Origin of the sequence: Leclercia sp. Colony189 (assembly GCF_009740165.1) — a bacterium.
Classification (GTDB): Bacteria; Pseudomonadota; Gammaproteobacteria; order Enterobacterales; family Enterobacteriaceae; genus Enterobacter.
This window is the reverse complement of record NZ_CP046557.1, coordinates 2061732-2291103: the sequence shown is the minus strand read 5'-3', so window position 1 is coordinate 2291103 and position 229372 is coordinate 2061732. Positions and strand designations below refer to the sequence as shown.

The 229372-nt window shown below is 56.7% G+C and carries 221 protein-coding genes, 2 tRNA genes, 2 pseudogenes and 1 riboswitch; of the genes and pseudogenes, 119 read left to right on the top strand and 106 right to left on the bottom strand.

Annotated elements, in window-relative coordinates; genetic code table 11:
- Positions 1–13 precede the first annotated feature (13 nt).
- Entirely contained in the window at positions 14–424 is a 411-nt protein-coding gene (locus GNG29_RS10920; RefSeq protein ID WP_103179605.1) for an ASCH domain-containing protein, read from the top strand.
- Positions 425–472: 48 nt separating this feature from the next.
- On the opposite strand, the gene GNG29_RS10915 is transcribed toward GNG29_RS10920, so the two are convergent.
- The gene (locus tag GNG29_RS10915; protein WP_103179604.1) at positions 473–1810 is read right to left on the bottom strand and encodes a glycoside hydrolase family 10 protein; all 1338 of its coding nucleotides are present in this window, start codon (positions 1808–1810) and stop codon (positions 473–475) included.
- 267 nt (positions 1811–2077) lie between these two features.
- Between GNG29_RS10915 and GNG29_RS10910 the strand changes: the two genes are divergently transcribed.
- A complete protein-coding gene (locus GNG29_RS10910) occupies positions 2078–5335 on the top strand; it encodes a DEAD/DEAH box helicase (protein WP_197431840.1) in 3258 nt (1085 codons plus the stop codon).
- Between the two features lie 55 nt (positions 5336–5390).
- On the opposite strand, the gene GNG29_RS10905 is transcribed toward GNG29_RS10910, so the two are convergent.
- Complete coding sequence (locus GNG29_RS10905) at positions 5391–9182, bottom strand: NAD(P)-binding protein (RefSeq protein ID WP_156654483.1); 3792 nt, start codon at positions 9180–9182, stop codon at positions 5391–5393.
- Positions 9183–9996: 814 nt separating this feature from the next.
- Between GNG29_RS10905 and GNG29_RS10900 the strand changes: the two genes are divergently transcribed.
- The 5 genes from GNG29_RS10900 to GNG29_RS10880 all read left to right on the top strand — a co-directional run bounded on the left by GNG29_RS10900 (position 9997) and on the right by GNG29_RS10880 (position 16046).
- Positions 9997–10248, top strand: coding sequence for a helix-turn-helix domain-containing protein (locus GNG29_RS10900; RefSeq protein WP_156654482.1), 252 nt, complete (start codon positions 9997–9999; stop codon positions 10246–10248).
- Between the two features lie 3 nt (positions 10249–10251).
- Positions 10252–11559, top strand: coding sequence for a type II toxin-antitoxin system HipA family toxin (locus GNG29_RS10895; protein WP_156654481.1), 1308 nt, complete (start codon positions 10252–10254; stop codon positions 11557–11559).
- A 105-nt stretch (positions 11560–11664) separates the two neighbouring features.
- The gene (locus GNG29_RS10890; RefSeq protein WP_156654480.1) at positions 11665–12726 is read left to right on the top strand and encodes a YncE family protein; all 1062 of its coding nucleotides are present in this window, start codon (positions 11665–11667) and stop codon (positions 12724–12726) included.
- 10 nt (positions 12727–12736) lie between these two features.
- The gene (locus tag GNG29_RS10885; protein ID WP_156654479.1) at positions 12737–14731 is read left to right on the top strand and encodes a TonB-dependent receptor domain-containing protein; all 1995 of its coding nucleotides are present in this window, start codon (positions 12737–12739) and stop codon (positions 14729–14731) included.
- Between the two features lie 133 nt (positions 14732–14864).
- Complete coding sequence (locus GNG29_RS10880) at positions 14865–16046, top strand: PLP-dependent aminotransferase family protein (RefSeq protein ID WP_156654478.1); 1182 nt, start codon at positions 14865–14867, stop codon at positions 16044–16046.
- 47 nt (positions 16047–16093) lie between these two features.
- Here the strand turns inward: GNG29_RS10880 and GNG29_RS10875 are convergent, their stop codons facing one another.
- Positions 16094–16930: an alpha/beta fold hydrolase gene (locus GNG29_RS10875; RefSeq protein WP_156654477.1), complete on the bottom strand. Its 837-nt coding sequence runs from the start codon at positions 16928–16930 to the stop codon at positions 16094–16096.
- A 92-nt stretch (positions 16931–17022) separates the two neighbouring features.
- Positions 17023–18432, bottom strand: coding sequence for an MFS transporter (locus GNG29_RS10870; protein ID WP_156655473.1), 1410 nt, complete (start codon positions 18430–18432; stop codon positions 17023–17025).
- A gap of 116 nt (positions 18433–18548) precedes the next feature.
- Here GNG29_RS10870 and GNG29_RS10865 point away from each other — a divergent pair, with 116 nt between their 5' ends.
- On the top strand, positions 18549–19454 hold the full coding sequence (locus GNG29_RS10865) for a LysR family transcriptional regulator (protein ID WP_156654476.1): 906 nt from the start codon (positions 18549–18551) through the stop codon (positions 19452–19454).
- A 181-nt stretch (positions 19455–19635) separates the two neighbouring features.
- Positions 19636–19921: pseudogene (locus GNG29_RS10860) on the top strand (ISNCY family transposase); the annotation flags it as partial.
- An 86-nt stretch (positions 19922–20007) separates the two neighbouring features.
- On the opposite strand, the gene GNG29_RS10855 reads toward GNG29_RS10860, so the two are convergent.
- On the bottom strand, positions 20008–20475 hold the full coding sequence (locus GNG29_RS10855; protein ID WP_156654475.1) for a MarR family winged helix-turn-helix transcriptional regulator: 468 nt from the start codon (positions 20473–20475) through the stop codon (positions 20008–20010).
- A 150-nt stretch (positions 20476–20625) separates the two neighbouring features.
- Here GNG29_RS10855 and GNG29_RS10850 point away from each other — a divergent pair, with 150 nt between their 5' ends.
- The 4 genes from GNG29_RS10850 (at position 20626) to catA (ending at position 24417) form a co-directional block, all read left to right on the top strand.
- Positions 20626–21447 (top strand): alpha/beta fold hydrolase, encoded by an 822-nt coding sequence (locus tag GNG29_RS10850; RefSeq protein WP_156654474.1) that lies wholly within the window; start codon positions 20626–20628, stop codon positions 21445–21447.
- Positions 21448–21520: 73 nt separating this feature from the next.
- Positions 21521–22288: an alpha/beta fold hydrolase gene (locus GNG29_RS10845; protein WP_156654473.1), complete on the top strand. Its 768-nt coding sequence runs from the start codon at positions 21521–21523 to the stop codon at positions 22286–22288.
- Between the two features lie 332 nt (positions 22289–22620).
- Positions 22621–23577 carry a sensor domain-containing diguanylate cyclase gene (locus GNG29_RS10840; RefSeq protein ID WP_156654472.1) on the top strand — a complete coding sequence of 319 codons (957 nt, stop codon included), beginning with the start codon at positions 22621–22623 and terminating at the stop codon, positions 23575–23577.
- 177 nt (positions 23578–23754) lie between these two features.
- A complete protein-coding gene (gene catA / locus GNG29_RS10835; RefSeq protein WP_103179593.1) occupies positions 23755–24417 on the top strand; it encodes a type A chloramphenicol O-acetyltransferase in 663 nt (220 codons plus the stop codon).
- A 174-nt stretch (positions 24418–24591) separates the two neighbouring features.
- On the opposite strand, the gene GNG29_RS10830 is transcribed toward catA, so the two are convergent.
- On the bottom strand, positions 24592–24909 hold the full coding sequence (locus tag GNG29_RS10830; protein WP_103179592.1) for a YebG family protein: 318 nt from the start codon (positions 24907–24909) through the stop codon (positions 24592–24594).
- Positions 24910–25022: 113 nt separating this feature from the next.
- On the bottom strand, positions 25023–25658 hold the full coding sequence (grxB, locus tag GNG29_RS10825; protein WP_156654471.1) for a glutaredoxin 2: 636 nt from the start codon (positions 25656–25658) through the stop codon (positions 25023–25025).
- Positions 25659–25822: 164 nt separating this feature from the next.
- On the opposite strand from grxB, the gene GNG29_RS10820 reads away from it, so the two are divergent.
- On the top strand, positions 25823–26380 hold the full coding sequence (locus GNG29_RS10820; RefSeq protein WP_156654470.1) for a GNAT family N-acetyltransferase: 558 nt from the start codon (positions 25823–25825) through the stop codon (positions 26378–26380).
- Between the two features lie 9 nt (positions 26381–26389).
- Here the strand turns inward: GNG29_RS10820 and GNG29_RS10815 are convergent, their stop codons facing one another.
- The 5 genes from GNG29_RS10815 to GNG29_RS10795 all read right to left on the bottom strand — a co-directional run bounded on the left by GNG29_RS10815 (position 26390) and on the right by GNG29_RS10795 (position 28870).
- Positions 26390–26803 carry a DUF6691 family protein gene (locus GNG29_RS10815; RefSeq protein ID WP_103179589.1) on the bottom strand — a complete coding sequence of 138 codons (414 nt, stop codon included), beginning with the start codon at positions 26801–26803 and terminating at the stop codon, positions 26390–26392.
- Positions 26804–26812: 9 nt separating this feature from the next.
- Positions 26813–27244 (bottom strand): YeeE/YedE family protein, encoded by a 432-nt coding sequence (locus GNG29_RS10810; RefSeq protein WP_156654469.1) that lies wholly within the window; start codon positions 27242–27244, stop codon positions 26813–26815.
- Complete coding sequence (locus GNG29_RS10805; protein ID WP_156655471.1) at positions 27234–27536, bottom strand: metalloregulator ArsR/SmtB family transcription factor; 303 nt, start codon at positions 27534–27536, stop codon at positions 27234–27236. Before GNG29_RS10805 ends, GNG29_RS10810 begins: the two co-directional genes overlap by 11 nt.
- Positions 27537–27690: 154 nt before the next feature.
- Positions 27691–28050, bottom strand: coding sequence for a hypothetical protein (locus GNG29_RS10800; RefSeq protein ID WP_139156342.1), 360 nt, complete (start codon positions 28048–28050; stop codon positions 27691–27693).
- A gap of 64 nt (positions 28051–28114) precedes the next feature.
- A complete protein-coding gene (locus GNG29_RS10795; RefSeq protein ID WP_103179585.1) occupies positions 28115–28870 on the bottom strand; it encodes a DeoR/GlpR family DNA-binding transcription regulator in 756 nt (251 codons plus the stop codon).
- A gap of 86 nt (positions 28871–28956) precedes the next feature.
- Between GNG29_RS10795 and GNG29_RS10790 the strand changes: the two genes are divergently transcribed.
- Positions 28957–29541, top strand: a complete 585-nt coding sequence (locus tag GNG29_RS10790) for an NUDIX domain-containing protein (protein WP_103179584.1) — start codon at positions 28957–28959, stop codon at positions 29539–29541.
- Between the two features lie 87 nt (positions 29542–29628).
- The gene (gene tam / locus GNG29_RS10785) at positions 29629–30387 is read left to right on the top strand and encodes a trans-aconitate 2-methyltransferase (protein ID WP_156654468.1); all 759 of its coding nucleotides are present in this window, start codon (positions 29629–29631) and stop codon (positions 30385–30387) included.
- Here tam and GNG29_RS10780 read toward each other — a convergent pair whose 3' ends face one another.
- The 12 genes from GNG29_RS10780 to sad form a co-directional block, all read right to left on the bottom strand.
- Positions 30388–31578: a cytochrome c biogenesis protein/redoxin gene (locus GNG29_RS10780; RefSeq protein WP_156654467.1), complete on the bottom strand. Its 1191-nt coding sequence runs from the start codon at positions 31576–31578 to the stop codon at positions 30388–30390.
- A 532-nt stretch (positions 31579–32110) separates the two neighbouring features.
- Complete coding sequence (locus tag GNG29_RS10775) at positions 32111–33412, bottom strand: ATP-binding protein (protein WP_156654466.1); 1302 nt, start codon at positions 33410–33412, stop codon at positions 32111–32113.
- Positions 33409–34149: a response regulator gene (locus tag GNG29_RS10770; protein ID WP_114387091.1), complete on the bottom strand. Its 741-nt coding sequence runs from the start codon at positions 34147–34149 to the stop codon at positions 33409–33411. The genes GNG29_RS10775 and GNG29_RS10770 overlap by 4 nt, the downstream gene beginning before the upstream one ends.
- Positions 34150–34197: 48 nt before the next feature.
- A complete protein-coding gene (locus tag GNG29_RS10765) occupies positions 34198–35193 on the bottom strand; it encodes an alpha/beta fold hydrolase (RefSeq protein WP_114387092.1) in 996 nt (331 codons plus the stop codon).
- A gap of 151 nt (positions 35194–35344) precedes the next feature.
- Complete coding sequence (locus tag GNG29_RS10760; RefSeq protein WP_103179579.1) at positions 35345–36259, bottom strand: bestrophin family protein; 915 nt, start codon at positions 36257–36259, stop codon at positions 35345–35347.
- 232 nt (positions 36260–36491) lie between these two features.
- Positions 36492–37943: a tagaturonate reductase gene (locus GNG29_RS10755; RefSeq protein ID WP_156654465.1), complete on the bottom strand. Its 1452-nt coding sequence runs from the start codon at positions 37941–37943 to the stop codon at positions 36492–36494.
- A gap of 166 nt (positions 37944–38109) precedes the next feature.
- Positions 38110–39075 (bottom strand): sensor domain-containing diguanylate cyclase, encoded by a 966-nt coding sequence (locus tag GNG29_RS10750; RefSeq protein ID WP_103179577.1) that lies wholly within the window; start codon positions 39073–39075, stop codon positions 38110–38112.
- 51 nt (positions 39076–39126) lie between these two features.
- Positions 39127–40119 (bottom strand): sensor domain-containing diguanylate cyclase, encoded by a 993-nt coding sequence (locus tag GNG29_RS10745; RefSeq protein ID WP_156655470.1) that lies wholly within the window; start codon positions 40117–40119, stop codon positions 39127–39129.
- A gap of 181 nt (positions 40120–40300) precedes the next feature.
- On the bottom strand, positions 40301–41752 hold the full coding sequence (locus GNG29_RS10740; protein WP_156654464.1) for a GGDEF domain-containing protein: 1452 nt from the start codon (positions 41750–41752) through the stop codon (positions 40301–40303).
- 162 nt (positions 41753–41914) lie between these two features.
- On the bottom strand, positions 41915–42841 hold the full coding sequence (gene glsB / locus GNG29_RS10735; protein WP_103179574.1) for a glutaminase B: 927 nt from the start codon (positions 42839–42841) through the stop codon (positions 41915–41917).
- 63 nt (positions 42842–42904) lie between these two features.
- Positions 42905–44482 (bottom strand): methyl-accepting chemotaxis protein, encoded by a 1578-nt coding sequence (locus tag GNG29_RS10730; RefSeq protein WP_103179573.1) that lies wholly within the window; start codon positions 44480–44482, stop codon positions 42905–42907.
- A 167-nt stretch (positions 44483–44649) separates the two neighbouring features.
- Positions 44650–46032, bottom strand: coding sequence for a succinate-semialdehyde dehydrogenase (gene sad / locus GNG29_RS10725; RefSeq protein ID WP_156654463.1), 1383 nt, complete (start codon positions 46030–46032; stop codon positions 44650–44652).
- 99 nt (positions 46033–46131) lie between these two features.
- Between sad and ptrR the strand changes: the two genes are divergently transcribed.
- On the top strand, positions 46132–47010 hold the full coding sequence (gene ptrR, locus GNG29_RS10720; RefSeq protein WP_156654462.1) for a putrescine utilization regulator PtrR: 879 nt from the start codon (positions 46132–46134) through the stop codon (positions 47008–47010).
- On the opposite strand, the gene GNG29_RS10715 is transcribed toward ptrR, so the two are convergent.
- Positions 46964–47446, bottom strand: coding sequence for a GNAT family N-acetyltransferase (locus GNG29_RS10715; RefSeq protein WP_156654461.1), 483 nt, complete (start codon positions 47444–47446; stop codon positions 46964–46966). The two genes, ptrR and GNG29_RS10715, sit on opposite strands and share 47 nt — an antisense overlap.
- A 152-nt stretch (positions 47447–47598) precedes the next feature.
- Here GNG29_RS10715 and GNG29_RS10710 point away from each other — a divergent pair, with 152 nt between their 5' ends.
- Positions 47599–48543 (top strand): L-lactate dehydrogenase, encoded by a 945-nt coding sequence (locus GNG29_RS10710; protein ID WP_103179570.1) that lies wholly within the window; start codon positions 47599–47601, stop codon positions 48541–48543.
- A gap of 3 nt (positions 48544–48546) precedes the next feature.
- Here GNG29_RS10710 and GNG29_RS10705 read toward each other — a convergent pair whose 3' ends face one another.
- Genes GNG29_RS10705 through dtnK form a run of 3 tightly spaced genes read right to left on the bottom strand, consistent with a single transcriptional unit; the run spans position 48547 to position 51509 of the window.
- Positions 48547–49308, bottom strand: a complete 762-nt coding sequence (locus GNG29_RS10705) for a DeoR/GlpR family DNA-binding transcription regulator (RefSeq protein WP_103179569.1) — start codon at positions 49306–49308, stop codon at positions 48547–48549.
- Position 49309: 1 nt separating this feature from the next.
- Entirely contained in the window at positions 49310–50296 is a 987-nt protein-coding gene (locus GNG29_RS10700) for a D-threonate 4-phosphate dehydrogenase (RefSeq protein WP_103179568.1), read from the bottom strand.
- Positions 50289–51509, bottom strand: coding sequence for a D-threonate kinase (gene dtnK, locus GNG29_RS10695; protein WP_103179567.1), 1221 nt, complete (start codon positions 51507–51509; stop codon positions 50289–50291). Before dtnK ends, GNG29_RS10700 begins: the two co-directional genes overlap by 8 nt.
- 169 nt (positions 51510–51678) lie before the next feature.
- On the opposite strand from dtnK, the gene GNG29_RS10690 reads away from it, so the two are divergent.
- The 6 genes from GNG29_RS10690 (at position 51679) to GNG29_RS10665 (ending at position 57533) form a co-directional block, all read left to right on the top strand.
- Positions 51679–52824, top strand: coding sequence for an iron-containing alcohol dehydrogenase (locus GNG29_RS10690; RefSeq protein WP_103179566.1), 1146 nt, complete (start codon positions 51679–51681; stop codon positions 52822–52824).
- Positions 52825–52841: 17 nt separating this feature from the next.
- Positions 52842–53726 (top strand): dihydrodipicolinate synthase family protein, encoded by an 885-nt coding sequence (locus tag GNG29_RS10685; protein ID WP_156654460.1) that lies wholly within the window; start codon positions 52842–52844, stop codon positions 53724–53726.
- A gap of 77 nt (positions 53727–53803) precedes the next feature.
- Positions 53804–55216 carry a sodium:solute symporter family protein gene (locus tag GNG29_RS10680; protein WP_103179564.1) on the top strand — a complete coding sequence of 471 codons (1413 nt, stop codon included), beginning with the start codon at positions 53804–53806 and terminating at the stop codon, positions 55214–55216.
- 1 nt (position 55217) lies between these two features.
- The gene (locus GNG29_RS10675; protein WP_103179563.1) at positions 55218–56387 is read left to right on the top strand and encodes an exo-alpha-sialidase; all 1170 of its coding nucleotides are present in this window, start codon (positions 55218–55220) and stop codon (positions 56385–56387) included.
- Positions 56384–56854: a YhcH/YjgK/YiaL family protein gene (locus GNG29_RS10670; RefSeq protein WP_156654459.1), complete on the top strand. Its 471-nt coding sequence runs from the start codon at positions 56384–56386 to the stop codon at positions 56852–56854. The genes GNG29_RS10675 and GNG29_RS10670 overlap by 4 nt, the downstream gene beginning before the upstream one ends.
- Before the next feature lies 1 nt (position 56855).
- A complete protein-coding gene (locus GNG29_RS10665; protein WP_103179561.1) occupies positions 56856–57533 on the top strand; it encodes an SDR family NAD(P)-dependent oxidoreductase in 678 nt (225 codons plus the stop codon).
- A 201-nt stretch (positions 57534–57734) separates the two neighbouring features.
- On the opposite strand, the gene GNG29_RS10660 is transcribed toward GNG29_RS10665, so the two are convergent.
- The gene (locus GNG29_RS10660) at positions 57735–58526 is read right to left on the bottom strand and encodes a PhzF family phenazine biosynthesis protein (RefSeq protein ID WP_156654458.1); all 792 of its coding nucleotides are present in this window, start codon (positions 58524–58526) and stop codon (positions 57735–57737) included.
- A gap of 17 nt (positions 58527–58543) precedes the next feature.
- Complete coding sequence (locus GNG29_RS10655) at positions 58544–59332, bottom strand: PhzF family phenazine biosynthesis protein (RefSeq protein ID WP_156654457.1); 789 nt, start codon at positions 59330–59332, stop codon at positions 58544–58546.
- Positions 59333–59507: 175 nt separating this feature from the next.
- Between GNG29_RS10655 and GNG29_RS10650 the strand changes: the two genes are divergently transcribed.
- Positions 59508–60704, top strand: coding sequence for a sugar transporter (locus tag GNG29_RS10650; protein ID WP_156654456.1), 1197 nt, complete (start codon positions 59508–59510; stop codon positions 60702–60704).
- A 39-nt stretch (positions 60705–60743) separates the two neighbouring features.
- Here GNG29_RS10650 and GNG29_RS10645 read toward each other — a convergent pair whose 3' ends face one another.
- On the bottom strand, positions 60744–61409 hold the full coding sequence (locus tag GNG29_RS10645) for a MarC family NAAT transporter (RefSeq protein ID WP_103179557.1): 666 nt from the start codon (positions 61407–61409) through the stop codon (positions 60744–60746).
- A 257-nt stretch (positions 61410–61666) separates the two neighbouring features.
- Between GNG29_RS10645 and marR the strand changes: the two genes are divergently transcribed.
- From marR to marB, 3 genes are read left to right on the top strand one after another with little or no spacing between them, the layout of a single operon-like run.
- Complete coding sequence (marR, locus tag GNG29_RS10640) at positions 61667–62101, top strand: multiple antibiotic resistance transcriptional regulator MarR (protein ID WP_103179556.1); 435 nt, start codon at positions 61667–61669, stop codon at positions 62099–62101.
- Between the two features lie 18 nt (positions 62102–62119).
- The gene (gene marA / locus GNG29_RS10635) at positions 62120–62503 is read left to right on the top strand and encodes an MDR efflux pump AcrAB transcriptional activator MarA (RefSeq protein ID WP_139156372.1); all 384 of its coding nucleotides are present in this window, start codon (positions 62120–62122) and stop codon (positions 62501–62503) included.
- Between the two features lie 53 nt (positions 62504–62556).
- Entirely contained in the window at positions 62557–62772 is a 216-nt protein-coding gene (gene marB, locus GNG29_RS10630; RefSeq protein WP_103179554.1) for a multiple antibiotic resistance protein MarB, read from the top strand.
- Between the two features lie 32 nt (positions 62773–62804).
- On the opposite strand, the gene eamA is transcribed toward marB, so the two are convergent.
- The gene (eamA, locus tag GNG29_RS10625) at positions 62805–63704 is read right to left on the bottom strand and encodes an O-acetylserine/cysteine exporter (protein ID WP_156654455.1); all 900 of its coding nucleotides are present in this window, start codon (positions 63702–63704) and stop codon (positions 62805–62807) included.
- A 191-nt stretch (positions 63705–63895) separates the two neighbouring features.
- Here eamA and ydeE point away from each other — a divergent pair, with 191 nt between their 5' ends.
- Positions 63896–65089 carry an efflux MFS transporter YdeE gene (gene ydeE, locus GNG29_RS10620; RefSeq protein ID WP_156654454.1) on the top strand — a complete coding sequence of 398 codons (1194 nt, stop codon included), beginning with the start codon at positions 63896–63898 and terminating at the stop codon, positions 65087–65089.
- Between the two features lie 68 nt (positions 65090–65157).
- Here ydeE and GNG29_RS10615 read toward each other — a convergent pair whose 3' ends face one another.
- The 14 genes and pseudogenes from GNG29_RS10615 to dcp all read right to left on the bottom strand — a co-directional run bounded on the left by GNG29_RS10615 (position 65158) and on the right by dcp (position 78017).
- Positions 65158–65637: a type VI secretion system tube protein TssD gene (locus GNG29_RS10615; RefSeq protein WP_156654453.1), complete on the bottom strand. Its 480-nt coding sequence runs from the start codon at positions 65635–65637 to the stop codon at positions 65158–65160.
- 17 nt (positions 65638–65654) lie between these two features.
- Positions 65655–65849, bottom strand: coding sequence for a hypothetical protein (locus GNG29_RS23320; RefSeq protein ID WP_231736625.1), 195 nt, complete (start codon positions 65847–65849; stop codon positions 65655–65657).
- A 3-nt stretch (positions 65850–65852) separates the two neighbouring features.
- Positions 65853–66569 (bottom strand): hypothetical protein, encoded by a 717-nt coding sequence (locus tag GNG29_RS10610; RefSeq protein ID WP_156654452.1) that lies wholly within the window; start codon positions 66567–66569, stop codon positions 65853–65855.
- 142 nt (positions 66570–66711) lie between these two features.
- Positions 66712–67353, bottom strand: a complete 642-nt coding sequence (gene zinT / locus GNG29_RS10605) for a metal-binding protein ZinT (protein WP_103179548.1) — start codon at positions 67351–67353, stop codon at positions 66712–66714.
- Between the two features lie 67 nt (positions 67354–67420).
- Positions 67421–68119, bottom strand: coding sequence for an urea ABC transporter ATP-binding subunit UrtE (gene urtE, locus GNG29_RS10600; RefSeq protein WP_103179547.1), 699 nt, complete (start codon positions 68117–68119; stop codon positions 67421–67423).
- Positions 68120–68128: 9 nt separating this feature from the next.
- Positions 68129–68926 (bottom strand): urea ABC transporter ATP-binding protein UrtD, encoded by a 798-nt coding sequence (urtD, locus tag GNG29_RS10595; protein WP_156654451.1) that lies wholly within the window; start codon positions 68924–68926, stop codon positions 68129–68131.
- The gene (urtC, locus tag GNG29_RS10590) at positions 68926–69999 is read right to left on the bottom strand and encodes an urea ABC transporter permease subunit UrtC (protein WP_156654450.1); all 1074 of its coding nucleotides are present in this window, start codon (positions 69997–69999) and stop codon (positions 68926–68928) included. Before urtC ends, urtD begins: the two co-directional genes overlap by 1 nt.
- Entirely contained in the window at positions 69999–71573 is a 1575-nt protein-coding gene (gene urtB / locus GNG29_RS10585) for an urea ABC transporter permease subunit UrtB (protein WP_156654449.1), read from the bottom strand. Before urtB ends, urtC begins: the two co-directional genes overlap by 1 nt.
- Before the next feature lie 23 nt (positions 71574–71596).
- Positions 71597–72868: an urea ABC transporter substrate-binding protein gene (gene urtA / locus GNG29_RS10580; protein WP_103824459.1), complete on the bottom strand. Its 1272-nt coding sequence runs from the start codon at positions 72866–72868 to the stop codon at positions 71597–71599.
- Positions 72869–73071: 203 nt separating this feature from the next.
- Positions 73072–74175 (bottom strand): cobalamin-independent methionine synthase II family protein, encoded by a 1104-nt coding sequence (locus GNG29_RS10575; protein ID WP_103179542.1) that lies wholly within the window; start codon positions 74173–74175, stop codon positions 73072–73074.
- A 315-nt stretch (positions 74176–74490) separates the two neighbouring features.
- Positions 74491–74814: a hypothetical protein gene (locus tag GNG29_RS10570; RefSeq protein WP_103179541.1), complete on the bottom strand. Its 324-nt coding sequence runs from the start codon at positions 74812–74814 to the stop codon at positions 74491–74493.
- Between the two features lie 114 nt (positions 74815–74928).
- Positions 74929–75063 (bottom strand): hypothetical protein, encoded by a 135-nt coding sequence (locus GNG29_RS23315; RefSeq protein ID WP_231736623.1) that lies wholly within the window; start codon positions 75061–75063, stop codon positions 74929–74931.
- Between the two features lie 309 nt (positions 75064–75372).
- Positions 75373–75491 (bottom strand): annotated as a pseudogene (locus tag GNG29_RS23520) (hypothetical protein); the annotation flags it as partial.
- A 480-nt stretch (positions 75492–75971) separates the two neighbouring features.
- Complete coding sequence (gene dcp, locus GNG29_RS10565; protein WP_156654448.1) at positions 75972–78017, bottom strand: peptidyl-dipeptidase Dcp; 2046 nt, start codon at positions 78015–78017, stop codon at positions 75972–75974.
- 153 nt (positions 78018–78170) lie between these two features.
- On the opposite strand from dcp, the gene ydfG reads away from it, so the two are divergent.
- The gene (ydfG, locus tag GNG29_RS10560; RefSeq protein WP_103179539.1) at positions 78171–78917 is read left to right on the top strand and encodes a bifunctional NADP-dependent 3-hydroxy acid dehydrogenase/3-hydroxypropionate dehydrogenase YdfG; all 747 of its coding nucleotides are present in this window, start codon (positions 78171–78173) and stop codon (positions 78915–78917) included.
- A gap of 91 nt (positions 78918–79008) precedes the next feature.
- Positions 79009–79695, top strand: a complete 687-nt coding sequence (locus tag GNG29_RS10555) for a GntR family transcriptional regulator (protein WP_103824467.1) — start codon at positions 79009–79011, stop codon at positions 79693–79695.
- 42 nt (positions 79696–79737) lie between these two features.
- Here the strand turns inward: GNG29_RS10555 and GNG29_RS10550 are convergent, their stop codons facing one another.
- From GNG29_RS10550 to GNG29_RS10530, 5 genes are all read right to left on the bottom strand, one after another.
- The gene (locus tag GNG29_RS10550; RefSeq protein ID WP_156654447.1) at positions 79738–81198 is read right to left on the bottom strand and encodes a mannitol dehydrogenase family protein; all 1461 of its coding nucleotides are present in this window, start codon (positions 81196–81198) and stop codon (positions 79738–79740) included.
- Positions 81199–81519: 321 nt separating this feature from the next.
- Entirely contained in the window at positions 81520–82899 is a 1380-nt protein-coding gene (locus GNG29_RS10545; RefSeq protein WP_156654446.1) for an MFS transporter, read from the bottom strand.
- Between the two features lie 53 nt (positions 82900–82952).
- Positions 82953–83972 (bottom strand): Zn-dependent oxidoreductase, encoded by a 1020-nt coding sequence (locus GNG29_RS10540; RefSeq protein ID WP_156654445.1) that lies wholly within the window; start codon positions 83970–83972, stop codon positions 82953–82955.
- A gap of 11 nt (positions 83973–83983) precedes the next feature.
- Complete coding sequence (gene manD / locus GNG29_RS10535; protein WP_103179481.1) at positions 83984–85198, bottom strand: D-mannonate dehydratase ManD; 1215 nt, start codon at positions 85196–85198, stop codon at positions 83984–83986.
- Between the two features lie 109 nt (positions 85199–85307).
- On the bottom strand, positions 85308–85634 hold the full coding sequence (locus GNG29_RS10530; RefSeq protein ID WP_103179480.1) for a YnfA family protein: 327 nt from the start codon (positions 85632–85634) through the stop codon (positions 85308–85310).
- A gap of 149 nt (positions 85635–85783) precedes the next feature.
- On the opposite strand from GNG29_RS10530, the gene GNG29_RS10525 reads away from it, so the two are divergent.
- Positions 85784–86113, top strand: coding sequence for a DUF1283 family protein (locus GNG29_RS10525; protein WP_103179479.1), 330 nt, complete (start codon positions 85784–85786; stop codon positions 86111–86113).
- 38 nt (positions 86114–86151) lie between these two features.
- Here GNG29_RS10525 and GNG29_RS10520 read toward each other — a convergent pair whose 3' ends face one another.
- Positions 86152–86862 carry a YnfC family lipoprotein gene (locus tag GNG29_RS10520; RefSeq protein ID WP_156654444.1) on the bottom strand — a complete coding sequence of 237 codons (711 nt, stop codon included), beginning with the start codon at positions 86860–86862 and terminating at the stop codon, positions 86152–86154.
- Between the two features lie 105 nt (positions 86863–86967).
- Between GNG29_RS10520 and GNG29_RS10515 the strand changes: the two genes are divergently transcribed.
- From GNG29_RS10515 to dmsD, 3 genes are all read left to right on the top strand, one after another.
- A complete protein-coding gene (locus tag GNG29_RS10515) occupies positions 86968–87273 on the top strand; it encodes a DUF1161 domain-containing protein (protein ID WP_103824474.1) in 306 nt (101 codons plus the stop codon).
- A gap of 150 nt (positions 87274–87423) precedes the next feature.
- Positions 87424–89853, top strand: coding sequence for a selenate/tellurate reductase subunit YnfE (ynfE, locus tag GNG29_RS10510; RefSeq protein WP_156654443.1), 2430 nt, complete (start codon positions 87424–87426; stop codon positions 89851–89853).
- Between the two features lie 35 nt (positions 89854–89888).
- On the top strand, positions 89889–90503 hold the full coding sequence (gene dmsD / locus GNG29_RS10505; RefSeq protein WP_103179475.1) for a Tat proofreading chaperone DmsD: 615 nt from the start codon (positions 89889–89891) through the stop codon (positions 90501–90503).
- Between the two features lie 12 nt (positions 90504–90515).
- Here the strand turns inward: dmsD and atzF are convergent, their stop codons facing one another.
- The 8 genes from atzF to GNG29_RS10465 all read right to left on the bottom strand — a co-directional run bounded on the left by atzF (position 90516) and on the right by GNG29_RS10465 (position 101029).
- Positions 90516–92315 carry an allophanate hydrolase gene (gene atzF / locus GNG29_RS10500; RefSeq protein WP_103179474.1) on the bottom strand — a complete coding sequence of 600 codons (1800 nt, stop codon included), beginning with the start codon at positions 92313–92315 and terminating at the stop codon, positions 90516–90518.
- On the bottom strand, positions 92312–95914 hold the full coding sequence (gene uca, locus GNG29_RS10495) for an urea carboxylase (protein WP_156654442.1): 3603 nt from the start codon (positions 95912–95914) through the stop codon (positions 92312–92314). The genes atzF and uca overlap by 4 nt, the downstream gene beginning before the upstream one ends.
- Before the next feature lie 151 nt (positions 95915–96065).
- Positions 96066–96701 (bottom strand): urea amidolyase associated protein UAAP2, encoded by a 636-nt coding sequence (locus GNG29_RS10490; RefSeq protein ID WP_156654441.1) that lies wholly within the window; start codon positions 96699–96701, stop codon positions 96066–96068.
- An 8-nt stretch (positions 96702–96709) separates the two neighbouring features.
- Positions 96710–97420 (bottom strand): urea amidolyase associated protein UAAP1, encoded by a 711-nt coding sequence (locus tag GNG29_RS10485; protein ID WP_156654440.1) that lies wholly within the window; start codon positions 97418–97420, stop codon positions 96710–96712.
- A gap of 4 nt (positions 97421–97424) precedes the next feature.
- Positions 97425–98201: an ABC transporter ATP-binding protein gene (locus tag GNG29_RS10480; protein ID WP_156654439.1), complete on the bottom strand. Its 777-nt coding sequence runs from the start codon at positions 98199–98201 to the stop codon at positions 97425–97427.
- A complete protein-coding gene (locus tag GNG29_RS10475) occupies positions 98198–99013 on the bottom strand; it encodes an ABC transporter permease (protein ID WP_103179469.1) in 816 nt (271 codons plus the stop codon). The genes GNG29_RS10480 and GNG29_RS10475 overlap by 4 nt, the downstream gene beginning before the upstream one ends.
- 17 nt (positions 99014–99030) lie before the next feature.
- Positions 99031–100089, bottom strand: coding sequence for a putative urea ABC transporter substrate-binding protein (locus tag GNG29_RS10470; protein ID WP_156654438.1), 1059 nt, complete (start codon positions 100087–100089; stop codon positions 99031–99033).
- Between the two features lie 56 nt (positions 100090–100145).
- A riboswitch (guanidine-I (ykkC/yxkD leader) is annotated at positions 100146–100244 on the bottom strand.
- A gap of 203 nt (positions 100245–100447) precedes the next feature.
- Positions 100448–101029: a DUF4142 domain-containing protein gene (locus GNG29_RS10465; protein WP_103179467.1), complete on the bottom strand. Its 582-nt coding sequence runs from the start codon at positions 101027–101029 to the stop codon at positions 100448–100450.
- Positions 101030–101425: 396 nt separating this feature from the next.
- Between GNG29_RS10465 and GNG29_RS10460 the strand changes: the two genes are divergently transcribed.
- The 3 genes from GNG29_RS10460 to GNG29_RS10450 all read left to right on the top strand — a co-directional run bounded on the left by GNG29_RS10460 (position 101426) and on the right by GNG29_RS10450 (position 103497).
- Positions 101426–101962 carry a carboxymuconolactone decarboxylase family protein gene (locus GNG29_RS10460; RefSeq protein WP_103179466.1) on the top strand — a complete coding sequence of 179 codons (537 nt, stop codon included), beginning with the start codon at positions 101426–101428 and terminating at the stop codon, positions 101960–101962.
- 292 nt (positions 101963–102254) lie between these two features.
- Complete coding sequence (locus GNG29_RS10455; RefSeq protein ID WP_156654437.1) at positions 102255–102503, top strand: hypothetical protein; 249 nt, start codon at positions 102255–102257, stop codon at positions 102501–102503.
- A gap of 31 nt (positions 102504–102534) precedes the next feature.
- The gene (locus GNG29_RS10450; RefSeq protein WP_156654436.1) at positions 102535–103497 is read left to right on the top strand and encodes a LysR family transcriptional regulator; all 963 of its coding nucleotides are present in this window, start codon (positions 102535–102537) and stop codon (positions 103495–103497) included.
- A 35-nt stretch (positions 103498–103532) separates the two neighbouring features.
- Here GNG29_RS10450 and GNG29_RS10445 read toward each other — a convergent pair whose 3' ends face one another.
- The gene (locus GNG29_RS10445) at positions 103533–103676 is read right to left on the bottom strand and encodes a DUF1471 domain-containing protein (RefSeq protein WP_139156337.1); all 144 of its coding nucleotides are present in this window, start codon (positions 103674–103676) and stop codon (positions 103533–103535) included.
- A gap of 61 nt (positions 103677–103737) precedes the next feature.
- On the opposite strand from GNG29_RS10445, the gene GNG29_RS10440 reads away from it, so the two are divergent.
- The 7 genes from GNG29_RS10440 to GNG29_RS10410 all read left to right on the top strand — a co-directional run bounded on the left by GNG29_RS10440 (position 103738) and on the right by GNG29_RS10410 (position 110757).
- Complete coding sequence (locus GNG29_RS10440) at positions 103738–104676, top strand: GlxA family transcriptional regulator (RefSeq protein WP_156655468.1); 939 nt, start codon at positions 103738–103740, stop codon at positions 104674–104676.
- 154 nt (positions 104677–104830) lie between these two features.
- The gene (locus tag GNG29_RS10435; RefSeq protein WP_156654435.1) at positions 104831–105019 is read left to right on the top strand and encodes a hypothetical protein; all 189 of its coding nucleotides are present in this window, start codon (positions 104831–104833) and stop codon (positions 105017–105019) included.
- Positions 105020–105023: 4 nt separating this feature from the next.
- Positions 105024–105785 carry an SDR family oxidoreductase gene (locus GNG29_RS10430; RefSeq protein WP_156654434.1) on the top strand — a complete coding sequence of 254 codons (762 nt, stop codon included), beginning with the start codon at positions 105024–105026 and terminating at the stop codon, positions 105783–105785.
- Positions 105786–105829: 44 nt separating this feature from the next.
- Positions 105830–107032 (top strand): MFS transporter, encoded by a 1203-nt coding sequence (locus GNG29_RS10425; protein WP_156654433.1) that lies wholly within the window; start codon positions 105830–105832, stop codon positions 107030–107032.
- 311 nt (positions 107033–107343) lie between these two features.
- Positions 107344–109533, top strand: coding sequence for a TonB-dependent siderophore receptor (locus tag GNG29_RS10420; protein ID WP_156654432.1), 2190 nt, complete (start codon positions 107344–107346; stop codon positions 109531–109533).
- Between the two features lie 110 nt (positions 109534–109643).
- Positions 109644–110432 carry a phosphotransferase family protein gene (locus GNG29_RS10415; RefSeq protein WP_156654431.1) on the top strand — a complete coding sequence of 263 codons (789 nt, stop codon included), beginning with the start codon at positions 109644–109646 and terminating at the stop codon, positions 110430–110432.
- Between the two features lie 85 nt (positions 110433–110517).
- On the top strand, positions 110518–110757 hold the full coding sequence (locus GNG29_RS10410) for a DinI family protein (protein WP_103179457.1): 240 nt from the start codon (positions 110518–110520) through the stop codon (positions 110755–110757).
- A gap of 114 nt (positions 110758–110871) precedes the next feature.
- On the opposite strand, the gene GNG29_RS10405 is transcribed toward GNG29_RS10410, so the two are convergent.
- Entirely contained in the window at positions 110872–111345 is a 474-nt protein-coding gene (locus GNG29_RS10405) for a hypothetical protein (RefSeq protein WP_103179456.1), read from the bottom strand.
- A gap of 472 nt (positions 111346–111817) precedes the next feature.
- Positions 111818–112702 carry a LysR family transcriptional regulator gene (locus GNG29_RS10400; RefSeq protein ID WP_103179455.1) on the bottom strand — a complete coding sequence of 295 codons (885 nt, stop codon included), beginning with the start codon at positions 112700–112702 and terminating at the stop codon, positions 111818–111820.
- A 115-nt stretch (positions 112703–112817) separates the two neighbouring features.
- Here GNG29_RS10400 and GNG29_RS10395 point away from each other — a divergent pair, with 115 nt between their 5' ends.
- Together GNG29_RS10395 and GNG29_RS10390 are read left to right on the top strand one after the other, a co-directional pair.
- Positions 112818–113951, top strand: coding sequence for an alpha/beta hydrolase (locus tag GNG29_RS10395; RefSeq protein ID WP_156654430.1), 1134 nt, complete (start codon positions 112818–112820; stop codon positions 113949–113951).
- A gap of 60 nt (positions 113952–114011) precedes the next feature.
- A complete protein-coding gene (locus tag GNG29_RS10390; protein WP_156654429.1) occupies positions 114012–115187 on the top strand; it encodes an MFS transporter in 1176 nt (391 codons plus the stop codon).
- Positions 115188–115228: 41 nt separating this feature from the next.
- Here the strand turns inward: GNG29_RS10390 and GNG29_RS10385 are convergent, their stop codons facing one another.
- On the bottom strand, positions 115229–116326 hold the full coding sequence (locus GNG29_RS10385; protein WP_156654428.1) for an NADH:flavin oxidoreductase: 1098 nt from the start codon (positions 116324–116326) through the stop codon (positions 115229–115231).
- A 153-nt stretch (positions 116327–116479) separates the two neighbouring features.
- On the opposite strand from GNG29_RS10385, the gene GNG29_RS10380 reads away from it, so the two are divergent.
- Both GNG29_RS10380 and GNG29_RS10375 read left to right on the top strand, forming a co-directional pair.
- Positions 116480–117367: a LysR family transcriptional regulator gene (locus tag GNG29_RS10380; protein WP_103179451.1), complete on the top strand. Its 888-nt coding sequence runs from the start codon at positions 116480–116482 to the stop codon at positions 117365–117367.
- Positions 117368–117482: 115 nt separating this feature from the next.
- The gene (locus GNG29_RS10375; RefSeq protein ID WP_103179450.1) at positions 117483–117677 is read left to right on the top strand and encodes a hypothetical protein; all 195 of its coding nucleotides are present in this window, start codon (positions 117483–117485) and stop codon (positions 117675–117677) included.
- 119 nt (positions 117678–117796) lie between these two features.
- On the opposite strand, the gene GNG29_RS10370 is transcribed toward GNG29_RS10375, so the two are convergent.
- The 3 genes from GNG29_RS10370 to GNG29_RS10360 form a co-directional block, all read right to left on the bottom strand.
- Positions 117797–118018 (bottom strand): hypothetical protein, encoded by a 222-nt coding sequence (locus tag GNG29_RS10370; RefSeq protein WP_156654427.1) that lies wholly within the window; start codon positions 118016–118018, stop codon positions 117797–117799.
- A gap of 270 nt (positions 118019–118288) precedes the next feature.
- Entirely contained in the window at positions 118289–118585 is a 297-nt protein-coding gene (locus tag GNG29_RS10365; protein ID WP_156654426.1) for a nitroreductase, read from the bottom strand.
- Between the two features lie 27 nt (positions 118586–118612).
- The gene (locus GNG29_RS10360) at positions 118613–118816 is read right to left on the bottom strand and encodes a hypothetical protein (RefSeq protein WP_231736617.1); all 204 of its coding nucleotides are present in this window, start codon (positions 118814–118816) and stop codon (positions 118613–118615) included.
- 18 nt (positions 118817–118834) lie between these two features.
- Between GNG29_RS10360 and GNG29_RS10355 the strand changes: the two genes are divergently transcribed.
- Positions 118835–119107, top strand: a complete 273-nt coding sequence (locus GNG29_RS10355) for a hypothetical protein (protein ID WP_156654425.1) — start codon at positions 118835–118837, stop codon at positions 119105–119107.
- Positions 119108–119167: 60 nt separating this feature from the next.
- On the opposite strand, the gene GNG29_RS10350 is transcribed toward GNG29_RS10355, so the two are convergent.
- Positions 119168–119809 (bottom strand): HD domain-containing protein, encoded by a 642-nt coding sequence (locus GNG29_RS10350; protein ID WP_156654424.1) that lies wholly within the window; start codon positions 119807–119809, stop codon positions 119168–119170.
- A 119-nt stretch (positions 119810–119928) separates the two neighbouring features.
- On the opposite strand from GNG29_RS10350, the gene GNG29_RS10345 reads away from it, so the two are divergent.
- The 8 genes from GNG29_RS10345 to clcB all read left to right on the top strand — a co-directional run bounded on the left by GNG29_RS10345 (position 119929) and on the right by clcB (position 127607).
- On the top strand, positions 119929–120930 hold the full coding sequence (locus GNG29_RS10345) for a GlxA family transcriptional regulator (protein ID WP_156654423.1): 1002 nt from the start codon (positions 119929–119931) through the stop codon (positions 120928–120930).
- Positions 120931–120974: 44 nt separating this feature from the next.
- Complete coding sequence (locus tag GNG29_RS10340; protein ID WP_156654422.1) at positions 120975–121598, top strand: glutathione S-transferase family protein; 624 nt, start codon at positions 120975–120977, stop codon at positions 121596–121598.
- 167 nt (positions 121599–121765) lie between these two features.
- A complete protein-coding gene (locus GNG29_RS10335; RefSeq protein ID WP_156654421.1) occupies positions 121766–122509 on the top strand; it encodes a YoaK family protein in 744 nt (247 codons plus the stop codon).
- Between the two features lie 262 nt (positions 122510–122771).
- Complete coding sequence (gene osmY, locus GNG29_RS10330) at positions 122772–123482, top strand: osmoprotectant ABC transporter permease OsmY (protein ID WP_156654420.1); 711 nt, start codon at positions 122772–122774, stop codon at positions 123480–123482.
- An 18-nt stretch (positions 123483–123500) separates the two neighbouring features.
- On the top strand, positions 123501–124400 hold the full coding sequence (osmX, locus tag GNG29_RS10325) for an osmoprotectant ABC transporter substrate-binding protein OsmX (protein ID WP_156654419.1): 900 nt from the start codon (positions 123501–123503) through the stop codon (positions 124398–124400).
- A 9-nt stretch (positions 124401–124409) separates the two neighbouring features.
- A complete protein-coding gene (osmW, locus tag GNG29_RS10320) occupies positions 124410–125057 on the top strand; it encodes an osmoprotectant ABC transporter permease OsmW (protein WP_103179440.1) in 648 nt (215 codons plus the stop codon).
- A complete protein-coding gene (gene osmV, locus GNG29_RS10315; RefSeq protein ID WP_103824510.1) occupies positions 125057–126205 on the top strand; it encodes an osmoprotectant ABC transporter ATP-binding protein OsmV in 1149 nt (382 codons plus the stop codon). The genes osmW and osmV overlap by 1 nt, the downstream gene beginning before the upstream one ends.
- A 91-nt stretch (positions 126206–126296) precedes the next feature.
- Entirely contained in the window at positions 126297–127607 is a 1311-nt protein-coding gene (clcB, locus tag GNG29_RS10310; protein ID WP_156654418.1) for a voltage-gated ClC-type chloride channel ClcB, read from the top strand.
- On the opposite strand, the gene bioD is transcribed toward clcB, so the two are convergent.
- The 3 genes from bioD to GNG29_RS10295 form a co-directional block, all read right to left on the bottom strand.
- Positions 127542–128237 (bottom strand): dethiobiotin synthase, encoded by a 696-nt coding sequence (gene bioD, locus GNG29_RS10305; RefSeq protein ID WP_103179437.1) that lies wholly within the window; start codon positions 128235–128237, stop codon positions 127542–127544. The two genes, clcB and bioD, sit on opposite strands and share 66 nt — an antisense overlap.
- A gap of 125 nt (positions 128238–128362) precedes the next feature.
- Positions 128363–129583 carry a sugar metabolism global transcriptional regulator Mlc gene (gene mlc, locus GNG29_RS10300; RefSeq protein ID WP_103179436.1) on the bottom strand — a complete coding sequence of 407 codons (1221 nt, stop codon included), beginning with the start codon at positions 129581–129583 and terminating at the stop codon, positions 128363–128365.
- Between the two features lie 127 nt (positions 129584–129710).
- On the bottom strand, positions 129711–130610 hold the full coding sequence (locus GNG29_RS10295; RefSeq protein ID WP_103179435.1) for a LysR family transcriptional regulator: 900 nt from the start codon (positions 130608–130610) through the stop codon (positions 129711–129713).
- Between the two features lie 122 nt (positions 130611–130732).
- Between GNG29_RS10295 and GNG29_RS10290 the strand changes: the two genes are divergently transcribed.
- The 7 genes from GNG29_RS10290 (at position 130733) to GNG29_RS10260 (ending at position 136673) form a co-directional block, all read left to right on the top strand.
- Entirely contained in the window at positions 130733–131986 is a 1254-nt protein-coding gene (locus GNG29_RS10290) for an MFS transporter (RefSeq protein ID WP_156654417.1), read from the top strand.
- Between the two features lie 221 nt (positions 131987–132207).
- Positions 132208–132693: an Hcp family type VI secretion system effector gene (locus GNG29_RS10285; protein ID WP_156654416.1), complete on the top strand. Its 486-nt coding sequence runs from the start codon at positions 132208–132210 to the stop codon at positions 132691–132693.
- Between the two features lie 6 nt (positions 132694–132699).
- The gene (locus GNG29_RS10280; protein ID WP_156654415.1) at positions 132700–133143 is read left to right on the top strand and encodes an STM2901 family protein; all 444 of its coding nucleotides are present in this window, start codon (positions 132700–132702) and stop codon (positions 133141–133143) included.
- Positions 133137–133469 (top strand): DUF1493 family protein, encoded by a 333-nt coding sequence (locus tag GNG29_RS10275; protein WP_103179431.1) that lies wholly within the window; start codon positions 133137–133139, stop codon positions 133467–133469. Before GNG29_RS10280 ends, GNG29_RS10275 begins: the two co-directional genes overlap by 7 nt.
- 151 nt (positions 133470–133620) lie before the next feature.
- Positions 133621–135108 carry a carboxypeptidase M32 gene (locus GNG29_RS10270; RefSeq protein WP_156654414.1) on the top strand — a complete coding sequence of 496 codons (1488 nt, stop codon included), beginning with the start codon at positions 133621–133623 and terminating at the stop codon, positions 135106–135108.
- A gap of 149 nt (positions 135109–135257) precedes the next feature.
- Positions 135258–135572, top strand: coding sequence for an acid resistance repetitive basic protein Asr (gene asr / locus GNG29_RS10265; protein ID WP_103179429.1), 315 nt, complete (start codon positions 135258–135260; stop codon positions 135570–135572).
- A gap of 279 nt (positions 135573–135851) precedes the next feature.
- Complete coding sequence (locus GNG29_RS10260) at positions 135852–136673, top strand: serine protease (RefSeq protein WP_156654413.1); 822 nt, start codon at positions 135852–135854, stop codon at positions 136671–136673.
- 1 nt (position 136674) lies between these two features.
- Here GNG29_RS10260 and GNG29_RS10255 read toward each other — a convergent pair whose 3' ends face one another.
- The 3 genes from GNG29_RS10255 to mdtJ all read right to left on the bottom strand — a co-directional run bounded on the left by GNG29_RS10255 (position 136675) and on the right by mdtJ (position 139602).
- Positions 136675–138837 carry an EAL domain-containing protein gene (locus GNG29_RS10255; RefSeq protein WP_103179427.1) on the bottom strand — a complete coding sequence of 721 codons (2163 nt, stop codon included), beginning with the start codon at positions 138835–138837 and terminating at the stop codon, positions 136675–136677.
- Positions 138838–138923: 86 nt separating this feature from the next.
- On the bottom strand, positions 138924–139253 hold the full coding sequence (gene mdtI / locus GNG29_RS10250; RefSeq protein WP_103179426.1) for a multidrug/spermidine efflux SMR transporter subunit MdtI: 330 nt from the start codon (positions 139251–139253) through the stop codon (positions 138924–138926).
- Complete coding sequence (gene mdtJ / locus GNG29_RS10245; protein ID WP_156654412.1) at positions 139240–139602, bottom strand: multidrug/spermidine efflux SMR transporter subunit MdtJ; 363 nt, start codon at positions 139600–139602, stop codon at positions 139240–139242. Before mdtJ ends, mdtI begins: the two co-directional genes overlap by 14 nt.
- 420 nt (positions 139603–140022) lie before the next feature.
- Here mdtJ and GNG29_RS10240 point away from each other — a divergent pair, with 420 nt between their 5' ends.
- Positions 140023–141060 carry an AI-2E family transporter gene (locus GNG29_RS10240; protein ID WP_103179424.1) on the top strand — a complete coding sequence of 346 codons (1038 nt, stop codon included), beginning with the start codon at positions 140023–140025 and terminating at the stop codon, positions 141058–141060.
- A 3-nt stretch (positions 141061–141063) separates the two neighbouring features.
- On the opposite strand, the gene GNG29_RS10235 is transcribed toward GNG29_RS10240, so the two are convergent.
- From GNG29_RS10235 to GNG29_RS10225, 3 genes are all read right to left on the bottom strand, one after another.
- Entirely contained in the window at positions 141064–142008 is a 945-nt protein-coding gene (locus GNG29_RS10235) for a zinc-dependent alcohol dehydrogenase family protein (RefSeq protein ID WP_156654411.1), read from the bottom strand.
- Positions 142009–142011: 3 nt separating this feature from the next.
- Complete coding sequence (smrA, locus tag GNG29_RS10230; RefSeq protein WP_103179422.1) at positions 142012–142575, bottom strand: DNA endonuclease SmrA; 564 nt, start codon at positions 142573–142575, stop codon at positions 142012–142014.
- A 358-nt stretch (positions 142576–142933) separates the two neighbouring features.
- Positions 142934–143842 (bottom strand): LysR family transcriptional regulator, encoded by a 909-nt coding sequence (locus GNG29_RS10225; protein WP_156654410.1) that lies wholly within the window; start codon positions 143840–143842, stop codon positions 142934–142936.
- Between the two features lie 174 nt (positions 143843–144016).
- Between GNG29_RS10225 and GNG29_RS10220 the strand changes: the two genes are divergently transcribed.
- From GNG29_RS10220 to uspE, 6 genes are all read left to right on the top strand, one after another.
- Positions 144017–145327, top strand: coding sequence for a M20 family metallo-hydrolase (locus GNG29_RS10220; protein WP_103179420.1), 1311 nt, complete (start codon positions 144017–144019; stop codon positions 145325–145327).
- Entirely contained in the window at positions 145327–146772 is a 1446-nt protein-coding gene (locus tag GNG29_RS10215) for a M20 family metallopeptidase (RefSeq protein WP_156654409.1), read from the top strand. Before GNG29_RS10220 ends, GNG29_RS10215 begins: the two co-directional genes overlap by 1 nt.
- 36 nt (positions 146773–146808) lie before the next feature.
- Positions 146809–148335 carry a p-aminobenzoyl-glutamate transporter gene (gene abgT / locus GNG29_RS10210; RefSeq protein WP_103179418.1) on the top strand — a complete coding sequence of 509 codons (1527 nt, stop codon included), beginning with the start codon at positions 146809–146811 and terminating at the stop codon, positions 148333–148335.
- Between the two features lie 12 nt (positions 148336–148347).
- Positions 148348–148863, top strand: a complete 516-nt coding sequence (ogt, locus tag GNG29_RS10205) for a methylated-DNA--[protein]-cysteine S-methyltransferase (protein WP_156654408.1) — start codon at positions 148348–148350, stop codon at positions 148861–148863.
- A 182-nt stretch (positions 148864–149045) separates the two neighbouring features.
- The gene (fnr, locus tag GNG29_RS10200) at positions 149046–149798 is read left to right on the top strand and encodes a fumarate/nitrate reduction transcriptional regulator Fnr (RefSeq protein WP_032617879.1); all 753 of its coding nucleotides are present in this window, start codon (positions 149046–149048) and stop codon (positions 149796–149798) included.
- A 137-nt stretch (positions 149799–149935) separates the two neighbouring features.
- The gene (uspE, locus tag GNG29_RS10195; RefSeq protein WP_103179416.1) at positions 149936–150886 is read left to right on the top strand and encodes a universal stress protein UspE; all 951 of its coding nucleotides are present in this window, start codon (positions 149936–149938) and stop codon (positions 150884–150886) included.
- A gap of 35 nt (positions 150887–150921) precedes the next feature.
- Here the strand turns inward: uspE and GNG29_RS10190 are convergent, their stop codons facing one another.
- The 3 genes from GNG29_RS10190 to pntA all read right to left on the bottom strand — a co-directional run bounded on the left by GNG29_RS10190 (position 150922) and on the right by pntA (position 155078).
- Positions 150922–152037, bottom strand: coding sequence for a mechanosensitive ion channel family protein (locus GNG29_RS10190; RefSeq protein ID WP_103179415.1), 1116 nt, complete (start codon positions 152035–152037; stop codon positions 150922–150924).
- Positions 152038–152149: 112 nt separating this feature from the next.
- A complete protein-coding gene (gene pntB / locus GNG29_RS10185; RefSeq protein ID WP_103179414.1) occupies positions 152150–153538 on the bottom strand; it encodes a Re/Si-specific NAD(P)(+) transhydrogenase subunit beta in 1389 nt (462 codons plus the stop codon).
- 10 nt (positions 153539–153548) lie between these two features.
- Positions 153549–155078, bottom strand: a complete 1530-nt coding sequence (gene pntA, locus GNG29_RS10180; protein WP_103179413.1) for a Re/Si-specific NAD(P)(+) transhydrogenase subunit alpha — start codon at positions 155076–155078, stop codon at positions 153549–153551.
- 536 nt (positions 155079–155614) lie between these two features.
- Here pntA and ydgH point away from each other — a divergent pair.
- From ydgH to folM, 3 genes are all read left to right on the top strand, one after another.
- A complete protein-coding gene (gene ydgH, locus GNG29_RS10175; RefSeq protein WP_156654407.1) occupies positions 155615–156568 on the top strand; it encodes a DUF1471 family protein YdgH in 954 nt (317 codons plus the stop codon).
- Positions 156569–156756: 188 nt separating this feature from the next.
- Positions 156757–158139 (top strand): amino acid permease, encoded by a 1383-nt coding sequence (locus GNG29_RS10170; protein WP_156654406.1) that lies wholly within the window; start codon positions 156757–156759, stop codon positions 158137–158139.
- A gap of 39 nt (positions 158140–158178) precedes the next feature.
- Complete coding sequence (gene folM, locus GNG29_RS10165; protein ID WP_103179409.1) at positions 158179–158901, top strand: dihydromonapterin reductase; 723 nt, start codon at positions 158179–158181, stop codon at positions 158899–158901.
- On the opposite strand, the gene GNG29_RS10160 is transcribed toward folM, so the two are convergent.
- Entirely contained in the window at positions 158898–159233 is a 336-nt protein-coding gene (locus tag GNG29_RS10160) for a GlpM family protein (RefSeq protein WP_103179408.1), read from the bottom strand. The two genes, folM and GNG29_RS10160, sit on opposite strands and share 4 nt — an antisense overlap.
- 128 nt (positions 159234–159361) lie before the next feature.
- Between GNG29_RS10160 and rstA the strand changes: the two genes are divergently transcribed.
- The 6 genes from rstA to tus all read left to right on the top strand — a co-directional run bounded on the left by rstA (position 159362) and on the right by tus (position 165394).
- Positions 159362–160078 carry a two-component system response regulator RstA gene (gene rstA, locus GNG29_RS10155; RefSeq protein WP_103179407.1) on the top strand — a complete coding sequence of 239 codons (717 nt, stop codon included), beginning with the start codon at positions 159362–159364 and terminating at the stop codon, positions 160076–160078.
- A 102-nt stretch (positions 160079–160180) separates the two neighbouring features.
- Entirely contained in the window at positions 160181–161197 is a 1017-nt protein-coding gene (locus GNG29_RS10150) for an ABC transporter substrate-binding protein (RefSeq protein ID WP_156654405.1), read from the top strand.
- 5 nt (positions 161198–161202) lie between these two features.
- A complete protein-coding gene (locus GNG29_RS10145) occupies positions 161203–162246 on the top strand; it encodes an iron ABC transporter permease (RefSeq protein ID WP_231736651.1) in 1044 nt (347 codons plus the stop codon).
- Positions 162243–163013, top strand: coding sequence for an ABC transporter ATP-binding protein (locus tag GNG29_RS10140; protein ID WP_156654404.1), 771 nt, complete (start codon positions 162243–162245; stop codon positions 163011–163013). Before GNG29_RS10145 ends, GNG29_RS10140 begins: the two co-directional genes overlap by 4 nt.
- Positions 163014–163092: 79 nt before the next feature.
- Positions 163093–164391, top strand: coding sequence for a two-component system sensor histidine kinase RstB (gene rstB / locus GNG29_RS10135; protein ID WP_156654403.1), 1299 nt, complete (start codon positions 163093–163095; stop codon positions 164389–164391).
- Positions 164392–164464: 73 nt separating this feature from the next.
- A complete protein-coding gene (gene tus, locus GNG29_RS10130) occupies positions 164465–165394 on the top strand; it encodes a DNA replication terminus site-binding protein (RefSeq protein WP_156654402.1) in 930 nt (309 codons plus the stop codon).
- Here the strand turns inward: tus and fumC are convergent, their stop codons facing one another.
- On the bottom strand, positions 165395–166789 hold the full coding sequence (fumC, locus tag GNG29_RS10125) for a class II fumarate hydratase (RefSeq protein WP_156654401.1): 1395 nt from the start codon (positions 166787–166789) through the stop codon (positions 165395–165397). It abuts the gene before it with no gap.
- 147 nt (positions 166790–166936) lie between these two features.
- Positions 166937–168583 carry a class I fumarate hydratase FumA gene (gene fumA, locus GNG29_RS10120; RefSeq protein ID WP_103179401.1) on the bottom strand — a complete coding sequence of 549 codons (1647 nt, stop codon included), beginning with the start codon at positions 168581–168583 and terminating at the stop codon, positions 166937–166939.
- A gap of 199 nt (positions 168584–168782) precedes the next feature.
- Here fumA and manA point away from each other — a divergent pair, with 199 nt between their 5' ends.
- Together manA and GNG29_RS10110 are read left to right on the top strand one after the other, a co-directional pair.
- Complete coding sequence (gene manA / locus GNG29_RS10115) at positions 168783–169958, top strand: mannose-6-phosphate isomerase (protein ID WP_156654400.1); 1176 nt, start codon at positions 168783–168785, stop codon at positions 169956–169958.
- A gap of 98 nt (positions 169959–170056) precedes the next feature.
- A complete protein-coding gene (locus GNG29_RS10110) occupies positions 170057–171610 on the top strand; it encodes a YdgA family protein (protein ID WP_156654399.1) in 1554 nt (517 codons plus the stop codon).
- A 39-nt stretch (positions 171611–171649) separates the two neighbouring features.
- Here GNG29_RS10110 and GNG29_RS10105 read toward each other — a convergent pair whose 3' ends face one another.
- Both GNG29_RS10105 and GNG29_RS10100 read right to left on the bottom strand, forming a co-directional pair.
- Positions 171650–172504, bottom strand: a complete 855-nt coding sequence (locus GNG29_RS10105) for an alpha/beta fold hydrolase (protein WP_156654398.1) — start codon at positions 172502–172504, stop codon at positions 171650–171652.
- A 15-nt stretch (positions 172505–172519) separates the two neighbouring features.
- Positions 172520–173458 carry an MBL fold metallo-hydrolase gene (locus GNG29_RS10100; protein ID WP_231736615.1) on the bottom strand — a complete coding sequence of 313 codons (939 nt, stop codon included), beginning with the start codon at positions 173456–173458 and terminating at the stop codon, positions 172520–172522.
- 150 nt (positions 173459–173608) lie between these two features.
- Here GNG29_RS10100 and GNG29_RS10095 point away from each other — a divergent pair, with 150 nt between their 5' ends.
- Positions 173609–174505, top strand: coding sequence for a LysR family transcriptional regulator (locus tag GNG29_RS10095; protein WP_156654397.1), 897 nt, complete (start codon positions 173609–173611; stop codon positions 174503–174505).
- A gap of 2 nt (positions 174506–174507) precedes the next feature.
- Here the strand turns inward: GNG29_RS10095 and GNG29_RS10090 are convergent, their stop codons facing one another.
- Positions 174508–175536 (bottom strand): Mal regulon transcriptional regulator MalI, encoded by a 1029-nt coding sequence (locus GNG29_RS10090; protein ID WP_156654396.1) that lies wholly within the window; start codon positions 175534–175536, stop codon positions 174508–174510.
- A gap of 177 nt (positions 175537–175713) precedes the next feature.
- On the opposite strand from GNG29_RS10090, the gene malX reads away from it, so the two are divergent.
- The 3 genes from malX to add all read left to right on the top strand — a co-directional run bounded on the left by malX (position 175714) and on the right by add (position 179624).
- Positions 175714–177306 (top strand): maltose/glucose-specific PTS transporter subunit IIBC, encoded by a 1593-nt coding sequence (malX, locus tag GNG29_RS10085; RefSeq protein ID WP_103179394.1) that lies wholly within the window; start codon positions 175714–175716, stop codon positions 177304–177306.
- A gap of 47 nt (positions 177307–177353) precedes the next feature.
- Complete coding sequence (locus GNG29_RS10080) at positions 177354–178526, top strand: MalY/PatB family protein (protein ID WP_156654395.1); 1173 nt, start codon at positions 177354–177356, stop codon at positions 178524–178526.
- 96 nt (positions 178527–178622) lie between these two features.
- On the top strand, positions 178623–179624 hold the full coding sequence (add, locus tag GNG29_RS10075) for an adenosine deaminase (protein ID WP_156654394.1): 1002 nt from the start codon (positions 178623–178625) through the stop codon (positions 179622–179624).
- A 30-nt stretch (positions 179625–179654) separates the two neighbouring features.
- Here add and GNG29_RS10070 read toward each other — a convergent pair whose 3' ends face one another.
- Positions 179655–180695 (bottom strand): oxidoreductase, encoded by a 1041-nt coding sequence (locus GNG29_RS10070; protein ID WP_156654393.1) that lies wholly within the window; start codon positions 180693–180695, stop codon positions 179655–179657.
- A 233-nt stretch (positions 180696–180928) separates the two neighbouring features.
- Between GNG29_RS10070 and blr the strand changes: the two genes are divergently transcribed.
- From blr to gstA, 12 genes are all read left to right on the top strand, one after another.
- Entirely contained in the window at positions 180929–181099 is a 171-nt protein-coding gene (gene blr, locus GNG29_RS10065; protein WP_168192053.1) for a division septum protein Blr, read from the top strand.
- 202 nt (positions 181100–181301) lie between these two features.
- A complete protein-coding gene (ydgT, locus tag GNG29_RS10060) occupies positions 181302–181517 on the top strand; it encodes a transcription modulator YdgT (protein ID WP_103179389.1) in 216 nt (71 codons plus the stop codon).
- A gap of 86 nt (positions 181518–181603) precedes the next feature.
- Entirely contained in the window at positions 181604–182044 is a 441-nt protein-coding gene (locus GNG29_RS10055) for a DUF2569 domain-containing protein (RefSeq protein WP_103179388.1), read from the top strand.
- A 76-nt stretch (positions 182045–182120) separates the two neighbouring features.
- The gene (gene rsxA / locus GNG29_RS10050) at positions 182121–182702 is read left to right on the top strand and encodes an electron transport complex subunit RsxA (RefSeq protein WP_039029166.1); all 582 of its coding nucleotides are present in this window, start codon (positions 182121–182123) and stop codon (positions 182700–182702) included.
- Positions 182702–183280, top strand: a complete 579-nt coding sequence (rsxB, locus tag GNG29_RS10045; protein ID WP_103179387.1) for an electron transport complex subunit RsxB — start codon at positions 182702–182704, stop codon at positions 183278–183280. The genes rsxA and rsxB overlap by 1 nt, the downstream gene beginning before the upstream one ends.
- A complete protein-coding gene (rsxC, locus tag GNG29_RS10040) occupies positions 183273–185582 on the top strand; it encodes an electron transport complex subunit RsxC (protein WP_156654392.1) in 2310 nt (769 codons plus the stop codon). The genes rsxB and rsxC overlap by 8 nt, the downstream gene beginning before the upstream one ends.
- Positions 185583–186635, top strand: coding sequence for an electron transport complex subunit RsxD (rsxD, locus tag GNG29_RS10035; RefSeq protein ID WP_156654391.1), 1053 nt, complete (start codon positions 185583–185585; stop codon positions 186633–186635).
- A 9-nt stretch (positions 186636–186644) separates the two neighbouring features.
- A complete protein-coding gene (gene rsxG, locus GNG29_RS10030) occupies positions 186645–187271 on the top strand; it encodes an electron transport complex subunit RsxG (RefSeq protein ID WP_103179384.1) in 627 nt (208 codons plus the stop codon).
- On the top strand, positions 187268–187954 hold the full coding sequence (locus GNG29_RS10025; RefSeq protein WP_103179383.1) for an electron transport complex subunit E: 687 nt from the start codon (positions 187268–187270) through the stop codon (positions 187952–187954). Before rsxG ends, GNG29_RS10025 begins: the two co-directional genes overlap by 4 nt.
- Complete coding sequence (gene nth / locus GNG29_RS10020; protein ID WP_103179382.1) at positions 187951–188586, top strand: endonuclease III; 636 nt, start codon at positions 187951–187953, stop codon at positions 188584–188586. Before GNG29_RS10025 ends, nth begins: the two co-directional genes overlap by 4 nt.
- Before the next feature lie 615 nt (positions 188587–189201).
- Positions 189202–190710, top strand: a complete 1509-nt coding sequence (dtpA, locus tag GNG29_RS10015; RefSeq protein ID WP_103179381.1) for a dipeptide/tripeptide permease DtpA — start codon at positions 189202–189204, stop codon at positions 190708–190710.
- A 108-nt stretch (positions 190711–190818) separates the two neighbouring features.
- Positions 190819–191424 (top strand): glutathione transferase GstA, encoded by a 606-nt coding sequence (gene gstA, locus GNG29_RS10010; protein ID WP_103179380.1) that lies wholly within the window; start codon positions 190819–190821, stop codon positions 191422–191424.
- Between the two features lie 83 nt (positions 191425–191507).
- Here gstA and pdxY read toward each other — a convergent pair whose 3' ends face one another.
- From pdxY to anmK, 5 genes are all read right to left on the bottom strand, one after another.
- A complete protein-coding gene (gene pdxY / locus GNG29_RS10005; RefSeq protein WP_103179379.1) occupies positions 191508–192368 on the bottom strand; it encodes a pyridoxal kinase PdxY in 861 nt (286 codons plus the stop codon).
- A 63-nt stretch (positions 192369–192431) separates the two neighbouring features.
- Positions 192432–193706, bottom strand: a complete 1275-nt coding sequence (gene tyrS / locus GNG29_RS10000) for a tyrosine--tRNA ligase (protein ID WP_103179378.1) — start codon at positions 193704–193706, stop codon at positions 192432–192434.
- Between the two features lie 126 nt (positions 193707–193832).
- Positions 193833–194489, bottom strand: coding sequence for a pyridoxamine 5'-phosphate oxidase (pdxH, locus tag GNG29_RS09995; protein ID WP_103179377.1), 657 nt, complete (start codon positions 194487–194489; stop codon positions 193833–193835).
- 57 nt (positions 194490–194546) lie between these two features.
- Positions 194547–194870, bottom strand: coding sequence for a C-type lysozyme inhibitor (gene mliC / locus GNG29_RS09990; protein ID WP_103179376.1), 324 nt, complete (start codon positions 194868–194870; stop codon positions 194547–194549).
- A 96-nt stretch (positions 194871–194966) separates the two neighbouring features.
- The gene (anmK, locus tag GNG29_RS09985; protein ID WP_156654390.1) at positions 194967–196091 is read right to left on the bottom strand and encodes an anhydro-N-acetylmuramic acid kinase; all 1125 of its coding nucleotides are present in this window, start codon (positions 196089–196091) and stop codon (positions 194967–194969) included.
- 285 nt (positions 196092–196376) lie between these two features.
- On the opposite strand from anmK, the gene slyB reads away from it, so the two are divergent.
- Entirely contained in the window at positions 196377–196844 is a 468-nt protein-coding gene (gene slyB, locus GNG29_RS09980; RefSeq protein WP_103179374.1) for an outer membrane lipoprotein SlyB, read from the top strand.
- 184 nt (positions 196845–197028) lie between these two features.
- Complete coding sequence (locus GNG29_RS09975) at positions 197029–198387, top strand: GGDEF domain-containing protein (RefSeq protein ID WP_156654389.1); 1359 nt, start codon at positions 197029–197031, stop codon at positions 198385–198387.
- A 36-nt stretch (positions 198388–198423) separates the two neighbouring features.
- Here GNG29_RS09975 and slyA read toward each other — a convergent pair whose 3' ends face one another.
- Positions 198424–198864, bottom strand: a complete 441-nt coding sequence (gene slyA, locus GNG29_RS09970; protein ID WP_103179372.1) for a transcriptional regulator SlyA — start codon at positions 198862–198864, stop codon at positions 198424–198426.
- Positions 198865–199051: 187 nt separating this feature from the next.
- On the opposite strand from slyA, the gene GNG29_RS09965 reads away from it, so the two are divergent.
- The 3 genes from GNG29_RS09965 to GNG29_RS09955 are packed head-to-tail and all read left to right on the top strand — an operon-like array spanning position 199052 to position 202184.
- On the top strand, positions 199052–199288 hold the full coding sequence (locus GNG29_RS09965) for a DUF1656 domain-containing protein (protein WP_103823914.1): 237 nt from the start codon (positions 199052–199054) through the stop codon (positions 199286–199288).
- Positions 199289–199290: 2 nt separating this feature from the next.
- On the top strand, positions 199291–200154 hold the full coding sequence (locus GNG29_RS09960; RefSeq protein ID WP_156654388.1) for an HlyD family secretion protein: 864 nt from the start codon (positions 199291–199293) through the stop codon (positions 200152–200154).
- On the top strand, positions 200151–202184 hold the full coding sequence (locus tag GNG29_RS09955) for an FUSC family protein (protein WP_156654387.1): 2034 nt from the start codon (positions 200151–200153) through the stop codon (positions 202182–202184). Before GNG29_RS09960 ends, GNG29_RS09955 begins: the two co-directional genes overlap by 4 nt.
- Here GNG29_RS09955 and sodC read toward each other — a convergent pair.
- The 3 genes from sodC to GNG29_RS09940 all read right to left on the bottom strand — a co-directional run bounded on the left by sodC (position 202163) and on the right by GNG29_RS09940 (position 203947).
- Entirely contained in the window at positions 202163–202681 is a 519-nt protein-coding gene (gene sodC / locus GNG29_RS09950; protein ID WP_103179368.1) for a superoxide dismutase [Cu-Zn] SodC, read from the bottom strand. The two genes, GNG29_RS09955 and sodC, sit on opposite strands and share 22 nt — an antisense overlap.
- An 80-nt stretch (positions 202682–202761) precedes the next feature.
- Positions 202762–203658 carry an aldo/keto reductase family oxidoreductase gene (locus GNG29_RS09945; protein ID WP_156654386.1) on the bottom strand — a complete coding sequence of 299 codons (897 nt, stop codon included), beginning with the start codon at positions 203656–203658 and terminating at the stop codon, positions 202762–202764.
- 49 nt (positions 203659–203707) lie between these two features.
- Entirely contained in the window at positions 203708–203947 is a 240-nt protein-coding gene (locus tag GNG29_RS09940; protein WP_103179366.1) for a DUF1289 domain-containing protein, read from the bottom strand.
- A 147-nt stretch (positions 203948–204094) separates the two neighbouring features.
- On the opposite strand from GNG29_RS09940, the gene eptA reads away from it, so the two are divergent.
- The 5 genes from eptA to rnt all read left to right on the top strand — a co-directional run bounded on the left by eptA (position 204095) and on the right by rnt (position 208750).
- On the top strand, positions 204095–205723 hold the full coding sequence (gene eptA, locus GNG29_RS09935) for a phosphoethanolamine transferase EptA (protein WP_156655465.1): 1629 nt from the start codon (positions 204095–204097) through the stop codon (positions 205721–205723).
- A 38-nt stretch (positions 205724–205761) separates the two neighbouring features.
- On the top strand, positions 205762–206361 hold the full coding sequence (locus GNG29_RS09930; protein WP_103179364.1) for a TetR/AcrR family transcriptional regulator: 600 nt from the start codon (positions 205762–205764) through the stop codon (positions 206359–206361).
- A 53-nt stretch (positions 206362–206414) separates the two neighbouring features.
- Positions 206415–207512 carry an alkene reductase gene (locus GNG29_RS09925; protein ID WP_114315181.1) on the top strand — a complete coding sequence of 366 codons (1098 nt, stop codon included), beginning with the start codon at positions 206415–206417 and terminating at the stop codon, positions 207510–207512.
- 83 nt (positions 207513–207595) lie between these two features.
- On the top strand, positions 207596–208003 hold the full coding sequence (gene gloA, locus GNG29_RS09920) for a lactoylglutathione lyase (RefSeq protein WP_156654385.1): 408 nt from the start codon (positions 207596–207598) through the stop codon (positions 208001–208003).
- Between the two features lie 96 nt (positions 208004–208099).
- Entirely contained in the window at positions 208100–208750 is a 651-nt protein-coding gene (gene rnt / locus GNG29_RS09915) for a ribonuclease T (protein ID WP_114315182.1), read from the top strand.
- 44 nt (positions 208751–208794) lie between these two features.
- Here the strand turns inward: rnt and grxD are convergent, their stop codons facing one another.
- Positions 208795–209142, bottom strand: a complete 348-nt coding sequence (gene grxD / locus GNG29_RS09910) for a monothiol glutaredoxin 4 (protein ID WP_032617810.1) — start codon at positions 209140–209142, stop codon at positions 208795–208797.
- 336 nt (positions 209143–209478) lie between these two features.
- Between grxD and GNG29_RS09905 the strand changes: the two genes are divergently transcribed.
- Both GNG29_RS09905 and sodB read left to right on the top strand, forming a co-directional pair.
- Complete coding sequence (locus GNG29_RS09905; RefSeq protein ID WP_156654384.1) at positions 209479–210303, top strand: C40 family peptidase; 825 nt, start codon at positions 209479–209481, stop codon at positions 210301–210303.
- A 122-nt stretch (positions 210304–210425) separates the two neighbouring features.
- Positions 210426–211007, top strand: a complete 582-nt coding sequence (gene sodB, locus GNG29_RS09900) for a superoxide dismutase [Fe] (RefSeq protein WP_103179359.1) — start codon at positions 210426–210428, stop codon at positions 211005–211007.
- A 38-nt stretch (positions 211008–211045) separates the two neighbouring features.
- Here the strand turns inward: sodB and GNG29_RS09895 are convergent, their stop codons facing one another.
- Together GNG29_RS09895 and GNG29_RS09890 are read right to left on the bottom strand one after the other, a co-directional pair.
- Positions 211046–212212, bottom strand: a complete 1167-nt coding sequence (locus GNG29_RS09895) for an MFS transporter (RefSeq protein ID WP_103179358.1) — start codon at positions 212210–212212, stop codon at positions 211046–211048.
- Positions 212213–212376: 164 nt separating this feature from the next.
- Positions 212377–212466 carry a YnhF family membrane protein gene (locus GNG29_RS09890; RefSeq protein ID WP_103179357.1) on the bottom strand — a complete coding sequence of 30 codons (90 nt, stop codon included), beginning with the start codon at positions 212464–212466 and terminating at the stop codon, positions 212377–212379.
- 296 nt (positions 212467–212762) lie between these two features.
- Between GNG29_RS09890 and purR the strand changes: the two genes are divergently transcribed.
- Entirely contained in the window at positions 212763–213788 is a 1026-nt protein-coding gene (gene purR / locus GNG29_RS09885) for an HTH-type transcriptional repressor PurR (protein WP_103179356.1), read from the top strand.
- Positions 213789–213793: 5 nt separating this feature from the next.
- Here purR and punR read toward each other — a convergent pair whose 3' ends face one another.
- Entirely contained in the window at positions 213794–214717 is a 924-nt protein-coding gene (gene punR, locus GNG29_RS09880) for a DNA-binding transcriptional activator PunR (protein WP_103179355.1), read from the bottom strand.
- A 115-nt stretch (positions 214718–214832) separates the two neighbouring features.
- Here punR and punC point away from each other — a divergent pair, with 115 nt between their 5' ends.
- Together punC and cfa are read left to right on the top strand one after the other, a co-directional pair.
- Positions 214833–216029 (top strand): purine nucleoside transporter PunC, encoded by a 1197-nt coding sequence (gene punC, locus GNG29_RS09875; protein WP_156654383.1) that lies wholly within the window; start codon positions 214833–214835, stop codon positions 216027–216029.
- A gap of 280 nt (positions 216030–216309) precedes the next feature.
- Positions 216310–217458, top strand: a complete 1149-nt coding sequence (cfa, locus tag GNG29_RS09870; protein ID WP_156654382.1) for a cyclopropane fatty acyl phospholipid synthase — start codon at positions 216310–216312, stop codon at positions 217456–217458.
- A gap of 31 nt (positions 217459–217489) precedes the next feature.
- Here the strand turns inward: cfa and GNG29_RS09865 are convergent, their stop codons facing one another.
- Positions 217490–218134 (bottom strand): riboflavin synthase subunit alpha, encoded by a 645-nt coding sequence (locus GNG29_RS09865; protein WP_103179352.1) that lies wholly within the window; start codon positions 218132–218134, stop codon positions 217490–217492.
- A gap of 222 nt (positions 218135–218356) precedes the next feature.
- Here GNG29_RS09865 and mdtK point away from each other — a divergent pair, with 222 nt between their 5' ends.
- The 4 genes from mdtK to GNG29_RS09845 all read left to right on the top strand — a co-directional run bounded on the left by mdtK (position 218357) and on the right by GNG29_RS09845 (position 221798).
- A complete protein-coding gene (gene mdtK, locus GNG29_RS09860) occupies positions 218357–219730 on the top strand; it encodes an MdtK family multidrug efflux MATE transporter (RefSeq protein ID WP_103830391.1) in 1374 nt (457 codons plus the stop codon).
- A gap of 151 nt (positions 219731–219881) precedes the next feature.
- A tRNA-Val gene (locus GNG29_RS09855) sits at positions 219882–219958 on the top strand.
- A 4-nt stretch (positions 219959–219962) separates the two neighbouring features.
- Positions 219963–220039: transfer RNA gene (locus GNG29_RS09850), tRNA-Val, on the top strand.
- Positions 220040–220187: 148 nt separating this feature from the next.
- On the top strand, positions 220188–221798 hold the full coding sequence (locus tag GNG29_RS09845; RefSeq protein WP_156654381.1) for an FAD-NAD(P)-binding protein: 1611 nt from the start codon (positions 220188–220190) through the stop codon (positions 221796–221798).
- On the opposite strand, the gene GNG29_RS09840 is transcribed toward GNG29_RS09845, so the two are convergent.
- The 5 genes from GNG29_RS09840 to GNG29_RS09820 all read right to left on the bottom strand — a co-directional run bounded on the left by GNG29_RS09840 (position 221785) and on the right by GNG29_RS09820 (position 227775).
- Entirely contained in the window at positions 221785–223098 is a 1314-nt protein-coding gene (locus tag GNG29_RS09840) for an amidase family protein (RefSeq protein ID WP_156654380.1), read from the bottom strand. The two genes, GNG29_RS09845 and GNG29_RS09840, sit on opposite strands and share 14 nt — an antisense overlap.
- A gap of 58 nt (positions 223099–223156) precedes the next feature.
- The gene (hisD, locus tag GNG29_RS09835; protein ID WP_156654379.1) at positions 223157–224467 is read right to left on the bottom strand and encodes a histidinol dehydrogenase; all 1311 of its coding nucleotides are present in this window, start codon (positions 224465–224467) and stop codon (positions 223157–223159) included.
- Positions 224467–225606: an ester cyclase gene (locus GNG29_RS09830; RefSeq protein ID WP_103823897.1), complete on the bottom strand. Its 1140-nt coding sequence runs from the start codon at positions 225604–225606 to the stop codon at positions 224467–224469. The genes hisD and GNG29_RS09830 overlap by 1 nt, the downstream gene beginning before the upstream one ends.
- 130 nt (positions 225607–225736) lie before the next feature.
- Positions 225737–226708, bottom strand: coding sequence for a nuclear transport factor 2 family protein (locus GNG29_RS09825; RefSeq protein ID WP_156654378.1), 972 nt, complete (start codon positions 226706–226708; stop codon positions 225737–225739).
- A complete protein-coding gene (locus tag GNG29_RS09820; RefSeq protein ID WP_103179345.1) occupies positions 226705–227775 on the bottom strand; it encodes a LacI family DNA-binding transcriptional regulator in 1071 nt (356 codons plus the stop codon). The genes GNG29_RS09825 and GNG29_RS09820 overlap by 4 nt, the downstream gene beginning before the upstream one ends.
- Before the next feature lie 330 nt (positions 227776–228105).
- Between GNG29_RS09820 and GNG29_RS09815 the strand changes: the two genes are divergently transcribed.
- Positions 228106–229344, top strand: coding sequence for an MFS transporter (locus tag GNG29_RS09815; protein WP_103179344.1), 1239 nt, complete (start codon positions 228106–228108; stop codon positions 229342–229344).
- Positions 229345–229372: the final 28 nt, after the last annotated feature.

Sequence of the window (229372 nt, the reverse complement as noted above, 5' to 3'; positions counted from 1 at the left end):
TTAAGAGGATTTTATGACCGCAGTTGATGAATTAACGGTGAAGTATCCAGGTGCGGCTGTCTGGCAGATGGGTGACAGCCCGGCACTGGCCAGCGAGCTTGCAGACCTGATCAGAAAGGGGATAAAAACAGCCACCTGTGGCTCCCTGGCCTCTTATCAGCAAGAAGGCGCGAGCTCCACCATTGGTGGTTACATCATTATCCTGGATGGGCAAGCGCGACCAGCCTGCGTTGTCAGGCTGGTTTCAGCGCGTCTGGTGCGTTTTTGTGATGTCACCGCTGAGTTTGCCTGTAAAGAGGGCGAAGGCGATTTAAGTCTCGAGTACTGGCGCAAAGAGCATCAGCGCTTCTTTACGCAGGAAGGTTCTTTTTCGGAGGATATGGCGCTGATTGCTGAAGAGTTTGAGGTTGTTGAACGCCTGTAACTTAAGCGCTCAGTCTCTTTGTAGCAGAGGCGGACAGCCGCCTCTGCATCACGATCCCCAACGCGTCCGCAAATACCGCACCGCATCCTGCGCCTGGGGCTGATTCAGATTGTCCTCGCGGAACAAAATCGTGCCGTCAATATTTGGCTCGGATTCATTCAAATCGAGCTGTTTTTTCAGCTCCGGCACGCCGCCTTTCACCGTCCAGTCGGGCTCTTTGCTCGAGGGTTCGCCCACTTTATAGAGCGCCACCCCAATATAGAGCCGCGTATGGGTCGGTTTCACCACGCCGGCCCACCACTTTGCCAGCACGTCATAACGCGCCGCATCCCGGGCAAAAGGCCAGTAGAGCTGGGGAGCGATGTAGTCCAGCAGACCCTGCTGCACCCAGCGGCGGGTGTCGGCGAAAGACTCGTCATAGGCTGCCGCACCCCGGGTGTCGGACCCGGCCGGATCGTGGGAGCGGTTACGCCATACGCCTGCCGGGCTGACGCCAAACTCCACGTTCGGGTTTAGCTGTTTAATGGTCCGCGACACCTGGGTAATCAGCTGCTGGGTATTGTTGCGCCGCCAGTCGGCTTTTGAGTCAAAACCCTGACCATACTGGCGATAGGTCTGGCTGTCGTTCAGCTTCGAGCCTGCGGACTCGGCATAGAAGTAGTCATCAAACTGCACGCCGTCGACCGGATAGCGCGACACCACTTCCGCCACAATGCTGGTGATCCAGTCCCGGACTTCCGGGATGCCGGGGTCGAGGACAAAGCGATCGCCCGCGGTGCGGATCCACTCCCGATGCAGGACAAAGACGCTGGGTGGATTCAGCTTCAGGGTTTGGTTCAACTCGGCGACCGTACCCGGGCGGATATTGGTCGAGACGCGGTAAGGGTTAAACCAGGCATGCACTTTCATCCCACGCTTGTGGGCTTCATCCAGCATAAACTGCAGGGGATCGTACCCGGGATCTTCACCTATTTTGCCGGTCAGCATATCTGACCACGGCAATATTTTAGAGGGCCACAGGGCTGTGCCGTCCGGTTTCACCTGGAAAAAAACGGTGTTGATCCCGAGGTTTTTCAGGTTATCCAGCTTATCGGTCAGGGCCTTCTGCTGCATGGCATTCCGCGACTCTGCGCTGCGGCCATTCACTGACGCCTGGGGCGGCCAGTCGAGACGGGAGACGGTAGCCAGCCAGACGCCGCGCACCGGCTCGTGGCGTGCGGTTTTATCGGGCAGGGGCTGTTTCGCCACCGGCGGTAGCGGCGTCACCAGAGATTTGGGGGGAGTTGAGCTGCAACTGACCAGTAAAAGCGCGGCGATGAGCGCGCCGGAGCGCTTAAGGTGAGTGGCAAGCTGAGAACGACGTGAACAGGCGATGATAAGCTCCAGTTATACGAATGTCGCCGGGTACGTTTATTGTCGTTCTATTCGGAGGGAAGTCAATGCTGTGACCCTGTTGTCTGTCCCCCTGGGTTTCAATTGTTCAGCGAAAAATGTGTTAGGGTTCAGTTGACTATAGCGTTCTTCTGTTGTCTGCAAGGTTGACCCATTTGTTACCAGGGGTATTATTTGTTCGCGTAAGTATTTTACTCTTGCTGCTTAGCAATGCGCCAAACAGCCGAACGATCACCTCCTACTCAGGTATTTCAACAGCAGATGCAGGCACAACACATTTTTCAGTTCTGGAAAGCGGTCGAGGCGCTCACGCCTCAGAAACTCGACAAAGATAATCCCGACGATCTGTTCCGGCCAGCCTATAAAATTGCGCAAGGTGGCAATCTCCCCTGGCGTGATACCAGACACACCGATAAACCTCTTAAGGATGACAAAGTCTGGCTCTATACCGCGCAATGCGGTGTTTATGATGCCACGGCGCTTTCTCAGCAACTGGAAGAGAAGATTGGCGCGCATGATGATGTCGTTGAAGAGAGGGGACGAGGCAACAGTCGGCTTTTTGATATTAGCTTCAATGAGCAGGGCATACCGCTATCTCAGACATTTATGCTGTCGCTCTCCGCATGGGCTGCCGGTCAAATCCTGCACCATAAGGATGGCGTGGCGGCGCTTGAGAACAACGTTCCCGTGGATTTCTCCGACTTACCCCTTCCAGGCGATACTCTCCCTCTTGTTGATAGTGGGTTCGCCGGTTTCGATGCCTTAACCCTGCGTCTTATGCAATGGATAGCCGATGAAGCCTCGCTTTTAGAGGCTAACGGGTACAGCCCGGATATCGACTGGATCCAGAAGCTGGTGGCGCTGGTGGTTGATAAAACGCTTTTCCCGCACTCAACCCTGGAATCTGAGTTTGTCTGTCTTGTGAAATGTATCCAGGTTAAGGCACCGAAGCCCGCCGGGGAGGAGCCAACACCGGATAACAAAGATAAAGAAAAGAGGGTTGATCCCGTTCAGGATGGTTTATTAAACAGTTTTTATATCAGCGAGCTGCGTAATCTTGGTCACGCCTGGCAGCAAAACGATGCAGGACCGGGATTCGTTGAGTATATGCGTGCTGTCTCTGAACCTGACAGAGCGCGTATCGATCTACGTTCTCCTGAGGGTTTACGGCTCGCCTTTCAGCGATTGCTTCCCACGCAACCGCCTGCGGGCGCCTGGCCTTCGCCTTATCCTCTGGCTTTCAGCCAACAGTTGGCGGTTAACGAGATCTGGCGCCGCCACGCCGATCAAGCCGGTATCTTTGCCGTGAATGGTCCTCCCGGGACAGGGAAAACCACCTTATTGCGGGATGTGGTTGCCGCGGTGGTGACGCACCGGGCCGGGAGGTTGATTCGCCATGAAGATGAGGTCTTCGCGGGCAAAAATATGCTCATCCTTGGTGACGACAGATACCCTTACTATCCTCTGCATCCTGCAATAAAGGGGTCTTCGATTGTCGTTGCCTCCGCAAATAACGGCGCAGTGGAAAATATTTCACTTGAACTGCCCGGCGCAGACGCCGTGCCGGAAAGCGTGCATCGCGAAAGTGATTATTTTGCCGATCTGGTTTCTGAACTGATCGGTAAGCCGGGTTGGGGTTTGCTGGCGGCCAGACTGGGCAACAAAGGCAACAGGAACAGTTTTATGAAGGTGTTCTGGTGGAGAAAACCGGAAGAGAATAAGAATACGCCGTTATTGCCTCCTGATACGTTCACGCCTCAGCGGGGAGAAGGGCTGGCTTACCATCTCAGACTGATAAAAGCCGGGAAAAGAAAACCGGCCATCTCCTGGGATAAGGCGAAATTGAATTATAAACAGGCGCAGGAGCGGGAAGAGGCCATACGTAAGCAGCTGATCGACTACGCAACGTTGGATCAACAGATCGATGAGATTCATCAGCGCATTCTGCAAAAGCGCGACGCCCGGACACTGTCGGCAGACCAACTGACTGAGGCTCAGGAGGCGCTGACGAAGATCCAGGTTGAAAAAATCGAGCATCAGGCCAGTTTTGCAGAATGGAGCGGGCAGCTTGAGGCTGCCGGCAAGCGCCTGGAACAGCATGGTTCCCATAAGCCTACATTCCTGGACTGGCTCTCCACATGGGGACGCGCCCATCGTGAATGGCGGGAGCGTTATCATCGTTTAACCCAGGAGAGCGATCACCTTCGCGCAAAGATGGAGATATACCAGACAGAACGGGATGCCCTCGAACACAAAGAGAAGGAGGCAGAGAAGAGCGTTACGGACCAGACGCGGCAGTTGCAGGAGATTGATCGTGCTCTGAGCGAGATGCACCTGGAGCTTATCTCAACGCAAGCGCGGTCAGAAGAGGCAAAATCGGCACTGGGTGATGTCTGGCCCGATCCTCATGCCAGCGATGAGGTGCGAGAGAAGTCCGCGCCCTGGGCGGACGGCGCGTGGCAAAAAGCCCGACAAGCGTTGTTCCTGGCCGCACTGGATGTTCACAGGGCCTTTATTGAGCATCACCCGGAGCCGTTTATCAGCAACATCAATCTGGTGAGCAACTGGCTACAAGGCAAGAATTTGTCAGAGGAGCAGGCTGAGCTGGCGCTTAATTCCCTCACGCTTGTCGTTCCCGTTATTTCAACGACCTTTGCTTCCGTCCCGCGCATGTTTAAACGGATCGGCAGGGAAGCGATTGGCTGGCTGCTTATTGATGAAGCGGGTCAGGCGTTACCCCAGCAGGCCGCAGGCGCCATCTGGCGCGCAGCCCGAACGGTTGTCGTAGGCGATCCAAAGCAGCTGGAACCGGTTAGCGGGATCGCTAAAGTCGTGGAAGGGGCGCTGGCGCAGCATTATGGCGTTTCAGCGTGCTGGTGGCCGGGGATGGTGTCGGCACAAATACTGGCCGATCACACGATGGATCTGGGCACGCTTTTACCTGACCCGGATAATGGGCAGGTCTGGGTTGGCTGTCCGCTTCGCGTTCATCGCCGCTGTGACGATCCGATGTTCACCGTCAGTAATGCGGTTGCTTATGACGGTCTCATGGTTCATGGGAAAAAGGCGGTACCCTTGCCCTTGCCGGAAAGTTGCTGGATTGATGTCGAAGGCAAGGCATGTGAAGGTAACTGGATTGCAGAGGAAGGTGAAGCGGTCAGAAGGTTGTTATCGGGCCTGCGGGATAGTCATGGCGTAAAGCCAGACAATATTTTCCTGGTTTCACCGTTTAAAGATTGTGCGCAGAAATTATCCCAGCTGGCGTCTGAACTTGGGTTTGACACTCAAAAGACCGGCACAGTGCATACCACTCAGGGTAAAGAGGCCAGCATTGTGATATTTGTCCTGGGGGGAAATGTTCAGCGGCCCGGCGCCAAATCATGGGCGGCCAGCCGGCCTAATCTGCTCAATGTTGCAGTCAGCCGGGCGAAACAACGCTTGTACGTCATCGGTAATCGTACGGAGTGGCAGAAACAGCGCTACTTCTCCACGCTGGCGAACGGTTTACCCGCTGAGTAAACGGAAAGAGGGCACATTTCGTGCCCTCTTATTACGCTGCGTGACACTGTCACCACTATGACACGGAGTGGCGGTACGCAGACTGGCGAACTTTCTCAACCGCCGCCTTTCCGGCGATAAACGCATGGTCCGAATTGTAGTATTCCCACTCGCTGTAACGTCCGGCCAGCGTGATGCCGTGCAGCAACAGCCATTTTCTGATCATCTCAACGTTCTCTTTACGCTGCTGGTCATAGATGACATAGGCGTAAGGAATATCGATTTGGTTGCTGGTGAGGATCTCATCGGTTTCCGAGATGATCCCCACCTCGATGCACTCCTGAATACATCTGTCGATCAGCGCCTGGCCGTCAGCGGGCAGTGGTTTGTCCGGGGAGTAGCTTATCTCACAGGTGAGGCCGCACGCACCCGGCGGACTGCAGAACGGGCTGGCGTTGCCCTGCACGAAAATACGGTGGAATACGGTTTTGCCAGCGTAGTAGATCCAGTGTTTATCCGTCAGGGTGTCACGATTAACGCCCAGATTGACGCAGCGGACGGAGACATGGCGCAGGGCTTTTGCGGCTTTACGAATTTCTGGCGGTACTTCGTCGCCCATCAGGCGGATAAGCTCCGGCAGCACCAGCGTGCTGATCATCTGCTCATAGCGGTACTGCCTGCCGTCAGAGAGCACGACAATATGCTGATTAACGTAGATTTTACTGACCTCGGCGCCGGTCTCAATGCGGCCCTTTATGTGCGGCACAAAGCCGGACATCAGCGCCTGAAAACCGCCTTTCAGGGGGTAGCCGAAACGCGCGTTGGGTCCCATAGGCTTCGCCGTTTCGCCCAGCGCACCTTCGATGATCTGGTCCAGATCGGGCAAGGGGACGCGTCCGCCCAGCCATGAGGTCTCCATCTCTGAGAGTGGCACCGTCCATAATTTTTTATTGTAGGGAATGGCAAAATGACGGGCGATCCCTTTGCCCCATGTTTCATAGATGAAGGCTTCAAAACTGCCTTCCGGCGGTAGGTTCTGGCCTGTGCTGGTGTAGTCCGGCACCGCGCCATCGGCGCAGCAGTCATGATGATGGCGGCGATGCGTCTCGGCATTATTGCCACAGGTCGAGGCCATGCTTTTCACCTCTGACCCGGTACCGTAACGCGCCTCGATGGCCCCCAGGATACACTCCTTGATCACCGGGGCCGGCAAGCCGTAAAGCGATCCCTGGAAGGGATAACGGGTATAGACGCCGTCGGTATAGACCCAGGCTTCGCGGATCTGCCAGTGAATATTGTCACCCAGTAAGATGTTGTATAACGCCAGCACCTCTTCATCGGCGGAAAACATAATGTGTCCCGCATAATCGAAGGTAAATCCCTTGTCCTGAACCGAGCGGCACAAGCCTCCCACCGTCTCATTACGCTCCAGTAAGGTTGCCCCTTCGCCAAAATGATAGGCCGCGCTCAGGCCGGTTGGCCCGGCACCCAGAATTAAGCATGGCTCTACTTCTGAACCCGTTCTGGCAGGGGGGATGAGGCGTAAAACTGCCTGAGGTGAGACATCCTCGCCTCCGGCATCCGTTGTCGCCGTCTCCTGCGCCTGATGACGAGAGAGCGCCTGCCCAATCAGCTCATGCATTTTTTGCACGGTTGTGTCCCAGGAGGTGCTGGCGACGATGTTTTGCATGATCTGCCGCTGCGAAGCGCGTTCTTCCTCAGACAATGCCAGCGCCTCTTCGCAGGCGGCCACAAAGGCGGCATGATCCCTGGCGACCGCCACAATGTGGCCATAGGGTTTTTCAACATCAGCGATGGCGGTACTCACCACAGGAAGCTGCGCGGCCATGTATTCCAGCACTTTCGTCGGACTGATAAAGCGGGTGGATTCATTCAGCGCAAACGGCATCAGGCAGACGTCCCACCCGGCAAGGAAATGGGGCAGGGCCTGATAAGGCTGCATGCCAGGGTAATGGATATTGCTTCGTTGCGGCAGGGTTGACGGGTCTATTTTCACCACCGGACCAACCATCACGATTTGCCACTCCGGGTGCGCATCGGCAAGGGCGGCGATCAGCGACAAATCCATACGTTCATCAATTACGCCGTAATAGCCCAGGCGCGGGTGCGGAATAGTGTCCTGCAGAGGATGGTGATTGGCCCGATCCAGCGCCTGTTCAAAATGCACCGCATCCACACTACTGGCAAAGCAGTGAATGTTCGGGTGGCGTCCTTTTCTTGCCGCATACAGGCTTGGCCCGCCGGTAAAGACAATATCCGCCCGCGTCAGCAGGGCTGACTCACGTTGCAACAGCTGGCGGGGCGCTTTTTCAAAGGCGGCCAGTTCATCCATGCAGTCATACACCACAACGGCGGGGGCAAAGACCTTCAGCAGAGGGAGGGCCATCGGCGTGTAGAACCAGACGACCGGGGTTTCATCCTCTTCGCGTATCTCCGCCAGCAGTGTTTCCAGCCAGGCGATCTGTCCATCATGGAAACCCGGCTCTGTTGACGGTGTCTGCGGCTGAATGACCGTCACATTCGGCGCGGGTTGGGAAATCTTCAGCTCTGGTTTTCCAACGGAATGCAGCGGCTCTTCGATAAAGACGATCTGATAGTGCTGAGCAAGCCGTGTCATCAGATGCTGCGGGCGCTGAAAAACAAAATCCCAGCGCAGATGACTAAAAACATAGATTTTTTTCATGCCTGATACCTCTGTGCTGGTGCAGGTAGTGACGCCAGTTAGTTGGTGAAAGTGTTCCAGCCGGGTCTGGACATGTTTAAGAGCCCGGGCGTAAACGGCATTCAGCTCTCGCTCTTTGTCGGGCCTCACATCCCATAAGCCAGAGTGATGCCAGTTTGCGTTATTCTCCCAGTCGGGGCGGTCGATAATCGGGTAAAGGCAAATGCCCGCAACCTCTACGCCGGCCAGCTGCGCCTGAGCCACCTCTGAGACGACATCGTTAATCCAGGCGCCGCGCCCGCTACCTACATGGCTGGTTTCGGCAAGCAGAATAGGGCGGCGATAACGCTCCCAGGTCTCCTGCAACATTCCGTGCAATCGCCGTCGCCGACCGTCACCCAGATGCCACGGCAGCCGCTGGTTGTTGCCCATCATCCATTGATTGTCGTGGTAGTAATTGGCGCCCAGCAGATCCAGATAGCGCGGATGGCCACCCAGCTCAGGCTCATGCTTGCCCGTCAGCATGTCCCACGCCTGAAACTGCGCGGTACGAAACGCCTCGGTTTGCTCAATATTTGCAGGATCGTCATCCGGTGAAATCAGATGGATTAACGGGTCGCAATGTAAAATTCGCGCTCTGGGATCGGCCGCCAGAATGGCGTCGCAGGCGGCTATGGCGGCACGAACGAGTTGTCGCTTGACCCGCTCGCTTTCGCCCACGCCTGGAGGGGAGGTAGGAAACAATCCTTCCGCAATGCCCCAGGCTGTGAATGAGATTTCGTTGACGGGTGAGTAGACCGGCGGCTCCTCATACCAGGGGCGCAAAAACGTCGCCAGCGAGCCACACAAGTGGGCGAAGCGAGAGACAAACTCTGTTGAGAAAAAATCGAGATGGGGGGGAAAGCCGTAATGACAGATTGTCCAGCAAATCTGGATACCGCTCTCTTTTGCCGACATCATTTTTTTTGCGACGGTAGTAAAGTCGTAACCACCTGATTTATCGACAAGTCGCCAGCCGACGCTCTCTCTTACCGTGTGCATGTTGAAGGGCTTAAGCGCGCGGTAATCCTCGGCATGCCGTACGTCATGCGCCGTTGCGTTATCCATTGAAAGGGGATGACCCGCCCGGGTGATAAAATCAGCGCCTTCGAATCCTGCCTGCCAGAATGACCTGAATATCGCCATATACATTGCTCCCTCATGGGCCTTTTTAAATATACCTGGCCAGCGCGTTTAAATTCATTGGCCTTTTTTTAATTACCCACACCTATGGCAGAAAATGAATTTTTAGAAAATAGCGAGTATTATTTTTTGTAAAACATTCAACCATAACCATCCTCCCCACATATTTTGTAAGCAGCGGAACAGGGCAACAGGAATACCCCGGAGTTCACCCGTTGTATTTAGACATCCTGGTCTTCAATGAGAAAAAATCACTGTCTTATTCATCAATGATAGCCTGAGTTTCCGGCGCTACGCGGCGTTTTTCAGCAATGTCCGGCTTCGGCAGTTAAAAAGATGAACAAAATCATTGTCTGCTGGTGGCGCTTTTTTTATGGGATCCGTTTCGGTTAAACGATAATAATGCTTAACCGGGCCTTTAAATAAGCCTTGCCCGTTTCGTTAGTTTGCTGGATTGCTCTCTTCATGATCTCTGTTGTTTTCTGGCACTTTTGTCTTAGCGTCCTTGGCCTGTTAATTAGTGATTCGGATATTTAATTCCGATAGCTTCTCGCTGCGGGAATATAAATAACGGAGTATTAGTTTCCTCTCATAGGGTATATTGTAAACAGATCTCAGTAGTTACAACATACAGTATGCCTTTACTTTTAAACAAACCTAAACATTGTGCCCTGAATCATCGCTTATCAGAAAAAAGAGGTAGCCGTCCCTTTTTTATCCCCTAAAGGGAGTAAATTGAATTTAACCGCCAGAGGGGTTATTCTTGTTTTATCCCCTGTAGGGGATTTTCCTTGAATATCCGCTATAGGGGGTAAGCATGAAAGTGACCTCGGCAGGCGCACTGGCGCAGGCTGTCAAAGATCAGCGTAAGGTCAATAAGTTAACGCAATCAGAGACCGCTGAACAGGTTGGCATTAAACAAACCACGGTATCGGATTTCGAGAACAAACCTGAATCCACCAAGCTGGAAACCCTGTTCAAAATTCTCTCGGCGCTGGATCTGGAACTTCACGTGGTGAAAAGAGGCTCGACGCTGCCCGATCATGCCAGCTGGACAAAGGAGTGGTAAACGATGCGCGCTCAACGTCTGACTGTTGCTATGAATGGCGAAGTGGTGGGTACGCTGCATCGTGATGGCAGCGGCGCGATGTCATTTCAGTATGCGCCCGAGTGGCTGGCAGAGCCTGGCGCACGTGCCATTTCGCTCTCTTTGCCGCTCCAGCACGGGAGGATCCGCGGAAAGCAGGTCTTCAATTTTTTCAGCAACCTGTTGCCAGACTCAGAGGCGATAATCGCCCGCATGCAGGCCCGTTTTCAGGTTGAGACGGCACATCCCTTTGATCTGCTCGCCAGTGTCGGACGAGACTGCGTGGGTGCCATTCAGCTCTATCCACCGGGGCTGGAGATCCCATCGGTGATGGATATCGTCGCCGAACCGCTGGATGACGAGCAGATTGCTTCCTTGCTGGAGGGTTACCAGATGGCCCCGTTAGGGATGAGCGAAGAGGGGGCTGATTTTCGCATTTCGCTGGCCGGGGCGCAGGAGAAAACGGCGTTGCTATGGTATCAGGATCGCTGGCAGCGGCCTCAGGGTAGTACACCAACCAGTCATATATTCAAATTGCCGATCGGCAGAATAGAGCAGAACAATATCGATCTCAGCGAGAGCTGTGAAAACGAGTGGCTCTGCTTACGGATCGCAAAAGCCTTTGGATTTCCGGTAGCGCATGCCGAAATGGCCACCTTTAGTCGCAAAAAAGTGCTGATTATTGAACGCTTCGATCGCCGTTGGGCCAGCAGCGGGTGGCTGATGCGCCTGCCGCAGGAAGATTTTTGTCAGGCGCTGGGCATCGCTCCGGCACTGAAGTATGAGTCCCACGGCGGGCCGGGCATCGCCGATGCCATGAAACTGCTGCTCGGTTCCCGCCTGGCAGCGCAGGATCGGGAGATGTTCTTCAAAGCGCAGATCCTGTTCTGGATGCTGGCCGCGATTGATGGTCACGGTAAGAATTTCAGCCTGTTTATCGAAGCGGACTCTTCGTTTCGCATGGCCCCGTTATACGATGTGATTTCGGCCTTTCCGCTGTTTGAGGCAGGGAGTATCCCGGCCAAAAAAGCGAAGATGGCCATGGCATTACAGGGCAAAAACCGCCAGTACCATTTCGCGATGATCCAGCCGCGTCACTTTATCAGTACCGCTGCGCACGCAGGCTTTTCGCAGGAGATCGCCCGGAGGCTGATGAAAGAGATGGCCGACCGCACGGATGAGGCGATCGCCACCGTCAGGGCGGAATTGCCAGCGGATTTTCCGGAACAGATAAGCGAGGCGATTTTCCGCGGTCTGGTAAGCCAGGCGGCGAGAATAAGCCGCTTTGATTAAATCGGTACAAAAATTGGTAGGGTAGCAAACCCCATTTGCAATTGTTAATGATATTTATTTTCATTATCATTTGTCTTTACGTAAGCAACTGTAAAGAAAAATGACATGCATATTCCCTCTGCCCTAATACAGCAAACTCTGTGTGCCGTCGCCATTTCCCTGGCAACGCACTCTGGCGTTGTACTCGCTAAAACCTTTACCGAGAAAGATTTCGTCACCCAGCCACTTGGGCACGGCGTGTACGAGCTGGCCTACGATAAGGGCCAGCAGGCCCTTTATGCCGCGTCAGCGCCTTCCTTTGATAAAGACAAATCGGACGGACTGGTCTTTAAGCTGGCGGCGCAGACGCTGCAAATTGAAGCGAAGATCCCCACGGAACGTCGCACATTCGCCGTCGCGCTGGACGAAGAAAATCATCGCCTTTATCTGGGTAATTCGCTGGAAGGGTCGGTCACGCTGCTCGATACCCGTACTGATAAAGCCATTAAAACAATTCAGCTGAGCGACACGTCAGATCCAGAAAATCGCGTGCACCTGCGTGAAGTGGTGCTGGATAAGAAGCATCAGCGTCTTTATGTCTCCGGGATAGGGCGTAAGGATAAAGGATTACTCTGGGTTGTGGATACCCAGAAGCAGGCCCTGGCCCAAACCCTTGAAAAACTTGAGCCGGTCGGGTTTGCAGTAGATGAAGCGGGCGACAAGGTGTATGTCGTGTCTGGCGTCGGGGAACTGATCGCGCTGGATGCTAAAACATCCAGGCTGCTCAGCCGCGTGAAGGTCGATCCTGCCGATCCGGAGCACTATTTCCTGAATATCGCGCTAAACAGTGGCAAAGGGATGGGGTATATCGCCGACACCAACACCAAAGATCTGCTGGTTGTGCAGTTGGACACCGGCAAGCTGCTTCATCGCGTGCCGACCCCTAATTCCGTTGGCGTGCTGTATAACCCGGCGCGGGAAGAGGTCTACGTCACCCATCGTAACGATCGCCAGATTAGCGTGATCGATGCGACCACTTATCACCTGAAACACACCATTAAAACCACGGCGATGCCAAACAGCCTGGTGCTGTCTGCCGATGCCAGCACGCTCTATGCCAGCGTCAAGCAGGATGAGAAAGCTAACAAAGCTGACTACGTGCTCAAGATTGATTTAACCCAGCTCTAAGGATCCTGTTGTGATAAAGCAGACACGCATGGCCGTGGCGGTTTCGCTCGCCCTGGCAAATCTTCCTGCGGCCGTTTTCGCCGCGGAATCCACCGCCGTTAACGAAGATGAGCTGGTCGTGACCGCGACAGGCTTCAGCCAGGAGCGTCGCGAGGCACCAGCAACCATCTCGGTGGTGAATGAAAAGGAGCTGAACACCCGCTCTAACCAGAACGTCACCGAAGCCCTGCGCGAGATGCCGGGTCTCCTGGTGGGTAACGGCCACGGCAGCCTGGCGACTGGCGATGTCCAGATGCGCGGGATGGACTCCACCTATACCTCCTACATGGTGAACGGCATCAAACAGGCCACCCGCGAATCCCGCCCGTACGGCCACCATATCGGTACCGAGGCCGCCTTTATGCCACCGCTGGCCGCCATCGAGCGCATCGAAGTGATCCGCGGGCCGATGTCATCCCTGTATGGTTCTGACGCCATCGGCGGCGTGGTCAACGTCATCACTAAAAAAGCGTACAACCTGGAGAAGTGGACCGGCGTCCTGGAGGATAACTACTTCCTGCAGGAGAAGAGCGAGTACGGCAACACCAACCAGACCAATGCCTTTGTGATGGGCCCGGTGATCCCCGGTAAACTGGGGGTGAGCGTGGCCGCGGATTATCTCGACCGTCGCGACGATGACAGCGTCAACGACGAGCGTTTTGTGAAGCATCAGTCCGGCAACCTGGACGCGACGATCGCCCTGTCGCCAACGGAGACCCAGCTCTGGGATCTGAACGCTACGAAAGGGAATCAGGAGAAAACGCATAACGATAAACGGTGGTACTGGGGCTTCGACCGCGACGCGGCTTCGCTGTCGCAGCACGCCTGGTATGGCGACATACTGGAGGTGAAGAACTTCGTCAGCTACGAGAAAGCGAAAACCGAGTACCGCGTGCCGGGAATGGCATCACAGTTTATTACCCAGAAAAACTACGAGGCGAACAGCGCCAACACCTTTACCCTCGGCGACCACAAGCTGACGCTGGGCATCAACTTTACCCGCAATGAGCTGGATGATGAGTTCGGCATTAAAGATAAAGAGGCGCCGGGCGTAACGCCGGTGAGCGAAATATCGCGCAACGGCTGGGCGGTATTCGCCGAAGATGCGTGGATGATCGTCCCGGATTTCACCTTAACGACCTCGGCGCGTCTGGATCACGACAGCTACTTTGGTTATCACGTCACGCCTAAGCTCTACGGCAACTGGACCCTTGATGAAAACTGGGCGCTGAAGGGCGGTGTGTCTGCGGGCTATAAAAAACCGGATCTGCGCCAGAATAATGCCGGCTTTACCAGCGTGTATGGGGCTTATCCTTATTCGGAAATAGGCATCGGTAATGACGATCTCAAACCGGAAGAGAGCGTCAACACCGAGCTTGGCGTCTACTGGCAGCAGGATGCGCTGGCGCTGGACGCGACCGTCTTCTACACCAAATTCAAGGACAAAATCAGCGACCGGGTCATTTGCACCACGTCGGCCTCGCAGCAGTGCAGGTATAATGGTTACGTCGCTGACTCTGTCTTCCAGTATTTCAACGTCAGCGATGCCGAAATCTACGGTGTGGAGCTGAACGGCGACTGGCAGGTCACCTCATCGTTGAGAGCCAATGCCAACTATACCTGGACTCACAGCGAACAACAGAGCGGCGAGTATAAGGGTTACGCCCTGAGCGACTTTCCGGAAAGCATGGCTAACGTCTCTCTGACATGGCATGCGCTAAACGACCTGGAGTTATGGACCAAAGCGAGCTGGCGCAGCACCTCACCGGACATCGGTAAATCCAGCGAAACAGAAGCCTACGCGCTGGTTGATTTAGGGGCACGTTACCATCTGAACAAGAACGTTACGTTAATGACCGGCATCTATAACCTGTTTGACGCAAACCCGATTTACCGCACCTCGTACAACCAGTCTTCGATGCTGGAAGGCCGCCGCTATAACTTCGGCGCCCGTATCGAGTTCTGAACCTTACTGCCGGAGCCGTCGTGCTCCGGCTTCTGCAATTGTTATTCCTCGCTTTTCTGCCACAGAAAGTGATTATCAAACCCGCCGACATGTGATACTTAGATTGGGAGACAACAAACCAGGATAACGAGAGATGTCGCAGAACAAAATTGCCCACAAAGTACAAAACCTCCAGTCATCGGCGATCAGAGAACTATTAAAACACAGCAAGATGGAAGGGGTGATTTCACTCGGCGGGGGCATTCCCAATCCGGATCTTTTCGATCGCGAAGGGCTGGAAATGGCAATGGAAAAGGTGCTCTCCAGCACCTGGAAGGATGCTTTTCAGTACGGTCTGAGCGAAGGTAGCCCGGAGCTGCGCGGCGAAATCTGCCAGCTGCTGAGCGGCAGGGGGATCCGCTGCGGTATCGACGAGGTGGTCGTCACATCCGGTTCCCAGCAGTCACTGGATATTCTGGCGCGCGCGCTGATCAATCCGGGCGACATTGTTGTCGTTGAACGTCCAACCTATCTCGCGGCCCTGCAGGTTCTGCAGCTCGCAGAGACTAACCTGATGTCGGTGGGTACCGACGGCGAAGGGATGATCGTTGATGAGCTCGAAGCGCTGGTTAAGACCACGCCGATCAAAGCGGTCTACATCGTACCGACGTTTGGCAACCCAGGCGGGGTTACGTTGACAGAGCAGCGCCGCAGGCAGTTGGTGGAATTAGCGCAGCGCTACGATTTTGTGATTATCGAAGACGATCCCTACGGCGAAATCAATTTTACCGACAACACCTTCACGCCATTAAAAGCCTGGGCGGCAGAGATGGGGTGCAGCGATAACGTGATTTACACCTCGACCTTTTCAAAAATCCTCGCGCCAGGGGCAAGGGTAGGCTGGTTAGTGCTGCCGGACTGGGTGAAGCGTCAGGTGGTGATCCTCAAGCAAGCCACCGATTTACACACCAGCACATTGTCGCAGTCGCTCACTTATCACTATCTCACCACGGGGCGCCTGGCGGGACAAATCGCGCTGATCCGTGACGCCTATAAACACAAATGCGAGATCCTCTGCCAGGCGGTGGAGCGCGAAATGGGCGATCACCTGACGTTCCACAAACCGATGGGCGGCATGTTCCTGTGGGCGAAATTCAAATATGAGATGAATACTACCGAGTGGCTGAAAAAGACCCTCAACAACGGCGTGGTCTACGTGCCAGGGGAGTTCTTCTACTGTAACGAGCCGGATCACAACACGCTGCGCATGTCCTACGTCAGCGTCACGGATGAAAATCTGCAAGAGGCGGTCGCACGGTTGAAAGCCTCCTTATAAGGGGCGCGGAAGTAAAACGGGTGGCGAAGGCCACCCGAATCATTGACTTAGCTGCGGATAAAATCGAGTAAGTCTTTGTTGATCGTATCAGGGTGCGTGGTGTGCATCCCGTGAGGATAGCCTGGATAAACTTTCAGCGTGCTGTTGCTGATAAGTTCATCCTGAAGCAGGCTGGCATTCTTATAAGGCACCACCTGATCGTCATCACCCTGCAAAATAAGCACCGGCACGGTAATCGCTTTCAGATCGTCGGTTTGGTCCGTCTCGGAAAAGGCTTTAATGCCTTCATAGTGCGCTTTCGCACTGCCAATCATCCCTTGCCGCCACCAGTTCTGAATAGTTCCCTGAGATATTTCAGCCCCCGTTCGGTTGAAGCCGTAGAAGGGGCCCGTCGCCACGTCGAGATAAAATTGCGCCCGGTTTGCGGCCAGCGCTTTACGGAATCCATCAAAAACCTCCAATGGTGTACCGCCTGGATTTTCCGGCGTTTTCACCATTAATGGCGGTACGGCGCTGATTAATACCGCTTTCGCCACGCGCCCCTGCGGTTGACCGTATTTCGCCACATAGCGCGCAACCTGTCCGCCGCCGGTGGAGTGACCAACATGGACAACGTTACGCAGATCCAGATGTTCCACAACGGCAGACACATCGGCGGCGTAGTGATCCATATCGTGTCCATCGCTGACCTGACTTGAGCGGCCATGACCACGACGGTCGGAGGCAATAACGCGGAAACCTTCAGCTAAAAAGAACAACAGCTGGTTATCCCAGTCGTCAGCGCTTAATGGCCAGCCGTGGTGGAAGAAAATGGGCTGTGCATCTTTAGGACCCCAATCTTTATAGAAGATACTGACATCATCGTTGGTGGTAACAAATGACATGATAGACCTCTCGGGGAATAAAAGAACCTGAGTGAAGTGGGCTGCGTCCGCAGTTAAAGACGTACAGCCGCTAAGAAGTCTAGTTGAGAAGATTAACGATTGCTTCCTCCCAACGAAAACGCATGCGTTCTGCGCAGTCGGCTGAGGCTAAACAACACTGAAGCGACAGACGCAGCAACTGCGACCCACAGAGCGAAATGGACAGCCCGTTCATTTAACGTCTGGCCGGTTACCGGCGAGATGAGGGTCAGCAGGATACCTACAACAGCGGCGCCCAGGCACTGCCCGAAAGTTCGGGCAATGGATAATACCCCGGATGCATAGCTTGCCTGTTCGCGAGCAACATTCGACAACATTTCCCGGTTGTTAGGACTTTGAAAACATCCAAATCCGATGCCGCAAACCAGGCTACGCAGGCCGATATCCCATACGGAAGGCGAGGCGGGCAGCATCGCCAGCAGAATCAACCCCACAACAAAGATGGCCAGCCCAAGAGTCGAGATCAGCGGCGCAGAAACCGTGTCTGCCCAGCGGCCGGCATGGGGTGCGATCAGCACAATACCTATAGGCCAGGGCACGAACAGCAGCGCGGATATAACGGGGCTGTAGCCATATACGCTCTGAAACAGAAAAGGCAACGCAACAAAGGTGATCCCCTGGCTGACAAAAGAGGCCAGTGACGTTAATGCCGCGAGGGTGAAACGTCCGTTCTTGAATATAACGGGCGGCAGTATGGGCGCCCTGGCGCGGCGAATATGCCAGATAAACAGCATCGTGCTGAACAGGGCGAGAAGTCCCCAGCAGACCGCCACCTGGTGAAGGCTGTTCGCCGCCATAATCATTGCCCCCAAAAGGGTGGCTGACAGCAGCGCGCCAGGAAGGTCAAACGCAGTTTTGCCGGACGTTGTTTTTCCGGGTAGCGCCCTGAAAGCCAGCAACAGGGCTAAGGTTCCCGGAAGTATGTTAATGGCAAACAACCATTGCCAGCTCAGGGTATCCAGTATCGTGCCGCCCAGCACCGGGCCAATGGCGGTGCTGGATGCTATAAGCAGGGCATGCAGACCCAGCACGCGGCCAAGCAGTCGTCCCGGGAAAACGCCGCGCAGGATCGCCGGAGCAATACTTAACGTCGCCGCGCCGCCGATCCCCTGCATAATACGCATTGCCACAAGCATTTCTGGGGTAGTTGCCAGTGCGCAGCCCAGTGAGGTCAGCGTAAAGGTGGCGAGCCCTGACAGAAAAATGGGGCGAGTGCCATAGATCGTCGCGAGGGAGGCGAAAATCATCAACGTCATTGCCGCAGAGAGCAGATAACCGTTGGCGAACCAGACCGCGTAGCTTGCAGGCACCTGCATCGCTTGCGCCATAGAGGGCAGGGCAATGTTGATCATGGTGCCATCAAACACCCCCATCAGGGTGGTCACCATTACGGCGATCATCACCCGGGCGCGCGCCGGGCCAGGCAGCCCCTCATCACCGGGTTGGTTTGAAAATAGCGTCATCATCTGAACTCCTTAAGGGGGGGTTAATGACGAAACTATAAGCACGAGGTATATAAGGCGGAAGACGCATGGTTTACACTTAATCATTGCACCGAACGCCTTATCTGAGGTTTATTATGTCCGATCCCGATTTTAACCTGTTGGTCGCCCTCGACATTCTGCTGGCAGAAGCGAGCGTGGCCGGTGCTGCACGGCGCTTAAACCTGAGTGCATCTGCCATGAGCCGCACGCTCAACAGGCTGCGCGAGGTGACAGGCGATCCGATTCTGGTGCGGGCCGGACGAAATATGGTGCTGACCCCCTGGGCAGAAGCCTCCCGGGATCGCGCCAGAAATGCGGTTCAGGAGGCGAGGGCAGTGTTGCAGCCGTCAATGGAGACGCTCAGGCTGGAAAGTCTGGCGCGCCTGTTCACTATCCGGGCCAACGATGGATTTGTCGTCGCGTTTGGCCCGGCGCTGATTGCCGCGGTGGCGGAGGCCGCCCCGGATGTCTGTCTCCGTTTTGCGCCCAAGCCTGAAAAAACGTCGCGCTATCTGCGCGAGGGTCTGGTCGATCTGGAGATTGGCGTCCAGGGCAATATGGGGCCGGAAATTCGCCTGCAGCGACTTTTTCAGGACCGGTTTGTCGGCGCCGTGCGGAAGACGCATCCGCTGGCATCGTTACCGGAAATCAGCGTAAAGGATTATGTTGCCTGGGGCCATGTGGTGGCCGCGCCCAATGGATCATTACATGGGTTTGTGGATGATGCACTGGCGGAGTCAGGTTTGTCCCGTAAGGTGGCAAGCGTGGTGCCTGGCTTTCCGACGGCGTTGTCCGTGGCGCTGGCATCGGATCTTATCGCCATGGTTCCGGCGTTGTATTTGCAAAACCCGCAGATGACAGAGCAACTGCATGTATTCGAACTGCCGTTCAAGACCCGTACCATCACGGTGTCGCAGATGTGGCATCCGAGAATGGAAAAAGATCCCGGTCATCGATGGCTAAGAGAAAAAGTGCTTGAGGTGTGTCGGAGTGTACGGTGATGAATGAGAAGTTGAGGCGAGGGGATAAAGCTGGGCGCGTAATACGAGGCCCGGTACGTCTGCGTTGCTGCCATAGATCGCATTTAACATAATATACATTATGCGCACTAACATAGTGATAGCAAAATTATAATGTCCGGTCTGGGCAGTTCACAGTAAGATTCAGCATCGATGGATTCCGATGATGGCACATTCAGCTGTGTTTTTCGTTTTGGATTTTGTCGACCGGCGTTTGGCCACTCAGATGGTCGCGCAGCGGCTGGGTATCTCCGATCGTCAGTGCAGATGCCTTCTGTCGCGTTACCGTGAAACTGGCCCACCAGGTATGGCTAACGCCTGATGGTCTTGCCCGGTACGCACTCAATATTATCCGAGAACGCTATACCGACTTCGGGCCGACGCTTGCAGGTGAAAAACTCGCAGAACTGCACGATGTTCACCTGTCCAAAGAAACGGTCCGGTCGCTATTCAGGGTTTATCCCCCGGATGAATACCAGAAGATATCCCCCTACAACTTCATGTTATACAGGACCCTATTGCCTTTATCGCATCATCAGTTGTCCGGTCTCTGTGCCCGGTGTAGCCGATCGCGGATCTTATCGACTGATGATTTAATGTCAGCAACTGCATCCGCATCCATTCCAAGGGTATCCACAATACAGCGCGTGATATTGCTGGCCTCAATTTTCAGTGTATCCCCCTTCTCTGTCAGATGAATAAGCACTTCACGTTCATCCTTCGGATTGCGTGTCCGGGTGATCAACCCCGCGCTCTCCAGCCGCTTAAGTAAAGGCGTGAGCGTGCTGGACTCAAGGAAGAGTATTCCACTCAGCTCCTTCACTGTGCGTCCATCCTGATTCCACAACGTGATCATCACCAGGTACTGGGGATAGGTTAATCCCAGCTTATCGAGCATTGGGCGATAGAGCTGCGTAAACGCATGTCCCGCGGAGTATAGCGAGAAGCAGAGCATGCCGTGCACATCCGGGAGTAACTCCCCGGTATTTATCTCTTTAGTCATATGTTCTCCAGTCCTTCTAAAATAATTTGTGTACGATTTAATTGCAAGCGATTGACAACAACAAAAAGTAATGCCAGATTAATTCACACACAAACAAGTCGCGCACAAATCAATTGCGCAGCAACATACAATTCATAACAGGAGAACGATATGTCCACATTCACAACGACAGACGGGACTGGCATTTTCTATAAAGACTGGGGTTCAGGTCAGCCAGTCCTCTTTGCTCACGGATGGCCGTTATCGTCAGACGCCTGGGATCAGCAGATGCTCTTCTTCAGCCAGAATGGCTTCAGAGTCATCGCTCATGACCGGCGCAGCCACGGGCGTTCGGACCAGACATTCCATGGCAACAATATGGATCGGTATGCTGACGATCTGGCCGAACTTATTGAAGCACTGGATCTGAAGGACCTGATTTTAGTAGGCCATTCCACAGGGGGTGGCGAAGTTGCACATTATATCGGTCGTCATGGTACTTCCCGTGTAGCTAAAGTTGTTTTGGTTGGCGCAGTACCTCCTCAGATGCTCCGGACGGATGCTAACCCCGACGGCACTCCGCTGGAGGTATTTGATGCCATTCGCGAAGGAACGGCTAAAAACCGTGCTCAGTTCTTCTTCGACCTGACCATTCCATTCTATGGCTTCAATCGCGACCATGTACCAACCAATGACGGGCTGCGGGAAAACTTTCGCAGGATCGGGCTGCAGGGAGGTATTAAAGGACAATATGACTGCATCCATGAGTTCTCCGAGGTCGACTACACACGCGATCTGCAGCAGATTGATCGCCCTACTCTGATTATTCATGGTGACGATGACCAGATTGTGCCCATTAAGGCATCAGCACACCGCGCCGCTGAGATCGTTGCGCACGCCACACTGAAGATATATGCCGGCGGCTCACATGGTCTGGCTGAGACAGAGGCCGACCGCTTTAATGCTGACGTACTGGGCTTTATTCGCGGCTAACGAGGTGGCCTGTTCCATACAGGCCACATCCATCATACGCATACCTCATCAACTGAGTTAAAGGGAAACTATCATGTCTAAATTTGTTGCCTCCCTCGCTATTGCTACCGCTCTGCTGTCTGCCAGTGCTTTCGCCGAAACCGCAAAGCCGACTGTTGTCCTGGTTCATGGAGCCTTTGCTGACTCATCTAGCTGGAATGATGTCACCCGTATCCTGCAAAAAGATGGGTATAACGTCGTTGCAGCGGCTAATCCGCTGCGCAGTGTTTCGACTGATGCGGCTTACGTCTCTTCTGTTGTGAGCAATATTAAAGGACCTGTGGTACTTGTCGGACATTCCTATGGCGGCCAGGTAATAACGAACGCAGCCCGGGAAACGAAAAATGTTAAATCACTGGTTTATGTCGCCGCATTTGCTCCTGACGCGGGTGAAGCTGCCGCTGAACTGGCGGGGAAATTCCCCGGAGGCACGCTTGGCGAGGCGCTTTCCACGCCGGTTAAGCTGGCTGATGGTAATGTCGATCTGTCCATTGAGCAGTCGAAGTTCCACCAGCAATTCGCTCATGACGTGTCAGCTGAAAAAGCTGCGCTGATGGCGGCAGGACAACGACCCGTGACCGAAGCAGCATTAACTGAAAAATCGGGAGCCCCCGCCTGGAAAACAGTGCCCTCTTACTTCATTTATGGTGATGGCGATAAAAATATCCCTGCCCAAAGTTTGCGTTTTATGGCTGAACGCGCGGGATCAAAGCACACCGTGGTGATCAAAGGGGCATCTCATGTCGTGATGGTTTCTCATCCTCAGGACGTAGCCACACTTATTGAGGAAGCCGCGAAATAAATGTCTCTGTCCTCTCTTTGACGCCCTTCCCCGTCAGAGGCACTGTCCCGGACTTTTTTCTGCGGTGCAACCGCCGGGGTATACAGTGTCTGCTGCCTTCGAAATAAACAGAAGAGAGATCGTCCGCCTGCGGTAAAGGCGGACGATCTCTCTATCTTCGCGAACGAGTCCCCATTTTTAAAAATGGATACGGTTCTTTATCTGACAAGCCCCGACAGAAACAGATGTCAGTGTCCAGACAGGCGGGTAATTTCTGCTTATCCTATACTCAGCTAAAGAATATTGTGGTGTAGATGAAAATATCAAAAACGCGCATAAGTCGTTGAGGTTCTATGAAATTCCCCGGCATACCGGAAAATGAAGAAGAAAGACTAAAGTCGCTTTATCTCGCAGACCTGCTTGATACCAGAGACGATGAGCGTTTTGATCGTCTTACCCGGCTTGCCAGGCGAATCTTTCAGGTACCTGTGGTCCTGATAAGCCTGCTGGATCGCGAGCGACAATGGTTGATTGCATGCGAGGGTCTCGGTGTCCGGGAAACGCCACGTAATATCTCATTCTGTGGGCATGCCATTTTGCAGGATGGCGCTTTTATCGTTAACGATGCATCTGTTGATGAGCGTTTTCATGATAATCCCCTGGTCACCGGTGAACCTTACATCAGATTTTACGCTGGCTATCCGGTGCATCTCCCTGACGGAGAAGTGGCAGGTACGCTTTGCCTCATTCATACCATCCCCCGCAGCTTTAACGACGAGGATATTGCTTCACTCAAGGATCTGGCTTTCATTGTTGAGGATGAATTTCAGGTCATCGGCATGGCGATGACCGACAGTCTGACCGGAATAGCGAATCGGCGGGGTTTTTACCGGACAGGAGAAAAACGGTTCCGCACCCTCACTGAGCGTAATACACCGTTCAGCCTTATCTTTTTTGATCTGGATAAATTCAAACCTATCAATGATCTTTGGGGGCATGCTGAAGGCGATGAGGTTCTGAAAGTCTTCTCAGGACTGTTGTTTCAGTTCCTCAATCCCGGCGATATTGCCGGTCGGCTGGGTGGGGACGAATTCGCCGTGCTCATTACCACCCGGAGTGCTACGGAAGCTTTTTTGCATGCGCTTCGTCGGGGGGTGGACGATTACAACGAAAAATCAGGTAAACCCTATAACATCAATTACTCTTCTGGCGTTCTGCACAATGATCAGGGCCACTATTCGTCGCTTGACGAAATGATCAAAAAGAGTGACGAAGTGATGTACTCAGTGAAGCGCAGAAGACAGCTTTAAAAGGAGCGCTTTGCGCAGCAATCTTTAAGGTACCGTCGCAGCCACCGCTCTTCTTAACGTAACTGGCAATCAGCCTCACTTTACCGATGCATATCAGAGTGATAATGAGATATGCTGGTTTATCATGGAAAAATCTTAGCTGAACGCTGAATTACATCGCTAATCAAAGGGTGAAAAATGAAAAAAACAATCCCAGAATATACGCCTGTTGACTTATCTCGTTGGGCCAGGAAGGAGCATTTTGCGGTATTTCAGTCTTTTGCTCAGAGCACCATTAACCAGACCGTTAATTTAGACATCACCGATCTGCTGAAACATATTAAAGATGTTGGCTGGAAGTTTTACCCTACTATCATCTCCATCATTTCTGAGGTGGTAAACAGGCATACCGAGTTTCGTATGGCTATGAAGGACGATGAACTGGTTATATGGAAGGAAGTTTATCCGAGCTACACCATTTTCCATAATGAAACGGAGACATTCTCATCAATATGGAGTTATTACGATGGCAATATGGCGCACTTCCAAAAAACCTATTCTGAGGACGTTGCACGCTACGGGAATAACCTTTCTTACTGGCCTAAGGGCGAGTCACCGGACAATATATTTTTCGTATCGGCTATTCCCTGGGCAACGTTTACCAGTTTCAATGTCAACGTTGCAAACATGAAGAACTTTTTCGCGCCCATGTTCACCTTTGGCAAATACTACGAACAGGATGGAAAGACCTTGTTGCCGCTCGCCGTTCAGGTCCATCATTCCGTTTGCGATGGTTTCCATCTGGCAAGACTGTTCAATGAAATACAAGAGATAATGAGCGACTTACCGCACCGCGCTTAAACGGGCCGCTTCTGTAGTTAAGCGAGAAACGGGTCCAGGCGATGACGATTATGTTAATGCTCTGCCCGCTTCCTGCCTTCCTCACCACATTTACCCATCTGTGCCTGGCATATGACAAAAAAAACCGCAAGCAGTTACCCGCTTGCGGCGACAGGCTCAGCGATGATGTGTTGATCAGGCAGCTTTAACTGCTCTGATTTTTTTACTGCCACCTTCATCTGACGCTGCTTTCTCTGCTGCTGTTGCGGCATTAAGATCGGGAAGTTTGCTGGTACGCAGAATATGCTGCACGGCCTCTTTCTGCTCGGCGAGATAGAGCCCCAGATTTTCAGCCTGCGTTTCATCCATCTGCATGTCACTTTGCAACAGCCAGTCGGTGAACGCTTCTGCGAGGTCGAGCAGTTTGTCGTGAGCGTCAGCCTCTTTCTTACTGGCAAATGTCATTTTCTCTTCACCTTTTCTTACGACAACATATTTTGTTTCAACAGCCATTATGCACCCCCTATACTGTAATTATATACAGTATAACACTTCCCGGTTTGTGTTGCAGCCAAAAATGCGCTGGGTAAACCTGCTTAATATGTTCGGGGGCGGCCCCCCTTCAATTACAACGCCTTATCGGTAAACAGCGGTACGTTACAGGACGTCGCAACGTGGTCCAGATAGCCGCTCAGGTAGTCCGGATACGGGAACGCTTTCACAATTGTCAGCGAGTTCAGCACCGGGAAAAGGTAAAAATCGGTGATGCTTATCGGGTGTCTGGCACGCAGATAAGGCTCGATTTTAGCCAGTTCATCCACCAGCGTATCGATACAGGCCTGACTATTGGCCAATAATGCCTCCAGATCGCCAAACGCTTTTATCTCACGCTGGGTATAGGCTTCGCGCGCGGCTGGGGTGGACAACTCTTGAAAATCTGCCCGCGTAAAACGTGGGATCGCCAGGTTAAAGACGGTGCGCGTGTTCTCTTTGCACCAGGCCTCAATCAGGGGATCGCATTCACCTTTAATCACCGGCGTGCCGTCAAGCTGATCGACATAATGGACGATATCCATGCTTTCCGGCATGTAAGCGCCCTCTTCTTTTTGCAGGATCGGCACGACCTTTCTGCCCACCATACGGGTTGGCGTTTCGACATCCCCTTCCATTATCACGCCCAGCTCGAAGGGCACCTTTTTAAGACCAAAGATCATTCGCGCGCGGATACAGAACGGGCAATGCTCATATACATAGAGTTTCATAGCGCTCTCTTTCTTTATACAGTTGGATGAGGGAGGAATGACCTGACAGGATCGGGCAAATCGGGTCAGGGTTACCAGTCTAACTTTAGTAGGTTGAAGTCAGCTGAAAATCAATCTTGTAATCAGTACAATAGATGTAACCACAATGTTAATGAGATATACATATGAAGTTATTTTCCACTCAACGTACAGATGTCTGGCTGCTGACGCCCGACCGGGCAGAAAGACTCCAGCTTTTCCTGCTGGAAAATCGCTCACATTTCGCGCCCTTTGAGCCATTGCGTAATGAAGACTATTTCACACTGGATAGCGTGTCCCAACGGATTGCGAGTGCGCAGAAAGATTATGAAGCAAGAAAATGTCTGCAAATCGTTTTCACGTTAAAAGGTGAAAATAACATCATCGGCAGCATTAATTTCACCAATTTTATCTTTGGGGTTTTCCAGGCGTGCTATCTCGGTTTCTCTCTCGACCACGCTCATCAGGGGAAAGGACTCATGCAAGAGGCGCTTAAAGACTCTCTGGATTATGTACAGATGCATTACGGCTTTCACCGGATTATGGCAAACCATCTTCCTGATAACGCGCGCAGCAGTAGAACGCTTGCCAGCCTCGGGTTTGTCAAAGAGGGCTATGCCCACTCCTACCTCAAGATAAACGGGATCTGGCAGGACCATGTCCTCAATTCCCTTGTTCTGCCAGAAGCGGAGTCAATGTCCTGAATCGCGGTGTTACGCTGGCCGGACCTTGTTCACGAACCACATTCCGGCCAGCATCGACAACACAAACAGCACTCCCTTCCCTGCGCCCGTACCCAGTAAGACCAGCGCCGGTCCGGGACAAATACCCGCCAGCCCCCAACCCAGGCCGAACAGAACAGCGCCCATCAGCAGCGCGCGGTCTACGGTGTTATTCTCCGGCAGCCGGATCGGCGCCCCGCAAAACGACGTTTGTTTGCCTTTAGCTAACCTGAAGCCGACTATCCCCACCGCAATCGCCCCGAGCATCACGAAGGCAAGAGAGGGATCCCAGGGCTGAGAGAGATCCAGAAAGCCAAGCACCTTCTCAGGATTTGCCATCCCGCTTATCAGCAAACCCACGCCAAAAATCAGGCCACACAGAAACGCGGCAATGACCATTAACATATCTCCTCCTTAACCGAGCCAGAAACCGGCCAGCGTTGCGATAATAATACCGACCGCCATAAAGGTCAGCGTGGCCGCAAGGGAACGTCTGGAAAAACGCGACAGTCCGCAGACGCCGTGCCCACTGGTACACCCGGATCCCAGACGCGTCCCGGCGCCCACCAGCAGGCCAGCCACGATAATCAGTGGCCACGAGGTTTGAACCGTTATCTCAGGTAAGGGAAAGAAAAGGCTGAACAGCAGAGGTGAACCGATAAGACCGGCTAAAAAGGCTATCCGCCACCCCTCGTTACGGGTCTGTTTCGTCAGCATCCCCGCCACAATGCCGCTGATCCCGGCGATTCGCCCGCAGAAATGAATCAGCAGTATGGCGGCAAGCCCGATTAACATCCCCCCCGCGAGGCTACTCAGCGGCGTAAAGTGAGCGAAATCAACGATCATGATCGGCACCTTTCTGTGGGCAATAGAGGTCATATAAGGTGTTGAGCAGCGTGAAGATCCGCGGATCCTCAATCCGGTAGAAAATCTGTTTACCTGTACGTCGGGTCTCTACCAGCTTTAAACGCCGCAATACGCCCAGTTGCTGGGACAGGGTGGGCTGACGGATCCCCACCGCCTTTTCAAGCTGCGCGACGTTCGCTTCCCCCTGGCTTAACTGACACATCAACAACAGTCTGTCCGCATTGGACAAACCGCGCAAAAGCTCCGCAGCCCCCAGTGCCGCCTGTTTCATTGCATCCTGAATATCGCTATTCGTAGTCACGATATGCACCTATCAATATACATATTTATATAATGTATTTTAGTATATTGTGAGCCGGGCCGCATAGCAAAAAAAAACCGGCAGATGGCTGCCGGCATTTTTTTCTTCCCCATGTGGCCTGACCTTATAATTTCAGCTCAGGCACCAGCGCTTTTTTATCCGACATACAGCTTTGCCACGCTCTGCCCGGTTCGCCATTATCCAGCACCGACGAGGTACGATATTCTACGGTGCGGGTACGCTGATCGGGCCCCACATAGTCGAGGGTCGTCCAGCGGGTGTCGGCGTCTTTGCCTTCGGCGGTGAGTTCGATAGTCTGGTTTTTCACAATCTCGGCGCACTCTTTCGCCGCGGCCTCGACTTTACGAAACTTCTTCTCTTCGGGTGAAGTGCCCTCACCGGACATGGACATACAGCCGGTGAAGAGTAAACAGGCAAGGGTTAGAAGGCTGATTTTTTGCAGCATCACGCAGTCCTTAGTCATGAACAGGTTACTGCAAAAGCGTAGCTTATACGGCTACGCTCTTCCTGCGATCAGCATTTCCGTATCACGCTTTAACAACCGACACGCCCTGCCCAACCACTGCCTCAACCCAGCGACTGTCGGTATCCGGTTCAACCACTACGGTGTTAATGAGTGAAAGCTCGCCAATCAGGAAGGGTGAAGCGGTATTTATCTTCTCCGGCGACGCCAGCACCACCGTTTCGGCGGCCCTGCCGGAAAATGCGCGTTTGATGCATGCTTCTTCATAATCACCGGTGGTTAACCCTGCTTCCGGGTGAATACCGGTTACTCCCATAAAAAAGAGATCTGCATGGATACGTTCGATACCCTCAATCGCGGCGGCTCCCACCGTGACGATAGAGTGGCGGAACAAACGCCCGCCAATCAGGATCACCTCAACCCGGGGATGGTCCACCAGCGCCAGCGCAATACCGGGACTGTGGGTGACCGCCGTAAAGGAGAGATCCGCCGGCAAGCAGCGAACCAGCTCGGTCGTGGTCGTCCCGCCATCAATGATCACCACCTGTCCCGGTGAGATAAGCTCAACCCCCTTCTGCGCCACCCGCTTTTTGGCGTCGATGCCAAGGTGGCTGCGCTCGGCAAAGCTGGATACCGCTTTTGATGCTGGCAGCGCGCCGCCATGCACCCGCTGTAAACGCCCCTCGGCTGCCAGCTCGCGCAGATCCCGGCGAATGGTATCTTCCGATACCTGAAATTCGATGCTGAGGGTTTTAGAGAGCACCTCCCCTTCGGTATTCAGTTTTTCAAGGATCAGTTGTTTGCGTTGACGGGTGAGCATGAGAGATTCCTGAGGCTGCATGTTTGATCTTGATATTGCACGAATGTGCAGACTATGATGGTCACTCTACCTATTCAGGAGGCATCGTGCAATCAACTCGTGCAGAAGTACGCATTCTTGACAGCAAAACGCTGTCAGATGACTGGTACACACTCAAAAAATATACCTTCGATTTGCGTCGTCGCAACGGGGAGTGGCAGCGTCAGAACCGCGAAGCCTACGACCGGGGAAACGGCGCAACCATCCTGCTCTATAACCGCGAGAAAAAAACGGTGATCCTCACCCGCCAGTTTCGCTTTCCGGTCTATATAAATGGTCACGACGGTTATCTGATCGAAACCGCCGCAGGCCTGCTTGATAACATGGCCCCGGAAAAGCGCATCAAAGCCGAAGTGGAAGAAGAGACTGGCTACCAGATTGACCAGGTGGAGAAGGTGTTCGAAGCCTTTATGAGCCCCGGCTCCGTCACCGAGAAGCTCTACTTCTACATCGCGGAATATCACGCAGGGGATCGCACCGGCGCAGGGGGCGGTATCGAGGCCGAAGGTGAAGATATCGAAGTGCTGGAATGGCCGATAGAACAGGCGCTCCAGGCCATTGATGATGGCACTATCGTCGACGGCAAAACCATCATGCTGCTCTACCACGTCGCCCTGAAGAAGATCGTCTAACATCCGCGCACCGACAGAAAGGGATTTCTGTCATGTCTGAAACCTCATCATCTACACTTCAGAAAAGAGCAAACTGGAGATGTCCGCATGACCGACTGGAACCCTGGCCTGTATCTGCAATATGGCGCGGAGCGCACCCGCCCCGCCTTAGAGTTGCTGTCCCGGATTGCGCTGGATAACGTTACCGATGTGGTCGATCTCGGCTGCGGACCGGGCAACAGCACGGCGCTGTTGCAGCAGCGCTGGCCCACGGCGCAGATAACCGGCGTCGATACCTCGCCCGCCATGCTCGCAGAAGCCAGAGCCACCCTGCCAGGCTGTCGGTTTATTGAGGCGGATATTCGCCACTACCGTCCCGAACGCACCCTGAGCGTGGTTTACGCCAATGCTTCCTTGCAGTGGGTAGAGAATCACTATGAGCTGCTGCCGCATCTGGTCTCAATGCTGAAACTGCACGGCGTACTGGCTATCCAGATGCCGGATAACGACCTGGAGCCCACCCACGTGCTGATGCGTGAGGTGGCGTTTGAACAGGATTATCCGGATCGCGGCCGGACAGCGCTCCCCGGCGTTCATGCCTATTACGATATCCTGACCGAGGCAGGCTGCGAGGTGGATATCTGGCGTACGACCTATTATCACCAGATGGCCTCCCACCAGGCGATCGTCGACTGGGTAAGCGCCACCGGCCTGCGTCCGTGGCTTCAGGATCTCAATGAGAGTGAGCAGCAGCGCTATCTGCATCGCTATCATCAGCTGCTGGAGGAGCAGTATCCACTTCAGGAAAACGGGCAGATACTGCTGGCCTTTCCGCGGCTGTTTATCATCGCCCGACGCGCACCGTAGCTACGCTTTTGCCTCTTTCAGCAGCTGCTGGATCACCTGCTCCTGCTTGTCAGTATTCCCTTCGCCGAAAGAGGCGTAACGCAGTTGCCCTTTGGCATCGAAGAAGTAGTGTGCAGGCCAGTAGCGATTGCCAAAGGCGGTCCAGATTTTATAGTTATTGTCAGTCACCACCCGGTACGGCAGCTGCCATTTGTTAATGGCTTTTTGCACCGAGGCCAGCGGTTTCTCCCACGGGTACTCCGGGGTATGGACGCCGATCACCACCAGACCCTGTGACGAATATTTGTTGGCCCAGTCGCGAACGTACGGCAGCGAGTGCTGACAGTTAATGCAGTCCCAGGTCCAGAAGTCGATCAGCACCACTTTGCCTTTTAACGACGCCGGGCTGACCGGCTCGCCGTTGAGCCAGCCTGTACCACCTTCCAGAGAGGGCATCGCGCTGGTGGTGACCGGCTGTGCCACCGGCTGAAGGGTCGGCGGAGTCTGGCTCCCTGGCGCCAGTTGCAGCAGCGTTTTCTCCAGCCGGTCGGCCAGCCCGTTTGCTCCCTGAAAGAGGCTGTTCAGACCAAACGCCGTAAACGCAACGGACATCAGCATCATCACCCCCGCGGTTTTTCGCAGCCCCTCCATCAGACCCGATTTGGCTTTCAGGCGGGCGATAAGCGCCTGCCCACTGAAGCCAAGCAGCGCGAGCATTACTGCACAGCCGCTGCCATACGCTGCCAGCAGGCTGCCGGTGGCAATCGGGCTATGACCCGCGAGACTCAGGCTGAGAATGGCCCCTAACACCGGTCCGGCGCAGGGCGACCACAGCAGCCCGACCGCCAGCCCGGCGAGCACCGCCGAGGCTAAGCCGCGGGTAGAGTTGCTCCGGGAATTGATCATATTGCCGAGGCGTAACGCTGGCCCGGCGATACGCTGCGCTAAAGATGGGAAGATCAACGCCAGGGCGGCGAGACTCAGCAGCACCAGCGCCACCCAGCGTCCCACGATGGTGGCGCTCACCACCCAGTCGCTGGCGACGGCGATCAGGCTGGCGACCAGGGTAAACATCATCACCATACCGCACAGCATAGCGACAAGCTGACGCCGCTGGCCGCGGAATCCGGCGAACAGCAGAGGAATAACGGGAAGCGTGCAGGGGCTGAGCAGACTGACCATGCCGCCTAAAAATGCGATCACAAGAAACATAAACACCTCACTTACCAGTTGATAGTGAGGCCATTACAGCGTGGGGATGTGTTTGCGGTGTGTTGAGGGATAGGGTTTTTTGTCAGGTGATGTATGGGCGTTGAGCGGAGATACATTGCGGTACAATTGGCGTGATGAAGGGTACGGGTATACATGTGGCTACCGAGGTGGTTCCGTTCACCTTACGTTCCTTGCTCCTCTGGTACAAAGGAACCGGTGAACGTGCCAGGGGGGCTCGCCGCCTCCCCCCTGGCTACCCCGGCTCCCGGCAAAGAAAATCGCCGCGTTGCGGTGCCTTCGGCTTATTCCCTTCGGCTTTCGGGTCGGGGGCGATCCTACATCCATGTAGGTCGCCCCCTCTCGGCGCGTCCATGCGCCTCGCCCCGGCCTGCGGTCAACGCCTCAGCGATTTTCAGCCGGACACGGGCGTCGCTGTATGTCTTTTAACCTACTGTAATGATTCGATTGCTTTAGCATCGCTATGTTGTAGGCCGGGTAAGGCAACGCCGCCACCCGGCGATAGGGTACAAAATCAAACCATCGGCAACGTTATCCGTGCGCAAAGCCCCCCTTCAGCCCGGTTCACCAACTGCAACTCCCCGTTCAACTGCCCCGTAAGCTGTGCCGCTATCGCCAGCCCCAGCCCCGTCCCCCCGGTTTCCCGGTTACGGGAAGACTCCACCCGGTAAAAGGGCTGCAACACCGCCGCCAGCTCATGCTCCGGAATACCCGGCCCGTTATCCTCCACGGCAATCTGCACTCTGTTATCACCTGTCGTCAGCGTCACCACTGCCTTATCGCCAAACTTCAGGGCATTATCCAGCAGATTGGTGAGGATCCGGTGCAGCGCCTGCGGACGGGTTGCAAAGGGCATGTGGTTTCTCACCGCCGAGAACTGCACGTTTTTGCCGGTATCGCTGTAGTCACAGACCAGCGTATCAATAAAGGTATAGAGATCGACATTACGAACCGGTTCAGGCGCCACGCCGGACGAGCGCGCGTAGTCTATTCCCTCGCGCACCAGGCGCGTCATGCTGTCCAGGTCCTGGGTGAGCTTGTCGCGCAGATCCGGCTGATCGGCCATCTCCACGCGCAGCCGCATACGGGTAATGGGCGTCTGGAGATCGTGCGAAATAGCCGCCAGAATCTGCGCCCTCTCCTTGAGCGACGCCTGGATCCGCGCCTGCATGGCATTAAAGGCGCGCGCCGCCTGACGTACCTCCAGCGGCCCCTGTTCGGTGAGCGTCAGCGGATTGGGGCTGGTGGGTTCGAGCGTGTCCACTGCCCGGGTAAAGTGGGTAAAGGGCCGCACCACCTGGCGCACCGCCAGCCAGGCGCAGATCACCACTAATAAAAGCTGGATCACAAAGACCACCGGCAGCCAGCGGGCGACCGGGGGCATGCGGGGGGTGAGATCCAGCGTCAGCGGCGAGCCGTCGCTTAGCGTCAGGTGGGCCTGAATGTGCGAAACAGGCCCCGGCACCGCCGTGAAGCGCAGCGGATAGTGGGTTGCGAGCGTCTCCGTCAGGGTCCGGACTGCATCCCGTGAACGGGCATCGGCCGGAGGTGCCCCCGGCTCACCTGGCCCCAACAGATAACGATAGTTGCCCCTCTCAAGACGCGGCAGCCACTGCGCCCGTTCATTGGCCGGCAGCCTGTCCAGAATCGCCACGCTGGTGGAAACATCATCTTCCAGATTGCCGAGCATCACGTGCCGGGCGCTGCTCATCCGCTCGGCCAGCACCAGCGTCAGGCTCAGACCATTGGCGAGCAGCAACCCCAGCAGGACAATCAGCAGCAGGCGGTAATGAAGCGAGCGCGGCCAGAGCCTCATTCTTTGGCCTCAATAATGCTGACGGGCATCGAAAAGACATAGCCTTCACTACGTACTGTTTTTATATACAGTGGTGTGCGCGCATCCTCATTTAAGCGCTGGCGCACCCGGCTGACCAGGAGATCGATTGAACGTTCAAACAGCTCTGCATCCCGCCCCTGGGTGAAGTTAAGCAGCTGATCGCGGGTTAATACGCGCTGAGGATGATCGACAAATACCCGCAGCAGACGGTACTCCGCCCCGCTCAACGCCACGATGGTGCCGGTAGCGTCCAGCAGATGACGGGCGCTGGTGTCGAGCTGCCAGTCGCCAAAGGCGATGATCCGTCCGGCTTCGGTCACCTGCAGATTGGGCGGCAGCGTGCGAAACCGGCGCAGTATCGCTTTGATCCGCGCCAGCAGCTCACGCGCCACAAAGGGTTTAACCACATAGTCGTCTGCGCCCATCTCGAGGCCCAGAATGCGATCCATATCGTCATGGCGCGCGGTCAGCATCAAAATCGGCAGATCCTTATGTTGACCGCTGCGCAGCTGGCGACAGAGCGTGAGGCCATCGTCCCCCGGCATCATGATATCCAGCACCACCATATCCACGGCCTGCCTGTCGAGCACGGCGCGCATCTCCTTGCCGTTGGCCGCACCCGTGGCGCGATAGCCGGACTTCACCAGGTAATCGACGATCAGCTCGCGTATATCTCTGTCATCATCCACGACAAGAATGTGATCGGTTGTCTCCACCCTAAGCTCCTGTTTTTCAGCGATGGGCAAAAAAATAGCATAGCTGGCTTATAACTTGTCCGCATCCACCACCGCTTTGACGAAATCCTGCGGATCTTCCTGGGCCGGATTGTGGCCGATATTGCCGGTAAAGGTGCGATGCTGATACTTGCCGGTAAATTTTGCCGCATACGCCGCAGGCTCCGGATGCGGTGCGCCGTTGTTATCACCTTCGATGGTGATGGTGGGCACGCTGATGGTCGGTGCGGCCGCCAGCTTCTGCTCATAGCTGTCGTAACGGCTTTCACCCCGCTCCAGCCCAAGACGCCAGCGATAGTTGCTGATGGTCACCGCCACGTGATCCGGGTTATCCAGCGCTTTGGCGCTGACGTTAAAGGTCGCATCGCTGAATTTCCAGCCGGGGGATGCCAGGGTCCAGATCAGTTTCGCAAAGTCGTGGGTGTTGGCCGCATACCCCTTCTCACCGCGCTCGGTGGCGAAGTAGAACTGATACCACCACTGCAGTTCGGCCTTCGGCGGCAACGGTTTCGCCCCCGCCTGCTGATTGCCAATCAGATACCCGCTCACCGAAACCAGCGATTTCACGCGCTCCGGCCACAGCGCCGCCACAATATCCGCCGTTCTCGCGCCCCAGTCGTAACCGGCAAAGACCGCGCGTTTGATTTTCAGGGCGTCCATCAGGTTAATCACATCTTTCGCCATGGCCGCCGGTTGGCCATTACGTGGGGTGGTAGAGGAGAGGAAACGCGTGGTGCCAAAACCGCGGTTGTACGGGACGATCACTCTGTAGCCTTTTGCCGCCAGCGCGGGAGCCACCTGGGCATAGCTCTGAATATCGTACGGCCATCCGTGCAGCAGGATCACCGGTTCGCCGTTTTTCGGCCCGATATCGACATAGCCAATATTCAGATCGCCTGCGTCAATCTGGTGGATCTGCTTAAAGGCCGCGTGATAATCGCTGCCTGCCGCCTCGGCCTGACAGGCGGATACGGTGGCGAATGAGAGAGTTAAGGCCAGGGTTGAGTAAGCCAGTTTGTTCATCATGGTGGTTTCTCCGGGTCAGCTATTCGACCCGCTTATCTCATCACCCTGATGTATGGCGAATATGTGCAGATTTGGCCGTTTTGCAAGGCGGTGTATCGCGCTCGCGCGCAGATACACTGCGATACAAAAGGCGGCCCGATGACCCGGGAAATTACGTCAGCTGGTAATACTTGTCCGGCAGTTTGCGCGCCGGGATCTCCTGCTCGTCGTTCATCTGTAGCAAATCAATCTCCATCGCATTGCAGATGGCATCCAGCGGCAGGTCATTATTCTCGACGCCGAACGGCTCTTCCAGCTCTTCCGCCAGGGTATCGAGCGAGATAAAGGTATAGGAAATCAATACCGAGACGAACGGCGTCATGTAGTGCAGATCGCTGACCAGCGCGAACGGCAGCATGATGCAGAACAGGTAGACCGTACGGTGCAGGATCAGCGTGTAGGCGAACGGCACCGGGGTATTGGCGATCCGCTCGCAGCCCGCCAGCACCGTGGACATATCATTCAGGCGAATATTCAGGCTGTGAAACAGGATATCCGACAGTTCACCATTGCGGCGTCTTACCGCCAGCCACTCCCCCATGATCAGCAGGATGCGGTTCGCCGGGGAGCTGGAGTCCATCGCGGCCCGCAGGTTCTCTGCTGACAGGTATTTTGAGAGCTGCCCGGCCTGGGGCTGTTTGCGCAGGGTCATGCGCAGACAGTGGGCAAAGGCGATCTGCAGGCGGACAAACTCCCCTAACGCCGGATCGTCCGGCAGCGTGTTCTTCACTTCCCGGAACAGGGAGCGCGAGGCAATCATCAGCTGCCCCCACAGCTGTCGCGCCTCAACATAGCGGGCGTAACAGGCGTTGTTTCGAAAACCGAGGAAGATTGCGATGGCGACCCCAAGAATGCTGAACGGCGCGACCGTCAGCCGGATGCCCAGCGAGGTATACCAGGGCAACATCAGGATCACCACGATGGAGAGCAAAAAATTGAGGAACAGGCGGGAAAAGATTTTGGTCAGCACGGAACCGTGCCAGACAAATATAAGACGCAACCAGTGCTGTTGGGGTCGAACGATCATAGTCAGCTTCATCGGGAAAAAAGAGCGGTGACTATTAAACGTGATCGTTATCACGGTTGCAAGTTTGTTAAAAAATGCTGTCGTTTTGCTAAGCCTGTTCAGACCGCACGGTGTTTCATCCTGCTCGAATAAAAAGAGATTAAAGTATGTTGTAACTAAAAAAGGTAACCGGTCAGGATAACCTATGCGGGCGCTCCCCCTCTCCCGTCAGGAGAGAGGGAGGCTCCATGGCTTAGCAGAGCGGTTTGACGGCGGCGCGCATGCCCTGATGCAGAATGGCATCCAGATCCTGCGCAACCTGTTCTACCAGCCCGCTCACCTGGGTCAGGTCCTGTTCCCAATGCTCGCTGACGCTCAGTACCGCGGTCACCAGCTCGCGGGTGTTGATCTGCTGGTCATGATGCTGCGTCCACAGCTGCTGGAAACGGGTTAACCAGTGCGCGTCATCCTGCACCGGATAACTTTCGCCGTTACGTTCCGCACGGTAAAAGGCGATCAGGGCCGCCAGCGCAAAGGTCAGACGGGCCGGGAGTTTGCCGCTGGCCTGCTGCCCCGCCAGAAGCTGCGGCAGAATGCGGGTCCGGTACTTGGTCATGCCGTTCAGGGCAATCGACAGCAGCTGATGTTTGATATACGGATTGCGGAAACGGCCCGTTACCGCGCTGGCAAACGAGGCCAGCTCATCGCGCGGCAGATCCAGCACCGGAATAATCTCTTCATGAATCGCTTTTTCGACAAAGGCGCAGATTTCGGTGTCGTTCATCGCTTCACCCACGGTATCCAGCCCCGCCTGGAATGCCACCGGCACCAGCGCGGTATGTGCGCCGTTGAGGATCGCCACTTTGCGCTCTTTGTATGGCTTGATGTCGTCAACAATCAGCACGTTCAGCGCCAGCTTATCGAGACGCAGCTCCTGTGCCAGCGTTTTTGGCCCCTGGATCACAAACAGATAGAAGTGTTCAGCGGTATCGAGGAAGGCATCGTGATAGCCCAGAGAGGCTTCAAGCTCTGCCACTTCATCGCGCGGATAGCCAGTGACGATACGGTCAACCAGGGTGGAACAGAAGGTATTGGCGTCGTTGATCCACTGGATAAAGGCCGCAGGCAGCGCCCACTCCTGAGCATAGCGCAGTACCAGCTCACGCAGGGCGTCACCGTTGTAGTCAATTAATTCGCACGGCACGATAACCCAGCCTTTATCGGCGGCCCCGTTGAAACGGCTGAAACGCTCGAACAGCAGGCGGGTCAGTTTTGCCGGATAGCTGACCGCAGGCGCATCCTCAAACTTATCCCCGGCGTGATAGCTGATCCCCGCTTCCGTGGTGTTAGAGAAGACAAAGCGCATCTCCGGGTTATGCGCCAGCTTCAGGAATTCATCGTACTGATCGTAAACGCTGATCTCACGGTTCACCGAGCGGATAAGACGCGCGTCGCTGACCGCTTCGCCCTGCTCGTTCAGGCCGCGAATGATGGTGGTATACAGGCCGTCCTGAGTGCTCAGCGAAGGCGGAAAATCGCTTTTGATGGGGCGCACAATCGCAATACCGGCGTTGAGGTCGGTATGCTCGTTAAGCAGATCGATCTGCCAGTCAATAAACGCGCGCAGGAAGTTGCCCTCACCAAACTGGATGATACGTTCAGGATAGAGAGCACCGGGGAAATCACGACGGTTTAGTGTGTTCACAATGGGGTCCTTGTAATGATTAGTCATACAGCCTGATAAGATTGGTACGATAACTTATCAAACTTTACGACCACAAACCCCGGTTTTGATCAATTCCGGTGTGAATTGTGACAGGATCTATATGAATTTGTAGACCAGAACGCCTGCGGGGTTTACTTCTCCCTTCTCAACATCCGGTACCTCGCTGCTGTTTCATGGAGTACATCATCTGGTCGGCAGTGGTCAGCCAGCTCTTGAGATCGTCGCGGTCGTGATCGAACTCGCGCACGCCCCAGGAAAAGGATAGCGCCCACGGATATTCGGCATGCTCGTTCCAGTTCGCCGCCTGTTCGGTTAAAAACTGCATGGCGATCCATGCCCCCTTTTCGTCGCTGTTGGCAAACAAGATGGCAAACTCATCCCCGCCGTAGCGCGACAGCACGTCGGCTTCACGAAAGGTGGAGCTCAGCAGACCGGCCATCGCCTTCAGGGCGTTGTCGCCATCTGTGCGGCCATAGCGGGCGTTTATCTGCTTAAAACGATCGAGATCCAGCCAGGCCAGGGTTAAAGGCTCAGCCCGACGGCGGGCAGCGCGAATGGCATAGGTCGCCAGATGATGAAAGCCCCGGCGGTTGTAGAGCCCGGTCAGCGGGTCGGTGATACTGGCGCTGGCGGCGGCAAACTCCGCTTCCACCAGTGCCGCCAGGTCGGCCAGCGCCTCAATGTCAGAAGGCGAAAAAGGGCGTGGATAGTGATCGATAATGCAGAGCGATCCCACCGCGGCCCCACCGGGCAGACGCAGCGGATAACCCGCGTAAAAGCGGATAGGATCATCGTCGGTGACCAGGGGGTTATCGGCAAAGCGGGTATCGTCAAGGGTATCGGGGATCACCAGCGGTGCATCGCTAAGGACGGTATGGCCGCAAAAAGAGAGATTTCGCGGCAGGCTGGTCGGGTCGCCACCATCGGTGGATTTAACGACCACAACGTGCTCGTCAACCAGATTGATCATCGCCACCGGCACGCCAAACACGCGTCTTGCCAGCCGGGTTATACGCGCGTAGGTCGGGTGATCTTCTGGTTCAAGCAGCCCGGATTCACGCAAGGCACTGAGACGCTTTGCTTCATTGTTGGGTAGTGAGGGTGATTTCATACAGACTCCGGACGTCAGGCTTTTTAAAAGCTTAGCGCATACTGAGGCCAGTTAGTGGGCAAATATGCGGTTTTTACCATCGCGTTTCGCCTGATACAGTGCGGCGTCGGCAGCCTGTAACCAGTCCGTAACATTTCCCATCTCCCGGGTGGCGCAGGCAATGCCAATACTCATTGTGCAATGGACCGCCTCTTCCGCGACGTCACTGATAATCGCTGCCGCATCCATAATGCGGGTAGCGACTATCCGCGCTTCGTCGAGGGTGGTATCGGGCAGCAGGATCACAAACTCGTCCCCACCCAGTCGCGCCGGGGTGTCGCTCTGACGGCTGGCGATATGCAAAATTTGTGACACTGTCACCAACAGCATATCTCCCACCTTGTGGCCGTAGCGATCGTTGACCTCTTTAAAGTTATCGATATCGATAAACATCAGCGCCGAATCGTGGCAGGTTTGCTGCAATTTATGCAGCTCATGATCGATACGCTCCTCCAGCAGACGCCGGTTGGCAATGTCCAGCAGCGGATCCATCATCGCAATACGCTCCAGCTCGCGTGATTTAAAGCGCAGCCGCACGGCGATAGTGTTGGTGAGCACGCTGAGCGCCACGGTATAGATAGCAATCAACGGCAGCGTGGCATAGAGAGTGCGCTGCGACACCCACGGCACCAGCGCCATTCCCTGCGCCAGCCAGCTCCCCATAAAGACCGCCACCATCACCGCCCCGGCCTTTTTCATCAACGGGAAGCCACCCGCCGCCAGCCGGTCGGCAAGTAAGATAGTGGCAATGGCGACGGAAGGCAGCGGATTGACCGCCATCATGGCGATCCAGAAGCCGCCTGCCCCGGCGTCTAAAACCAGGTTCTGATGTTCGGTAAAGAGCGGCGTCGGAGAACGCCGGGCGCGCCACCAGGCCAGGGTTGGCCAGACAAAGGCGTTGATAGCCAGCAATCCCATAAGCCAGACGGAACGTTGCTGTTCCAGCAGGACGGAGAGAATAGGGATAAAGCAGAGAAAGGTTCCAAGCATTCGCATCAGATACATGCGTTTGATAAACCGACTGCCAGGCACGCGAGGGGATTTACTGAGTCTGTCAGTTCCGTTCATCACACGATTTTTCCGATATAATCACCCTTTTATATTATTGACGTTGAAATTTTGTATCAAGGCATTTATTAGTTTCGTGAATATATGGTGAAGGGCGTGGTCACGCCCTGGCAAACGATTACAGCTGTTCCGAAGGCGCTACCGCCTGTTCGGTAGTTTTTATCTCTGTCATTCGGGCGCTGGTACGATTTCGACCTGCTTTTTTCGAGCGATACAGATAATCATCCGCTTCTGTCATCAGACGATTAAACACCTCTGTGAGCTGTGACAGCTCCGACCTTCCGCTGCCCAGACCAATACTGACGGTTAAAAACAGCGTCTGCCCCCGCCAGTTAAAGGGATGTTGTTCAACCGTGGTACGAATACGCTCCGCCAGAGCATATGCCTGCCCGGCTGAAGCGGAGTTCACCACCACGGCAAACTCTTCGCCGCCCATTCGCGCCACCAGCCCTGCGTTGCCCACCGTCTCCTGCACTTTGCGCGCAAAAGCGGCCAGGACGGTATCGCCACATTCGTGACCATAGTTGTCGTTGATGCTTTTGAAATAGTCGATATCCAGCAGCATGACGGTCAGCCGCGGGCTTTTGCGCTTCCCTTCAACATTTTTAAGCGCCTCATACAGTCCGGAGCGGGAGTAAACCTGAGTCAGATAGTCGTAATCGGCACGCAGGGAAACCTGGCGGATCAGGGAATTGATCGCCGCCATGCTGACCGAGACCATAACCGGGCAGATTGCGAGGGTAGCGATCCCCAGACGGGCAGAGAACATCATCGGGGTGGTGAGCGGCGTGGTTGCCACGATGGTGATGATGGAGTTGCCAATCAGGGTGATCTCCACCGTCCCGGTGACAAAGGTCAACAGGCAGGTTGCCGGCAGCGAATAGCGCACCGCACACCAGATCAGCGCCGGCAGCGGAAACGCCAGCGCACCGGCCCCGCCGATTGCGACCGAGGCCATCACCGAGATAATCAGCAACACCACCGGCATCAAATGGCTGGCACCTATGGCCCGGTTGAACGTGGGCCAGGTCATGGTCAGCATACAGGGAACAATTAATACCCCGGTAGAAAACTGTTCGCTAAACCAGTCGGCGACCAGCGGCCAGAAGGCGCGACTGTCCACCCCGCCCGCCACCGCCGCTCCGAGCAGGGCGCTGAGCAGCGCAGCCACCAGACAATAGTTAAACAGCCGCAGGGCATTCACCGGATCCGGGGTGCGATTTTTCAGTCGCTTGTCGCGCTGGACCAACAGGGCTACGGTGACAATAAACACCATATTCGAGAGGTTAATACCCAGCGAGGAGATGCCCCAGTCGGTGGTGATGGCGTCGTATACCAGCATGGCGATATAGGACATCACGTAATAGCGAGGCCGGTTCAGGTAAGCGTAGCGGGCAAACACCCCTGCCATCACGCCATTCAGCGGCCAGAACATCGACAGCGACTCCATCAGACGAAGCTGCGCGCCGATAAAATAGAACAGCGTGGTCAATACCACTATTCCCGCCGCGTTTCGGAACGGACTGTGCGGCTGAAAAAGTGTGAATGTTCTGGCGTAAGCAGAAGACATGCAATATCAATCCATAGGGTTGCTTTTAACATTGAATACACATCCACGCGGATGAATGTTAAAAGTTTGGTATTAATGTATATCACATTAAGGGGATAACTATCATCATCCAGTTAGCAGTGCTTATCAGTTGTGCCGTCAGCCAGACGGCACAGGCAGTGCTTAATAGACTGAACGCCCCAGCTGCTGAGTCAGGTGTTCCAGCGCCGTGACGCCCGCCAGGGAGTTCCCCGCGTCGTCCAGTTCAGGGCTCCAGACCGCAATCGCCATCTCGTGAGGCACGATCGCCACTACCCCGCCACCAACCCCCGATTTCGCAGGCAGCCCCACCCGCCAGGCAAACTCACCGGCATTCTGATACATCCCGCTTGTCGCCATCAACGCATTGACCTGCCGGGCCTGCATCGGCGTGACAACGGGCTCGGACAGATGCGGGGCATAACCCTGAGCAGCCAGAAAAAGAAACGTATTTGCCAGTTCGACACAGCTCATCTTCAGGGCGCAGTAGTGGAAGTAGTTTTGCAGCACCGTTGGCACGTCGTTATGGAAATTGCCGAACGACTTCATCAGCCAGGCGATCGCCGCATTGCGCGCCGAGTGTTCAAACTCCGAGCGGGCAACGGCGGAATCGTAGCCGATATCACTGACGCCGGAGAGCTGACGCACGATCTCCAGCATTCTCTGACGCGGTGCGCTCAGGCGGCTTTGCAGCATGTCGCATACCACCAGCGCCCCGGCGTTAATAAACGGATTACGCGGTTTGCCCTGTTCGATCTCCAGCTGCAACAGCGAATTGAACGGCTGACCGGAGGGATCTTTTCCCACCCGCTGCCAGATCTCATCCTCGTCATACTGACGCATCGCCGCCACCAGGCTCAGGACTTTCGAAATCGACTGAATGGAGAAACGCTCTGTGGCATCACCGGCCTGAAAGTGCTGCCCGTCCACCGTAGTGATGGCAATGCCGAGTTTGTTGCCATTGACCGAGGCCAGCGCCGGGATGTAATCGGCGACTTTACCCTTGCCCAACAGGGGACGTACTTGCGCCAGAATGGCGTCCAGCATCTGATTATTGATGTTCGCAGCCATCGGTTGCTCCTTGCTCACAGGCCAAAAACGGCCTGCGAGTATAACAGAGGCTGATGGATGGCGTCAGGCAGGCAGTCGGAACCGCGAGACAGCCTGCAACAGCAGGCCCGATTCATCATGGAGCCGTTGGGAGGCTTCGGAGGCGGTGTTGACGAGCGCATCGGTCTGGCGAGCCACCTGGTTCAGCGCCTGGAGCTGGCTGGTCATACGGTGAATACTCTCGCCCTGGCTGAGGGTGGCAACGGAGATCTCATTCAGCAGACTACAGAGATTACCCACCAGGCCAATCACCTGCTGGAGGTTATCCTCCAGCCGGGTGACGGCTTTCGAGCCATCCTCGATGCCCTGCAACGAGTGGTTAATTAACTGCTGGATGGTCTGGGTCGAGTGACTGCTTTTACGCGCCAGCAGCCCCACCTCCCGCGCCACCACGGCGAATCCACGTCCCTGGTTGCCGGCGTGGGCCGCTTCAATGGCCGCGTTCAGCGCCAGAATATTGGTCTGGAACGCCACATTATCGATGATCGCCACAATGCCGCGCATCTCCGAAGAGCGCTCCACGATGGCCGCCATCGAGGCATTGACCGTCTCCATCATCCGGTCTCCCCCTGCCGCCATCTCCCGCGCCTCGTCCGCCCGTGAGCTTGCCAGTTTTGCATAGCCGCTGTTTCCCTCGACGTGGGTTTCCAGCGCGGCAATATGCGCGGTCACCTCTTTCAACTCCTGCGCCTGACGCGCAGACTGCTGATAGAGATCCTGATTGCCCTGCGCCAGCGAGCCAATATTGGTCACCATCGAGGTGGTCGCCTCGCTGACCTGGGTCACCAGCTGTTGCAGGCCCTGTTGCAGCGTCTCCACGCTACCGCCCAGTTGCGCAATCTCGCGGTTAAACCGGGTCACGGTGGGTAGCGGTGAAGAGAGATCCCCCGCCGCCAGCAGATTAATATGAGCGATAAGACGACGCAGCGGGACGATCACCCAGCGGGACATGGCAAACCACACCGCAACCGCAATCCCCAGCAGAACAACCGGGGCCAGCAGAAAGAGTGATTGCAGACCGGAGAGACTGGCCGTCAGCCGCTGCCGCCCCTCCGTGGCGCGCTGGGCGCTGGCCTGCTGATAGCGGGCATAGTTGTCATTAAAATCGGCCTGAAACGCCTGGGCAGGTACGGCAAAGAAGGCATCGATCGATTGACCATTGACCAGCCCGTCGGCCTGCTCACGGATAGCGTCGAAAAACAACTGGTAGCTGTTGAGCAGTGCTTCATCCCGTGGCGGATGCATCGCCTGCCACGCCTGCCAGGCCTGCTGAGAATCACGTAGCGCCTGTTGCGCCTCATCCATCAGGCTGTGCCAGCTGCCGTCGGATCCGGTCTCTTTATCCTGCATAAAATAAACTCCCGCACGGTTAAGCAGATCGCTTGCTGCCAGCAACGAGATGCGGGCCTGATCGACCTTTGCCTGTTGCAGCCAGGCCATCTGGTTGCGCTGTTCGTTGCGCTGGGCATCGCGCAGGGAGACGGAAAGTAAGACCGATGAAGAGATTTGCAGCGCGGAAAAGAGGCCGATGATACAGAAGATCCCCGCCAGCAAACCAAACTTCCGGGGAGTAATGCGGCGAAAAATTTGCATTAAGTTCATGATTTCTTCATTAACAAGGACTTAGACGTGGGCGAGTCTACGCAGTGAAAATGACAGAACTATTTCAGAATGATGACAGGCGCCAGGCAGCGCTTTGCTTGCACGGGCCTGCGGGTTTTGTAGGCCGGGTAAGCGCAGCGCCACCCGGCGGAACAATGGAAGCAAAGTTAAACCCGGTCTTTCCACACCGTCTGCACATTACAGAACTCATGCAGGCCAAAGTGCGACAGCTCCCGGCCAAATCCGCTTTTCTTCACCCCGCCGAACGCCACGCGGGCGTCGCTGGCACTGTAGCCGTTGATAAACACCCCGCCGCACTCAAGCTGGCGGGCAAAGCGGTCGGCCAGCTCTGCATTGGCGGTAAAGAGTGTCGCCGAAAGCCCAAAATCGCTGTCGTTAGCCAGGGCAAGCGCGTGATCGGCATCGGTTGCTACGCTAATCGCTGCTACCGGGCCAAACAGCTCCTGACGAAACGCGGTCATCGTTGGGGTCACATTCCCCAGCACGGTCGGCGCATAGTAGTTCCCTGCCCCGGCAATCTTCTCGCCGCCCAGCAGCAGGGTCGCCCCTTCGGCCAGCGTCGCCTGCACCTGCTGATGCAGCTCGTCGCGCAGATCGAAACGGGCCATCGGCCCGAGGTAGTTCTCTTCGTTTTCAGGCGCGCCCATCTTAAGGGCCGCGGTGGCCTCGACAAAGCGACGGCTAAACGCATCGGCAACACCCGCCTCGACGATAAAGCGCTTGGCTGCCGCGCACACCTGCCCGGTGTTCTGATAGCGTCCGGTCACCGCCGCTTTTACCGCCAGATCCAGGTCGGCATCGTTGAGGACAATAAAGGGATCGGAACCCCCCAGTTCAAGCACGCATTTTTTCAGCGCCGCCCCGGCCTGGGCGCCAATGGCGGCCCCGGCACGCAGGCTGCCGGTCACGGTGACCGCGGCAATGCGCGGATCGGCGATCATCTGGCTCACCCCGTCATTAGTGGCGTTCAGCTGACCAAACACCCCCTGCGGGAATCCGGCATCGGTAAAAATTGCCGCGATCAGGTTCGCGGCACCCTGCACGTTCGGAGCATGTTTCAGCAGATAGCTGTTACCCGCCAGAATAATCGGCACCGCACCGCGCAGCACCTGCCACAGCGGGAAGTTCCACGGCATCACCGCCAGCACCGGCCCCAGCGGGCGATACTCAATCACCGCGTCCGCCACCTGGGTTGCCTCGGTATTGAGCATGGCCGGGCCATGTTCAGCATACCAGTCGCATAGCCCGGCAGATTTCGCCACCTCCCCACGCGCCTGGGCGATGGGTTTGCCCATCTCCCGGGTGATCATCTGCGCCATCTCTTCGCCACGATTGCGCAGCGCGGCGCCCAGATCGCGTAGCTTTTGCGCACGCGTCGCCACCGGCACGTTGCGCCACAGGCGAAAGGCGGTATCGGTCTGTGCAAGGGCATGTTCAACCTCGGTGACGGTCGCCCACGGCCAGACAGCCAGGGTTTCGCCGTTTGCCGGGTTAATGGACAGGGCATGGGTAGCAGAAGGTGTAGTCATGATCGGCTCCGTGTATTAACAGTTGCTACAGTGTGGCGCGATCTGCTATTTCTTAAAAATGAATAATAATAACCACCTTATTCACGAAACGAGAACGATATGGATCTGACCCAGCTGGAGATGTTTAACGCCGTCGCCCAGACCGGCAGCATTACCCAGGCCGCGCAGAAAGTGCATCGCGTGCCCTCAAACCTGACCACCCGCATCAAACAGCTGGAGGCCGATCTTGGTGTGGCGCTATTCATCCGCGAGAACCAGCGGCTGCGCCTCTCACCCGCAGGGCATAATTTTTTACGCTACAGCCGACAGATCCTCGCCCTGGTGGATGAGGCGCGGATGGTGGTGGCCGGTGATGAACCCCAGGGACTGTTTACCCTCGGGTCGCTGGAGAGCACCGCGGCGGTGCGCATCCCGGCCTCGCTGGCGCAGTTTAACCAGCGTTACCCGCGCATTCAGTTTGCGCTGGCGACCGGCCCTTCCGGGACAATGATTGACGGGGTACTGGAAGGGACGCTGAGCGCGGCCTTTGTGGACGGGCCATTAAACCACCCGGAACTGGAGGGCATGCCGGTCTACCGGGAGGAGATGATGCTGGTGGTGCCTGCCGGTCATCCAGAGGTTGCGCGGGCCGCCGACATCAGCGGGCACGATATCTATGCCTTTCGCGCCAACTGCTCCTATCGCCGCCATTTCGAGAGCTGGTTTCACGCGGATCGCGCCACGCCAGGGCGCATCCACGAAATGGAGTCCTATCACGGGATGCTGGCCTGCGTCATTGCCGGGGCGGGCATTGCGCTGATGCCCCGTTCAATGCTGGAAAGTATGCCCGGACATCACCAGGTGGCTGCCTGGCCGCTGGCGAAAAACTGGCGCTGGCTCACCACCTGGCTGGTATGGCGCCGGGGCGCGATGACCCGGCAACTGGAAGCGTTTATAGCGCTGCTAAACGAAGGTCAGCCACCAGCAGCTTCTCCATAAACAGGCTCAGGGGATCGGGGGCATAGGGAGGAAACGCCTCGCACAGCTGGTAGCCACAGCGTTCATAGAGCCGGATGGCCGGAAGCTGCTTGATCCCCGTCTCCAGCCGCAGGCTGTGGCAGCTCCGGCTTTGCGCTTCATCTTCCAGCGCCGCCAGCAGCGTTTCACCCAGCCGCTGTCCGCGATGGGTCGGATCGATATAGACCCGCTTTATCTCGCCGCTGCCATCGCCGTTCAGCACGATCGCCCCGCAGCCGACGGCGTTAAGCTGACGATCGCGGATCACCATCATTATCAGGGCGTGGTCGGGCAACCCGGTCAGATCCAGCAGATGGTTGCTCTCTGCCGGATAGAGCGCGCTCTGGTAACGGTCCAGGGCGGCAATCAGGTTAATGATGTCGGGATGGGCGGGGGATTCAGAGGTAATGGAATACATGGCAGGCTCCTTTTGTCGTTTTTCTCCACCATAACGCTGGCCGACAAACGCAACGGCATATTTTTAACTTATAGCTGCGCCTGACCATTGCGCCACCTGCCCCGGCAGCGTTAGTTTGGTGCTTATTGCCGGTTTAAATTTCAGGAAAAACAATGAACACCAAAGCCCGTAAAGTGATGATTATCGGTGCCGGAAATGTCGGTACCTCTGCGGCGTATGCCCTGCTCAATCAAAATATCTGCGAAGAGCTGCTGCTGGTGGATATTAACCACGCCCGCAGTGAAGGCCACGCCTGGGATCTGGCGGATGCTGCCGCTTATATGCCCGGCATGATGAGCATCTCCACCCGCGAGGTGAGCGACTGTGCCGATGTGGATATCGCGGTGATCACCGTCTCCGGCGGCGCCCTGAAGCCAGGACAGACGCGGCTGGATGAATTAACCGCCACGGCCAGCATTGTGAAGAACATTGTCCCGCAGATGATGGCGGGCGGCTTTAACGGCATCTTTCTGATTGCCACCAACCCGTGCGACATCATCACCTGGCAGGTGTGGCAGCTCTCCGGCCTGCCGCGTAATCAGGTAATCGGCACCGGCGTCTGGCTGGATACCACCCGTCTGCGTCGTACCCTCGCGCAGGCGCTGGATATCGGCGCCCAGAGCATTGATGCCTTTATCCTGGGCGAGCATGGCGATACGCAGTTCCCGGTCTGGTCCCATTCGTCGGTATATGGCTCACCCATTGCCGAGGTGTATCAACGCCATACCGGCCAGACGCTGGATTTTGACGAGCTGGCCGAACGCGTGCGCAAACAGGGCTTTGAGATCTACGCCCGCAAGGGCTGCACAGAGTACGGCATCGCCGCCACTATCGCTGAAATCTGCCGCAATATCTTCACCGGCAGCCACCGGGCGCTGGCGATCTCCTGCATTCTGGAGGGTGAGTATGGCGTTGATGGGGTAGCGATTGGCGTGCCCGCGGTGCTGGCCCAGAGCGGCGTCCAGCAGATCATTGAATTAAAACTGGCGGAAGAGGAGCAGCAGAAGTTCCGCCATTCAGTAGAGGTGATTAAGGCCAATATCGCCCGCCTGCCCTGAGCCTTAAGGGGCTAAGGTCAGCGTGGCATCCAGCTGGCTTAAGGTCTGCTGCACATTCTCATCCAGACGTTTATCGGTGACGATATCGGTCAGGGAGTTGAGGTGCGCCACATTAAACAGCGACCAGGCGCCATATTTCGTGCTGTCGGCGAGCAGTACGCGGCGTCGGGCGTTGGCAATCAGATCGCGCTTCAGCGCCGCTTTCTCTTCCGTCGGAGAAGTAATGCCGCGCTCCAGATCCCAGCCGTTACAGCTGACAAAGGCGATATCCGGCCAGATATTTTGCAGCAGGCGGCGGCCATGCTCGCCAATGCAGGACTGGCTGGAATCGTCGATGCGCCCGCCAATGATCGTCACCTCAATCTGCTTAAACTCTGACAGAAACAGGGCGATATGCAGATCGCTGGTGATGACGCGCAGCGGCAGATGGGTCAGCTGGCGCGCGAGTTCAATCATGGTGGTGCCCGCATCGAGCACCACCGCGTCACCGGCTTTAACAAAACTGGCGGCGGCGCAGGCGATGGCGTGTTTCTCCGCCAGGCTGCGCTGCATCTTTTCACTGGTGGTGGGCTGGGAGGGGATAAACCGGTTCAGGGTCACGCCACCATGGGTGCGGCTGATGACCCCCTCCTGATCGAGCTTAATCAGATCCCGGCGAATGGTCGCAGGCGAGGCATCCGTTGCCGCCACCAGCTGATCCACTGTCACCAGATTGTGCCCTTTCAGGTAGTCCATTATCTGTTCTAACCGGCTATATCCCTTCATATTATTCCCGTGTGATTTGCATCGCTAACTGGATAGAAACCGTCATGCTCTCAGACTTCGCTTTACCTGTCCACGCAATGTCAAATGCGGTGCCGTGGTCAGCTGAAGTACGGATAAACGGCAGCCCGGCGGTGATGTTCACCCCGTCATAAAAACCGAGTAATTTTAACGGAATATGGCCCTGATCGTGATACATCGCCACCACTATGTCGTACATGCCTTCGTGGCACTGCATAAACACCGTATCCGGCGGACACGGCCCGAACACATTCAGCCCCTTCGCCTTCATCGCCTCAACGGCCGGGCCGACAATCTTGATCTCTTCGTCACCAAACAGACCGTTCTCCCCGGCGTGCGGGTTAACCCCGGCCACCGCAATACGCGGATTGGTGTAGCCCACCCGCTTAAGGAAGGTATCGGCAATGCCAATCACGGTTTTTACCCGATCCTGGTTGAGGGTATCAAGGAATTTGCGCAACGCGATATGGGTGGTGATGTGGATCACCTTCAGCTGATCGGTATAGAGCACCATCGCGTAATCTTTGCTGTCGGTCAGGTGCGCCAGCAGTTCGGTATGGCCCGGATAGTGGTGGCCCGCCAGATGCAGCGCCTCTTTGTTGAGCGGCGCGGTGGCAATGGCTTTCACTTCCCCCGCCATCGCCAGCTCGGTGGCGCGACGCACGCAGCGGTAGGCCAGATCCCCCGCCTGCGCCTGCACGACGCCTGGCTGTAACGCCTCGGGCTCCGCCAGCGGCTCATCCAGCACGTTAACGATCGCCGGGCCAAACTGCGCCTCGCTGACGCGGGTAATCACACGTAACTCTGCCGGGGCGGTAATGCCTTTCTCCAGCACCCGTTGCAGAGTGCGGGCGCACCCCACCACCACGACGGGCGCACCGGAGAGCTCACCCTCGGTCAGGGATTTGATAATAATTTCCGGGCCGATGCCCGCCGGGTCACCCATCGTTACAGCAATGATATTAGTCACTCATCTTCTCCTCGATAAAATGCAAAACCTCAAGCAGCGTGGTTTCAGTACCAAAACCGCCCGCTTTGGTCATAACCGGCCCCTGCCAGCGACAACCCAAAAAACGACCGAACGGCACGCACTGCGCCACCTGTCCGCGAATGGCAAAACCTTGTGCGTTGAGCGCGCTGGCAACCGCCATCGCCACATCGCCTCCGGAGACATAGAGCGCCGCCGGGCGGCGGGTCTCCAGCGCATTACGCGTCAGCGCACCCAGAAAGGCGCTGATGGTCTCCCCCAGCGCCGCGCGGCTTAATCCGCGCTGCTGGCAGAGCGTCTCTATCTGATGCCGCGCCTGGGTGTCGGCGCAGGTATGCACCACGCAGTGCTGGCCTGCCGCAAGCGCCCGGGCGATCTGCTGCTGGTATCCCGCCATCGTCCCGTTAAACACATCATTGATATCAATTAATACCGTGCTGACATTGTGCTGCCCGCGCACGCGCTGGATCTGCTTTTGCGCAATTTCGCTCATCGAACCGATAACCGCCAGCAGCTGGCGCGGCGTGGCAAGACGGCGCGCCAAGGCATCGCACAGCCCGGCAGAGCCCACCAGCAGCGGCTTTTCATCGCAGGCAAACGCCGTGTTGATAATCTGATCCAGCTCCGCGTCGGTCTGCGCATCCACAATCACCAGACGCGCATCGCTCGTGAGCGCCGTGGCAAGTTCCGCCGGCGTGACCACCCTGCTTTTAAGCCGGGTTTGCTCCGCCAGCACCTTCGCTACCTGCGCGTGGCGCACCGGGGTTTTCGGGTCGCTGGCAAACTCGGTCTCCGTCACCGGCACGCCGTTCACCAGGCAGAGGCCCTCTTCGGTGGTGCGCCCGGCGGCCGGAAATGCCGGGGCGATAATCGCCTGGCCCTTACCGCTAAGCCTCAGCAGCGCTTCCACTTCAGCGCCCGGGTTGCCGCGAAGCGTTGAGTCAATTTTCTTAATCAGCCATTTGGCCGCGTGAACGTCGGTCGCATACCGCGTCAGTTTTTCAGCCGCCTCTGATGCCTTCATCGCCCGGCTATCGCTATTAATAACCAGCGCATCGGTGTCGTCGGTAAAAGGCGTCTGAAACGCCACGCTGACTTTTTTGCCGCTTAGCGCCAGGCTCACCCCCGCATCGTTGGCACCGGTAAAGTCGTCAGCGATCACCACGATCTCTCTGTTCAGGTTGTTCACGTTCATCCCCAAAGGTTCGTCGTTCCTGTTAATGATTATATTCAATCATGATTGATTATATGTGAGCAAGATCAAGTTATTCAGTTTGCGAATAAATTATAAATTTAGAGACACGATGACTGTGATTGCCTGTTTTGAGCGAAATCAATCACAGACACAGCAACAGGAGAGCAATGTGTTAACCATTAACAGTACGATAATCAGCGGTGCGGGTGCGATCCCGGCCCTCGCGCCCCTGCTGGCAGGCAAGTCGCGCCTTTTACTGGTCACCGACGGTAATATCGCCCGTCTGGAGGCCGCCCGCGCTATCCGCGCCCTGCTGGAAGCCGATAACCGCAGCGTCAGCGTGATTGAGCGCGTGCCGCCAGAGCCCACGCATCACGACGTTCACGCTCTGCTGGCTGACATCAACGATACCGCTTTTGATCTGGTGGTGGGCGTAGGCGGCGGCAGCGTACTGGATGTAGCGAAACTGCTCTCCGTGCTGTGCCATCCGGCCTCGCCGGGTCTGGATGCGCTGCTGGCGGGTGAAAAACCCAACACGCGCCTTGCATCGCTGCTGATCCCGGCCAGCGCCGGTACCGGCTCCGAAGCTACGCCGAACGCGATCCTCGCCATACCCGAGCAGAGCACCAAAATCGGCATCATCTCCCCGGTACTGCTGCCCGATTACGTGGCGCTGCTGCCGGAACTGACCACCAGCATGCCGCCGCACATCGCCTCCTCGACCGGGATCGACGCCCTGTGCCACCTGATCGAGTGCTTTACCGCCACCGTCGCGAACCCGGTGAGCGATAACGCAGCGCTGATAGGTCTGCGCAAGCTGGTCAATAACATCGAAACCGCCTGCGCCGAGCCGCACAACCTGGCGGCGAAGCTCGAAATGCTGTGGGCATCCTACTACGGCGGCGTGGCCATCGCCCATGCCGGAACCCATCTGGTGCATGCCCTTTCCTATCCGCTGGGCGGGAAATATCACCTGCCGCATGGGGTGGCGAACGCCATCCTGTTAGCGCCCTGCATGCGCGTGGTGCGCCCGGACGCGGTAGAAAAATTTGCCCAGGTGTGGGATCTGGTGCCTGGCGCCGATACCTCCCTGTCGGTGGAAGCGAAATCCCACGCGCTGGTGGAGTGGTTTGCTGCCCTGGTGCGCCGCCTCAACCTCCCGGACAACCTCGAGACGCTGGGCGTCCCGCGGGATGATATCGCTTCGCTGAGCGATGCCGCCCTGAACGTAAAACGCCTGATGAACAATGCCCCGCGTCAGGTCAGCCATGCCGAGGTGCAGGGTATTTACCAGACCCTGTTCCCCGAACGTTAATATCGAAGGAGTGAACAATGCGTAACAAGATTGAAGGCGTGCTGACGGCGATCGTCACCCCCTTTACCGAGGATGGCGCCCTGCATCTGCCGGGGCTGAAACGCCAGATCCAGCGTCAGCTGGCGGCGGGTAATGGCATTTTCTGTGGCGGCACCAACGGGGAGTTTTTCGTGCTGACCGAAGAGGAAAAAGTGGCCGTCACCCGCGCCTGCGTGGAGGAGGTCGCCGGGCGTGCGCCGGTGGTGGCGCATATCGGGGAGATCTCCACCCGCGCCACTATTCGTCTCGGTAAGCAGATCGAATCCCTGGGGGTGGATGCCGTCTCGGTTATCACCCCGTGGTTTGTACCTTTAACCCAGGCGGAACTGATCGCCCACTACACCGCTATCGCCGATGCCCTGACGGTGCCGGTATTTCTCTACAACATTCCGGCGCGCACCGGCAATACCATTGAGCCGCAGACCGCGCGGGTGCTGGCTTCACACCCGAATATCATCGGCATTAAGGATAGCGCAGGCAGCTACGAGAGCCTGAGCGGATTCCTGAAAGCCGTAGCGGATATCGACGATTTCGACGTGCTCAACGGCCCCGACTCGCTCATCCATCAGGGCTATGTTGAAGGTTGTTCGGCCTGTATTTCCGGGCTGGCGAACGTGGCGCCGGAGGCGATCAACGCCATCTGGACGCGTTTCCATGCGGGCGATGTTGAGGGCTCGCGTCGGGCGCAGGATGGCGTGACCGAACTGCGCACGAATCTGTATAAAGTGGCCTTCTCTCCGGCGGCGGTAAAAAAAGCGCTGCAGGTGATGGGCGAAGAGGTGGGTGAAAGCCGCTACGCGGTGGCTTTCGATGCGCAACAGACTGAACAGATCCGCCAGATAGTGACGAAGTCACTGCAGTAACCGGCGTTTGATTTCGTCCATAAGAATACCGGGCACCAGGTGTGCCCAGGTTTCCTACGCCCTGAAGAGAGGCAAAGATGAACAATTTTACCGCTGAAGATACCCTGATCATCGTAGGCATCGTGATTGTCTACATTCTGTTTACCACCTGGCTGACCTTCCGGTTACGCAGTAAAAACACCGGTGATTTTATGGAAGGCTCCCGGGCGATGCCGGCCTTTATCGTCGGGATCCTGCTGATGTCTGAATATATCGGCGCCAAGTCCACCATCGGGACCGCCCAGGCGGCGTTCGAGGATGGTTTTGCCGCCTCCTGGTCAGTGATTGGCGCAGCCATCGGCTTCCCGCTGTTCGGCCTGCTGCTGGTGAAGCGCATCTATAACACTGGCAAAATCACCATCTCCGGGGCGATTGCCGAGAAGTACGGCACCAGCACCAAAAACATCATCTCCATCATCATGATCTACGCCCTGCTGCTGGTAAACGTCGGCAACTATGTCTCCGGCGCGGCGGCGATCTCCACCGTGTTGAAGGTCAACCTGCCGGTGGCAGCCTTTATTACCGCGGTTGTCAGTACCTTCTACTTCGCCTTTGGCGGCATGAAGGGGGTGGCGTGGGTGACGCTGCTGCACAGCGCCCTGAAATATTTCGGCATCCTGATCATCATGGGCTTCGCGCTCTCTAAAACCGGCGGCTTTACGCCAATGATTGAGCAGATGCCGAGCTACTACTGGACCTGGGACGGCAACATCGGCGCCAGCACCATCTTTGCCTGGCTGATTGGCACCATCGGCTCCATCTTCTGTACCCAGTTTGTTATCCAGGCGATTTCATCCACTAAAGATGTGAAGTCGGCCAAACGCTCCACCTGGGTCGCCTTCTTCTTCTGCCTGCCGATTGCCCTGGCGATTGCGGTGATTGGCGTGGCGGCGAAGTATCTGCACCCGGAGATCGACAGCCTCTACGCCATGCCGATCTTCCTGCAGGATATGAATCCGTGGCTGGCCGGTCTGGTGACAACGTCACTTGTGGCTTCGATTTTCGTCAGCGTAAGTACCGTGGCGCTGGCTATCGCTTCGCTGGTGGTGAAAGATTTCTATGTACCCTACCGCAACCCGACCCCGGAGCAGGAGTTTAAAGCGACCCGCTGGCTGTCGCTGCTGATTGGCTTCCTGCCGCTGATCTTCGTCCTGCTGGTACCGGAAGTGCTGAAGCTGTCGTTCTTCACCCGCGCCATTCGTCTGTCGATTTCGGTGGTGGCGGTGATCGCCTTCTACGCTCCGTTCTTCAAAAGCACCCGCGGTGCCAACGCCGGCCTGATTGGCGCCTGCGTGATGACCTCGCTGTGGTATCTGCTGGGCGACCCGTTTGGTATTAACAATATGTACATCGCGCTGATCACCCCGGCGGTGATTATGGTTCTCGACCGCATCATCCCGAATAAAGCGGATCGCAAAGCGCATGCCCCTGTTCAACATAATGGAGTTTGATATGTCTGTAACCGTAACCCGTGACGGGATTGTTCGCCCGCAGCCAGAGGATGCCCGCGTGGAAACGGCGATGCTGCCCTCTTCCTGCCCGCAGAACCACGCAGCCAATCTGCTGCCGCTGCCGGATGGCACCCTGATGTGCGTCTGGTTCGGCGGCACCCAGGAAGGGATCGCTGATATTTCGGTGTGGGGGTCGCGCCTGGCCCCCGGCAGCAATCAGTGGAGCGCGGCGGTGAAGCTCTCCGACGACGCCAGCCGCTCAGAGCAGAACCCGGTCCTGTTCCTCGCCCCGGACAACGTGCTGTGGCTGCTGTGGACCGCGCAGATCTCCGGCAACCAGGATACCGCCATCGTGCGCTACCGCAAGTCTGAAGATCTGGGCAAAAGCTGGGGGGAGATCGCCACCCTGCTCGATAAGCCCGGCACCTTTATTCGCCAGCCGATCGTGGTGCTGGATAACGGCAACTGGCTGCTGCCGGTCTTTTACTGCCGCACCCGTCCGGGTGAGAAATGGGTGGGTAATGACGACATCAGCGCGGTGAAAATCTCTGAAGATCAGGGGAAAAGCTGGCGCGATGTCGAGGTGCCGGAGAGCCTGGGCTGCGTGCACATGAACATTACGGCGCTGAAAAACGGCAATCTGGTGGCGCTCTACCGCAGCCGCTGGGCGGATAATATCTACATCAGCCAGTCGCTGGACAACGGCGAAAGCTGGTCGGTGCCGGAGCCGACTGAGCTGCCGAACAACAACTCGTCGATTCAGGTCACCACCCTTGCCAGCGGCGAGCTGGCGCTGGTGTTTAACCACATGAGCGCCGCGGGAGCGCTGGAACGCCGCGCCTCGCTGTATGACGAGATCGACGACGGCGACGGGCGTAAAGAGCCGGAAGTGACCGATGGCCGCGCCGCGTTCTGGGGCGCACCGCGCGCGCCGATGACGGTGGCGATCTCCAACGACGGCGGGAAAAGCTGGCCCTGGCAGCGCAATCTCGATGAAGGCGACGGCTACTGCATGACCAACAACTCGCTGGAGAAGCTCAATCGTGAGTTCTCCTATCCCAGCATCAAGCAGAGCTCCGACGGTACGCTGCATATCGCCTACACATATTTCCGTCAGGCGATCAAATATGTACGCGTATCGCCGGAATGGGTGAAGGAGTCGCAACAATGATTATCGGTCACCTTAACGCCCTGCCGCTGGCAGGGCTGCCCTGCGCTCTCAGTGAGATCCTCCGTCGCCCCGAGTGCACCCTGGCGGCACTTGCTGCCCGGGATGACGGACGCTGGCAGCCGGAAGGCTGCCCGTGGTTCTGTCATATCGGCCCGGCGCAAACCCAGCCGCAGACGCAGCGCCATACTGAATATCACCATCAGTGGGCCGATATTCAGGTGGTGCTGGCGGGTGAAGAGATCATTCACGCCGGCACGCAGTCGCTGGCCCAGGCGGGCGACGAAGAGCGCAAGCCGGATCTCTTCATCGCTCCCGGTGCGGTGCATCCGGTGAGTATCACCCTGCGCGCCGGTGATTTTGCGGTGTTTCTGCCCGGGGAACCCCATCAGGCGCTGTGTGCCGTGGATGAACCCATGACCGTGCGTAAGGCGGTGTTTAAAGTGCCGCGCGCGCTGCTGGAGGGGTGATATGCGTTCAGCCATCGTCACGGGAGCCAGCTCCGGCATCGGCGAAACGATCGTAAACCGCCTGCTGGCCGAGGGCTGGCAGGTAACGGGGATCAGTCGTCGCGGTGTGGATAACCCCCATCCGCACTTCACCAGCCTGAGCGTCGATATAAGTGACACTGTCACATTTACTGCCGCGCTCAACGCCCTTCCGGTGCCACAGGCGATTGTTCATGCCGCAGGGATGATGGCTGCCGCCCCGCTCGGTGAGCTGGATCCGGCAGTCAGCGCCCGCCTGTGGGGGCTGCATATTCACGCCGCCGAGATCCTGTTCAACCACTTTGCCCCACGGATGAGCGCCGGTGGGCGGCTGGTGGCTATCGGCAGCCGTACCTCACGCGGCGCCGCGGGCCGGTCGCAGTATGTCGCCACCAAAGCGGCGCTGGTAGGCATGGTGCGCAGCTGGGCGGCAGAGCTGGCGCCGCGGGGGATCACCGCCAACGTGGTCGCGCCGGGGGCAACCCAGACGCCGATGCTGAGCGCGCCAGGTCGGGAAGCATCGCCGCCAAAAGTGCCGCCGATGGGGAGGCTGATCGCCCCGGAAGAGGTAGCGGCAATGGTAAGCTATCTGCTGAGCGCCGAGGCTGCGCCCGTCACCGGGCAGGAGCTGGTGCTGTGCGGGGGGGCGTCGCTGGCGTGATTGGTGCGGCCTGTTTGCCGGGTGGCGGCTACGCCTTACCCGGCCTACGGCGAGTGCGGCATGGAATTTGCCGGGTGGCGACTGCGCCTTACCCGGCCTACGGCGAGTGCGGCATGGAATTTGCCGGGTGGCGGCTGCGCCTTACCCGGCCTGCGGGGTTTTGTAGGCCCGTGCAAGCGCAGCGCCGCCGGGCTTATGATGCTAACGCAGGAACACGGTGCCCTTCAGATAGAGCGCCGCCTGGCCACCAATCAATACCCGGTCGCCCTTCAGCTCGCAGCGCAGATCGCCCCCGCGGGCGGAGACCTGGCGAGCCTGCATCGCGGTTTTCCCCAGCTTCTCGCTCCAGTAAGGGATCAACATGCTGTGGGCGGAGCCAGTAACCGGATCTTCCGCCACCCCTTCGCCCGGGCAGAAGAAGCGGCTGACAAAGTCATACTCATCCCCCGGGGCGGTGACGCAGACCATCTTACCCAGCGGCATCATGCCGTCGATATCCGGGGTTAGGGCCTCAACCTGCTGCTGGTTTTCCAGCACTACCATATAATCGCGCCCTGCCCGCACCTCTTTCGCCTCGCGGATACCCAGGGTGCTGAACAGCCGTTCGGGAGGATTTTCCACCGCCTCACAACCCCATGCCGGGAAGTCCAGCGTCAGCCAGTCGCCGCTGCGCTTAACCCGCAGTTCGCCGACAAAGCGGGTGGAGAAGACGATCTCCGTGTGCGGGTAGTCGAGATACTCAAAAATCACGTGGGCGCTGGCAAGCGTGGCGTGACCGCACAGGTTAATTTCATGCAGCGTGGTAAACCAGCGCAGCTCAAAACCGCTATCGGTGCGCACGAAAAAAGCGGTCTCCGACTGGTTATGCTGCTGTGCCATCTTTAACAGAACCTCATCCGGCAGCCACGCCTCCAGAGGGCAAACGGCTGCAGGATTCCCACCAAATGCGCGGTCGCTAAACGCATCGACCAGATAGAATTGTATTTCTTTCATTGGGTTAACCCTTGTTATTAGCGTAAAAACAGATGACCTTTCATGTAGAGCGATGCCTTCCCGCTCATCAGCACCCGGTCGCCCTTCAGTTCACAACGCACATCGCCGCCCCTGGCAGAGACCTGGCGGGCAAACAGCGAGGTTTTGTTCAGCTTTTCACTCCAGTAGGGGATCAGCATGGTATGCGCCGAGCCGGTGACCGGATCTTCCCACAATGCCACGCCCGGCGAGAAAAAGCGGCTGACAAAATCGTATTCGCCCTCGCCCCGGGCGGTAATCGACACTTTGTGCTCGCCGGGAGTCATGGCCTGAATATCAGGCGTAACCGCCTCAACCTGCTGACGGTTTTCCAGCACCAGCACCCAGGCACGTCCCTTACGGGCCTCGACGTAGCGGTCAATCCCCAGCGCATGGAGCATCTCTGGCGGTGGAGTCTGGGCCTCCGTCGGACAGGCCGGAAAATCGAGGGTTAACCAGTCACCGTCGCGGCTGACGGTGAGCCTGCCGGAGGCGGTATCAAAATGGACCCGGGCATCGGGATAGTCCATCTCGTTGAACAACACCCAGGCGGTGGCAAGCGTCGCGTGACCGCAGAGGTTAACCTCGCCGTGGGTGGTAAACCAGCGCAGTTCGATGCCACCTTTATGGCGCACGAAAAAGGCGGTCTCCGACTGGTTATGCTCCTGCGTCATCTTCAGCAGCGTCTCGTCCGGTAACCACTCCGCAAGCGGGCACACTGCCGCCGGATTACCGCCAAATGCGCTATCGCTAAACGCATCAACGAGATAAAACTCAATTTCCTGCATCGCTCTACCTACTGTTAACTTAATGTTGCATCCTATATTCATGGAAATTAACCGATTCCACCAGCGATTACTTTGCCACCATAGTGAGATCTGCATCACAAAATGATTGTATTTCTACCAATGTTGGTTTTAAGATCAAGACACCTCATATACGTAACCAATCCCTGACATTCCTATGACAACCAACACAGTTTCCCGCCGGGTCGCATGGCTACGGGTGGTGACCCTGGCCGTCGCCGCGTTTATCTTTAACACCACGGAGTTCGTCCCGGTCGGGTTGCTCTCGGACATCGCCAGCAGCTTCGGCATGGAGACGGCGCAGGTGGGGATCATGCTCACCATCTACGCCTGGGTGGTGGCGCTGATGTCGCTCCCCTTTATGCTGCTCACCAGCCAGATTGAGCGCCGTGCGTTGCTGATCGGCCTGTTTGTGCTGTTTATCGCCAGCCATGTGCTGTCGTTCCTGGCGTGGAACTTCACGGTGCTGGTGATTAGCCGGATCGGGATTGCCTTTGCCCACGCCATTTTCTGGTCGATTACCGCCTCGCTGGCCATCCGCCTGGCCCCGGCCGGGAAGCGCGCCCAGGCGCTGAGCCTGCTGGCGACCGGCACCGCGCTGGCAATGGTGCTCGGGCTCCCGCTGGGCCGCATCGTCGGGCAATATTTTGGCTGGCGTACCACCTTTTTCATTATCGGCCTCGGGGCGCTGTTCACTCTGCTGTGTCTGATCAAACTGTTGCCGAAACTGCCGAGCGAGCACTCCGGCTCCCTGAAAAGCCTGCCGCTGCTGGTGCGTCGCCCTGCGCTGATGAGCCTCTATCTGCTGACGGTCGTGGTGGTGACGGCCCACTACACCGCCTACAGCTATATCGAGCCGTTTGTGCAGTCGGTTGCCGGATTCAGCGCCCGCTTTACCACGGTACTGCTGTTGCTGTTGGGTGGCGCGGGCATTATTGGCAGTCTGCTGTTCGGTAAGCTCGGCAACCGTCACGCCTCTACGCTTGTCAGCAGCGCCATTGGCCTGCTGCTGGCGTGTCTGCTGCTTCTGCTTCCCGCCTCCGGGAGTGAAATGCATCTGGCGCTGCTGAGCCTGGTCTGGGGCGTGGCGATCATGATTATTGGTCTTGGGATGCAGGTTAAAGTGCTGGCGCTGGCACCCGATGCCACCGATGTAGCGATGGCGCTCTTTTCCGGCATTTTCAATCTGGGGATTGGCGCAGGTGCGCTGGTGGGGAATCAGATAAGCCTGCATCTGTCGATGGCATCAATTGGCTATCTGGGGGCGATACCGGCGCTGGCGGCGTTAATCTGGTCGGTACTGATTTTCCGCAAATGGCCCGTCACGCTGGAAGAGCAGCCCCATCACGGCTAGCGAGGCGACCGGGTGGCGGAATGCCACCCGGTTCAATGATTAGGGGTAGGTCTGGATAATTTCCAGCACGCCGTTAATGATAAACTGCACGCCCATGCAGACCAGCAGGAAGCCCATCAGACGGGAGATCGCTTCGATACCGTCTTTACCCACCCAGCGCATAATGGCGCCTGAACTGCGCAGACAGCCCCACAGGATCACGCCGATAAGGGCGAAGATCAGCGGCGGCGCAAGCATAATTACCCACTCCGGGAAGGCGCTGCCACTGCGCACCGTTGAGGCGGAGCTGATGATCATCGCAATGGTCCCCGGCCCTGCGGTGCTTGGCATCGCCAGCGGTACAAAGGCGATATTCGGCACCTCTTTACCCGACCTCTCCTCAAGCGCGTCCTGCGCGTCGGTGGTATCCGTCGCTTTTTGCGCCGGGAACAGCATTCGAAATCCGATAAAAGCAACGATCAGCCCACCCGCGATACGCAGGCCGGGAATAGAGATCCCGAAGGTGTTCATCACCAGTTGCCCGGCGTAGTACGCCACCATCATGATCGCGAAGACATACACGGACGCCATGAGCGACTGGTGATTACGTTGCTCACGGTTCATATCCCCCGCCAGACCCAGGAACAGCGCAACGGTAGTTAACGGGTTAGCCAGAGGCAGCAGTACCACCAGCCCAAGCCCAATTGCTTTAATTAAATCAACCATTTTACTGAGTTGTCCTTATCCAAATATAACCGGGCAAGTATAAGGTTAAACCGCCTGTTTCAGCCACGCACACATCGTAAGTAATATTTTCGTTACGAAATCAATTTATTCTGGTGATAGATAGAAGGGCAAAACGGGCAAAAACGTGAGCTGAATCACTTTAGCAAATCGTGTCATAAGCAAATGCATTCAGTTGACTTATAGTTGCCTGAGCAATAATATCTGCCGTGATTAAACTACTTGCCAGGGCAACCATTGTGAAAAGCACCAGTGACCTCTTCAACGAAATCATTCCGCTGGGTCGCCTTATCTATATGGTTAACCAGAAGAAAGATCGCCTGCTCAATGACTATCTGTCGCCGCTGGATATCACCGCAACGCAGTTTAAAGTGCTCTGCTCTGTGCGCTGCGAAGTGTGTATTACCCCGGTTGAGCTGAAGAAAATCTTATCTGTGGACCTCGGCGCGCTGACCCGAATGATCGATCGGCTGGTCTGCAAAGGGTGGATTGAACGCCGCCCGAATCCGAATGACAAACGTGGCGTGCTGTTGCAACTGACCAGCAACGGCGCGGACATGTGTGAACAATGTCATCAATTAGTAGGACAAGAGCTGCACCAGGAACTAACAAAAAACTTAACGGCGGACGAAGTGGCAACTCTTGAGCATTTGCTTAAGAAAATCCTGCCGTAAACAGAAAGAGGTATGACGATGTCCAGACGCAATACTGACGCCATCACTATTCATAGCATTTTGGACTGGATCGAAGATAACCTGGAGTCACCGCTCTCGCTTGAAAAAGTGTCTGAGCGCTCAGGTTACTCAAAATGGCACCTGCAACGGATGTTTAAAAAAGAGACCGGCCACTCATTAGGCCAGTACATCCGCAGCCGCAAATTAACGGAAATCGCACAGAAGCTGAAGGAAAGTAACGAGCCGATCCTCTATCTGGCTGAGCGTTACGGGTTTGAATCGCAACAGACCCTGACCCGCACGTTCAAGAACTACTTCGATGTGCCGCCGCATAAATACCGTATTACCAATATGCATGGGGAATCCCGGTATCTGCTTCCGATCAATCACTGTAACTGCTAATCGCCTGTATTAAGAGCCTGGTGGGTTAGGCTCTAAGACGTATCGAGGAAATCATGAAACTATTCGCTTCCGCCGCCTTTACCGCTTTGGTGCTGGTCTCAGGCCAGAGTTTTGCGGAGCAAACGCCATCCGTGCCGCAGCCACACAGCCGTGACACGATGATTCTGCCGACCGCTAACGGTCAGTCGCCCCACGATTTTAACCATATGGGCGCAGGCAGCGACAAATCAGACGAATTAGGGGTGCCGTACTACAATCAGCACAATTAATTCGTTTTGCCCCGCCCCGCGCGGGGCTTTTTTTAGCTTCTCACCCGCGCCGTCCGGCGCACACGAAAACCAAAGACATTAATATAGAGCCCTGCCATGACCAGAACCGCCCCTGCAAGCTGCAATGCGCCGAGCTTTTCATCCAACAGCAGCGCCGCGCTGGCGATCCCCACCACCGGCACTAACAGCGACAGCGGCGCCACCCGCCAGGTTTCGTAGCGTCCGAGCAGCGAGCCCCAGATGCCATAGCCGATAATGGTGGCGACAAAGGCCAGGTAGAAAAGCGACAAAATGGTGGTGACATCGAGAGTGACCAGGCTGTTAAGCATGACCGTCGGGCCATCCATCAGCCAGGAGGCCAGCATAAAGGGGACAATCGGGATGAGCGCGCTCCACACCACCAGCGACATCACCGCCGGACGCGTCTCCAGCTGCATGATCTTTTTATTGAAAATGTTGCCGCAGGCCCAGCTGAACGCTGCCGCCAGGGTCAGTAAAAAGCCCAGCAGCGCGACGTGCTGCCCGTTGAGGCTGGCTTCGGCAAGCACCAGCACCCCGACCACCGCCAGGACAATACCTGCCAGCTGCTTGCCCTGCAGCCGCTCGCCAAACGCCAGCGCCCCCAGGATAATGGTGAAGAACGCCTGAGCCTGTAACACCAGGGAAGCCAGCCCGGCGGGCATGCCGAAGTTGATGGCGCAAAACAGAAAGGCAAACTGACCAAAGCTGATGGTCAGACCGTAGCCCAGCAACAGACGAAACGGGATTTTCGGGCGCGCGATAAAAAAGAGCGCCGGGAAGGCTACCAGCAGAAAGCGTAAACCGGCCAGCATCAGCGGGGGCATATTGTGCAGCCCGACTTTGATCACTACAAAATTCAGTCCCCAGACCACCACGACCAGCAACGCCAGCAGCCCATCTTTGCGCGTCATACCCTGCCCCTGTTTATTAAATTTTTGTAAACACTTATCAAAGTAACGAAAAAAACGGGCGAGGAACAGATCATTAATTCTGACAGGCAGGCAAAGCACTTAGGGATAAATTGGGTGCTATACAAGATGCTTATGGCGTGGTAATCCTGATAGATATTACAAAAATTTACATGCATTTGTCGGGCAGGAAAATGAAACAGTCTCTCAGGCGTTCAACCGCAGCGCTGCTGGCCTCATCGCTATTACTCACCATTGGCCGCGGCGGTACGCTGCCGTTTATGACCATCTATTTAACCCGCGTCTTCAACATGAGCGTGGAAAATATTGGTTATGCCCTGACGGTGGCCCTGACGATTGGCGTGGTCTTCAGCTTAGGGTTTGGCATTCTGGCCGACAAATTCGATAAAAACCGCTATATGCTGATCGCCATTACAGCAGTGGCGTTGGGCTTCCTGGCGATCCCGCTGGTAGATAATGCAGTCATGGTGGTGCTGGCATTCTCGCTGATCAACTGCGCCTATTCGGTCTTTTCCACGGTGCTGAAAGCCTGGTTTTCCGATGTGCTGAGCCCGGCAGAAAAGGCGCGCGTTTTCTCGCTAAACTACAGTTTTCTGAACATTGGCTGGACCATTGGACCGCCGCTGAGCACGCTGCTGGTGATGTACAGCCTGCAACTGCCGTTCTGGGTTGCCGCCTTCTGCGCTGCGCTGCCGCTGGTTTTAGTTCAGCGCTATGTGCAAAAAAGCGTGGCGGCCGACGGTGAAAACGCCCCGGTGCCGTGGCAGCCGTCAGTGCTGCTTCGTGACCGGGCACTGTTCTGGTATACCCTCTCCGGGCTGCTGGCCTCCTATGTGGGCGGCTCATTCGCCAGCTGTATCTCTCAGTACGTGCTGGCGGCCGATTACGACAGCGATTTTGCCCAAAAGGTGGTGGCCGTGGTGCTGCCGGTGAATGCCGCGCTGGTGGTCTCCCTGCAATACATCATTGGTCGCAAACTGTCGGCACGTAATATTCGCCCGCTGATGACCCTGGGTACCCTATTTTTCGTCCTGGGTCTGGCTGGGTTTATGCTCTCCGGCGAGAATCTGGTCTACTGGGGGATTGCCGCGGCGGTGTTTACCATCGGCGAAATTATATATGCGCCAGGTGAATATATGTTGATCGATAATATCGCCCCGCCGGGCATGAAAGCGAGCTACTTCTCCGCCCAGGCCCTTGGCTGGCTGGGTGCGGCGTTTAACCCGATGATCACCGGCCTAATTTTGACCCATCTCCCGCACTGGTCGCTGTTTGTGATAATGATGATCGCCATCGTGCTGGCGTGGATGATGATTTTACGCGGGATGCGGGTGAAGGCGTGGGTTGAATTACCTCGTGTAGCTTGAGAGCAGCGCCCGGCGACGCGGCGCTTGCCGGGCCAGTCTGAATAACACTGGAGCTTAATGTTCACATTTTACGCGAATACACGATGGTTCCAGCTATCTTCGTAGAGAATATTTCCATCGATGTACTTCCACAGAATCTTTTCATACCGTAATTCAATATCTTCAAGGTGCGTGCTTGTCATACCACTGGGATGCAAATTCGGCGTAATGGCACAAATTTTGACGTTTTCCATGACAATATTGAAATACTCTACCTCAATACCAGCGTCGTTGGTTTGATACATCTTAAGCGTTGCTGTTTTTAATGTACGGCCTTTGCAAAGTGCCCGAAACAGCAATGGCGTCGTTCTATCAAACTCTTTCTGGACTTTTACAGGAGTATGAAGTCTGGTCCCACTTAGTTTACCCGTATTTGGATCCGAGGGTAACCAAACATGATGACTAACAGACCGCAGTTCAATAGAACCAAGTCGGGCAGGCATAAGACAAGGACCAACTATGGGTGAACCGTTGTCATCCGTAAGCCATAAATGTGCGGGGTTAGACATATTTTATATCCTCTCTATCACTTTTTAAATTTAAACCAGAGAAAAACGTGAAAACCAATAAGAAATAAAATGAATAATCCTGTTAACTCGATGGCAACATCAGGAAAGTGAGAGACAGCGAACATAGCAAATAAAACAATTGATAAACAACATCCCCATCCCCATAGAAACAGGATAAACTCTTCTTTCAACCATTTTTTTAAGAACCGCATAATTTACCTCATTAGCCTGACGATTAAATCAACAAGCTCATCATCTGATATAATCATGGGGTTTAGATAGGGGCTACGGGTAATTAATGGCTCGATAATGAAATACATCATCTCAAGTTTACGCGTATAGAGCGCTTGATAATAAAATGCATTAAATATCTTAAGATTATCAGCACAAAGCGCTGCTTCATGAACTAAACCATAAACGCTGAGCGAAACTGCTGTAGCTGTTACGCTTCCTTTTAGAATCAGCGATCTGGCTTGACTTAGTCGCCCGTGTACTATGGCATGAAAACTGTAGCTTTGGCAGATCGCAGTTGCTACAGAAATAGTGAGCAGCCGGTTCGTCGTGCCTGTTGTTGATAGATAAACATCAGCTTTAACAAGTTTGCGAAGGATATGTTGAATACGCCCTTCTGTTTTATTTTTAAAATGAATTTCTATATACAGTCTAATCATTTCAAAAATAACATCTCGATCTTTATATAACTGAATAAGACCAGAGATAAACCTTACATCCTCATGCTTAAGTTTCGCACATACATCCTGATAATTCTCTAAAAAGCAAGATATATAATACGATGCACGGGTTACACCACCTTCCATTTGCTTAAGAGTGGAGGTGACATTATCCTTGACGCCTGCTACCGCCTTATCCAACTTAAGAGCAAGGATTTTATCAGCTTGCACAGAAGTAATGATTGCATCATTGAAATACATACCCCTCCCATCAGTAATTTTTTATTAGCATTACAGGATGAGATATAAGCACACATAACTTGAAGGAAGTATTAATGAATTCCGAAATATTCGTAGGCCGGGTAAGGCGCAGCCGCCACCCGGCACACATATCGCACCGAAATTAATGGTGCAACATCTCCTCAACGACCTGCTCTTTATACATTTCGTTTGGATAGTAGGTTGGCCAGTTGTCCATCTCTTTTAATAACGCCTCGTGGGAGGTGTTGCCCATAAAGATATGGAAATGGCTGGACTGGCGCGGGCCGATAATATGGTCGCTGAACTGGACAAATTTCGGCGCCTGGCTGCTGGCGTCCTTACATTCAAACAGGTAGCGCACCCCTTTCTTACCGGAAGCGTAGGTCAGGATCTTGTAGCCGCTAGAGACATATTCGCAGCTGGCGACCTTTTTCCCGCGATGAAATTCCATCACATTATTTTCGATGCCGATGCTCTCTACGTCGGTGGCGTAACCGGTGCGGTAGTAGGCTTTTACCTGATCAAAAGTTTTACTCTTGTCTTTCTCCGCCTTCTTTTTGAATACCGGGTCGAGATCGCCGCTCAGCAGAAACGGATAGACCGACTGCCAGACGCCATCCCAGTTTGAGAGCGGGCGATCCTTTACATCTTTATCGTCAAACACGCCGTTAGCCGCTTTTTGTTCCGCCTCGGTCATCTGATGTCCGTGGGAATGGGCATACAGCTGGCCGCTGACCAGCAGCGCCCCCAGAGTTATTGCAAACTTACCAATATGTCCTGCCAAGATAATATCCTCACTCCGTTTAAGTGAGTGAGGATGTTATAGTATAACATTGCGCAAAACAACCCTGTTAAATTGCGACCAGACCGCGGACCCCCTCCTGCTCCATATTCTCCCCGCGCCCGCGCTGGATAATGCTTCCCCGGGACATGAGCAGATAACTGTCAGCCAGCTCGGCGGCAAAATCATAGAACTGTTCCACCAGCAGGATCGCCATATCTCCCCGGCTGGCGAGCTGGCGGATCACCTGGCCGATCTCCTTGATAACTGACGGCTGAATCCCCTCTGTCGGCTCATCCAGAATCAGCAGCTGCGGACGGCTGGCCAGCGCCCGGCCAATTGCCAGCTGTTGCTGCTGTCCGCCTGAAAGATCCCCGCCCCGACGCTGCTTCATCTCCTGTAATACCGGAAACAGCCGCCAGATCTCGTCGGGCACCTGCTTCGCCTCGCGAGCCGGAAAGCGCGATAAGCCGAGCAGCAGGTTCTCCTCCACCGTCAGGCGGGGAAAAATGTCCCGCCCCTGCGGCACATAGGCGACGCCCGCCTGCACCCGCTGGTGCGGTTTTGCCTGGGTGAGATTTTTTCCCTGCCAGAGGATCTCCCCGTTGCGCGCCGGGATCAGCCCCATCAGACACTTCAGCAGCGTAGTTTTACCTACACCGTTGCGCCCGAGCAGGCAGGTGACTTCGCCGGGCAGCGCCTCAAAGCTGACCCCGCGCAGGATATGGCTCCCGCCGTAATACTGATTGAGTTCATTAACCTTAAGCATCCGCGCTCCTTAGCGTCCAAGATAGACTTCAATCACCTGTTCGTTGGCCTGCACGTCGCGCAGCGACCCCTCCGCCAGCACCCGGCCCTGATGGAGCACCGTCACGTGATCGGCAATGGTTTCAACAAAACCCATGTCATGCTCCACCACCATCAGGGAGTGTTTACCCGCCAGGGTGCGGAACAGCTCGGCGGTATACTCTGTTTCGGCGTCGGTCATCCCCGCGGCCGGCTCATCGAGCAGCAGCAGATGCGGCTCCTGCACCAGCAGCATGCCGATCTCCAGAAACTGCTTCTGGCCGTGGGACAGCAGCCCCGCCCGGCGGTGCCGCTCCCCGCCGAGGCGCAGCAGGCTCAGCATCTCGTCGATCCGGTCCCCCTGCTCGCTGCTCAGCCGGGCGCGCAGGCTGGCCCACACCGATTTATCCCCTTTCATCGCCAGCTCAAGGTTTTCCCATACCGTCAGGGCCTCAAACACTGTTGGCTTCTGGAATTTGCGCCCGATGCCCTGGCGGGCAATGGCTATCGGGTCGAGGGTGGTGAGATCCGTTGTCTGATCGTAAATCGCCCGCCCGCTCTGGGGCCGCGTTTTACCGGTGATAACATCCATCAGGGTGGTTTTCCCGGCGCCGTTGGGACCAATCACGCAGCGCAGCTCCCCCACGCCAATATTAAGCGACAGATCGGTAAGTGCTTTAAACCCGTCAAAGCTGACGTTGATTCCCTCCAGCTGCAACACCGGGTCGGTTTGATCGCGGTAACGATCTCCGGGAAGCTGGCGGGTAAATAACGCTTCGGCTGGCTGCATTATTTATCTCCTTTGCGTAACAGGCCCGTGACCCCGCGCGGTAAAAACAGCGTGACGGCAATAAAGATCAGCCCCAGAAACAGCTGCCAGTACTCCGGCATCATCACGGTAAAGAGGCTTTTTGCGCCGTTGACCAATGCCGCGCCAATTACCGGGCCGATCAGGGTTCCGCGTCCGCCGAGGGCCACCCAGATCGCCGCTTCGATGGAGTTGGTAGGCGACATCTCGCCGGGGTTGATAATGCCCACCTGCGGAACGTAGAGCGCCCCGGCCAGTCCGCACAGCACGGCGGACAGGGTCCAGACCAGCAGTTTGAAACCGCGGGGATCGTAGCCGCAGAAGGTGAGCCGGTTTTCCGCATCCCGCACCGCCGTCAGAATGCGACCAAACTTGCTTTTCGCCAGCGCATAGCCCACCGCCAGCGAGGCGGCCAGCAGTAGCACGGTGGCAATAAACAATCCGATACGCGTGGTGGTGGCGGTCACGGAAAAGCCCAGCAGCGTGGTAAATCCGGTAAACCCGTTGTTGCCGCCAAAGCCCGTTTCATTGCGGAAGAACAGCAACATCCCGGCGAAGGTCAGCGCCTGGGTCATGATCGAAAAGTAGACCCCCTTAATCTTCGAGCGGAAGGCAAACCAGCCGAACAGCAGCGCCAGCAGGCCCGGAACCAGCACAATCAGCACCAGCGCCCAGGCGAAATGTTGGGTGCCCCACCAGTACCAGGGCAATTCGCTCCAGGAGAGGAACGACATAAACGCCGGTAATCCGTCGCCTGCGGCCTGACGCATCAGGTACATTCCCATGGCGTAGCCGCCGAGGGCAAAAAAGAGACCGTGGCCGAGCGAGAGCATCCCGGCGTAGCCCCACACCAGATCAAGGGCCACGGCGACAACGGCGTAACAGAGAATTTTGCCTACCAGGGTCAGCATCCAGGTCGAAACGGCCAGCGGATGGCTGGCGGGCAGCAGCGCCAGAAACGGCAGCACCAGCAGTGCCGCCAGAATCACGGCGCCGAGTATCGGTACGCTGCGCGGCGCCTTGCGCGCCAGCGTTAAGGTCAGTGGCTGGCTCATCAGTCAATTACCCTCCCTTTCAGTGCAAATAACCCCTGCGGGCGCTTCTGAATAAACAGAACGATCGCCACCAGAATCACGATTTTGCCGAGCACGGCACCCATCTGCGGCTCAAGGATCTTGTTGAAAATCCCCAATCCAAAGGCGGCCGCCACGCTGCCAGCCAGTTGACCCACACCGCCGAGTACCACCACGAGGAAGGAGTCAATAATGTAGCCCTGACCCAGCTCCGGCCCGACGTTCCCCAGTTGCGACAGCGCCACGCCGCCGAGCCCGGCAATCCCGGAGCCGAGCCCAAAAGCCAGCATATCGACGCGCCCGGTGGGCACTCCGCAGCAGGCGGCCATGCTGCGGTTCTGCGTTACCGCCCGCACGTTCAGCCCCAGACGGGTTTTGTTGAGGATGAGCCAGGTGAAAAACAGCACCAGCAGTACAAAGCCCAGCACCACCAGTCGGTTCCACGGCAGGATCAGGCCGGCATAGACCTGCACGCCGCCGGAGAGCCATGCCGGGTTCGCCACTTCGAGGTTCTGGGCCCCGAAGAGCATGCGCACCAGCTGGATCAGCATCAGGCTGATACCCCAGGTGGCGAGCAGCGTCTCCAGCGGACGGCCATACAGATGACGGATCACCGTGCGCTCAAGGGCCATACCTACCGTCGCCGTCAGCATGAACGCCACCGGCAGCGCCACCAGCGGATAAAAGGTAAGCCACTGTGGGGTAAACTGCGCCATCGCCTGCTGCACCAGCCAGGTGGCGTAAGCCCCGAGCATCAGCATCTCCCCGTGCGCCATATTGATCACCCCCAGCAAGCCATAGGTGATCGCCAGCCCGAGCGCGGCCAGCAGCAGAATGGAGCCCAGCGACAGCCCCATAAACGCCTGCCCCAGCAGGTCGCTTATCGTCTGACGATGCTGGATCTGGCGCAGGCTTTCCGCCGCGGCCTCGCGTACTTCACCATCCGGCTCCGTCTGGGCGTGGGTATAGGGCAGCAGGCGGGCCTGCACTTCCGGATCGCTCGATTCTCCCAGCAGCGTCACCGCCTGCTTGCGCACCGCGGCCTGCGGGCTGGTCAGTTGCAGACTGGCGACGGCGAGGCTCAGCACCTCCCGCACCCCATCGTCCTTTTCACTTGCCAGCTGGCGTTGTAAAAACGGCAGCATCTGCGGCTGGGGATCGCGCTGAAGCTGGCGCGCCGCCGCCAGCCTTTCGGTGACACTGTCACCTGTCAGCTGATGGGTAGCGAGCGCGGTGGCGGCCAGCACCCTCAGGCGGTTAGTCAGACGCACCGCTTTAGGTGAGCCCTGCGCCTGAGCCGCATCACCGAGGGCGATTAACCCGCCCGCCTGGCGGGTAAAAGCGTGTTTGTTGTCGTCGACAACGACATTCTCTTGCTTCAGAGCCCGCAGCAGCGGCAGCCTGGCCGGATCCGGCGCGGCGGCCCACTGCTCCAGCAGAACGGCCTGCTGGCTGCGGCTGGCGGCAACAAAGTTATCGGCGTCCGTTGCCTGCGCCATCCCTGGCAGCAGTCCGGCAAGCCATACGAGAGCGAAGATCGTGCGCATGACGTTCATGGCTTTACCTCTCTGATCCGGATTCAGTTGCTGGCGGTTTTAATCGGCGTATCGGGTTTTTTGTCGTTTCCGGCGATGAACGGGCTCCACGGCTGGGCGCGTACCGGCGCTTCGGTCTGCCACACCACGTTAAACTGGCCATTGCCTTCGATTTCACCGATCATCACCGGCTTATGCAGATGGTGGTTGGTGGCATCCATGGTCAGGGTGAAGCCCGACGGGGCTTTAAAGGACTGGCCCGCCATCGCCGCACGCACTTTATCCACGTCGGTGGTGCCCGCTTTTTCTACCGCCTGGGCCCACATGTGGATGCCTACGTAGGTGGCTTCCATCGGATCGTTGGTCACGACCGTATCGGCGTTTGGCAGCTTCTGCGTTTTGGCCCAGTTTTTGTACGCCGCAACGAAGGTCTGGTTGGCCGGGTTATCCACCGATTCGAAGTAGTTCCACGCCGCCAGGTTGCCCACCAGCGGTTTGGTGTCGATGCCGCGCAGCTCCTCTTCCCCCACCGAGAAGGCGACAACCGGTACCTCGGTAGCTTTTACGCCCTGGTTCGCCAGCTCTTTGTAGAACGGCACGTTGGAGTCGCCGTTGATGGTGGAGACCACCGCGGTTTTGCCAGCGGCGGAGAATTTCTTGATGCTGGCGACGATGGTCTGGTAATCACTGTGGCCGAACGGGGTGTAGACCTCTTCGATATCTTTATCCTGGACCCCTTTAGAGTGCAGGAAGGCGCGCAGAATTTTGTTGGTGGTGCGCGGGTAGACGTAGTCGGTGCCGAGCAGGAAGAAGCGCTTCGCCGCCCCGCCGTCTTCGCTCATCAGGTACTCCACCGCCGGGATAGCCTGTTGGTTAGGCGCGGCCCCGGTGTAGAAGACGTTCGGCGACATCTCTTCCCCTTCGTACTGCACCGGGTAGAACAGCAGACCGTTCAGCTCCTCAAATACCGGCAGGACCGATTTACGCGACACCGAGGTCCAGCAGCCAAACACCGCCGCCACTTTATCCTGGCTTAACAGCTGGCGAGCCTTCTCGGCAAACAGCGGCCAGTTGGAGGCGGGGTCCACCACCACCGGCTCCAGTTTTTTACCCAGCACGCCGCCTTTGGCGTTGATTTCGTCGATGGTCATCAGCGCCACGTCCTTAAGCGGCGTTTCGGAAATCGCCATCGTTCCGGAGAGGGAGTGCATGATGCCAATTTTAATGGTGTCGGCGGCCTGCACGCTGAAACTCATCCCCATGGCCACCACAGAGGCCGACAAAGCAAAAGCTTTTAACAAGGTACGACGATGCATAATTTTCACTCCTGAAAAGAAACGCTGTGCGAAATCGTCCGTTACGGCGTGGACGCAGAAAAAGCATTCAGGATGAGACAGAGCAAAAAGGATGCCAGATCGAATAGAGAGCAGAATCAGTGGGCTGGAGAGGATTTTTGAAGCAGGCGCGGATCAGAATGGCACAGCGTTGCACTTTATTAATGCAACGCTGTGAGAAGCGGTTACCAGACTTCGCTGGCGATTTGCGTGACCAGACGCACCTTGTCCCACTGCTGCGCTTCGGTCAGGGCGTTCCCCTCTTCGGTGGAGGCAAAGCCGCACTGCGGGCTGAGGCAGATCTGATCTTTCGCGACATACTTCGCCGCCTCTTCCAGACGCGCTTTCACCCCTTCCGGGTTCTCCAGCTCGCCGCTTTTGGTGGTGATCAGACCCAGCACCACCTGCTGCTTGCCCGGACGGATAAAGCGTAACGGGGCAAAATCGCCGCTGCGATCGTTGTCGTATTCCAGGAAGAAAGCATCGACGTTGACGGTACCAAACAGAATCTCGGCCACCGGCTCGTAGCCCCCTTCTGAAATCCAGGTCGAGCGGAAGTTGCCGCGGCAGACGTGCAGCCCGATGGTCAGATCGTCCGGCTTGCCCTCCAGCGCCTTGTTCAGCACACGGGCATAGGTACGCGCCAGCTGGTCCGGGTCATCGCCCCGCTCACGGATCTGACGGCGCTGATCGTCCGAGCAGAGGTAGGCCCAGACGGTGTCGTCCAGCTGTAGATTACGGCAACCCGCGTCGTAGAAGGCGTGGATAGCATCGCGCCAGGTCTGCGCCAGATCGTCGAAGTAGACCTCCAGATCCGGGTAGACCGTAGCGTCGATGACCTTACGCCCACCGCGGAAATGCAGCACGCTCGGGCTTGGGATGGTCATCTTCGGCTGGGCATTACCGCTGATGCTTTGCAGATAGCGGAAGTCGTCGAGCATCGGATGGCTGCCGAAGCCCAGTTTGCCGGTGACGCGCACGCCGTGGGCTTTGGTCTGCACGCCGTTAAACTGAATGCCTTGCTCAGATTCGTAGCGCTCCACCCCCTGCAGGCCGTCGAAGAAATCAAAGTGCCACCAGGCGCGACGAAACTCGCCGTCGGTCACCACCTGCAGGCCGCAGGCGCACTGCTGTTCAACCACGTGGCGAATCGCCTCGTCTTCTACCGCACGCAGCTGCTGCGCGTTAATCTCACCGCTGGCGAACTGGATCCGCGCCTGCTTGATGGCGTCGGGACGTAAGAAGCTGCCTACCACATCGGCACGGTACGGGGCGTGTTGTCGCTGCATGATTTTCTCCTTTAACTGCCGCCAGGTAGTTGCCGACAGTGATAATTCATCTCATGAATTTTTAGCCTTCTGGACGGCTAAATGTCTAAAAAAGATGTCACAGTGTCGGACTGACGGCAAACGAGAAAAATTCACTGGTGTTGAAAAAAATTCATGTTGCGGCTGATAAGCAAAAAAAACCGCCAGAGACTGGCGGTAAATGCTTGCATGGATAGATTTGTATTTTGCTATCTACGGACCCGGTATTCCATACCAGGCTGCGGATCGTAAATAAGCTAGCATGGGGAAGATAAATAAAGACTAAACAACGTTGCGCTATAGCTGCGGGCTGTTTGCTCTTTTAAATTGCCAGGCGCGGGATAAAAGCCAGAGAAGGGTGCAGGCAACCACCGGCACCAGCCAGTCGAGCAGGCTGGCGACGTTCCAGACCTGCCAGTCAAACCCGCCCCACCACGGCATATTGGCGCGCTTGCCGTGACCAAACAGGGCAATCCAGCGGTATTCAGCCTGAGTCTGTTCCCGGGCGACAAACCACAGCGAACCCAACGCCCCGCCCGTGCCCCACCGATTCCATTTCAGACCGCACAGACACTGGACAATAAGTGCCGCTAATGCGTGCATAAAAGGGGAAAAATCCATTACGTCTCCAGCCACTCCCGTTGTGCATTGTTTTCCAGTTTAATCTTTTACCTTTAGACAACATAGCTGTGCACGCTTTACATAAAAAACCGCCCGAAGGCGGTTATTAAATTTTTATAGCGGTCTCCTGGTGATATCAGGGTCATCCTCGACCAGCGGGTCATTCACATCAGGTGTGTCAGGAATATCATCATCAGGAAGCGGTTCATCATCAGGAAGAGGATCAACGTAATCTGGACGATCGGTCATAAAACCTCCGTCAAACTTGGTTATGAGAGTCTACTTAGACTTACCCGGTTTCTGTTTGGACTGGTCATCTTTCGGGTTCTTTTGAGACTGCTTAGATTGATCTCTGTTTGAACCTTGCTCATTGGATTTCATTTTGAACTCCTGTTGGCATATGCGGCAAATCGCCACCTTTAAAATATAAGGCATGCTTATGGTTATATCGAGCGAGGCGGGAGGATAAACAGAAGGTTCAACTGAGCTGGCAGATGCATCTTTCAGGTGAAAAAGCCGGGCACTGCGCCCGGTTCTGTTTTCAGCCTGAAAAAGCGCTTACGCACTCAACCCGCGATTCCCCACCACTGTTCAATCTGCGGATCGTGCCCCCGCCACTGGCGATAAAGTTCAGCTAAATCAGTACGATTCCCGCGGGACAAAGTCGCCCTACGGAATCACAAGCATATTGCTTACCTTCAGACGTTGTCCGGGTGCTGCGTTGCGCTATGCGCTTATAGTCCCAGGTATGGGGATTTCAGATGCGAAAAAGCCCCGGCTAAATGCCGGGGATTAAAGGGGTTGGCCTGACCTCGCGGATAATTCCAACTTACCGCCGTCCATTGGCGACGAGGCCAGTGGCGCGGGATGTTATAGATAACAGTTAATTGGAAATTAGCTCTTAGTGCTCATATTGGTGGTGGTAATGGATCACTGATTACTTTTGCCTCACCGTTGTCGCAAATATCATCGCCCTGGGTCAGATTCCAGATACGAGTAATGATTTGGCCCATTTCCAGACCTTCGGTTTCACCATGGGTATAATAGTCGCCAGCGGGTCAATATCGTGGGCTATCGCGAATCATAACGACGACTGGGTGTAAGTGGACAAAAAACCGGGCATCGCGCCCGGTTCTGTTTGTAGCCTGAAAAATCCCTTACGCACTCAACCCGCGATTAACCAGCATCGGCTCGATCTGCGGATCGTGCCCGCGCCACGCGCGATAAAGTTCAGCTAAATCAGTACTATTCCCACGCGACAAAATCGCCTCGCGGAATTTCTGCCCGTTTTCGCGGGTCAGTCCACCCTCTTCCACGAACCACTGATAGCCGTCATCGGCCAGCATTTGGGTCCAGAGATAAGCGTAATAGCCCGCCGCGTAGCCGCCGCCGAAGATATGGGCGAAATAGCTGCTGCGATAGCGCGGCGGCACGGCCGGGAGATCCAGCTGTTCGCGTTCCAGCGCCGTGGCTTCGAACGCCTCCACATCTGCTGGCGCTTCGCTGGCGGTTATTCCGTGCCAGTTCATGTCCAGCAGCGCGGCGCTGAGCAGCTCGGTCATGTCATAGCCTTTATTAAACTGGGTTGCGCTGACCATTTTCTCCCGCAGGGCGTCGGGCATCGGCTCCCCGGTTTCGTAATGGCGGGCATAGTGGGCAAAGACCTCGGGGTGGCTGGCCCAGTGTTCGTTTATTTGCGACGGGAACTCTACGAAATCCCGCGGCGTATTAGTGCCAGAGAGCGTGGCGTAACGCTGGCTGGCAAACAAACCGTGCAGGGTGTGGCCAAATTCGTGGAACAGGGTGATCACATCATCCCACGAGATTAGCGCTGGCTGGCCTTCAGCTGGTTTTTGATAGTTGCAGACGTTGTAGATTACCGGCCGCGACCCGGCTTCATGGGATTGCTCGATAAAGTTACCCATCCACGCCCCGCCGCCTTTCGAGTCGCGGGCGAAGAAGTCACCGTAAAAGAGCGCCATCCCTTCTCCGTGGTGATCGAAGATCTCCCAGACTCTCACGTCAGGGTGGTAGACAGGGATATCCCTGCGCTCGGCAAACGTAATGCCGAAAAGGCGGGTCGCCGCCCAGAAGACGCCGTCTGTCAGCACCGTATTGAGGGCAAAATAGGGTTTGACCTGCGACTCGTCCAGGGCGTACTTCGCCAGGCGCACACGTTCGGCATAGAAGGCCCAGTCCCAGGCCTGAACCTGAAAATGGCCCTGCTCTTCATCAATCACTTTCTGAATGTCGGCCTGCTCCTGCAGGGCGCGACCGCGCGCGGCAGGAACGATACCCCGCATAAACTGCAGCGCGGCGCCGGGGGTTTTCGCCATCTGATCGGCAATTTTCCAGCTGGCGTAGCTACCATAGCCCAGCAGTTCAGCCTGACGCGCCCGGAGCGCCACCAGTCGTGCGACCACCCCGCGGGTATCGTTGGCATCATTTTTTTGCGTGCGCAGCCAGCCCGCTTTGAAGAGGTTTTCTCTGGTCTGACGATCGCGTAGCTGTTGCAGAGCCGGCTGTTGCGTGGTGTTCAGCAGCGGAATGAGCCAGCGATCGCTGAGTCCCTTCTCCGCTGCGGCCTCGGCAGCCGCGGCCTGTTCCGCCGGGCTCAGGCCATCCAGTTGATGCTGATAATCCACCACCAGCCCACCCGCCTTGTCTGCCGCCAGCAGACGCTGGTTAAACTGGCTGGTCAGGCTGGCTGATTCGGTATTGAGCGTTTTAAGCTCCTGCTTTTGCGCCTCCTCCAGCCGGGCCCCGGCCAGAATAAAGCGCTGATGAAGCACCTCAATCAGCCGCAGGGACTCGGCATCCGGCGCCATCGCCTGGCGGTCATTATAGATGGCATCCACCCGGGCAAAGAGCGCGTCATTCAGCCAGATATCGTTAGAGAGCGCCGCCAGTTCGGTTGAGATCGCCTCTTCCAGTTGCTGCAGATAATCATTGGTGTGCGCCGAAGTCATGGCAAAGAAGACGCTGCTTACCCGGCTCAGCAGCTCGCCGCTTTTCTCCAGCGCCAGTACGGTATTGGCAAAATCGGGGGCGTCTGCGGAACCGGCAATCGCCGCGATCTCCCTGCGCTTCTGACGAATGGCTTCGTCAAAGGCCGGACGATAGTGTTCCTCGCGGATCAGATCAAAATGTGGCGCCTGGTACGGCAGCAGGCTGCTTGTGAAAAACGGATTAGTGCCAGACATAACAGACTCCTGAATAAGGTGAATTTCACCAGAGTAGGCCAGCCCGGCATGGGCTGCAATCTCTGTGGCCTTGAGGGCACGAAAAGTAACCTTACTCTGCGTCAGATCACATGCTATGGTAGTACTACACAAAAAGCGTTGAGGAACAGTGACATGATTATTTTAGTTACCGGGGCGACAGCAGGATTTGGTGAAAGCATTACGCGTCGCTTCGTCGCAAACGGCCATAAAGTGATTGCCACAGGCCGCCGTCAGGAGCGTCTGCAGGAGCTGAAAGAGGAGCTGGGCGACAGCATTCTGACCGCCCAGCTTGACGTGCGTAACCGTGCATCCATAGAAGAGATGATTGCCAATCTGCCGGCACAATGGCGTGACATCGACGTACTGGTCAACAACGCCGGGCTGGCGCTGGGTCTTGAGCCTGCGCACAAAGCCAGTGTGGAAGACTGGGAAACGATGATCGACACCAACAACAAAGGCCTGATCTATATGACCCGCGCCGTGCTGCCTGGCATGGTGGAGCGCAACCGTGGTCACGTGATCAACATCGGCTCGACCGCCGGTAGCTGGCCTTATGCGGGCGGCAACGTCTATGGCGCGACCAAAGCCTTTGTACGTCAGTTCAGCCTGAACCTGCGCACCGATCTGCACGGCACCGCTATCCGCGTGACGGATATCGAGCCGGGTCTGGTCGGCGGAACGGAGTTCTCCAACGTTCGCTTTAAAGGCGATGATGACAAAGCCGGTAAAACCTACGAAAACACCACCGCCCTCACCCCGGATGATGTCACCGAAGCCGTCTGGTGGGTGGCGACGTTGCCGAAGCACGTCAACATCAACACCGTTGAAATGATGCCGGTGACGCAGAGCTTTGCTGGCCTGAGCGTTCATCGCGGATGATCTTTCCCCGCCCGGCTTGCGGGCCGGGTCTGGGATACCGGGTAAAAGAATGGTAGTATTTCCGGGTTAACCCTCTGAGAAATCACATCGAATGGCCGCTGAATCGCAACTTAATCCGACACAACCCGTAAATCAGCAAATTTATCGTATTTTGCGCAGCGATATTGTGCATTGCCTGATCCCGCCGGGCACCCCTTTATCAGAAAAAGAGGTGTCGGTACGCTTTGATGTCTCCCGTCAGCCGGTTCGCGAAGCCTTTATCAAGCTGGCGGAAAATGGCCTGATTCAGATCCGCCCCCAGCGCGGCAGTTACGTTAACAAGATCTCCCTCAGTCAGGTACAGAACGGCTGTTTTGTCCGCCAGGCCATCGAGTGCGCCGTGGTCCGTCGTGCGGCAAGCCTGGTCGACGATCATCAGTGCTATCAGCTGGAGCAGAATCTGCATCAGCAGCGTATCGCCATTGAACGTAAACAGCTGAATGACTTCTTCCTGCTCGACGACGAATTTCATCAGAAGCTGGCGCAAATTGCTGGCTGTCAGCTGGCGTGGGATACCATCGAGAACATCAAGGCGACCATGGACCGGGTGCGTTACATGAGCCTTAATCACGTATCACCGCCAGAGATGCTGCTGCGCCAGCATCTGGATATTTTCCATGCCCTGGAAAAGCGTGACGCCGATGCGGTAGAAAAAGCGATGACCCTGCATCTGCAGGAAATTGGCGAGTCAGTGCAGTTAATTCGTCAGGAAAATAGTGACTGGTTTAGCGAAGAGTAACCAAAACGAATGCCGCCATAGCGGCGGCATTCGGCATAATAATTAGCCCGCGATATAGTGGGCCACAGCGGCTTTCGCCCCCTTCTCCAGCAACATTTGATACGCCCCGGTTACCGCCTCGACAAAAGTCGCATCCTGCGGCAGTTCATTACCAAAGATCGCCTCAATACCCATCAGCGCCTTCACGCAGGATACCCCTTCAGCACTGCTGTTTACCGCCGCCTGGATCACCGGCAACAGCGGATCGCACACCTCGATGGCTTCGCCGCGCTCATCCACGCCGCCGACATAGCGCATCCAGCCGGCAATACCCAGCGCCAGTAGCGGGAATGGTTTCTGGTGCACACGGTGCCAGCGCACTGAATCAAGCATACGCTGCGGCAGCTTCTGGCTGCCATCCATCGCGATCTGCCAGGTCCGGTGGCGCAGCGCCGGGTTACTGTAACGGTCGATCAGCAGATCGGCATAACGCTCCAGGTCTACACCGGTCACTTTCAGCGTCGGCGCCTGCTCGTTTAACATCAGCGCACGGGCGGCGCGCTTGTAGTTCGCATCCTCCATGCAGTCGTTGATGTGTTGATAGCCCGTCAGATAGCCCAGATACGCCAGGAAGGAGTGGCTGCCGTTCAGCATGCGCAGCTTCATCTCTTCAAACGGAATAACATCCGCCACCAGTTCGGCCCCGGCTTTTTCCCACGCCGGACGACCCGCAACAAAGTTGTCTTCAATCACCCACTGGCGGAACGGCTCGCAGGCCACACCTGCCGGATCGCGCACACCGGTAATCTCTTCAATTTTATTCAGCGTGTCGGCAGTCACGGCGGGCACGATACGGTCGACCATGGTTGACGGGAAGGTGACGTTGGCTTCGATCCACTCCGCCAGCTCAGCGCTGACCGCGTGGGCATAGGCGCAGGTAACATTGCGCATGACGTGGCCGTTCTCCGGCATATTGTCGCAGGACATCACGGTGAAAGCGGGCAGCCCGGCGTTTTTACGTCGCGCCAGCGCTTCCACCACCACGCCTACAGCCGAAACAGGCTGATGAGGACTCTGCAGATCGGCTGCGATCAATGGATGATCCAGCATCAGCTGCCCGGTCGCCGGGGCGTGACAGTACCCTTTTTCAGTAATGGTTAACGAGACGATCGCCACCTGCGGTTCACAGAGGGCGGACAGCACCGCTTCAAGACCATCCACCTGGGCATGCAGCGCCTTTTTGACCACGCCCACCACTCGCGCTGTCCACGCATCAGCGGACATTTCAGCAACGGTGAAGAGATTATCCTGCGCCTTAAGATCGGCTATCTGCTGCTCGCCGCCAATCAGATTGACCTCGCAATAGCCCCAGTCACTGCCATGTTCGGCAGCGAGGATATCGGTATAAACCGCCTGATGCGCGCGGTGGAAGGCGCCAAAGCCCAGATGCACGATGCGCGTTTGCAGAGTATCCCGGTTGTAGTGAGGAAGCGTAGCTTGCGCCTGTAATAACGGATTTTTCATGATAGTACTCGTTAATGTATTTAAGCGATTAATCCGGGCCGGCTTAACTCCGTGGCCCGGCTTACTAACCCAACTAGAATGGTAGATGGCATAAAAAAAATCTCTGCCGTTAACCATACTGATTGTTGATATAGCGATATTGATTTACGTTAACTTTTCGCCATCTGGTGTGACATCAATTAAAAGTTGTGTGACAGCATTTGAATAAAAACGTAATGCTATGAACCATTGATGCGAAGGAGACAGCGGGATAGTCATTAACGCAGGCTTTGACAGGGTTAAAAAAGACTCCCCTGCGTATAACAGAGGAGTCGTCAGCAACTACGAGATGGCGCGGTGTTTACCGTTGATCTTTAGCGCAGCAGCTTTATTGTCCGCAGCATCGTCCAGCGCGCTCAGCTCGCGATCGCAGACTTCAGGCATCAGCAGGGCTGAGATCAGGCTGATGAAGGAGTAAACCATCACCATCACCACGATTGGCCACCAGGAGCCGGTCATGTTGCAGAAGATCCCCGCCAGTACCGGACCAAAACCAACTGCAATCAGACCACCCGCCTCTTTGGAAATCGCCATCCGGGTGAAGCGGTTACGGGAACCAAACATCTCGGCCATGGTGATGTTCTCCAGAGCAAAGAGCCCCAGCACCGCGAAGTTATGGATCACGATAATCGAGGTCATGATCACGCCAGGGGTGTACGATTTGTCGACAATAATCGACAGCATCGGGTAGGCCAGAATAATGGCGGAAATGCTCAGCAAAATATAAGGCAGACGACGACCAAATTTATCTGACAACCAGCCCAACAGCGGGATAGTAATAAAGCCGAGAATAGAGCTTATCATCAGGGCGTCGGTCGGGATGGCCTTATCAAACAAGAGCGTCTGGACCAGATACCCGGCGAGGAACGTCTGGATCAAGCCAGAGTTACCCGCCTGGCCGAAACGCAGACCGGTCGCCAGCCAGAATGATTTGCTTTTCAGCATCCCACCCAGGGTATTTTCTTCAACCGCAGCCTGCACAGACGCCTCGTCGGTATTAACCTGCTCAAATACCGGGCTTTCCTTGAGGTTCAAACGCAGCCAGATGGCAAAGATCATCACCACCACGCTGGCAAGGAAAGGCACACGCCATCCCCAGGCCAGCAGCTGTTCACGGTCGAGGGCAAAGAACATGGCTGCCCAGATCGCCGTGGCGCTCAGGGTCCCGCAGTTAGTCCCCATCGCCACCAGAGAAGAGATGATGCCGCGTTTCCCTTTCGGCGCATATTCCGCCAGCATCGTGCCCGCACCGGAGATCTCCGCCCCTGCGCCCAGCCCCTGGATAATACGCAGCGTCACCAGCAGCACCGGCGCGAAAATACCAATTTGCGCATAGGTCGGCAGCGCACCAATCAGCGTGGTACAGATCCCCATCATGGTGATGGTGATAAACAGCACCTTCTTGCGCCCCACGCGGTCGCCCATTTTGCCGAAAACAAAAGCGCCAATGATACGGGCAATATAGCCTGCCCCATAGGTACCCATCGCCAGAATCAGCGCCATTGCCGCGGACTGTTCAGGGAAGAAGATTTCGTGAAAGACTAAGGCCGCGCCCAGCGAATAAAGCTGGAAGTCCATGAACTCTAACGCGGTACCCAGCCATCCGGAGACGGCGGCTCTTATCAGGTCAGATGTGGATCTTTCATGTTGTACTTGAGTCATATTGGCAATCTCAAAAGGGTAAGATGCGTACCGCTAAACCGCATTCAGTATTATTATTCAGAGAACGTCAGTAATACCTTGCAGCACTGCCGCTGGTCTTTCTCAAACAGTTCAATGGCGTCTTTAACGTGGTGATACGCAAAGCGATGCGTAATGAGTTTGTCAGGGTCGATAAGCCCTTTCTCCAGCCAGTCGATGACCACCGGGAATTTATTGGCGTTCAGACGTGACGAGAATATAGAAAGCTCTTTACCGGTGATCCCCTGCTGCGCAACCTGGCTCGGCTCGCTGGAGAAGCCCATAAGCACAATGCGCGCGCCCGGCGAAGCCAGATTGACCGCTTCCTGCAAAATAGAAGGGTGGCAGGCCGCATCAATAATCAGCGTGGGTTTAATGCCCTTCTCTTCCAGCACCGCCTGCAGAGACTGGTTGCCGTTGTTAATCACCCAGTCCGCCCCGCTACGCTGGGCCATCGCCAGACGCTCGTCGATGCGATCGACCACAATGACCTGTTTCACCTTGTAGACGCCCTTCAGCGCCTGGACGGTGACCAGCCCCATCGGTCCGGCGCCGTAAATGAGCGCCACATCCTGCCCGGTCGGGCTGACGTGGCCGGTGACGTTGGCCGCGATAGTGAATGGCTCAACCATCACCGCATGTTCATCGCTGACGGCATCCGGAATGACCCAGGCATTTTTAGCGGGTACCACGGCGTATTCACTGAAGCCGCCGTCGCGATGCACACCCAGCACCACCAGCGAAGTGCAGACGTTCGGTTTGCCTACCGAGCATGGGTAGCAGTTGCCGCAGCTGATCACCGGGTCAACCGAGACGCGCTGGCCCAGGCGTGCGGTGTCGACGCCCTCGCCGACAGCATCGATGACGCCGAAGAACTCATGGCCGATCACCCGGGGATATTTGGCGAACGGATTGTGGCCGCGATAGATATGGCTGTCGGAACCGCAGATCCCGGCCAGCTTCACTTTGACGCGTACTTCGCCTGCCGCAGGGGCGGGTAGCGGACGCTCTTCGAGAGCCAGAGAATTCGGTTGTTGAATAACGATACTTTTCATTTTTTGCTCCTTTACCAGTTCCACAGCGTGCCATCTTCAAGACGTGCAACGGGCAGATAAGCGGGATCGTAGGGATATTTCGCTGCCCGTTTTTCATCAAACTCAATGCCCAGGCCCGGCTTATCGCCCGGATGCATATAGCCGTCTTCAAAGGTCCAGTTGGTGTTAAAGACCTCCAGCATCTGCTCGGAATAGCCCATGTACTCTTGTACGCCAAAGTTGGGTACCCACAGGTCGAAGTGCAGCGCCGCCGCGTGGCAAATCGGCGACAGATCGGAAGGACCGTGAGAGCCGGTGCGTACCTGATAGAGCGAGGCAAAATCGGCGATCCGACGCATTCCGGTAATACCGCCCGCATGGGTGATGGTGGTGCGGATATAGTCGATCAGCTGCTCTTCGATCAGCTGCTTGCAGTCCCAGATGCTGTTGAACACTTCGCCCACCGCAATCGGAGTGACGGTGTGCTGACGAATCAGACGGAAGCACTCCTGGTTCTCTGCCGGGGTTGGGTCTTCCATCCAGAACATGCGGTACTGCTCAATGCTCTTACCGAAACGCGCGGCTTCGATCGGCGTCAGGCGGTGGTGCATGTCGTGCAGCAGATGTTCATTAAAACCATATTTGTTGCGCACGGCGTCAAACAGTTTTGGCGTAAAATCGAGGTACTTTTCTGTTGACCAGAGCTGCTCTTCCGGCCAGTTGCCTTTGGTGGCGGGTTCATACGCCAGCCCCTTCCCTTTTGACATGCCGTAGGTGGTTTTCATTCCCGGCACGCCGCACTGTACGCGGATGGCCTTGAATCCCATCTCTTTATGGCGGGCGTAATCTTCCAGTACATCATCAATGGTGTGACCGGTGGTATGGCAATAGACCATCACCCCTTCACGGGAGGCGCCGCCCAGCAGCTGATACAGCGGCATATTGGCGGCTTTGGCTTTGATGTCCCACAGCGCCATGTCGATGGCTGAAATCGCCGACATGGTGACCGGACCGCGACGCCAGTACGCGCCTTTATAGAAGAACTGCCAGATATCTTCGATACGATGGGCATCCCGGCCAATCAGCTGCGGACAGAGATGATCTTTCAGATATGACGCGACAGAAAGCTCGCGGCCATTGAGGGTAGCGTCACCCAGGCCGACAATCCCCTCGTCGGTGGTAATTTTCAGCGTGACAAAGTTACGCCCTGGACAGGTGACAAATACTTCAGCCCCTACAATCTTCATTTTCCGGTTCCTTACATCTTTTACTGTGATGCCGGAAATCTACGCAATTACCCTACTACCATACAAGTATAAAGATCAAAAAACCGTCGCTGGATCACATATTGGGCGCTCATGCGCGCCCCCAACCTGCCACGATAATGAGCATGCCGCACAGCGCCACCAGCGCCCCAACCCAGTCGTAGAGGCTTAGTTTTACGCCATCGACCACCCGCAACCACAACAGCGCTGTGCAGACATAGACGCCGCCATAAGCGGCATAGACGCGCCCGCTTGCTGCGGGGTGCAGGGTGAGTAACCAGACAAACAGCACCAAGGCAGCGCCCGCGGGAATCAACAGCAGCACCGAGGCGCCTTTCTTCAGCCAGAGCCACGGCAGAAAACAGCCGAGAATTTCGCAGAGCGCGGTGGCAAAAAAGAGCAAAGTTGTTTTAAACATATTTAACGTTGTCTGATGTGTGATGAGGTATCATACCCGAATGTGAAAGGAACCCTTCCACACGCCTGATGTGGGTATGCCCTCAAAATGGACTGATGTAAAAACTCCGGTGGAGTCGTCGAACGTCCACCGTCTACAAGGAAATCGCTATGCGTAAAATGAGCACACGCCTCTGCCTGGCTGCCCTGCTGGCTGCTGTTTTCATCGCGCCAGTATCCGCCAACACCAGCAAACTGATTATTGAATCCGGCGACAGCGCCCAGAGCCGTCAAAATGCCGCCATGGATAAAGAGCAGTGGAACGATACCCGCAGCCTGCGCCATAAGGTGAACAGCCGCGTGGAAAAAGAGTGGGATAAAGAGGATGTCGCTTTTGACGCCCGGGATAAATGCCAGCAGAGCGCCAATGTGAACGCCTACTGGGAGCCCAACACCCTGCGCTGCCTTGACCGCCGCACTGGCCGCGCCCTGGCCCCCTGATTCTGCCTGAAAGCACCGCGCAGCCTCCTGCGCGGTGTTTAATAGTACTCAATCGTGTTTTTGATGGTGTACTTGCGCGAGACTGCCGGCTTGACGCTCTCATCGACCACTACCAGCTCGCACGCCACCGGGTTGTCGTGGCGATCGTAATCGCAGGTCTGTTTCACCTTGCCCAGCCGCTTATCATTTAGCTGGCTCACCGAGGTGTAGTCCAGTTTCTTGCGCTTGTCCGCCGCCGGTGTGGCCGTAATGGAGAGCTGCTGCTCCCCGGAGACGGTGGTTTTACCGAGTGGATAACCCTCTGCATCGTAGCGATAGTTCACTTCCATATCTTTGCCGTGGGCGCTGACGATAAAACCGTTGTCATCGGTATCCCATGAAATCCCCGATGCGGGCAGTTCCGCCAGCTGGCATTTGCCCTGCAGCCGCAGCTTTTTCTGCTGGGTTTGCGCATCCAGATAGTAGTTGGCGTCCAGCACCAGGGCGATGCTGGTGTTCGCCTCCAGATCGTGCAGCTCCAGACTGTCGAAGCAGCCCTCCGTAGAGAGCGTGCCGCTGACGCGCTTGGCCACTTCCCCTTTATCATTGAAGAGCGTCTGGCTGAAATCTTTCACCGGCCCGCGCAGGGGATCAAAATCAAATTCGTTAGAAAAGCTCGCCATCTCTGGCGTAAACGACAGCGGCGCGGCGGTGTTATCACACCCCGTCAACAGAGCCGCCAGGAGAACCATAAGCGCGTGTTTATTCACATGACCTACCAATAGCAGAAGAGGATCCCGGGCAGTGTAGCAAATACAAACGTTTACACTATCCCTGCTACTATTATAGTCACACACAGTCGTAAGGAGGCAGATATGAAACGGTTACCCTGGATTACTGCACTTTTGCTGGCGGGCATTGCCCCGGCCGCGCTGGCGGCACCCGATAACTGCGAGCGCATCAAAAGCGATATTCAGCAGCGGATCATCAATAATGGCGTGCCGGAGAGCGGTTTTATGCTGAACATTGTGCCAAACGATCAGGCCGACAAACCCGACGCCGAAGTGGTAGGCCACTGCGCCAATGACACCCTTAAAATCCTCTATACCCGCACCAGCAGCGGCAACTATCCGGTAAGCGGAGGCGGTAATCAGGCCCCTGCACCGCGCGAGCCACAGTGAATATTCCCCCCCGTTTGCGCGGGGGAATTTCGTTTGTTTTGATGTACATTAATATTACCTCCCCCTTAATGGGTAACACTCACTTTCATTAGCCCGATCGTCATCACGGCTGAAATCAGTTTTCAAACGACGAACGTAATGGAGTGAGTCATGTCAGATAGTGAGCATAGCGGCGGGATCAGCCGCCGTACCCTCGTCAAATCGACCGCCATCGGATCCCTTGCGCTTGCCGCAGGCGGCCTGTCATTACCCTTTGGTTTACGCCCCGCAGCCGCGGCAGTACAGCAGACACGCGCAGATAAAGTGGTCTGGGGCGCTTGCTCAGTCAACTGCGGCAGCCGCTGCGCGCTGCGGCTGCACGTGCGTGATGATGAAGTGTACTGGGTTGAAACGGACAACACCGGCGACGACACCTATGGCAACCATCAGGTGCGCGCCTGCCTGCGCGGACGCTCGATTCGTCGACGCATCAATCATCCCGATCGCCTGAACTATCCCATGAAACGCGTGGGCAAACGCGGTGAAGGGAAATTTGAACGCATCTCCTGGGATGACGCTCTGGATCTGCTCACCACCAGCCTGCGCGACGTGGTCGCTAAATACGGCAACGAAGCGGTCTACATTAATTACTCTTCCGGTATTGTCGGCGGCAATATCACCCGCTCCTCGCCTTACGCCTCTCTGGTGGCCCGACTGATGAACTGCTATGGCGGTTTTTTGAGCCATTATGGTACCTACAGCACGGCGCAGATCGCCTGCGCGATGCCCTACACCTACGGCAGCAACGAGGGCAACAGCACCTCGGATATCGAAAACAGCAAGCTGGTGGTGATGTTTGGCAATAACCCGGCGGAAACTCGCATGAGCGGCGGGGGGATCACCTATTACCTCGAACAGGCGCGCGAACGTTCGAATGCGCGCATGATCGTCATCGATCCCCGCTACACCGACACCGCCGCCGGGCGTGAGGATGAGTGGATCCCGATTCGTCCGGGAACCGATGCCGCGCTGGTGGCGGGCATCGCCTGGGTGCTGATTAACGAAAATCTCGTCGACCAGCCCTTCCTCGATAAATACTGCGTCGGTTACGACGAAACCACCCTGCCGGAAGGCGCGCCTGCCAACGGCCACTATAAGGCCTATATCCTTGGTGAGGGCGACGATGCCACCGCCAAAACCCCGGAGTGGGCCTCGCGCATCACCGGCATTCCCGCCGATCGTATCATTAAGCTGGCCCGGGAAATTGGCACCGCGAAACCGGCATATATCTGCCAGGGCTGGGGGCCGCAGCGCCAGGCCAACGGCGAGCTTACCTCCCGGGCCATCGCCATGCTCCCTATCCTCACCGGCAACGTCGGCATAAATGGCGGCAACAGCGGCGCGCGTGAATCCACCTACACCATCACCATTGAGCGGATGCCGCTCCCGGAGAATCCGGTCAAAACGCAAATCTCCTGCTTCAGCTGGACCGACGCCATCGCCCGCGGGCCGGAGATGACCGCCACCCGCGACGGGGTGCGCGGCAAAGATAAGCTCGACGTGCCGATCAAGTTCATCTGGAACTATGCCGGTAACACCCTCATTAACCAGCATTCGGACATCAATAAAACCCACGACATTTTGCAGGATGAAAGTAAATGCGAAATGATTGTAGTCATTGACAATTTTATGACCTCGTCGGCGAAATATGCCGATCTGCTGCTGCCGGTTCTGATGACCGTCGAGCAGGAGGATATCATTCCCAACGACTATGCCGGGAACATGGGTTATCTCATCTTCCTCCAGCCGGTGACCGCGCCAAAATTCGAACGTAAGCCTATCTACTGGATCATGAGCGAGGTGGCGAAGCGCCTCGGTCCGGATGTCTATCAGCGCTTTACCGAAGGCCGGACCCAGGCCGAATGGTTACAATATCTCTACGCGAAGATGGTGGCGAAAGATCCGCAGCTTCCCTCTTATGAGGAATTAAAAGCGATGGGCATCTACAAGCGTAAAGATCCGAACGGGCATTTCGTCGCCTATAAAAAATTCCGCGACGATCCGGCGGCTAATCCGCTTAAAACGCCGTCAGGCAAAATCGAGATCTACTCCAGCAGGCTGGCCGATATTGCCCGCACCTGGCAGCTGGAAAAAGATGAAATCATCAGTCCGCTGCCGATCTACGCCTCCACCTTCGAAGGCTGGGACGATCCTGACCGCAGCCAGTTTCCGTTACAGCTGTTTGGCTTCCACTTCAAAGCCCGCACCCACTCCAGCTACGGCAACGTCGATGTGCTGCAGGCCGCCTGCCGTCAGGAGGTGTGGCTCAATCCGGTGGATGCCAAAACGCGTGGGATCAAAAACGGCGACATGGTGCGGGTTTATAATGCCCGCGGTGAGTTGCGTATTCCGGCGAAAGTCACGCCGCGCATTATGCCGGGCGTCAGCGCAATGGGCCAGGGTGCCTGGCACGATGCCAACATGACCGGGGATCGCATTGACCACGGCTCATGCATTAACACGCTGACCACCCATCGTCCGTCTCCTCTGGCGAAGGGCAATCCGCAGCACACCAATCTGGTGCAAATTGAAAAGGCGTAGCCAATTACTGTGTCAGCGCGGGGCAACCCGCGCAAATGAAGGATGAAGTCATGAGAGAGTCGTTTGCCTTTACTGCCCGTGTGTTGGGCGCGCTGTTTTACTACGCTCCGGATAGCCCCGAAGCCGCGCCGCTGGTCACGGCCTTAACCCACAACGACTGGCAGCAGGACTGGCCGCTGGATGAGTGCCTGTTGGCCCCCATTGCCGACGAGCTTTGCCAGCCTGCCGATGAACCCTTGCGTACCGCCTGGCAACGGCTGTTTCTGGGTCCGTGGGCGCTGCCCGCGCCGCCTTGGGGCTCGGTCTGGCTGGATCGAGAGAGCGTGCTGTTCGGGGATTCCACCCTGGCGCTGCGCCAGTGGATGCGGGAAAACGGCATCGTGTTTGAGATGGCGAACAACGAGCCGGAAGATCACTTTGGCACCCTGCTGCTGATGGCGGCATGGCTGGCAGAAACGGGCCGGGATGCAGAGCTCGACCAACTGCTGGCCTGGCATCTGCTGCCCTGGAGCACGCGCTTTCTTTCCGTGTTTGTCGAAAACGCAGGCCACCCGTTCTACCGCGCGCTGGGCAAACTAGCACAGTTGACGCTGGCTGAGTGGCAATCCGGCCTGCTGACCCCGGTCGCCGAAAAACCACTTTTCCGTTAATCCTCCCCTGGCTTACTGCTGGTGAGTAAGCCAGGCTCTCCAGCCGCCGAAAGCGGTAATATCCTCTGCCCCCTGCAAGCCGTACTCCTCACAGATAAACCCGGTTAACCAGCGCCCGTCCTCCAGCTCTACTTTCCCCAGTCCCAGCGGAGCCGGGATGCCCGCCAGAAACGATCCCACCTCGGCATGGGGCAGATCCCACACTTCCAAGGCAATCGCTGCCCCCTGTTCGCGGTCGCGCACCATGCCAGGCCGTTTCCCGTCGGCGAGGGCAAAAAGGCGATAGTGCGGTGCGCTGCGGGTGGTTTCACGTAAGGTTGCCCCGCGCTGGCGCAGCTGGTGATTCAGCGCCAGCCCGTCCAGATGAGCCCCGCAAACCACCACCGGCAGGCGATCGTGGCTGGCCGTGGTCGTGGGTGCCGTCGCCTGTAACGCACGATCGCCGGGTAACAGCAGATTCTGGTAACGTTGTAACGCCCCGGCAAGGCTCAGCAGATACTGGTCGGTAAAGGCCCGGCCAAACAGCGTCACGCCTGAGGGCAGGCCATTCGCCATGAACCCGGCAGGCACCGCCACGGCGGCATAGTCCAGCAGGTTCATAAAGTTGGTATAAATCCCCAGCTCGGAATTGCGCTTTACCGGCTCCTCCGCCAGCTCGGCCAGCGTCACCGGGCGTGGATAGGTGGGCGTGAGCACGCAGTCAAGCGTCGCCATGACCTCATCGCACAAGCGTTTGAAATGCTGAAGCTGATACTGGGCGTCAAAGGCCGCGACCGCATCGGTACCGGGCGCTTTGCTCAGCACATCGCGGATCACCGGCAGCACTGCATTCGGTTGCTGCGCAATCAGCGCCCCCGCCACGTGATAGCGCTCCGCCACCCACGGGCCGTTATAGAGCAGCGTCGCTGCCGCCAGAAACGGCGAAAAGTCGATGGTCACCGGCACGCCACCGAGGGCGATCAACCGCGCTTTTGCGGCGTGATACAGCGCTTCGCTCTCGGTGCAGCCAAGGAACTCCAGCCGATCCGGTACGCCGAAGCGGAACCCGGCCTCAGGCAGACCAAAAGCCTGGGCGCCGTTCCAGGCTGGATTGGCGCGGCTGTAGTCGTCCCGCGGATCTTTCACCGCCGTCAGCGCCAGCAGCTGGCTGGCCTCTTCCGCCGTGGCGGTAAAGAAGGTCACGCAGTCCAGGGTGCGGCAGGCAGGCACCACCCCGGCGGTGGAGAGTAACCCTTTGGTGGCCTTAAGCCCGACCAGATTATTCAGCGCGGCGGGCACGCGCCCGCTCCCGGCCGTGTCGGTGCCGAGAGCAAAACTCGCCAGCCCCAGCGCCACCGCCAGCGACGACCCCGCGCTGGAGCCCCCGGATGGATAATCCGCATTGACACTGTTACGACATGGGCCATACGGCGAGCGTGTGCCGTTTAAGCCGGTAGCGAACTGATCGAGGTTGGTTTTCCCCAGCGGGATTGCCCCCAGGGCGATCAGCTGGCCGACGATAGTGGCATCCTGCTCAGCCCGGTATGCAAACGCCGGGCAGGCGGCGGTGGTGACGATGCCCGCCAGATCGATATTGTCTTTAATGGCAAAGGGCACGCCGTAGAGGGGCAGCGTCTGCGGGGATTGATCCTCAAGCGCGGCCAGATACGGCTCCAGCTCCTCGGAGGTGAGCAGATAAATAAAGGCGTTGAACTCAGGGTTTAGCGCCAGCGCCCGCTCGCGCAGGGTGTTAATCACCTCCCGCGGAGTGAGGCGGCCCTCGCGGTAAGCCTGCGTCAGTACATCGAGACGTAAATCAAATGGATGTGTCATGCTGTTTTCTCCAGGACCACCACACACTGACCCGCCCGTACCGGGGAGCCCGGCTGGACGCGCACCTGACTGACAATTCCGTCCTGGGTGGCAAGGAGCGGGATCTCCATCTTCATCGACTCCAGCACCACCAGCACATCCCCCTCGCGGACCGCTTTGCCCACCTCCACGCTCACCTGCCACAGGTTGCCGGAGACCGGGCTGTCGATGCCCGCCTGACCCGGCTGCAGCGGGGCATCATCGCCCTCATCCGCCAGCAGATCGCTGCTGTCGAAATGCGCCTGGCCGTTGGCGATCCAGCGCTCGCGCTCAGCGTTAAAGGCCTCCTGCTGATGGGCGCGAAACGCGTCAATCTCCTGCGCTTCGTCAGCGAGAAACTGCTGATACTCCGCCAGCTTCAGGCTGGTGTGCTCAATGCGCAGCGGGTAGCGCCCCAGCGGGAAATCGCGGCGGATGGTGAGCAGCTCGTCGGCAGAGACCGGATAGAAGCGGATCTGGTCAAAGAAGCGCAGCAGCCAGGGCTTGCCGCCGAAATCCTCTACGGCGTGATAGCGGCTCCACATCTGCAAGGTGCGCCCGACAAACTGATATCCGCCCGGCCCCTCCATGCCGTAGACACAGAGATAGGCCCCGCCGATCCCCACCGAGTTTTCCGCCGTCCAGGTGCGGGCCGGGTTGTACTTGGTGGTGACCAGACGATGACGCGGATCGAGCGGGGTCGCCACCGGGGCGCCGAGATAGACATCCCCCAGGCCCATCACCAGATAGCTGGCGTCGAATACCGTTTTGTAGACCTCATCGACGTTCGCCAGATCGTTAATGCGGCGGATAAACTCCAGGTTGCTCGGGCACCAGGGTGCATCCCGGCGCACGGTGGTCATGTATTTGTCGATGGCTTTCTGACAGGCCGGATCGTCCCAGGAGAGCGGCAGCCAGACGATGCGCGACGGCACTTCAAGCGCATCCTGCTCGCACACCGCCTGCCACAGCCCGGCCACGGTATCCAGCAGGCTCGCCAGGCTCAGCGCCTCCGGCTGGTAGTGAATTTGCAGGGAGCGGATGCCTGGCGTCAGGTCGATAACCCCATCCAGCGCCCGCGCCTCCAGAGCCTGCATCAGGGCGTGGGCGCGAAAACGCAGGACCAGATCCAGCTCCGGATCGCCAATCTCCAGCAGCAGGTGTGTATCACCGGAGAGCCGCGCCACCAGCCGTTTATCAGCCTGCCCCTGCTCCAGCACCACCGGCGAGGCGGGTTCGGAGGGCTGCCACGCCACATCCAGTGGGTGCAGGCTGGCGATCTGGGCCGCCTGCGCCTGGGCAAGCTGCCGGGCGGTGGCGATATCCACGGGAACAAAGCGCACCTTATCCCCCGCTTTCAGCTGCCCGATGGCGTGCAGATCGGCTTCAATGATGGTGACCGGGCAGACAAAACCGCCCAGGCTTGGGCCATCCGGGCCGAGGATCACCGGCATATCCCCGGTAAAGTCCACCGCGCCGATAGCATAGGGGTTGTCGTGGATGTTCGACGGATGCAGTCCCGCCTCGCCGCCGCTCTCGCGCACCCACTCAGGTTTAGGCCCAATCAGGCGCACCCCGGTGCGGCTGGAGTTGAAGTGCACTTCCCAGTCGGTGGCGAAGAAGGTGGTCATGTAAGCAGGGGTGAAATACTCCGGCGCGCCGTGCGGGCCATAGATCACCCGCAGGGTACGCACAGGCTCAAGCGTGGTGCAGAGCGCCGGGGGCAGCGTCTGCGCCGGGCATGGGGCGGTTAAGGGCGAAATGTGCAGCACGTCACCGGTACGCAGCGCGCGCCCGGCGTGGCCGCCAAACTGCCCCAGGGTAAAGGTGCTTTTGCTGCCGAGATAGTCCGGCACGTTAAATCCGCCGCGCAGGCAGAGATAGCTGCGCACGCCGTCACCGCGAATATCCCCCATCCGCAGGGTCATGCCGCTCTGCACCCGGTAGACCCGGTTGGTCTCAAGAGATTCGCCATCCAGGGTAAGGGCGATCTCCGCCCCGGTCACCGCCAGCTGGGCATCGCAGTTGAACTTCAGCGTCGGGCCGCTGAGGGTGATCTCCAGCCCGGCGGCCCCTTCGTCGTTGCCGAGCAGCCGGTTGCCAAGACGCAGCGCGCGACTGTCCATCGGTCCTGATGGCGGTACCCCTACCGCCCAGTAGCCGGTACGCCCCGGATAGTCCTGCACCGTGGTTTGCGTCCCGGCGCTGAGTACCTCAAGCGTGGCGGCGTGATAGTCCAGCCCTTCCAGGCAGCGGGTCCAGGGCTCGCCGCTGGCGAACGGCGTGAAGGTTAAAATTTGCTGCAGGTAGCTGCGGTTGGTTTCCACCCCATACAGCCGGGTCTCTCCCAGCGCCGTGTGCAGGGCCTCAATGGCGGCGTCACGCGTCGGCTGCCAGGCGATAATTTTTGCCAGCATCGGATCAAAAAAGGGCGGCACCTCGCAGCCGGATTCCACCCAGCTGTCGATGCGCAGCGTGCGGCGGTTATCTTCCGGAAAAACCACTTCGGTAAGCAGGCCGGGCGATGGCTGGAACTGACGGCCCGGATCTTCGGCATAAACCCGCGCCTGGATGGCGTGCCCTTCAGGAGTCAGGCCATCACGCAGCGCCGCCAGCGGAGGCAGGGTGCCTGCCGCCAGTTCAATCATCCAGCGTACCAGATCGACACCCCACACCTGCTCGGTGACGCCGTGCTCCACCTGCAAACGGGTATTCACTTCAAGGAAGTAGAACCGGGCGGCGTCGCTGTCGTAGACGAACTCCACCGTGCCCGCGCTGCGGTAGTTGACCGCTTTGCCCAGCTTAATCGCCGCCTCACACAGCGCATCCGCCATGCCCTCAGGCAGGTTGGGCGCTGGGGTCTCCTCCAGCACCTTCTGGTTACGCCGCTGCACCGAGCAGTCACGCACGCCGAGGGCGATCACCTCCCCTTCGCCGTCGCCGAAGAGCTGAACTTCGAGATGACGCGCCCGCTCAATGTATTTCTCAATAAAGACGCCCGCATCGCTGAAGTTATTTTTCCCCAGCCGCACCACCGCGTCGAAGGCCTCAAAAAGTTCCGCTGCGGTATAGCAGACGCGCATACCGATCCCGCCCCCGCCAGCGGTGCTTTTCAGCATCACCGGGTAGCCGACCTGCTCCGCCGCCTCCAGCGCCGCGTTCACATCCGCCAGCAGTTCGGTGCCTTCCAGCATCGGCACACCATGTTCTTTCGCCAGGGCGCGGGCAGTATGTTTCAGGCCAAAGAGGCGCAGCTGCTCCGGCGTAGGGCCGACAAAAGCAATGCCCGCCGCTTCGCAGGCCTCGGCAAAGGCGGCGTTCTCTGAGAGAAAACCGTAGCCCGGATGGATCGCCTGGGCACCGCTCGCTTTCGCCGCAGCGATGATTTTTTCGCTCACCAGATAGGTATTCGCCGCCGGGCCATCGCCCAGGCTCAGGGCTTCGTCGGCCTCGCGGATATGCAGGCTGCTGATATCCGCCTCGGAATAGACCGCCACGCCGCCGATCTTCATGGCGCGCAGCGTGCGCAGAATGCGGCAGGCAATCGCCCCGCGGTTGGCAATCAGGAGTTTCGTCAACATAGTAAAGACTCAATGGTGGCGGGTCGTCCCGCCGAAAACTGGCTCACCGCATGGTCGTCCACGGGGAAAAAGGTTTACGGCAGGATCCGTCCGGCACGCAGTTCAAACAGGCGATAGATCGTCTGGCGCAGGCGCTGCCAGCGTGTCGGCGTCAGTTCCATATCAGTACCTCCGCAGGGGTCGGGTTCCAGCCGTTGCAGGGGTTGTTCAGCTGCGGGCAGTTGGAGATCAGCACGATGACGTTGCACTCCGCCTTCAGCTCAACATATTTACCCGGTGCGGAGATGCCATCGGCAAAGGTCAGCCCGCCCTCGGGGGTCACCGGCACGTTCATAAAGAAGTTGATGTTGGCCCCGATATCGCGCTTTTGCAGGCGGCCATCGTGCAGACAGGCGCAGAGGAAGTTATCCCGGCAGCTGTGCATATGGCGCTTGTCGAGGGCGTAACGCACGGTGTTGCTCTCCTGGGCGCAGGCGCCGCCGAGGGTGTCGTGCCGTCCGCAGGTATCCGCCACGATGGTCAGCAGCGGGTTGCCGAGGTTGGAGTAGAGTACGCTCCCGGTGGTCAGATAAGCGTTGTTCTGCCGGCGCAGGGTGCGCTGGGCATCGTAGCGCTCCCGCGGGTTATCGGCGTTATAGAACAGCGTATCCACCGCCTGGTTGCCCTCCAGATCCAGCAGGCGCAGGGTCTGGCCTTTTTTCACTTCAAACAGGTAGGGCTCCCCCGCCGGGATCACATGGCGGAAGCTGGCATGTTGCACATCTTTTTCGCTGGCGACTGTCATCATGAGGCTCCTTACAGGGCGAAAAGTTGGGTATTGGTGATGGCGCGGCCGTTTTCAGGGCGCGTCAGCAGCGCGTTTATCGCCGCGTCTTCATCTTCCGCCTGCCGCCAGCTCAGCTGCACCGGACGCGGGGCGTACTCTCTGGACGGGTCCATCGGATGTTGCAGCGCGGTCATCACCACCAGGGTGTCCATCGGGGCGAACAGCTCCACGTAGCTGCCCGGCTGTGAATGGCCGCTGTGGAAGCTGAACCGGCCCCGTTCGTCCACCGTCACTTTGCTGAAGAAGTTGACCACCATCAGCAGATCTTCGAGATTGAGATCCCATTTGCCCATCTCCACCAGCAGGTTATCGGTGCCGTTGCGGAAGAAGCCGTTGCGCAGCTCCTGATAGCGCCCCTGGCCATATTTCTCGGTGGCTTCGGCGGCGTTGAGTACGCCGCCAAACGGGTCGTGCCAGCCGCTGGTATCGGCAATGATGCCCGCCAGGACGCGGCCCATGTCGGAGTAGAAGCAGTGCCCGGCGGTCAGGCGCGCGGTGTGCTGGCCTTTCAAGGTGTCCGGCAGGTTCAGGCGCTCGCTCTTCTCATGGGCGTTGAGCATCATCAGGCTGACGTTCGCCCCGCCGTCGGGGTCGGTCATGCGCAGGATCTGCCCGCGCTTAAGCACAAAGGAGAGGTGGCCGCCGCCCGGCAGGATCTCTTCACGTAAAGTCGTCGTCATAGCGTTAACCCCTTAAGGCATAAACGTTGTCGGGAGCCGTTCCGCTCAGGCTTGAGAGCCGTGTTTCGTTGAGCGGAATATCGTAGGTAATGCGCGCCCCGTAGGCATTCGGGGCCTGCGGATCGAGGCGCACTTTGTCGAATACCAGCAGACGGGTGCCGAGGTTGAAACCTTCGGAGAGATCGTGGGTGACCATAAAGACCGTCATGCGGGTTTCGCCCCACAGCTGCAGCAGCAGCGCATGCATCTCTTTGCGGATGCCGGGATCGAGCGCGCCAAAGGGCTCATCCAGCAGCAACACCCGGGGCTGCATAATGAAGGCCTGAGCGATGGCAAGACGCTGTTGCATCCCGCCGGAGAGCTGCGCCGGATATTTATCCAGCGCATGACCAAGCCCCACTTTTTTCAGCATCTCTGCCGCCTGTTCCCGTGCAGCGCGTTTTTTCGCACCAAACAGCCGTCCGAGCAGCGGAGATTGCGGCAGTTCGAGGCCGATGGCGACATTATCCAGCACGCTGAGGTGCGGAAAGACGGAGTAACGCTGGAACACCACGCCCCGGTGACTGTCCGGCTCGGCGACCAGGCGTTTACCGTCGAGGGTGATAGTGCCCCGGCTCGGTTTTTCCTGGCCGAGGAGCAGGCGCAGAAAGGTCGATTTCCCGCAGCCGGACGCGCCGACCATCGAGCAGAACTCGCCCTCTTTGATCTGTAGATTCAGACGCTCCAGCACCACGTGGTCGCCATACTCCTGCCAGATATTGTTGATGGTGATAAAACTCATGCTTTGCCTCCTTCTGCCCACGGGAAACAGCGCTTGTGCAGCTGGCGCAGGGCCAGATCCATCAGCCAGGCCAGCAGCGTGATCCACAGGACGTAAGGGATAATCACATCCATGGCCATATAGCGGCGCACGAGGAAAATGCGGTATCCCAGCCCGGCAGTCGAAGAGATGGCCTCCGCTGAGATAAGGAATAACCACGCGGAACCGAGCAGCAGGCGCAGGGAGGTGAGCAGGCGCGAGAGCAGCTGCGGCAGTACCACCCGCAGCACTAGGGTCCAGCTGTTGGCCCCCAGCGTCTGGGCTTTGATCAGAATTTCCGGTGGGATTTCACAGGCGCGGTGCTCCAGATCCCGGGCCAGCATCGGGGTAATGCCGATCACAATCAGCATGATTTTCGACAGCTCATCCAGGCCGAAGACGATAAACAGCACCGGCAAAATCGCCAGAGGCGGGATCATCGACAGCACCGTCATCAGCGGCGAGAGCGAGGCGCGCCACATGGGGAAGACCCCGGCGGTGACGCCAATGCAGAGGCCAATAAGCGACGCAATCGCCAGCCCCACCAGCAGCCGGGCCAGGCTCACCAGGGTATCGACCCAGAACAGGTACTCGCCGCTGCGCTTGTCCGGGGTGAAGGCCATCCGGGAGATCGCATCCAGCATCTGTTGCAGGCCGGGCAGCAGCTTGTCGTGTGGGTTGGCGTCCAGCCGCACCGCTGAGCCGAAAAAGTAGGCCGCCAGCAGCAGGACAAACGGCAACATCACAAGCATCAGCCGCATGCCGGAGGTGGGATGGCGATTAATCTGTCGCATGGAAACTCCGTCACTCATCACAGCTGGCCTGCGGCGGCCATTTTCACGAAGCTGTCATCAAAGCGCAGCTTTACGTTGCCCGCATCGCCCTGGGTAACGTCCCCCGGGAAACGCATCCCGATGAAATCGGCGCTCTGCGCCCCCTCACCCAGTAGCCCTTTATCAAAGGAGAAGGCCGCCACGCGCTGCATGGTTTTTGCCAGCTCCGGTGAGGTGACAAACGCCAGGTTCTCCTGCGGGGTGTAGAACAGGTGGGTGGTTTTCAGCTGCGCCTGATAGCCCGTCAGATCGGTGCCGGACGCTGCCGCCATCGCATTAAGGGCAGTGGCATCCTGGGCTTTCATCAGGCCCATCATTTCGTACCATGCCCCGGTAAGGGCTTTGCCCAGCGCCGGGTTATCCTTCAGGGTTTCGCTGTTAACCACCATCATGTCAATCAGCTCACCCGGCACCTGGGAGGAGCTGAACACCTCGGTGGTTTTTGGCGTGCCTCTAATAACGGAGAGCTGCGGATTCCAGGCGACGGCGGCCTGCACGCTGTCGGTGCCGAAGGCGGAGACGATATCTGCATCCGAGGTGTTGACCACGGTGACATCTTTCTCTGCCAGACCGGCCTTCTCCAGCCCGCGCACCAGCAGATAGTGGGACACGGAGAGCTCCGGCAGGTAGATTTTCATCCCTTTCAGGTCATTAAGGGTTTTGCCCTCGCCCTTCATCACCACGCCGTCGTTGCCTTCCGAGTAGCTGCCGAGGATCAGTGCCGTGGTGTCCACGCCGCCCGCCGCCGGAATGGTCAGGGCGTCCATGTTGGTCATGGTGCAGCCGTCAAACTGGCCGGCGGTGTACTGGTTGATGGACTCGATGTAGTCGTTGAGCTGTACGACGTTGATCTTGATGCCGTATTTATCGGCCCATTTATCGATGATTTTGCTGGTGCTGATAGTGCCCCAGGGCATCCACCCGGCGTAGATGGTCCAGCAGACGTTGAACTCTTTTTTGACGGCGGCAAAGGTGGGGAGACTGACCAGCATCGCCAGCGTCAATACGAGGGTGCGGAGTAATGGCGTTTTCTTCATGCTTGACCTCTGAGTGGCACAAAATTAGGGGGCAGCGCGACACCGTGGGTGCTGCTGTCTCCCGGGCTTTTGTCCCGCCGTGTAACCTCTCAGAGGTCGCCAGCTCTTGGACCAGTCATCCACATACGTGAACCGGAACCCTAGCCAGCTATTTTTCAGATTGTGTGGTGCACTGCCCTTTCACATTGGTTAAAGCAAAGGATGTGCCAGAAATTATTTATGAGGTTTATCATGAGGTTGATGTTTTAACAGCGTCAGGATTCACCGATTTGGGGAGAGAGCACAGGGAGGGTGCACCGCGATGGTGCCATGGTGGGCGGGGGAATCCCGCGCCCACCGGACAATCGGGTTACATGTTTTATTTCTTGTCTGAGTCCATCTTCATTTGCTCGGCTGACTTGAGGTGCTGCTCCACCACCGGGGTGTGCTCGTCGGCCAGGGCCTTCACATCGGGATCCTTGATGTTTTTGGCATCACTTTGCAGCTTAGAGAGCACCATCTTGTGATCCCTGGTGCCGGCATTTTCCATATACATCTTGTCAAAGTCGTCGCCGCTCGCTTTTTCCAGCTTATCCGCCATCGCCTTATGCTGCGCGTCCGGCTCGGTCGGCAGGGTCACCCCTTTTTTCTCGGCGACCGCCTGTACTTTAGTCAGGGCATTACCGTGGTCGTCGACCATCTTCTGGGCGAAGGCTTTAACGTCGCTGCTCTGCGCCTTGCTCAGCGCGATTTTAGCAGCGGCAACCTCATTGATATTGGCCTGGGCCATATCCTTCAACGCTTTTTCGTCACCCGAGCTGAGCTTTTCGCCCGCTGCAGTCTGGCTTGTGGCGCTGCTCTGGGCGGCGCTTGTCGACTGGGCCTGCACACCGACGGTGCAGAACATCGCGGCTACTGCCGATGCGGTCAGCAGCATTTTCAGGTTATTACGTTTCTGCATAGAGTTCTCCTGATGGTCATAGGTAAGATTGATGTCAGGTCATTAACCGCGCGTCGCCTCCTGTGGAAATGACAACCGCAGTTGTCAGTATAGGGGATGATTCTCCTCCCCCTGATTTAATGGGAATATTTACCGCAGCCGGGTTTACGGGTGTATAGCAACGATTACGCTACTGGCTCAAGCTGCTTCCGGCCTTACTGACGGTGTACGATAAGGTGCAACGTAATACTTATGCCGCTGTAATCAGCTCCATTTAACCTCTTGGAGAGAAAGTCTTAATTCGGCTGATCACTTTTTCCTCTTCTTCTGGCGCAGTACTGTGCTCCTGAACCCGACGTGACAAAACCATTACGTTCTGTCACCTGACAATTACCGCAATAAAATCAGGAGCAAATGATGAGCCGCTTACATACCATCACCGAAGGCGAAGCCACCGGTAAAACCGCACAGCTGTTCAGCGCCATCAAAGGCAGCATGGGTAAAGTGCCGAACGCCTATCTGACCATTGGCACGCAATCCCCGGAAATACTGGGCCAGATGTTGCAACTGAACGCCGCACTGCATAAGGGGAGTCTCAGTGCGCGCGAACTGGAAGCCATTAACCTTGCGGTAAGCGAAGAGTCTGGCTGTGACTACTGCCTGGCGGCACATACGCTGATGGCAAAAAAGGCCGGATACACTGACGATCAGACGCGTGAATTACGTGAAGCCCGCTTCAGCGAGGATGCGCACATTGATGCGCTGGTGAAGTTCGTTCAGTACCTGGTTTCATCCCGCGGTACCGTGGCGGCTGAGCATGTCGAGACCTTCCGTCAGGCGGGGTTCAGCGACCAGCAGGTCGTGGAAACTATCGGTGCCGTTAGCGCCATCCTGTTTACCAATATGGTGAACCGCGTGAACGACACCGTTGTCGATTTTCCCAAAGTGAGCTGAGGTTTCATAACCTCAGCGACGCAGGAGAGCGTAACCCTACGCCTCTCCTGATTTTTTACTTTTTAACGGGCCCGGTGCGTGAAGCGCCGGGCCTTTTTTCGTTAACGAAGATGTGGCGGGTGCGCCCCCTGCAACAGGTTTTGCCAGGCCCGGCGCGGCCTTGCTCAACAAGCAAGGAATTTAAAACCGATCGGTTTTTTTTATTTTCCGCAGTCTGGCTTTTTTGACGCGCAGAACGCATATTAAAACGATTGGTTTTTGCTGCAAAAACAACCGCATGGCTGGGACTACATTGAGGCCTTCCTTCTGGCTGCGCCCTTCAACAACCCCCGCCTTTGACGGCTGTTTTCTGGTTAACGCTTGCCGCGAGCCTGTCGAAGCGCTGACCCTTGTGCGCAACTTCCGCAGCGCAGTTGTGGCACAGCCAGGGCTGAACATTCCTGAAGAGGACGCCAGAGAGAATCGCGACGTGATGGCTGACATTATCTGGTCTACCCTGGCTGAAGCCTGCCCGCTAACGATAAGCCCGCTGTCAGCGTGAAACAGAAAGCCTTTCGTACTCTGGAGCCTGCATGATACGTCTTGAAGATGTGACCTTGTTCGTCCGTTCCGCCGCGCTGGGCAGTTTTTCCAGCGCCGCGCGCGAAGCCGATATTCTCCCCGGCCAGGTCAGCGCGGCGGTCAATCGCCTTGAGCGGGATCTGAATAAACGGCTGTTTGCCCGCTCAACCCGCAGCCTGCGTCTCACCGCCGAAGGGGAAGCCTGGCTACCCTATGCGCAGGAGATGCTGAATATTCTGCAAGCGGGCGCGGAGCGACTTCAGAGCGGAGAAAATGAAATCCAGGGTGAGCTAAAAATTTCCGTCCCCTCAGATCTCGGGCGCAACGTTTTATTGCCCGTAATCACTGCGTTCTGCGAGAAGCATCCCGGAGTATCGCTGCGTATCTTCATATCCGATAACGTCAGCGATGTGTTTCGCGATCCGGTGGACGTGGCTATCCGCTACGGCGTTCTGGAAAACAGCAGCTACGTTGCTTTGCCTCTGGCGGAAGATAACCGACGTGTACTGGTCGCCTCTCCCGCCTATCTGAATAAGAAGGGCCGCCCACGACAGCTCGACGATCTGGCTCTGCATCACTGTCTGCTTTATACGCTGAACGGTCATGTTTATGACAAATGGACCTTCCCGGAAAAGGGCGGCAGACGCCAGCTGACGGTGAGCAGCCGGATGCTGTGTGACGATGCGGACCTTGCCCGTCGCTGGGCCGTGGCGGGAATGGGTATTGCCTATAAATCATGGATCGATGTTAGCGCAGACGTGCTGGCAGGCCGGCTTGAGGTGTTGCTGCCGGAACAGCCTGGGGAGGGGGTGCCACTTAACCTTATCTGCCCTCACCGTAAACAGTTCTCGCCTGCGATACGCGAGCTACATGCGCAGCTGCGTGAAAAACTCAAAGCTGTCACGGCGCTGATGCACACTCATCCTGCTTTTTTGCCAGGTGCTCAGGATGCGCAACCCGCGGACAGCGCCTGATAGAAGGCCATTTCAGGGGAATGGCCTTACCGGGCTTATTTTGACAGCGTTGCGGTCATATCAACCTGATTGCCGCTAGCGCTTGCGGTGATTTTATATTCTGCCCCCGCCTGCTGTGCCTGGCGGGCAATGTGTGCTTCCGCATCATCCAGAAACACGCAGTCAACGTCTGTGTTCATCCTGGTTTCGTCCAGACTGACCGCAGATGCGTATTGGTCAAAGAAGTATCAGGAGACAATGATGCACCGGGTAGGTTTACTGATTTCCGATCATTTTCAGGTTCTGGGGTTGTCCACGCTGAGTATCTTTGAGTTTGCGAATCAGGTGGCTGGCGAACCTTTTTATGACTGTAACGTTTATTCAGAGCGCGGCGGTTCTGTGAAAACCTCTTACGGCTTCGGCGTTGACAGCCAGCCTGTTGCTGCAAATATGGAGATCGATACCTGGCTGGTGGCGGGCGTGTTGACGCCCCTGGAGCTGCCCGCATCGCAGGGCATTGTTGATTTTCTGCAGACGCACGCGCCCCGGGCGCGTCGGGTGGCAGGGATCTGTACCGGGGCATTCGTGCTGGGTCAGGCGGGCCTGTTATCTGACCGTCGCGCCACTACCCACTGGATGCATGCGCAGAGTCTCAAGTCCCTGCATCCCACCACCCGGGTAGAAGAAGATCGCATCTTTATTATTGACGACGCAATCTGGACATCCGCGGGGCTTACCGCCGGGCTGGATATGGCGCTGGGCATGGTTGAGAAAGATCTCGGTGCCGAAGTGGCCCGCTCCGTGGCACACCTGCTGGTTATGCACCACCGTCGCTCCGGCGGGCAGACGCAGCACTCTGAGATGCTGATGCTCTCTCCTCGCAGCGACCGCCTGCAGTCAGCCCTGGAGTATGCGCGCAACAACCTCAGCAAACCCCTGACCATCGAGAGCATTGCGGATGCGGTCCACGTCAGCGCGCGGCAGCTCAGCCGCCTGTTCCGCACTGAAACGGGAAAATCGCCAGCCAAAGCGATTGAAGGACTGCGGCTGGAAAATGCCCGGCTGCTGATCGAGCAGAGCAAGCTGTCGATGGAGGTCATTGCCCGTGAATCCGGCTTCCGCGATCGCCGTCATATGCGCGAGGTCTTTATCCGGGGTTACGGCATTCCCCCCCAGTCGCTGCGCACCGGCAAAGCCTGACCCTCCTCTTTTTCTGGCTCCTCACCCTCCTGACTCATGATGACCGGCATCCGGCCATCATGATGTCCGAAATCACGACCTTTCTCGTCAGCCGCGCCGGCACCTGACTGCGTACTATGTATTCACCGACCCGATAACTGACAAGGTGAACAACATGACGCAGCACACCCACCTGGTCCGCGCCACCGCCACGCCGTGCTGTGACAGTGACGGTCTGTCGGTTGACCCGCGCGATCCAACTATCGTCATGAGCGCACGGGAGAGGGTTGACGCGGCGCTCATCGGATTTGCTCGCGACCCACGTATTACCATTCCGTCCCTTAACGATTCTGCGAAGGAGTAAGACCATGAAATTGACCAATAACACCATCTTTATCACTGGCGGCACCTCTGGCATCGGCCGCGCAATGGCAGAAAAATTCCATCAGCTGGGTAACCAGGTGATCATTTCCGGGCGCCGGGAGGCGCTGCTGAAGGATGTCACCGCCGCCAGTCCGGGCATGGATTATGTGGTGCTGGATGTGACCCGCGCCAACAGCATTCAGGCCGCCGCAGAGCAGGTGCTGAAGCGCTATCCGGCCCTGAATGTGGTCATCAATAACGCCGGTATCATGCCGTTTGACAACGCGGCAGGCGAGCTGGATGACGCCCAGGCGGTTACGCTGCTGAACACCAATATTCTGGGGCCGGTGCGCGTCAGCGCGGCGTTTATTGAGCACCTCAAACAGCAGCCAGACGCCGTACTGATCAACAACAGCTCGGTGCTGGCCTTCCTGCCGCTGGCCACCAACGCGCTCTATTCGGCGACGAAAGCCGCGATTCACTCCTACACCCTTTCCCAGCGCTTCCTGCTGCGCGACACCAGCGTGCAGGTCATCGAAATTTCCCCGCCGTGGGTGGATACGGATCTGATTTACAAGAGCGGTGACCCGCGCGCCATGCCGCTGGAGGCGTTCATCAGCGAGACGTTTGACAAGCTCGGTACAGACACCATTGAAGCTATCGTCGATCGCGTGCTGCCTGTGCGCGATAACCCGGGGGCAAACGAGCATACCCTGGTAAACCAGTTCAACCAGTCGGTCGCGGATAACCCAATCCCTGTTCAGTAAGCTCTGCAGGGGCCTCGCGCCCCTGTTCTTTCCGGAGATGGATCATGAACGCTGTTATCACCGCTTCCCAGCGCCGTGCCCTGCGCGCGCTGAGCATCGCCTATTTTGTCCAGGCGACCGGTGCGCTCTCTGTCGCGGGTAGCCTGCCCGCTATTTCCGCCGCCTGGCAGTTGACCGATGCACAGAGCGCACGCTTGCTAAGTATTTTCGGCCTGACCTTTGCCCTGGCCGCCCCGCTGGTTCAGGTGATGTTTGGTCACTGGCGCCGTCGCCAGCTGGTGCTCACGGGCATCGGGCTTTTTGGCTCTGGCGCCTTCGCGTTTGCGCTGTCACCCTCCTACGATGCGCTACTCGCCTCCCGCATACTGATGGGCGCAGGGGCAGGATTTATCGGCCCGGTGCTGGTTGCGCTGGGTTCAGAGCTGGTTCATGAAGAGCAACGCGGTCGCGCTATCGGCATGGTACTCCTGGGGGTATCGATGGCGAGCCTCGCCGGTATTCCCCTCGCCGCGTGGATTGCCAGCCTGTGGGGAGCAAAAGCGCTTTTTGCCCTGGTGGGCGGCGTAAGCCTTTTGAGCGGGCTGAACATCCTCCTGACGGTGCCGGATGAGCGCACAGGGTCGCACATCCGGCTCACTGAGATGGTCAGCGTCCTGTCACAAGGAAAATACCTGACGGCATTCCTGGTAGTGTTTTTCATTACCTCCGGCGTTTACAGCTTTTATTCGTTCATCGCCCCGCTCATACGCGATACCTACACCGGCGGGACACAGGCTCTCTCCGCGGCGCTTGCCGTACTGGGCATCGCTGGGGTGCTGGGCAACCTCTGGGTGACCCGAGCCGCCGCGCGCTTTACGTCTGAAAGGTTGCTGATGGCGGGCATGACGCTGCTGATCATCGACACCGCGCTGATTGCCCTGCTGCCGAAAATGTTGGTCGTGTTGCTGGTGATGCTCGTTGTCTGGGCCTTTGCCACCGACCTGCTCTGGCCCAGTCAGCAACGCAGGATCGTTGAACTGTCGTCTGTCCGGCACCGTGGTATCGCTCTGGCGCTGACCAGCGCCTTTATGTTCGGCGGCATTGGATTTGGCTCTGCGGTAGCCTCGTGGGTTTATCCCCTGGCGGGATTTTACGGGCTGGCCGGCATATCGGTGACCTTTATTTTGCTGGCGCTGATCAGCCTGCGGCTGTCAGAAAAGCTCAGAAAACCTGTGGTAATCGCTGAGCCCTGTAAAAATGAAGCCTGAGCGCTGTATCAGCGATGCTGAGATCCCTGCCAGATAATGGCGGGGATGATTCATCACCATAGTAAGCGATTACTGTCGTGACGACAGCGACGCACGTGGGGCAACCTCTGGTATTTCCCCACTTAAGCGGCGGCGGCCCCCAAAACCACATAAATATCATGCCATTGTAGAAACAATTTTTAACATTACCTGTTTACATTGAAATGATTATTCATATCATCTTGATAATCACTATCACCTCTGCGGTGATGTTTTTGCGCTACGGGGCGTCCATGCCTCCGGCTCGTTGAAAAATCAGGATGATCACAATAATGAAATCGCACAGTTATCGCGCGCTAAGCTCTTGTTTATTCATGACATTAGCCGCCAATGCCTCTGCCGAAGTACAAAAAGATGAGACGCTGGTGGTCGCTGCCAGCCGTACCAATCACAGCATCACCGACATGGCGCAGACCACCTGGGTTGTGGAACAGGCTGAAATTGAACAGCAGGTTAAGGGGGGTAAGGAGCTGAAAGAGGTGCTGGCGCAGTTAATTCCCGGCATGGACGTCAGCAGCCAGGGGCGCACCAACTACGGGATGAATATGCGTGGTCGATCCATGATGGTGATGGTGGACGGCGTGCGTTTAAACTCCTCGCGCAGCGACAGCCGCCAGCTGGACTCAATCGATCCGTTTAATATTTCCCGCATTGAGGTCATCTCCGGCGCCACCTCCCTCTACGGCGGCGGCAGTACCGGCGGCTTAATCAATATCGTCACCAAAAAGGGCCAGCCGGAAACGGAAGTCGAGTTCCAGACCGGCCTGAAAACCGGCTTCAACAGCCATAACGATAATGACGAGAACGTCGCAGCGGCGGTGAGCGGTGGCAACGATAACGCTTCCGGGCGCCTGTCAGTGGCCTATCAGCGCTTTGGCGGCTGGTACGATGGCAATGGCGATGAGGTGATCATCGATAACACCCAGACCGGTTTGCAATACTCTGACCGTCTGGACGTGATGGGCACCGGCACGCTGAATATCGACGATCATCAGCAGTTGCAGCTCACCACGCAGTATTACAAAAGTGAATCTGACGGTAAGCACGGCCTTTATCTGGGCGAGAACTTCTCGGCAGTAACGGGCGCGGGCAACGCCTATAACAAAAACAATCTCGACTCCGACCGTATCCCCGGCACCGAACGTCACCTGATTAACCTGCAATATTCCAACACCGATTTCTGGGGCCAGGATCTGCTCGCCCAGATTTACTACCGCGATGAGAGCCTGACCTATTACCCCTTCCCTACGCTTTCCGGCGGTCGGGTCACCAGCATTGGCGCATCGCAGCAAAAAACCGATTTCTACGGCGGCAAGCTCACCATCAACAGCAAGCCGGTGGAGGCATTGACGCTGACATGGGGTGTGGATGCCGAGCATGAAACCTTCGACGCCAACCAGCAATTTTTCGACCTCAGCAAGGCGGCGGCCAGCGGGGGGATGAAGCTGGATAATGCCTATAACGTTGGACGCTATCCGGGCTACAGCATTACTAACCTCGCCCCGTTCCTGCAAAGTAGCTACGACTTCTCCGCGATCACCCTGAGCGGCGGCGTGCGCTATCAGTACACGGAAAACAAGGTCGATGATTTTATTGGCTATACGCAGCAGCAGGCCATTGCCACGGGCAGAGCGACCTCCGCAGACGCCGTGCCGGGCGGAAAGACGGATTACAACAACCTGCTGTTTAACGCCGGTATTCTGGGTCATCTGACCGAACGCCAGCAGCTGTGGTTTAACTTCTCCCAGGGCTTTGAGATCCCGGATCTGGCGAAATATTATGGCTCCGGCACCTATCAGCTGGTGAACGGTCATTATCGCCTGGTCAACAGCGTGAACGTGAACGACTCAAAACTCGACGGGATCAAAATTGATGCCTACGAGCTGGGCTGGCGTTACACCGGGGATAATCTGCGCACGCAGATTGCCGGGTATTACTCTCTGTCTGACAAAACCATCAACATTAATAAAAGCGACATGACCATCAACGTTGAAGATGACGAACGTCGTATCTACGGTGTTGAAGGCCAAATCGACTATTTCTTCACTGACAGCGAGTGGAGCACCGGTACAAACTTCAACGTCATCAAATCGGAAACCCGCGTCGACGGAAAGTGGGAAAAGCTGACGGTAGACAGCGCCAGCCCGTCTAAGATGAGCGCATGGGTTACCTGGGCGCCGGGCGACTGGACGTTGCGTATGCAAAGCACCCAGACGTTCGACCTCTCTGATGAAGCCGGTAAGAAGATCGATGGCTATAACACCGTGGACTTCTTAGGCAGTTATCTTCTGCCGGTCGGTAAGCTGAGCTTCAGCGTCGAAAACCTTCTGGATGAAGACTACACCACCGCATGGGGCCAGCGCGCACCGGGTCTCTACAGCCCAACCTACGGTGCTGAAAACCTCTATACCTACAAAGGCCGCGGTCGTACCTTCGGCCTGAACTACTCGGTCTTATTCTGATCGTCACCACTGCCGCCTGCAATACGGGCGGCAGTTTTTAGCGCAACGGCCCATTTACGTTACACTCTGGATCCTGAGCAACCCACCCGCTACTGCTGAGAGGATCGTCTATGCCTGCACGGGATTTATCCAGAATGGGGGCCGCCAATGTAGCGCTAACGGTCAGTCATAGCGGTCAGGCCGTTATTGAAAAGTCTCCTGTTGGCGCGGTGGAGTTTGGTTTTTATCAGAACGCTGCTACGTCGCTTAACGAGGCGGGCATTGCGACTCCGGCGCTCTTTTCCGCCGATGCCACCCTGCGCAAATTATGCATGGAGTATATTCCTTACCCGGTTGAACAGTCTGATGTCGCCAGTGATGAGGTTCTCACGATGCTGGCACGTCTGCACCGTTATCCGGTGAATACCGCATGGCATTACCACCCGCACTCATGGTCAGAGAGGGCCCTCGAAAAAGCGCTCATCCTGCTGGCGTTACCTGAAAAAAGCGCACGGCAGCTTCAGCAATTTCAGCAGCGTAGTGATGTGCTGTTTAGCGGCCACCGTCTCATTTCAGGGGACAGCAATGCGGGTAACTGGGGAAGAAGAGAAAACGGTGAGGTCGTGCTGTTCGACTGGGAACGGTTTGGAAAAGGGAGTCCTGCTATCGACCTTGCCCCACTTATAAAGGGAATGGGGACGATGCGAGCGTATACGGACCTCGCTGAACGCTACTGCACGTTAACTTATCACCATAGTGTCAATGAATTAACGAGAGAAATTGCCATCGCTAAGGCATGGATTGTCACCGAAGTCATTTTGTTACTTTACGAGCGGCAAAAGAGCGCGTTCTCCTTGTATCAAACCTGGTATCAATCACACCTCCCTGACTGGTTAGAGGACACCGCACGACGATTATGAATACAGTCATACGGGCGACCTTGACAGGCATCATTACCCCGGTGAAAATGCTGTACATTAAAACAGTATTTATAAGGGGTATGTAATGTTCGTTGAACTGGTGTACGACAAACGAAATGTTGCCGGGCTTCCGGGCGCCAGAGAGATCATCCTGGCTGAACTGACGAAGCGAGTGCATCGGATCTTTCCGGATGCCGAGGTGAAGGTTAAGCCGATGCAGGCGAACGGCCTGAATAGCGATGCCAGTAAAAGCGATCGGGAAAAGCTGAACCGTATGCTCGAAGAGATGTTTGAAGAAGCCGATATGTGGCTGGTTGCGGATTAAGCTCAGAAAGCCGCGCATAATCATAGTAGGTGCCGCAGACCGCTTCGTGCCAGAAGCCGTTACTGACCCCTTCATTATGACCTGCCAGGATCAACCTTTTAAGAGTGAGAACGTTTAAAGACGTTTTGGCCGTGTTGCGAAGTAGACTACCGCTGCGCCGATAGCGACGATGAGCGTATCTTCAATTATGCCGCTTCTGGTCTGCCCAATTTCTGCTATGGCTTTTTTGCGTGCCGCAAGTGTGGCATAGGCAAGTGGCACAGCGGCAGAGATAGCGATTGCTGCCCCGGTTTTTTCTTCTCCCTTGGGTGCCAACGCGGCGCCCGCAATTCCTGCACTGGCCACACGCGCTGACAAGCCTAAAAACACGGTGCGGTCTGGCGCTGACTTCATCTTATCGCCAAACAGCTCACCTGCCCCCATCGCTAATGCGCCAAATTTGAATAACGGACGGTCCAGCAGCATGAGGCTCCCCGGAGTGTCGCGTCTGGCAAGGCGTGCTGCTGCGAGGGCCGCCATCGGCGTCATAGAACGGCAGCTGGCGACAACACCAATTAGAGCGGAATATACAAATCTGATTATTTTCATAATTAATCTCCCGGAGAAACAGAATTTTATTAATTATTGAGTGTTATTAGGGGGCAAGGCAGTCACTCCCGGCCTGATTCACGCATGTGTATGGCCACGTTTTTTAAGCGCTTTCATCTGAGTAATCAGTTGCATCCTGCACTGCCATAAGCCTGTCTTACTGTGTCGGCAGAATGAAAACGTTGACCAGGGTGCAGCTTCCTGTGCAATTTCAACTGCAATAGTCATTATAGATGAATAGCCTGATATAGCTGATGACCTGGAGATATCAGATCTGATTGAAGTCTGACTCGTGAAGGCTGCAACAGAAGCCCTGTGCCAGAGCATTATGCTCAGCATTGGCTCCATGCCCGGCATCGGATAACCGTACTGGGCCCACATAGAAAACGGCCAGCCTGTCGGCTGCTCCGCCCGCGCCACCGTGATAGTAATGAGATAAGCGCTGCCCTTGCCCGGCTAACAAAACGTCCGCTCAGATTTTCAGCGTATCGATCACCGCTCTCAGGGCCGGTGAGACGTTGCGATGGGGATAATAGAGGAACAGCCCGTCCATGCGCAGGCTGAAGCGCTGCAACACCCGGATCAGCGTCCCACGCTCCAGATCGTTCGCCACCAGCTCGACCGGCACATAAGCCAGCCCCAGGCCCAGCCGGGCGGCTTCGGCTTCCATATAGCTGTCAGAAAATGCCCACTGCCCCTCGGGGCGATGGGTGACGCTTTTACCGTCCTGAATGAGCTCCCACTGATAAAGGCCCCCATCGGCAAACTGATAGCCAATACAGGGGTGGGCAACTAAATCCGCAGGCGTCTGGGGAAAGCCGTAGCGGCGCAAATGTTCAGGTGTACCGACCACGGCCATCTCCATGTCAGGCGTAATGCGCACCGCGACCATCCCCTGACCCACCTCCGGCCCCAGTCTGACACCTGCGTCGAAGCGTTCGGTAATGATGTTCACAAACCGGCTCTCATTCATCAGCTCCAGCCGGATATCCGGGTAGCGCTGTTTAAATATCGCCAGCTTCGGCAACAGACATTTATCAATGGCATGCTGACTGGCGTTAATGCGCACCGTACCGGAAGGCGTTTCACGGTAGTGCGCCAGCGTGGCAAGCCCGCTATCCAGAGCATCGAAGGCGGATTCTGTCGCCTGATAAAGTTGCTCCCCCGCCTGGGTCAGGGATAGCCTGCGCGTGGTGCGCACCAACAGCTGCACGCCCAACCGCTCTTCCAGCTCGCGAACAGAGCGGCTGATCCCCGACTGGGCCAACCCAAGCCGCCGGGCTGCGGCGGTGAAGCTCCCCTCCCGCGCCACCTGCATAAAGAGATAGAGCTCGTTGTAATTTTCCCGCTTCGCCATAACGCCACCAATTCATAACAATATGATATGAATCTTAGCACCCTTCCCCCTCTAATCATCACTATTACTGCTAACTATACTGGCCTCAACATCACAACACAGCCCGGTACCTCTTATGAAAACATTCACCCAAAAACTGACGGCAGCCATGCCTGCAATGCTGCTATGCGCCTCTTTAAGTGGAGTAACAACCATGAGTTATGGAGAGACAACCAATCCGAACGCCCCGGTGTCGATGGTCACCACATGGGACAAGACATTTGCTGAAAGCAAAAAGGTCGATCACCGTAAAGTCACCTTCCAGACCCGCTACGGCATTACGCTCGTGGGCGATCTCTATCTGCCGAAAGACCGGGGCGATCGCAAGCTGGCGGCCATCGCGGTCAGCGGACCGTTCGGCGCAGTGAAAGAGCAGTCCAGCGGTCTCTATGCCCAGACCCTGGCGGAGAAGGGCTTTGTCACCCTGGCATTCGATCCCTCTTACACCGGTGAAAGCGGCGGGCAGCCGCGCAATGTCGCTTCTCCCGACATCAACACCGAAGATTTCAGTGCGGCGGTGGACTTCCTTGGACTACAAAAAGAGGTGGATCGCAACCGCATCGGTATCCTTGGCATCTGCGGCTGGGGCGGTATGGCGCTGAATGCGGCCTCGATGGATACCCGCGTGAAAGCGGTCGCCACCAGCGTGATGTACGACATGAGCCGGGCGATGGGCCACGGCGTGGGTGACGGTAAAGACCGCTACTCGGCAACCGATCGCCATGCTGTGCTCGAGTATCTGAACGAGCAGCGCTGGAAAGATGCAGAGAGCGGCACCTTTGCCCATGCCGGACATGATATTTATGTCGAAAACGGCAAAGCGACCGCCGCTGAACGTATTCTGCCGGAAGCGTTACCTGCCGATCCGCATCCGGTACTGAAAGAGTTCTTTGATTACTACCGGGTGCCGCGTGGTTTCCACGAGCGCGCCGTAAACTCCACCGGCGCATGGACCGCGACCATGCCGCTGTCGTTCATGAACATGCCGCTTTTGAGCTATGCCAAAGAGATCGCCATCCCGACGCTGATCGTCACCGGTGAAAAGGCGCACTCGCGCTACTTTGCTGAAGATGCCTACAAAGCCGTCGGCAGCAAGCAGAAAGAGCTGGTGGTTGTCCCGGGCGCTAACCATGTCGATCTCTACGACAACGTCGCCGGTAAGATCCCGTTTGCGCAGTTTGAGCAGTTCTTCAAAACCAGCCTGAAGTAATCCTCTCCGCCACCTGTCCCTGGCAGGTGGCGTTGTTTTCCCCCTTCGTGAAATCTGATTATGTCCACACTGAGCCAAACCACACAGAGTAACGAACGCGCGTACTGGGGCGCTATTTTTGCCATGACCCTGTGCGTATTTGTCCTGATTGCCTCGGAGTTTATGCCGGTCAGCCTGCTGACTCCCATTGCCCGCGATTTAGGCGTCACCGAGGGTCTGGCCGGCCAGGGGATTGCCATCTCCGGCGCGCTGGCGGTCCTGACCAGCCTGAGCCTGACCCGTATTGCCGGGAATATGAACCGTAAAACGCTTCTGCTGGGTATGACGGCGCTGATGGCGGCGTCCGGGCTGCTTATTGCCTTTGCGTCCAGCTACCTGGTCTATATGGTCGGACGCGCCCTGATTGGGATCGCCATCGGTGGCTTCTGGTCCATGTCTGCCGCAACGGCCATCCGCCTGGTGCCGCAACATCAGGTCTCCCGTGCGCTGGCGATTTTCAACGGCGGTAATGCCCTGGCAACGGTGGTGGCCGCCCCGCTCGGCAGCTATCTTGGAGCCACCATCGGCTGGCGCGGAGCCTTTCTGTGCCTGGTTCCGGTGGCAATCATCGCGTTCATCTGGCAGTGCTTTAGCCTGCCGAAGATGGAGAATGACCGGGCGGCACAGGGTACGGTATTGCGCCTTTTCCGCCAGCCTGTGGTGCGCGTGGGCCTGTTAGCCTGCGGTCTGTTCTTTATGGGACAGTTCGCGTTATTCACCTACGTGCGCCCATTCCTGGAAACCGTCACCCACGTCAGCGCCTCCGGCTTGTCGCTGATCCTGCTTACCATCGGTATCGCGGGATTTGTTGGCACGCTGATTATCGCCGGCTTTTTAAATACACGCTTTTACCCGACGTTAATGGCGATCCCCCTGCTGATGGCCACCATTGCCGGAATGTTGATCCTGACCGGGCACAGCGCCTGGATCGTCGCCCTGCTGTTGGGTCTCTGGGGTCTGCTGGCAACCGCAGCGCCAACGGGATGGTGGGCGTGGCTCGCCCGTACTCTGCCCGAGGATGCAGAGGCCGGTGGCGGACTGATGGTGGCGGTGATCCAGCTCTCGATTGCGCTGGGCTCCACGGCGGGCGGCATGGTGTTCGATAACCTTGGCTGGCAAAGCACCTTTGGCATGAGTGCTATTTTGCTGCTGAGCGCGGGGGCGCTGACATTTTTGACGGCATCTAAAAACCAGTAGAATCAATAAAATACCCCGGAGCACGCGCCGGGGCAGGAGGATCAGAGAGAAAGCTCAGAATCTTTAATATTGGCAATGGGGCCCAGGATTGAGCTGTCAAATTCGCGTAAGGTTCGGCCTGCGGCAACACGCTCAGGCCAGTCGTGATTTGCCAGCGCGCCGCGCCCAAGTGCAATGAAATCGGCTCCCTTCTCCATGACCTGTATTGCCCGCGCCTCATCGTGGAGACTGCCATTAGCCATAATCGTCAGCTGTGGTGCATATTTACGGGCCAGTTCGACAAGTGAGAGCGGGTTATCAGCAAATGCTGGCTGCCAGGCTTCATACTCCGTCAGGTGCAGATAATCGATACCGGATTGCGCAAGCAGCGAAAATACCACCCGGGCATCGTCTTCCCCATTAGCCCATTTATGGAAGAAGTCGTTCACTTTCCCCTGCGAGATACGGATCCCTACCGGAATATCATGACCTACTCGCTGTCTGACAGACTGAATGACGTCAAGGCTGAGTTGAAGGCGGCCAGCGATGTCCCCGCCCCAGCGGTCAGATCGCGGGTTGGTGTAATCCGTGAAGAACTGATCGAGAAGATAGCCATTGGCACCATGGATCTCCACACCATCAAAGCCAGCGTCGAAAACGGCAGCCGCAGCCGCATCGGCAAAGCTTGTGATAATCTTCTGGATCTCCTCTTCACTGAGTTCACGTGGTACAGGATACTCACCTTTTCCACGATAAAATGACATCTGTTGGCCCACTGGACGAACGGCGCCTGGTGCCACTGTTCCCGTCCTGAAATAGTTCCCCTGCGACAATGCGCCAGCGTGCTGGATTTGGGCAAAAATGTGGCCGTTATGCTTGTGGACTGCGTCGGTGACGTTGCGCCATCCCGCAATCTGTTCCGGGCTGGTTAAGCCAGCCTGAAAAGCATAGGTCTGTGACCATTCCTTATCAATGTAAATACCTTCTGATATCACCAGGCCGAATCCACCCCGGGCGAAGTCTTCGTAGTAAATCGTCATACGATCGCTGGCGATGCCCTCCACTGAGGCGGTGACACGGGTCATGGGCGCCACCACCAGACGGTTTTTTAAGACAACCTTTCCAATATGCCCCGGGGTAAAAAGGGATGATTTGTTCATACGTTACTCCTGATTAATTAAATCGTAAACGCACTATAATCATTGTTTAATCAGGCTTAAACGGGGCAAAATGATAAGGCTGTATAACGTTTATCGTTATAATCACGATGGCCGTTAGATAACTTTTGCGCTGATTCTGATACCGGAGCCGCTATGAATTTGCAGGATGTTTCACTCTTTCTCGTTATCACCGAAACGCGCAGTCTGACGCAGGCAGCGAAACGACAGGGTCTTTCCGCCATGGCCGTTTCAAGACGCCTCGCCTCCCTTGAACACGAGCTGGGAACGCGCCTTTTACAGAGAACGACGCGCTCTGTCTCTTTAACTCAGGAAGGAATGGAATTTCTGCCTTACGCACGGGCGCTTATTGATGCAGAGGCAGGTGCCCGTGCGCTATTCTCTCCCTCAACCCAGGGCGCGTCCGGATTACTGAGGATCACTGCCCCATCAGGCTTTGGAAGACGAAATATTTTGCCTCTGGTTTCTGAACTGTTAGCGGACAATTCAAAGCTGAATATTGACCTTCAACTCAGCGAGAATGTAGTTGATATTGTTGGGAAAGGATTCGATGTCGCCATCCGCATCGCGCCATTAAAAGACTCCACGCTCATTGCCCGCAAAATTACTGATAATCCGCGGATCGTCTGCGCTTCACCCGATTACCTGAAGGCGAATGGCGTACCTCATTTTGTTGAAGATTTACTGCAGCACAGTTGCCTCAGACTCAGCAGCGTGCCTCAATGGCTGTTTGAACGTGATGGTGACGTTATCAGGATCGGTGTTGATGGGCGTTTCAGCTCCGATAACGTCGAAGGAATAAGAGAACTCTGTTCTCACGGACTGGGCATTGCGCAGCTTACCCGCTGGGATGTCATGAAAGAGCTCCACGAAGGCACGCTTGTTGAGATTAATTTTTCTGATGTCAGGCCGCAGGCGTTATCGGTCTGGGCCGTACTGCCAACAACACGTTATCTTCCTCTGCGGGTCAGTATGTTTATCGATAAATTGAAGTCATCGCTGATCTCAACCGCTACGGGCTGAAATATGTCACGACAGATCTCTCTTTTTTAGTCCGGAGATGGCCCCCGCTCAATGCCATATTGCCTTGATTGACGTCCTGACGGGTATGTAAGGCGTTGTTCCGACCGCCGGGCTGATGGCGAAACAAGCCCGTCTCCAGGGGCTGGTGGTCGGCAGCAATCGTATGCGGCAGGACGTTGTCAGAGCGCAGAATCAGACCGGGATCAGCCCCGCCATTTCCGACAGGTTTGAAGGGCTGGCCTCTGTCAGCGAAGCATTCAGCCTCCTTGCGGGCGGAAAGCACTTCGGGAAAATCACAGTTGAATGGTAAGCCATGGATTGCGGCACCTGCATTAATATCGGCTGTACCATGAGCGAATCGCTGAACGATCTGTTTGCTCTGGTGAAATAGGCGCTATATCTAAGACAGGCTGACCTGACGTGGTTGCGTCAGCCTGCTTTATACGCCACCCACTCTTGCCAGACATTTTCTGGGTCAATATCGCGGTAGCCGCGCTCTCTGATCATATCGTTGGCCGCCTCGTCCGGCAGCCGGATGGCCGTAGCACCATCGCGGATTGCCTCTACCTCTTCCTGTGTTAACGCCCGCCCCAGCTCCTGCTCTTTATCAATCAGGACGACGATTAAGGCGGGCACAAAAACAATCTGCATATTTATAATCCCTTAATATGTTTGCCTGCCACTTTATCACTGGCTGTTAAGGTATAGCGCCTGAATCGTGAATTTCATCAGGACGGCAGCTTATGACGCTATAAATCCGGCAAGCCGCTCTGGCAGATGTGGTGCTACTCAGTGCGCTGGGATGCAGTACCTATCGTGCTCACTTTACTCATGTGGGTGTCAGAGGAATAATTGAATGCCTTTTTAAATGAAACAGGCATGCCCGGCATGCCATCTCTCTCTATCTACCTGAAGTGGACATTATTCATTTACGCTGACGTTCAGCCTTTTAGCTTCCATCGTTATTAACTTTTGGGCAACCGTCATATCGCCGCCGTGAACACGATCTATCAGGTTCTGGATGAGCGTAACCATCAAAAAACTTTTGTTAGCAGGAGAGAAATCAGTCATATCGATCCCGCTCTCCTGGAGTTCATGGTGTGCTGCCCTCTCTGTTTCTTCAACAATTCCAGCAGCTTTCTCGTTCATCCGATCAATGTGTGCAAAGACAATACGATTGATCATTTCTATCTGTTCTGGCGTGAAATTTTTTTCCATTATTGTCCCTCGAGAAGGTTAGAAACTCTAAAAATCGGTCATATTGCAACAAATATAATAAATGAATACAGCACCACTTAAATAGTAAGACATTCTTAAGTTTAAAACGGTCAGAGCCTGCTTACGCATCTGTTGCAGTTCATACTTCATGCAACCCCTGACGCCGCGCAGGTTTACCGCCGTGACGCGGTCGAAATCCTCTGCTGTTGCGTCCGCGATCTCTGCCAGCACATTCTGGATCCCGGCGTTGTGGAAGGCGATAACGAGGCGGCCAAAGGTGAGTCGGAGACCCTTTTAATCCTCGCTTCACTGGCGCTGGATATTCAACCTGAACGGGCCGAAGTAGAATTATATCTGTTACGGTACATGGCAGAGCAACGGAGAGATCTTCACACGCAAAAAACAGCAGCATTGGTCTGGCTCAATCTATCTATGCGCCAACCGTTAACTTCCGCAAAAAGGCGCATGACGTCTTCAGCTAAACGTCATGCGCCGCCTGTGAAGGCATCATCCATATTTTAAGGTGAAGGTCATCCCTGATATTTAACTGCTGCCCTCATTCAATTATTGCGTTGCAGCGGCTCACCCTTGCCAGCGTGACTGCCGGATAATATTGCAGAAGTTAAAAGGAGTGAAACCGGGTTCCTTATCCTTAATAACGTCAGCCTTTACGTTACCGAATGTCGTCTGCGGCTTGTGTTTTATACCGTCATAAAATGCCTGAATAATATCCTCTTTAAATGTTGGCGTACGGGGATACTGCTGCGTAACCGCTTTAATATCTGCTTCTGAAAATTTTTCATAATCGATTCCCAGCACATCCATTTCCACGCCTGCGGTAACCAGGGCTATTTCTGGTGCCATGAACTCAGGTATGCCTGGTGTGGTATGGAGTGCAATGGCTGTCCATACCTTATCAATGTCGGCAGGAGCGATACCATATCCCTCCAGAAAGGTACGTGCCGCATTGGCGCCGTCTACTTCAAAACGTTTGTCACAGCTGCAATGCTCATGGGTGAGTCCAATGTCATGAAACATACAGCCAATGTACAGCAGCTCACTGTCTACTTTCAGGCCTCTTTCCTGCCCAGCCAGGGCCGCCCAGTAATAAACCCGGCTTGAATGATTAAACAGCAGCTCTGTTTCGGTGTCCCTGATAAATTCCGTGGCTTCTCTGGCCATACGGCTGTCCGGGACGCTGATACCTTTAATTGCAGTACTCATGAATAACTCCTTAGATGGCTATGGTGTGCCTCTAAATTAGGGTTTATCATTCATGTCTGCCACCGTACTTTTACGACGAATAAGGACATCTGGATTTATTCAGACGCCGGGAGGAGAAAATGAGTCATACCATAGCCATACTGGCGGTGCCGGGCGTGCAGTTGCTTGATGTAGGCGGGCCTATAGATGTTTTTGCTGAGGCTAACAGAATCCTGGGACGTCAATTTTATCGTCTGTATGTCGTTTCCGTCAGTGGCTCTGCTGTGCAGGCCTCGTCCGGCGTCAGGCTGGCGGCAGATTTTTCACTCGCGGATATTTCAGAACTCGTTCCTGATACGTTTCTCATTGCGGGCGCACCAGGTATGTCTGGTTATACGCCAGAGAGCAATGTCCTGGCGGGTATTACCGCCTTATGCGAAAAAAGTGAGCGGTTTGGATCCGTATGTACTGGCGCGCTGCTGCTGGCGCTTACCGGAAAACTCAGCGGTAAGCAGGTCACCACCCACTGGAATTGTGCGGAACTGCTTTCTATCAGACATCCTGAAATAGTCGTGGAAAGCGATGCGCTGTTTATCGCCGATGGTAGGGTGCGTACTGCCGCCGGTGTGACATCCGGCCTCGATCTGGCATTGAGGTTGGTGGAGGAAGATCTGGGGCGGGAAATTGCGGCCGAGGTTGCGGATCAGTTAGTGATGTTCTTTCGTCGGCCTGTTAATCAGTCGCACTTTGTCAGACGAAGCCAACTTTCCCTGAACGGACGCTCAGCACTCCAGGATCTTCAGCGTTGGGCAATTCAGAATATTAAAGAGATTGGCTCGGTTGCCATGTTGGCGCAACACATCAACCTTAGTGAGAGGCACCTTACGCGTATTTTTCGCCAGGAGATCGGTTTGACCCCGGCTCAATGGCTGGAGCGTGAGCGCGTGTCAAAAGCGCGCTTGCTGATTGAAAAAGAGAAGCTGCCCGCGAAAAAAATAGCCGCAGAATGCGGTTTCTCAGGTCCGGATGTCATGCGGCGTGTGTTCAGTCGACTCACAGGCATGACGCCTGCCGCCTGGCGGAAGATGGTAGGCCAACAGGAAGACTTCCCCACCCAAGTTTGCCCTAAACTCACTGAATAACGGCTCTGTTGTTGTTAACTCACCCGACAAAGGACACCTGCACCATGCTAAAAATCCTCGGCAAAACCACCTCCATTAACGTGCGCAAAGTGCTCTGGACCTGTGAAGAAGTGGGTCTGGACTATCTGCAGGAAGATTACGGCAGCGGCTTTTCCTCTACAGAAACCGATGCCTTTCGCGCGCTGAACCCGAATGCGATGGTGCCGGTGCTGATCGACAATGATTTCGTGATCTGGGAATCCAACGCCATTTGCCGCTATCTGGTTCGCAAAACCGGGCGGGACGACCTTCTCCCGACAGATCCACAAGCCTGCGCCAACGTCGAACGCTGGATGGACTGGCAGGCGACGGAATTTAATAACGCCTGGCGCTATGTCTTTCCGGCCCTGGGGCGTAAAAACCCGGACTTTAACGATCCGGCGCGAATTGCAGCCGGGATTAAGGAGTGGAACCACCATATCGCGATCCTTGAGCAGCAGCTGCAACGCACCGGGGCATGGGTGGCGGGCGACACTTTTACCCTGGCCGATGTGGTGCTGGGGCTGTCGGTGAACCGCTGGAAGATGACCCCTTTTGAGCATCCACCGGTGCCCGCTATCGAGGCCTGGTTTGAACGCTTAAATCTGCGCCCGGCGTTTATGCGCCACGGAAATAATGGCATGCTTTGAGCATAATGCGCCGGGTAAATAAGCACTTTGTTATCAAGGTTATTTTATTTAATTACTTAATTCTCGCCCACCTCCGGTGCCTTAATAATTAAGTACTATCCTGGACAATCCATGACCAGGCTTTGCTAGCCTGATTATTCAGGCAAAGCTCAAACCGGAGGTATTCTTTGCTGATTAAACTTAAGAAAGAACGAACCCATCAGGAGGATCGTCGTCTTGCCCTCTGGCTGGCGACCTCCGCAGGATTGCTGAATGCCATTGCGCTGGGTGCTTTTGGCTTCTTTCCTTCCCATATGACAGGCAATACCTCACAATTTTCCAGCGAAGTCTCCTCAACGGATCTGAACGATATTATTTTCTTCGCCACCATTATTCTGTCGTTTGTGACCGGGGCAATTATTGCGCGGATAATTGTTTTATGGGGCATCATGCACAATGTGCGGCTCATTTTTTGTCAGGTTTTGTTTATTGAAGGGTTATTACTGGCCGGCGTCTCCCTGCATGAAATCTATTTTCATACCTTCACGACTAACAGGGAAATTATTGTTTTTCTCTGCGGGCTGATGGGGATCCATAATTCCACCTCCACCCAACTTTCCGGTGGACGGGTACGCTCCACCCATATTACTGGCACGTTAACCGACGCAGGCATTTCGCTGGCCTCTGTGGTGGTGGCGATGCTACGCCGGGATTACTCCAAAGATACCGCCGCACAAACCAGCCAGCTTACAACCCACCTCACCACCCTTTTCTCGTTTATTACGGGAGGGATTGCCGGGCTGGTCCTGTTCAGGTGGTTTGGGTTTAATGCGATGCTGGCCCTGGGCTTAATGCTGGTTTTCGTCGCCACCTTCTCTATCATCAGCACCTCGCTGCGGGTGCGAAAGGTTCGCGCTGCACTCAGCAAATAACAGACTCTACTTCTTCATTAAGTGACGGTGTCACTTAATGAAATTATCTTTAAGACTATTCTGCCTGCCGGTATCCAGCCCTTACCCCGTAAGGCTTAACCTCATATTTCCGCAGTATTCATAAGGTTAGGAATAATACCGCTTCGCTGGAACCCTTCCCAAACCCTTGCTATAGCTCAAATACCCCTGCCAAAACATGGCATAACAACAGGCAATCTATGGTTGCTATAACGAACGCATGCGCACAGGGAGACACACCGCAATGCATACTTTATTAAAACGCTCGCTGCTTTTTGTCGGCGCCATTATTGTGGTCGTCGCCCTCCTCGTCTGGGGAATTGGGCTGGAGACGATCAAAGCGCGCCAGGTTGACCTGGTTTATCTCGGGCAACAGCATCTGATTTTAGTCTTCTCATCCATGTTCTTCGCCCTGCTGGTCGGTATCCCCAGCGGTATCTTGCTGAGCCGTCCGGCCGCGCGCGGTATCGCCGAATACGTTATGCAGATTTTTAACGTCGGCAACACCCTGCCACCGCTCGCAGTTCTGGCCCTGGCGATGGTGGTGATTGGCATCGGCGATACGCCCGCCATTATCGCCCTGTTCCTCGCCTCGCTGCTGCCGATAGTGCGTAACACCTACGCTGGTCTGTGCTCGGTTCCGGCATCATTACTGGAAGCGGCAAACGGCATCGGGATGACCAAATGGCAGCGTCTGCGCCAGGTGGAGCTGCCTAACGCCTGGCCGGTAATGCTCTCCGGTATTCGTATTGCCACCGCCATTAACGTCGGTACCGCACCGCTGGCCTTCCTGATTGGCGCCAGCAGCTACGGCGAGCTGATTTTCCCCGGCATCTACCTGAATGATTTCCCGACGCTAATCCTGGGCGCGGCGGCCACCGCCCTGTTCGCCCTGATTCTGGATACGTTGCTGGCGGCGCTGGGCCGTCTGATGAGCCCGCATCTCGCGCGATAACAATAATAAGGAGCTTCTATGAGACTATTTACCGGCCTGGCGGCGCTCTGTACCGCCGCGCTCTTTACCAGCCAGGCGCTCGCGGCGCCGTTGATCCTGGCGACCAAGAGTTTTACCGAACAGCATATTCTCTCGGCGATGACCGTGCAGTATCTGCAAAAGAAAGGGTTTGAAGTTAAGCCTCAGACCAACATTGCCACCGTCATTTCCCGTAATGCGATGATCAACAAGCAGATCGATATGACCTGGGAGTATACCGGCACCTCGCTGATCATCTTTAACCACATCAACAAACGCATGTCGCCAGAGGAGTCTTACGAGACGGTGAAACGTCTGGATGCGAAGCACGGCCTGGTGTGGCTCAAACCTGCTGACATGAACAACACCTACGCCTTTGCCATGCAGCGTAAGCGCGCCGAGGCTGCAAATATCAACACCATGTCAGAGCTGGTGGCGAAGATTGAGCAGGTGCGCAAAACCGATCCGGATAACAACTGGATGCTGGGTCTGGATCTGGAGTTCTCCGGGCGCAGCGATGGCATGAAGCCGCTGCAGGCGGCCTACAACATGGAGCTCGATCGCCCGCAAATTCGCCAGATGGACCCAGGTCTGGTCTATAACGCGGTGCGCGACGGCTTTGTCGATGCCGGGCTGGTTTACACCACTGACGGACGCGTTAAAGGCTTCGATCTGAAGGTGCTGGAAGATGACAAAGGTTTCTTCCCGAGCTACGCGGTGACCCCGGTGGTGCGCAAGGATACGCTGGAAGCCAACCCGGGGCTGGAAGAGGCGCTGAACACCCTCTCTGCCCAGCTCAATAACGACGTCATCACCGAGCTGAACAAGAAGGTGGATATCGATCATCAGTCACCGCAGCAGGTCGCCCGTGATTTCCTGCGTAGTAAGCAGCTGCTGTAAGGAGGCGCTATGGATACCGTTCACTACATTCTTGATAACTGGGGTTACATCATGACCCTGACCTTCCAGCACCTGTGGCTGGTGGCGCTGGCGGTGGGCTTGGCCATTATTATCGGCGTGCCGCTGGGCATTCTGATCGTGCGTCACAAATGGCTGGCGACGCCGGTGCTGGGGATTGCCACCATCGTGCTGACCATCCCGTCCATTGCTCTGTTCGGCCTGATGATCCCCCTCTTTTCCATGATCGGTCAGGGTATTGGCGCCCTGCCCGCCATTACCGCGGTGTTTCTCTACTCGCTGCTGCCGATTGTGCGTAACACCCATACGGCGCTGGACAGCCTGCCGCCCGGCCTGCGCGAAGCGGGTCGCGGCATCGGCATGACCTTCTGGCAACGCCTGCGCTGGGTAGAAATTCCGATGGCGCTGCCGGTGATTTTCGGCGGCATCCGTACCGCGGTCGTAATGAATATCGGCGTGATGGCCATTGCCGCCGTCATCGGCGCGGGCGGGCTTGGCCTGTTGCTGCTAAACGGCATTGGCGGGAGTGATATTCGTATGCTGATTGCCGGCGCGCTGATGATTTGTCTTTTAGCGATTGTGCTCGACTGGTTACTGCACCGTCTGCAGATCGTTCTGACTCCAAAGGGGATTCGATAATGATAAAACTGGAAAACCTCACCAAACAATTTTCACAGAAGCACGGCCAGACTTTTAAGGCCGTAGATAACGTCAACCTGAACGTGCCCGAAGGGGAGATGTGCGTCCTGCTCGGCCCATCCGGCTGCGGCAAAACCACCACCCTGAAGATGATTAACCGGCTGATTACCCCGAGCAGCGGCACCATCCAGATCAATGGCCAGGACACCAGCGAGATGGATACCGTGACCCTGCGCCGCAACATCGGCTACGTGATCCAGCAGATTGGTCTCTTCCCGAACATGACCATCGAAGAGAACATCACCGTCGTACCGCGCATGCTGGGCTGGGATAAAGCCCGCTGTAAAACCCGCGCCGAAGAGCTGATGGATATGGTAGCGATGGATCCGCATAAGTTCCTCAACCGCTATCCGCGGGAGATGTCCGGTGGTCAGCAGCAGCGTATCGGCGTGATTCGCGCCCTGGCGGCGGATCCTCCGGTACTGCTGATGGATGAGCCTTTCGGTGCGGTGGACCCGATTAACCGCGAGGTGATCCAGAACCAGTTCCTCGAGATGCAGCGCAAGCTGAAAAAAACGGTGATGCTGGTGAGCCACGACATCGACGAGGCGCTGAAGCTGGGGGATCGTATCGCCGTCTTCCGCCAGGGGCGCATTGTCCAGTGCGCCAGCCCGGACGAACTGCTGGCGAAACCGGCCAATGAATTTGTCGGCTCGTTCGTTGGCCAGGACCGCACCCTGAAGCGTCTGCTGCTGGTCTCCGCGGGCGATGTCACGGATCAACAGCCAACCCTGACCGTGCGACCAGCCACGCCGCTGCCGGAAGCCTTCGCCATCATGGACGACAACGACATTCGCGCCGTCACCGTGGTGGATGAAAACGGCAAACCGCTGGGCTTTGTGAAGCGCCGGGAAGCGCGCAATGCCACCGGCACCTGCGCCGATCTGCTCCACCCGTTCCGCATGACCGGCAAAGCGGAGGACAACCTGCGTGTGGTGCTGTCACGGCTGTATGAGAGCAACACCAGCTGGATGCCGATTGTCGATGAAGAGGGGCGCTATAACGGCGAAATTTCTCAGGACTATATTGCGGAATACTTAAGCTCCGGCCGCACGCGCCGGGCGCTGAATATTCACAGCGACAGTTAATATTGTCAGCCGGGCCTTGCCCGGCTCTTCGCATTGCTAACCCCGCGTTTTCCCGTCAAAATATTGTATCTTCCTCATTTACGCGTAACCCATGCATCGACTCCATGCTTACCCTGACATCCGCGCGATGTTTCGCCGGTTGCTGATCGCCAGCGTGATTGGCGTGCTGGCGGCCCTGGCCGTAGCCCTGTTCCGCCATGCTCTCTATTTACTGGAGTGGCTGTTTCTGAGTAACGAAAGCGGCAGTCTGGTGAATGCCGCCAGCGCCCTGTCGCCCTGGCGACGCGCACTGACCCCTGCCCTCGGCGGGCTGGCTGCCGGGCTGCTGCTGTGGGGATGGCAAAAAAAGACCGCGCAGCGGCCCCATGCGCCCACCGACTATATGGAGGCGCTGGAAACGGGTGACGGACAGTTTGACTACGCCGCCAGCCTGGTCAAATCCCTGGCGTCGCTGCTGGTCGTCGCCAGCGGCAGCGCCATTGGCCGGGAAGGGGCAATGATCCTGCTGGCCGCCCTCGCCGCCTCCTTTTTTGCCCAGCGCTTTACCCCCAAAACGGAATGGAAACTGTGGATTGCCTGCGGTGCCGCCGCCGGGATGGCCAGCGCCTACCATGCCCCGTTAGCCGGAAGCCTGTTTATTGCTGAGATCCTGTTTGGCACTCTGATGCTGGCCTCGCTCGGCCCGGTGGTGATTGCCGCCGTGGTCGCCCTGCTCACTACACGCCTGCTCAGCCCCGGCGCGAATACGCTCTATGAGGTACACCTCAGCGACACCCTCACCGGAATGGATTACTCACTGATCGTGGGAATGGGCCTGCTGGCCGGCATCTGCGGTCCGGCGCTAATGTGGCTCATGGCCTTCAGCCATTCCCTGTTTCTCCGCCTTAAGCTCTCTCCGCCCTGGCAGCTTGCGCTGGGTGGTCTCATCGTCGGCCTGCTGTCGCTGCTGACCCCTAAGGTCTGGGGAAATGGCTACAGCGTGGTACAGGGATTCCTGCTGGCGCCGCCGCTGCTGTCGGTCATTGTGGGGATATTTATCTGCAAGTTGCTGGCAGTGCTTGCCAGCAGCGGCTCTGGCGCACCAGGTGGGGTTTTCACCCCAACGCTGTTTGTCGGCATGGCGACCGGTATGCTGTTTGCCCAGTTGTTTATGCTGTGGTTGCCCGGCGATGAAACCGCGATTTTACTGGGGCTGGCAGGAATGGCGACGCTGCTCGCCGCCACGACGCACGCGCCAATCATGTCGGCGCTGATGGTTTGTGAAATGACCGGGCAGTATGTTCTGCTGCCCGGTTTGCTGATCGCCTGTGTGGTGGCGTCGGTTTTATCGCGAACGTTACGCCACGACTCGATCTACGGCCATCACCCCGCCGAAGGCAGAGAGGTCGATATAGTGCGCTAAGTCGCGTTGCTCGGCGCGCGGCAGGTACGGCAGTTCACCCACCAGTGGCGCCGGCAGCTTTTTGCTTAACACATCGATAATTTCGGCGTAGTGCGCCAGGCCCGGATTGATGCGGTTCGCCACCCACCCCACCAGCGGCAGGCCATCATTGGCGATGGCTTGTGCGGTCAGCAGGGCGTGGTTGATACAGCCCTCCTGAATGCCGACCACCAACAGCACCGGTAATTGCTCTTGTACCACCCATTCGGACAGCGGACGCAGATCGTTCATCAGGCTGCGCCATCCGCCGGTCCCTTCAACGACCACGTGATCCACTTGCTCGCCCAGGCTGGCAAGCCCGTTCGATAACAGGGTGTAATTCACCAGCCCACTGTGCGCCACGCTGCTCTCATCTTCGCTAAGCGCAATGGGGTTAATGGCATGATAAGGCAGTTCTAAAGAGGAGACACTTTGTAGCACCAGCGCATCTTTATTGCGCAATCCCTCTGGCGTCTCTTTACTCCCTTTGGCTACCGGCTTGTACCCTGCAACACGCTTTCCGCTGGCCATCATGGCTTGCAGCAAGGCGCGGGACACCACCGTCTTGCCGACAGAGGTATCAGTACCCGTTACAAAGAAACGCTTAAGCATCACTGACTCCACCGTTATGCTCTGAAAATATAAATGAAGGAAATAATTCAGTGGAGGAAGTCTAAGGTATGCGCTATCCGCCCGGTTTGAGATAGCGCAATTTTTGGTAAGACTGTAAAAAACAGTTAACCCTGCAACAGACGAATCAATAGTGAACCGTTATACATCGCATCCTTCACCAGCGCCGCACCGGCCATCGTCCCCTGATTGGTGAACTGAGTACTTTCCACCACGATGTGTTGGCTGTAGGCCGGCAAGGACTGCTGGCGAATGGAGTCGGCGATTGCCGGGAAGAGCACATCCGACGCCTGGCTCAGGGGCGAGCCAATCAGGATTTTCTGCGGGTTAAAGAGGTTAACCATAATTGCAATAATCCGCCCGACGTTAGTGCCGACGCCAGTGATGATATCTTTTGCCAGCAGATCGCCCTGCTGCGCGGCGGCGCAGAGCGACTCCACCGTCAGAGGCTGGCCGTGGAGCGCCGAGCTCATCGACTGGCCGAGCCGGAGCTGGGCCAGCTCCAGCACGCTGTCAACGCTGGCGATAGTCTCCAGACAGCCGTGGTTACCGCAATAACAGCGCTTGCCATAAGGATCGACCTGGGTGTGACCAATCTCCACCAGGCTGCTGCTGCCCGCATGCAGCAGGCGCCCATCGGTGATCACCCCGGCTCCCACGTTGTGGTCGATCACCACCTGAATCACGTCGCGCGCGCCGCGAGAGGCACCGAACAGTGCCTCGGCCATCGTCCAGGCGCTGATATCATGCTGAATATAGACCGGCACGCCGGTGTGATTTTTCAGCACCTCGCCCAGCGGCATCTCTTTGACGTCGTCGTAAAATGGCATCCGGTGGACAATCCCATTTTCCGTATCAATGATACCGGGCATGGTGATGGCAATGGCGGTGAGGCGCTCCAGCTTCTGCTGATGATGAATGAAGAACTGATCGATCAGGGCGGTGATCCGCACCTCCAGCGGCTCGGCAGCGTGCAGTTCAAGCGGCAGCCGGTCTTCCACCACCAGCTTGCTGCTGAGATCGCGCAGCGCAAGGTAAATTTCACCGCGGCTGATGCGCAATGAGAGGTAGTGCCAGGCTTCGGTTTCCACCACCAGCCCAACGGCCGGACGGCCACGACTGCCCGGCTCCTGAATTTCTGTTTCCTGTACCAGGTGAGCTTCGAGCATCTCACGCACAATCTTGGTGATACTGGCGGGTGCCAGTTGCGCAAGACGAGAAAGATCGATGCGCGAGACCGGCCCAAGCTGATCAATCAGGCGATATACTGCACCTGCATTGGTCTGCTTAATCTGATCAATATGCCCTGGCTGACTATCAGCAACCACCACGTACTCCCTTATTTTCGCGCTTCGAAATAAACTGTGGGCTATGGTGAAGCACTTCTACAGTAATCGTCAAATTTTTACTTAGCCTTGTGATTTACAGCACATTTTTACCCGCATTTTTTGCCGGTCAGCGCCCTGACGAGGCAGCGATCAGCAGATCTTTGAACCGCTGTGCCGCCGCGCTGAGTTCATGGTGTTTTGACCATACCAGCCACATCTCTGAAACCGCGTCCGGTTCGGCGAGCGCCACCCAGCGCATCTCATGGAGCTGAAGCCGCCTGAACGAGGCAGGCAGGATCGAGACCCCCAACCCCGCCGCCACCAGTCCGATAATGGTCATCGCCTCGCCCACCTCCTGGGTAATCATCGGGTTTACCCCATAGCGCCGCAGTAATCCCAGAATGTCGTCGTACAGACCGGTGCCAACGTGCGGGTCAAAAAAGACAAACGGCTCCTGCGCCAGCTCCGTCACCGAGATTTCAGCTCTTGCCGCCAGAGGGTGACCGCGGTGGACCATCGCCAGCAGCGGCTCCCGCAGCACCCGCTGCCAGGCCAGCGTCTCCGGCAGACGGGTATTGCGCATCAGGCCAAGATCGAGCGAGCCTTCGCTGAGGGGAACAATCTGCTCCCGGGTGTTGATCTCCCGGGTCTGGATATGCACATCCGGCGACAGGCGGCGAAACGACGAAAGGGTATGTGAGATGGCGCTAATAAAGGGCGCGGAGGAGGTAAACCCGATGCGTAGCTCGCCGGTTTCGCCATGGTGAAGGCGTTCTGCCCGGGCTGCCGCTTCCTCCACCATGCTCAGGATCTGGCGGCTGTCCGCCAGAAATTGTCGCCCTGCGGGGGTCAGCCCGACGCTGCGGTTGGTGCGCGCCAGCAGGCGAGCGCCTACCTGCTGCTCAAGAACCTGGATTTGCTGGCTGAGGGGCGGTTGGGAGATATTGAGCCGCGCCGCCGCGCGCCCAAAATGGAGCTCCTCCGCGACGGCGACAAAATAGCGCAGATGACGCAGTTCGATATTCATATTTTAAATGTATCATTTGAGATTATTAATATATTAGACAGAATATTTACAATTTCCTACCCTGATCCTTGTGGTCATACCCGTCACCAGAAATCACGGGGATGTTGAAGCAAGGAACTTACGTGAGTCGGACTACAACGGCTGATATCGCCCCGAACAATGATATCGATCTCCTCCCCAACAACGCGCAACCGGTTCGGTTTATCAAACGCGGCACCCCGCAGTTTATGCGCGTCACGCTGGCACTTTTCTCCGCGGGGCTAGCCACCTTTGCCCTGCTCTACTGCGTGCAGCCGATCCTGCCGGTGCTATCCCAGGAGTTTGGCGTCTCCCCGGCCAGCAGCAGTATTTCCCTCTCAATCTCGACCGGGATGCTGGCGGTCGGCCTGCTCTTTACCGGCCCGCTTTCGGACGCTATCGGACGTAAGCCGGTGATGGTCACCGCACTGCTGCTGGCGTCGGTCTGTACCTTGTTGTCGACGATGATGACCAGCTGGCACGGGATTTTAATCATGCGCGCGCTGATCGGGCTTTCGCTCAGCGGCGTGGCCGCGGTGGGTATGACCTACCTCAGCGAGGAGATCCACCCCAGCTTTGTCGCCTTCTCGATGGGGCTCTACATCAGCGGTAACTCCATCGGCGGCATGAGCGGGCGGTTGCTGAGCGGGGTCTTTACCGATTTCTTCAGCTGGCGGGTAGCGCTGGCGGCGATCGGCTGCTTTGCCCTGGCCTCCGCGCTGATGTTCTGGAAAATTCTGCCGGAGTCGCGCCATTTTCGCCCCACCGCACTGCGGCCCAAAACGCTGCTGATTAACTTCCGCCTGCACTGGCGCGATCGGGGTTTGCCCCTGCTGTTTCTCACCGGTTTTCTGCTGATGGGTTCGTTTGTCACCCTCTTTAACTACATCGGCTACCGGCTGATGCTCTCGCCGTGGCATCTGAGCCAGGCGCTGGTGGGCCTGCTTTCGGTGGCCTACCTGACCGGCACATGGAGTTCACCGAAAGCCGGGGCGATGACCACCCGCTTCGGGCGTGGGCCGGTAATGATCGTTTCCACCGGCGTGATGCTGGCCGGGGTTCTGCTGACGTTGCTCGCTAACCTGTGGGTGATTTTCGCCGGGATGTTGCTCTTCTCCGCCGGTTTCTTCGCCGCTCACTCGGTTGCCAGCAGCTGGATCGGCCCGCGCGCCCGTCGTGCCAAGGGCCAGGCCTCGTCGCTGTATCTGTTCAGCTACTATCTGGGCTCCAGCATCGCCGGGACGCTCGGCGGCGTGTTCTGGCACCAGTATGGCTGGAACGGCGTGGGCGGGTTTATTGCGCTGATGTTGTGTGGGGCGCTGATGGTGGGCAGGCGTCTTCATTGCCGTTTGAAATAAGATCACAATCTGGTTAATACCAGGAGCAAATCTAATCTTGCCGTTAGCGGCAACCCCGTCCTGGTGCGAAACAAGTTCGGGGTTTTTCGTTTTTAATCATTCTAAATTCTATATCAAGCATTAATAAACAATAACTTAAAGCATGTTGTTCATTTACTCATCATTGCTTATAAGTTAGGCTCCCAATGGATTACCCATACACATGATAAGGAAAATCAATTATGGCAATACCGGCTTATCTTTGGCTAAAAGACGATGGCGGCGCTCTCATCAAAGGGTCTGTAGATGTAAGGCACCGTGAGCAATCTATAGAAATCACATCATTCAGCCATAATCTGTATATCCCGACCGATAGCAATACGGGAAAACTTACAGGGACACGCGTACACGGTGCCCTGATGTTCGAAAAGGAGTTTGATAGTTCATCCCCTTATCTCATGAAAGCTGTAGCCACCGGGCAAACTCTTCAGAGTGCCGAATTTAAATGGTATCGCATCAATGATGCAGGCCAGGAAGTTGAGTATTACAACATGTTCCTGGAAGGGGTAAAGATTGTATCAGTCACACCAATGATGCATGACACAAAAACTGTGATAAATGCAGGTCACCTTGAGCAGGTACATTTACGCTACGCTAAAATCACGTGGACGTTCAAAGACGGAAATATTCAGTATTCCGACGCATGGGCAGAACGTTTAACCGGGTAACTATGCATGGATAGTGTTGAAGAACTTAACGGGACGTATTTTTATAAGGGATACTCCAACCTTTCTGCCGGAGAGTTGCTCTTTTGGATTTTCCTTGATGAAGCGGCTGAACAGTTCGGAACAAGCGATCTTTTAACAGTTGGGCTAATTTTGCCTGGTCAGCCTGAAATAGTGACAAGAGGCAAACCTGGAGGGACAACCCCAGGAACATCACTACTCAGTTCACAGTTACGTCATTGGCTAAATATTGAAACCAGACGCTTACCCACCCTGACTAACTCAAGTATCAGAAGAATGAAGTTTGCCTATGTTACTAATCTCGGGGCATTTGTAGGAAGATGGATTCCAGTCCTTGGGATTTTTGTTATTGCTGCCGATACCTCAGCCATAGCTTATAAGGCGACAATGAAATACAACACCATAGCCAGAGGAAACGACAAGTTATGGTGACAAATGAAGATGTGATTACTTGGTACTGTGAAAAGTTCAACAAGCCCGCCTTGTTCACCAGGAAGTCATGGCCCGTAACGCTTGATACCAGCCTCTCCACAGGTGATTACGTTTGGGCGAGTGAAACAGGGGCAGACATCATGAGGGAATATTTTCAACGTTTTGATGTGGACCCTGCAAACTTCGACTTTTACCGATACTGGCCTGAGGAGACATTTATCCTTTACTCTTTATTCACTAGTGGAAAGGACGACGATGAACCCGAACCGTTAACACTTCGTATGCTTTCTGAGTCTGCAAAGGCAGGCAGATGGTTATATGACTGACAAGCTAAAGGGCTATTTATTCTCCTTTGTCATATTCGCTCTCCGCTATTGCCTGCCCCCCTTCTTTGACGTGCATAAGTTGAATGCATGACAAGCGCATGAATCGCGTTACACTCCCCTGAATACTTCCTACTGAACGAGAACAACAACTATGCAGAAAAACGATTCTTATCAGCAACTCACCCGCACCTTCCAGCGTCTCTCCCGCTTCTCCCATCTCTCCGCCATCGCCAGCTGGGACATGTTAACCATGATGCCTCCCGGCGGCAGCGCCGCACGAGGTGAAGCCCTGGCGGAGCTGAGCGTCCTGCAACATCAAATCCTGACGGATAAAAACGTGGCCGACTGGCTGCGTAAAGCCGAAAGCGAAGATCTTAACGACGTTGAACAGGCCAACCTGCGGGAGATGAAACGCCACTATCAGCAGACTGCGCTGCTGCCGGAATCGCTGGTTGAAGCAAAATCGCTGGCGGGCAGCAAATGCGAGCATGCCTGGCGCACCCAGCGTCCGGCGAACGACTGGCAGGGTTTTGCCGTCAACCTGAAAGAGGTGGTGAAACTGAGCCGGGAAGAGGCCCGTCTGCGTGCCGAAGCCAAAGGCTGCACCCCTTACGACGCGCTGTTGGATATCTTCGAGCCGGATATGACCAGCGCCCGGCTGGATGAGCTGTTTGGCGATCTCAAAACCTGGCTGCCGGATCTGCTGGCGCAGGTGGTCGAGAAGCAGGCGCACCATGCCTTCGTGCCGCCGCAGGGCCCATTCCCCACCGCCATTCAGCGTGAGCTGGGGCTGGAGGCGATGAAGAGCCTTGGATTCGACTTTAATGCGGGCCGTCTGGATGTCAGCGCTCACCCATTCTGTGGCGGCGTGCCGGAAGATGTGCGCATCACCACCCGCTACAACGAAGACGAACTGTTAAGCGCCCTGTTTGGCGTGATCCACGAAACCGGCCATGCGCGCTATGAACAGAACCTGCCGCGCAACTGGCTCGGTCAGCCTATCGCCCTGGCGCGTTCTACCGCTATCCACGAATCCCAGAGCCTGTTCTTTGAAATGCAGCTCGGACGCAGCAAGGCATTCCTCAACCACCTGCTCCCGGCCGTCCATGAACGTTTCGGCACCCAGGCGGCCTTTACGCCTGAGAATTTTGTCGCCTGGAACCAGCGGGTGAAGCCTGGCTATATCCGCGTGGATGCCGATGAAGTGAGCTATCCGGCACACGTCGTGCTGCGCTATGAAATTGAGCGGGCGCTGATTAACGGTGAAATCGAGGTGGAGGACATTCCGGCGCTGTGGGATGAAAAAATGCAGGCCTGGCTGGGCTTATCAACAAAAGATAATTACCGCAACGGCTGTATGCAGGATATCCACTGGACCGACGGTGGCTTTGGCTACTTCCCGTCATACACCTTAGGCGCTATGTACGCCGCTCAGTTGTTCAGTGCGGCCAAAACCGCGCTACCGGGACTGGACGCATCCATCGCCGCCGGGGATTTCAGCGCCCTGTTCGACTGGCTGCGCCAGAACATCTGGCAGCACGGCAGCCGTTTCACCACCGCCCAGCTGATTGAGCAGGCGACCGGGGAAGATCTCAACGTCCGTTATTTCCGCGAACATCTTACCTCCCGCTATCTGTAACCTTCCTCGCCGGGTCATCGACCCGGCGTTGTACATACCGTTACACGCCGATACCAAACACTCACGGAAGCCCCGAAATTTCAGGGATATAGTTCTTTCAACGGCCCCGCAGTGGGGTTAAATGAAAAAACCAATTCGAGGGTAAGATGATGAAAAAAGTATTAGCTCTGGTTGTTGCCGCTGCTATGGGTCTCTCTTCTGCTGCATTCGCCGCTGACGCTGTTGCCAACACCGCGGCTCCGGCTGCCACCTCTACCGCGGCACCGGCTGCGAAAACCGTGCAGCATAAAAAACACAAAAAAGTCGCAGTACAGAAAGCGCAGGCGGCTAAAAAGCACCATAAAAAAGCTGTGAAAAAAGAAGAGGCCGCACCTGTAGCCCAGAAAGCGCAGGCAGCAAAAAAACACCATAAAAAAGCAGTGAAACACGAAGCTGCTGCTCCAACCGCAAAACCGGCTGCATAAGCCCGCTTAGCTTAACGTGTCCGCGACGGGCACGTTGGTCATCGGCGCTGTACCGGCAAGGTGGCAGCGCCGTTTTTTTATCCGGAGGGCGTTATGTTGCAGCGCTATCGGTTTGAGGTAATTCTTGTCACGCTTATTTTATGCGCACTTGTCGCGGGTGTGTTTTATATTTCCTGACTGTAGTACGCTGATTTTACTCCCACTTTCGCGCTGTCCCGTCTATAGTTAATTACCAGGGTTCATATTTAATAATCATAATTAATCCCTTTAGAGTGTGATATGCGTAAATCTGTTGCGATTGTGCTGGGAACATTTTTTCTCTTTTCTGGATTAAGTCATGCGGACGATGGCGACAACGAGGCCGCGAACGCCAAAGAGATTCAAACGCTCTTTTTTGGTCATGACGATCGCACGCGTGTCGCCGATCCGTCCCGCGCGCCGTGGGAGGCTATTGGCCAGCTGGAGACGGCCAGCGGAAACCTCTGTACCGCCACCCTCATCACCCCTCGACTGGCGCTGACCGCCGGACACTGTCTGCTGGTGCCGCCGAAAGGTAAACCGGATAGGGCCGTTGCCCTGCGCTTCATCTCGCAAAAGGGGAGCTGGCGTTATGAGATCCACGGCATTGAAGGCCGCGTCGATGCCTCATTAGGCAGACGGCTGAAAGCCGATGGCGATGGCTGGATTGTGCCGCCCTCTGCCGCCTCGTGGGATTTTGGTCTGGTGGTGTTGCGCAACCCGCCGTCGGGGATCACCCCGCTACCGCTGTTTGCCGGGGATAAAGCGGAGCTGACCGCCGCCCTGAAAGAGGCCGATCGCAAGGTGAGCCAGGCGGGATACCCGGAAGATCATCTGGATGTGCTGTACACCCATCAGCACTGTATCGTCACCGGCTGGGCGCAAAACAGCGTGCTGTCCCATCAGTGTGATACCCTGCCCGGCGACAGCGGTTCGCCGCTGATGCTGAATACCGCCGCAGGCTGGCAGCTTATTGGCGTTCAGAGTTCGGCCCCGGCGGCAAAAGATCGCTGGCGGGCCGATAACCGCGCCCTGTCGATCACCGGTTTTCGCGACAAGCTGGCAGAGCTGGCACAGCAGTGACTTAACACTGGCGCTGCTGCCGTAGCGCCATAATCGCCTCTATCGGCATCGGCTGACTGTACCAGTAACCCTGCAGCTGATCGCAGCCCGCCAGACGCAGCAGCTTCATCTGTTTTTCGTTCTCCACCCCTTCTGCGACCACCGTCATCCCCAGCGCGGTGGCAATGCGCACCGTACCGCTCACCAGCGCCGAGGCCTGTTCGTCATGATCCACCAGCCCGGCCAGGGATTTATCTATCTTGATGGTATTGAAGTTAAAGCGGCGCAGATAGCCGATACTGGAGTAGCCGGTACCGAAATCGTCCAGTGCCACCGCGATACCCTGCGCCTTAAGATTATTGATGGCTGAGCGTGCCCGCTCGGGATTTTCCAGCACGTAGGTTTCGGTTACTTCCAGCTGCAGGCGCGTAGGGGGAAAGTGGCTGAGGGCCAGCGCGCCTTCCACTTTGGCTTCAAATTCGGGATCACGAAACTGCGCCGGGGAGATGTTGACCGAGAGTTTTAAATCCGTGTATGGCTCCAGATCCTGACAGGCCCGGCTGAGGACAAACTGCCCCAGGCCGTAAATCAGACCGCTGGTTTCGGCGACGGTAATAAACTCATCCGGCGCCAGCGGCCCCTGGGGACGCCGCGGCCAGCGCACCAGCGCTTCCACGCCGACCATTTTCTGGCTGCGGGCATCAATGATCGGCTGATACCAGACGTCAAACTCATTGTGTTCCAGACCATGACGGATCTGCCCCTCAATCGCCAGCCGACGCTCGCGAACGTTGTTCAGCTCGGCATCATAGTGCGTCACCCGCCCCTTGCCGGTAATTTTCGAGTGGTACATAGCAATATCGGCGCGACGGAACAGCTCGGTGCTGGTGCACTCCACCAGCGTGCCGCTGGCGATGCCGATACTGGCGCCAATGTGGATGGAACGCTCACCAACAATGATGGGCGAGTGGAGATAATCAAGCACAAAGCCGGCAAACGCCGAGGCCAGCGCTTCGGCGTTGTCGCCCCCGATGGTCATGGCAAACTCATCGCCGCCCATCCGGGCCAGCATGCCGTCTTTGGGCACATTGTCACGCAGCGCGCCCGCGATGATGACGATCAGCGCATCGCCCACCTCATGGCCGTAGATATCATTGACGTCCTTAAAGCCGTCGAGATCGATAAACACCACGCTTTTGCGATCGGTATCGCCGCGCTGGCTCACCCGCTCCAGCTCTTCAATCAGCGCCCGGCGATTGGGTAGATGACTCAGCCAGTCGGTACGCGCCACCGACCGTGCCAGCGTCTCCCCCCGCGCCAGTTTATACAGCCCCACGCAGCTGAAGAGGATAAACAGCAAAATCAGCGTCGCGGTGAGCAAGACGATCTGCGTGATGTCGAGGGAGGCCGCTTTCGCCGCTGCGGCCCCCGGCAGGCGCGGCTGCCACGAGAGATAGCCCAGCACTTCGCCGGAGGAGCTTTTTAGCGGCACACTGACGTCGCTCACCCGCTCTGGCGTAAAGGTCAGGTTGTCGATCTGAAACGTATTTCCGAGATCGCGCAGGATTTGCGGGTTGATATGGCGGGTAATCACCAGAAAACGACGGGTATTGTCCCCCACCCGCAGGCTGCCAATCGTCGGGCGTATCAGGCCAACGCCAACAAAAGCAATCCCCGCCCGGGTACGGGTGATCCCGGCGTAGATGTTTTTATCCGAGCGCAGGGCGTTGGTATGCATCAGGATCAGCGATTTCAAACCGTCGCCAAAGAAGTCGAGGTTTTTTTCGGCAAAAGGCTGGCCTTTGAACGATCCCCACAGCACCCGAAACCGTTCGTCGAGTACAAAGGTGCCGTCATAGAGGTTATTCACCTTGTAGCCTGCGCCCCAGGTGTTGTAGAGCCAGTCGATGTCGAGCGCCGGGCGATAGGCCTCCCGCACGGCATCGTCCCAGACCGCGTTATCAATCACCAGCGACCAGACCCGGTTCACCGATGTCTGAATAGCGCCCTCTACCGAGAGCGCGGTGCGCTGCTCGTCGATTTCGTTGGCTTTACTGCTGATAAGGTTGAGGGAGAGGTAGAGCAAGGCGACCACAGAGAAAATTAAGCCGACCCCTGCCATGAAGATCATGGCAAACAAGGTCCTGGCAGAAGGAATTTTATGCCAGCTTAAAGGGTTACGCATTCAGTCACCGTCCTTTTTTATGCCCTCCGTCTAAGCGTAATACAGGAGATAAATTTCGCTGCCCGTAATGACAGGCAGCGACGTTATCAGGCCAGTTTTATCATGATCATTCCGGCGAGGAGCAGCACCAGGCCAATCCACCCTTTTTGATTCAACCGCTGCCCAAACAGGATCCAGCCTGCGGCAAGCGTTGCCGCAATACCAAACCCGCCCCACAGGGCATAGGCGACCGACAGATCAATCCCCTTTACCGCCTGTGACAGGGCGCTGAAGGCGCCCAGTACCGCGGCAATCGACAGCAGGCCGTAGGTTTTGCGGCGAAAACCGTCTGAGAATTTCAGCAGAACGTTGGCAATAATTTCGAGCGCGATAGCCAGGGCTAACCAGGCGGCATGGATCCACTCAAACTGCTGCATGGGTCACCTCCGCACGCGATTTTGCCGGTTTTCGGGTGCCGGATTTAATTAATATGATGCCTGCCACCAGCGTCGTCAGCCCGGCCATTTTCATCAGGGAAAGCGACTCATCAAACAGCAGCACGCTGAACAGCGTAATTAACAAAATACCAATACCTTCCCATAACGCGTAGGCCACGCCCAGTGCGATTTTTTTAACCGCAAAACTGAGGAAAATATAGGACAGCGCAATCATCGACAGCATTAAAATATAGCCGCTGTGACTGCCGGTGACGCTGGCCCATTTCATGGAGAGGGTGCCGGTTATTTCAGCAACGATAGCAAGACCTAAGAGGATCCAGTAAAACATGTTTTTCTCCTGCTTGAGAATATAATCCTTCGCGGCTAGCCAGTAACGGCAGCCGGATAAAAAAAACGTAACAGATTAGCCGGACGCAATGCGCCAGCTCAGGCAGAGAGAGGGTCTACAGCGCGTTGCGCCAGTGTTGCTCGCCAGACGTAAGGCAAAAAGAGGAGAACAGAGCGGGAGTGATTTTTGATAAAGCGGTGCTGAACAGATTGTCCATAAAATTACAATTATCTGCGGTGTTGCTTCTCGTCAGTGCAGATGAAAATTGTCTCCAGTAGTTAAACACAGCTGATTTCTACCATAAGCCAGGATTTTACTCAAAGCATTTTCATTTCTTTACCCTCATCGTTTGCGTTTGGTTAATTTATTAAGCGTGCTGCGCCGCTAGAATAAATATAAAGGACATTATCAGGAGCCAGCATGGCGAAACCCATTATTACCCTCAACGGATTAAAAATAGTCATTATGCTTGGCATGCTGGTGATTGTACTTACCGGGATCCGTTTCGCGGCAGATATTATCGTGCCCTTTATCCTGGCGCTGTTTATCGCCGTGGTGCTTCAGCCTGTTGTGCGAAGACTGGTGCGGCTTCGTCTGCCACGCGTGCTGGCTATCACCCTGCCGATTGTGCTTATCGTGGTGCTGATGGCTTTGCTGGTGGCTTATCTCGGCACCTCGCTGAATGAACTGGCCCGCACCCTGCCGCACTATCGCACCTCGCTGGCCGTTCCGCTGCTGCATCTTGAGCCCTGGCTGCAGCGGGCCGGAATTGAGGTGTCGATGGAAGAGCTGCTGAAATATATTGACCCCAATGCCGCCATGACGCTGGTGACCGCCCTGCTGGCCCAGCTCTCCAGCGCCATGACCTCCATTTTTCTTTTACTGCTGACCGTGGTCTTTATGCTGCTGGAGGTGCCGCAGCTGCCGGCGAAACTCCAGCCTCTGATGACCCGCCCGGTGGAAGGCATGGCTGCCATCCAGCGCGCCCTTGACAGCGTGTCGCACTATCTGGTGCTGAAGACCGCCATTAGTCTGGTGACCGGGCTGGTGGTGTGGGGGATGCTGGCGGTGCTGGAGGTACGGTTTGCCTTCGTCTGGGCGCTGCTGGCCTTTGCGCTGAACTATATCCCCAACATCGGTTCGGTGCTGGCCGCCGTTCCCCCGATTGCCCAGGTGCTGGTCTTCAGCGGCTTTTACGCTGCGCTGGTGCTGCTGGCAGGTTATCTGCTGGTGAACCTGATCTTCGGCAATATCCTCGAGCCCCGCGTGATGGGCCGCGGGCTGGGTCTCTCCACCCTGGTGGTCTTTTTGTCGCTGATCTTCTGGGGCTGGCTGTTGGGTCCGGTTGGCATGCTGCTGTCGGTGCCCCTGACCATTATTGCGAAGATTGCGCTGGAGCAGACCCAGGGCGGCAAAAGCATTGCCCTGCTGCTCAGCGATATGAGCCGGGAAACGTGACGGTTAGCCAATCTCCAGCAGCGGCTTGCGGGTTCGTCCCGCCTGGCGGTAATGGGCAAGCGCTGATTGCCAGTCGGTAAAGGGCAACAGCGTCGTGTCACTGTAGTGGCTGGCGGCAAGCCATGACCAGATATCGCAAAATGCCGCCTGCCACGCCTCAGGTGTGAGCGCATCCAGATAGTTGCGGATATGAAACCAGTGCACCGCCGGAAAGTGACGCTGTAATGCAAAGGGCTGACCGGAGAGCAAACCGTAGCAGACAAAGACGGCGCTTTTGTCCATCGCCCCCAGGATCGCCAGCGCCAGCTCGCCGCCGGTGGCGTCATAGACGATATCGCTGGCCGCAGCGAGAGCACGCACGCTGTCAATGTCTTGCTGGGCAACGGGGATAATCCCCATCGCCCGCAGCCGGTCGGCATGTACCGGCGAGCGGTGAATGCCGTAAACCTCGGTTGCGTCCTGCCGCAGCGCCCACTGCCCCAGCAAAATGGCGCAGTCCGAACCGGCGGCAGTCAACAGCACCCGTTTCCCCTGTGGGGGATAGAGGCTGAGCATCAGCCAGGCCGCCAGTGGATTGATGAACGCCCGCGCCGCCAGCGAGTCAGGAATGGTATCCGGAACCGGGATCGCAAGCGTCGCCGGGCAATCCACATACTGCTGCCAGGTGCCTTCCCCACGCAGGGGCAGAACCCGCGTGCCGATAAGCGCCGCCGCGCTGTCCGGCGCGGCAATCACTCGCCCTACGCCTTCGTATCCGGCGACGGCAGGCAGGGTAATGCGATGGCGGTAAGCGCCCGTAATGGGGATAAGATCCGAAGCGTTGATCGGCGCCATCAGCATCTGCACCCGAATATCTCCCGATTTCAGCGGCGCTTTTATCGCCGTTTCCCGCCGCAGAACAGACTCAGGCTCACCAAACTGGCGGTAGCATAATACGGTGTTTTCCATACTCTAACGGCTGCGCTTGGCGTGACGCTCAAAGTTTTCCTGCTTCGCCTCACCTGATTTACGCAGCGCGACGTAACAGGCGCCACTGCCGCCGTGGTGCGGCTGGGCGACGCAAAAGGCCTGCACCGCCTCAAACTCGGTCAACCAGCGCGCCAGATAGCTGCGCACGATGTTGGCGTGAGAATTGTCGTCGCGCCCTTTACCATGAATGATAATCAGGTTACGCAGGCCGTCACGCTCCGCCTGACGAATAAAGGTATACAGCTGCTGGCGGCACTGCTCAACGGGCTGACGCAGCAAAGTAAGGCTCGCCTGACGCGGATATTTGCCCGAGCGCAGCTTGTCGATAACCCCCTGTTGTACCCCTTCACGCTGGAAAGCCAACTGCTCCGCAAGGGGGATGACATCCAGAAAGCCGGTGGTCAGAAAGTTATCGAGCTGGGTGATATCCACGGGCTGGCGGGTACGCGAGGCGCGCGTTGGCTGCCAGTGGACCTCGGTACAGCGCTTGAGGGGCTGGACATCCTCCATCGCATCAAGAAAAAGCGATTTATCTTCTGGGTTCATGGCATCCTCCTGCTTAGCTGACAGGCTACTATACCTGCCCCCTCACCCTGGCTCAATGCGGCGTTACCCTGTCTGCACGGCCAAAAAACAACCAGTAAGAAAATAATAATAAATACAGTTATTTTAATTAATAATTAAAGCGCACTTAAGTTTATTTTTATTAATGATAAACTTTATGACTTAGGTAAAACTTTTAAAAACCAGGCGCTTTCTTATCTGTATTATTGTCAAAAAAATGATATATACAAAGGTATCTGCACTATGGAAACAATAAGCAGAGTCGCATGTGGAGCAATGCTGTGTGTACTGTGGGGTCTGTTGGATGTCGACAGGCTCCATTTTTTTAAGGTGAATGTGGTTAAGAAATAACCTGCCGGGCATGGCGCCTGAATTGTGTGATTAATGAATCGGTCAACGGCGTCTGTCGGGAATCTCTTCTTTGAATCAGGTAATAGGTGGCTTTTGGTAAAGGTTCTTTTACCGGGATCATGACCAGACGCTGTGCCAGCAGCGGGTCGCAGCCCAACTCCTGCGGCAAAATGCTGAGAAAATCACTGTGGGCCACCAGGCTAATACTTGATGAAAACGTTTCGCATACCACGCCAATATGCGGGATTTGTTGGCGATGAGAAAACATCTCTTCCAGCTGCTTATAATAACTGCCGCGCGGCGTTGGCATTGTCCAGTTGTATTTCAGTAACTCATTAATTGATTTAGCGCCAGTCGCCGGATGACCTTCACGACAAAATATCGCAAACGGTTTCTCAAACAATTTTTCAAACGTGAACTCATGATCATAAGGGCCCTGATAATAGGTATTTATGGTGAAATCGAGTTCGCCCTGGCGTAATTCATTAATCATCGACACTAATTGCCCTTCCATAATCCGCACCTTCACCTGCGGATGCTGCTGATGGAAGCGTTTGATAACCGCGGGCATTAACAAACGAGCAATACTGGCGCCCATGCCAATATTAATTTGCCCCGCCTGCTGGCCTTGTCGCTGACGAATATCATCCTGGGCGCTGCGTAACTCTTCGAGGATCAGGCTGGCATGCTGATAAAAACTCTCTCCGCACTCGGTGAGAGTCACCCCTTTACTGCGGCGGATGAACAGCTGCGCCGCGATGCCCTCCTCCAGCTCTTTAATCGATTTGGTCAGCGCCGGTTGCGACAGGTTCAGTACCCGGCTGGCTCCCCGAATGCTTCCCTGTTTTGCCACTTCCACGAACGCCCGCAGCTGGTGAAATTTTACCTGAAATGTCATGTCGACACCGATAACCGTTGTTTATCAGAGAAAAGAAACTGTCATCTACTGTAATGGAATTGATTGTGCGAGGGTAAGCCACGAACGGTTAAATCTGTGAAAAAACGGTTAGTGATAAGTAAAAACTATCACAGTGTGAAGCAGTTCACACATTCTTATGATAGAGGAAACGAAATGCAGAGACTGGCGCAGGACCTGAAGGCCCTCTTCCCCCAACTCACCGCGTGGCGACGCGATTTTCACCATTTTGCTGAATCCGGATGGGTCGAGTTCCGCACCGCGGCAAAGGTCGCAGAGATACTGGATCAGCTAGGCTATGACCTGGCGATGGGCCGGGATGTGGTCGATGCCGACACCCGGATGGGCCTGCCAGACGACGCCACCCTGGCAGAGGCCTTTGCCCGCGCGCGTCAGCAAGGCGCGCCTGAAAAATGGCTTAGCGCCTTTGAAGGCGGTTTTACCGGTATTGTCGCCACGCTGCAAACGGGCCGCCCCGGGCCGACGCTGGCGTTTCGCGTGGACATGGACGCGCTGGATCTTGATGAAGCCCGCGACAACGACCATCTTCCCTTCCGGGAAGGTTTTGCCTCCTGTAACGGCGGCATGATGCACGCCTGCGCCCACGATGGGCATACCACCATTGGTCTTGGACTGGCGCATCTGCTGATGCAGTACCGCGAGCAGCTCAACGGCACCATCAAACTGATCTTCCAGCCTGCCGAAGAGGGTACCCGCGGCGCACGGGCGATGGTGGCGGCAGGCGCGCTCGACGGCGTGGACTATTTCACCGCCATCCACATTGGCACCGGCGTGCCTGCGGGCACCGTCATCTGCGGCAGCGATAATTTTATGGCCACCACCAAATTCGACGTGCGCTTTACCGGCGTGGCGGCGCATGCGGGCGGCAAGCCTGAAGAGGGACGCAACGCCCTGCTGGCCGCTGCCCAGGCGGCGATCGGCCTGCACAGCATCGCCCCGCACAGCGAAGGTGCGTCGCGGGTTAACGTCGGCGTGATGCAGGCGGGCAGCGGCCGTAACGTCGTGCCCGCCAGCGCCCTGCTGAAAGTGGAGACCCGCGGCGAGAGCGAAGCGATTAACAACTACGTCTTTGCGCGCGCCAAAGCGGTGATTGACGGTGCGGCGGCGATGCATGGCGTCAGCAGCGAGTTGCGGCTGATGGGTGCAGCCACCTCCAGCACGCCGTCCCCGGCGTGGGTCAACTACTTACGCGAACAGGCGCAACAGGTGGCAGGCGTTGAGCAGGCCATCGATAAGGTGAAAGCCCCTGCCGGCTCGGAAGATGCCACCCTGATGATGGCGCGGGTCCAGCAAAACGGCGGGCTTGCCTCCTATATGGTATTTGGCACCACCCTCAGCGCCGGACATCACAACGAAAAATTCGATTTCGATGAGACGGTGATGTTGATTGCCATCGAAACCCTGGCGCGTACCGCGCTTAATTTCCCGTGGACGCGAGGTGTGTAATGTCGTCAATCTACCGTTTTGTTGAGGATGCCATCGACACCCGCGCGCAGCAGTTTACCGCCATTGCCGATGCGATCTGGGATCACCCGGAGACCCGCTTCGAAGAGTTCTGGTCTGCCGAACGGCTGGCCAGCGCCCTGGAAGAGACGGGCTTTACCCTGTCCCGCGAGGCAGGTGGCATACCGAACGCCTTTATTGCCAGCTACGGCGAGGGGAAACCGGTTATTGCCATTCTCGGTGAGTATGACGCCCTGGCAGGATTAAGCCAGCAGGCGCACTGCGCCACCCCGCAAAGCGATACCCCGGGAGCCAACGGCCACGGCTGCGGGCATAACCTGCTGGGCACCGCCGGGCTGGCAGCCGCGGTGGCGGTAAAAAGCTGGCTGGAGCAGCATGGCGGCAGCGGTAGCGTGCGCTTTTACGGCTGCCCCGGCGAAGAAGGCGGATCGGGAAAGACCTTTATGGTGCGCGAGGGGCTGTTCGACGATGTGGATGCCGCCGTTACCTGGCACCCCGAAGCGTTCGCCGGGATGTTTAACGTCAGCACCCTGGCCAACATCCAGGTGGCATGGCGTTTTCACGGCACCGCGGCCCATGCGGCGAACTCCCCGCATCTTGGCCGTAGCGCGCTGGATGCCGTCACCCTGATGACCACCGGCACCAATTTTCTCAATGAACATATTATTGAAAAAGCCCGGGTCCATTACGCCATCACCGATACCGGCGGCATCTCCCCGAACGTGGTGCAGGCCCAGGCGGAAGTCCTCTATCTGATCCGCGCCCCGGAGATGGCTGACGCGCAGCAGATCTATGAGCGTATCGAAAAGATTGCCCAGGGTGCGGCGCTGATGACCGAAACCACCGTGGAGCGACGCTTTGAAAAGGCCTGCTCCAGCTACCTGCCTAACCGCACCCTGGAGGCCGCCATGTACCGCGCCGTTCAGCATTACGGTACGCCAGAGTGGAGCGACGAGGAGCGCGGCTTCGCGGCGGAGATCAGCGCCACGCTGAGCGACAACGATCGGCAGAACAGCCTGAAAAATATCGCTGCCACCGGGGGTGAAGAGGGTAAGCAGTTTGCCCGCCGCCATCAGCAGACCCTGCTGATTGACGAGGTGGCCCCTTATGCCATCACCGATAATGTGCTTGCGGGCTCCACCGATGTGGGTGATGTGAGCTGGAAAATGCCGGTTGCCCAGTGCTTCAGCCCCTGCTTTACCGTGGGCACGCCGCTCCATACCTGGCAGCTGGTTGCCCAGGGCCGCACCTCCATCGCCCATAAAGGCATGCTCCAGGCGGGCAAAGTGATGGGCGCAACAGCCCTGGCGCTTCTTCAGGATCCGGCGCTGCTCGCCGCCTGCCGCGAGGAGTTTACTCAACAAATCACTGAAAAACCGTACGTTTGCCCGATTCCAGAAAACGTGACACCGTCACCTTTAAAATAATAAAACACAACAACACAACACTCCCGAGGAACGCCCATGAGTATGTCATCCATACCTTCGCATTCCCCATCCGGCAAGCTCTATGGTTGGGTTGAAAGGATCGGTAATAAAGTGCCCCATCCTTTCCTGCTTTTTATCTATTTGATTGTGATTCTGATGGTCGCTACCGCGATATTATCGGCCTTTGACGTCAGCGCCCGTAATCCGGCTGACGGCAGCATGGTGGCGGTAAAGAACCTGCTCAGCGTTGAAGGTCTGCACTGGTTTTTACCGAACGTGGTTAAAAACTTCAGCGGCTTCGCGCCGTTGGGGGCCATCCTGGCGCTAGTGCTGGGGGCGGGTCTGGCTGAACGTTCCGGCCTGCTGCCTGCGCTGATGGTCAAGATGGCCTCCCACGTCAGCGCGCGTTACGCCAGCTATATGGTGCTGTTTATTGCTTTCTTCAGCCATATCTCATCGGATGCCGCGCTGGTGATTATGCCCCCGATGGGAGCGCTGATCTTCCTTGCGGTGGGAAGGCATCCGGTGGCGGGTCTGCTGGCGGCCATCGCCGGGGTCGGCTGTGGCTTTACCGCCAATCTGCTGATCGTCACCACCGACGTGTTGCTTTCCGGTATCAGCACCGAAGCGGCAAAATCCATCGATGCTGCGATGCACGTCAGCGTGATCGACAACTGGTACTTTATGGCCAGCTCGGTGATTGTGCTGACCCTTGTCGGGGGGCTGATCACCGATAAGATCGTTGAGCCGCGTCTGGGCAAGTGGCAAGGCAACAGCGATGAAAAGCTGGATGCATTAACGCCAGAGCAGCGCCGGGGGCTGCGGGTGGCTGGGGTGGTGTCGCTGCTCTTTATCGCCGCCATTGCGCTGATGGTGGTGCCGGAGAGCGGTATCCTGCGCGATCCGGTGAAACATACCGTTCTGCCTTCGCCGTTTATCAAAGGCATCGTGCCGCTGATCATCCTCTTCTTCTTTGTCGTCTCACTGGCATACGGCATCGCCACGGGCAAGGTGCGTCGTCAGGGCGATCTGCCGCAGCTGATGATCGAGCCGATGAAGGAGATGGCCGGGTTTATCGTGATGGTGTTCCCGCTGGCGCAGTTTGTCGCCATGTTTAACTGGAGCAACATGGGCAAATTTATGGCGGTGGGGCTGACCGATATTCTGGAGAGTGCCGGGCTGAGCGGCGTGCCGGCGTTTGTGGGCCTGGCGCTGCTGTCGTCCCTGCTCTGCATGTTTATCGCCAGCGGCTCGGCCATCTGGTCGATCCTGGCCCCTATTTTCGTGCCGATGTTCATGCTGCTGGGTTTCCATCCGGCGTTTGCGCAGATCCTCTTTCGCGTGGCGGATTCATCGGTCATCCCGCTGGCGCCGGTCTCCCCCTTTGTGCCGCTGTTTTTAGGCTTCCTGCAGCGCTACAAGCCCGAGGCGAAACTGGGTACCTACTATTCGCTGGTGCTGCCGTATCCGCTTATCTTTTTAGGGGTATGGTTGCTGATGCTGGTGGCGTGGTATCTTGTCGGCCTGCCTATCGGGCCAGGGGTCTACCCGCGACTGAACTAAGGAATGTGCCAGATGCTGAGATTACTCGAAGACAAAATTGCTACGCCCCTTGGGCCGCTGTGGGCCATTGCCGATGAGCAATTCAACCTGCGCGCCGTTGAGTGGGAGGAGCACAGCAACCGGATGGTGGAGCTGCTGAATATCCACTACCGGGCGCAGGGCTACGAGCGCATCAGCGCCAGCAATCCGGGCGGGCTGAGCGAAAAGCTCACCGCCTGGTTCGAGGGCGATCTCAGCATTATCGATACCCTGCCAACCGCCACCGCGGGTACCCCTTTTCAGCGTGAGGTGTGGCAGGCGTTGCGTTCCATTCCCTGCGGCCAGGTGATGCACTACGGGCAGCTGGCAGCACAGCTTGGCCGCCCGGGTGCGGCGCGTGCCGTCGGGGCAGCTAACGGCTCCAATCCGGTCAGTATTGTGGTGCCCTGCCATCGCGTTATCGGACGTAACGGCACCCTCACCGGGTATGCTGGCGGGGTGCAGCGCAAAGAGTGGTTACTGCGTCATGAAGGCTATTTACTCCTGTAGTTCCAGGCTTTTAGTGCTTAATATTCCTTAAGTTAATTGAAATATCCGCAACCAAGTTGTGGAATTTCAAGAAGATGCTGACACATTCACGCTTCTTGACCTTATTGATGGTTTAGCAGGCTTACGCAGGGTCAAAAAAGATGTTAAAATTGACAAATATCAATTAAGGCTTGAGCATACCTATGATCCCGGAAAAGCGAATTATTCGACGCATTCAGTCTGGCGGTTGTGCTATCCATTGTCAGGACTGCAGCATCAGCCAGCTCTGTATCCCGTTTACCCTGAATGAGCACGAGCTTGATCAGCTTGATAATATTATCGAGCGTAAAAAGCCGATTCAGAAAGGGCAGACGCTGTTTAAAGCGGGAGACGAACTGAAGTCGCTGTACGCTATCCGCTCTGGCACTATTAAAAGCTATACCATCACCGAACAGGGCGACGAGCAAATCACCGGCTTCCACCTGGCGGGCGACCTGGTCGGCTTTGACGCCATCGGCACCGGTAACCACCCGAGCTTCGCCCAGGCGCTGGAAACCTCAATGGTTTGCGAAATCCCGTTTGAAACACTGGACGATCTGTCAGGCAAAATGCCTAACCTGCGCCAGCAGATGATGCGTCTGATGAGCGGTGAGATCAAAGGCGATCAGGATATGATTCTGCTGCTTTCCAAAAAGAATGCAGAAGAACGCCTGGCCGCGTTTATCTACAACCTCTCCCGTCGTTTCGCCGAGCGCGGCTTCTCTCCTCGTGAGTTCCGTCTGACCATGACCCGTGGCGATATCGGTAACTACCTGGGCCTGACCGTTGAGACCATCAGCCGTCTGCTGGGGCGTTTCCAGAAAAGCGGTATGCTGGCGGTAAAAGGGAAATACATCACCATTGAGAATGGTGAAGCGCTGGCAGTGCTGGCGGGCCACTCGCGTAACGTCGCATAAATTCATCTGACTTCTGTTTGCCAGATCGGTAATTTTACTGATTTATTGATCTGGCAAAACTTCCCCTCTGTTTCATTTCAGATATATAGGTTACTCTTTTACTTATAGACTGTGGTGACAGTAGTAAGGAGACCTGTATGGCAAAGTATCAAAACATGCTGGTGGCCATCGATCCTAATCAGGACGATCAACCGGCGTTACGACGAGCTGTCTATTTACATCAACGGATTGGTGGCAGAATCAAAGCGTTTCTGCCGATATATGACTTTTCTTACGAAATGACCACCCTTCTGTCGCCTGACGAACGCACCGCCATGCGTCAGGGCGTGATCAGCCAGCGTACGGCCTGGATCCGCGAACAGGCAAAATTCTATCTTGATGCCGGTGTACCCATTGAGATTAAGGTGGTGTGGCATAACCGTCCGTTTGAAGCCATCATCCAGGAAGTGGTGAGCGGCGAACACGATCTGCTCCTGAAAATGGCCCATCAGCACGACAAGCTCGAGGCGGTGATTTTCACGCCGACCGACTGGCACCTGCTGCGCAAATGCCCGTGCCCGGTGTGGATGGTTAAAGACCAGCCGTGGCCGGAAGGCGGTAAAGCGGTGGTGGCGGTCAATCTCGCCAGCGAAGAGAACTACCACAACGCCCTCAACGAGAAGCTGATCAAAGAGACGCTCTATCTCGCCGAGAAGGTCAACCATACCGAAGTCCACCTTGTGGGTGCCTATCCGGTTACGCCCATCAACATAGCCATTGAACTCCCGGAATTTGACCCGACCGTTTATAACGACGCCATCCGCGGCCAGCATCTGCTGGCGATGAAATCCCTGCGGCAAAAATTTGGTATCGATGAAAAACTGACCCATGTCGAAAAAGGGCTGCCAGAAGAGGTGATCCCCGATCTGTCCGAGCATCTGCAGGCCGGTATCGTGGTGTTAGGCACTATTGGCCGCACCGGTATTTCAGCCGCCTTCCTCGGCAACACCGCCGAACAGGTGATCGACCATCTGCGCTGTGATCTGCTGGTCATCAAGCCCGATCAGTATCAAACCCCGGTTGAGCTCGACGACGACGAAGACGACTAAACATAAAAAAGCCCGCCAATTGGCGGGCTTTTTTTCTAGCTCTCGGTGACAGGCTGTGTCGAAGGCTGTGCCCTCTCGCCCTCTTTCATCCACGGTGCATGCAGCACCATGCTTGGCAGAGCCAGTTTTACCCCTTCATCATTCAGGCTCTCCAGGATACGGATATTGATCTCCTGCTGGATATCCATGTATTTGTTGTAATCCGCGGTGTTGACGATATGCACCACCTCAAAGGTGAGACGGTCTTTGTCAAAACCGAGCAGATGGGCACGGTCAAAACGCGTTTCGCCGATATCGGTGATGATTTTTTTCACGTTATCGCCAATGATGCGCAGCTTCTCAGGCGGCGTGTCGCTGGCAACGCCGAAGGTAAAGACGATTCGGCGCGTCTGCATACGCTTATAGTTGTGCAGCGTTTGCTGAAGCAGGATCGCATTACCGCAGACAATCTGCTCCCCGCTCAGGCTGCGAATACGCGTCGTTTTAAGACCGATATGCTCCACCGTCCCGGCCACGTCGTTAAACACCACGAAATCGCCAATTTCGAAGGGTTTATCGAACCCAATTGAGAGCGAAGCGAAGACGTCGCTCAGGATGGTTTGCACCGCCAGGGCAATGGCGATACCCCCGACCCCCAGGCTGGCAACCAGCGCCGTGATGTTGACGCCGGCGTTGGCAAGAATAGAGAGCAGCATCACTGACCAGACAATCGCCCGCAGGATCAGGCCGGTGATCACCAGAGTCACCGGGTTTTTATGGTTTCCCGGTGCCAGCATGACGTGCCGCAGCCAGGAGACCACCCCCTGATCCATCCACAGCGCCACCTGAATCGCCAGCACCAGGAACCAGGCGTGGCTAAGGGTGCCGGAGAGGCGGTCAGGAAGTTCCACGAAGCGCAGGCTGATAAGAAAAGCGACCACAAAGAGCATGACCCGGCTGGTTCTGTTCAGCATCTCGGTGAGGATCAGCTGCATCCGGCGTGTGGTGGGATGTTTATCGCCCCAGTTGGTGATCCCCTTGTGTACAAAGGTGATGATGCGCTTTAACAGCCAGTAAACCAGAAGCGTCACCACCACCACGGTACCGAAGCCAATCCAGAACGTGGGGGTCATCATGAGCGCCAGAAAATCGAAGTGGGACAAAAACCGCATTATCTCTCCTCCCTTTACACAAAGTTAAAAGTATAGACAGATGGAATACGTTGGCGGCAGAAATAAGAAAACCGCCCTGTTGGGCGGTTTATTCACTGTGGATAAGAGAGGCTTAGAGCGCTTTTAAGATCGCATCCACGCTGGCTTTGGCATCGCCAAACAGCATGTGGGTGTTCTCTTTAAAGAACAGCGGGTTCTGTACACCAGCGTAACCGGTGTTCATGGAGCGCTTGAAGACGATAACATTCTGCGCCTTCCACACTTCCAGAACCGGCATACCGGCGATCGGGCTCTTCGGATCGTCCTGTGCCGCCGGATTGACGGTATCGTTGGCGCCGATAACCAACACGGTATCGGTGTCGGAGAAGTCGTCGTTGATCTCATCCATCTCCAGCACGATATCGTAAGGCACTTTCGCCTCTGCCAGCAGCACGTTCATGTGGCCCGGCAGACGCCCGGCAACCGGGTGAATACCGAAGCGCACCTTAATGCCGCGAGCACGCAGACGTTCGGTGATTTCCGCAACCGGATACTGCGCCTGCGCCACCGCCATGCCGTAGCCTGGGGTGATGATGACCGTATGCGAGTTTTTCAGCATGTCGGCAGTCTCTTCGGCGCTGATTTCACGATGCTCACCCACCTCTTCGTCACCGCCGGAGGTCTGTCCGTCGGTACCAAAGCCCCCGGCGATCACGCTGATGAACGAGCGGTTCATCGCCTTACACATGATGTAGGAGAGGATCGCACCGCTTGAACCCACCAACGCGCCGGTGACGATCAGCAGGTCGTTGCTCAGCATAAAGCCCGCCGCCGCCGCCGCCCAACCGGAGTAGGAGTTCAGCATGGAAACCACCACCGGCATATCGGCCCCCCCGATAGAGGCCACCAGGTGCCAGCCAAATGCCAGCGCGATGATGGTCATCACCAGCAGCGCCAGTACCTGCAAGCCCACGCTGTCGGTGCGCACGAAGACCACCATCAGCAGAAACGACACCACCAGCGCGGCGAGGTTCAGCTTATGACGGTTTGGCAGCATCAGCGGTTTAGAGGAGATCTTGCCGCGCAGCTTACCGAACGCCACGATAGAACCGGTAAAGGTCACCGCCCCGATGAAGATGCCAAGGAACACTTCGGTCAGGTGGATATTAACCAGAATCGGCTCCATACCCGGTTCGTGATAGAGGTAGCTGTTAAAGCCAACCAGCACCGCGGCCAGACCGACGAAACTGTGCAGGATCGCCACCAGTTCCGGCATCTCGGTCATTTCAACGCGTTTGGCAAGACGAATACCAATCGCACCACCGATGATCATCGCCACCAGGATCCACGCGACGTTGCCGGTGTCCGGTCCGAAAATCGTGGCAATCAGCGCAATCGCCATCCCGGCGATACCAAAGTTGTTGCCCTGCTGCGACGTTTCATGTTTTGAAAGCCCCGCGAGGCTGAAAATAAACAGGACCGCGGCAACAATGTATGCAGCGGTAACTAATCCTCCAGACATAGGTTACCCCTTATCCCTTACGAAACATTTTCAGCATGCGCTGAGTCACGGTGAAACCACCGAAAATATTGATACTGGCGATCAGTACCGCGATAAAGCTCAGGAAACTGACCCAGCCGCCGTGACCAATCTGCAATAATGCTCCGACCACGATGATCCCGGAGATGGCGTTGGTAACCGACATCAGCGGCGTATGCAGCGCATGGGAAACGTTCCACACCACGTAGTAACCTACCACGCAGGAGAGCGCAAAGACGGTGAAATGGCCGAGGAACTCTTTCGGCGCAACGTCTGCCAGCCAGCCAAAGAGGATAATGGCCAGCGCCATCAAGGCGTACTTACGCCACGGCGAAGCAGGTTTTTCAGGCTCTTTCGGGGCTGGAGCAGCCTTGGCGGCGGCCTGCGGCTGCGCGGAAACCTGAATCGGCGGTGCCGGCCAGGTGATCTCACCCTCGCGGACCACGGTGACGCCACGCACGACGACGTCCTCGAAATCAACGGTGATCGTGCCGTCTTTCTCTTTGCAGAGCAGCTTCAGCAGGTTCACCAGGTTGGTGCCGTAGAGCTGGGAGGACTGGGTTGGCAGACGGCCCGGCAGATCGGTATAGCCGATCACCTTCACGCCGTTAGCGGTGGTGGTGACCACACCCGGAACGGTGTATTCGCAGTTGCCGCCGTTTTGCGCGGCCAGATCGACGATCACGCTACCGGCCTTCATGGAGTCGACCATTTCGCGGGTGATCAGTTTCGGTGCCGGTTTGCCCGGAATGAGCGCAGTGGTGACAATGATGTCCACCTCTTTCGCCTGGGCAGCGAACAGCGCCATCTCGGCTTTAATAAAGGCTTCGGACATCACTTTGGCGTAGCCGTCGCCGCTGCCCGCCTCTTCTTTGAAGTCCAGTTCCAGGAACTCGGCGCCCATACTCTGCACCTGTTCTTTTACTTCCGGACGGGTATCAAAAGCACGAACGATTGCGCCGAGGCTGTTCGCCGCACCAATGGCGGCCAGACCGGCAACGCCTGCGCCAATCACCATAACTTTCGCGGGTGGGACTTTACCCGCAGCGGTGATCTGGCCGGTAAAGAAGCGACCAAACTCATGCGCCGCCTCGACGATGGCGCGGTAGCCGGCGATGTTCGCCATTGAGCTCAGGGCATCCAGCGACTGCGCACGCGAGATACGCGGCACAGAGTCCATCGCCATGACGGTGACGCCGCGCGCCGCCAGCTTCTCCATCAGCTCCGGATTCTGGGCTGGCCAGACGAAGCTCACCAGCGTGGTGCCCGGATTGAGCAGCGCAATTTCATCCTCTTCTGGTGCATTGACCTTCAGAATGACGTCCGAATGCCAGACGTTTGCGCCGTCTACAATCTCTGCGCCCGCCTGAACAAACGCCTCGTCATCGAAACTTGCCAGCTTGCCTGCGCCGCTTTCAACCGCGACGGTAAAACCCAGTTTCAGCAGCTGTTCCACCGTTTTTGGTGTCGCTGCTACACGGGTTTCATTGGCAAACCGTTCTCTTGGTACCCCAATACGCATAGTAATCCCTTCCATCGGTTTTTGATGATGGTTTGTCGAATATTCATCACGGATATATAACGACGGTAACAGGCGTTAACCTGCTACTCACGCATATCCGCAGAAAATAAAACAGTAACAAACTTTCTATAACCTACTGAAAATACCGCCTGTGATCCACAGCAAGAAAACACTTTTTATGTCTTTAACTGTCAAAAATAAGTGATCTGCATCTCTGACAGGCATATCTGCCTTTATTTCTTCGTCAGGGCCGATGTTTAGCTCAGTCGAAGCGGTAAAAACACGATATAGCGCCAGCCAGAAACAACTTATTAACATTAAATCAACTTGTGAAAGTTATATGCTTTATTAGTTTTAGTGGTCAAACGGGTATTTTTTCAACATATCTCTAAAGGTTATGGAAATTGATCGTCACCTTGCCGGGTACCGCAAAAAATGGCGCAGACAGCAGAGGGTGTTAAATGCAATAATCGTCAACGTTTTCAAATTAACAACTACACCAGTACCTGGTTTGCGTAAGGCGAAGGATTATTTTTATGAAGCTTAAGAACACTCTCCTGGCGTCCGCACTCCTTGCTGCGAGCGCTCTGTCTGCCAATGCCGCGACAGAGTTAACGCCGGAGCAAGCGGCTGCAACGAAACCTTACGATCACGTTACGATCGTAGGTCGTTTTAACGCAATTGGCGATGCAGTTAATGCCGCCTCCAAACGTGCCGATAAAGAGGGCGCCGCCGCATTCTACGTCGTGGATAACTCCGAATACGGCAGCAGCGGCAACCAGCGCGTCACCGTTGCGCTCTATAAAGCCGATGCCCCGAAAGCGGAAGAGGTGAAAAACCGTGTCATTAACGGTGTGATGGAACTGCCTAAAGATCAGGCCGTTCTGCTTGAGCCGTATGATACCGTCACCATTCAGGGCTTCTACCGCAGCCAGCCGGAAGTGAACGACGCCATCACCAAAGCCGCTAAAGCGAAAGGGGCTGACGCCTACTACATCGTTCGCCAGATCGATGCTAACCAGGGCGGTAACCAGCGCATCACTGCTTACATCTATAAAAAAGACGCGAAAAAACGTGTCCTGCAGAGTCCGGATGCTATCCCGGCTGACTCTGATGCCGGTCGCGCAGCCATTGCCAAAGGCGGCGAAGAAGCGAAGAAAGTGGAAATCCCGGGCGTGGCAACCAGCGCTGCACCAGGCGCCAGCGTTGCTGGTGTGGGTCGTTTCTTTGAAACCCAAACCACCAAAGGCGGTCGTTACAGCGTTACGCTCAACGACGGCACCAAAATTGAAGAGCTGAACAACGCCACTGCCGCGCAGATGATTCCGTTCGACAGCATCAAATTCACCGGTAACTACGGCAACATGACCGAAATTTCTTACCAGGTGGCGAAGCGTGCGGCGAAGAAAGGGGCCAAGTATTACCACATCACCCGCCAGTGGCAGGAGCGCGGTAATAACATGACCATCAGCGCTGACCTGTACAAATAAGTAACCTGTTTCACTCAGGCGGCGTTATGCCGCCTTTTTTTTCGCTTTACCGCCACAATTCGGCTCTTCCTCATTGCATGCGTTCGTAACACTCCGTAAAATCCCGCGCCTTAGCGTTATTCACCATTTTTATGCGCTTCGACGAAATAATTATTCTGGAACCGACCCCCTTTTTAAACAGGATGCCAATGGAAAAGAAACTTGGCCTGAGCGCTTTGACTGCGCTTGTTTTAAGCTCCATGCTCGGTGCGGGTGTATTCAGTCTGCCGCAGAATATGGCGGCCGTCGCCAGCCCGTCTGCGCTGCTTATCGGCTGGGGGATCACCGGCATCGGGATCCTGCTGCTGGCCTTCGCCATGCTGCTGCTGACCCGCATTCGTCCCGACCTCGACGGCGGTATTTTTACCTACGCCCGTGAAGGCTTTGGTGAGCTGGTGGGTTTCTGTTCCGCCTGGGGCTACTGGCTGTGCGCGGTGATCGCCAACGTCTCTTATCTGGTGATCGTCTTCTCTGCGCTGAGTTTCTTTACCGACTCCCCTGAACTTCGGCTCTTTGGCGATGGCAATACCTGGCAATCCATTGTCGGCTCCTCGGTGCTGCTGTGGCTCGTGCATTTCCTGGTACTGCGCGGCGTCCAGACCGCGGCCAGTATCAACCTGGTCGCAACGCTTGCGAAGCTGGTACCGCTGGGGCTCTTTATCGTGCTGGCGTTTATTGCGTTTCGTCTCGATCTCTTCAGCATGGACTTTTCCGGCGTGGCGCTGGGTGTCCCGGTCTGGGAGCAGGTGAAAAACACCATGCTGATCACCCTGTGGGTCTTTATCGGGGTGGAAGGCGCGGTGGTTGTCTCGGCCAGGGCGCGCAATAAGCACGATGTTGGCCGCGCCACGCTGCTGGCCGTACTGGCCGCATTAGGGGTCTATCTGCTGGTCACCCTGCTCTCGCTGGGCGTGGTGGCGCGTCCGGAGCTGGCGGAGATGCGTAACCCCTCGATGGCGGGCCTGATGGTGAAAATGATGGGTTCCTGGGGCGAGGTAGTGATTGCCGCCGGTCTGATCGTCTCCGTATGCGGCGCCTATCTGAGCTGGACCATTATGGCGGCAGAAGTGCCGTTCCTGGCCGCAACCCATAAAGCCTTCCCGCGTCTGTTTGCGCAGCAGAACAAAAACAATGCGCCGTCCGCGTCGCTATGGTTGACCAACATCAGCGTGCAGATCTGTCTGGTGCTGATCTGGCTCACAGGTTCAGACTATAACACGTTGTTAACCATCGCCTCCGAGATGATTCTGGTACCCTATTTCCTGGTGGGCGCATATTTGTTAAAAATAGCTACCCGACCGATGCATACCGTCGTGGGGATGGGCGCCTGTATTTACGGCTTATGGCTGCTGTATGCCTCCGGACCGATGCATCTGCTGCTCTCCGTCGTGCTCTATGCGCCGGGACTGCTGGTGTTTATTTATGCCCGTCGCACGCACCAGCTCCAGCACGCGCTGAAGCGCCGTGAAATCGTGCTGATTGGCTTATTACTGGTTGCCGCATTACCGGCAACGTGGATGTTGATGGGATAAGCAACCGCGTCCCATCGTCGAACGGATAAGGAGAACACGATGGGACAGGCAAAACCGCTCCCGATCCTGATTACTGGCGGAGGTCGTCGTATCGGCCTCGCGCTTGCCCACCATTTCTTGAATCTTCACCAGCCTGTCATTGTCAGCTATCGCACAAAATACCCGGCGATCGAGACCCTGTGCGAGGCGGGTGCAACCTGTATTCAGGCGGATTTTTCCTCTGACGAGGGCATTCTGGCCTTTGCCGACCAGGTAAAAGCGGAAACCACCGGGTTACGCGCCATTATCCATAATGCCAGCGCATGGATGGCGGAATCCCCGGAGCACTCGCTCAGCGACACGCTCTCCTGCATGTTGCAGATCCACGTCCATGCCCCTTACCTGCTCAACCACGCTCTACAAGGGCTGTTGCGCGGCCACGGCCATGCCGCCAGCGACATCATCCACTTTACCGACTACGTGGTTGAGCGCGGCAGCGATAAACACATTGCTTACGCCGCCAGCAAAGCCGCGCTGGATAACATGACCCGCTCGTTTGCCCGCAAGCTGGCCCCGGAGGTGAAAGTCAACGCCATCGCCCCGTCGCTGATTATGTTTAATGAACATGACGATGCCGACTATCGTCAGAAGGCGCTGAATAAGTCCCTGATGAAAATCGCCCCGGGAGAAAAAGAGGTGATTGATTTAATCGACTATATTCTGACCAGCTGCTACGTCACGGGCCGATCCTTTGGCGTGGATGGCGGGCGTCCTTTACGTTAGTGAAAGCGGCTCCAGCAGAAAATTAACACCCAGGCGCTGAGGCTCCAGCAGAGTACCGCCCCGCCCAGCGCCAGCGGCAAACGCATCATGCCGGTGAAGTACCAGAGCGAAAGCAGATAGAGAAAATAGGGAATAATCGACCACATGCCAAACACGATGGTCGCCCGCAGCGCCTCAATACCCCGCTCCGAGGCGACGATATAGTGGGCAATGAGGGCAAAGGTGGGAAACAGCGGAATCAACCCGGCAATGTAATAATTTTTGCTTTTCGCCAGTACCCCAATCAGTAACACCACCAGCGCACCTAACGCCGCTTTTATTACCAGCCCCATCCATTCCCCCTTAACAAGACAATAACAATGTCGGGCAGCATAACGGAACGGCAACATTTTGCGAATGATTAATGGAAGGTTAAGGTTGCGCGGTGTATGTTGGCGTTTTCCGCAGACACAGCCTTGCTATGAACAAGATCGTATACGTTGAGGATGAACCTGAAGTCGGTCAGTTGATCGCCGCTTATCTGGGTAAACATGATATTGAGGTCATCGTCGAACCGCGCGGCGACCGCGCAGAAGAGGTGGTGGCGCGGGAAAAACCCGATCTGGTGCTGCTGGATATTATGCTACCGGGTAAAGATGGCATGACCCTGTGCCGGGATCTGCGCGCCCGCTGGAACGGGCCGATTGTGCTGCTTACTTCCCTCGACAGCGACATGAACCACATATTGTCCCTGGAGATGGGGGCAAACGACTACATCCTCAAAACCACCCCACCGGCTGTACTCCTGGCGCGCGTGCGTCTGCATCTGCGCCAGCACGTTGCCGCCTCCAGCGACACCCCGGCCCCGCAGCTCACCCCGCACAAGGCGCTGCGTTTTGGCACACTCTCCATCGATCCGGTCAATCGCCAGGTGTTGCTTTCCGGCGAGCAGGTGGCGCTGTCGACGGCCGATTTCGACCTGCTGTGGGAGCTGGCAACCCATGCCGGACAGATTATGGATCGGGACGCGCTGCTGAAAAACCTGCGCGGCGTCAGCTACGATGGCCTGGACCGCAGCGTGGACGTGGCCATCTCCCGCCTGCGCAAGAAGCTGCTGGATAACGCTACCGAGCCGTTCCGCATTAAAACCGTGCGTAACAAAGGCTACCTTTTCGCGCCCCACGCCTGGGACGTATAACAGGGGCGACAGCCGCCCATTTTTACCCCTGATGATTAACCTTTTGCGCCCGCCTGCATAATATGTATTATGTTATAACATAACATTTATGAGGGTGAGAACGTGTTTAATCAAAACAGGGCGCTGGCTTTTGTCCTAACTTTATTCGTGCAGCCAGTAGTCGCCGCCACGGTTTATCCGCTGACGGTAGAGAACTGCGGCATTAAGGAGACCTTTACTCAGGCCCCGCAGCGGGTAGTGACGGTGGGGCAACACGAGACGGAATTGCTCCTGGCGCTGGGGCTCGAAAAGAAGATCGGCGCGACCTCGGTCTGGTTTGGCCCTCTGCCCGATGCGCTGGCAAAACAGGGTAACGGGCTGAAAAAGCTGGCGGATAACGCCCCCTCCTTTGAAGCGGTCACCGCGGAGCGTCCTGATCTGGTGCTGGCCCAGTATCACTGGCATATCGGGCCGCAGGGGGAAACGGGCACCCGGGAACAGTTCGCCACACTGGGCATCCCGACCTGGATCTCCCCTGCCGACTGCATCGGCAAAAGCGTCACCGACAGCTCGAACGGCGACGGGGCGCGGAGCACACCGTTTTCCATCGCCGAAATCGAACGCGAAATCGATGAACTGGCGACCATTTTCGACGTCCAGCCGCAGGGTAATGCGCTTAACGAGGCGCTGAAACAGCGTATTCAGCAGGCGCAGGCCCGTGCTGCCGCGAAACAGACTTGTCCCCTGAAAGTGGTGTTCTGGTTCTCCAGCAGCCGTCTGAAAGGCGATCCCTGGGTGGCTGGCGATTACGGCGCGCCGGGGTGGATAAGCCACACGCTTGGGCTGAAAAACATCATTGATTCCCATGACGAATGGCCTGCCGTGACCTGGGAGCATATCGCCCAGGCGCAGCCTGACGTGATCGTCATCGCTGAGATGTCCCGCCGTCTCTACCCTGCGGATGATGTGGCGGTTAAAAAGGGCTTTTTAAACGACGATCCGGTGACCCGAAACATCCCCGCCGTGAAAAAGGGGCAGATCGTGGTGGTGCCCGCAATGTCACTTAACCCCTCCCTGCGTAATGTCGATGCCGTTGAGGCGATCGGCGAAAAACTGGCAACGTTCCAGGCTGAACAATGAGTATCATGATTCTCCGCGCCCCCTTTAGCCTGCCGCGCTGGCGGCAGCATAGCCTGATGGCCGTCGGGATAGTGACGCTGCCGTTGATGCTGGTTTTCGCTGCCACCGTCGGAGATATGCCTGTGTCGTATGCGAACGCAGGTAAAGCCATTCTCAACGGTCTGGGGCTTGGTAGCTATCTGCTGCCCCAGGTTGAGGAGGGCATTGTCTGGCAGTACCGCATGAGCCGGGCCCTGATGGCCGCCTGCAGCGGAGGGGGTCTGGCGCTTTGCGGCCTGGTAATGCAGGCCATCCTGCGAAACCCGCTGGCGGAGCCCTATCTGCTGGGGATCTCCTCCGGTGCGTCGCTGGGGGCCGTCTGTGTGATGTTGCTGGGTATTGGCGGCAGCTCGCTGGGCATCAGCGGCGGCGCCTTTATCGGCGCCTGCTGCGCGTTCGGGCTTATCATGCTCATCACCCACGGCATGACCGACAGCCCGCCACGGATATTGCTGGCGGGCATCGCCGGGACGCAGCTCTTTAACGCCCTGACCGCCTACATTGTCAGCACCTCCGCCAATGCCGAGCAGTCGCGCAGCGTGATGTTCTGGCTGCTGGGCAGCCTGAGCGGGGTTCGCTGGCCGGATGCTATCCTGGCTCTGGTGGTCGTGCTGGCCGGATTTATGGTGATCTTCGCCTTTTCACGAGCGCTGGATACCTTCACCTTTGGCGATGAAGTCTCCACTACCCTCGGCGTGCCGGTCACCCTGGTGCGCATTATCCTGCTGCTCACCTGCGCGCTGGTGACGGCGGTAATGGTCAGTATCATTGGCGCGGTGGGATTTGTCGGGCTGGTGATCCCGCACGTTACCCGGATGCTGTGCGGCCCCGGGCATCGCCGCTCAATTCCCCTGACCTTCCTGATCGGGAGTCATTTCATGATCCTCGCCGATGTGGTTTCCCGCACGCTTATCACCCATCAGGTCCTGCCCATTGGCGTGGTCACCGCGTTAGTCGGCGCGCCTGCCTTTGTGGTTCTGCTCTATCGCAGCCGGGAGAAAAACGTATGACCCTTTCATTAAGCGGATTGCAGGTCACCTTCCAGTCCCGCCAGGTGCTGAACAACATCAATCTGCACCTGGAGGCGGGTGAAATTGTCGGTCTGTTAGGCCCGAACGGCTCGGGAAAATCGACGCTGCTGCGCTGTCTGGCCGGGTTACTCCCCCGTCATGCGCACCATATTCAGCTGAACGGCACCCCGCTCAATAAAATCTCCGTGAGAGATCGGGCCAAACAGCTGGCCTTTGTTCCCCAGCATGCCGGAGTGGATGGCGATCTCTGCGTGGAGCAGATTGTCCGGCTGGGGCGCACGCCGCACCGCAGGGGGCTTTTTGGCTGGAGTGAAAAGGACGACCAGGCGGTTGAGCACGCTATCCGCCTGATGAAACTTGCCGGGCTGCGTCACCGGCTGTGGCGGCAGCTTTCCGGCGGAGAGAGACAGCGCTGCCAGATCGCCCGCGCCCTGGCCCAGCAGCCACGGCTGCTGATCCTCGATGAGCCGACCAACCATCTGGATATTGAGTATCAGCTGGAGCTGATGACACTGATTACGCAGCTGCCTATTACGGTGGTGGTGGCCCTGCACGATTTGAATCTCGCCGCCAACTACTGCCACCGGCTGGTACTGCTGAAATCCGGCAGCGTGATAGCCAGCGGTCCGCCTGATGCGGTGCTGACCCCTGCTCTGATAGAAGACGCCTGGCATGTGCAAGCGGACGTCATGAAACAAGGCAAAACCTTCAACATTCGCTATGCCATGCGGGAGCCCATTGCGTAAAGTAGGCGATGCCCGCTCTTAGCGAGTCAATCTTACGTTCGGGCAGCCTCTTTAACGCGTTGTAGCTGGGTGATATTTCATGAAAAAACTGTTCGTGCAGTTTTACCTTCTGTTGTTCGTCTGCTTCCTGGTGATGACCATGCTGGTTGGGCTGGTCTATAAGTTCACCGCCGAGCGGGCAGGCAGACAGTCGCTGGATGATTTGATGAAAAGCTCGCTCTATCTGATGCGCAGTGAACTGCGTGAGATCCCCCCTCACGACTGGGCGCGCACCATTAAAGAGCTGGATCTGAACCTGTCATTCAAACTGCGCATCGAGCCACTGAAGAAATACACCCTGGATGCCCCGACCATGCAGCGGCTTCGCGAAGGCGATATCGTGGCGCTGGACGATCAGTACACCTTTATTCAGCGTATTCCGCGCAGCCATTACGTCCTGGCGGTCGGCCCGGTGCCGTATCTCTACTTCCTGCATCAGATGCGCCTGCTGGATATCGCCCTGCTGGCCTTTATCGCCATTTCGCTCGCCTTCCCGGTGTTTATCTGGATGCGCCCCCACTGGCAGGACATGCTGCGCCTCGAGGCCGCCGCCCAGCGTTTCGGCGACGGGCATCTGACCGAGCGGATCCACTTCGACAGCGGCTCCAGCTTTGAGCGGCTGGGGGTGGCCTTTAACCAGATGGCTGACAATATCAACGCCCTCATCGCCAGCAAAAAACAGCTGATCGACGGTATCGCCCACGAGCTACGCACCCCCCTGGTACGGTTGCGCTACCGGCTGGAGATGAGTGAAAACCTGACTGCGTCGGAGTCACAGGCGCTGAATCGCGATATCAGCCAGCTCGAGGCGCTGATTGAGGAGCTGCTGACCTATGCCCGCCTCGACCGACCGCAGAACGAACTTAAGCTCACCACCCCGGATCTGCCTGCATGGCTGCGCAGCTACGTGGAGGATGTGCAGAGCGTCAACCCGCAGCGCACGTTGCTGATCAGCAGCGTGGACGGCGATTACGGCGCGCTGGATATGCGTTTGATGGAGCGGGTGCTGGATAACCTGGTCAACAACGCCCTGCGCTACAGCGATAACCAGCTGCGGATCGCATTGACCCTAAACGGCAGCCGCGCCAGTTTGTCGGTGGAAGATGATGGCCCGGGCATTGCGCCAGAGGCCCGCCAGCGAGTGTTTGAGCCTTTTGTCCGACTCGACCGGAGCCGGGACCGCGCCACCGGCGGCTGCGGCCTGGGGCTGGCGATCGTCCACTCTATCGCCCAGGCGCTGGGGGGGGACGTCAGCTGCGAAGCCAGCGACCTCGGCGGCGCCCGTTTATGCTTCAACTGGCCCGTCTGGCATCATATCGCCCTGCCCATCCCTGACTGACCTAAACCGCACGCTGGCCTGACCCGGCGTGCTGTGCTATACATATAGTATGTTGTAACTAATGTGGTGTGCTATGGCAACTTACGATCTTATCGAACGCTTAAACTCAACCTTTCGCCAGATGGAGCACGAGCTGGCGCAGTTAACCCCCGAACTCCAGGCCTGTCGCCTGCTGGCCGGGCGCGTCTTCTCCCTGCCGGACGTCGCCAAAGGCGCCGAACACGATCCGCTCAACGCCATTACGGTGAAGCAGCACCTCGGCCAGGAGGCGCTGACGATGGCGCTGCAACACTATCGTCACCTCTTTATCCAGCAGCAATCCGAGAATCGCAGCAGCAAGGCCGCCGTGCGCCTGCCGGGGGTGATCTGCCTGCAGAGCGACGCCGCGCACCGGGAACAAATCACCGCCCGCATTGCGACTATTAATGCCTTAAAGGCGGAATTTGAAAAAATCGTCACCGAGGAGTCAGGTCTGGCCCCCGCCGCCCGTTTTGAGTGGGTGCATCACCAACTGCCGGGTTTGATCACCCTCAACGCCTATCGCACGTTAACGGTGATTAACCATCCCGCCACCCTGCGCTTCGGCTGGGCCAATAAGCACATCATCAAAAATTTCACCCGGGATGAGGTGCTGGCGATGCTGGAGAAAAGCCTCAAGTCGCCGCGCGCCGTAGCGCCCTGGTCACGGGATCAGTGGGTGGAGCGGCTGGAGGCAGAATATACGGCCATTCACTCTCTGCCTGCAGAGGCGCGGCTGAAGATCAAGCGGCCGGTAAAAGTGCAGCCAATCGCCCGCGTCTGGTATGCCGGGCAGCAAAAGCAGGTGCAATACGCCTGCCCGACGCCGCTGATCGCCCTTTACGATGCCGATCAGGGGGCGGTGATACCCGATATTGGTGAGCTGCTCAATTACGATGCGGATAACGTTCAGCACCGTTATAAGCCGCAGGCACAGCCGCTGCGCTTGATTATCCCGCGGCTGCACCTCTACGTGGCGGAGTAACTATTTCAGGCTGCCGACCATCTCTTCCGGGCGGACCCAGCTGTCGAACTCGGCCTCGGTGAGATACCCCAGCGCCAGGGCGGAGGCTTTCAGGGTCAGCCCCTCCTTGTGCGCTTTTTTGGCGATTTCCGCCGCCTTGTCATAGCCGATATGGGTATTGAGCGCCGTCACCAGCATTAACGACTCGTTGAGCAGCTGGCTGATGCGCTCGCGATTCGGCTCAATGCCTACCGCGCAGTGCTCGTTAAAGCTCTCCATCCCGTCCGCCAGCAGACGCACCGACTGGAGGAAGTTATGGATCACCATCGGACGGTAGACGTTCAGCTCAAAGTTGCCCGAGGCCCCGCCCATGTTCACCGCCACGTCATTGCCCATCACCTGACAGCAGAGCATGGTCATGGCTTCGCACTGGGTCGGGTTGACTTTACCCGGCATGATGGAGCTGCCCGGCTCGTTCTCCGGGATGCTGATTTCGCCGATGCCGCAGCGCGGCCCGGAAGCCAGCCAGCGCACGTCGTTGGCGATTTTCATCAGCGAGGCCGCCAGCCCTTTCAGCGCCCCGTGGGCATGCACCAGCGCATCACAGGTCGCCAGCGCCTCGAACTTGTTCGGCGCGGTGACAAACGGCTGTCCGGTGATGTTTGCCAGCTCTTCCGCCACCCGCACCGCATATTCCGGATGGGTATTGAGGCCGGTACCCACTGCGGTGCCACCCAGCGCCAGCTCCGCCAGGTGCGGCAGGCTGTGTTCGATATGGCGCAGGTTGTGGTCAAGCATCGCCACCCAGCCGGAGATCTCCTGGCCCAGGGTCAGGGGCGTGGCGTCCTGCAGATGGGTACGACCAATTTTGACGATATCGGCAAAGGCCAGGGCTTTGTCATTGAGGGTCTGCTTCAGCACGTTCAGCTGCGGGATGAGCTGTTCGCGCAGGGCGATGAGCGCCGCCACATGCATCGCCGTCGGGAAGACATCGTTGGAGCTCTGGCTTTTGTTGACGTCGTCGTTGGGATGGATCTTGCGCTCCATGCCGCGCACCCCGCCGAGCAGTTCGCTGCCGCGGTTCGCCAGTACCTCGTTCATGTTCATGTTGCTCTGGGTACCGGAGCCGGTCTGCCAGATGGCGAGCGGGAATTCATCGGGATGTTTCCCCGCCAGCACTTCATCGGCGGCGGCGATAATGGCGTTAGCTTTCTCCCCGGAGAGCAGGCCTAAATCCTGGTTGACCTTCGCCGCGGCGCGTTTGGTCAGCGCCAGGGCCTGGATCAACGAGACCGGCATCTTTTCAGTGGAGATACGGAAATGTTCCAGTGAACGCTGGGTTTGTGCGCCCCAGAGTTTGTCCTCAGGAACGTCGATGGCACCCATCGAATCTTTCTCACTGCGTGAGGTGGTCATACTTTCTCCTTGATAACACTGAAGTGGATTGCTCACAGCTCAAAGAAACAAGTATTGATGAGATAAGAAAAAGGGTATGGCGCTTTGTGCGCTCTTTTTTGCCGGGCTTTGCCGGGTGGCGCTGCGCCACCCGGCAGGGTTTTCAAACTACTTCACACAGGCCGAACACTGGGAGGACTGGATCTGTTTGAAGAAGTCGTTGCCTTTGTCATCCACGAGGATAAACGCCGGGAAGTCTTCCACTTCGATTTTCCAGATCGCTTCCATACCCAGCTCCGGGTACTCCACGCACTCGAGGCTCTTGATGCTGCCCTGCGCCAGTACCGCGGCCGGGCCGCCGATGCTGCCGAGGTAGAAGCCGCCGTGCTTGTGGCAGGCGTCCGTCACCTGCTGGCTGCGGTTGCCCTTCGCCAGCATGATCATGCTGCCGCCGTTGGCCTGGAGCTGATCGACGTAGGAGTCCATACGCCCGGCAGTGGTTGGCCCTAAGGAGCCGGAGGCATAGCCGGTCGGGGTTTTTGCCGGGCCCGCATAGTAGATCGGGTGATCTTTAATGTACTGCGGCAGCCCTTCGCCATTATCCAGACGCTCTTTCAGCTTCGCGTGGGCGATATCGCGGCCCACGATAATGGTGCCGTTCAGCGACAGACGGGTGGAGACCGGGTATTGAGAAAGCTGGGCCAGGATCTCACTCATCGGACGGTTCAGGTCAACGCGTACCGCCTCGCCCTCGCCCGCTTTCCGCAGCGCTTCCGGAATGTACTTACCTGGGTTGTTTTCCAGTTTCTCAATCCAGATGCCGTCGCGGTTAATCTTAGCTTTAATGTTGCGGTCCGCCGAACAGGAGACGCCCATCCCCACCGGGCAGGATGCGCCGTGGCGCGGCAGACGGATCACGCGGATGTCGTGGGCGAAATATTTGCCGCCAAACTGGGCGCCAAGGCCGAGGTTCTGGGCTTCCACCAGCAGTTCCTGCTCAAGCTGAACGTCGCGGAACGCCTGGCCGTGCTCGTTACCTTCGGTCGGCAGATTGTCGTAGTACTTGGTCGAGGCCAGCTTGACGGTTTTGAGGGTGCTTTCCGCCGAGGTGCCACCGATCACAAAGGCAATGTGGTACGGCGGACAGGCCGCGGTGCCGAGAGTGCGCATCTTCTCCACCAGGTAGTTTTTCAGCTTGCCCGGCGTGAGCAGCGCTTTGGTCTCCTGATAGAGATACGTTTTGTTCGCTGAACCGCCGCCTTTGGCGATGCAGAGGAATTTGTATTCGTCGCCATCCACGCTGTAGAGGTCGATTTGCGCTGGCAGGTTGGTGCCGGTATTCACCTCTTTATACATATCCAGCGGGGCGTTTTGTGAATAGCGCAGGTTGTCTTCGATATAGGTGTTATACACGCCGTGCGCCAGGGCCGCTTCGTCGCCGCCACCAGTCCAGACACGCTGGCCTTTTTTACCCATGATGATGGCGGTGCCGGTGTCCTGACAGGTCGGCAGAATGCCTTTTGCCGCGATATCGGAGTTACGCAGGAACTGCAGGGCGACGTACTTGTCGTTCTCGCTGGCCTGCGGGTCGCTGAGGATATCGGCCACCTGCTGCTGATGTGCCGGGCGAAGCATGAACGAGGCATCGTGGAACGCCTGTTGCGCCAGTAAGGTCAGGGCCTGCGGGTCAACTTTCAGGATCTCCTGTCCTTCAAATTCAGAGACAGAAACGTGGTCGCGGGTTAACAGGTAATATTCGGTCTGATCCTTGGCCAGCGGGAAAGGATCCTGGTAATGGAAGGGTTTATTCGACATTGATCTCTCACTTACTGCTTCGGTCTGTTTATTTAGAGCAGATGTTCCGCTGCCCTGCTTAAAAGCGAGTCAGCCTATCCTACACAATTTTTTAACAAAAACTGAGACTAGTACGACTTTTTCCGCGCGCAGGTTACATCCGCCCGGTTTATTGCTTTAATACGGGCAGATAATTCCACATATGAAACAGGGCTTGATAATGCAAAAACTCATCAACTCAGTGCAGCACTACGCCTGGGGAAGTAAAACTGCGTTAACGGATCTCTACGGTATCGCCAACCCGGACAATCTGCCGATGGCAGAGTTGTGGATGGGGGCACACCCGAAGAGCAGCTCAAAAATTACCGATGCCCAGGGCGAACGTTCCCTGCGTGACGTTATCGAGGGTGATAAAGCCACGCTGTTGGGCAGCGCCGTCGCCGAACGCTTTGGCGAACTCCCTTTCCTCTTCAAGGTACTTTGCGCCGATCAGCCGCTCTCCATTCAGGTTCACCCGAACAAGCAGGCCTCCGAAGCGGGTTTTGCGAAAGAGAACGCGGCAGGCATTCCGCTGGACGCCGCCGAGCGTAACTATAAAGATCCGAACCACAAACCGGAACTGGTCTTTGCCCTGACGCCGTTCCTGGCGATGAACGCCTTCCGCGAGTTCTCCGAGATCGTTTCGCTGCTGCAGCCGGTTGCCGGGGCGCACAGCGCCATTGCCCACTTCCTCGAACAACCGGATGCCGATCGCCTGAGCCACCTCTTCGCCAGCCTGCTGAATATGCAGGGGGACGAAAAATCCCGTGCGCTGGCGGTACTTAAAGCGGCCCTGAACAGCCAGCAGGGTGAGCCGTGGGAGACCATCCGCGTCATTTCAGAATTTTACCCGGACGACAGCGGCCTCTTCTCCCCGCTGCTGCTGAACGTGGTGAAACTGGAGCCGGGCGAAGCGATGTTCCTGTTTGCCGAAACGCCGCATGCCTACCTGCAAGGGGTGGCGCTGGAGGTAATGGCTAACTCCGATAACGTACTTCGTGCGGGACTGACGCCGAAATACATCGACATCCCTGAACTGGTGGCCAACGTCAAATTCGTCGCGAAACCGGCGGCTGAACTGCTCACCCAGCCGGTGAAAAACGGCGCAGAGCTGGACTTCCCCATCCCGGTGGAGGATTTTGCGTTTTCCCTGCACGATCTCAGCAGCGAAGAGACCCGTATTGCCCAGCAGAGCGCGGCTATTCTCTTCTGCGTTGAGGGTGAAGCGGTACTGAGCAAGGGCGAGGAGCGCCTGGTGCTGAAGCCTGGTGAGTCGGCCTTTATTGCCGCGAATGATTCCCCGGTTAGCGTCAGCGGCGTCGGGCGTCTGGCGCGGGTATTCAACAAGCTCCAGTGACTTGCTGAATTTTTTAACAATTTTTGCTAAGCTATTGCTAACCTTATGACCTCACCGGGCGGTTTTCACCGCTCGGTTTCATTTTATGGATAATCACGATGAAAAAATCGGTTATAGCTGCAGGCGTTATTGTTGCATTAGGGCTGGTCTGGACGGGCGCGGCCTGGTACACCGGGAAACAGCTGGAGAGCCGTCTGGGCGAGATGGTGGCCCAGGCGAACAGTGAACTTAAGCGTACCGCGCCGGAAGCCGGGCTGGAGCTGAGCTATCAGAATTATCAGCGCGGCGTGTTTAGCAGCCATCTGCAGATGGTCGTTAAGCCGGTAGCAGGAACCACTAATCCGTGGCTGCAACCGGGACAAAGCCTGGTGCTGAACGAAGATGTCGATCACGGTCCGTTCCCGCTGGCCCAGCTGAAATCCTTCAACCTCATCCCCTCTATGGCCTCGGTCAAATCGACCCTGGTCAATAACGAAGCCTCCAAGCCGCTGTTCGATCTGGCGAAGAATGAGTCACCTGTTGAGGTCAATACGCGCATCAGCTATGCCGGTGATACCCGTTCCGATATCGCCCTGAAAGCCCTGAATTACGAGAATGGCGACGAGCAGGTAGCGTTCAGCGGCGGTAACTTCCAGCTTGATGCCGATCGCGACGGCAAAAACGTCTCGCTCAAAGGTGAAGCGGCAAGCGGCCGGGTCAACGCAGTGAACGAGTACGATCAGAAAGTCCAGCTGACCTTCAATAACCTGAACATTGATGGCAACAGCCGTCTGACCAGTTTTGACGAGCGCATCGGCGATCAGAAACTGACCCTCGAAAAAATGGCTATCGCCATTGAAGGCAAAGAGATGGCAGTGCTGGAAGGCACAGATCTGAAAGCCACCGCGGATCTCTCCAAAGATGGCAAGAGCATCAACAGTCAGCTGGATTACAACCTGAAGAGCCTGAAAGTGCAGAATCAGGATCTGGGTACCGGCAAGCTGACCCTGAAGATCGGCAATATTGACGGTCAGGCATGGCACCAGTTCAGCCAGCAGTATCGCGCCCAGAGCCAGGCCCTGCTGGCGGATAAAGAGCTGATGACCAACAATCCGGCGCTCTATCAGCAGAAAGCGGCGGAAGCCTTCTTCGGTAATCTGCCGATCCTGCTCAAAGGCGAGCCGGTGGTCACTATCGCGCCGCTGAGCTGGAAAAACAGCAAAGGCGAAACCAACTTCAACCTGTCGTTGTTCATGAAGGATCCCGCCACCGCCACCGGTGAAGCGCAGACCCTGGCGCAGGAAGTGGATCGCAGCGTGAAATCGCTGGAGAGCAAGCTGACCATCCCGATGGACATGGCGACCGAGTTCATGACCCAGATTGCGAAGCTGGAAGGGTATAACGAAGATGACGCCGGCAAGCTGGCCAGCCAGCAGGTGAAAGGCCTGGCGGCGATGGGACAGATGTTCCGCATCACCACCGTGGAAGATAACGTGATCGGCACCAGCCTGCAGTACAGCAATGGTCAGGTGACCCTGAATGGCCAGAAGATGCCGCTGGAGGAGTTCGTCGGCATGTTTGGCGTACCGGCGCTGAACCTGGCGGTACCGGATGAACCTGCGGCTCCGCCAGCACCGGCTGCTCCGCCAGCGCCTGCGGTTCCTCAGCAGTAAACAGCAAAACCCCTCTGCGGAGGGGTTTTTTATTGCCAGTCATCCTTTCCAGCCGGTCAGGAAATCCATCAGCAGGGCGTTCACTTTCTCCGGTTGCTCTTCCTGGGGCAGATGCCCGCACTCTTCAATACCATACGCCCTCAGATCGTCCGCCATTTCCGCCCAGACGCTCTGCATATCGAACAGCTTGCCGACAGCGTGAAAATCATTGCCCCACAGCGACATCACCGGGCAGGCAATTTTGATCTCCGCGTCCGCCAGATCTTGCGCCACATCCTCTGCATTGGCGCGATAATCGGCCATCGCCCCCCGCACGGCACCGGGTGCCTGATAGGCCCGGACGTAGGTATCAAACGCCTCGCCGCTGATGGTAGAAGGATCGTAAGTCCAGTCCGAGAAGAAGTGGCGTAGCCAGATATGCTCCCGTCCGGCAATCAGGGCTTCCGGCAGATCGGGCACCAGGTGGAACAGAAAGAACCAGTACGCCCGGGCAATAGAGGCGTTCAAATCCCGCGCCACAATACGCGTCGGGACATTATCCATCACCACCAGACGATCCACCCGTTCCGGATAATCTTTCGCAAAGCGGGTGGCGACACGCGCGCCGCGGTCGTGCCCCACCAGCACCACTTTCTTCAGGCCCAGGGCATTCATCAGTTCCAGGATATCCCGCGCCATAGTGCGTTTATCGTAGCCGGAGGCCGGCTTATCCGTTTCTCCATACCCGCGCAAGTCCGGAGCAATCACCCGGTAGTGCTTCGACAGAACCGGAATTTGATAGCGCCAGGCATAGTTCGTTTCCGGAAAGCCATGGAGCAGGATCACCGGCGCCCCTTCCCCCTCTTCAACCACAAACTGACGGATACCATTCGCTGTTACGGTGTAACTTTTCATTGCGATCGCCTCGTCTTATTTCAGCAATGGCACGTCGGCCGCACGTTGATACGGGCCGTAAATCGCCGGGTTCCAGTTGTAACCCTGAGCGTTGGCGGTAATGTGCCCGATGCCCGGGAACGCCAGGTGCGCTGCCGCCAGCCATTCGCCCTCTTTTGCCAGGGCGTTGAACTCTTGCCCACGTGATGAGGTGGCTTTTTTCGCATCCACGTCAAAGCGAATCGACACTTCCGGGTGCGGGAACTGCACCGCAGGGGCGTGGATCAGGTCGCCGATAAAGTTGATGCCTTTCCCCTCAGAGGCAAAACGATAGACCGTGCTGCCGGGCGTATGGCCGGGAGCGTAGGCCGTCTGGACTTCAGGGATCGGCGAGGCGGGCGGCACGAAGGTTTTCAGGCGTCCCGCCGCTTTATAGGAGGCCAGAGCGTGTTGGGCGATAGCGAAATACTCTTTTGCATTGGCGGGGGCGCTGGCCTCTTTCGCCGGATCCAGCCAGTAGTCAGCTTCCGCCTGCGGCACGTAAACCGTGGCATTAGGGAATAGCGCCTTACCCGCGGCATCGCTCAGGCCGCAGACGTGGTCCAGGTGGAGGTGGGTCAGGAAGAGGGTATCAACCTGCTCAGGACGATACCCGGAGGCTTGCATGTTGGGAATTAATTGCCCTGCGGTTTGCGGCACGCAGTGGCCCGCGCCGCTGTCTATCATCACCAGATGTTTTCCGGTATTCACCAGAAAGGCGTTAAAGGAGGTGGGCATGCGCTCGGCATCAATCTTATGCTGCGCCAGCAGGTCGCGAATTTTGTCGGCCGAGAGCCCTTTTAACAGCGACGGCGAGAGATCGTTGTAGCCATCAAAAAGCGCCGTCACCTCATATTGCCCCACCGCCAGGCGATAGTAACCCGGCACCTGCTGTTTAATCTGCGCGGGTGCGTCAGCCCAAACGGATCCTGCCAAAAACAGGCCGCTGAGCGCTAAAACCGTTGTCCTCTTTTTCATCTTCACTCCGAATTCACTCTTTATCAGGATGTGGAGTGACTATGGCGCTATAACGCTAATTAGTGTAGATATGTAATTTGATAGGCCAGTATAACGAGAATCGAGATAATGAAACTGGAAGATGTGGAAGTATTCGTGGAAGCCATCAAAGCGGGAAGTCTCGCGGGTGCCGCGCGTCGGCTCTCTATGAGCGCCATGGCGGCGTCGCGATGCCTGAATAATCTGGAAGCGGAGCTGGGGGTCCGGCTGGTACACCGCACCACGCGCTCCCTTTCACCCACCAGCGACGGCACCATCTTTTTACCCCATGCCCAGGCGCTGCTGGAAGATAAGACCAACGCCCTGGCCGACCTCTTTCCTGATGGCGCCTCCCTTTCCGGGCGGCTTCGCATCACCGCCTCGGCGGCGTTTGGCCGTAAAATCATCGCCCCGATGCTGCCCGACTTTATGCGCCAGCATCCCGCCCTGCAGGTCGATTTACTCGCCACCGATGAGCAGGTTGATATTGTCGGCAGAGGAATAGACGTGGCGTTACGTATCGCCCCGCTGCGGGACAACCGTCTGGTGGCGCATCGCCTCTGTGATAACCCCCGAGACCTCTGCGCCAGCGCAGCGTATCTGACGGAGCATGGCTATCCAAAAACGCTCAGCGATCTTGCGGCGCACAGCTGCTTAACCACCTCTGATACCACCCACTGGACGTTCGAGCAGGGGGGACAGCGAAGCAAACAGAAAGTATCGGGGCGGTTTTCGGCGAATTCTATCGAGGCGATCTTTGAGGCCTGCCTGGGCGGCATGGGCATTGCCAACCTGTCCCGCTGGTACCTTGAGCCCGCCTTTGCACAAGGCCTGGTGGAGCGGATCGCGCTGGAGGATGCCAGGCCGGAAGCGCTGGCTGTCTGGGCCGTTTACCCGACGTCGCGGTTGATTCCGGTTAAGGTGCGCAAGTTTGTCGAGGCTCTGGAGGCGCGGCTGGAACGTAACCCGCTCACGCCGCATGGATAATGTTATTTCACCGTCACCAGGCGGGCCGACACAATCTGATGCCCCGCCTGCACGTGGGCTTTATCGATCCGCTGCATAATTCTCTCGGCCAGGGTATAGCCCATTTCCCGCGCCGGGGTGGTGGCCCAGACAATCGGCAGATCGTCCAGCGCGTTCTCTGACACATCCGCAAAGGCGCCCAGCGCCACCTGATGACCAAAGAAGGTTTCAACCCCACCTTCCCCGCTCTGGCGCCCGGCACGGATTAAGCCGAACCAGGCGCCCATGGCGATAACGTCGTTATAGCAAATCACGGCGCTGATGGTGGGGCTGGCGCGCAGCAAGCTACCGATCGCCTCCGCCGCCTGCTTGTGGCGGGATTCACACTCCACCACCCACTCGCTGTGGAACGGCAGGCCATATTTGATCAGCGTCGCGCAGTAGCCACCCACCCGTTCGGCGCGCGTCAGGGAGGAGCTTTTACCGCCCAGCCAGGCAATTCGCTGATGGCCGCGGCGAATAAGATGTTCGGTCAGCATTTGTGCTGCCTGCATGTTGTCCGGGCGCAGGGTATCCGCTTCGTCGAGATAGCTGGCGCGGGAGGCAAACACCAGCGGAACCCCTTTGGCTGCCGCCCGCTCGCACAGCTCATTGCTTACCCCGGAGGCCCCGGCAACGATCACCCCATCCACCCCCTGCGTCAGCAGCATATCGAGGCGCTGGAGCAGCTGATCCGCTTCCCGGCCGCCATGGAGTAAAAAGACCATCCTCCCCTGGGCTTCCAGCGCCTCCGTCAGGCCCGCCGTCAGTTCGGCATAGAACGGCGACGTCAGGTCGCGGACGATCAGGCCAATCACCCCGCTTTGCCCACCCCTCAGCGCCGATGCCTGGCGGTTGCGAACGAACCCCAGTTGCTCCACCGCCTCGTTGACGCGCTGGCCCGTCGCTGGGGAGATGCGCCCTTTCCCGCTCAGAACCAGTGAAACCGTGCTCACAGAGACACCCGCCGCCAGCGCAACGTCGTTGATAGTAATTTTTTTCGCTACAGCCATGTGTGGGGTGTCTCCCTGATAATGAGATCGGTAAAACGTTTTATCAATACGTTATCTTTATACCCTCTGCCAAAGCCTGAGAATGTGATTTAGCGCGCACTAAACTTTGATAAAACGTTTTATCTTCTCGCAGCACTGAGGCAGGTAAATCTATTTTAACAATAAAGGAGTCGTTTTATGACGGCGAAAGCAGCACAAAAAATCTCGCTGTGGGAGTTTTTCCAGCAACTGGGTAAAACTTTTATGCTGCCCGTGGCACTGCTCTCCTTCTGTGGGATCATGCTGGGCATCGGCAGCTCGCTCAGCAGTAACGATGTCATTACCCTGATCCCTTTTCTGGGCAACCCGGTCTTGCAGGCAATTTTTATCTGGATGAGTAAGGTCGGCTCCTTCGCCTTTAGCTTCCTGCCAGTGATGTTCTGTATCGCCATTCCGCTGGGCCTGGCCCGCGAAAACAAAGGCGTGGCGGCATTTGCCGGGTTTGTGGGGTACGCGGTAATGAACCTGGCGGTCAACTTCTGGCTGACTGCGAAGGGGATCCTGCCCACTACCGACGCGGCGGTGCTCAAAGCCAATAACATCCAGAGCGTACTGGGGATCCAGTCGATCGACACCGGGATCCTCGGCGCGGTGATCGCAGGGGTGATCATCTGGCTGCTGCATGAGCGTTTTCACAATATCCGCCTGCCGGATGCGCTGGCCTTCTTCGGCGGTACGCGCTTTGTGCCGATTATTACCACCGTCGCCATGGGCCTGTTTGGCCTGGTGATCCCGCTGGTGTGGCCGATTTTCGCCCTGGGTATTACCGGTATCGGGCATATCATCAACAGCGCGGGCGATTTTGGCCCGATGATTTTCGGCACCGGTGAGCGTCTGCTGCTGCCTTTCGGCTTACAACATATCCTGGTGGCGCTGATCCGCTTCACCGAAGCCGGTGGCACCATGGAGGTCTGCGGCCACTCGGTAAGCGGCGCACTGACCATCTTCCAGGCGCAGTTAAGCTGCCCGACCACCCACGGCTTCTCGGAGAGTGCCACCCGCTTCCTCTCCCAGGGGAAAATGCCAGCCTTCCTCGGCGGCCTGCCGGGTGCGGCGCTGGCGATGTACCACTGCGCCCGTCCGGAAAACCGTCATAAGATTAAGGGCCTGTTGATCTCCGGCGTTATCGCCTGCGTGGTCGGCGGTACCACTGAACCGATCGAGTTCCTGTTCCTGTTCGTGGCACCGGTACTGTACCTTATTCACGCCGTGCTGACCGGCCTGGGCTTTACCACCATGGCGGTGCTGGGTGTCACCATCGGTAATACCGACGGCAACGTGATTGACTTTGTGGTGTTCGGCATTCTGCACGGCCTGTCGACCAAGTGGTATCTGGTTCCGGTGGTGGCCGCGATCTGGTTTGCGGTTTACTACGGCATCTTCCGCTTCGCCATCACCCGCTTCAACCTGAAAACGCCGGGTCGCGATATTGAGAGCGCGGCGAGCGTGGAGCAGGCAGTGGCGGGCGTAACTGGCAAATCCGGCTACAATACGCCGGCGATCCTCGCGGCGCTGGGCGGTGCGGATAACATCACCTCTCTGGACAACTGCATTACCCGTCTGCGCCTGTCGGTGGCAGATATGTCCAAAGTGGACACCAACGCCCTGAAGGCCAATCGCGCCATCGGCGTGGTTCAGCTCAACCAGCACAATTTGCAGGTGGTCATCGGCCCGCAGGTGCAGTCGGTGAAAGATGAGCTGGCGACCCTGATGCGAACAGTAGAAGCCTGATGCCCCAGCCCCCTCCCCAGGAGGGGGTTCTCTTTTAAGGAGACGTTATGTTTGATTTTTCTGCCGTCGTGGATCGTCACGGCACCTGGTGTACCCAATGGGACTATGTTGCCGACCGCTTCGGCGCCGCCGATCTGCTGCCGTTTACTATCTCGGACATGGATTTTGCCACTGCCCCCTGCATCATCGAGGCTCTGCAAGCTCGCATCAGCCACGGAGTGTTTGGCTACAGCCGCTGGAAAAACGACGAGTTCCTTGGGGCGGTAGGGCACTGGTTCCGGCAGCGCTTCAACAGCTCCATCGATACCAGCGCCATCGTCTATGGCCCCTCGGTGATCTATATGGTGTCGGAGCTGATTCGCCAGTGGTCCAACGCAGGCGACGGGGTGGTGATCCACACCCCGGCCTACGACGCGTTTTACAATGCCATTGCGGGCAATAACCGTCAGGTGGTGCCTGTTGGCCTGCATAAGACGGCGGCGGGCTGGCAGTGCGATATGGCCGAACTGGAAGCGGTATTGGCACAGCCGCAGAACAAGATCCTGCTGCTCTGTAGCCCGCACAACCCGACGGGCAAGGTCTGGACCCGGGACGAGTTAGCGACCATGGCTGAACTTTCTGCGCGTCACGGCGTGGCGCTGGTAAGCGATGAAATTCATATGGATATGGTCTGGGGCAACCATCAGCATATCCCCTGGTGCGAAGTGGCGCAGGGAAAATGGGCGCTTCTGACCTCCGGCTCCAAGAGCTTTAATATTCCTGCTCTTACCGGCGCATACGGTTTGATCGGTGATGAAGCCAGCCGTATGGATTATTTGCAGGCGCTAAAGGGGCGCGATGGCCTCTCTTCGCCCTCGGTGCTGGCGCTGGTGGCGCATATTGCCGCCTACCAACAGGGTGAAGCCTGGCTGGATGCGCTGCGCAGTTATCTGGAGGCCAACCTGCACTATGTAGCCGACAGGCTCAATGGTGCCTTTCCGGCGTTGAACTGGCAACCGCCAGAGGCGACCTATCTGGCGTGGATCGATCTACGACCGCTAAATATCGACGACCGGAAGCTGCAAAAGGTGCTGATTGAGCAGGAAAAAGTGGCGATTATGCCGGGATATACCTATGGCGAAGAGGGTAACGGCTTTATCCGCCTCAATGCCGGTTGCCCGTGCAGTAAACTGGAGCAAGGGGTGGAACGACTTATTGCCGGGATTCACGCCCTGCGGTAATAGCGTTGCGCAATGGATATTTACCTTGCGCAAATAGCTTTTTGCCCCGTTTTATTTTTATAATACGTCGCACTTTACCTAATAAAGAGTGCGACCATGATTGATACCACCCTCCCGCTAACTGACGTTCATCGCCACCTTGATGGCAACATCCGTGCCCAGACCATTCTGGATCTTGGTCGCCAGTATAATTTGGCTCTGCCCGCACAAAACCTTGAGTCGCTGATCCCGCATGTGCAGGTAACAGAAAACGAACCGGATCTGGTGAGCTTTTTAAGCAAACTCGACTGGGGGGTAAAAGTCCTCGCCTCGCTGGAAGCCTGCCGTCGCGTTGCCTTCGAGAATATTGAGGACGCCGCGCGCAACGGTCTGCATTACGTTGAGCTGCGTTTCTCGCCGGGCTATATGGCCATGTCCCACAACCTGCCGGTTGACGGTGTGGTAGAGGCGGTGATCGCTGGCGTTCGCGAAGGCTGTAAAGCCTTTGATGTTGAAGCCCGCCTGATTGGGATCATGAGCCGTACCTTTGGCGAAGCCGCCTGCCTTCAGGAACTCGAAGCCCTGCTGGCTCACCGGGAACATATCACTGCGGTCGATCTGGCGGGCGACGAGCTGGGCTTCCCGGGCAGTCTGTTCCTCTCCCACTTCAATCGCGCCCGCGACGCAGGCTGGCACATCACCGTCCATGCCGGTGAAGCAGCAGGCCCGGAGAGCATCTGGCAGGCGATCCGCGAGCTGGGCGCCGAGCGTATTGGTCATGGGGTGAAGGCGGTGGAAGACCGCGCCCTGATGGACTTCCTGGCGGCGCAACGCATCGGAATCGAATCCTGTCTGACCTCCAATATTCAGACCAGCACCGTGGCGACGCTGGCGCACCACCCGCTGAAAACTTTCCTCGAGCATGGCGTGATAGCGTCGCTGAATACTGACGATCCGGCGGTTCAGGGAGTCGATATTATTCACGAATACACGGTGGCCGCCCCGCAGGCCGGACTGAGCCGCGAGCAGATTCGCCAGGCGCAGATCAATGGTCTGGAGATGGCATTCTTAACATCTGCCGAGAAGCAGGCGCTGCGCGACAAGGCCGCACGCGGGTAAGAAAAAGCCCGGCATTGCCGGGCTTTGTTTTCAGGCCAGACAGAGGGTCGCGCGATGTTTCGCGGACTCGATACCCAGCTCAATCAGTTCCATAATCTGAATCGCCTGGCTTGCCGGGACCGGGTTTTCACCCTGGCCGTTCAGCGCATCGCGAATACCGGCATAATAGGCCGGGTAGTTGCCCGGCAGCGTCAGCCAGGTCTCTTCCACACGCTCTTCCCCTTCCACGCGGGTCAGCACGCCGTCACGCATGTCATAGCCCCAGTCTTCCTGCGGCAGGCGCTCCCCGTTTTTCAGACGTTCTTCCTGCGGATCGAGACCGAACTTCACATAGCTGCCGCGGGAGCCATGCACGATGTAACGTGCAGATTCCGCCGCCGCCATCATCGTGCCATGCAGTACCACGCGACGCTGCGGATAGCTCAACACCGCATGGAAGTAGTCCGTGGCCTGCGCGCCAGGGCGCAGCTGGGCCAGATCGACGTTCAGGCTCACCGGCAGACCAAACAGGTTAACGGCCTGGTCAAGCAGATGCGGGGCCAGATCGTACCAGATGCCGCTGCCCGGACCCGCCAGCTCACGCCAGCGATTACGCACCTGCGGACGGAAGCGGTCGAAATGTGATTCGAAGAATGCCACTTCCCCCAGAGAGCCGTCGGCAATGAGGGCTTTAACGGTGAGGAAGTCGCTGTCCCAGCGGCGGTTGTGGAAGACGGAGAGCAGTTTACCCAGGCTTTTTGCCAGCGCGTCCAGTTCGCGAGCCTGTGACAGTGTCACGGTAAAGGGTTTATCCACCACCACATGCTTGCCCGCTTCAAGGGCCGCTTTCGCCAGCGGGAAATGGGTGTCGTTTGGTGTCGGGATAACAATCAGGTCGATATTGGGATCGTTAAACAGATGCTTCGGCTCAGAAACCACCGGCACGGTTGGCCAGTCGGCATGAACTTTCGTCGCATCGCTGCTGGAAATGGCTGCCAGCGCCATCCCCGGGGTGCCATCAATCAGCGGGGCATGAAATGTTTTACTCGCATAACCATAACCTATTAATCCAACACGGATTTTGTCGCTCATGAAATCGCCTCTCATCTTTTGACCTGCATATTTCACACTATCTCTTCTCCCGTCACAATAGATTAATCTGGCGTACCTTGCCCTATAGCAACAGAAGCAATCAGTAATTTCTGATTAACATTTATAACTCGCTGAATACAATCGCAAAACATCCTTGTAAAGCGCTTGCCCGAAGGCATATCGCACTGTAAAATTCTGGATCTGTATTTATGGATAAAACATCACCAAGAATCATGACGACAATAATTAATCGAATTATCGAGTTAGCGGGATGGATCGTGCTGGGCGTGTCGGTGATACTGCTCGCCGTTGCCAGTCATATTGATAACTACCAGCCACCCGAGCCGGTGAATACACTCAATCAAGCCAAGCCTCATACGCTCACCAAAAATAGTGACATATGATGTCAGTTGCTTATTGCCAGCCGTCATGAACAGCGTTAACCTTCTTCGCCAGGCGTCGGCCGACGCCTGATTTCATCAATCAAGAAAACTCTTATTTTTGCTGGTGCGCTTTGGCAAACCGTTTACGTCTTATTTGAACCGTTTATTATTCGACCGAATTACTCCTTTGGCATTACTCACTCTTATATGGAAAATTATTAAAATGACAGTTCAGGACTATTTATTAAAATTTCGCAAAATTAATTCCCTTGAAAGTCTGGAAAAGCTCTTTGACCATCTGAACTACACCCTGAGTGACAACCAGGACATTATCAGCATGTACCGCGCCGCTGACCATCGCCGCGCTGAGCTGGTTTCTGGCGGACGCCTGTTCAACATCGGCGAAGTGCCTAAGTCGGTGTGGCGTTACGTGCTCTAAAAGGGTACTCATTGCCCGGAAATGTTATATACTCTCGCCCCTGCTAATTTGCAGTTCGCGCTTTTCGCTGACTATCGGGAGAGAACATGACCACAACGGCTGGAGAAAAAATTGGCGGCTGGTTACTTGCTCCGCTCGCCTGGCTGCTGGTTGCATTATTAAGTGCGTCGCTGGCACTGGTACTTTATTCCACTGCATTAATTACGCCGCACGCGCTTAAAACGCTGGGCGCGCAAAATACCTCTGCTATCGTCATGTGGTTTATTTCTTTCGCCTTTGCGATTGCCATGTGGTACTACACGCTGTGGCTGACCATCGCGTTTTTTAAACGCCGCCGGAGCGTGCCTAAGCACTATATTATCTGGCTGCTGGTCTCTGTCTTGCTGGCCGTGAAAGCCTTCGCCTTTTCGCCGGTTTCCGATGCGCTGGCAGTGCGTCAACTCCTCTTCCCACTGCTGGTGACCGCGCTGTTCGTGCCGTACTTTAAGCGCTCGGCCCGCGTAAAGAACACCTTTGTGAACCCGTAATAACCTTACAGTTAACCTGTTGTCGCCTGCGCCGGTTTATCCGATAATAGGCGGCTTTTTTATGTCAGGCTGAATAATGACCGATTACTTACTGCTCTTTGTCGGCACGGTGCTGGTAAACAACTTCGTTCTCGTGAAGTTCCTTGGCCTGTGCCCATTTATGGGCGTATCCAAAAAGCTCGAAACGGCAATGGGGATGGGGTTGGCCACCACCTTCGTGTTGACCCTCGCCTCGATCTGCGCCTGGTGGGTAGATACCTGGATTTTAATCCCCCTTGGCCTGACCTATCTGCGCACGCTGGCCTTTATTCTGGTTATCGCTGTGGTGGTGCAGTTCACCGAAATGGTGGTGCGTAAAACCAGCCCGGCGTTATACCGCCTGCTCGGCATCTTCCTGCCGCTGATCACCACCAACTGTGCGGTGCTCGGCGTGGCGCTGCTCAACATTAACCTTGGGCACAATTTCCTGCAGTCGGCGCTGTACGGTTTTTCCGCCGCGGTCGGCTTTTCGCTGGTGATGGTGCTGTTTGCAGCGATCCGCGAACGCCTGGTCGCGGCTGATATCCCGGCACCGTTTCGCGGTAACGCCATCGCGCTGGTTACCGCCGGTCTTATGTCTCTGGCCTTTATGGGCTTTAGTGGTCTGGTGAAGTTGTAATGAATGCAATCTGGATTGCCATTGCTGCCCTCAGTGTTCTGGGGCTGCTGTTTGGCATCATTCTCGGTTACGCCTCACGCCGCTTCGCGGTGGAGGATGACCCGATTGTCGAAAAAATTGATGAGCTACTGCCGCAAAGCCAGTGCGGGCAGTGCGGCTACCCTGGCTGTCGCCCCTACGCAGAGGCGGTGGGCAGCGGCGGCGAAAAAATTAACCGCTGTGCGCCTGGCGGCGAAGCGGTGATGCTGAAGATTGCCGAACTGCTGAACGTCGACCCCCAGCCGGTCGACGGTGATGAAAGCGCGCAGGAGCCGGTGCGCATGCTGGCGGTGATCGATGAGCCTAACTGCATCGGCTGCACCAAATGTATTCAGGCCTGCCCGGTAGATGCCATTGTGGGCGCCACGCGCGCCATGCATACCGTGATGGAAGACCTGTGTACCGGCTGTAACCTCTGTGTCGCCCCCTGCCCGACCCAGTGCATTGAGTTACGCCCGGTAGCCACCACGACCGATAGCTGGAAATGGGATCTTCAGACCATTCCGGTGCGCATTATTCCTGTGGAACAACATGCTTAAGTTATTTTCTGCCTTCAGAAAAGAGAAGATCTGGGATTTCGATGGCGGTATTCATCCGCCAGAGATGAAAACCCAGTCCAGCGGTACGCCGCTGCGCCAGATCCCGCTGGCCAACCGTTTTGTTATCCCCCTGAAGCAGCACATCGGTGCTGAGGGTGAGCTGTGCGTTAAACCTGGCGACAGCGTGTTACGCGGCCAGCCGCTGACCTTTGGACGCGGACGTATGCTGCCTGTGCACGCCCCTACCTCCGGCACCGTGGTGGCGATTGCGCCCCATACCGTTGCCCACCCTTCCGCCCTCTCTGAGCTGTGCGTCATCATCGACGCCGATGGCGAAGATCGCTGGATTGAGCGCGACGGCTGGAGCGACTACCGCAACCACAGCCGCGAGGCGCTGATCGAGCGCATTCATCAGTCTGGCGTCGCCGGTCTGGGCGGCGCGGGCTTCCCAACCGGTAACAAACTGCAGGGCGGCGGCGACAAGATCAAAACCCTGATTATCAACGCCGCCGAGTGCGAGCCGTACATCACCGCGGACGATCGTCTGATGCAGGACTGCGCCGCGCAGATCGTCGAGGGCATTCGTATTCTCGCGCACATTCTGCAGCCGCAGGAGGTGCTGATCGGCATTGAAGATAACAAACCGCAGGCCATCTCCATGCTGCGTGCGGTGCTGGCGGGCAGCCATGATATCAGCCTGCGCGTTATTCCCACCAAGTACCCCTCCGGTGGCGCCAAGCAGCTGACCCAGATCTTAACCGGCAAACAGGTCCCGCACGGCGGTCGTTCGTCTGACATTGGCGTCCTGATGCAGAACGTCGGCACCGCCTATGCCGTTAAACGTGCCGTTGTTGACGGGGAGCCGCTTACCGAGCGCGTCGTTACCCTTACCGGGGAATCGGTTAGCCGTCCCGGTAACGTCTGGGCGCGTCTGGGCACGCCGGTTCGTCATCTGCTGGATCAGGCCGGGTTCTGCCCGAGCGCCGAGCAAATGGTAATTATGGGCGGGCCGCTGATGGGCTTTACCCTGCCCTGGCTGGATGTCCCGGTGGTAAAAATCACCAACTGCCTGCTGGCGCCGTCCGTCAGCGAGATGGGCGAAACGCAGGAAGAGAAAGGCTGCATTCGCTGCAGCGCCTGTGCCGATGCCTGCCCGGCGGATCTGCTGCCTCAGCAGCTCTACTGGTACAGCAAAGGGCAGATCCACGATAAAGCGAAATCCCACAACCTGGCCGACTGCATTGAGTGTGGCGCCTGCGCCTGGGTCTGCCCGAGCAATATTCCGCTGGTGCAATATTTCCGCGTCGAGAAAGCCGAAATTTACGCGATCGCCCAGGAAGAGAAACGCGCAGCCGAAGCCAAAGCACGGTTTGAAGCGCGCCAGCAGCGCCTTGAACGCGAGAAAGCCGCCCGAGAAGCGCGCCATAAGAAAGCGGCAGTTCAGCCTGCGGCAAAAGACCAGGATGCCATTAATGCTGCCCTGGCGCGTGTGCGCGAGAAGAAAGCCACCGCGACAGAAGATGTGGTGATCCCGGCGGGTCAGCGCCCGGATAACAGCGAGATGATTGCCGCCCGCGAAGCGCGCAAAGCAGAGGCCCGCGCCCGTCAGGCGGAAAAAGCGCAGGCTGCCGCCGCATCAACAGAAACCGATCCGCGTAAAGCGGCGGTCGAGGCCGCCATCGCCCGCGCAAAAGCCCGCAAAGCGGCGCCACCGGAAGAGACTCAGGCCGAGCCAGCGCCGGTGGATCCGCGTAAAGCGGCGGTCGAGGCCGCCATCGCCCGCGCAAAAGCCCGCAAAGCGGCGCCACCGGAAGAGACTCAGGCCGAGCCTGCTCCGGTGGATCCGCGTAAAGCCGCGGTCGAAGCGGCCATCGCCCGGGCGAAAGCCCGCAAAGCGGCGCCACTGGAAGAGAACCAGAGCGAGCCAGCGCCAGTCGATCCGCGTAAAGCGGCGGTCGAAGCGGCCATCGCCCGGGCGAAAGCCCGCAAAGCGGCGCAGCCGGACGATATTCAGGTTGAACAGGCTCAGGTCGACCCGCGTAAAGCGGCCGTCGAAGCGGCGATTGCCCGGGCCAAAGCCCGTAAAGCCGCGCCGCCGGAAGCAAAACAGGAAGAACCCGTACCCGTCGACCCGCGTAAAGCCGCGGTCGAAGCCGCCATTGCCCGGGCAAAAGCGCGCAAGGCGGCGCAACAGGAAGAAGAGCCGGCAGCCAATGACGATCCACGCAAAGCGGCAGTGGCTGCCGCCATCGCGCGGGTACAGGCGAAGAGAGCCGCACAGCAGGCAGTTAACGAGGATTAAATGGTTTTCAGAATCGCAAGCTCCCCTTATACCCATAACCAGCGCCAGACATCGCGCATTATGATGCTGGTCTGCCTGGCCGCACTGCCGGGCATTGCCGTACAGCTCTGGTTCTTCGGCTGGGGTACGTTGCTGCAGATCATCCTTGGCTGTGTGAGCGCGCTGGCGGCCGAAGCGCTGGTACTCAAACTGCGAAAAATCGCGGTGGGCAAAATTCTGGCGGACAATTCCGCCCTGCTCACCGGCCTGCTGCTGGCCATCAGTATTCCGCCGTTCGCTCCGTGGTGGACGGTGGTGCTCGGCACCGTTTTCGCGGTGATCATCGCCAAGCAGCTCTATGGCGGCCTCGGGCATAACCCGTTTAACCCGGCGATGATTGGCTATGTGGTGCTGCTGATCTCCTTCCCGGTGCAGATGACCAGCTGGCTGCCGCCGCATGAGATTGCCGCGACGGTGCCAGGCTTTATGGATGCCGTGCAGGTGATCTTCTCCGGCCATACCGCCAGCGGCGCGGATATGAACACCCTGCGTCTGGGGGTGGATGGCATCAGCCAGGCGACGCCGCTCGATACCTTCAAAACCTCTCTGCATGCGGGTCACAGCGTAGAGCAGATCCTCCAGTCGCCCATTTACAGCGGCGTGCTGGCAGGCGCGGGCTGGCAGTGGGTTAACCTGGCGTACCTGGCCGGTGGCCTGTTCCTGCTGTGGCAGAAAGCGATCCGCTGGCATATCCCGGTGAGCTTCCTGGTAACGCTTGCGGTCTGTTCCGGGCTGGGCTGGTTCTTCTCGCCGGCGTCGCTGGCGTCGCCGCAGATCCATCTGCTCTCCGGCGCGACCATGCTGGGTGCCTTCTTTATTCTGACCGACCCGGTAACGGCCTCTACCACCAACCGTGGGCGCCTGATTTTTGGCGCGCTGGCCGGTTTGCTGGTGTGGCTGATCCGCAGCTTTGGCGGTTACCCGGACGGCGTGGCCTTTGCCGTGCTGCTGGCGAACATCACCGTTCCGCTCATCGACTACTACACGCGTCCGCGCGTGTACGGCCATCGCTAAGGATCTGCCATGTTAAGAACGATGCAAAAACACGGCGTGACGCTGGCGCTCTTTGCCGCCGTGCTCACCGGCATGACCGCGCTGGTCAACGGCTTAACCAAATCCACCATTGATGAACAGGCGGCCCGTCAGCAAAAAGCGCTGTTTGACCAGGTGATCCCGGCAGATATCTACGATAACGATCTGCAGAAGAGCTGTTATCTTGTCCAGACGCCAGCGCTTGGCAAAGGCACCCACCGTATTTTTATCGCCCGTAAAGGCGATACGCCGACCGGCGTGGTGATGGAGGCCACCGCCCCGGATGGATACTCCGGCGCTATCAGGCTGCTGGTGGGCACCGATTTTTCCGGCACCGTGCTGGGTACGCGCGTGACCGAGCACCACGAAACGCCAGGCCTTGGAGATAAGATTGAAACCCGCTTAAGCGACTGGATTTTGCATTTCGCTGGTAGAGTGATCCACGGTATTGACGATCCGGCGTTCGCGGTGAAAAAAGATGGTGGTGATATCGATCAGTTTACCGGTGCGACCATCACCCCACGTGCGGTAGTGAACGCCGTTAAACGTGCGGGGGTTTACGCACAATCGCTGCCTGCGCAACTTAACAATCTGCCCGCCTGTGAGGAGCGTTCATGAGCCAGGTAAAAGAGGTTTTTGTTCAGGGGCTGTGGAAAAACAACTCCGCGCTGGTACAGCTGCTGGGGATGTGTCCGCTGCTGGCCGTCACCTCCACCGTTACCAACGCGTTGGGCCTTGGCCTTGCCACCACCCTGGTATTGATCCTGACCAACCTGTCGATCTCTGCCCTGCGCCGCTGGACGCCGTCAGAGATTCGTATTCCGATCTACGTGATGATTATCGCCTCGGTGGTGAGCGTCGTGCAGATGCTGATCAACGCCTGGGCCTTTGGCCTCTATCAGTCGCTGGGGATTTTTATCCCGCTGATCGTCACCAACTGTATCGTGGTGGGCCGCGCCGAAGCCTTTGCGGTGAAAAACGATCCGCTGATTTCGGCCCTTGATGGCTTTGCCATCGGCATGGGGGCGACCGGGGCGATGTTTGTCCTGGGCGCCATGCGTGAAATCCTTGGCAACGGTACCCTGTTCGATGGCGCAGATGCGCTGCTGGGCAGCTGGGCCAAAGTTCTGCGCATTGAGGTGTTCCACACCGATACGCCGTTCCTGCTGGCGATGCTGCCCCCTGGCGCGTTTATTGGCCTGGGGATGATGCTGGCAGTAAAATACCTCATTGATGAGAAACGTAAACGCCGCGCTGCCACGCGCAGCGCAGAGGAAGGGATCCCTGAGAAGGCCTCATGAACAAAGAGAAACGTTTAACCATTTTGCAGCGCCTGCGTGAGAATAACCCGCACCCGACCACCGAGCTGAATTTTACCTCGCCCTTTGAACTGTTGATCGCGGTGTTGCTCTCCGCGCAGGCGACCGACGTGAGCGTCAATAAAGCCACCGCGAAGCTCTACCCCGTCGCCAACACGCCTCAGGCGATGCTGGAGCTGGGCGTTGAGGGGGTAAAGTCGTACATCAAAACCATCGGCCTGTTTAACAGCAAAGCCGAGAATGTGATCAAGACCTGCCGGATGCTGATAGAGCTGCACGGCGGTGAGGTACCGGAAGATCGCGCGGCGCTGGAAGCACTGCCTGGCGTGGGCCGTAAAACCGCCAACGTGGTGCTGAATACCGCCTTCGGCTGGCCGACCATTGCCGTGGATACTCATATCTTTCGTGTCTGCAACCGAACGAACTTCGCTCCGGGCAAAAACGTGGAGCAGGTCGAAGATAAGCTGCTGAAAGTGGTTCCTGCGGAGTTCAAGGTCGACTGCCATCACTGGTTGATCCTCCACGGACGCTATACCTGCATTGCGCGTAAACCGCGCTGTGGCTCCTGTATTATTGAAGATCTCTGTGAATTTAAAGAGAAAACCGACCACTGAAACCGTCATTCGACGGTTTTTTTATCACCTGAAAACCTTATATTAAGCACGAGTATCTTTCAGGCTCGCCTTTTGCAGTTTTTCTGTCTGAGCAAAAGTTTACGGTTCGCGCATTGTGCGGCTATATAACAATCAAACAGGTTAATTGTTTTTTCGTCAGCAAAATTTTCTATATAAATGTGATGGCGATCACTCTGTTCACACGCTGTTAATTTTATGTGTCAAAATGGCTACTAAAGCCCTACAGCATCGAGAAATACCCCCTTCTCAACCGTAGATATGTCCGGTTATTTTTCAGAACATAGGCCATATCACTGCCCAACACCTTTTACAGCAGAACATATCGCCATACGGCGATTTTCTCCCCTACTGAATAGTGAAAAAAACCAGTTTCACCGAAACGGTAAAATTTAACGCTAAATAACATTTAGGTTTCTGGCGCATTATAGGGCTTGAGTTAAATGTAACAGACTATTACAAACGTCTTGCCAGACGGGTCAGGATAGTGAACATTACCCGCCGTTTCCCCTCCCACTATAACTATAAAGCGGATGGACTACGGTCATCACGCTATGAACACCCCCGTTAATATGGGATGTAAAAAAAGAGGTATATGTGTCTACTGCAAACAATAAACCAGCTGAAGAGAGCGTAAGTCTTAACGCTTTCAAACAACCTAAATCGTTCTATCTCATATTCTCTATTGAGCTGTGGGAGCGTTTTGGTTACTACGGTCTGCAAGGGATCATGGCGGTTTACCTGGTGAAACAACTGGGTATGTCCGAAGCCGATTCCATCACCCTGTTCTCTTCTTTCAGTGCTCTGGTCTACGGTCTGGTCGCAATTGGTGGCTGGCTGGGCGATAAAGTACTGGGAACCAAACGTGTCATCCTGCTGGGCGCCATCGTTCTGGCGATCGGTTATGGTCTGGTAGCCTGGTCCGGTCACGATGCCGGCGTGGTTTACCTGGGTATGGCGACCATCGCGGTGGGTAACGGCCTGTTCAAGGCGAACCCGTCTGCCCTGCTTTCTACCTGTTATAAGAAAGATGACCCGCGTCTGGACGGTGCATTCACCATGTACTACATGTCCATCAACATTGGCTCCTTCTTCTCCATGCTGGCAACCCCGTGGCTGGCAGCAAAATTCGGCTGGAGCGTGGCGTTTGCCCTGAGCTTCGTCGGTATGCTGATCACCGTGGTGAACTTCCTGTTCTGCCGCAGCTGGGTGAAAGAGTACGGTTCAAAACCTGACTTTGCGCCGGTACAGATGGGTAAATTGCTGGCGACGCTGGTTGGTGTTGTCGTGCTGGTTGCTATCGCCACCTGGCTGCTGCACAACCAGGGTATTGCCCGTGCGGTGCTGGGCGTGGTTGCGCTGGGTATCATCTGCATCTTTGCAAAAGAAGCCTTCTCCATGCAGGGCGCGGCGCGTCGTAAGATGATTGTTGCCTTTATCCTGATGGTTGAAGCGATTGTCTTCTTCGTGCTGTACAGCCAGATGCCAACGTCTCTGAACTTCTTCGCGATCCGTAACGTTGAGCACTCTATCCTGGGTATCGCGTTCGAGCCTGAGCAGTTCCAGGCCCTGAACCCGTTCTGGATCATGGTAGGTAGCCCGATCCTGGCTGCCATCTACAACAAGATGGGCGACCGCCTGCCAATGCCGCACAAGTTCGCGGTGGGCATGGTGCTCTGCTCGGGTGCCTTCCTGGTACTGCCGCTGGGCGCGGAATTCGCCAGCGACGCGGGTATCGTCTCCGTGAACTGGCTGATCCTGAGCTACGCCCTGCAGTCTATCGGTGAGCTGATGATCTCCGGTCTGGGCCTGGCGATGGTTGCACAGCTGGTTCCACAGCGTCTGATGGGCTTCATCATGGGTAGCTGGTTCCTGACCACTGCCGGTGCTGCCATCATCGCCGGTAAGATCGCCAACCTGATGGCTGTGCCTTCTGATGTGACCGACCCGCTGCAGTCGCTGCATGTCTATGGTGACGTGTTCCTGCAGATTGGTATCGCCACTGCGGTTATCGCTGTGCTGATGATGCTGACTGCACCAAAACTGAACCGCATGACTCAGGACGACGACAATACCGCTAAAGCGAGCAACACCGCCGCCGTGTAATGTCATCGGGAAACGACTGACTACAAGCCGCTAACTGTGCGTTAGCGGCTTTTTTTTTATTATGGGGCGCACTAACATAGGGTAAACCTACGTAAACAGGAGTGACCGATGAAACTGTTCTATAAACCAGGCGCCTGCTCTCTTGCCTCCCATATTACGCTGCGCGAGAGCGGTAAAGACTTCACCCTCAACGGTGTTGATCTGATGCAAAAGCGTCTGGAAAACGGCGATGATTTTTTCGCGGTGAATCCTAAAGGCCAGGTTCCGGCCCTGCTGCTGGAAGATGGCACCCTGCTCACCGAGGGTGTTGCCATTATGCAGTACCTCGCGGACAGCGTCGCGGATCGCCAGCTACTGGCGCCAGCCGGCACTATCGCCCGCTATAAAACCATTGAATGGATGAACTACATCGCCACCGAACTGCATAAAGGTTTTACCCCGCTGTTCCGCCCGGACACCCCGGAAGAGTACAAGCCGATCGTTCGCGCCCTGCTGGAGAAGAAACTGCAGTATGTGAACGCGTCGCTGAAAGAGGATCAGTGGATCTGCGGGCAGCGCTTTACCATTGCCGATGCGTATCTGTTTACCGTCCTGCGCTGGGCACGGGCCGTGAAGCTGAACATGGAAGGATTAAGCCACATTGACGCCTATATGGCGCGTATGGCGGAGCGGCCTGCCGTGGCGGCAGCACTGGAAGCGGAAGGGTTAAAGTAAGCGCTTTTCGCCCGGCGGCGCTTTGCTTGCCGGGCCTACAAGACCTGTAGGCCGGGTAAGCGCAGCGCCGCCGGGCATTGAGGTCAAAGCTGGGTCGCGCTAAAAACGTGTTCCGGCTTCGCAATCCGGTCCTGTGCGGCCACAACCTGCAACTCGTACTCCTGCAGGGCTTTGGTGGCGATCATAATCTCATACACCGCCGCCGTGACGTGCTCAAGCGCATCACGCACCGTTGCCCCCTGCAGCAGTTTCACCAGCAGCAGACCGCTGGTCACATCGCCCACGCCCACCGGCTGACGGCTGCCAAAATCCACCAGCGGACGGCTGATGTGCCAGGCTTCATCTTTGGTCACCAGCAGCATCTCAAAGCGATCCGGGCTGATTCCGGCGCGGGCCAGATGTTTCACCAGCACGATTTCCGGCCCCATCGCAATCAGTTCACGGGACGCCGCAACGGCCTCCTCCACGCTGTTCACCGGATGTTCACAGAGGATCTCCAGTTCAATGAGGTTTGGGGCGATGATGTCGCTGGCCGGGAGAGCGTGACGCACGTGAAACTCCGCCACGCCTGGCGCCACGATACAGCCTTTTTCCGGATGGCCCATCACCGGATCGCAGAAATATTTCGCCGCCGGGTTCGCCGCCTTCACCTGGCGAACAATACCGAGAATATGCTCGCCCTGCTCGGCTGATCCAAGATAACCGCTCAGCACGGCATCGCAGGTTTTGAGTTTGTCGATATCAGCAATGCCCTGAACAATCTCTGTAAGATGAGCGGGCGGCATCACGCAACCGGTCCATTTGCCGTATTGCGTATGGTTGGAAAACTGAACGGTATTTAACGGCCAGACATTGGCCCCGAGACGGCGCATCGGAAATTCTGCGGCGCTGTTGCCAGCATGCCCAAAAACGACGTGGGACTGGATGGCGAGGATATTCTTCATTTTCTTACCACAACCCTGAAAAAATAAAGGGGCGTGGTTTCCCACGCCCCTGTGCTTTTATGATTATTTCCAGCAAACCAGACAGTAATTCTTTTTACCGCGACGCAGCAAGGTATAACGACCAAACAGGCGATCGCTGTCAGCGAAGACGTACTCCGCGTCAGACTGTTTTTCACCGTTAATGGTGATGGCGTTAGAGGCGATGGTTTTACGCGCCTGGCCACGGGACGGCTGAAGCTCAGAGTCGACCAGGGCCTGCATCAGATCGGCGCCTTTTTCCATCTCCACCATTGGCACGCCATCCTGCGCCAGCTGTTCGAAGTCTGCTTCGCTCAGATCGCTCAGGGTACCGTTAAACAGGCTGGCGGTAATGCGCTTGGCCGCCGCTAAGCCCTCTTCGCCGTGAACCAGCTTAGTGACCTCATCGGCCAGCACGTACTGGGCGCGTGGCGCTTTACCGCTGTTTTTGTCTTCTTCTTCAAGAGCATTGATCTCTTCAATGTCCATAAAGGTGAAGAACTTCAGGAAGCGATAAACGTCAGCATCTGCGGTGTTGATCCAGAACTGGTAGAACTTGTACGGGCTGGTTTTCTTCGGATCGAGCCATACCGCGCCGCCTTCAGTTTTACCGAACTTGGTGCCGTCCGCTTTGGTGATCAGCGGAACGGTCAGACCGAAGACCTGATTCTGGTGCAGACGACGGGTCAGATCGATACCGGAGGTGATGTTACCCCACTGATCGGAGCCGCCAATCTGCAGCGCAACGCCGTGCAGCTTGTTCAGACAGGCAAAGTCATACCCCTGCAGCAGGTTGTAGGAGAACTCGGTAAAGGAGATGCCCTGATCGTCACGGTTCAGACGCTGCTTCACCGCTTCTTTGTTGATCATCTGGTTAACGGAGAAGTGTTTACCGATATCCCGCAGGAAGGTCAGCACGTTCATGCTGCCAAACCAGTCGTAGTTGTTCGCAGCGATCGCGGAGTTTTCACCACAGTCAAAGTCGAGGAATGGCGCGACCTGTTTGCGGATTTTCGCCACCCACTCCTCTACGGTATCCGCCGTATTCAGTTTACGCTCAGCGGCTTTGAAGCTTGGGTCACCAATCAGACCCGTTGCGCCACCGACCAGAGCCACAGGCTTATGGCCAGCCAGCTGGAAGCGTTTCAGGCATAACAAAGGAACCAGATGCCCCAAATGCAAGCTGTCAGCGGTAGGATCGAAGCCGCAATAGAGCGCGATCGGGCCTTGCGCCAGTCGCTCTGCTAACGCTTCCTCGTCCGTCACCTGGGCTACCAGCCCCCGCTCTTGCAATTGTTTAATCAAGTTACTGCTTGCCATCAAATTCTCCATGTATAAAACGACTGCACCTTTGCCGGTACACGACTTTTCGCCAGACGCGAAAGGTACATAGAATAAAGCGCTGACCAACGTAGCGCCAGCGCTTAAGAGAACAAATTTCGGGGATTAGGGTGCCAGCCGATCGATTTTCCACGCGCCGTTATCGCGCTGATAGATAAACCTGTCGTGAAGGCGATGTTCACCGCCCTGCCAGAATTCCATCTGCTGAACGGAGACGCGGAAGCCGCCCCAGAAACTCGGCAGCGGCACTTCGCCCTGCTGGAATTTCTGTTTCAGCTCAAGGAACTTGCTCTCCAGCACGCCGCGGGCAGAGATACGGCTCGACTGTTTAGAGACCCAGGCGCCAATCTGGCTGTCCCGCGGACGGCTGTGGAAATACTTCACCACTTCAAGGGTTGAGAGACGTTCAACGGAGCCGGTGACCATCACCTGGCGCTCCAGCATATGCCACGGGAAGAGCAAACTGATACGCGGGTTGTTTTCCAGATGCTGCGCCTTACGGCTGCCAAGGTTGGTGTAGAACACCAGTCCTTTGTCATCGTAATGTTTGAGCAGCACGATGCGCTGCCAGGGTTGGCCATTTTCATCGACGGTGGCAACCACCATCGCGGTGGGATCGGCAAGTTGTGCTTCACAGGCCTGTTTTAGCCAGTGCTCAAACAGCACCAGCGGCTCGGCGGGGAGATCCTGGCGACGCAGGCCGCCTTTGGTGTATTCGCGCCGCAGGTGCGCAATTTTCTGCAATTCGTCGTTATCTGACATGGCGTTAACTGACGTTGACAATGGGTGACGCTATTGTGCGCCGCCCCCTGCAAAATCTCAACGCTTCGGATTTTCGATCTGACAATTGTTCAGCACAATGCGATCGCGCTTGTAGACCGTTGCACTGTCGCCTTTCGACCAGAAGACATACACCCCGTCGCTATATCGGGTCCCGGAAGCGGAGATCCCCTGTTTCAGCGTCAGCAGCTTATTGTCGTACACGAAACTGACTTCCTGACGGGGATTATTGAGCTTAACGGTCAGGGGCTTTTCGTCGCACTGATAGGCCAGCGTGTCGGTTTGCATGCGCTCGACGAACTGGTTGTAAACGCTACAGCTCGCCAGCAGAAAGGGAGTAAAAGCAAGAAGCAGTTTTTTCATGGGTAAATTCCGAAGACTTTCCTGGTCCCGGAGGGCGCGTAGGCCCTCCCGTTTTTTCGGCTATTCTTACCCACAGCAGGCTTAAGTGAAATTCGGTTAACTCTGATTTTGCCGCGGATTCGCTGGAAAAACAGCACCTAACACGCTCGCTTCACGGGCTCCGGTTACCGAGGGTAAGTTCCCCGGCAGACCAGCCACCGTGCGCCACGCCAGCCAGGCAAAGGCCAGCGCCTCCATGTCATCGCCGCTGATCCCTGCTTTGTCGGTGGTGGTTACCTCCGTGCCCGGCAGCAGACCGGCGAGACGGGTCATCACCAGTGGGTTACGGCTGCCGCCGCCGCACACCAGCAGACGCTCGCAGCCCCCGCTCAGCAGCACCTGTTCCGAGACCGAAACGGCAGTAAGCTCTGCCAGCGTGGCCTGTACATCCTCAGGCGCCAGGCCCGGGAAGTTCGCCAGCTGACGCTCAAGCCAGCCGTAGTTGAAGTATTCGCGGCCAGTGCTTTTCGGCGCCGGTGCGGCAAAATAGGGATCGCTGAGCATGCTTTGCAGCAGCGGGATAATAACTTTACCGCTGCATGCCCACTGGGCGTCTTTATCGTAGGCTTTACCCGCCTGACGCCAGATCCAGGCGTCCATCAGCATATTTCCCGGCCCGGTGTCGAAGCCGCGTACCGGCTGGCCTGGGATCAATAAAGAAAGATTGGCGATGCCGCCGATGTTGAGCACCATGCGGCGCTCCGTCGGATGCGCCAGCAGGGCGTGGTGGAACGCGGGGACCAGCGGTGCGCCCTGCCCGCCGAGGGCCATGTCGCGGCGGCGGAAATCCCCCACCACCGTCACGCCGGTTTTGGCGACGATCTGGTTGTTATCGCCTATCTGCAACGTATGCGGCGCGTCGCCGCCCGGCTCATGCCAGACCGTTTGCCCGTGACAGCCGATCGCCACCACATCCTGCGGACGAAGATTCTCCTGGTTCATCAGCGCCAGCACCGCATCACCAAACAGGCGTCCGAGCTGCGTATCAAGCTGCCCCAGCTGCGACAGCGTCAGCTGTTGGCCCTGACAGATATTCAGGATCGCCTGTTTCGTCTCCTGGGGAATAAGCCAGCTAAGGCTTGCCTGCTGGGCAACCATATTCTCGTCTATTGCCGCCAGGACGACATCCACACCATCCAGACTGGTTCCTGACATTACGCCAATGTAGCGACCCGATTTCATCCGTTTTCCTTAATCCGTTTGGGCTGATGACTCACTCCACCATAAACCGATTATCAATGCTACGATGGACTCATACTTTTTAACAATAGCTGGCGCTGGGCGTCATTCCAGGAATAATCCGTATCTCCTGCAGGGTGACATCGTCGCTTGTATAGCTATGGTTGAGTGAGAATCGAGTACCATTCTGATTGTGTTTGAGCAAAGATAGGATTTATGGCACCCGATGCCATATAATTTAGCCATAACGGATGCTCAACGAGCGTTTTTGGTGAACAGGAGATTCAAATGATTTTACGTGTACTGGCCGTTTCGCTGGTTGGATTCACTCTGGCTGGCTGTGTTAATGACAACTCCCTGTCCGGGGACGTTTACAGTGCCTCTGAGGCGAAACAGGTTCAGAATGTCACTTACGGCACCATCGTGAACGCGCGCCCGGTACAGATTCAGGGTGGTGATGAGAACAACGTGATCGGCGCACTTGGCGGTGCGGTACTGGGTGGCTTCCTCGGTAACACCGTGGGTGGCGGCACAGGCCGTTCACTGGCAACCGCGGCGGGTGCCGTAGCCGGTGGCGTTGCGGGTCAGGGCGTCCAGGGTGCGATGAACAAATCCCAGGGCGTTGAGTTAGAGATCCGCAAGGATGACGGCAGCACCATTATGGTGGTCCAGAAACAGGGCAATACGCGGTTTGCTGCTGGTCAACGTGTGGTACTGGCCAGCAACGGCAGCCAGGTCACCGTCTCCCCACGTTAATAACGTTATGGGCGTGGTCATCCGATCACGCCCCGCACCATTAAGCATTACTAATATAAATATATTAATTTAATACATTCACATTATTTATATTTAATTCTCGTACCGCTTGTTCCTGCGCAAAGTATTCCCCCTGCGCTTATGAGATGATTCGCAAATCCTTTTTTCTTTATTTGAAATATTTATGCTTGCGATAAATCATTATATTAAGAACAAGTATGCGCAGTTCTTTGTGGGCTGCTTTATTGTCATCGGAATTTTACACTCTCTTTTTTTTGGCCTGGTCGGAAAGACGGCGTCATTTTCCCCGTTTCTCTTTCCTATGCTCACCATTTTTTTACTGGTATTTCACCTGTTTATCGCCTGTTTCATGGTGATGAAATACTGGTGCGACAGAATGCGTTTATATCTGATGTCCTTTGCCTTTGCCTTCGTCGGTTCGGCTTTGTTGATGGTGGGAACGCTATCCAGCTTCCCGGCGTGGCTGGATTTGTATCAGTTCAACGTTGTTAACTATAACGACGCCATGATCTACTTCGCGTTCCGTCATCTGCTGATGGCCGTGCTTTTTATCGTTGCGGCTGTGCTGTACGCTATCCGCAGCCGACCACTGTCGCGAATTTTCCATCTTTCGATAATTTCAGGCATGTTTATATTTACGGCCCTGATTGTGATCCTCGCCTGGCTCTACTCCAGCAACGTGGCTTTATTATCATTAGATTTGGTCGACAACGACACCCGGCAATATCTGTTGCTGTGGAAACGGCCGATTAACATTACGCTCATCGCGTTCTGGATTATTGCATTGGCGATATTGTTGCGTACGACGCGGGTGCGCAATCTGTTCTGGGTGGGCGGGAATTTCTTATGCCTCTGTTATATCGCAACGTTTGCCATGCTGTTGTCAGGCGGACACGCAGAAGATATCTCATGGTATCGCGCACGGTTATTTGAAGCCGTTGCCACGCTGCTGATTATGTTTGTCCTGCTGTATGACGTATTTAATCTTTATCGCGAATCGCATCTGAAGTATCAACAGTCTTACCAGAACTCGATTCGCGATCCGCTGACCCGGCTCTACAACCGTAGCTATTTCTATGATGCCCTGAACCACGCCCTTCATACGGTAAAACCGACGGAGCCGGTCTCGGTTATCGTCAGCGATCTCGATCGTTTTAAGCGCATCAACGACTGCTATGGACACCTGCAAGGAGATAAGGTTTTGCAGTTTGTCGCCCAGTTGCTGATGGATTCCGTCCGGCCAAATGACGTTGCGGCGCGTATCGGGGGAGAAGAATTTGTTCTGCTGTTAACCCATACCCCCCCTGAAGCGGCGCGCCAGGTTGCGGAGCGGATACGCTTAAAACTGAGCAGCTTCGATAAAGCCAGCTCCGACGGACAACTTCCCGAGCCCATCACCATCAGCATGGGCGTGTTTACCGCCATAGAGAACATCAGCGCGGAAGAGTGCGTCGGGCGTGCAGATAAAGCGATGTACGAGGCAAAAGAGAGCGGACGTAACCGGGTGGTCGTGTTCCAGTAAAGAAAAAGCCTTGCGTTCGCAAGGCTTTTTTAAAGGTTAGTCGCGGGACTGTAACTCATTGATATTGTGCTCAAGCCGGGCTACCAGCGAGATCAGCAGTTCCAGTTCGGCAGGCGTGATCCCGGAGAGGATCTCACCGCGCGTTTTGCTGATCACCGCCTCCATCTCTGTGATGATGGGGGTGGCTTTCTCAGTGAGTTTAATCCGCTTGGCACGACGATCGCTGGCGCAGGTCTGGCGTGAAATCAGCCCCTTCTCTTCCAGTTGATCGAGCGTTCGTACCAGTGATGGCTGCTCGATGCCAATCGCTTTTGCCAGTTGGATCTGTGACTGGTCGGGTGGCAGCTGATGGATGTTATGCAGCGTGACCCAATGCGTCTGTGTCAATTCCAGAGGTTTCAGGCGATGGTCAATCAGAGCACGCCAGATGCGTACTAACCTTGCCAGATCAGAACCTAGTGGCGATTCCAATTTCATCTCCTTATAATTAGCTTGCTAAGTTATTATACTGATTTTAGAATAGTGTGCAGCATTTATATTGCCAAAACAAATGCAATACTGCATACATCCTTGATGAGAGTCTGATTTACACTTTGTTGTGACGCCCCAGCGCGTTATGCGGCCGCGCTTTTTGGCCACGACCCATTTGCAAAGGAACCGGCACGTGACGTTCACGCTTAACGCCTCGGGGTTACCGCTTCAGGATCTGATAGTAGGTGCCTCGGTTTACTTTCCCCCTCTGTTCAAAGCGGTGATGCTGGGTTTTATTCTCTGGCTGGTCACCCACCGCTTGCTGCGCGACTGGATCTATTCCGGTGAAATCTGGCACCCCATGCTGATGGATCTTTCGTTATTCGTCCTTGCAGTCTGCCTGGGCCTGGTTCTGCTCATTGTGTGGTGACTATGCTTATGAAAACAATTAAATATTTTTCATCATTACTGGTTCTGGCCGTGGCGCTCATCGCTGGATGGTGGCTATGGAATTATTATATGCAGTCCCCCTGGACCCGGGACGGAAAGGTGCGCGCCGAGCAGGTCAGCGTGACGCCCCAGGTTTCCGGCACGATTACCACCCTGCACATTAAAGATAACCAGTTTGTCCATGCGGGAGAGGTGCTCTTCAGAATTGATCAGACCCCGTTCCATATTGCAGTGCTTAACGCCGAGGCGCAGCTGGCAAAAGCTCAGTCCGATCTCTCAAAAGCCAATAATGAAGCGAACCGGCGCCGCCACCTGTCGCAAAAATATATCTCCGCCGAAGATCTGGATACCGCCAATATTAACGTCAAAGCGATGCAGGCCAACGTAGCGGTGGCTGAAGCGACGCTAAAACAGGCGCAGTGGCAATTGACCCAGACGGTGGTTAAAGCACCGGTGGACGGCTGGGTCACCAATCTTTCAACCCGGGTGGGTGATTACGCCTCCACGGGCCAGCCGGTGTTCGCCCTGGTCGACAGCCACTCCTTTTACGTGGTGGGCTATTTTGAAGAGACCAAGCTCCGGCATATCCGTGAGGGTGCGCCGGTGCAGATCGTACTCTACAGCAGTTCGCAAACGTTACAGGGTCACGTATCGAGTATTGGTCGGGCTATCTACGATCAGAGCGTGGAGACCGATTCAGGGCTGGTGCCCGACGTGAAACCTAATATTCCCTGGGTGAGGCTGGCGCAGCGCATCCCGGTGCGCATCAGTTTCGACAAGCTACCGCCTGACCTGACGCTGGTCTCCGGCACCACCTGTACCGTCTCTGTGGGAACCGCCCGGTGAACCTCCCCGCTTTTTCATGGCGCAACCTGCCGTGGATAAAGGCGACCCCGGCGCAGTGGCGCTACGCCCTGCGCAACGGGATAGCGATGTGCCTGGCTCTCACTGTCGCCTACTGTCTTAACCTCGACGAACCCTACTGGGCGATGACCTCGGCGGCGGTGGTCAGCTTCCCGACCGTTGGCGGTGTGATCAGTAAAAGCCTTGGCCGCGTGGCGGGCAGCCTGCTCGGTGCCACCGCTGCGCTGATTATTGCCGGTCATACGCTCAACGACCCGTGGCTATTTCTGTTCAGCATGGCGGCCTGGCTGGCGCTTTGCACCTGGGCCTGCGCCCATTTCACCAATAACGTCGCCTATGCCTTCCAGCTGGCTGGATACACCGCGGCGATCATCGCGTTCCCGGTCATTGATATTCTCGACACCACCCAGTTGTGGGATATCGCCCAGGCCCGCGTGTGCGAAGTTATTATTGGCATCCTTAGCGGCGGGGTGATGATGATGATCCTGCCCAGCACCTCCGACGGCAAAGCCCTCATCACCGCGCTGAAAACCATGCACACCCGGCTGCTGGAGCACGCCAGCCTGCTGTGGCAGCCCGACAGTAACGATGCTATTCGCCTGGCCCACGAGAAGGTTATCGCCCAGATCCTGACCATGAACCTGCTGCGTATCCAGGCTTTCTGGAGCCATTACCGTTTTCGCCGCCAGAATGCCCTGCTTAATTATCTCCTCCACCAGCAGCTTCGGATGACCAGCGCCATCTCCAGTCTGCGCCGCATGCTGCTGAACTGGCCTAATCCGCCCGCCCACACCCGGGAGGTTATCGATCAACTCCTCGCCGCCCTTGCCCGTCCTGACGCCGATTTTTATACCGTGGCGCGGATCCTTGCTCCACTGAGGCCAGGCACCGACGCGGATTACCGCCATCGTGCCTTCTGGCTGCGACTACGCTATTTCTGCCGTCTGTATCTACAGAGCAGCCGCTGGATAAAAGCCGTTGAAACCGCGACGCCGATAACAGAATTTATCGTTCCCCGCAGCCCGGCGCTGGCCCGGCATACTGATAATCTGGAAGCGCTCTGGAGCGGCTTTCGCACCTTTTGCGCCCTTAGCCTGGTAGGCGCCTGGACCATTGCCGCCCAGTGGGATGCAGGGGGGGCGGCCCTGACCCTGGCCGCGATCAGCAGCGTGCTCTATTCGGTGGCGGCCTCGCCCTTTAATTCGCTCACGCTGCTGCTGCGCACCCTGATCCTGCTCTCGCTCTTCAGCTTTGTGGTCAAGTTTGGCCTGATGGTGCAGATCTCGGACCTCTGGCTGTTCCTGCTGTTTCTCTTCCCGCTGCTGACCACCATGCAACTTATGAAGCAGCAGATGCCCGCCCTCGCCGGTCTGTGGGGGCAGCTTATTGTCTTTATGGGTTCATTTATTTCGGTGACCAACCCGCCGGTGTATGACTTTGCCGAGTTTCTCAATGACAACCTGGCAAAAATACTTGGCGTGGGGCTGACGTGGCTGGCCTTTGCGGTGCTGCGTCCGGGCTCCGATGCGCGTAAGAGCCGTCGTCACATTCGCGAATTGCGGCGCGGATTTGTCGATCAGCTGAGCCGCAGGCCGCGGCTCAGCGAGAATGGCTATGAATCGCTGGTCTATCACCATGTTAACCAGCTCAATAACAGTCAGGATGCGCTGGCGCGACGCTGGCTGCTGCGTTGGGGAGTGGTGCTGCTGAACTGCAGCCATGTGGTCTGGCAGTTACGGGACTGGGAGACGCGCTCGGATCCGCTGGCCCGGGTGCGCGACGTCGCCGTCTCACTGCTGCGTGACATCATGAGCGAACGCGGCGTACAGCAGCGTCCCCTGGCCGCCACGCTGGATGAGCTTCAGCGTATCTGTGACACTCTGTCGCATCATCCGCAGCCCGCCGGACAAGAGCTTGCGGCCCTGATCTGGCGACTGCACTGCTCGCTATCCCAGCTGGAACAGGCACCCGCACCGGGCACCCTCAGCGATCAAATCACCCCGCAGGCGTAGCGCTCCCCGCCACCGCCAAGAGGTTTAGGGTGATCCGACATATTATCCCCACCGACATGGATCATCAGCGCTTTGCCTTTTACCTCATCCAGCTTTTTGAGGCGCGGGGCAACGACCGGGTCGGTCGCTTTACCGTCATTGTTGACCACCAGCGCTGGCAGATCGCCTAAGTGGCCCATCCCCTCCGGCCCTTCATGTTTGCCGGTGTTATGGGGATCGAGGTGTCCACCCGCGGCCTCAGCGGCGGACGGTTTGCCATCTTTCATGGCCGGTTCGCAGGAGCCTTTGGCATGGACGTGATAACCGTGTTCGCCCGGAGGGAGGGCTTTGAGATCCGGGGAAAACTCCAGGCCTTTATCGGTTTCAGTGATGGTGACTGTCCCGATGGACTGGCCGATCCCCTGAGAGGTGACGAGGTTCATCTTTACTTCTTCGCTGGCAGCCTGCGCACCTGCACAAACCACCAGCGTTAACGCTGCCAGAGTAAATCGCTTCATATGACCTCCTTGGTTATTTTTTGCCCCTTAAGTTTATACCAGGGGCAACGTTTTAACCGGAAAGTCAGACAAATAGAGAATTACGGCACGTCGTAACCCAGCGCGGCTTTGCGGATGCGGAACCACTGCTGGCGGGTCATGTTCAGCTGCTCTGCTGCCAGCGCTGAACGTACACGTTCAATTTTGCCGGAACCGATGATCGGCAGCGGCTGGGATGGCAGACGTAAAATCCACGCATAGACCACCTGCTCGATAGTTTCGGCATTCAGCTCCTGGGCCACCTTCGCCAGCTCATCGCGCAGCGGCTGGAAGGCATCATCATTAAACAGGCGACCACCGCCGAGGCAGGACCAGGCCATCGGGCGAATACGCAGCTGCTGGAGCTGATCGAGGGTACCGTCCAGCAGCAGCGGCTGATAAACCGGCGAAATTTCAACCTGGTTAGTCGCCAGGGTGAACGGCAGACGCGACTGCAGCAGGGCAAACTGGGCTGGCGTAAAGTTAGAGACGCCAAAATGGCGCACCTTGCCGCTCTGGTGCAGGGCGAGGAAGGCTTCGGCAACCTCATCGGCGTCCATCAGCGGATCGGGACGGTGGATCAGCAGCAGGTCAAGGCGATCGGTCGCCAGATTCGTGAGGGACTGTTCTGCACTACGAATAATATGGTCGCGGTCGGTAATGTAGTGGCCGAGGGCATGCTCCGCTTTCGCCGTGGTGGCGATACCGCATTTGGTGACGATCTCCATACGCTCACGCAGCGCGGGAGAGAGCTTCATCGCCTCACCAAAGGCTGCTTCACACTCGTAGCCGCCATAAATATCGGCGTGATCGACAGTGGTGATCCCCAGATCCAGATGCTCTTCAATAAAACTGGCCAGCTCCTGGGCGGACATGTTCCAGTCCATCAGACGCCAGTAGCCCATCACAAAACGAGAAAACTCCGGGCCCTGCGGGGCAAGGGTAATACGCTGAACCATAGCAATTTCCTTTAAAAAAAGTCTGGGGAGAGTATACGCGTTTGTGACGCTAAAAAAGTGAGGGCTGCTGAGGTTCTTCAGCTTCAGGGGGCTTGTTTGCGCGCAATTTACGCAAAAGACGCTGGCGGCACAGGCGCAGGATCTCCTGTTTCTGGGCATCGCTCATCGACTGCCAGTTAAAACGCTCTTCCCGGCTGCGCATACAGCCGCGACAAAACCCTCGCTCATCCGACTGGCAAATACCGCGGCACGGGCTCTGGACAGGAAAGAACTCCAGTTGTTCAGCCACACGCACCTCCCGAAACCCAAGATTCAGTAAAGTGAAGACCTTAAGCCGGGGTTACGCAAGAGGTCAACCACAGAATTGTGGCATTAAGGTTTCACTAATCTTCGCTCCCTATACTCGCCTCATCACTATTCTTGCTGGTTGACGATGATGCAGATGTTAAAAAAGTTACAGTGTAACGATACAAAATTTACGCTGGGCTGCGCGCTCCTGTTTACCCTGTTAAACGCCCTCTTTATTCACCGCAGCTGGCAGGTGATCGCCCCCGCCCGGCTGCATGATTTTGTCTTTGCCCTGACCGTGCCGCTGGTACTCTTCTGCGGCTGGGTCATCGTCTTCAGCATTCTGAATATTCCACTCATCCGCAAACCGCTGCTGGTGTTGCTCACCCTGGGATGCGCGGCGGCGACCTGGTTCATGTTTACCTACGGGGCGGTGATTGACCAGAATATGATGGTTAACGTCTTCGAGACCAACTCTCAGGAGGCCACGGCGCTTATCACTCCGCAGCTGGTGCTGTGGCTGGCGATCGCCGGGCTGGTGCCAGCCGCCGTGCTGGCGCTGATTCGTATTCGTCCGGGTAAGTGGTGGCAGACGCTGTTGATGCGCGTGGCGGCCATCCTCGCGAGCCTGGTGGTGATCCTTCTGGTGGCCGCACTCTTTTATAAGGACTACGCCTCGCTGTTTCGCAACAACAAAGGCATCGTCAAAATGGTGACGCCAGCGAACTACGTCAGCGCCATCGTTAAGTACAGCAAGGCACGCTGGTTTGCCGGCGACCAGACTCTCATCCATCTCGGGGAAGACGCGCGTAAAGGCCCGGTGCTGCTGGCGCAGCAGAAAAAAACCGTGCTGGTGCTGGTGATTGGCGAGGCGTCCCGGGCTGAAAACTACTCCCTCAACGGTTACGGGCGTGACACTAACCCTGAACTGGAAAAGCAGGAGATGATTAACTTCCCGCAGGCCTCCTCCTGCGGCACTGAAACTGCCGTCTCCGTGCCGTGCATGTTCTCAGGAATGCCGCGCAAAAAATATGATGCCGATCTGGCCCATCATCAGGAAGGGTTGCTCGATGTGCTGGCCCACGCCGGGGTAAACCTGCTGTGGCGTGATAACGATGGCGGCTGCAAAGGGGCCTGTAATCGCATCCCGCATACCGACATGACCCAGTGGAAGCTGGATCAGTTCTGTAAGGATAAATCCTGTATTGATGACGTTAACCTCTATCGTCTGAATGAGACCCTTGATGGGCTTAAACAGGATACGGTGCTGGTGATCCACCTGATGGGCAGTCACGGCCCGGCCTACTATCAGCGCTATCCGGAGCAGTACCGCAAATTTACGCCGACCTGTGACACCAACCAGATCCAGGATTGCGATCACCAGGCGCTGATGAACACTTATGACAATACCATCCTCTATACCGACAGCGTGGTGAGTAAAACCATCGACGCCCTGAAGGCGCGTCAGGCGACGATGAACACGGCGCTGGTTTATCTCTCCGATCATGGCGAATCGCTGGGGGAAAACGGTCTTTACCTGCACGGTACGCCGTACATGCTGGCACCGTCGCAGCAGACGCACATTCCGTTCATGTTCTGGCTCTCGCAGGACTATAAAAAGAATTTTGGCGTGGATGCGCAGTGCCTGCGTAATCAGGCCGCGAAAGAGGCGGTGTCGCAGGATAATCTTTTCTTCACGGTGCTGGGGATGATGAACATTCGCACCTCCGTCTATCAGCCGCAGATGGATCTGCTTACCGCCTGTCGTCGAACGTAAGGCTTGCAATAGACCGATTGGTCTATTACATTGTCGACATGAATAAGCACACTGAACACGATACACGCGAACATCTCCTTGCGACCGGCGAGCGTCTTTGCATGCACCGCGGGTTCACCGGGATGGGTCTGAGCGAGCTGCTGAAAACCGCCGATGTGCCGAAGGGGTCGTTTTATCACTACTTCCGCTCAAAAGAGGCGTTTGGCGTGGCGCTGCTGGAGCGGCATTACGCGGATTACCATCAGCGTCTGGCCAGCCATTTCGCCAGCGGTCAGGGCAATTATCGCGATCGTGTTCTGGCTTATTATCAGGAGACGCTGGCCCAGTTCTGCGCCCAGGGCATTATCAGCGGCTGTCTGACGGTAAAACTCTCTGCTGAAGTGTGCGATCTCTCGGAAGATATGCGCACGGCAATGGATAAAGGGGCCACGGGTGTTATCACCCTGCTGGCGCAGGCGCTGGCGAAGGGGCGGGAGGAGAAATCCCTGGCCTTCGTCGGGGAACCGCTCACCCAGGCGCAGGTGCTCTACTCCCTGTGGCTGGGGGCCAATCTGCAGGCCAAAATGTCCCGCAGCGCGCTGCCGCTTGAGAGCGCGCTGGATCATGTCAAAACCATCATTGCTACGCCTGGCAGTTAACAGGCGTTTTTATTTCGCAAATTACTAGACGACCGGTCTACTCAGGAGCCTTTATGTCAGCTGAAAAATTGTTTACCCCGCTTAAGGTGGGCGCAATCGAAGCACCAAACCGTGTCTTTATGGCGCCCCTCACCCGCCTGCGCAGCATTGAGCCGGGCGATATCCCAACGCCGCTGATGGGCGAATACTATCGCCAGCGCGTCAGCGCGGGACTGATCATCTCCGAAGCCACGCAAATTTCTGCTCAGGCAAAAGGTTATGCCGGCGCCCCTGGCCTGCACAGCCCGGAGCAGATCGCGGCGTGGAAGAAAATCACCGACGGCGTGCATGCTGAAGATGGCCGCATCGCGGTTCAGCTGTGGCACACTGGCCGTATCTCCCACAGCAGCATCCAGCCTGGCGGTCAGGCGCCGGTATCTGCCTCTGCGATCAATGCGGGGACCCGCACCTCACTGCGCGATGAGAATGGCAACGCCATTCGCGTTGACACCACCACGCCACGTGCGCTGGAGCTGGACGAGATCCCGGGGATCGTGAACGATTTCCGCCAGGCCGTCGCCAATGCCCGCGAAGCCGGTTTCGATCTGGTTGAACTGCACGGGGCCCACGGCTATCTGCTGCACCAGTTCCTGTCGCCTTCCTCTAACCAGCGTACTGACCAGTATGGCGGCAGCGTTGAGAATCGCGCCCGTCTGGTGCTTGAGGTGATTGATGCGGTTTCTGCAGAGTGGAGCGCCGATCGTATTGGTATTCGCGTCTCGCCAATCGGTTCTTTCCAGAACGTGGATAACGGCCCGAACGAAGAAGCCGACGCGCTGTACCTGATCGAAGAGCTGGCAAAACGCGGCATCGCTTATCTGCACATGTCCGAGCCAGACTGGGCTGGCGGCGAGCCATACACCGATGCCTTCCGTCAGAAAGTGCGCGACCGCTTCCCGGGCGTGATCATCGGCGCCGGGGCTTATACACCGGAGAAAGCCGAAGATCTGATTAACAAAGGGCTGATCGATGCCGTGGCCTTTGGCCGCGCCTATATCGCCAACCCGGACCTGGTGGCTCGCCTGCAGCGCAAAGCCGAGCTGAACCCGCAGCGTCCGGAGAGCTTCTACGGCGGCGGCGCGGAAGGTTACACCGATTATCCCTCTTTATAAGCCCCCGCATTGATAGCGGCGACACTTCGCCGCTATACTAAAACATCGTTTCTGTTCAAGATGATAAAAGCTAAGAGGATAATATGCGCCTACTTCACACCATGCTGCGCGTTGGCGATCTGCAACGTTCCATCGAGTTTTACACTAACGTGCTGGGCATGACCCTGCTGCGCACCAGCGAAAACCCGGAATACAAATACTCCCTGGCCTTTGTCGGTTATGGCCCGGAGAGCGACGAAGCGGTTATCGAACTCACCTATAACTGGGGTGTGGATAGCTACGAGCTGGGTACAGCACATGGTCATATCGCCCTGGAGGTGGATAACGCGGCAGAAGCCTGCGAGCGGATCCGCAGCAACGGCGGCAACGTGACCCGTGAAGCGGGTCCGGTTAAGGGCGGCACCACCGTGATCGCCTTCGTTGAAGATCCGGACGGTTATAAAATCGAACTGATCGAAGCCAAAGACGCCGGTCGCGGTCTGGGCAACTGATCCTGACGGGCGCGCCATGCGCCCGTTGTTTTACTGCATCTCGCCTCAAAATTTGCCATAATACGCACTGCTTTTTTCCCCTTGTAAGAGATCCAGATGTCCGATAACGCTCAACTTACCGGTCTGTGCGACCGTTTTCGTGGTTTTTATCCTGTCGTGATTGATGTCGAAACCGCTGGATTTAACGCCAAAACCGATGCGCTGTTGGAAATTGCCGCCATCACGTTGAAGATGGATGAACAGGGCAATTTGCTGCCGGATTCCACGCTGCATTTTCACGTTGAACCTTTTGAAGGGGCGAACCTGCAGCCTGAGGCGCTGGCATTTAATGGCATTGATCCGCATAACCCGCTGCGTGGGGCAGTGAGTGAATATGACGCGCTGCATGCCATCTTTAAAATGGTGCGCAAGGGCATGAAAGAGCAGAACTGTAATCGCGCGATCATGGTGGCGCACAATGCTACCTTCGATCACAGCTTTATGATGGCTGCCGCCGAGCGCGCGTCGCTGAAACGTAATCCGTTCCACCCGTTTGTGACCTTCGATACCGCGGCCTTAAGCGGGCTGGCGCTGGGGCAAACCGTGCTGTCGAAAGCCTGTATTACCGCCGGTATCGATTTTGACGGCACACAGGCGCACTCCGCCCTGTACGATACCGAACGCACGGCGGAACTGTTTTGCGAAATCGTTAACCGCTGGAAGCGTCTCGGCGGCTGGCCGCTGCCAGATGTTGGCAACAACGCATAAAAAAAGCGACCGGAAGGTCGCTTTTTTATTTACCGTGCGCGAGATTACTCGGCGCCTGGCTCTTCAGATTTGTACTTCGCAGCCGTCTCTTTGATCAGCTGCTGCAGTTCGCCGCGCTGATACATCTCAATCAGGATGTCGCAACCGCCAACCAGTTCACCGTCAACCCACAGCTGCGGGAAGGTCGGCCAGTTAGCATATTTTGGCAGCTCAGCGCGGATATCCGGGTTCTGCAGAATATCAACGTAAGCAAAACGTTCGCCACAGGCAGAGAGCGCCTGCACCGCCTGAGCGGAGAAACCACAGCTAGGCAGTTTCGGAGAACCTTTCATGTATAGCAGGATCGGGTTTTCAGCAATCTGCTGCTGAATTTTTTCAATAGTAGTGCTCATGTCTTGCTTCCTTTTACTTCTGTTACGGCAATAGTCTGACATTGTAGCGTTTCAGGCCGACTACGGAAAATAACATTTTCGTCACGTACAGGATTTTACCGCGCGTGACGTAAAGTTGCATTATAAAACTACCTTATCCCGTTCCCCCCTGCGTCTTTGCTCAGCGAATGTACAAATCAACCGGTTGAAATTCTGTTTTTTTGCACTTGCTAACGAAACGCAGTTTTAGATGCAAAAAGTTTATTAACGCAGGGGCTTTTTATAGATTAGAATCGACAAGTTTTGTAAATCAGACGCAGGATAATTTATATCCAGCTATTACCAGGGGAATGCCCAGTGGCGCGAATAAATAAATTCTCGATCACGCTCTGTGCTTTGCTGTTTTCATCTCTCACCTTCACGCCGGTGGCAAACGCCTCAGAGCAGGCGCGGCCTTCTGCCGCCCACAAAACGCATCTGGCAAAAGCCACCGAACCGAAGAAAAAAAGCAGCAGCGGCAAAACCACGAAGAAAGAGAGCACCAGCAAAAAAAGCACCGCCAGTAAAAAGAGCAGCAGCAAAAAAAGCAGCCTCGCTAAAACACAGCCAGCCACCTCCAGTAAGAAAAGCAAAAATTCCTCCCGCAGCGCGCCCCGTACAACTCAAACCGCTTCGCGCGTTGTGACAGAAAAATGTACTTCCCGTAAAGGCCATAAAGCGCAGTGCGTGAAAACCAGCAAGACCACGACCCTTGCCGAAGCGCATAAAGTCCGGGTGCAAAAAGCGCAGAAAACGGCGCTAAATAAGCTAATGGGCCAGATTGGTAAACCGTATCGCTGGGGCGGCAGCTCACCGCGTACCGGTTTCGACTGCAGCGGCCTGGTCTATTACGCCTATAAAGATCTGGTTAAGTTCCGCATTCCGCGTACCGCCAACGAAATGTACCATCTGCGTGACGCCTCCCCGGTGGATCGCGGTGAGCTCGAAAGCGGCGATCTGGTGTTCTTCCGCACCCAGGGTCGCGGCACCGCCGATCACGTTGGTGTCTACGTTGGCAACGGCAAATTTATTCAGTCGCCGCGTACCGGCCAGGATATTCAGATCACCTCCCTGAGCGAAGAGTACTGGCAGCGCCATTACGTTGGCGCTCGCCGCGTGATGAAGCCCAGCACGCTGCGTTAACCCCCTGCCCCGCGGGTAAGCCTGCGGGGTAAGTTCCTCTTTTGTAGGGTCTTTCAATTTGCTACTCTATCCTTACATTCAATATGGTTATTGGATGGTTCACTATAATAAGGAGAGAAGCAATGTCGTTTGAATTACCTGCATTACCGTATGCAAAAGACGCTCTGGCCCCGCATATTTCTGCGGAAACCCTGGAGTACCACTACGGCAAACATCACCAGACCTATGTCACCAACCTGAATAACCTGATCGCCGGCACCCCATTTGAAGGGAAAACCCTGGAAGAGATCGTGCGTAGTTCTGAGGGCGGTATCTTCAATAACGCCGCGCAGGTGTGGAACCACACCTTCTACTGGCACTGCCTGGCGCCTCAGGCCGGTGGTGAACCGACGGGTGATCTGGCTGACGCCATCATCGCCACCTTTGGTAGCTTTGCGGAATTTAAAGCGAAGTTTACCGACGCCGCGGTGAAAAACTTTGGCGCGGGCTGGACCTGGCTGGTGAAAGAGGCGGACGGGAAACTGGCCATCGTTTCCACGTCCAATGCGGGCACGCCGTTGACCAGCAACGCTACCCCACTGTTAACGGTGGATGTATGGGAACACGCTTACTACATCGATTACCGTAATGCGCGCCCGAACTACCTCGAGCACTTCTGGGCGCTGGTAAACTGGGAATTTGTTGCGAAGAACTTCGCGGCATAACGAAAAACGCAGAAGGCCGGGCCTTCTGCGTTTTGGTGTTATTCGGCGGCACAAACCGGTTCAGGTTGTTTTCTGTCGGCCATTAGCACCAGCAGAAGCCCCAGCGCGGCAATGATGGCCCCCATCACCGGAACAAAGCTGTACCCCAGCCCGCCGGAGATCACCGCACCACCCGCCGCCGCACCCAGCGCATTCCCCAGGTTAAACGCTCCGATATTGACGGAAGAGGATAACCCTGGCGCATCGCTTGCCACCCGCATCACACGCATTTGCAGCGGCGGTACCACCGCAAAGGTCGCCATCCCCCATACCACCATCGCGAACGCCGCCCCCACTTCATTACGTGCCAGCCACGGGATCGCCACCATAATCGCGATCAGCAGCAGTAGAAAGCCTTTCAGGGTGCCGCTTACGGAGCGGTCCGCCAGCTTGCCGCCCAGGAAGTTGCCGAGGGAGAAACCGACGCCAATCAGCACCAGCATCGCGGTAACAAAAGCAGGCGTCGCCTGGTTAATGTCATGCAGAACGGGCGCAATGTAGGTGTAGAGGGTGAACATTGCCCCAGCACCGAGAACCGTGGTCAGTAAGGCGGAAAGCACCTGCGGGCGCATCAGCACCGCCAGTTCTTTACGCACATCCGGCTTTTCGCCCGCGCCACCCGCAGGGAGGGAGAAGAAGAGCGCGACCATCGAGACCACGCCCAAAAGCGCCGTCGCCAGGAAGGACATCCGCCAGCCGATGGCTTCGCCCATCCACGTTGCGGCGGGTACGCCGCCAATATTGGCGATGGTGAGACCCATAAACATGGTTGCTACGGCGCTGGCCTGTTTATGCTTCGGCACTACGCTTGCGGCGACCACCGACCCGAGGCCAAAGAAGGCGCCGTGATTGAGGCTGGTCAAAATACGCGACAGCATCAGGGTGGTGTAATCCGGGGAGAGCGCCGACAGCACGTTACCGACGGTAAAGATCGCCATCAGGAAGATCAGCGCATTACGACGGCCGCGATGGGAAAGCAGCAAGGTCATCAGCGGTGCCCCTACCATTACGCCGATAGCGTAGGCGCTGATTAACATGCCCGCAGCGGGAATAGAGACATCCACACCCCGGGCGATAACCGGTAGCAGTCCCATTGGAGAAAACTCGGTGGTGCCGATGCCAAATGCGCCAATGGCCAGGGCCAGCAGCGGAAAATTGATTTTCATACTTCAACTCCGGATACCGTGTCGTCAGGCGACACAGAACAATGAAGGCGAAAGCATGACATCAATCACAAAAAATGAGAAGTTAACAATTTGGCAAAAGATTTTTGCCGGACGCGTAACAATAGCAGAAGGGAGACGAGGGAGCGTTAGCTCCCTCGCAAATATCAGTGCAGCGCAGCCGTCAGACCGCTGGCAACGATCAGACCCAGAACAATAACGGTGGTAATCAGCGAAAACTTAAGATCGGTACTCATCAATTTTTCTCCTTTTAATCACCCTACGAAGAGTGAGCTTGCTCATTTTTGCACAGTTCAGGGTAAAAATCTTGCTGGATTTAGATTGATATCGATTTTTACTCTTCCCCTTTTGGTCAAGATCAGCCAAAATTCCACGCTAAATTTATTAGCGTACCGGCCATTGACCCCCTCCTGACGTCCTGTGTCGTTTTCCCGGCGTACCGCAATTCAAATTGCGCAATTAGGGCGAGTGAAGGCAAACGTTTACCTATTGGTTTTTCAGGAGCTTAAGATATGGTCTGGAGTGACATCTGATGGCAACAATTAAAGACGTAGCGAAACGCGCAAACGTTTCCACTACAACCGTATCACATGTTATTAACAAAACCCGCTTTGTGGCGGAAGAGACGCGTAACAACGTCTGGGCAGCGATCAAAGAGCTGCACTATTCTCCGAGCGCCGTCGCCCGTAGTCTGAAGGTGAACCACACCAAATCGATCGGCCTGCTGGCGACCAGCAGCGAAGCCCCCTACTTCGCAGAAATTATTGAAGCGGTAGAGAAAAACTGCTTCCAGAAAGGTTACACCCTGATCCTCGGCAACGCCTGGAACAGCCTGGAGAAGCAGCGGGCCTATCTGTCGATGATGGCGCAAAAGCGCGTCGACGGCCTGCTGGTAATGTGCTCGGAATACCCGGAGCCGCTGCTGAAGATGCTGGAAGAGTATCGCAATATCCCGATGGTGGTGATGGACTGGGGCGAAGCGAAAGCGGACTTCACCGACTCGGTCATTGATAACGCCTTTGAAGGTGGCTACATGGCAGGACGTTATCTGATCGAACGCGGGCATCGCGATATCGGCGTCATCCCGGGCGCGCTGGAGCGCAACACCGGCGCCGGTCGTCTGGCCGGTTTTATGAAAGCGATGGAAGAAGCCTTAATCACGGTGCCGGAAAACTGGATCGTCCAGGGCGACTTTGAACCGGAGTCCGGCTATCGCGCCATGCAGCAGATCCTCTCCCAGACGCCGCGTCCGACCGCTATTTTCTGCGGCGGCGATGTTATGGCGATGGGTGCCCTGTGTGCCGCTGACGAGATGGGCCTGCGCGTTCCGCAGGACGTTTCGCTGATCGGGTATGATAACGTGCGCAACGCCCGTTTCTTCACCCCGGCGCTGACCACCATCCACCAGCCAAAAGATTCGCTGGGCGAGACCGCCTTTAACATGCTGCTCGACCGTATCGTCAATAAACGTGAAGAGTCGCAGTCCATTGAAGTGCATCCGCGTTTGATCGAACGCCGCTCCGTCGCCGATGGCCCGTTCCGCGACTACCGCCGTTGATCCGCTCAGGGAGCCAGTACCTCTGGCTCCCGCAACCACTCCCTGTTCATCGTTTCACTGTCCCCCAGATAATCCAGCAGCCACGCCAGCGCCGGTGACATGTCGTTTTGTTGCCAGGTGAGGCAGCAGGCCGCATCCGGGAAGGGGTTTTCCAGCGTCAGCTCCACCCATTTGCCACTGTCTATCCAGGGCCGGGCAAAATGGACCGGCACCATCCCCACGCACAGCCCGGCCGACAGGCAGGTCGCAGAGGATTCCCAGTCCGGGGTGACGATCCGCCGCTGGTTATCCAGCAGCCAGGTGATCCGTTTCGGCAGCGAGCGGGAGGTATCTTCCCGCACCAGCGACGGCCAGTTGCGCAGGGTATCATCGCTGAGCGGGCCGGGAAGCGCGGCCAGCGGATGGTGGCTCGCCACCACGCAGACCCAGCTCAGCATCCCCATATCGCGAAACGCGTAGCGCCCCCCCACCGGTATCGCCTGGGTCGCGCCGATCGCCATCTCCACCCTGCCATCCGCCAGCGCATCCCAGACACCGTTAAAGACCTCCTGGGAGACGCGCAGCTCAACGTCAGCGAAGTGGCGATAAAAGTCGACGATCATCTGGCGGGTGCGCTCGGGACGAACGATGTTATCCACCGCAATGGAGATATGCCCGCGCCAGCCGTTGGCAATCTGCTGACACTGTTCGCGGGTGATCTGCATTTTTTTGATAACAGAACGCCCCTCCTTCAGAAACCACAGCCCGGCAGGCGTCAGCTCCACATCACGGTGTCGCCGTTCAAATAGCGGCACCGCCAGCCACTCCTCAAGCTGACGCACCGTATAGCTGATGGCTGACGGGACACGATGTAGCTCCTGTGCCGCGCCGCTGAAACTGCCGTTACGCGCCACGGCATCCACCACTTCAAGGGAATATTCTGACCACATTTTCTGCCTGCAAAAAATTTGAATGCAACCGCCAAATATTAGCGTTTCACAAGCGGGATTGCACTGCCTACACTCAGCGGCTACCTAAACCTGCATCCATAAGGACAATAAAACCATGCAACCCGGGAAAGGATTTTTAGTCTGGCTCGGCGGCCTGAGCGTGCTGGGCTTCCTCGCCACCGATATGTACCTGCCTGCGTTCGCCATCATGCAGGCGGATCTGCAAACCCCGGCTGCCGCCATCAGCGCCAGCCTGAGCCTCTTCCTGGCCGGTTTTGCCTTCGCGCAGCTGCTCTGGGGACCGATGTCTGACCGCTTCGGACGCAAGCCGGTACTGCTGGCCGGCTTAGCCATCTTTGCATTCGGCTGCCTCGGTATGCTGTGGGTACGCGACGCCACCTGGCTGCTGGTGCTACGCTTTATCCAGGCGGTGGGGGTCTGCGCCGCGGCGGTGACCTGGCAGGCGCTGGTGACCGATTACTACCCGGCATCGCGAACCAACCGCATTTTCGCCACCATCATGCCGCTGGTTGGCTTGTCGCCAGCGCTGGCACCGCTGCTCGGCAGCTGGATCCTCGCCCATTTCAGCTGGCAGGCCATTTTTGCGGTGCTGTTTGCCATTACCCTGGTGCTGATGATCCCGGCCTTTTTCCTGAAGCCAGTGACGGTAAAAGAGGCGCAGCCAACCTCCCGCGTGACCTTCTTTACCCTGCTTCGCTCCCGGATCTACCGCGGCAACGTGCTGATCTACGCCGCCTGTTCCGCCAGCTTCTTCGCCTGGCTGACCGGCTCGCCGTTTATCCTCAGCGATATGGGCTACAGCCCGGCGGCGATCGGACTGAGCTATGTGCCGCAGACTATCGCCTTCCTGATTGGGGGTTACGGCTGCCGCGCCGCCCTGCAAAAATGGCCGGGTCACCAGATGCTGCCGTGGCTGCTGGGCCTGTTTGCCGTCAGCGTGATCGGTACCTGGGCGGTCGGGTTTATTCCGGGCGTCAGCCTGGCGGCGCTGTTGGCCCCCTTCTGCCTGATGGCAGTGGCGAACGGCGCCATCTACCCTATCGTGGTAGCGCAGGCGCTGCGTCCCTTCCCGCAGGCAACCGGCAGCGCGGCGGCACTGCAGAACACCCTGCAGCTGGGACTCTGTTTCCTCGCGAGCCTGCTGGTCTCCTGGCTGATTGCCACCCCGTTGCTGACCACCACCAGCGTGATGGTGGCGACCGTCGTGCTGGCCGCGCTTGGCTATCGGATGCAGTATCTCCCTGTGGGCCAGCAGGATGAGAGCCCGCAGGCAGAATCTTCCCACGCCTGACAGGATAAATAATTAGCCTGCTAACAATATCCTGTTGAATCACCAGGATATCAGTCCTATACTGGCTAAGGCTTTCTGATAAATACTAAAATTATTAAGTGTTAACGGGAGCCGGATTGCTCCCGTTTTACCATGGATGGCCTTTCGGCAAGGGTCCTCTCCCTTCCTCTGTTCTACGTCGGATATTAGCCTCACGGGTTGCACCGTGAAATTTCTCACTCTCCATAAAGAGCGTCTACGCTGTTTATGGGTTCTGATCACATCAGGTGATGGAGAAGCTATGAGTTCATCGTGTATAGAAGAAGTCAGCATCCGGAATGATGACTGGTTCCGGATAGTCAATGAATTGCTGAGCCGCGCGGGTATCACCATCAACGGCCCGGCATCCTCCGATCTACAAGTTAAACACCCCGATTTTTTTAAACGCGTCCTGAAGCAGGGCTCACTGGGTCTCGGCGAGAGCTATATGGACGGCTGGTGGGAGTGCGAACGGCTGGACATCTTTTTCCATAAGGTTCTGCGAGCGGGTCTGGAAACACAGCTGCCCAACCACCTGAAGGATACCCTGCGCATCGCTACTGCCCGCCTGTTCAACCTGCAAAGTAAAAAGCGCGCCTGGATTGTCGGCAAAGAGCACTACGATCTTGGCAATGACCTGTTCAGCCGTATGCTCGACCCGGCTATGCAGTACTCCTGCGGTTACTGGAAAGAGGCCACCACCCTTGAGCAGGCCCAGCAGGATAAACTGCGCCTCATCTGCGAAAAACTGCAACTGCAGCCCGGTATGCGGGTACTGGATATCGGTTGCGGCTGGGGCGGGCTGGCGGAGTTTATGGCGCAGCACTATGGCGTCAGCGTGGTCGGTGTGACCATATCAGCGGAGCAGCAACGCATGGCGCAGGCGCGCTGCGCCGGGCTGGATGTCACCATCCTGTTACAGGACTACCGCGATCTGCACGATCAGTTCGATCGCATTGTCTCGGTAGGGATGTTCGAGCATGTGGGGCCAAAAAACTACAACACCTATTTCAACGTGGTGGATCGTAACCTGAAGCCGGATGGCCTGTTCCTGCTGCATACCATTGGCTCACGAAAAACCGACCATAACGTTGATCCCTGGATAGACAAGTACATCTTTCCGAATGGCTGTTTGCCCTCAGTTCGCCAGATTGCGAATGCCAGCGAAGCCCATTTTGTAATGGAGGACTGGCATAATTTTGGCGCTGATTACGATACTACCCTGATGGCCTGGCATGCGCGCTTCCTTGCCAGCTGGCCGGAGATCGCCGACAACTATTCTGAACGATTTAAACGGATGTTCAGCTACTATCTGAACGCCTGCGCCGGTGCGTTTCGCGCCCGTGATATTCAGCTGTGGCAGGTGGTATTCAGCCGCGGCGTGGAGCACGGCCTGCGGGTGCCCCGCTAAAAAAGACCCCGGCTTGCCGGGGTCTTTTTTATCATGCGTCGTTGAGCGTCTGCTGGATAGCGGCGGCCTCTTTCGCCGCCAGTACGCGCTCCACGGTATCGACCACCGCCTGGGTTTGCGGGTCGATTTCGATATTCACTCTGTGCCCCAGCTTTTTGCTGCCGAGAGTCGTGCGCTGCAGCGTCTCCGGGATCAGGTGGACACTGAATCGGGTAGGCGTCACTTCACCAACGGTCAGACTAATGCCATCCACGCCAATAAAGCCTTTATAGAGGATGTACTTCATCAATGAAGGATCCTGCACCTTGAACCAGATTTGACGGTTATTTTCTGAGGTGAGGATTTTGGCAATTTCCGCGGTAGTCATAATATGGCCTGACATTAAATGCCCGCCAATTTCGTCGCTGAATTTCGCGGCGCGCTCCACGTTAACAATATCGCCCTCAACCAGGTCGCCCAAATTGGTAATGCGCAGCGTCTCTTTCATTAAATCGAAGCTGATGAGATTACCGTTAATTTCGGTCACCGTCAGGCAACAACCGTTGTGTGCAACCGATGCCCCGGTCTCCAGCCCATCGAGCATCTCGTCCGGCAGGGCGACGACGTGGGTACGGAAATTGGGTTTTTCATCAATGGCCACCAGTTTCGCGGTGCCCTGCACAATACCAGTAAACATGCTTACGACTCCTGTTTGTTCCTTCGGTGTTAACACCGTTTAATCCCACCACAATAACAGTTGAAAATAGAGGTTGCCAGTACCCACCTTTTCTGGCGATTTTTTCACTAGATAATTAGCTTATCCCCGCTACAATAGCTGGACTTCCCCGCATCTTCTTCTTGCTGTTTTTCGCAGCGGCTTTTTTTGCATTCAAATAACAACAATACCAAAGGTGTTCACGTGCAGAAGTACATGATTGAAGCGCGTCAGTTATTAGCTCTGGCAATCCCGGTGATACTCGCGCAAATCGCCCAGACCTCAATGGGGTTCGTCGATACAGTTATGGCGGGTGGCTACAGCGCCACCGATATGGCCGCGGTAGCCATCGGGACCTCTATCTGGCTACCGGCTATTCTCTTCGGCCACGGCCTCCTGCTGGCCTTGACGCCAGTGATTGCTCAGCTTAACGGCTCCGGGCGGCGGGATCGTATCGCCCATCAGATCCGTCAGGGCTTCTGGCTGGCCGGTCTGGTCTCGGTGTTGATCATGCTGGTGCTGTGGAACGCGGGCTATATTATTCACGCCATGCGCAATATTGACCCGGCCCTGGCGGATAAAGCCGTCGGCTATTTACGCGCCCTTCTCTGGGGGACGCCGGGTTATTTATTCTTCCAGGTGATGCGTAATCAGTGTGAAGGTCTGGCGAAGACCAAACCGGGCATGGTGCTGGGCTTTATCGGCCTGCTGGTCAATATCCCGGTGAACTACATCTTTATTTACGGTCATTTCGGCATGCCTGAACTGGGCGGCATCGGCTGCGGCGTTGCCACGGCTGTAGTCTACTGGGTGATGTTCTTCGGCATGCTCTCCTATGTGAAGCGTGCCCGCTCCATGCGTGATATCCGTAGCAAAGCGGGTTTCAGCCAGCCGGACATGGAGGTGGTCAAACGGCTGGTGCAGCTGGGCCTGCCTATCGCGCTGGCGCTCTTCTTCGAAGTGACGCTGTTCGCGGTGGTCGCCCTGCTCGTCTCCCCGCTGGGGATTGTGGATGTGGCCGGGCACCAGATCGCCCTTAACTTCAGCTCGCTGATGTTCGTCCTGCCGCTGTCGCTTGCTGCCGCGGTAACCATTCGCGTCGGTTATCGCCTCGGACAGGGCTCCACGCTGGATGCGCAAATCGCAGCCCGGACCGGCATTGGCGTAGGCATGTGCATGGCCGTCTGCACGGCGCTGTTCACCGTCACGCTGCGCGAGCAGATCGCCCTGCTCTATAACGACAACCCGGAAGTGGTGCTGCTGGCCTCCCATCTGATGCTGCTCGCGGCCGTGTACCAGCTCTCCGATTCAATCCAGGTGATCGGCAGCGGCGTGCTTCGAGGTTATAAAGATACGCGTTCGATCTTCTTTATCACCTTTATCGCCTACTGGGTGCTGGGTCTGCCGAGCGGCTATATTCTGGCGCTCACCGATCTGGTGGTGGATCGTATGGGCCCGGCCGGTTTCTGGATGGGCTTTATCATCGGTCTGACCTCCGCCGCCGTTATGATGATGCTGCGCATGCGTTTTTTACAGCGCCAGCCATCCAGCGTGATTTTGCAACGCGCTGCGCGTTAATCACCCGCCAGCCGCCTGCGGGCGGCTACTTTCTCTTCATTTTGCGCGGGAATAGAGCAATCGTGTGAAATCTGAAAGAAAATTGCGGTTTGCCTCTTGCCTCATGCGACCACTGCCGCTAATATCCGTCCCCGTTGTCACACACAACAATGCGTTCATAGCTCAGTTGGTTAGAGCACCACCTTGACATGGTGGGGGTCGTTGGTTCGAGTCCAATTGAACGCACCATTCTGCGTCCGTAGCTCAGTTGGTTAGAGCACCACCTTGACATGGTGGGGGTCGGTGGTTCGAGTCCACTCGGACGCACCATTTCAGTTCTGAAATGGTGCAATCCCTCTTCTTCTCTGATTTATCACTTTCGCTTCGTTTCTGAGTTGCTCATCACCCGTTTTCTACCACACTTAACCTGCATAGCATTTTTCCCATGGATTCGGTAAAAAAACAGCAGGTAAACACAATGAAAAAAATTGCCATTGTCGGAGCAGGTCCCACAGGGATCTATACCCTCTTTTCTCTTCTGAAACTGAATACACCGCTTTCCGTCACCGTTTATGAACAGGCTGAAGAGGCCGGCGTCGGGATGCCCTATAGCGATGAAGATAACTCGCGCATGATGCTGGCCAATATCGCCAGCATTGAGATCCCGCCCCTTTTCTCCACCTACCTCGCGTGGCTGCGCACCCAGAGTGAGGCGCATCTTGCGCGCTACGGCGTGCAGAAATCTACCCTGCACGACCGACAGTTCCTGCCGCGTATTCTGCTGGGCCAGTATTTCCGTGACCAGTTCCAGACGCTCATCGCGCAGGCACGAAAACAGGGCTTCGAGATCACTGTCCAGGAGTCCTGCCAGGTGAGCGATCTGCTGGCCAGCGCCGAGGGGGTGAGCATCTGGACCGACGGCAAACTCACTCCTGACCAGTTCGATCTGGCGGTGATCGCCACCGGCCACGTCTGGCCGGACGAAGATACCTCTTCACGCGACTTCTTCCCGAGCCCCTGGTCCGGGCTGATGGAGGCCAGCATCGGCGCGGGCAAGGTGGGCATTTTAGGTACCTCCCTGAGCGGGCTGGACGCGGCAATGGCCGTCGCCGTACAGCATGGCAAATTCATTGAGACCGATGACGAGCAGATCCACTACCGGCTTGATGAGAAGAGCGAGGCGCTGAAGATTGTGCTGATGTCCCGCTCTGGCATCCTGCCCGAAGCCGATTTCTACTGTCCTATCCCTTACGAGCCGTTAACCGTGGTCACGGAAACGGCCATCGAGGCGGCGATCCAGCAGGGCACCACCGGCCTGCTCGACCGGGTATTTATGCTGATGATTGAAGAGCTGACGCAGGCTGACCCGCAGTGGAGCAAGGCGATTGCCCTGGACACCCTCACCGCCGACAGCATCCGCGACGCCTGGTTTGCCGATCGCCAGAAGCATGGCCCGTTCCGCTGGGCGGTCTCTAACCTGGATGAAGTGGAGCGCAACAAGCGGAACCACCGCACGTTGCCGTGGCGCTACACCGTGTTGCGGCTGCATGAGGCCGTAGAAAAGATTGTGCCCTACCTGGATGAGACCGACAGAGAACGCTTTAAAACGGGGCTGGCGCGGGTGTTTATTGACAATTATGCGGCGATCCCTTCACGGTCGGTGCGCCGACTGCTGGCCCTGCGCGAGGCGGGTATCATCAGCATCGAGGCGCTGGGCAACGAGTATGAACTGACCGCAGAAGGGAACAGGACGGTCATTCACGCCGAGGGTAAACGCTGGATCTTTGATACCTTTATCGACGCCCGCGGGCAGAAAGCGCTGAAAAGCAAAGACTTGCCGTTTCCGTCCCTGCGCGAACAGCTTGTCTCTGCAGGAGAAGATATCCCCGACGTCGGCGACGATTACACCCTGCTGGCACCGGAGTACCTGCGCGGGCGCATCGCCTTCGGCGCCCTGCCCTATCTGATGCACGATCGCCCCTTTGTCCAGGGTCTGGTGGCCTGCGCGGAGATCGGCGAAGCGATGGCGAAAGCCGCCGTTCAGCCCGCCTCCCGCGTACGCAGGCGGTTGCCGCTTATGGCGGAGTAAAGGCGGTTTCGCAGGCGGCGGCCAACGCCAGCAGCGGCGATTCATCGGCTGCGGGAGAGAGAATTTCCAGCCCCACAGGAAAGCCGCTGCGCGTTCTGCCGCAAGGAAGCGTGATAGCGGCGAAACCGCTGATGGCCGCCAGCTCAGGTGCACATCCGGGCGGCATCTTCTCCAGGCTGTCGGGTATACGGCACACCGTTGGGTAGAGGTAAGCATCGACCCCCGCCTGCTCTGCTACCTGACCAAGGGTGTGGCGCAACCGACGCCGCAGCTCTCTTCCGGCGCGCCACGCCGGGGTTTTCAGTGTGTCGCAGGCGAGCATCTGGGTCAGGAGCGGTAAAAACTCCGGCAAAAATTGCCCGGATGCCACAATGGTATGCAGATCCGTCGGCGCCCCCGGATGCTGCTTTAACCAGGCATCGAACCCCACGCGAAATTCGAACAGGCTCAGGCAGATTGCTCTCTCCACGTCGTGCAGTATCGGCAGATCGATCTCCGTAAGCGTTGCGCCGTGACGCGCAAGCTGCGCGAGGGCGGCATGCCATACCTCTCCCTGGTGCGAATCGCTCCCTTCCAGGCTGCGAATCACCCCAAAACGCACCCCTTTCAGCGAAACGGGTTCAAGGGTCCGTGGCGTCTGGCCGTGGATAATCCAGTGCAGCAGGGCCGCATCCTGCACGCTATGTACCATCGGCCCCACCGTGTCTTTACTGAGGGAGAGCGGCGCGATGCCCTCCATCTGCCCCCTGCGCACCCGCGGTCTTAACCCCACCAGCCCGGTATAGCTGCACGGGATGCGGATCGAGCCGCCGGTATCAGTACCCAGCGCCCCCTCCGCCATTCCTGCCGCCACCGCCGCCGCGCTGCCGCCGCTGGAGCCGCCTGCCGTAATGCCCAAAAACAGCGGGTGATGCACATCGCCGCCAAGCGAGCTGCGGGAGCGGACGTCGAAAGCAAACTCAGACATATTGGCCCGGGCCAGAATAATCGCCCCGGCAGCCCGCAGACGGCGCACCACCAGCGCATCCCCTGTGGACCGAAGCGCGGCCAGGGCCTGACACCCTGCCGTTACCGGCAGTCCGGCGCAGGCGATATTATCTTTGACCACCAGCGGCACGCCGTGCAGCGGCCCCAACGTCTGGCCGCGACGCCGCTGCGACTGGCAGAGGTGCGCCTGGGCCTGCGCCTCCGGGTTGATGCCGAGGATTGCGTTCAGCTGCGGCTGCCCGGCGATGATCGCCAGCCGCCGGGCTATCTCTTCGGGGGCATCTCTCGGGGGAATCAAGCGACTCTTTTGCATATTGTCCTCTTCACAGTCATGCCGGGGGCCAGCGCAGCGCGCTGACCTCCCGTTGCAATCAGTCCCGCAGCCCGGAGGTGATGGCATCCAGCGCTTCCGGATGCAGGCGGATCTCCGCGGCGCGACGGTGCCCCTGCATCCCCTCGGTACGGCTCTGGCGAATGGCCGGTTCCGCAATCGCCGCGATGCCCTGCTCGTCGATCCACTGATGGGTACAGATTTTAACGTAAGCCCCCACCCACAGCCCGCCGGTGTAACGTGCCGCCGCCATGGTTGGCAGGGTGTGGTTGGTGCCGCAACATTTGTCCGAGAAGACCACGCTGGCGTTCTGGCCGATAAACAGCGAGCCGTAATTGCGGATTTTCGCCGCCGTGCCGTGCGGGTCGCGGGTATGGACCTGCAGATGCTCGGTCGCCATATGATCCGCAAAGGCGATCAGCTGCTCTTCGCTGTCGCAGACCACGATTTCACCCTGACGACGCCAGGCTTCGCCCGCAGTCGCGGCGGTAGGCAGCGTCATCAGCTGGCGCTCAATTTCTGACAGCACCCCCTCGGCGATCGCCCGGCTGGTGGTCGCCAGCCCGACGCGGGTGTGAACATCATGCTCGGCCTGCGCCAGCAGATCGGCGGCAATAATGCGCGCATCGGCGCTGTCGTCGGCAACGGTGAAGATCTCGCTCGGCCCCGCCAGAGCGTCAATCCCCACTTTGCCAAACACCTGGCGCTTGGCCTCGTTCACAAAGGCGTTGCCCGGTCCGACAATTTTATCCACCGCCGGTACGCTCTCCGTTCCCCAGGCCATGGCCGCCACCGCCTGAGCACCGCCAATTTTAAAGATCCGGTGCGCCCCGGCCAGGTGACAGACCGCAATCATCGACGGGTGCGCCGCGGGCGGCAGACAGGCGATAATCTGCTCGCACCCGGCAACCGTGGCGGGCACGATGGACATCACCGGCGCGGAGAGGATCGGATAGCGGCCCCCCGGCACATAACACCCCACCGTCTGAACCGGAATAATGCGGTGCCCCAGATGCACGCCAGGCAGGGTTTCCACCTCCAGCGGCTGCATGGTGGCAAGCTGGGCCTCGGCAAAGCGCCTGACCTGGGCGATGGCAAACTCGCTGTCGCGGCGGGTCTGCGGGTCCATCTCGCGCAGCGCGGTCTCAATCTCCCCGGCCGTGACTTCAAACTGCGCGGGCACCACCTTATCAAACTGCCGCGAGAAATCTCTCAGGGCCGCGTCGCCCTCGTCCTTTACCCGCGCAATAATGCCACCGACCGTGTCGGTTAACGATTTGTCGGCCTGCGCATCCTGCCCCTGGGGACGTTTGATCCAGCTCACCTGGTCAACAATTGACTGTACAGACATTATGCTTCCTCCATTTGACCCAGTTTGATTTGTGCCAGCAGCGCCAGGTGATCGTAAAGCACCCACTCGTCGACAATTTTGCCGTTGATAATGTGGTAGTGAGACATCCCCATCACGAACAGACGTTTACCGGTCGGTTTACCCAGCTCGCCGTAGCCCAGGTGGTGGCCCTCGATGATCCAGCGTATCGCTACTTTCGTGCCGCCTTCGTCGCACGGGTTGGAGCAGATGTGCTGCGGCAGCCAGGCGCCGTCAGGGATCATGCCGATCAGGGCCAGAGTCTGGTGCGTCACCGATGCCGTGCCGTACAGCTCTTTCATCAGCGGGCCGTGCCACTGAACGTTCGGCGCGTAGACCTCTTTGATCTTGCCGAGCATCCGGCGGTTATAGATTTCGTGCATCCAGCGCAGGCACTGCTCTTCGGTGTCGGTATGGGCGATGGAGACATCGCAGACCATCTCCGGCGGATACTGCCCCAGCATGCGGCCGTTTTCACCGATATCGGTAACGCGAAAGCCCTTGTCGAACTGCTCTTTCGCCATGTTGAAGGCGATTTCATCGGTGTTCAGTCCCAGCTGCTTCATCAGCGACATGTTGTCGCTCACCACCCACTCGCGATAGATCTTGTTCTCGTGGATCATGCAGTCGGCCACGGTGCGGGTGACGAACGTTCGGTTAGTCGGTTTGCCGAGGTGGCTGAACTGGGTATGCCGCCCGCTGCCGGTCACCAGGTGCGAGGTGTAAAAACCGTCCACATCGTTACCGTTCCAGATCACCTGGGTCGCCATGCCGCGGCGCTCCGGAAAAGCCACCAGGCGTTGCAGCGTATCCTGCACTACCTGCTCGCGGGTATAGAGAGTACCCAGCGCGTTATATAAGACGCAGTTGTGCGTATAGTGGGTGTAAATTAACCCCACGTCGCGTTCATCCCATATTTTATGGGTGCAGCGGACAATATAATCGACAATATCGGTATAACACTCATCGAACCCACGTAATGATTGCGCCCGCGGACGTTTCTCCGGCACTAAATCAATAAAGTCGCGACGCTCAACCTGTAACACTGGTTCATCACGGGTGAGCTTATTATTTTTTTCAGGTACGGCTGGTGCTTTATTTGTTGCTTCAGTTGAAGACATATAAACCCCTGCTTCTGTTTTCAGACAATACGATCCCGCACCCGGAATGGATGGAGAATGGAGCCGCAATATTTATTGCGGCGGATTTAAAATCGTTCAGGTAAGAAATATAGCGGAGGTGGTCCTCCGGTTAATTCACGATTTGCGACCAGATAGCTAATTCATCAATACCAAGATATTCGCGAATAATTAAACCATCGCGTAATTCAAGCTGACTGATACCGGTGATCGATACCGGCTTACGGGTCGGCACGCCAAACTTGCCATACCCGTCGTGCCAGGTGAGGAGCGACCAGCGCAGCGAAATGCGCACCGGCTCGCCAGGGTCCCGGCGCACGATAAGGTGGTGCAGCTGCACTTCACTGTCGGCAAAGGAGGCGCGGTATCCCGACAGTAGCGCGGCAATCTCCTGCTCTCCCGTGCCGCTGCAGTGGCCCGGCGCATAGAGCGTGGCGGCAGGATGATACAGACCCGGCACGGTGCCGCTGTTGCCGCCCGCCCACATGGTGAGATAGCGCTCCACTACCCCGGCAATCGGCCCTTCGACATCATCCCCCTCCGGGCCACCCGCCCAGCGGGCGTCCAGCGTTTCGGCGGTTGCCCGGGGAATACCCAGCTGCTCCTGCATGCCCGCCAGATTGCGCGCAAATTCCTGCACGTTAAGTCCGAGCTGAGCGACAATCGCCGCTCTGTCCTGCAAAAGCCACTCCTGGCGCACCGCGCCGTCGGCACAGATACGGTCGGCCCAGGTGCGCACCCAGAGGGTTTTGCCGCTGGGTGCGCCGAAGAAGCCTTCGCCCATATGGCGAATGCAGGCGATGGTACGCTGGGCGGCGTAGTACTCATTACCGGGATTCTGTGTCGCCAGAATGTCCTCGGTCAGCACGGTGCGCTGGGGAAAGCTGTGCATCGCCTCCAGGGTCAGGCGCATAAACTGCGGCAGATCGGTCAGCTGTTTTTCCGGGGTGATAAAGACCACCGGCGTAGCGTAGAAGTCGGCAAGCTGGCCGATATCCTTTTGTTCCCAGACCACATGCGTCAGGGTGAGAATAAACTGTTGGATGGAATCGAACTGAGGGCTGAAGCCCGGCAATCTGCTCATTTGTCCTCCTGCGTCTGGAACATGTAATAACCCTCGGCGTCGATAGCCCCCGCATGCGGTCGGCGTGCGGAGTGGCGTACCACCAGTTTTCCCGGCACGGTAATTTGTTCAGGCTCGATCGTACCGCTGTCGATCTGCTTCATCAGTAGCTCCACCGTGGCGCTGACCATCGCCTCGACGGGCTGTGACGCGGAGGTTAATGCATAGGAAGCCCAGCCGGAGGGGCCGATGTCGTCATATCCCACAATGGAGACATCTTCCGGGATGCGCAGGCCAAACTCGTAGCGCGCCACATCCATGACGATCACCGCCATATGGTCATTGGCGACAAAAATGGCGTCCGGCGCGGGGGATGCGGAGAAGAGCGCATAGGCCGCTCGGGCCGTCTCCTGGGCATCGTAATTGCCGTTCACCACCCGGACATCCTCAATGCCCTGCTCCTGCAAAGCCTGCAAATACCCGCGCTGACGGGCGATGTTGACGGACGAGTCCGCCACCCCTCCTACGTAGGCAAAGCGTTTATGTCCTGCCGCCAGTAAAAATTCGGCAATCTGGCGGGATGCCGCCTCGTTATTGCTGTTGACGCTCGACGCCATTCCGCTCTCTTCGCTGCGGTTAAACAGCACCACCGGGATCCCGGCGGCAAGGCACTCCTGGGAGAGGTCAAGCGACAGGGTGACCGAAGCCAGCACAATGCCGTCTACCCGATACTGCATGATCTGGTCGAAAATCCGGTCAACATTCCCGTCGCGATCGCCGACAAACAGCAGCAGGTGATAGTTAAGGGTGTCCAGCTTTTGCGCCAGCGCCTCAAGCACCTGGGGATAAAACTGGTTATCAAAATAGGAGATCACCACGCCGATGATCCGTGAGCGGGCCGTGTTAAGCGAGCGGGCGATGGCGTTAGGCCGATAGCCCAGCTCACGCGCCGCCTTGAGCACCTTCTCACGCGTTGCCGGTGAGATGCTCGCCCCCGGCGTGAAGGTGCGGGACACCGCCGATTGTGATACTCCCGCCAGCTGCGCCACCTGTTGAGAGGTCACCGCTGTAAAAGTCTTACGTTTCATTACCGTGAGTTCCTTATCCCTGTGACTCCCCTCATCGGCGCTTGTGGCAGGGCTATTCCCTGTCACCGCGCCGCAGGAAGCGGGTACTTTTTATACTTACACCATGTTTGCATGCGTATGCAACAGCCTAAATTATTTTTTTCACAATTGTGATAAACGACCTTTACAAATTTGAAACCTTTTCGTAACTTCAATTTTTGAATACGTATGCAGAGCAATATTCACACCGTCAATTGTACCGGGCAGCCTGGTCAGTATCCAAAGGGATTGAGCCGGTAAACGTTGTACTTGACTGGTTTTAACCCATTACGTTTTAAGAGGTTCACAACCATGTTTCGAGCACTGTTACGCCGCCCCGAAGCCCGGCTCTTTTTTATCATCAGCGTGTTGTTTTTTATCTGTATTCACAGCATTGATGCGTTCCTGGCCCCGATGATGATCAACCAGGGGATGGAGCCGCAGGTGATGGGGATCATCATGGGGGCCAGCGGCCTCGCCACGCTGCTGATCCGCTTTCCACTGGGTATTGTTTCCGATGTGGTGAAGAGTCGAAAAATCTTTATCCAGGGGGCGCTGGTCCTGCCGATTATCGCCTGGCCGCTGGCGTGGCTGGAGCCTAACGCCCTCACCCTCTATCTGGCGAAGGCGGCTGACGGGGTCACCGCTGCCACCTGGGTGCTCTACAACATTCTCTTTATTCGCTATTTTGACCGCAAAGATGCCCCTGCTGCGGTGGCCTTTCTGGCGCTGGCGGGACCGCTGGGGGTGTTTCTCGGCAACTGCATCGGGGGCCTGTTGATTCACTATTTTGAGAACAACATCGCATTTTTCGTCTCCTGCGTCTCGGCGCTGGTGGCGCTGCTTCTCACCACCCGCATCCAGGATGTACACGATCCGGTCAAAGCCCCGACGCTGAAAGCCTGTATCGCCGGTGCCCGCCTGCAGTTGGCCGATCGTTCGGTGTGGCTGATTGGTATTCTGGCGACCCTCGTCATCCTGGTGCCTTTTGCTACCCGCGATACGCTGACGCCGATCTATGCCGAGCAGTTAGGCGGGCGTGCCGGGATCTTAACCCTGCTGAGTAACATCCATCTGATCTTCTACGCCCTCGCCATCGCCCTGTGCAGCAGCCTCTTTTATCAGCGCCTTGGGCTGATGAAGACGGCGGTGCTGGGCATTGTCCTGCAGGTGGTGTCGACCTTAGGCATCCCCTTCACCAGCAATATGTATGTCATCTATCTGTTACAGGCGCTGGCGGGCTTCTCCTTCGGGATGGCGTTCGCGGCCTTTATGTCCCTGAGCGTGGTTAACACCACCTCCGATGAGCAGTCCACGCGCATGGGTCTGTTCCAGACCATCTACTCCTGCGGCATGTTTGCCGGGCCGGTGATCATGGGCGTGATGATGCAGCACATTAATCTGTCGTCCGGCTATCTCTTTATTGCTGCCCTGTCGGTTATCGCGGCCATTGCCACCCCGCTCTCCGTGCGCTGGGTGAATAGCCGTAAAACGCCGCCGTCTGCGGAATTATCCCTTAACGCCCCACTCGCGCCCGCGCGCGACCAGTAATATTTATCACCCAAACATTTATCCCGGC

Bases quoted from the DNA above. Each gene is read 5' to 3' on its own strand.
- GNG29_RS10920 (WP_103179605.1), top strand. From the start codon at position 14: ATGACCGCAGTTGATGAATTAACGGTGAAGTATCCAGGTGCGGCTGTC.
- GNG29_RS10910 (WP_197431840.1), top strand. From the start codon at position 2,078: ATGCAGGCACAACACATTTTTCAGTTCTGGAAAGCGGTCGAGGCGCTC.
- GNG29_RS10905 (WP_156654483.1), bottom strand. From the start codon at position 9,182: ATGGCGATATTCAGGTCATTCTGGCAGGCAGGATTCGAAGGCGCTGAT.
- GNG29_RS10900 (WP_156654482.1), top strand. From the start codon at position 9,997: ATGAAAGTGACCTCGGCAGGCGCACTGGCGCAGGCTGTCAAAGATCAG.
- GNG29_RS10895 (WP_156654481.1), top strand. From the start codon at position 10,252: ATGCGCGCTCAACGTCTGACTGTTGCTATGAATGGCGAAGTGGTGGGT.
- GNG29_RS10890 (WP_156654480.1), top strand. From the start codon at position 11,665: ATGCATATTCCCTCTGCCCTAATACAGCAAACTCTGTGTGCCGTCGCC.
- GNG29_RS10880 (WP_156654478.1), top strand. From the start codon at position 14,865: ATGTCGCAGAACAAAATTGCCCACAAAGTACAAAACCTCCAGTCATCG.
- GNG29_RS10875 (WP_156654477.1), bottom strand. From the start codon at position 16,930: ATGTCATTTGTTACCACCAACGATGATGTCAGTATCTTCTATAAAGAT.
- GNG29_RS10870 (WP_156655473.1), bottom strand. From the start codon at position 18,432: ATGACGCTATTTTCAAACCAACCCGGTGATGAGGGGCTGCCTGGCCCG.
- GNG29_RS10865 (WP_156654476.1), top strand. From the start codon at position 18,549: ATGTCCGATCCCGATTTTAACCTGTTGGTCGCCCTCGACATTCTGCTG.
- GNG29_RS10855 (WP_156654475.1), bottom strand. From the start codon at position 20,475: ATGACTAAAGAGATAAATACCGGGGAGTTACTCCCGGATGTGCACGGC.
- GNG29_RS10850 (WP_156654474.1), top strand. From the start codon at position 20,626: ATGTCCACATTCACAACGACAGACGGGACTGGCATTTTCTATAAAGAC.
- GNG29_RS10845 (WP_156654473.1), top strand. From the start codon at position 21,521: ATGTCTAAATTTGTTGCCTCCCTCGCTATTGCTACCGCTCTGCTGTCT.
- GNG29_RS10840 (WP_156654472.1), top strand. From the start codon at position 22,621: ATGAAATTCCCCGGCATACCGGAAAATGAAGAAGAAAGACTAAAGTCG.
- catA (WP_103179593.1), top strand. From the start codon at position 23,755: ATGAAAAAAACAATCCCAGAATATACGCCTGTTGACTTATCTCGTTGG.
- GNG29_RS10830 (WP_103179592.1), bottom strand. From the start codon at position 24,909: ATGGCTGTTGAAACAAAATATGTTGTCGTAAGAAAAGGTGAAGAGAAA.
- grxB (WP_156654471.1), bottom strand. From the start codon at position 25,658: ATGAAACTCTATGTATATGAGCATTGCCCGTTCTGTATCCGCGCGCGA.
- GNG29_RS10820 (WP_156654470.1), top strand. From the start codon at position 25,823: ATGAAGTTATTTTCCACTCAACGTACAGATGTCTGGCTGCTGACGCCC.
- GNG29_RS10815 (WP_103179589.1), bottom strand. From the start codon at position 26,803: ATGTTAATGGTCATTGCCGCGTTTCTGTGTGGCCTGATTTTTGGCGTG.
- GNG29_RS10810 (WP_156654469.1), bottom strand. From the start codon at position 27,244: ATGATCGTTGATTTCGCTCACTTTACGCCGCTGAGTAGCCTCGCGGGG.
- GNG29_RS10805 (WP_156655471.1), bottom strand. From the start codon at position 27,536: ATGAAACAGGCGGCACTGGGGGCTGCGGAGCTTTTGCGCGGTTTGTCC.
- GNG29_RS10800 (WP_139156342.1), bottom strand. From the start codon at position 28,050: ATGACTAAGGACTGCGTGATGCTGCAAAAAATCAGCCTTCTAACCCTT.
- GNG29_RS10795 (WP_103179585.1), bottom strand. From the start codon at position 28,870: ATGCTCACCCGTCAACGCAAACAACTGATCCTTGAAAAACTGAATACC.
- tam (WP_156654468.1), top strand. From the start codon at position 29,629: ATGACCGACTGGAACCCTGGCCTGTATCTGCAATATGGCGCGGAGCGC.
- GNG29_RS10780 (WP_156654467.1), bottom strand. From the start codon at position 31,578: ATGTTTCTTGTGATCGCATTTTTAGGCGGCATGGTCAGTCTGCTCAGC.
- GNG29_RS10775 (WP_156654466.1), bottom strand. From the start codon at position 33,412: ATGAGGCTCTGGCCGCGCTCGCTTCATTACCGCCTGCTGCTGATTGTC.
- GNG29_RS10765 (WP_114387092.1), bottom strand. From the start codon at position 35,193: ATGATGAACAAACTGGCTTACTCAACCCTGGCCTTAACTCTCTCATTC.
- GNG29_RS10760 (WP_103179579.1), bottom strand. From the start codon at position 36,259: ATGATCGTTCGACCCCAACAGCACTGGTTGCGTCTTATATTTGTCTGG.
- GNG29_RS10750 (WP_103179577.1), bottom strand. From the start codon at position 39,075: ATGAAATCACCCTCACTACCCAACAATGAAGCAAAGCGTCTCAGTGCC.
- GNG29_RS10745 (WP_156655470.1), bottom strand. From the start codon at position 40,119: ATGTATCTGATGCGAATGCTTGGAACCTTTCTCTGCTTTATCCCTATT.
- GNG29_RS10740 (WP_156654464.1), bottom strand. From the start codon at position 41,752: ATGTCTTCTGCTTACGCCAGAACATTCACACTTTTTCAGCCGCACAGT.
- glsB (WP_103179574.1), bottom strand. From the start codon at position 42,841: ATGGCTGCGAACATCAATAATCAGATGCTGGACGCCATTCTGGCGCAA.
- GNG29_RS10730 (WP_103179573.1), bottom strand. From the start codon at position 44,482: ATGAACTTAATGCAAATTTTTCGCCGCATTACTCCCCGGAAGTTTGGT.
- sad (WP_156654463.1), bottom strand. From the start codon at position 46,032: ATGACTACACCTTCTGCTACCCATGCCCTGTCCATTAACCCGGCAAAC.
- ptrR (WP_156654462.1), top strand. From the start codon at position 46,132: ATGGATCTGACCCAGCTGGAGATGTTTAACGCCGTCGCCCAGACCGGC.
- GNG29_RS10715 (WP_156654461.1), bottom strand. From the start codon at position 47,446: ATGTATTCCATTACCTCTGAATCCCCCGCCCATCCCGACATCATTAAC.
- GNG29_RS10710 (WP_103179570.1), top strand. From the start codon at position 47,599: ATGAACACCAAAGCCCGTAAAGTGATGATTATCGGTGCCGGAAATGTC.
- GNG29_RS10705 (WP_103179569.1), bottom strand. From the start codon at position 49,308: ATGAAGGGATATAGCCGGTTAGAACAGATAATGGACTACCTGAAAGGG.
- dtnK (WP_103179567.1), bottom strand. From the start codon at position 51,509: ATGAACGTGAACAACCTGAACAGAGAGATCGTGGTGATCGCTGACGAC.
- GNG29_RS10685 (WP_156654460.1), top strand. From the start codon at position 52,842: ATGCGTAACAAGATTGAAGGCGTGCTGACGGCGATCGTCACCCCCTTT.
- GNG29_RS10680 (WP_103179564.1), top strand. From the start codon at position 53,804: ATGAACAATTTTACCGCTGAAGATACCCTGATCATCGTAGGCATCGTG.
- GNG29_RS10675 (WP_103179563.1), top strand. From the start codon at position 55,218: ATGTCTGTAACCGTAACCCGTGACGGGATTGTTCGCCCGCAGCCAGAG.
- GNG29_RS10670 (WP_156654459.1), top strand. From the start codon at position 56,384: ATGATTATCGGTCACCTTAACGCCCTGCCGCTGGCAGGGCTGCCCTGC.
- GNG29_RS10665 (WP_103179561.1), top strand. From the start codon at position 56,856: ATGCGTTCAGCCATCGTCACGGGAGCCAGCTCCGGCATCGGCGAAACG.
- GNG29_RS10660 (WP_156654458.1), bottom strand. From the start codon at position 58,526: ATGAAAGAAATACAATTCTATCTGGTCGATGCGTTTAGCGACCGCGCA.
- GNG29_RS10655 (WP_156654457.1), bottom strand. From the start codon at position 59,332: ATGCAGGAAATTGAGTTTTATCTCGTTGATGCGTTTAGCGATAGCGCA.
- GNG29_RS10650 (WP_156654456.1), top strand. From the start codon at position 59,508: ATGACAACCAACACAGTTTCCCGCCGGGTCGCATGGCTACGGGTGGTG.
- GNG29_RS10645 (WP_103179557.1), bottom strand. From the start codon at position 61,409: ATGGTTGATTTAATTAAAGCAATTGGGCTTGGGCTGGTGGTACTGCTG.
- marA (WP_139156372.1), top strand. From the start codon at position 62,120: ATGTCCAGACGCAATACTGACGCCATCACTATTCATAGCATTTTGGAC.
- marB (WP_103179554.1), top strand. From the start codon at position 62,557: ATGAAACTATTCGCTTCCGCCGCCTTTACCGCTTTGGTGCTGGTCTCA.
- eamA (WP_156654455.1), bottom strand. From the start codon at position 63,704: ATGACGCGCAAAGATGGGCTGCTGGCGTTGCTGGTCGTGGTGGTCTGG.
- ydeE (WP_156654454.1), top strand. From the start codon at position 63,896: ATGAAACAGTCTCTCAGGCGTTCAACCGCAGCGCTGCTGGCCTCATCG.
- GNG29_RS10615 (WP_156654453.1), bottom strand. From the start codon at position 65,637: ATGTCTAACCCCGCACATTTATGGCTTACGGATGACAACGGTTCACCC.
- GNG29_RS23320 (WP_231736625.1), bottom strand. From the start codon at position 65,849: ATGCGGTTCTTAAAAAAATGGTTGAAAGAAGAGTTTATCCTGTTTCTA.
- GNG29_RS10610 (WP_156654452.1), bottom strand. From the start codon at position 66,569: ATGTATTTCAATGATGCAATCATTACTTCTGTGCAAGCTGATAAAATC.
- urtE (WP_103179547.1), bottom strand. From the start codon at position 68,119: ATGCTTAAGGTTAATGAACTCAATCAGTATTACGGCGGGAGCCATATC.
- urtD (WP_156654451.1), bottom strand. From the start codon at position 68,926: ATGCAGCCAGCCGAAGCGTTATTTACCCGCCAGCTTCCCGGAGATCGT.
- urtC (WP_156654450.1), bottom strand. From the start codon at position 69,999: ATGAGCCAGCCACTGACCTTAACGCTGGCGCGCAAGGCGCCGCGCAGC.
- urtB (WP_156654449.1), bottom strand. From the start codon at position 71,573: ATGAACGTCATGCGCACGATCTTCGCTCTCGTATGGCTTGCCGGACTG.
- urtA (WP_103824459.1), bottom strand. From the start codon at position 72,868: ATGCATCGTCGTACCTTGTTAAAAGCTTTTGCTTTGTCGGCCTCTGTG.
- GNG29_RS10575 (WP_103179542.1), bottom strand. From the start codon at position 74,175: ATGCAGCGACAACACGCCCCGTACCGTGCCGATGTGGTAGGCAGCTTC.
- GNG29_RS10570 (WP_103179541.1), bottom strand. From the start codon at position 74,814: ATGGATTTTTCCCCTTTTATGCACGCATTAGCGGCACTTATTGTCCAG.
- GNG29_RS23315 (WP_231736623.1), bottom strand. From the start codon at position 75,063: ATGACCGATCGTCCAGATTACGTTGATCCTCTTCCTGATGATGAACCG.
- dcp (WP_156654448.1), bottom strand. From the start codon at position 78,017: ATGTCTGGCACTAATCCGTTTTTCACAAGCAGCCTGCTGCCGTACCAG.
- ydfG (WP_103179539.1), top strand. From the start codon at position 78,171: ATGATTATTTTAGTTACCGGGGCGACAGCAGGATTTGGTGAAAGCATT.
- GNG29_RS10555 (WP_103824467.1), top strand. From the start codon at position 79,009: ATGGCCGCTGAATCGCAACTTAATCCGACACAACCCGTAAATCAGCAA.
- GNG29_RS10550 (WP_156654447.1), bottom strand. From the start codon at position 81,198: ATGAAAAATCCGTTATTACAGGCGCAAGCTACGCTTCCTCACTACAAC.
- GNG29_RS10545 (WP_156654446.1), bottom strand. From the start codon at position 82,899: ATGACTCAAGTACAACATGAAAGATCCACATCTGACCTGATAAGAGCC.
- GNG29_RS10540 (WP_156654445.1), bottom strand. From the start codon at position 83,972: ATGAAAAGTATCGTTATTCAACAACCGAATTCTCTGGCTCTCGAAGAG.
- manD (WP_103179481.1), bottom strand. From the start codon at position 85,198: ATGAAGATTGTAGGGGCTGAAGTATTTGTCACCTGTCCAGGGCGTAAC.
- GNG29_RS10530 (WP_103179480.1), bottom strand. From the start codon at position 85,634: ATGTTTAAAACAACTTTGCTCTTTTTTGCCACCGCGCTCTGCGAAATT.
- GNG29_RS10525 (WP_103179479.1), top strand. From the start codon at position 85,784: ATGCGTAAAATGAGCACACGCCTCTGCCTGGCTGCCCTGCTGGCTGCT.
- GNG29_RS10515 (WP_103824474.1), top strand. From the start codon at position 86,968: ATGAAACGGTTACCCTGGATTACTGCACTTTTGCTGGCGGGCATTGCC.
- ynfE (WP_156654443.1), top strand. From the start codon at position 87,424: ATGTCAGATAGTGAGCATAGCGGCGGGATCAGCCGCCGTACCCTCGTC.
- dmsD (WP_103179475.1), top strand. From the start codon at position 89,889: ATGAAGGATGAAGTCATGAGAGAGTCGTTTGCCTTTACTGCCCGTGTG.
- atzF (WP_103179474.1), bottom strand. From the start codon at position 92,315: ATGACACATCCATTTGATTTACGTCTCGATGTACTGACGCAGGCTTAC.
- uca (WP_156654442.1), bottom strand. From the start codon at position 95,914: ATGTTGACGAAACTCCTGATTGCCAACCGCGGGGCGATTGCCTGCCGC.
- GNG29_RS10490 (WP_156654441.1), bottom strand. From the start codon at position 96,701: ATGATGACAGTCGCCAGCGAAAAAGATGTGCAACATGCCAGCTTCCGC.
- GNG29_RS10485 (WP_156654440.1), bottom strand. From the start codon at position 97,420: ATGACGACGACTTTACGTGAAGAGATCCTGCCGGGCGGCGGCCACCTC.
- GNG29_RS10480 (WP_156654439.1), bottom strand. From the start codon at position 98,201: ATGAGTTTTATCACCATCAACAATATCTGGCAGGAGTATGGCGACCAC.
- GNG29_RS10475 (WP_103179469.1), bottom strand. From the start codon at position 99,013: ATGCGACAGATTAATCGCCATCCCACCTCCGGCATGCGGCTGATGCTT.
- GNG29_RS10470 (WP_156654438.1), bottom strand. From the start codon at position 100,089: ATGAAGAAAACGCCATTACTCCGCACCCTCGTATTGACGCTGGCGATG.
- GNG29_RS10465 (WP_103179467.1), bottom strand. From the start codon at position 101,029: ATGCAGAAACGTAATAACCTGAAAATGCTGCTGACCGCATCGGCAGTA.
- GNG29_RS10460 (WP_103179466.1), top strand. From the start codon at position 101,426: ATGAGCCGCTTACATACCATCACCGAAGGCGAAGCCACCGGTAAAACC.
- GNG29_RS10450 (WP_156654436.1), top strand. From the start codon at position 102,535: ATGATACGTCTTGAAGATGTGACCTTGTTCGTCCGTTCCGCCGCGCTG.
- GNG29_RS10445 (WP_139156337.1), bottom strand. From the start codon at position 103,676: ATGAACACAGACGTTGACTGCGTGTTTCTGGATGATGCGGAAGCACAC.
- GNG29_RS10440 (WP_156655468.1), top strand. From the start codon at position 103,738: ATGCACCGGGTAGGTTTACTGATTTCCGATCATTTTCAGGTTCTGGGG.
- GNG29_RS10435 (WP_156654435.1), top strand. From the start codon at position 104,831: ATGACGCAGCACACCCACCTGGTCCGCGCCACCGCCACGCCGTGCTGT.
- GNG29_RS10430 (WP_156654434.1), top strand. From the start codon at position 105,024: ATGAAATTGACCAATAACACCATCTTTATCACTGGCGGCACCTCTGGC.
- GNG29_RS10425 (WP_156654433.1), top strand. From the start codon at position 105,830: ATGAACGCTGTTATCACCGCTTCCCAGCGCCGTGCCCTGCGCGCGCTG.
- GNG29_RS10420 (WP_156654432.1), top strand. From the start codon at position 107,344: ATGAAATCGCACAGTTATCGCGCGCTAAGCTCTTGTTTATTCATGACA.
- GNG29_RS10415 (WP_156654431.1), top strand. From the start codon at position 109,644: ATGCCTGCACGGGATTTATCCAGAATGGGGGCCGCCAATGTAGCGCTA.
- GNG29_RS10410 (WP_103179457.1), top strand. From the start codon at position 110,518: ATGTTCGTTGAACTGGTGTACGACAAACGAAATGTTGCCGGGCTTCCG.
- GNG29_RS10405 (WP_103179456.1), bottom strand. From the start codon at position 111,345: ATGAAAATAATCAGATTTGTATATTCCGCTCTAATTGGTGTTGTCGCC.
- GNG29_RS10400 (WP_103179455.1), bottom strand. From the start codon at position 112,702: ATGGCGAAGCGGGAAAATTACAACGAGCTCTATCTCTTTATGCAGGTG.
- GNG29_RS10395 (WP_156654430.1), top strand. From the start codon at position 112,818: ATGAAAACATTCACCCAAAAACTGACGGCAGCCATGCCTGCAATGCTG.
- GNG29_RS10390 (WP_156654429.1), top strand. From the start codon at position 114,012: ATGTCCACACTGAGCCAAACCACACAGAGTAACGAACGCGCGTACTGG.
- GNG29_RS10385 (WP_156654428.1), bottom strand. From the start codon at position 116,326: ATGAACAAATCATCCCTTTTTACCCCGGGGCATATTGGAAAGGTTGTC.
- GNG29_RS10380 (WP_103179451.1), top strand. From the start codon at position 116,480: ATGAATTTGCAGGATGTTTCACTCTTTCTCGTTATCACCGAAACGCGC.
- GNG29_RS10375 (WP_103179450.1), top strand. From the start codon at position 117,483: ATGGCGAAACAAGCCCGTCTCCAGGGGCTGGTGGTCGGCAGCAATCGT.
- GNG29_RS10370 (WP_156654427.1), bottom strand. From the start codon at position 118,018: ATGCAGATTGTTTTTGTGCCCGCCTTAATCGTCGTCCTGATTGATAAA.
- GNG29_RS10365 (WP_156654426.1), bottom strand. From the start codon at position 118,585: ATGGAAAAAAATTTCACGCCAGAACAGATAGAAATGATCAATCGTATT.
- GNG29_RS10350 (WP_156654424.1), bottom strand. From the start codon at position 119,809: ATGAGTACTGCAATTAAAGGTATCAGCGTCCCGGACAGCCGTATGGCC.
- GNG29_RS10345 (WP_156654423.1), top strand. From the start codon at position 119,929: ATGAGTCATACCATAGCCATACTGGCGGTGCCGGGCGTGCAGTTGCTT.
- GNG29_RS10340 (WP_156654422.1), top strand. From the start codon at position 120,975: ATGCTAAAAATCCTCGGCAAAACCACCTCCATTAACGTGCGCAAAGTG.
- osmY (WP_156654420.1), top strand. From the start codon at position 122,772: ATGCATACTTTATTAAAACGCTCGCTGCTTTTTGTCGGCGCCATTATT.
- osmX (WP_156654419.1), top strand. From the start codon at position 123,501: ATGAGACTATTTACCGGCCTGGCGGCGCTCTGTACCGCCGCGCTCTTT.
- osmW (WP_103179440.1), top strand. From the start codon at position 124,410: ATGGATACCGTTCACTACATTCTTGATAACTGGGGTTACATCATGACC.
- osmV (WP_103824510.1), top strand. From the start codon at position 125,057: ATGATAAAACTGGAAAACCTCACCAAACAATTTTCACAGAAGCACGGC.
- clcB (WP_156654418.1), top strand. From the start codon at position 126,297: ATGCATCGACTCCATGCTTACCCTGACATCCGCGCGATGTTTCGCCGG.
- bioD (WP_103179437.1), bottom strand. From the start codon at position 128,237: ATGCTTAAGCGTTTCTTTGTAACGGGTACTGATACCTCTGTCGGCAAG.
- GNG29_RS10295 (WP_103179435.1), bottom strand. From the start codon at position 130,610: ATGAATATCGAACTGCGTCATCTGCGCTATTTTGTCGCCGTCGCGGAG.
- GNG29_RS10285 (WP_156654416.1), top strand. From the start codon at position 132,208: ATGGCAATACCGGCTTATCTTTGGCTAAAAGACGATGGCGGCGCTCTC.
- GNG29_RS10280 (WP_156654415.1), top strand. From the start codon at position 132,700: ATGGATAGTGTTGAAGAACTTAACGGGACGTATTTTTATAAGGGATAC.
- GNG29_RS10275 (WP_103179431.1), top strand. From the start codon at position 133,137: ATGGTGACAAATGAAGATGTGATTACTTGGTACTGTGAAAAGTTCAAC.
- GNG29_RS10270 (WP_156654414.1), top strand. From the start codon at position 133,621: ATGCAGAAAAACGATTCTTATCAGCAACTCACCCGCACCTTCCAGCGT.
- asr (WP_103179429.1), top strand. From the start codon at position 135,258: ATGAAAAAAGTATTAGCTCTGGTTGTTGCCGCTGCTATGGGTCTCTCT.
- GNG29_RS10260 (WP_156654413.1), top strand. From the start codon at position 135,852: ATGCGTAAATCTGTTGCGATTGTGCTGGGAACATTTTTTCTCTTTTCT.
- GNG29_RS10255 (WP_103179427.1), bottom strand. From the start codon at position 138,837: ATGCGTAACCCTTTAAGCTGGCATAAAATTCCTTCTGCCAGGACCTTG.
- mdtI (WP_103179426.1), bottom strand. From the start codon at position 139,253: ATGCAGCAGTTTGAGTGGATCCATGCCGCCTGGTTAGCCCTGGCTATC.
- mdtJ (WP_156654412.1), bottom strand. From the start codon at position 139,602: ATGTTTTACTGGATCCTCTTAGGTCTTGCTATCGTTGCTGAAATAACC.
- GNG29_RS10240 (WP_103179424.1), top strand. From the start codon at position 140,023: ATGGCGAAACCCATTATTACCCTCAACGGATTAAAAATAGTCATTATG.
- GNG29_RS10235 (WP_156654411.1), bottom strand. From the start codon at position 142,008: ATGGAAAACACCGTATTATGCTACCGCCAGTTTGGTGAGCCTGAGTCT.
- smrA (WP_103179422.1), bottom strand. From the start codon at position 142,575: ATGAACCCAGAAGATAAATCGCTTTTTCTTGATGCGATGGAGGATGTC.
- GNG29_RS10225 (WP_156654410.1), bottom strand. From the start codon at position 143,842: ATGACATTTCAGGTAAAATTTCACCAGCTGCGGGCGTTCGTGGAAGTG.
- GNG29_RS10220 (WP_103179420.1), top strand. From the start codon at position 144,017: ATGCAGAGACTGGCGCAGGACCTGAAGGCCCTCTTCCCCCAACTCACC.
- GNG29_RS10215 (WP_156654409.1), top strand. From the start codon at position 145,327: ATGTCGTCAATCTACCGTTTTGTTGAGGATGCCATCGACACCCGCGCG.
- abgT (WP_103179418.1), top strand. From the start codon at position 146,809: ATGAGTATGTCATCCATACCTTCGCATTCCCCATCCGGCAAGCTCTAT.
- ogt (WP_156654408.1), top strand. From the start codon at position 148,348: ATGCTGAGATTACTCGAAGACAAAATTGCTACGCCCCTTGGGCCGCTG.
- fnr (WP_032617879.1), top strand. From the start codon at position 149,046: ATGATCCCGGAAAAGCGAATTATTCGACGCATTCAGTCTGGCGGTTGT.
- uspE (WP_103179416.1), top strand. From the start codon at position 149,936: ATGGCAAAGTATCAAAACATGCTGGTGGCCATCGATCCTAATCAGGAC.
- GNG29_RS10190 (WP_103179415.1), bottom strand. From the start codon at position 152,037: ATGCGGTTTTTGTCCCACTTCGATTTTCTGGCGCTCATGATGACCCCC.
- pntB (WP_103179414.1), bottom strand. From the start codon at position 153,538: ATGTCTGGAGGATTAGTTACCGCTGCATACATTGTTGCCGCGGTCCTG.
- pntA (WP_103179413.1), bottom strand. From the start codon at position 155,078: ATGCGTATTGGGGTACCAAGAGAACGGTTTGCCAATGAAACCCGTGTA.
- ydgH (WP_156654407.1), top strand. From the start codon at position 155,615: ATGAAGCTTAAGAACACTCTCCTGGCGTCCGCACTCCTTGCTGCGAGC.
- GNG29_RS10170 (WP_156654406.1), top strand. From the start codon at position 156,757: ATGGAAAAGAAACTTGGCCTGAGCGCTTTGACTGCGCTTGTTTTAAGC.
- folM (WP_103179409.1), top strand. From the start codon at position 158,179: ATGGGACAGGCAAAACCGCTCCCGATCCTGATTACTGGCGGAGGTCGT.
- GNG29_RS10160 (WP_103179408.1), bottom strand. From the start codon at position 159,233: ATGGGGCTGGTAATAAAAGCGGCGTTAGGTGCGCTGGTGGTGTTACTG.
- rstA (WP_103179407.1), top strand. From the start codon at position 159,362: ATGAACAAGATCGTATACGTTGAGGATGAACCTGAAGTCGGTCAGTTG.
- GNG29_RS10145 (WP_231736651.1), top strand. From the start codon at position 161,203: ATGATTCTCCGCGCCCCCTTTAGCCTGCCGCGCTGGCGGCAGCATAGC.
- GNG29_RS10140 (WP_156654404.1), top strand. From the start codon at position 162,243: ATGACCCTTTCATTAAGCGGATTGCAGGTCACCTTCCAGTCCCGCCAG.
- rstB (WP_156654403.1), top strand. From the start codon at position 163,093: ATGAAAAAACTGTTCGTGCAGTTTTACCTTCTGTTGTTCGTCTGCTTC.
- tus (WP_156654402.1), top strand. From the start codon at position 164,465: ATGGCAACTTACGATCTTATCGAACGCTTAAACTCAACCTTTCGCCAG.
- fumC (WP_156654401.1), bottom strand. From the start codon at position 166,789: ATGACCACCTCACGCAGTGAGAAAGATTCGATGGGTGCCATCGACGTT.
- fumA (WP_103179401.1), bottom strand. From the start codon at position 168,583: ATGTCGAATAAACCCTTCCATTACCAGGATCCTTTCCCGCTGGCCAAG.
- manA (WP_156654400.1), top strand. From the start codon at position 168,783: ATGCAAAAACTCATCAACTCAGTGCAGCACTACGCCTGGGGAAGTAAA.
- GNG29_RS10110 (WP_156654399.1), top strand. From the start codon at position 170,057: ATGAAAAAATCGGTTATAGCTGCAGGCGTTATTGTTGCATTAGGGCTG.
- GNG29_RS10105 (WP_156654398.1), bottom strand. From the start codon at position 172,504: ATGAAAAGTTACACCGTAACAGCGAATGGTATCCGTCAGTTTGTGGTT.
- GNG29_RS10095 (WP_156654397.1), top strand. From the start codon at position 173,609: ATGAAACTGGAAGATGTGGAAGTATTCGTGGAAGCCATCAAAGCGGGA.
- GNG29_RS10090 (WP_156654396.1), bottom strand. From the start codon at position 175,536: ATGGCTGTAGCGAAAAAAATTACTATCAACGACGTTGCGCTGGCGGCG.
- malX (WP_103179394.1), top strand. From the start codon at position 175,714: ATGACGGCGAAAGCAGCACAAAAAATCTCGCTGTGGGAGTTTTTCCAG.
- GNG29_RS10080 (WP_156654395.1), top strand. From the start codon at position 177,354: ATGTTTGATTTTTCTGCCGTCGTGGATCGTCACGGCACCTGGTGTACC.
- add (WP_156654394.1), top strand. From the start codon at position 178,623: ATGATTGATACCACCCTCCCGCTAACTGACGTTCATCGCCACCTTGAT.
- GNG29_RS10070 (WP_156654393.1), bottom strand. From the start codon at position 180,695: ATGAGCGACAAAATCCGTGTTGGATTAATAGGTTATGGTTATGCGAGT.
- blr (WP_168192053.1), top strand. From the start codon at position 180,929: ATGACGACAATAATTAATCGAATTATCGAGTTAGCGGGATGGATCGTG.
- ydgT (WP_103179389.1), top strand. From the start codon at position 181,302: ATGACAGTTCAGGACTATTTATTAAAATTTCGCAAAATTAATTCCCTT.
- GNG29_RS10055 (WP_103179388.1), top strand. From the start codon at position 181,604: ATGACCACAACGGCTGGAGAAAAAATTGGCGGCTGGTTACTTGCTCCG.
- rsxA (WP_039029166.1), top strand. From the start codon at position 182,121: ATGACCGATTACTTACTGCTCTTTGTCGGCACGGTGCTGGTAAACAAC.
- rsxB (WP_103179387.1), top strand. From the start codon at position 182,702: ATGAATGCAATCTGGATTGCCATTGCTGCCCTCAGTGTTCTGGGGCTG.
- rsxC (WP_156654392.1), top strand. From the start codon at position 183,273: ATGCTTAAGTTATTTTCTGCCTTCAGAAAAGAGAAGATCTGGGATTTC.
- rsxD (WP_156654391.1), top strand. From the start codon at position 185,583: ATGGTTTTCAGAATCGCAAGCTCCCCTTATACCCATAACCAGCGCCAG.
- rsxG (WP_103179384.1), top strand. From the start codon at position 186,645: ATGTTAAGAACGATGCAAAAACACGGCGTGACGCTGGCGCTCTTTGCC.
- GNG29_RS10025 (WP_103179383.1), top strand. From the start codon at position 187,268: ATGAGCCAGGTAAAAGAGGTTTTTGTTCAGGGGCTGTGGAAAAACAAC.
- nth (WP_103179382.1), top strand. From the start codon at position 187,951: ATGAACAAAGAGAAACGTTTAACCATTTTGCAGCGCCTGCGTGAGAAT.
- gstA (WP_103179380.1), top strand. From the start codon at position 190,819: ATGAAACTGTTCTATAAACCAGGCGCCTGCTCTCTTGCCTCCCATATT.
- pdxY (WP_103179379.1), bottom strand. From the start codon at position 192,368: ATGAAGAATATCCTCGCCATCCAGTCCCACGTCGTTTTTGGGCATGCT.
- tyrS (WP_103179378.1), bottom strand. From the start codon at position 193,706: ATGGCAAGCAGTAACTTGATTAAACAATTGCAAGAGCGGGGGCTGGTA.
- pdxH (WP_103179377.1), bottom strand. From the start codon at position 194,489: ATGTCAGATAACGACGAATTGCAGAAAATTGCGCACCTGCGGCGCGAA.
- mliC (WP_103179376.1), bottom strand. From the start codon at position 194,870: ATGAAAAAACTGCTTCTTGCTTTTACTCCCTTTCTGCTGGCGAGCTGT.
- anmK (WP_156654390.1), bottom strand. From the start codon at position 196,091: ATGAAATCGGGTCGCTACATTGGCGTAATGTCAGGAACCAGTCTGGAT.
- slyB (WP_103179374.1), top strand. From the start codon at position 196,377: ATGATTTTACGTGTACTGGCCGTTTCGCTGGTTGGATTCACTCTGGCT.
- GNG29_RS09975 (WP_156654389.1), top strand. From the start codon at position 197,029: ATGCTTGCGATAAATCATTATATTAAGAACAAGTATGCGCAGTTCTTT.
- slyA (WP_103179372.1), bottom strand. From the start codon at position 198,864: ATGAAATTGGAATCGCCACTAGGTTCTGATCTGGCAAGGTTAGTACGC.
- GNG29_RS09960 (WP_156654388.1), top strand. From the start codon at position 199,291: ATGCTTATGAAAACAATTAAATATTTTTCATCATTACTGGTTCTGGCC.
- sodC (WP_103179368.1), bottom strand. From the start codon at position 202,681: ATGAAGCGATTTACTCTGGCAGCGTTAACGCTGGTGGTTTGTGCAGGT.
- GNG29_RS09945 (WP_156654386.1), bottom strand. From the start codon at position 203,658: ATGGTTCAGCGTATTACCCTTGCCCCGCAGGGCCCGGAGTTTTCTCGT.
- eptA (WP_156655465.1), top strand. From the start codon at position 204,095: ATGCAGATGTTAAAAAAGTTACAGTGTAACGATACAAAATTTACGCTG.
- GNG29_RS09930 (WP_103179364.1), top strand. From the start codon at position 205,762: ATGAATAAGCACACTGAACACGATACACGCGAACATCTCCTTGCGACC.
- GNG29_RS09925 (WP_114315181.1), top strand. From the start codon at position 206,415: ATGTCAGCTGAAAAATTGTTTACCCCGCTTAAGGTGGGCGCAATCGAA.
- gloA (WP_156654385.1), top strand. From the start codon at position 207,596: ATGCGCCTACTTCACACCATGCTGCGCGTTGGCGATCTGCAACGTTCC.
- rnt (WP_114315182.1), top strand. From the start codon at position 208,100: ATGTCCGATAACGCTCAACTTACCGGTCTGTGCGACCGTTTTCGTGGT.
- grxD (WP_032617810.1), bottom strand. From the start codon at position 209,142: ATGAGCACTACTATTGAAAAAATTCAGCAGCAGATTGCTGAAAACCCG.
- sodB (WP_103179359.1), top strand. From the start codon at position 210,426: ATGTCGTTTGAATTACCTGCATTACCGTATGCAAAAGACGCTCTGGCC.
- GNG29_RS09895 (WP_103179358.1), bottom strand. From the start codon at position 212,212: ATGAAAATCAATTTTCCGCTGCTGGCCCTGGCCATTGGCGCATTTGGC.
- GNG29_RS09890 (WP_103179357.1), bottom strand. From the start codon at position 212,466: ATGAGTACCGATCTTAAGTTTTCGCTGATTACCACCGTTATTGTTCTG.
- purR (WP_103179356.1), top strand. From the start codon at position 212,763: ATGGCAACAATTAAAGACGTAGCGAAACGCGCAAACGTTTCCACTACA.
- punR (WP_103179355.1), bottom strand. From the start codon at position 214,717: ATGTGGTCAGAATATTCCCTTGAAGTGGTGGATGCCGTGGCGCGTAAC.
- punC (WP_156654383.1), top strand. From the start codon at position 214,833: ATGCAACCCGGGAAAGGATTTTTAGTCTGGCTCGGCGGCCTGAGCGTG.
- cfa (WP_156654382.1), top strand. From the start codon at position 216,310: ATGAGTTCATCGTGTATAGAAGAAGTCAGCATCCGGAATGATGACTGG.
- GNG29_RS09865 (WP_103179352.1), bottom strand. From the start codon at position 218,134: ATGTTTACTGGTATTGTGCAGGGCACCGCGAAACTGGTGGCCATTGAT.
- GNG29_RS09845 (WP_156654381.1), top strand. From the start codon at position 220,188: ATGAAAAAAATTGCCATTGTCGGAGCAGGTCCCACAGGGATCTATACC.
- GNG29_RS09840 (WP_156654380.1), bottom strand. From the start codon at position 223,098: ATGCAAAAGAGTCGCTTGATTCCCCCGAGAGATGCCCCCGAAGAGATA.
- hisD (WP_156654379.1), bottom strand. From the start codon at position 224,467: ATGTCTGTACAGTCAATTGTTGACCAGGTGAGCTGGATCAAACGTCCC.
- GNG29_RS09830 (WP_103823897.1), bottom strand. From the start codon at position 225,606: ATGTCTTCAACTGAAGCAACAAATAAAGCACCAGCCGTACCTGAAAAA.
- GNG29_RS09825 (WP_156654378.1), bottom strand. From the start codon at position 226,708: ATGAGCAGATTGCCGGGCTTCAGCCCTCAGTTCGATTCCATCCAACAG.
- GNG29_RS09820 (WP_103179345.1), bottom strand. From the start codon at position 227,775: ATGAAACGTAAGACTTTTACAGCGGTGACCTCTCAACAGGTGGCGCAG.
- GNG29_RS09815 (WP_103179344.1), top strand. From the start codon at position 228,106: ATGTTTCGAGCACTGTTACGCCGCCCCGAAGCCCGGCTCTTTTTTATC.